Here is a 229,038-nt window from a genome sequence, read left to right on the forward strand (position 1 = left end):
TGCGCGCGCGCGCGCCGTGGCCGGCCTGGCGTCACCGCTGGAATACCACATGTATCGTGCGCGCATGGACCTCGATCTGCTCGCACAAACATCCGGCGTATGGCGCTGGCGAATCCGTCGCCATTTCCGGCCGGACGTGTTTGCGCGTTTGTCGCCACACGTGCTGCAGCGCTACGCTGCGGTGCTCGGCTGCAGCGTCGATGCGCTTCGCCGTGTGGAGGACCTATGAGTACCCCCGCGTTCGAGCACCGGCAAGCAAGTCACTGCGAAAGCGGCGTCGTGTCGGCGTTGGTGCGTCATAGTGGTGTCCAGATGTCCGAGCCGATGGCTTTCGGGCTGTCGTCCGCGCTGTCGTTTGCCTACCTGCCCTTCGTCAAGCTCAACGGCCTGCCGCTGATCGCCTACCGCATGCCACCCAAGTCGATTCTGCGCGGCCTGCGCAAACCGCTGGGCTGGAAGATCCGCTTTGAGACATTCCGTTCGCCGAAAGCCGGGCGCGAACGCCTCGATCGGTTGCTCGATGCCGGGCATGTCGTCGGCTTGCAGACCTCGGTATTCTGGCTGCCGTACTTTCCGCAGGATCTGCGTTTCCATTTCAATGCGCACAACCTGCTCGTGTTCGGCCGCGAACAGGATGGTTACCGGATCAGCGATCCGGTCTTCGAGGAGCCGGTGGTCTGCGAGGCCGACGCGCTGGAGCGCGCGCGCTTTGCGCGTGGCGTGCTGGCACCAAAGGGCCTGCTTTATTACGCGGAGACCCCGGCGCAGCTGCCAGACTGGAACGCGGCACTGCCCGCTGCGATGCGTCGCACCTGTCGCATCATGCTCAAGACCCCGCTGCCGTTGATCGGCGTACGCGGTATCCATCGACTCGCGCGTGCCGTGCGCCGACTGTCGATGGAGGATGCACGTGCGAGCAAGCTCTTCGTTGGCCATATCGTGCGCATGCAGGAAGAGATCGGTACCGGCGGCGCGGGTTTCCGGTTCATCGAGGCCGCATTCCTGCAGGAGGCGGCCGAGCTGTTAGGCCGCCCGGTCTTTGCCGAACATGCGCAACAACTGATCGAGATCGGCGACGCGTGGCGTGAGTTCGCGCTGACCGCCGCGCGGATGTGCCGCGACCGCGAACCGCTCAACCCCGCCCGACTGGCCGATGCGCTGGACGCGATGGGCCATCGGGAGAAGGCGTTCTTTCAGGCGCTGGAGCGCAGCCTGTGATACTCGCCGCCGAGGCGCTCAGCTTTCGCTATCCGAAGGCCGCCAGCGTGGCGCTCGATTCGGTGTCGCTGCGCATATCCGCTGGCGAGGTGCTCGGGCTGCTCGGGCCGAACGGCGCGGGCAAATCGACCCTGATCGCTCTGCTGGCGGGCGTGATCATGCCGACCACGGGGTGCGTGCGACGTGACGCGGCATTGGACTCTGCCGGTCGCGTCGCCTGGGTGCCGCAGGATTTCGCTTTCTACCCGATGCTCAGCGCGCGCGAAAACCTCGCGGTGTTTGCTGGCGTGCTCGGGGTGCGTGGCGCCGAATGCGCCGCACGCGTCGAACGTGCGATCGCCTACGGCCAGCTTGCAGCCTTTGTCGACCGGCCTGCACGGACGCTCTCGGGCGGCATGAAGCGACGTTTGAACCTCGCGCTCGGGCTGCTCGGCGATCCGGCTGTCTTGCTGCTTGACGAGCCGACCGCCGGCGTCGACCCGCAATCGCGTGCCTTCCTGCTCGATACGGTGCGCGCATTGCGCAACGAGGGGCGGGGCGTGATTTACACCAGCCACTACATGGAAGAAATCGAAGCGGTCGCGGATCGCGTCGCGATTCTCGACCACGGGCGCGTCTTGGCCGAAGGCACACTGGATTCCGTATGCGCGAAGGCGGGCACGCACGCTCGCATTGCGCTTGGCGGCCCACTGCCGGCGCCGCTGGCGCAGGAATGGCAAGTGCGCTATGCCCTCAACGTGATCGGCCCGCAAACCTGGTCGCTGACGCTCGGCGCCCCCGAGGAACTCGGCGGCGTGCTTGACGCGCTGCGTCGCCACAACGTGCCGCTGCGCAGCGTGCAGTGTGGCCGCGCCACGCTGGAGGATGTGTTCCTCCAACTGACCCAGCGCGCGCTGAGGGACGACGCATGAGCCGTTTGTTAGTCCGCCTGCTCGCCCTGTGGCGCAAGGAGGCGCTTGCGCTGCTGCGCGATCCCCATGCGCTGGCGGCGCTCTTCGTGATGCCGGCAGTGTTCATCCTGATCATGTCCTTCGCCTTGCGCGACGCATTTGATCCGGCAGCGCTCAAGCCGCGCAGCCTGCTGGTGCAGCAGGACGAGAGCCCCGCTGCGCGCGCCTTGGTGGCCGCCATGCGGCGTTCGGTGTCCGGGTTTGATGAGGCCCGCGAGGTGTCGCTGGCGGATGCGCGGCGCGCCGTGGGGCGGGGCGACGCGGCGTTCGCGGTTGTGCTGCAAGCTGGTGTCGGTACCGCGATCCTGGGCCCCGAGCCCGGTGCGGCAGCGGCGAAGGTTCAGATTCTGGTAGATCCGGCGGTGGCTGTGGTGGCGCAGCAGGCGATGCGTCAGCAGGTGGCCGCCGTGCTCGGCCAGGTGCAGGCGAGCGAGATGTCGCGCCGTGTGCAGGCGCTGATGGGGGTGCCGTTGCCGGTGCCGATGGATTCCGTGGCACTGCCCTTGATGCAGCGCGCCGACGGCCGCAGCCTGAAGCCGAGCGCGGTGCAGCAGAGCGTGCCGGCATGGCTGATCTTTGGCCTGTTCTTCGTCGTGATTCCGCTCGCACCGGTCTTCATCGCCGAGCGGCAGTTCGGCACCCTGCTGCGCCTTCGTGCGATGGGGGCGTCACCGGCCTTGCTGATCGCCGGCAAATTGCCACCTTTCGTGCTGCTCAATCTGCTGCAGGCGTGTCTGATGTTCGCGGTTGGGGCCAGCCTGGTGCCTGCGCTTGGCGGCGAGGCCCTGCAGTTGCCGGGAGCGGGTGGGCTGGCGGCGCTGGCGCTGGTGTCGGTCTCAGTGTCGGCGGCTGCGATCGGTTGGGCCTTCCTCGTCGCGTCGATCGCCCGTACCTCTGAGCAGGCCACGGTCATCGGCGGCGTGGGTAACATCCTGATGGCCGCGATCGGCGGCGTGATGGTGCCACGCTTCATCATGCCCGCCGCGATGCAGCCCCTCACGCAAGTCTCGCCGATGGCCTGGGCGCTGGATGCTTTTCATGCGGTGTTGTTGCGCGATGCGCCGCTCGCCGATCTCGCACTGCCGATGCTTGCCTTGCTGGGCTTCGGTGCAGCCTGTTTGATTCTCGCTGCGTGGGCGCTGCAACGTTCGCGCGCGACGGCCTGAACACAACCATGAGTACGAATGAACTGACCGTGGCGCTCAAGCGCCTGATCGTCGACACCTGCGAGAAGGACTTGCCGCCGGAAGCCTTGAGCGATGACGAACCGCTCTTCGGCCCGCAGGCGCGCCTGGCGCTCGATTCGCTCGATGCGCTGCAGCTTTCGATGGCGCTGCAGAAGCGCTATGGGGTTCGGCTGACCGATAGCAAGGAGACGCGGCGCATTCTCGCGAGTGTGGCATCGCTTGCAGACTACCTGCAGGACAAGGCTCCGCGCCTGACATGAGGATCACCGCCCGGGCGCTCGTTTCGGCAGCAGGCGTGAGTCTCGCCGACGCGGTGCACTGCGCATGGGCGGGCGAACGCGCGCTGGCGTCGCGCGAAGGGCGCCCGTTTGCAGCGATACCGCTCGCAGGTGAGTGGGCCCATCGCCTTCACCGCGCCCTGGATCTGCTTGCCCAGGCGTTGCCGGCGCCGGCGGATGCTTTGCTCAATATCGGTTCCTCGTCCTGGCAGATTGGGGGCGCCGAGCGCGCCGAGCGCGTTGGTGTGCTGGCCGAGTCGCCGCCGACTTTCGCGGCGGGCATTGCCCATCGCCTGGGCATCAGTGCCGCGCCGCGTTGCTTTTCTGTGGCTTGCGTGTCGGGCCTTGCCGCGCTCGACGCCGCGCAGGTGGAGTTGGCTACAGGTCGCGCCCGGCAGGTGCGCGTGATCGGACTGGAACTGGACAATGCGTTCACGCGGCAGGGCTTCGCTGCCATGCAGCTACTCTCGTCGACGCCCTGCAAGCCATTCGATCGACAGCGTGATGGCTTGATGCTCGGCGAGGCGATTGGCGTACTGGATTGCGATGCAGGCGAAGGCGCCGGCTGGCATCTGAGCGGGAGCGGCTCGGCGCTGGACCGAAGCGGGCCAACGTCGGCCGATGCATCCGGTGAACCGGTGGCAGCTGCGATTCGCTTGGCGCTGCGCCGCGCCGGCCGAGCCCCGGCTGATATTGGTGTCGTCAAGCTGCATGGCGCGGGCAGCCCGATGACCGAGCCCGCCGAGGCAGCCGGGCTGCGGGCCGTGTTTGGCGAGGTGCCGCCCTGTGTGTCGTTGAAAGGCCTGATAGGCCACACCCTCGGCGCTAGTGGCCCGGCAGAGATCGCGTTGCTGACGGCTTGCCTTGACCAAGGCTGGGTGCCGGCAACGATGGGCTTTGACGCCGCGGACCCTGCTCTGGGCATCGCGCCATCTACCACAGCGCGGCGCTGGGACGGTCGTCCGGCGCTCGTGCTGGCGATGGGTTTTGGTGGTCAGGTATGGGCTGGCGTGCTGGAGCACCGGGTATGAGTCGCGTCGTCCAACAAAGCTGCAATACCTTCGACGAGGCGGGTGCTCGCGCCTGTCTGCGGGCCCGGCTTGGGGCCGTGCCGCGCCGCTTGGGGGGCTGGACTGAACTCGCGCTGGCCGGCGCGTTGTCGATTGAAGTGCCCGCGGGTCCGGTCGGCTTGATCCTGGGGAGTGCGTTGGGGCCGGTGAACGAGACGCTCGGCGTGCTGAACGATGTACTTGCTGGCGCACCCACGATGCCGTTCGGTTTCATGCAATCGCAGCCCGCGATCAGCTTGTCGGTGATGGCGGCGCAGTGGCCACAGATCATCCGAACAACCTGCATGCTGGCCGACGACGATTTCTGGGACTTTGCCGCACGGTTGGCGGACCACTGGGCGTTGGACGGCGTCGAGTCGGTGCTGGCGGGTTGGGTAGATAGCGATGCGGGGCGATCGGATTGGACTTTGTTCGCATTCGACGCCACCTGAATCGCTGTGCACTCGCGACACAGTGCGAAAGATTGCCGCGCCACATCGACGGGCAGGGACTTATAAGCTTGCCGGGCTGCGGTATGCCATTTGCACTTTGCCTCGGCGTGCGCGCAAGAATCTGGAACAAGGGGAGCACGGCTTCCCGCATGGAAAGGAAAACGATGAAACGACAACTGTTGCTGGCCGCGATGGCCGTGAGCCTTGCCGCGCCGGTCTGCGCACGCGATACCGAACTGCACCTGCCGATCCAGGACGCGATGAACCGCGCGGATGCGCAGGCCAAGCTGAACGACGGCGTGAAGTTCTATTTCGGCAAGCAGAAGTACGGCAAGGTCGACAAGAGTCTCGGTGACGATGTCGCCAACACCAAGACCAACGCCTTCAACAAGAGCGACGAGGAAGCCTGTTACTGGACCTTCCTGTCCGCGATGATCAAGCTGCAAGAGAAGGCGAAGAAACTCGGCGCCGACGCGGTCGTGGACATCGAGAGCTACTACAAGAAAGAGCCCTTCGTCAGCGACACCGAGTTCGAATGCCATGCGGGCGGCCTGATGGCCGGTGTTGCGCTGCGTGGCCGCTACGTGAAGCTGAAGTAAGCGCTGTTCGGGCGGCGTGCAATGCGCCGCCCGCGCTGTAACGCCTCAGGCTGGCCGCCCGAATACGTCCATCCACAAGGTACGGATTGCCTCACGCTCGGCTTCGGCCGCGCCCTCCGGTAGTCGTGCTTTCTCTCCGTTGAGCCGCAGCCGGTGTTGCATGCGGCGCAGGGTGCGATAGGCGTCAGCCGCTGCTTTGGCATGGGCGGCGTCGACCAGACCGAGTTCCCCTGAGATCCGCGCGAGCGCGATGTTGCCGAGGTTGGCAACCAGTTTCGGATGCGCGTGGGCGTGGCCCAGCACGAGATACTGGATGATGAACTCGAAGTCGATGAGGCCGCCGGTGTCGTCCTTGACCTTGAAGCTCGCGTCGCGACTTGCGTGTTGGTCGAGCATCTTGCGCCGCATCGCGATCACTTCTTCCGCCAGTTTTGTGAGGTCGCGCGGGCGGCGCAGCAGTTCTTCGCGGGTGCGTTCGAACTTGGCACCGACTTCGGCATCGCCGGCGACAAAACGGGCCCGTGTCAGCGCCTGGTGTTCCCATAGCCACGCCGATTCGTCCTGGTACTTGCGGAACGCATCGATGCCGCTGACCAGCAGGCCCGATTCGCCGTTGGGGCGCAGGCGTGTGTCGGTATCGAACAGGGTGCCCGCTGAGGTGCGTGCAGATAGCCAGGTCAGCAGGCGCTGTGCGAGGCGGGCATAGTTCTCGGAGGCGGACGGATCTTCGTCGTCGTAGAGGAACACGATGTCCAGATCAGATGCATAGCCGAGCTCCTTGCCGCCGAGCTTGCCGTAGCCGATCACCGCAAAGCGCGGCGTCTCGCGATGGCGTTGCTTGAGCTTGCGCCAGCACTGGCGCAGCGTTTCCTCCAGCACCACATCGGCCAGCGCCGAGAGGTGATCGCCGATCGCTTCCACCTCCCATTTGCCGGCAATGTCCTGGTGCAGGATGCGGAACACCTGCGCATGGTGCTGCTCGCGCATCAGATCCATCTGCCGTTCGATATCCGGTTCGGCTGCGTCAAGCTGTTCGCGCAGGTGGTGGGCGAAGGCGGGCCAGTCCGGTGCTTCTTCCAGCTGGCGTGCGTCGAGCAGTTCGTCGAGCAAGATCGGGTGCGTGGTCAGGTAGTCCGCCGCCCAGCTCGATGCGGACATCAGCTCGATCAGGCGACGCAGGGCTTGCGGGTACTGCTGCAGTAGCGCGAGGTAGGCGCCGCGGCGGTTGATGGCATCGAGCAGCGTGAGGATGCGCGCCAGCGTGTCGTCCGGATTCGGTTGTGCAGCACAGCCTTCGATGATGCGCGGGATCAGCGCGTCGACGCGGCCGCGGATGCTTTCCGGCAGTTGGCGGTAGCGGTGGCCTTCGCGCATCTGCGCGAGGCGGTCGGCCGCTGCGGTCGGATTGCGGAACTGCATCGCCTCGAAGCGGTTCGCGACATGTTCCGGCGTGATTGTCGCATCCCACAGTTCATCGAGCGCGTGGTCGGCTTCGTTCGGGTCGCCGCAGGCGGCCTGGAAGCTGGCGCTGACGACTGTACGGTGATGCTCCAGCTCCGCCGCCATGGCGGCTTCGTCCGCAAAGCCCATGGCGATCGCGATGCGCGCGCGGTCTTCCGGCGTCGCCGGCAGGTCGTGCGTCTGTGCGTCATCGAGGTATTGCAGCCGGTGTTCGAGCCGGCGCAGGAAGACATAGGCATCGCCCATCGCGGTAACGGCGCCATAGTCGAGCACGCCGCGGTCGGCGAGCGCTTCGAGCACCTGCATCGTCGGCTTGATCTGCAGCCCTGCGTCGCGGCCGCCGCGGATGATCTGGAACACCTGCGCAGTGAATTCGATTTCGCGGATGCCGCCCGGCCCGAGCTTGATGTTGGTCGCCATTTCGCGCCGCGCGACTTGTGCCCGGATCTGCGCATGCAGCGCGCGCATCGCGTTGATTGCGCCGAAGTCAAGGTACTTGCGGAACACGAAGGGGCGCACGATGTCGGCCAGCTCATCCAGCCGCTCACCGCACAGCGGGCGTGCCTTGATCCACGCAAAACGTTCCCACTCACGGCCTTGTGCGATGAAGTAGTGCTCAAGCGCGTCGAAGCTCGATACCAGCGGGCCCGAGTCACCGTTCGGGCGCAGGCGCATGTCCACACGGAACACGAAGCCGTCTTCGGTGACTTCGCCGATCGCAGCGATGATCTGGCGCCCGAGGCGGGTGAAGAAGTCGAAGTGCGACAACGGCCGCGGGCCGGTGGTGTCGCCGTCTTCCGGGTAGGCGAAGATCAGGTCGATGTCGGACGATACGTTCAGCTCGCGTCCGCCCAGCTTGCCCATGCCGATGATCACCATGCGCATTGGCGTGCCGTCGGCGCAGGCCGGCGCGCCGTGGCGCTCGGCGAGCCCGGTGTGGAGCTGGTCGTGCGCATGCGCGATGCAGACCTCGGCGAGCCGCGTCATCGTCTCGGTGACTTCTGCGAGCGGGGCGAGGCCCAGCAGGTCGCGCGCCGCGGTGTGGCAGATCACCCAGGTGCGCAGGCGGCGCAGGCCACGTTTGAGCTGCGCCTCGTCGGGCGCCTCGCGGGCGAGGAAGTCGCGCATCGCCTCGGCGCCCATCGGTGCGTCGATTGATGCCTCCAGCAAGGGCGCCAGCCAGGGGCGCGCGCCAAGCTCGCGTTGCAGGTAGCGGCTCGCGGCGAGTGCAGGCGCAAGCCGTTCAGTCAGTGTGCCGACGGTTTCCATGGGGCCTCGGGTCGGGTTTCCAATAGAATTCGGGTTCGCATCGGTGCAATAGCCTGTTCGAAGCGGAGCCGGTGTGGCGGCGCGGAACAGGCCAGAGTGGGGTGCGTCTGTACCTCGATTGTATTCGCCGCCCCTGATGCTGCCTTCGTATTTCCGCTTTCAGCTTTCCCGCTATGCCCCGGCTGGCGCGCAGACCCCATGGGTGCGCGTGGCCGTGCGGCTGGCCGTGGCGGCCTTCTTCATCGCCGGCCTTGCGCTGCTGGCTCTGCGCTATGCCGTACTGCCGCGCGTAGGTGAGTGGCGCCCGCAGGTCGAGCAGCGCCTGTCACTGGCGATTGGACTGCCGGTCAAACTCGCACGCCTCGACGCCGATTGGGATGGCCTGCGCCCGCGTCTGCGCCTGCACGACCTGCGGCTGCACGACGCCAACGGCGCCGAAGCGCTTCGGCTCGCGTCGGTTGATGCTTCCTTGTCGTGGCGTTCGCTCTTCGTTGGCGCGGTGCGCCTGAATCAGCTGACCGTCGATCGGCCGGTGCTGAGCCTGCAGCGCGATACCGACGGCGCCGTGCATTTGCAGGGCTTGCCTGCTACTCGCGGGGCCGATCACAACGCGCTGAGCGAATGGGTCTTCGCTCAGCCGAGCATCGTGATTCGCGGGGCCCGGCTGACCTGGGTGGATCTGAAACGCGGCGCGCCCCCGCTGGCGATGACGCAGCTGAACCTGCGCCTTGAAAACGATGGCCGCGAGCACCGATTCGGCCTGACGGCCCAGCCGCCGACAGCGTTGGCCTCGCCGATCGACCTGCGCGGTCGGCTGGAAGGTGAGCGTGGCAGCACGGCGGACCATTGGTCCGGCCAGCTCTATGCAAGCGTCGATCGTGCCGATTTCGCTGCCTGGCACCCGTGGTTCGACTGGCCGATGCGAGTGGCAAGCGGCGTTGGCGGCACGCGGCTCTGGCTGACGCTGGAGGCCGGGGCGCCGGTCGCAGCCGTCAGCGAGCTTGCGTTGCGTGATGTAAAACTGCTGTTCGGCGACCGGCTCGGCGCGCTCTCGCTGCGCCGCCTGACCGGCCATGTCGAAGCGGCGCGGCGGGGTGGCACCTGGCTAATTGGCGGGCGCGAATTGGCGCTTCATACCGGTGCGGGGCAGGCGCTTGCCCCGGCCAGCTTCCATCTGGAGCGCAGCGCGGCCGAAGGCGGCAAGCCGGCGCATGGCGAGTTTTCTGCAACCCAGCTGGATGTGGGCGCCCTGGCGGCCATGGCCGCGCACCTGCCGTTGCCTTCTGCGTGGCGCGACCGCTTGCAAGTGCTCGCGCCGCACGGCGTGTTCGAGCAGATCAAGCTTGCCTGGACCGGTGAAGACGGCGTGCCGGCGCAGTATCGGGTTGCCACTCGCTTCAAGGGGCTCGGGCTTGCGCCACACGGCCTCTGGCCTGGCGGCGACGGTTGGTCGGGCTCGCTGGAGGCGAATGAGCGCGGCGGGCGCTACGACCTCAGCGTCGCCAAGGGCGAGATCGCGCTGCCAGCGGTGTTCGAGCAAGGCGAGATCCCGATCGACGAAGCCGCTTTTGTTGGCGACTGGACGCTGCGCAAAGGCGAAGCCAGCGTGCGCCTGACCGATGGCCGCTTCAGCAACGCCGATGCGGCGGGCAGCGCAAGTGGTGTGTGGCGCACGCGCGGCACCGGGCCCGGCGAGATCGACATCACCGCCCAGCTGAGCCGCGCCGACGGCCGCGCCGTGTGGCGCTACATGCCTCTGGTGGTGGCCGCCGACGTGCGGCACTGGCTGCGCGATGCGATCACCGGTGGTGTGGCGGAGGACGCGCGACTAGTGTTGCGCGGCGATCTGGCGCATTTCCCGTTCACCGACGATCCGAAGGGCGCCTTCACCGTCGACGCGCGTGTGCGCGGTTCAAGGCTTGCCTACGCACCGGCCTGGCCCGCAATCGACGACATCGACGGCTCGCTGCACTTCAATCGCGCACGGATGGAAATCGACGCTGATCGCGGCAAGGTGTTCGGCGCAAACGTATCGAAGGTGAAGGCGGTGGTCGCCGACCTGAACCAGGGGCATCTGGTGGTGGATGGCCATGCCGCCGGCCCGACGCGGGAGTTTCTGCAGTTTCTCAACGCCAGCCCCATCGCCGCGAGCGTCGGCTATTTCACGCGCGGCGTCGAGGCGGTGGGCGATGGTGCGCTGAGTTTGCACCTCGCCGTGCCCCTGGCCGATGCAGTGAAGACCACGACCGAGGGCGAATTCCGGTTTGCCGACAACCGGCTGCGTCTGCTGCCGGGCTTGCCGGAACTCTCGTCCGCCACCGGGCGCTTCAGCTTCACCGAGTCGCGTTTTGCGATTCCCGAGGCGAGCGGGTTGTTCCTCGGTACGCCAGTCAAGGTGCGCGGTGATACCCGGCGCGATGGGGCCATCGAGATCGAGGCGCGCGGCAGCGTCGCGGTGCGGCATCTGGCGAGCCAGTTCCCTTCACCGGTATGGGATCACCTCGCGGGGGAAACGCCGGTCACGGCGCGCGTCGTAACGCGCGAACACGATGTCAGCCTTGCGCTCGACACCAGCTTGCTGGGCGTGGCATCCAGCCTGCCCGAACCGTTCAACAAACCCGCCAGCCAGGTGCAGCCGATTCATCTGGACTGGCGCTGGTCGGGTAGCGGGCAGCAGGGTCGGCAGCAGGTGGAGGGCGGATTGGCCGGGCGTGCGCGGGTCAGGTTCGAACTCTTCGATCGCCTCGAGGGTTTGCAGATCGAGCAAGGTGTGCTGGCACTTGGCGGCGCCGAGGCCAGCCTTCCGGCGCACGGGCTGGCGCTGCGTGCGCGACTCGATCGCCTTGACCTCGACGCGTGGCGCAGCGCGATCGGGCGTTCTGGCTATGACGAGGGTGCGCCGCCTTTCGACAGCATCGACGTGCGTGCCGGCGATTTGGTGCTCAAGGGACTGCGCTTCCACGATCAGGGCTTCACTGCCCAGCGTACCGGTACGCTGTGGCAGGGGCAGTTGAAGGGCCCGGCAGCCGAAGGCGACGTTTCTATCGACATGGCGGGTGCAGGGCGTGTGCAGGCGCGGCTTTCGCGCCTTGCGCTGTTGCCCGCGCAGCGCCGCACATTGCCGCTGGTTGAGCAGGTGAACGGTGGCGAGCGGCAGATGCCGCGGCTGGACATCAAGGTGGCGTCGTTTGCACATGCCGCCCGCGAACTGGGCGCGCTGACCCTCCGCGGCACGCCGGATGGGAACGATTGGTTGCTCGATGAACTGCTGTTGAGCAACGACGACGGCAAGGTGGCGATGACCGGTGCCTACATCGATGGCCATACGCGGGTGCGCTTCGAACTGGATGCACACGATGCCGGTGCATTGCTGGGCCGGCTGGGCCATGCGGGCTTGCTGCGCCGGGGTGAGGTGAGCGCCAAAGGCTTCCTCGACTGGCAAGGGGCGCCGGAGGCACCGCAGCTCGCCTCGCTGTCCGGTGGCTTCGATATCAAGGCCTCATCGGGTCAGTTCAGCAAGATCGATCCTGGCATGGGGCGTCTGCTCGGCGTGTTCAGCCTGCAGGCGCTGCCGCGCCGCGCCACGCTGGACTTCCGCGACGTGTTTTCCGAAGGATTCGCCTTCGACAGCGTTTCCGGTAGCATGAAAATCAGCCATGGCGTGATGCGGACCGAAGACCTCTCGATCCGCGGGCCCGCGGCGCAGGTGTCGATGCGCGGTAGTGTGGACCTGAGCGCGGAGACTCAGCGGCTGCAGGTTCAGGTACAGCCAACGCTGTCGGAAACCGTTGCGCTCGGGGCCGCGCTGGGGCCGGCGATCGGCACGCTCAACCCGGCGGTCGGCCTGGTGGCGTATCTTGCTCAGAAGGTCTTGCGCGACCCGATCGAGAAGATCTTTACCTACGAGTACGCCGTGGACGGCAGCTGGGACGAACCGCGGGTGCGCAAGCTCTCGGGCGGCGCCGCACATTGGGACAACAACGGAGGTGAGCAGTGAGCAAGGCATACCGTGTGGCCGCGGTGCAAATGGTGTCGGGCCCCGACGTTGCGGCAAACCTGCAGGAGGCTGAGCGGCTGATTGCCGACGCTGCTGCGGGTGGGGCGCAGCTGGTGGTGTTGCCCGAGTACTTTGCGCTGATCTCGCCGGACGAAACGGCCAAGCTCGCGCTGCGCGAGCCCGATGGCGATGGCCCGTTGCAACGCTTTCTGGCCGAGACCGCCGTACGGCATCGGGTGTGGCTCGTCGGCGGCACGATCCCGCTCACCGCTGAAGCGGACGACAAGGTGCGTAACGCGATCCTGGTGTACGACGACACCGGACACCGCGTCGCGCGTTACGACAAGCTGCATCTGTTCGGCTTCCGCAAGGGTGCGGAAGTCTATGATGAGTCGCGCACGATTGAGGCTGGCGCCGAGGTCGTCACCTTCGATGCCCCGTTTGGCCGCGTCGGGCTCTCGGTCTGCTACGACCTGCGATTCCCTGAACTATTCCGTGCAATGGGCGATCTGGCACTGATCGTGCTGCCCGCTGCATTCACCGAAACCACCGGCCGCGCGCACTGGGAAGTGCTGCTGCGCGCACGGGCCGTTGAAAACCTGTGCTACGTGCTGGCGAGCGCGCAAGGGGGTGAGCACCCTGGTGGCCGTCGCACCTGGGGCGACAGCATGCTGATCGACCCTTGGGGCACGGTGCTCGCGCACCTGCCGCGCGGCGCCGGCGTGGTGCTGGGCGACATCGACACCGAACATCAGCGTACGCTGCGCGAGAGCCTGCCGGCCCTGCAGCACCGCCGACTTTGACTGGAACAACATGACGACTACGACAACCGAGCGCGCAATGGATACCGCCGAGCGCCTGCTGCTGGCACCGGGGCGCTTGAACCTGGCTTCGATCGAGCGATGCTTTGGCACGCTGATGGCACATCGCCTCGACTATGCCGACCTGTACTTCCAATACCAGCGCGCCGAGGGCTGGAGCCTGGAGGAGGGCATCGTCAAGTCCGGCTCCTTCAACATCGAGCAAGGTGTTGGCGTGCGTGCGGTGAGCGGCGAGAAGACGGCCTTCGCCTATTCGGACGACATCAGCGCCGCAGCACTGGAAGCGGCGGCGAAGACCACGCGCGCGATCGCTGCGGCGGGTGCAACCGCGGTGGTGCCGGTGCGCGCCGCAAAACAGCGGCCTGCGCTGTACCCGGCGCACGATCCGATCGGTTCCCTGCCGGATGCCGAGAAGGTGCGCCTCCTTGAACGCATCGAGCAGATCGCACGCGGCCTCGACCCGCGCGTGACTCAGGTGATGGCCTCGCTCGCGGCAACCTGGGAAGTGGTCATGGTGGCCCGCGCTGATGGCCACATGGCGGCCGATGTGCGGCCGCTGTCCCGGCTGTCGGTAGTGGTGATCATGGAAGAGGGCGGGCGCCGTGAGCAGGGTTCGGCCGGCGGCGGCGGCCGTCACGATTACGCCGCCTTCACCGACGAAGTGCTGCGCGATTTCGCGCAGAAAGCGGTGCACCAAGCCAGTACCAACCTTGCCGCACGGCCCGCGCCGGCCGGCATGATGACCGTGGTGCTGGGCAACGGCTGGCCAGGCATCCTGCTGCACGAGGCGATCGGCCATGGCCTCGAGGGCGACTTCAACCGCAAGGGCAGCTCGGCCTTTGCTGGCCGCATTGGTGAGCGCGTCGCTGCGAAGGGCGTCACCGTGGTGGATGACGGCACCCTGCCGGGCCGTCGCGGATCGCTGACGGTCGACGACGAGGGCAACCCCACGCAACGCACCGTACTGATCGAGGATGGCATCCTCACCGGCTACATGCAGGACATGACCAACGCGCGGCTGATGGGCGTGGCACCCACCGGCAATGGTCGCCGCGAATCGTTTTCGCACCTGCCGTTGCCGCGTATGACCAACACCATCATGCTGGCTGGCCAGCATGATCCGCAGGAGATCATTGCGTCGGTCGAGCGCGGCCTCTACGCGGTCAATTTCGGTGGCGGGCAGGTCGACATCACCTCAGGCAAGTTCGTCTTCTCTGCTGCCGAGGCGTGGATGATCGAGAACGGCAAACTGGCCTATCCGGTGAAAGGGGCGACGCTGATCGGCAACGGCCCTGACGCGCTGACACGGGTTTCGATGATCGGGAATGACCTTGCGTTGGATCCGGGCGTCGGCACCTGCGGCAAGGAAGGGCAGAGCGTCCCGGTCGGCGTCGGCCAGCCGACGATCCGGCTCGATGGCCTGACGGTTGGCGGTACCGCGTAAGGAGGCTTTGATGCGTAGACGTGAGCTTGTGCTGCTGGGCTTTGCCTCGCTTGTCTCAGGACCGCTCGTTGCCGCCCCGAAGAAGGCCGCGCCGCAGGTGTCACCACGCGTGTTGATCAACCAGGCGGGGCAACTCGCGATGCATGCCGAGCGGATCGGCAAGTACTGGATGCAGATGGGCGTGGGTATCGACCTTCAGCGCGCCGGTCTGCATCTGCAGGATTCGACCCGCGCGTTCGATCAACTGTTCGCCGCCCTCGGGCGCAGCGTGCATGGTGAGCAGATGCTGCTGATCGAACAGCGCTGGCGGGTGTACCGCATGGCCTGGGGCGCGAAACCCGCGCCGGAAGGCGTGCGCCGCGTCGCGTCGCTGGCGCAGGACCTGGGTGAGCAGGGCATGAAGCTCGTCAATCAACTTGCCAAGGCGCAGGCGGGTGACGAAGCGCGTCGCGTTGCGGATGCGAGCGAGGCACGCATGCTGACCCAGCGCATGGCCCGCATCGCGCTGATGCGCCAGTGGAGTCAGGCAGCGCCCGACGCGTCGCTGCAACTGGATCAGATGCGCAAGACGTTTTCCGCCCGCCTTGATTCGCTCAACGCGGACACTGGCTTGCCGGACGCGGCGAAGGGCGATCTTCAACTCGCACGCCAGCAGTGGGCGTTCCTGGATCAGGCGCTTGCCACCAAGGAGGACCTGAAGGCGACCACGCAAGCAGCCAATCTCGCCGAACGCGAGCGCGAACTCCTCGACAGCTTCTGCGGTCACCTCGCCTGAGCCCGTTCCTGGCTGCCGTGCCACGCGCGCTGCGGTGGTGCGGCGCTCGTTATTCGAATTTCCTCTTTTGAAATACAGTTTTCGTGGTTTGTCGATCTAAAGCGTTCGCGGAAAATGCGGGCATTGCATCGCTGGACGATTCCAACAATGAAACGCACGCTTTTCGCTGCCGCGCTCGCGCTGGCCGCATTCGGGGCCCAGGCGCAGACTTCGCTGCTGAACGTGTCCTACGACGTGGCCCGCGATTTCTACAAGGACTACAACCCGCTCTTCGCCGCAGCGTGGAAAACCAAGACCGGCGAAGTGCTGGTGCTCAAGCAGTCCCACGCGGGTTCGACGAAGCAGGTGCGCGCCGTGGCCGATGGGTTGGAAGCCGACGTCGTGACGATGAACCAGGCCACCGACATCCAGTTCCTCGCCGACAAGGGGCTGGTAGCGGCCGACTGGGCCAAGAAGTTCCCGAACAACGCCTCGCCTTACACCTCGACGATGGTGTTCATCGTGCGCAAGGGCAATCCGAAGCAGTTGCGCAACTGGCCCGACCTGGCCAAGAGCGGCATCAGCGTGATCCTGCCGCACCCGAAGAACACCGGGAATGGTCGCTACAGCTACCTCGCGGCCTGGGGTTGGGCGCAACGCCAGCCGGGTGCCACCGAGGCGAGTGCGAAAGGTTTCGTGGCGGCGCTGCTGCGCAATGCGCCGCTGTTTGCATCGGGCGGTCGCGATGCGACGACGACCTTCATGCAGCGCAAGCTCGGCGACGTGCTGATCACGTTCGAATCCGAAGCCGAGCTGATTGCCCGCGAATTCGGCCGTGGCGAGTTCGAGGTGGTGTACCCGAGTGAATCGATCCTCGCGGAGTTCCCGGTTGCGCTGGTCGAGAAGACCGTGGATAAGCGCAACACGCGCAAGCAGGCGCAGGCTTACCTCGAATACCTCTGGTCGCCCGCAGGCCAGGAGAATGCCGCACAGAACTACCTGCGCCCGCGCGACCCGGCGGTGCTGAAGAAGTACGCGGCGCAGTTTCCGGCGATCAAAACCTTCACGGTGGATGAGGTATTCGGTGGCTGGAGCAAGGCGGCGGCGACGCACTTCAAGGACGGTGGCAGCTTCGACCAGCTGTACGTCAACAAATAACCTGACGCGGGGCCGCTGCCAGCGGCCCCAAGGCGCTTCATGACCAGCAGACTCGCTCACAATGTTTTGCCGGGCTTTCGGCTCTCGCTCGGCTACGCCATCACCTATCTATCGCTGCTGGTGCTGATACCGCTGGGTGCCCTGATCGCCAAGAGCAGCGCGCTGAGCCCGGCCGACTTCTGGGCCGTGGCGACCAACGAACGCGCCCTTGCGGCCTATCGTGTGACCTTCGGCGCATCGCTCGTTGCGGCACTGATCAACGCCGTGTTCGGGCTGATCGTGGCTTGGGTTCTGGTGCGCTATCCCTTTCCCGGCAAGCGCTTTGTCGACGCGCTGGTGGACCTTCCTTTCGCGCTGCCGACAGCGGTGGCCGGTATCACGCTGACCACGCTGTACGCGGGCAACGGGTGGATTGGCCGCCTGATCGAACCGTTCGGTATCAAGGTGGCCTTTACACCGCTGGGCATCATGGTGGCGCTGACCTTTGTGACGCTGCCCTTCGTCGTACGTACGCTGCAACCGGTGATCGAGGACATCGAGCCCGAGATCGAGGAGGCAGCCGCGACGCTTGGTGCAAGTCGCGCGCAGACGCTGTGGCGCGTGGTGCTGCCCCAGCTTTTTCCTGCCTGGCTTACCGGGTTTGCGTTGGCGTTTTCGCGTGCCGTTGGCGAGTACGGCTCGGTGATCTTCATCGCCGGCAACATGCCGATGGTCTCCGAGATCACGCCGCTGTTGATCATCTCCAAGCTCGAACAGTACGACCTAGTCGGCGCGACGGTGCTGGCGGTGGTGATGTTGGTGATCTCGTTTGTGCTGTTGCTGTCGATCAACCTGCTGCAGTGGTGGGCCGCAAACCGGCACACCGGGCGTACGCCCGTGGAAGCGGCGGCGCCGGGTGCGCGTATAGAAGGGGCCGCAGCATGAGCAACAGAATCGCGAACACCGAATCCCGCGGCGTGCGCTGGCTGCTCTGCGGCGTCGCCTTTGTCTTCCTGTTCCTGTTTCTTGTGTTGCCACTCGCTGCGGTGTTCAGCGAAGCGCTGGCGAAAGGGTGGCTGGCCTATCTCGAAGCGCTGCAAGATCCGGATACGCGCAAGGCGGCCGGGCTGACGATTGCGATCGCGCTGATGGTGCTGCCGCTGAACATTGCCTTCGGCGTTGCGGCCGCGTGGGCGATTGCGAAGTTCGACTTCCGCGGCAAGAGCCTGCTTACCACGCTGATCGATCTGCCGTTTGCGGTGAGCCCGGTGGTCGCGGGCTTGCTGTTCATCCTGATCTTCGGTGCGCAAGGTTGGTTTGGGCCGTGGCTTGCTGCGCACGACATCAAGATCATCTTCGCCGTACCCGGCATGGTGATCGCCACGCTCTTCATCAGCGTGCCCTATATCGCGCGCGAGCTGATCCCGCTGATGCAGGCACAGGGGCGCGACGAGGAGGAGGCCGCGGTGTCGCTCGGCGCTTCCGGCTGGCAGATGTTCTGGCGCGTGACGCTGCCCAACATCAAATGGGGCTTGCTGTACGGCGTGATCCTCGCCAACGCGCGGGCGATGGGCGAGTTTGGCGCGGTGAGTGTGGTGTCTGGCCATATCCGTGGCGAGACGAACACGCTGCCGTTGCACGTCGAGATTCTCTACAACGAATACAACGCAATCGGTGCGTTTGCGGCGGCGAGCATCCTTGCCCTGTTGGCGCTCGTCACCCTTGCGGCCAAGACCTTCGTCGAGTGGCGCATGCGACGCGAAACAGAAGTGCTGTCGGCGGCATTGCCTCCGGAGCGCGGCGCCGCCGCCAGCGACCTGCGCATCAACGGGAACCCCTCATGAGTATCGGCATTCGCAACATCGGCAAGCGCTTCGGCAGCTTTGTAGCGCTCGACAACATCTCGCTAGAGATCCCCACCGGGGAACTGGTGGCGCTGCTGGGGCCGTCGGGCTGCGGCAAGACCACGTTGCTGCGCATCATCGCCGGTATGGAGGTCGCCGATTCGGGCCAGATCACCTTTTCGGGTGAGGAGGCCACGCACCTGCATACGCGCGAGCGGCAGGTCGGCTTCGTGTTCCAGCACTACGCGCTGTTCCGTCATATGACGGTGTTCGAGAACGTCGCCTTCGGCCTGCGTGTGAAGCCGCGCAGTGAGCGCCCCTCGGAAGCGAAGATCCGCGAGAAAGTGATCGATCTGCTCAAGCTGGTGCAGCTTGACTGGCTTGCCGAGCGCTACCCCAGTCAATTGTCTGGCGGTCAGCGTCAGCGCATCGCACTGGCACGTGCGCTGGCGGTAGAGCCGCGCGTGCTGCTGCTCGACGAGCCCTTTGGCGCACTTGACACGCAGGTACGCAAGGAGTTGCGCCGCTGGCTGCGCCGTTTGCACGACGAAATGCACATCTCCAGCGTGTTCGTCACGCACGATCAGGAAGAGGCGCTGGAAGTCGCCGATCGCGTGGTCGTGATGAACCAGGGGCGGATCGAACAGGTAGGCTCGCCGGACGAGGTTTACTCGAATCCCGCGACGCCCTTCGTCTACCAGTTCCTTGGCAACGTGAACGTCTTCCATAGCCGCCTGCATGGCCCCTGGGCCGAGGTGGCGCGCGATTCGAATTCGCAGGCAACCGCCTTCGTGCGCCCGCACGATATCGAGATCCTGCGCGAAGCCGTGGCGGGGGCGCTTGCGGCCGAAGTGGCGCATGTGCAGGCGATCGGCCCGGCGGTGCGTGTCGAGCTCACTCATCAATCCGAAGTGATCGAGGTTGAACTGTCGCGTGAGCGCCATCTGCAACTCGGCTTGTCGAGCGGCGATGCGGTATGGCTGTTGCCAAAGAGCGTCACGGTATTTGACGCAGCGGGCAGTGAGCCGCGTCGTTGGGTGCCCGACTGGGTGATCTGATCTCCCGCCGTGTGAACGAAACCAGGCGGCAGAGTCGGAGGCGGCCGTTTGCGTTAAATTTCGATTAATGCATTCGGCATTATCCGATAAGCACGTCACGGCGCGTCGCGAAAACACGACGCTGTCGCCTTTAAGCCTGTCGTAGCAGGTCTACATTCTCCATTGCGGCAGCCCTGAAGCCACCAGCTGAACGAGCCTGAGCCGCGGCCCCTTGTTGATGGAGACGAGTCATGACTTGCAGACCTGGTCTGCTGCGGACCTTGATCGCGGCAGCATCCCTTATCGTGGCGGCGCCAATGCCTGCCCACGCCTCGGCGTTGTTCAGTCAGATGGTGGTGTTCGGCGATTCGCTGTCGGACAACGGAAACTTCGCCGCAGCCACGGGCGGCATCCTGCCGCCGGCGACGGTCTACCCGAGCGGGCGCTTCAGCAACGGGCAGGTCGCCGTGGAGTACCTCGCCTCCCGGCTGGGGCTCGCGTCTTCGCAAGTTCATGACTATGCAACCGGCGGCGCGCTGACTGGTTACGATAACCTTGCCAAGCATGATCCGGCGCTGACGAGCGATCCGATCCTGAAGGGCATCATCGATGCGGCGGATCTGCCCGGCATGCGTACCCAGGTCGATCGCTACGCTTCCACGACGCCGATTGACCCGACCGCGCTGTACGTGGTGTGGGGGGGCGCAAACGACTTGTCCGCCGCGGCAAGCAGCCCGCTGGCAACCCCGGCCACGCTGGGCGCCGCGATCGCGGAAGCTGTTACCAACCTTGGCACCATCACGCAGCAATTGATCCTTGGCGGTGCGCAGCATGTGCTTGTCGCCGGGATGCCGAATCTCGGGCTGACGCCGTCTGCGCGCGCTGCCGGCCCGACCGTTGCGGCGCAGTCCGCGGCGCTGAGCGGCATGTTCAACACCGCGTTGAACGGCGTGCTGGATTCGGTTGATATCGCGGCGCCGGGCCGTGTCATCCGCTTCGATACCTACGGCTTTCTTGGCAAGCTCGTTGCGAACGCGGCGGACGAGGGACTGGGCGACGTCGCGGATGCTTGCCTATACACCGCTTGTGCCGCCAATCCGGCGGACTGGAGCAGTTACCTGTTCTGGGATGCGCAGCACCCGACCACGCGCGGGCATGAGTTGATTGCCGATGGTCTCTACGACGCCGTGGTGCCCGAACCGCCGGCACTGGCGCTGAGTTTGCTTGGCGTCGCGATGCTTGGGCTCACTCGGCGATCGCGCGCGGCTCGCGTCTGATCGGGCGGATGCGCCACCAACGGTGGCTTAGTGTTGGGGCGCAGCCGTTTCCACCAGGCTGCGCCACGCCTGCCTCACCGCGCTCGCATGCAGGATCGAGGTGTGCGTCTCATCAAAGCCCAGCACGCGTTGCGCCTCGGTCTGTGCCTCGCTGCGCAGTTGGCTTGCGAGGCTGATCGTGCCGTCGCCAGAATCGCCGTGATAGCCGAAGAACAGGCCGAAGCGGGTTGTCGGAGGCATCGGGGTGCTGAAGAGCGCACGCTGAAAATCGCTATCGACCTGCATATCGATCCATGACGGGATCGCAACCGGCGCGTACTTCACACCGAGTTCGGCCGCTTCGTGACCACGCCACGGGGTCGAGAGTGTGACGAGCAGAGGCACCTGTCGCCCGTCGCCCCGCGCCGCAAGCCGTTTCAGATAGCTCATCGAGACAAGCCCGCCCATGCTGTGAGCGGTCACGACAAGCTGCTCGAAGCCGTATTCGCGGCGCAGGCTGGTCACGATGCCATCCAGCATTTGTACAACGGTGCCGAGGCGCAGCCCGGAGGGGTAGTAGTACACCCAGGGTTGAAAGCGCTTGCGATCGAGTTCGGCGATGAGTGATTCAAACTCGCGCGGATTGCCGCCCGCGCCATGTACGAACAGCACTGGTGTCTTCTTCGGATCGAAGGCTTGCAGGAAGTAAACGCCGCCCCCTATTTCGCTGAGAAAGTCGGTCGGCGCCCACAAGCCCTTCTTGCCCCCGTCCGGTGAGAACGCCGGATCGTCGAGATCCACCTGATCACCGAGTGCGATCTGCAACTCCTGACGCTTCACCTCCGCCAGGCCAGCGAGCGCGGCGCGCTCGGCGGGCGATAAGGGTGCTGCGCTGTCCAGCGAAAAATCGAGGCGCCCCACGCTCCGACCACCCTGCGCCGTAACGGCGTGATCGAGGGCGCCGAACGGCTCGCCGGCATCGAGGCGCCGGTTGCGGTTGCGGTCGGCGAACGCCACCAGTCGATAGGTCTTGCCCGCCTGAACGCGCAACAGGTAACGCCCATTCGCCCCCGCTTCGGCGTAGTTGAGTACCGACTCATCGCCCTCAGCACCGGCCAGCGCGGCGACGATCACCGGCGCGGCGTCGCCTGCAACGCCGCTGACCTCGCCGTAAAGGCCGGATAGTGCTTCGAGGTCCCGCACGTTGCGCTGCAATTCGTTGAACATCCGTGGCATGCAAGCGGTGCAGCTCAGGCACAGGAGAATCAAAGCGAGTCGGCGGATGCTTGCTGGGTGCATGGCGATTGTCGAAGGTCTGCGTCCGGGCTGCGAACCCGGAATGGTTAGTCGAACAGATCGGCCTGCTGACCGGCTGTGCGTGGGGGACGAAACCCTGCGCAGTTTAGTGTGTCGCGGGTCTGGTTCAAACCGAGGCGCTCAACCGCGAGTGCGAAACGCTTGCGATACAGCTCGGCGAAAACGCCGCTGCCTTTCATGCGCTGGCCGAAACGGCTGTCGTAGATCTGCCCGCCGTGCATCTGGCGCAATACGCTGAGCACATGCTCGGCACGCCCCGGCACGTGCTGTTGCAGCCATTCCGGAAAGAGCGTCTTTAATTCGTGTGGCAGACGCAGCAGCACGTAGCCCGCATTGGTGGCGCCCGCTGCCTGGCTGGCCTGCAACACGGCTTCCATCTCATGATCGTTCAGCGCAGGAATCAGCGGTGCAAACAGCACACCGACCGGCACGCCCGCCTCATGCAGCGTACGCATCGCATCAAGGCGCCGGGCCGGCGTAGCCGCGCGGGGCTCCATCACGCGGGCAAGTTCGCGGTCGAGTGTGGTGATCGAGAACATCACATGCACAAGCTTGTCGCGCGCCATGTCGGCGAGCAGATCTGCGTCGCGTTCGATCAGCGCACCCTTTGTCACGATGCTGACCGGGTGTCTGGTTTCGCAAAGGACTTCGAGCAGGCGACGGGTGAGGCCGAGTTTGCGTTCGATCGGCTGCCAGGCGTCGGTGTTGATGCCGAGCGCGATGGGCCTGCACTGGTAGCGCGGGCGGGCCAGTTCACGCCGCAGCACCTCGGGTGCGTCGGGTTTCCAGAGAATCTTCGTTTCGAAGTCGAGTCCGGCGGAGTAGCCGAGGTAGCTGTGCGTCGGGCGGGCGAAGCAGTAGCTGCAGCCGTGTTCGCATCCGCGGTAGGGGTTGATCGACAACTCGAACGGGATGTCGGGCGAGCGTGCCTCGACGATCACGCTCTTGGCCGTGTCGACGATCAATTCCGTCTTCGGCAGGGCGGCTTCTTCCTCCGCCGTCCAGCCGTCGTCGAAAGCCGCGCGCTGCCATTGTTCGAAGCGGCCGTCGGGGCGCGAAGCCGCGCCGCGCCCGCGTATCGGGACGCTCGGCGGCTTGGAGGGTGTGTCGTCCGTCATGCTGCGCTGCGGCGTTCTGGAAAATGTTGAGCTATAATCGTGCGCTCAATTCGGGATGTGGTTAAAAAAATTGCGCGCGGTGTTGCGCCCCATCTCCCGGCCGTCTGACCTGGAACCGGAAATTATGAACGCCTCAACCCGCCTGCATATCGACGACGTCCGCATCCGAGAAATCAAGGAACTGGTGCCCCCATCCCATGTTCTGCGCGAGTTTCCGGCCACGCCCCAGGCGGCGCAGACGGCGTATGACGCGCGCAGCGGCATCCATCGCATTCTCCATGGTCAGGACGATCGCCTGCTCGTCGTGATCGGCCCGTGCTCGATTCACGATACCGAGGCTGCCAAGGATTACGCCCGCCGCCTCAAGGCCGAGGCTGACCGTTTGAAAGACGATCTGCTGGTCGTGATGCGGGTGTACTTCGAGAAGCCGCGCACCACCGTCGGCTGGAAGGGCCTGATCAACGACCCGATGCTCGACGGCAGCTTCCGCATCAACGATGGCATCCGTATTGCCCGCGAGTTGCTGTGGGAGATCAACGAGATGGGCCTGCCCTGCGCGACCGAGTTCCTCGACATGATCACGCCGCAATACATCGCCGACCTGATCTCTTGGGGCGCGATCGGTGCGCGTACGACCGAGTCGCAGGTGCACCGCGAGCTGGCTTCGGGCCTGTCGTGCCCAGTCGGTTTCAAGAATGGCACCGACGGTAACGTCAAGATCGCGGTGGATGCGATCAAGGCTGCTGCCGCGCCGCACCACTTCCTGTCGGTCACGAAGGCCGGTCATTCGGCCATCGTGTCGACCGGTGGCAATGAGGACTGCCACGTCATCCTGCGCGGCGGCAAGACCACCAACTACGACGCAGCCAGTGTGGACGCGGCGTGCAAGGAGCTGGCCGCATCAAGCGTGGCCGCCAAGGTGATGGTGGACTTCTCGCACGCCAACAGCAGCAAGAAGTACGAGCGCCAGATCGTTGTGGCGCAGGACGTTGCCGGCCAGATGGCTGCCGGTGAAGACCGCATCGTCGGTGTGATGGTCGAGTCGCACATCAAGGATGGTCGTCAGGATCTGGTGCCGGGCAAGCCGCTGGAATACGGCAAGAGCATCACGGACGCCTGCATTGGCTGGGAAGACAGCCTGGGCGTGCTGGAGACGCTGGCCGCCGCAGTGCGTCAGCGCCGCGTTGCGCGCGCTACCGACTGAGCGTGCTCACGGCAACAAAAAGGGCGCACTTCGGTGCGCCCTTTTTGTTTTGGGTCGGTCAGATCAGGTCAGCTCGGCCGGGATCACGGCGCGCAACACAGTTTCTGGCGCCCCGTAGCGCTCGCGCACACGGAACCACCACAGCGCGCCTTTCTTGAACGAAAGTTCGCCACCCGGTTGGCCAAGAAGCTCAGCGGCGACCTGGCCTAGCGTTGGCTGGTGCCCCACGATCAACACTGCGCCACGTGCATCGGGCCAGCCCGCGGCGCGCAGCAGATCTTCGGGCCCGGCCTCGGTGCCGACATCGGCGTCGATCTCATGCTCGCGACCCAGCGGGGCCACTGTCTGCCGGGTGCGCGTTGCGGGGCTGACAATGATCTTGAGCTTGTCGGGGGCATGGGTCTTGAGCCATGCCGCCATGCGTTCGGCCTGGCGCTGACCGCGCGCGGTCAGCTTGCGCTCTGCGTCCGGGTAGCCATCTTCCGCTTCGGCATGGCGCCAAAGCAGCAGGTCCAGCGTGTCGGGCTCGCTCATTTTGCGTTGCCTTTCTTCCAGGGGGCCGGGCTGCCGAGCAGGGCGTCGGCATCGACAAGCGCGTGGGCGCGCAGCTGCGCGATGCGTGGTGCGTGCCAACCCGCGGTGAATGCCCGCGCTGCGGCGAGCCCATGGTCGCTGCCGGCAAGTTCGCCAAGCAGGCGATTGCCCATCGCCGCGTCGTTGATTGCGCCCAGGCTCTCTTGCAGTTCCGCCAGCGCGCGCGCGTATTCCGGCACTTTTTGCGGCCACAGCGAGGCAAAGAAATCGAGGCCATAGCGCAAGCGTTTGAGCACGATGCGCAGTCGGTGGAGCTGTGCCACATCGCCGGCAACCGCTTCAGCGAGGCTGGTGCGCGCGTCACGCCGCACCCGCTTCATGGCGCGACGTGCAACGCTGCCGACCAACTCGTCGGCGTCCGGTTTCAGTGCATGCAAGACCGCAGCGAATTCAAGTTGCGCACGGCCGCGTTCGGCGGAGGCTTCAATCTGCCGCAGGCTTGCGCGTTCGGTATCCCGATGGGCCTCGAGCGCGGCGACGAGGCGTTGCATGTCGCCGCCGACGGGGCCTTGTGTCGTGATCGGCGCGAGCAGGGTGTCCAGCACCACGTCGGCGTCGCGCGCCGCGCCAAGGCCGTTGGCGAGCGCGGCGAAGCGGGGCCGCCACTCCTGCGTCAGAGTTTTCGGCAGCGCGCGGCGGAACAACCCGAGCAAGGTGCGCAAGCGGCGTAGCGCCACTCGGGCCTGATGCACGTACTCGGGGTCGTCGAGGCGCAGTGCTAGGGCCTCATTCGTCTGCCACATCGCGAGCAACTCGTAGGCAAGTTGCCGGAACGCCTCGCGTGCCTCGGTCTTGGCGGTAAGCGCTACCGGCCGGGCGCGTCGTGGGGCGGGCCTGAGGTTCTGGTACAGCTCATAACCGCGCTGCGCCTTGCTCGCGTCTTCGGGGCGCAAAGGCAAGTCGGCCGCGAGCCGGCAGGCGAGTGCATAGAGGTCTTTGCCGTCACCGCTGACCAGTTCGAGTTCGAGTTCGCAGATCGGGCTGCTGCGGCCGCCAGCCTCAATCGTGCCCTCGTCGATCATCGCGAGGATCACGATACCGGGCGCGGGGGTCAGTCGCCGTGTCTGGCGGTGAAAGGTCGTTGTGAACACCGGCGCGAGTCGGCTATGGACGCTTTCGAGTTCGGTCCGCACATCCTGGATGTCGACAACGCTGAAGTCAAAGCGCTCGTCGCGGTAGGGGTGTTCCCACTCGGGTCGGCTGGCGAGGCCGCCCAGTGACGCGGCGGCGCATTTCACCGTCTGCAGCCAGCGTTCGCCATCCTTGCGCAAGCGAACCGCAATCTTGCGCGATCGCAGTTCAAGCCCGGGCGTGTCGAAGTAGGTGTTGAGCAGCACGCCGTCGGCGCCTTCAACCGGGGCGTCGGCAATCAGCGGGTGCGCGCGCAATGCGGGCAGCGCCTGCGCTGGTAGCGCGAGTTTGAGTTCGACTTCCTTGCTCATGGTCTCTGGTCGTTCCGCTTGCGGGGGCGTGCTTCAGTCGGCTTGCCAGTGACCGGACTTGCCGCCGAGTTTTTCGACGAGCCGGATCGCCTCGATCTGCATGCCGCGATCGACCGCTTTGCACATGTCGTAGATCGTCAGCAGGGCAACCGAGGCGGCGGTCAGGGCTTCCATCTCGACGCCGGTGCGGCCAACGGTCTCCGCGGTGACTTCGACTTCGACCGCCGATGCGGCAACATCGGGCTTCAGGTCGACCGCAACACGCGTCAGCGGGATCGGATGGCACAGCGGGATCAATTCGGCCGTGCGCTTCGATGCCTGAATACCCGCGATGCGTGCGATGCCGAGCACGTCGCCTTTCTTCGCATCGCCGCGCAGGATCAGCGCGAGTGTTTCCGGTTGCATCGTGATCCGGCCGCGCACCCGCGCTACGCGGGTGGTTTCGCCCTTCGCGCCGATATCGACCATATGCGCTTCACCGCGCGCGTTGAAGTGGGTGAGCGGAGAGTCGGGGCTGTCGGGCATGGTGGGCGGGCGAGTGACGATGTCGGGCGACCGGAAGAGGAAGATTTGTTACCTTCTGTACCCCGGCACAAGGGCTGCGAAGGCCGCCCGGTATCATACCCTCATGAAAAAGCGACTGCTGGCGGGCCTGCTCGCCTTCCTGTTCTCCGTGCGCGTGCTGGCCGACGGCTTGCCCGATCTGGGTGATTCCGCGCAGGCCGACATCTCGCCGCAGATGGAACGCCAGATTGGCGCGGCGATCGTGCGCGAGATCCGCTTCGGTGACGCGCGCTATGTGGACGATCCCGAGCTGGAGGACTACCTCGAGCGCATCGGTTCGCGGCTAGTCGCCGTGAGCGCCACGCCGAGCCAGCAGTACCGCTACTTCGTGCTGCACGACAAGTCGATCAACGCCGCGGCAACCCTTGGCGGCGTGCTGTACTTCCATACCGGGCTGTTCGTCGCGGCGCAGTCCGAATCCGAGCTGGCCTCGGTGATGGCGCACGAAATCTCGCACGTGCAGCAGCGCCACATGGCGCGGATGGTCGCGCAGCAGCAGAACATGGGTTACATGATGCTCGCCTCGCTGGTACTGGCGATCCTTGCCTCCCGCTCGAGCGGCGATGCCGCAGGTGCAGCGCTTTCGGCGGGGCAGGCGGCGATGGCGAGCGCGCAGCTGGCGTATTCGCGCGACTACGAACGCGAAGCGGATCGCATCGGCCTACAGGTGCTCGACGCCGCGGGCTTCGACACGCGCGGCATGGTGAGTTTTTTCGAGCGTCTCGATCGCGCGACGCGGCTCTTCGATAGCGGCTCGTTTGCTTACCTGCGCTCCCACCCGCTGACCAGCGAGCGGATCGGTGATGTGGCCAACCGGGTGCAGCAACTGCCATATCGGCAAGTGGTCGATTCGATCGACTTCTCCTTGGTCAAGGCGAAGATCGAGAGCCTTGAGCAGGTGCCGGAAGACATCCTGACGCGCTTTGCCGGCGAGCCACCACAACGCGTAAATGCCGCTGCCGTGCATTGGTATGCACGCGGTCGCGCCCACCTTCGGCTCAACCAGGTTGCCGATGCGCAGAAGGATGTCGCTGCCTTGCGCAAGCTCGACCTGAGCAGCGCCATGGTCGATCTGCTTGATGCCGATGTGCACCGTGCCGCTGGCGCCAACATGGACGCGGTGCGCATCCTGCGAGCGGCGCGACAGCGCTTCCCGCAGAGCAGCGCGCTGGTCTACGGCGAGATCGATGCCCTGATGGCGGCCGGCAAACCCCGCGAGGCAGCGGCGCTGGCGAATGACCAGATCCGCTTCGACAACGCCGACGAGCGGCTCTACAGCCGCCTCGCCAAGGCGAGTGCGGCGCAAGGCAAGCGCCTGTCGCAACATCGTGCCCAGGCGGAGGTCTACGTCCTGCGTGGGTCGCTCTACTCCGCGATCGAACAACTCACGCTCGGCCTTCGCGCGCGCGACGGCGATTACTACGAGAAGGCCGCCGCCGAAGCGCGCTTGGCGGAGCTGCAGGACCGGCGTCGTGAGCTGGAGAAGCAACAGCAACGATGACGTGCGCGGGGCGGCGCGTGCTGCGCGCTAAAATGAAACTTCAGCCTTTACCTGTCTCGGGAGTCTTGGATGGACGTTAATCGCGATCTGGATGTGCGCGGGCTCAATTGCCCCTTGCCGATCCTGCGGGCGAAGAAGGCGCTTGCCGAAATGCACACCGGGGAGACGCTGCGCGTGGTCGCCACGGACCCTGGCTCGGTGCGTGATTTCCAGGCCTTCTGCCGACAGACCGGCCACGAGCTTGCATCGCACGCCGAAACGGCAGCGAAAGAGTTCGAGTTCGTGATCCGCTGCAAGTGAGCTGAACTTCGTGCCGAACCCGTTTGGGAACGGCCGGTCATAGCCAGACAGGCGGCCGCGATGCGGCCGTCGTTCATTCGTGGCACTTGGTGCCGAACCATCTGGGAGTATGCATGCACGTCCGTAGCGGCTTTTCGCGGGCCCTTGTACTCGGGCTTTGGCTGGTATTCACACCTGTAGTCGGTTGGGCCGATGCGGCACCGGCTGCCGTCAGCGTTCCGCAAGGGATTCAGCGCGTGACCAGCGTGGAGGGCATCACCGAATACCGTTTGCCGAACGGCCTGCGGGTCTTGCTCGCGCCGGACGAGACCAAGCCCAGCACCACGGTGAATATCACCTATCTGGTGGGCTCCCGGCATGAACACTACGGTGAGACCGGCATGGCGCACCTGCTTGAGCACCTGATGTTCAAGGGGTCGAAGAATTTCCCCGGCAACACCATCGACTCGGAGTTCAAGCGCCGTGGCATGCAGATGAACGGCACGACGTGGTTCGATCGCACGAACTACTACGAGACGTTCACGGCCTCGGACGACAACCTAGACTGGGCTTTGCGCATGGAGGCGGACCGCATGGTCAATTCCTTCATTGCGAAGGCCGATCTCGATTCAGAGATGACCGTCGTGCGCAACGAAATGGAGTCTGGCGAGAACAATCCGGGCCAGATCCTGTGGGAAAAGATGGCGGCCGCAGCCTACCAGTGGCACAACTACGGCAAATCGACGATTGGCGCACGTGCTGACGTCGAAGGCGTGCGTATCGAGAATCTGCAGGCGTTCTACCGCCGTTACTATCAGCCGGACAACGCGGTGCTGACCGTGACCGGCAAGTTCGATGCCGCTGCCACGTTGCAGAAGATTGCCAACTACTTCATGCCGATTGCGCGGCCTGCGCGGGAGCTGACGCCGACCTGGACACGCGAACCGGTGCAGGACGGCGAGCGCGAAGTCGCGCTGGCGCGGGTGGGTGACATACAGCTCGTCGGCACCCTCTACCATGTGCCGGCGGGCTCACATCCGGATACCGCGGCGCTCTCATTACTCTCATACATACTCGGTGATGCGCCGAGCGGCCGCTTGCACAAGGCCCTGGTGGAGCGAGGCAAGGCGGCGAGCGTCAGCGCCTGGAACTTCGAGTTGGCCGAGCCGGGCTACATGACCTTCTTCGTGCAACTCACGAAGCAGCAGTCGCGCGGCGAAGCCCGCAAGATCCTCGTCGACGTGGTCGAGAACCTCGCGCGCAAGCCGATCACCCAGGCCGAACTCGATCGCGCCCGCGTTGCCCTGCTCAATGGCTTTGAGAAGACGCTCAATGATCCGGCGCATTTCGGCGTGGGCCTGTCCGAAGCCATTGCGCTTGGTGACTGGCGACTGTTCTTCCTCGGGCGCGACCGTATTGAACAGGCAACGCTGGCCGATGTGCAGCGGGTTGCCAACGCCTACTTCAAGGCGTCAAACCGGACTTTTGGCCAGTTCATCCCGACCGACAAGCCGGTGCGGGTCGACGTGCCCGAGGCACCGGCGCTCGCCGGCGTGTTGGAGGGTTACCAAGGCAAGGAGGCCCAAGCAGCAGGTGAGGCCTTCGATCCGTCGCCGGAAAACATCGAAGCGCGGGTTCATCGCAGCGCGTTGCCGAATGGCGCAAAGATCGCCCTGCTGCCCAAGCGCACCCGCGGCAACACGGTGCATGGCCAGATCGTGCTGCGTATGGGCAATGAACGTTCCTTGGTGGGGCAGGAAACCGTTGCCGACTTCACTGCGGCGATGCTGACGCGGGGTGCTGGCGGTCAGAGCCGTCAGCAGATTGCGGACGCGCTCGACGCGATGAAGGCGCAGTTGTCCATTTCTGCGCAGGACGGCAACGCCGTGTTGATCAGTTTCGAGACGCGCCGCGACAAGCTGGCTGCCTTCCTCGAGCTGCTCGAGCGGGTGCTGCGCAAGCCGGAGTTCCCGGCTGCCGAGCTTGAGCAACTCCGCACCGAGTCCCTCGCAGGGCTTGAGAGTGGTCGCCGGGAACCGCAGTCGGTCGCGATGCGTGCGATCGGCCGCTACGACAACCCATGGCCCAAGGGCGATGTGCGCTACGTTGGCACGGTGGACGAAGAAATCGCTGACATCAAGGCGGTAACACCCAAGGCACTGTCGGCCTTCCATCGGCGTTTCTACGGCGCCAGCAACGCGCAGGCAGCGCTGGTGGGGGACTTTGACGAGGCTGCAACCAAGGCACAGCTCACCCGCCTGTTGGGCTCGTGGAAGTCCGGCGAACCCTACGCGCGCGTGCCGCAGCCGTTCCGCCAGAAGAAGCCGACCGAGATCTCGCTCGAAACGCCGGACAAGGCGAACGCCTTCTTCATCGGCGGATTGACGATGCCGCTGCGCGACGACTCTGCCGACTACCCGGCCGTGGTGCTTGCCAACCAGATCCTGGGCGGTGGGGCGGGTCTCAAGAGCCGGCTGGCAGATCGTTTGCGGCAGAAGGAAGGCCTGAGCTACGGTGCGGGATCGGCGCTGCGCGCCAACGCCCGCGAGGAGAACACCGGGCTGGTGCTTTACGCGATTTACGCGCCGCAGGGCCTGCAGCGTTTGCGCACGGCCTTGGACGAGGAGCTTCAGCGCTTCGTACGCGACGGTGTCAGCGAAGAAGAGCTGAACGAGGCGCGCACAGGGTTGCTGCAGCAGATCTCGCTCGGCCGTACTCAAGACGGTGGCTTGGCCGGCTTGCTCGCCGGGCAGCTCGATCTGGGGCGTTCGATGAGCTTCGAGCGGCAGCGCGAAGACCGCCTCAACGCGGTTACGCTCGAGCAGGTGAATGCTGCGATTCGCAAGTATTTCGACCCGGCCAAGCTGGTTCAGGTATTCGCTGGCGACTTCAAGTCGACCGCGAAGTAGTGAAGGGCGCCGCGCCGGTGATCCCGCGCGCGGCGACTATAGTGACGGCAGCAGAAGTGTTGTTCGTGTGACGACGTGAATGACAAGGAGAGCCAAATGCGCATCACCCACGCAAGCGTTTCATCCCTGATCGCAGCCACGGCTGCAGCCTGTTTGATGATGTCTGGTGCTGCGCTCGCGGCGGCCGAGAAGGACGAAAAGAAGGCGGACCCCTGTGCCGCACTGCCTGACGTTGTGAAGCTGGACGGCGGCAAGCATTCGCTCACCCGCAAGGGGGACCGCTGGCTGTTGAAGGCGCCTACGCCGTATGCGGATCAACTCGTGTATCAGGATGAAGGGCCAGACCGCCGCATCTACCGCTTCAAGCGTTGGACGAGCAACCAGTATTCCTGCTGGGATACCGGACAGAGGGGCAAGTAACACCTTCGCCGCTTGGTGCGGCGCCGTCGCATTGCATTCGCGGGGGCGCCGCCACGGCGTTCCGTACGTGCAAAAAAAGAGCGCCGCTGCGTCCCCCCACGCGATGCGGCGCTAGCCCCCGGGTCATAGACCCGGGAAGTGGCTTCTTGGACCTTCTACACAGTTGGCTTCTGTGACCGGGTGGCTCCCAGGGGTTCAGTGGTCCTTCTTATCAAAGAACTGCTCATCCTCGGTCGAGCCCTTCAGTGCCGCGGTTGAGGCATCGCGTTCGATCGTTGTCGTAACAGCGTCGAAGTAGCCGGTGCCGACCTCGCGCTGATGCTTGACCGCGGTGAAGCCGCGCTCGGCTGCGGCGAACTCGTTTTCCTGCAGTTCGACGAAGGCCTTCATTTGCTCGCGGGCATAGCCGTAGGCGAGGTTGAACATCGAGTAGTTCAGGCTGTGGAAGCCGGCCAGCGTGATGAACTGGAACTTGTAGCCCATTGCACCGAGTTCCTTCTGGAACTTCGCAATCGTCGCGTCGTCGAGGTTCTTCTTCCAGTTGAACGACGGCGAGCAGTTGTAGGCCAGCATCTTGCCCGGGAACTTCGCGTGGATCGCCTCGGCGAAGGCCTTGGCGTAGGCCAGATCCGGCTTGCCGGTTTCACACCAGATCAGGTCAGCGTACGGCGCGTAGGCGAGGCCGCGCGAGATCGCCTGCTCCAGGCCCGGCTTGGTACGGTAGAAACCTTCGATGGTGCGCTCGCCGGTGCAGAAGGGCTTGTCGGTGTCATCGACATCGCTGGTGATCAGGTCGGCGGCTTCGGCATCAGTACGCGCGACCAGCACCGTCGGCACACCCATCACGTCGGCGGCGAGGCGGGCTGCGACGAGCTTTGCGACCGCTTCACGCGTCGGCACCAGCACCTTGCCACCCATGTGGCCGCACTTCTTCACCGACGCGAGCTGGTCTTCGAAGTGCACACCGGCCGCGCCGGCTTCGATCATCGACTTCATCAGCTCGAAGGCGTTCAGCACGCCGCCGAAACCGGCTTCCGCATCCGCAACGATCGGTGCGAAGAAATCGACATAGCCTTCGTCGCCGACGTTCTTGCCTTCCGACCACTGGATCTGGTCAGCACGGGTGAAGGTGTTGTTGATGCGCTTGACCACCATCGGCACCGAGTTGGCCGGGTAGAGCGACTGGTCGGGATACATCTCGCCAGCGAGGTTGGCGTCGCCGGCGACTTGCCAGCCAGACAGGTAGATCGCCTTCAGGCCGGCCTTCACTTGCTGCATCGCCTGGTTGCCGGTGAGGGCGCCCAGCGCGTTCACGAAGGGTTCGTTGTTGATCAGGGTCCACAGCTTTTCAGCGCCGCGGCGGGCGAGAGTGTGCTCCACCTGAACCGAACCGCGCAGGCGCACGACATCCTCCGCGGTGTAGCCACGCTTGATGCCTTTCCAGCGCGGATTCTCGGCCCATTCCTTCTTCAGAAGCTCAACTTGCATGTCGCGGTTCATGGTGTTCCCCCTACAGAACTTGCGTCGTCCAATTTCAGCTCACGCCTCGAACGAGGGTTTGCTGTTCCCGTTGATGAGCAGTATAGGCAGCTTGATGGTCAGTAGCAATATGTCTTATATAAGATATAAGAAAAAATGTTGACCAATAAAAACAAAGAGTTGTGCTTTGCGTTTCGTGATGTGGGATGGGCTGGCGTGAAATGAAACGGACGTTTGAATTATTCGACGCCCAGCTTTGCACAGCAGACGCGGCGCTCGGGCACAAAAAAGGGCGCGAATCGCGCCCTTGTCTCGAAGTCGGTGTCCTCCGCTCAGTCGAGCGCGGACTCGCTGACTAGGATGCCGTCTTCATCGGCGTAGACCCACTCACCCGGTTGGATGCGGACCCCGCCGAAGCTGATGGTCACATCGATCTCGCCCACGTTCCGTTTCACGCTTTTCTGCGGGTGCGTGGCCAGTGCCATCACGCCGAGGTCGAGCGTCGCGATGGCGAGCGAGTCACGGATGCAGCCATGTACGACCACGCCAGCCCAGGTGTTGCGGACGGCCATTTCGGCGAGCTGATCGCCGAGTAAGGCGCATCGGAGTGAGCCCGCACCTTCGATCACCAACACCCGACCGTAGCCCGGCTGCTCGAGCATCTTGCGCACGAAGCTGTTGTCTTCGAAAACCTTCAGGGTCGTGGCGGGTCCGGCGAAGCGTTTGCGCCCGCCATAGTGCCGAAGGATCGGAGCGAGTATGCGAAGGCGTCCCGCCGTGATCGCTTCTTCGTTTGCGTCGCACAAATCCGTGGTCTGGAAACTCATCTGAACCTCCCCGGGTGGCTGCATGAAATCCTGTTCAGCATAACGCCCGGCGCCCGGAAAAGAAAAAGGCCGCCTTCCGGCGGCCTTTGGATGCCTTGCACGCATCGCATCAGACGTGCGCTGATTCCTTTTCCTCTTCAAAGGCGAGGGCGACCTTGCCGTCGCTGCCAACGTCGATCGTCACATGGCCGCCATCGACCAGGCGGCCGAACAGCAGCTCGTCGGCCAGCGCGGCGCGGATCGTGTCCTGGATCAGGCGTGCCATCGGGCGCGCACCCATCAGCGGATCGAATCCCTTGCTCGCCAGCCACTCACGCAGCGCGTCGGTGAAGCTTGCCTCGACCTTCTTCTCGGCCAGCTGACCTTCCAGTTGCATGAGGAACTTGTCGACGACCTGAAGGATGATTTCGCGATCGAGCGGTTTGAAGGAGATGATCGCGTCGAGCCGGTTGCGGAACTCCGGCGTGAACAGGCGCTTGATCTCGACCATCTCGTCGCCCAGTTCGCGCGTTTGCGTGAAGCCCATCGTGGCTCTCTGGATCGTCTCCTGCCCCGCGTTGGTGGTCATGATGATGATCACGTTGCGGAAGTCAGCCTGGCGGCCGTTGTTGTCCGTCAGCGTCCCGTGGTCAAGCACCTGAAGCAGGATGTTGTAGATGTCCGGGTGCGCCTTTTCGATCTCGTCGAGCAGCAGCACGCAATGCGGCTTCTTGTTGATCGCCTCGGTCAGCAGACCACCCTGATCAAAGCCAACGTATCCCGGCGGCGCCCCAATCAGGCGGCTCACCGCATGCCGTTCCATGTACTCCGACATGTCGAAGCGCACCAGCTCGATTCCCAGCGTATAGGCCAGCTGGCGAGCGACTTCCGTCTTGCCGACGCCGGTTGGCCCGCTGAACAGGAAACCCCCGATCGGTTTTTGCGGATTGCCGAGCCCAGACCGCGACATCTTGATCGCCTTGGCCAGCGCATCGATTGCAGCGCTCTGGCCGAACACCACGTTCTTCAGATCGCGATCCAGGTTCCGCAGCGCGGTCTTGTCGTCGGACGACACGCTGCGCGGCGGGATGCGGGCGATCTTGGCGACGATCTCCTCAATCTCCCCCTTGCCGATGGTCTTCTTCTGGCGTGACTTCGGCAGGATCCGCTGTGCGGCACCGGCTTCGTCGATGACGTCGATCGCCTTGTCCGGCAGGTGGCGGTCATTGATGTACCGCGCCGACAACTCGGCCGCACAGGTCAGCGCGGCGTGCGAATACTTCACGCCGTGGTGCTGCTCGAAGCGCGACTTGAGGCCCTTGAGGATCTCGATCGTTTCCGGCACCGACGGCTCATGCACATCCACTTTCTGGAAGCGGCGTGACAGTGCGTGGTCTTTCTCGAAGATCTGGCGGAACTCGTTGTAGGTGGTTGCGCCGATGCACTTGAGCTGGCCGCTGGAAAGCGCCGGCTTGAGCAGATTGGAGGCGTCCAGCGTGCCGCCCGACGCCGCACCTGCACCGATCAGCGTATGGATCTCGTCGATGAACAGGATCGCGTTGTCGGTCTCGACCAGCGCCTTCAGCACCGCCTTCAGCCGCTGCTCGAAGTCCCCGCGGTACTTGGTGCCGGCCAGCAAGGAGCCCATGTCCAGCGCGAACACCTGGGCATTTTCAAGGATCTCGGGCACGCGCCCTTCGATGATGCGGCGCGCAAGGCCTTCAGCGATCGCGGTCTTGCCGACGCCAGCTTCGCCGACCAGCAGCGGGTTGTTCTTGCGGCGACGGCACAGCGTCTGGATCACGCGCTCGATTTCCTTGTCGCGACCGATCAGCGGGTCAATCTTGCCCACCAGTGCGGCCTGGTTCAGGTTCTGCGTGAAGTTTTCCAGCGCCCCGTTGGTGCTGGCGGTTTCCTGCTCGCCTTCACCCTGTTCGGACTCGGATTTGTCCGACTGCGGTTTTTGCGAGGGCTGCGGCGTCTTCGTGATGCCGTGGGAAATGAAATTCACCACATCCAGCCGGGTAATGCCCTGGCGGTTGAGGAAGTAGACCGCGTGCGATTCCTTTTCGCCGAAGATCGCGACCAGCACGTTGGCGCCGGTTACTTCCTTCTTGCCCGAGGACTGCACATGCAGGATCGCGCGCTGGATCACGCGCTGGAATCCGAGCGTCGGCTGTGTGTCGATGTCTTCTTCGCCACCCACGGTGGGGGTGTGTTCTACGATGAACTGCGTGAGCTCACGGCGCAGTTCGTCGGTATTCGCGGCACAGGCGCGCAGCACCTCCGCCGCTGAAGGGTTGTCCAGCAGCGCCAGCAGCAGATGCTCGACGGTGATGAACTCGTGACGCTTCTGGCGTGCTTCCACAAACGCCATGTGCAGGCTGACTTCTAGTTCCTGGGCGATCATCTCAGTTCTCCTCCATCACGCAGGCCAGCGGATGCTGGTGCTGCCGCGCGAACGCACTCACCTGTTCAACCTTGGTCGCGGCGATGTCCTTGGGAAAGACTCCGCAGACGCCACGACCCTCCCTGTGCACTTGGAGCATGACTCGTGTTGCTTGTTCGCGATCTAGCGAAAAAAACTTCTGCAGGACAATCACCACGAAATCCATCGGGGTGAAATCATCATTGAGAAGGAGCACCTTGAAGAGCCGGGGCGGCCGGGTTTTCGTGTGCTCAACGTCAAGAACGAATTCGGACTGCTTTTTTGTTGCCATGCGGCTCATTCTAAACACTCCGACTGATACTTCAACAACACGGAATGTCGGGGCTTTCGGCTGTTTTTCCACACTATCGGTGTAGTGCTGGTCAGGCTGCCGGCAGCGCGATAAATTAATGATCTGTTACCAGTCAGCACTTGATTTTCCGGGCTAACTATTTGTCATGGTTGGGCCGGCATGCACAAAGTGCTTGACGGCGACTTCCTGCAAGGCGTAAAAGCCGCGGGAACACGCGCTTTCGAGGCTTGGGCGCGCCGCGAATCCCGGCTGTCAATGGATTGCGGCGACGACCCGCCGTAGAGCGGCTTCGCAGGCCGCGTGTCGGACCGCCCGGAAACGGGAGCATCGACAGCAACACACCGAAGGACTAGAGGAAGCAATATGGCAACTGGCACCGTCAAGTGGTTCAACGACGCCAAGGGTTTCGGATTCATCACGCCGGACGACGGCAGCGAAGACCTGTTCGCGCATTTTTCCGCCATCAACATGAACGGCTTCAAGTCGCTCAAGGAAGGCGAGAAAGTTTCGTTTGATTCCGTGCAAGGCCCAAAAGGCAAGCAGGCATCGAACATCCAGCGCGCCTGACCCGCGTCCGCCGCATCTCGGCGTGACAGCGAAGCCCGCCCGCCCCGGCGGGCTTCGTTCTTTTCGGAAGCACCATGTCTCGCGTCATCCTCCTCAACAAGCCGTTCGGCGTCATGAGCCAATTCACAGGCGAGCCGCACCAGCGCACGCTGGCAGAGTGCGGATTGCCGGCCGGCGTCTATGCGGCCGGCCGCCTCGATGCCGACAGTGAGGGTCTGTTGCTGTTGACGGACGATGGTGCCCTACAGCACCAGTTGGCCGACCCGCGATACAAGCAAGCCAAGACCTATCTCGTGCAGGTCGAACGAGAACCCGACGACGCTGCGTTGGCTGGTTTGCGCGGCCGCCTGGATCTCGGCGATTTCGTGACCATGCCGTGTGAGGCCCGCCGAATCGACGAACCAGACTGGCTCTGGCCACGCGATCCGCCGGTGCGTTTTCGGAAATCCGTGCCTACGGCGTGGATCGAGATCCGTTTGCGTGAAGGCAAGAACCGCCAGGTGAGGCGGATGACCGCGAAGGTTGGCTTCCCGACGCTGCGCCTGGTTCGCGTGGCGATCGGGCCCTGGCAGCTGGGCGCCTTGCAGCCCGGCGAATGGCGCGAGGCGATCGCGGAGCCGCCCGCACCGGCGCGGCGAATTGTCGCGCGACGGCGCTGATGGGTGCTGACTGCTAAGATCGCGCCCGATCGTGTCCACCCCTGATCGAACGAAAGGCCCAATGTGCTGAAGAACCTGTTGATCGCCGCCTGCTATGCGGTGCTACCCGTTGCAGCGTTGGCGGATGTGTTGCCGCACGCTGAACTGAACATCGGCATGCACCGTATCGACGCCGAGGTGGCCGCGACAGACGAATCGCGGATGGTGGGACTGATGCACCGCAAGAGCATGCCGGAAGCGCGCGGCATGCTTTTCATCTTCGATGGTGTTGGAAGCCACTGCATGTGGATGAAGGACACCTGGCTACCGCTATCGGTAGCCTTCATCGATGAAGGTGGGCGCATCACCAACGTTGAAGACATGGCGCCAGAGACCGAGGACAGCCACTGTGCCGCAAGCCCGGCCCGTTACGCGCTTGAGATGAACCGCGGTTGGTTCAAGACCCGCGGTATCAAGCCCGGCGCACGCATCAGCGGTTTGCCGCGCCCGCGCTGAGCGCCGATCAATCAGTTCTGCACGCGGAAACGGTATTCGCCCGGCGTGGCGCCCGGTTGCACCCAGTTGCCTGCCACCGAGGGCAGTCGTTGCAGGAATGCGGGATCGCCGCGAACCGTGCCTTCGAAATGTCCATGGCCGCCCTCGATCTGCCCCTGGGCATTGATCTGGGTCTCGCCGCGCAGCGTCAGCCAGGCGATTGCGAGGCGCTCGTTCTCACCGCGCAGATCGATCTGGTAATCGCCCAGGGGGCGGCCGCGCAATACGTCAACCGCCGCGCCTGACCAACGCAGGCCGGCGCGGCCCTCGCAGCGCATCTTCCAGCTGCAGCGCCACTGCGTTGTTTCAAACTGCATGTCACCACGCCAGCCGAGGCGCCCGAAGGCATGTGGGATACGCTCCATGGCAAAGCGCGCCGGCGCGGCCAGCGATACACCGTCCGCGCGCCAGCCGCGCACGCCTGCACCGACTTCGCCCGCCTGTTTGTCGTCGGCGGTGAGCTGCCATGCCGCTTCGCCACGCAGCAGGGAACCAGGCAGCCAGCGCCACTGTAGCGTCACCCACGGCTGCGCACGCAGGCTGACCGGATCGACCGCCGTGAGCGTGCCACGGCCGTTCCAGAGCGTTCCTTCGATCAGCGCCAGGCGAATCTCGCCAGACGTCGCGCGACTGACTGCCTGGTCGATCAGCCAGGACGGCGCCCGGATCACCAGCGAGAGCGCGAACAGCGCGAGAAACAGCGCGAAGCGACGGATCACTGTGCGCCCGACGGTTGCAGATCGGCCTCGATGGCGACGCCATTCGGCCCGCGATTGGTGATCAGGCGTGCCACGCCCAAACCGTGGTCGCGCTGTGCTTCAGCCAACCATTCGACGATCAGGTCGAAGCTGCCGCCGCCTTTTGCATGCACGCCACCACCATCGACACGCACGTCCATCGTGAGGCCACGCGCACGCGCGCTGGCCTGCAGCGGCTCAGCAAGGCTTGCCGGCGGCACAGCGGGGCGCGCCTGCATGCGCTGCAGGCGCTGCACCTCTGCGGCGTCATCCCGCATGGCGGCGAGTCGCGCCTTGGCTTGCGGCAATGCCCGTGCCAGGCGCTTGCGCTCGGCCTGCGTCCAATCGGCGAGCGACCAGATTGCCGCGATGCCCAGTACCGCAACCATCGCGGCCACCAGGGCGCGCTCACGCGGTACCAAACCGGACCACCAGGCGCGAGCCTCTTGCAACTTGGCTTGCAGCGCGTTCATTGGGACACCTCCTTGCGGATCGCGAGCTGTTTGTCGCCTTGCTGGACGACGATCAGGCCGCGCGCCGTCAGGCGTTGTTGAACTGTCGCGATGTTGGCGCTCAAGCGTGGCGAAAGCGTCAGGTCGAGCCGCCCATTTTCATATTTGAGTCCGTCCAACCCGTCGCGGGCATCGCCCGCGAGCGCCTCGCCAACCAGCGAGAGCAGGGCGAGCGCATCGTCATCGCCAAGCTGCCCGTGCGCGCGTTTGAGTTGATTGAGCTGGCTGCGCATCTGCGCTGCCGGGTCGACGATCGGCTGATTCGGAAACGCTGTTTTGAAAACGGCCTGCATGCGTTCGCGAGCATCCTTCAGCTGACCGCGCTGCACCAGCACCTGACCGGTTGAAAGCAGCAGCTCCAGTGCGATCGCGGCACCTGCCGCCCACAGCACCGGCTTGGCGCGCCGCAGCCATGCGGACCGTTCCTTGTCCGGCATGAACTCGCCGTGCAGCAGGTTGGTGCCTGTCGAGAATGCGGACCACTGATAGGGCGCTGCTTCCTCTACGGGGATGCCCAAGACATGTTGCCAAGCCTCGCAATCCAGCGCGACGCTATCCGGCGCGCGGTGCACCACGCAACGTCCTGGCAGGCGATTGGTTTCGCGCGCATGCGCTGCGGCGGCGATCAAGAGGCTGGGCGGGGCAGTGCCATCGAGATCGAGCGCGAACGGCGTGGGTCCGATGCCGCTGGCCACGGCCTGGGCCGGGCCGCAGTGAAGCACCCACTCGCCTTCGGCTGCGGCGCCCACGGTTTGAATTTCGGCAAGCGCCCGTATCGGGGCGCGCCCCAGCGCGTCGAGCTGGGCAACGATCTGGCGCAGGCGATCGCGCGCGCACACCAGCACGCGTGCGGCGTCGCCGTCGCGGTCAGTGATCGTGTAGTGCTGGCTATCCGGCTCCTGAACCAGTTGGTCTTCCAGAGCGAAGCGCACCAGCTTGTCCTGCTCGCGCTTCGGTGCGCGCGGGAGGCGCGCGGAGAGCCAGACCGCCTGGGTGCCGGCCAGCACAAACTCGGTTTGCTCCGCGGCGGGCCAGTGCCGTGGCTCCGAGCGGCCTGCCGAAGTGGCCCGGCCGTCGGGGCCCACGAGCTCCCAGTCGCAGATCGGATCCTGCGGCCAGGTTTCGGTGATGTAGAGGCGAAGCTGCGTCATAGAATCTTCTGCCAGATGATTTCGGGCCAGTTCTTCCTGACCGAGTTGGCAATAACGCCACGGGCCAGAAGAACCTGCATGCGGGTGGTGGCGGTGCCGAAATGGGCGCGACCGGAAACGAGAAAGTAGTAGCTTTTGAGGCTGAAGCGCGATTCGTCGAGCGTCAGCCCGGTGCGTCGTTCGAAGTCCGATTTTTGCGTGAACCAAGCGGTGTTGCGACCACTCACCAAGTTGCGTGCGCGGTCCAGCGAGTAGTTTTCGAGCGTTGCAGCGAGGACTTCGGCTGGCGCCGTGTTCACGTTGATCAGGCTGCGCGCCGGGCTGGCCGGCACGGCAGTGACGAATGGGCGCAGACGCTCGACCGTTGCAGCATCGAAGCCCGGCACGTTGGCCAGTTCATCGACGCTCACGAAGGGGGCGTTGAGTGGTTTGACCGTCGTGGCGCTGTCGGTGGGCTGCGGGTAGAAGCTCGGATCTTCCTGCGCAGCGTCGATCCAACCGCCAAGAATCGTGGCCATGCTCGCCGCTTGCGCCCCACTCACGCCCACGGCTTCGAGCAGGCGACCAAATTGCTTCACGGCATCCTTGTCGACCACGCCGTTCGGGGCCAGGTTGTTGAGGTTGAAGCGGCCGGAAAGGTCTTCGATCTCGCCGCTGACTTCGCCCTCATCGACCGGGGTAGGCGGAACCTTGACGGCCCACGTTTCGCCAAGATGATCGATGTCGCCGGTGCGGCGCGAATCGTCGGCCAACACGTTGCGTGCCCAGTCTATTGCGCCGCGCGCCAGCCAGCGCGCCTGCGCGAGGTCATGGCGGCCCGACAGGCTTTCGACCGCAAAACCGAACGCGGCGACCACCGAGGCTGCGAGCGCGGCGACCAGCGCGACGGTCAGCATCGCCATGATCACCGCCACGCCGCGCTGGCGCTCAATGCACGGCGAAGAGTCGCGTGACCTTGCCGACATCGTCGAGCTCCAGTTCCATTTTGATTGCAGCGGGCAGCAGGCCATTCAGGTTTGCGCCGGGTGGCCAGGTGTCGGTCTCTTTTCCGTCAGACGTAACGAAGCGCCAGTTCAACGCCTTCACCCGATCGAGCATGGCGTCGTTGCGCGCGGTTGATGTGTCCGCGCCGGTACTGGCGTTGGCGTTGCCGACGTCCGCACTTTTGTCCTTTTTCTGTGTCGTGGTGGCTTCACGCTGACGTGTCAGGAACAGCGTGCCGTCATCGACGTGCCAGGTGTGAGTTTCCACGCCGCCATTGCTGCCATCGTGGCGGACCAGCATCAGCTGTGTCTGCGTGCCGCCGCGCATCAGCGTCAGGGCGTCCTGCACCTGGACCGTGCCGCCGGTAGGGCGGGGGGCGAGTTGGGTGAGGTCGTTGTCGATCAACTGCATCACGCGGGCGATCTGCCGCCACCGCGCGTACTCCGCTTCCATGCGATCACGCGTGGCGATCATGCTGCTGACAGCGCGATAGGACAGCACGCCGAGCACTGCAAAGATCGCGATCGCGACCATCACCTCGATCAGGGTTAGCCCAAGTGCTTTACGGCGCATCGGCATCATGGGAGTGGCTTGACCATGAAGCCCGCGAGCCGAGACAAGGCATGATCGCCTTCGCCCGCCAAGGTCACACGTACATCGATGCGGCGAAACAGGGCGTTGGGGGTGGCGGTCACTTCCTCGTACCAGCGGTATTCGCGGCCGGCTTGGGTGACGCTGCCCTCGTAACGACCGACCTCAAGAAAGTGCTCCATCGCGCGGTGCTCGGCGAGCCGGTCTTGGGCGATCCAGTCTGCGATCAGGCGCTCACGCAACTCACCAGCGCTGCCGGTGGCGAGGCTCACCGCGCGGAAGCCGGCGGCGAGCACGATTGCGAGGATCGCCAATGCGACCAGCACTTCAAGCAAGGTGAAACCGGCGGCGCGCTTCACGGCGCGACCTCCGTCGCGGCGATGCGTTCGAGTACGACTTCACCACCCGGTCTTGAGCGGTAAAGGCGTTCGCCTTCCGGCGTACGCAGGCGGACTTCAAAATCCGGCATCTCGGCGCCGAACACCAGTGGTGGCTCCACGCTGGTGGGCCGGCCACGTAACTTCACGCCGAGCCACACGAAGCCTTCCGGCAAGGGGCGCTCGGCGAGTGAATCGCCTTCCGCGATCGGGCGCCAATGTCCTTCGGTGTCGAGCGTGCTGAAGCGATAGCGGCCCGGCAGGAACTCGGCCGCTATCGGCGTGCCATGTACTGCAGCGCGTTCGCCCGCAGCCTCCAGAACCAGGCGCAGCCGATCGACCTCGCGGTCGTCATCGCGTCGAGACATGCCTTCAAGACTGAAGGTGACCGCCGAAGCGGTAATCGCGAGCACGACGAGCACCACCATCACCTCGATCAGGGTGAAGCCGTGCGCCGGACGCGCAGCGGGGCGTGGTGCCGGTCGAGCCATCGAGGTCAGAGCGCCCAGTTACCGATGTCGGCGTCGTTGCCTTCGCCGCCGGCCTGGCCGTCAGCGCCGAAGCTGAAGACATCAAATTCGCCGTGCACGCCGGGCGAAAGATACTGGTAGGGGCTGTTCCACGGATCCTTCGGCAGCTTTTCTAGGTAGCCGCCAGCCTTCCAGTTGTCTGGCACAGGCGCAACCGTGGGCTTCTGAACGAGGGCCTGCAGGCCTTGCTCGGTTGTCGGGTACTTGCGGTTGTCCAGCTTGTAGAGCTTCAGCGCCTGGCTGATCGCGGCGATGTCCTGGCGGGCGGCGACGGCGCGCGCTTCGTCCGGGCGGCCCATCACCTTGGGCACGATCAGGGCGGCGAGTACGCCGAGGATGACGATGACGACCATCACTTCGATCAGCGTGAAGCCGCTGTTACGGCGGAGGTTGCGTGTATTCGACATGGTTCAGTCCTGAGGGTTTGATCCGTGTGGTTGCCGCGGCTTGCGGCGTGTTCTCTGGCTATTTGAGCAGCGTGTTGATTTCGATGATCGGCTGCATCACTGCAAGCACGATGATCAGCACCATGCCGCCCATCATCAGCAGAAGCAGCGGTTCGAGCAGGCTTGTCAGCACCGCGGTGCGGGTTTCGAGTTCGCCTTGCTGGAGGCGGGCGGCGCGGTCGAGCATCGCGTCGAGCTGGCCGGTGGCTTCGCCACTGGCGATCATGTGCGTCAGCAGGGGCGGAAAGCGGCGGGTCGCGCCGAGCGCGCGGGACAGGCTCATGCCTTCGCGCACGCGGTCCGATGCCTGGCCGATTGCATCGCGCAGCGGCAGCCGCACGACCACCTGCCGCCCGGCGTCGAGCGCTGCGAGCAGCGGTACGCCACTGCCGACCAGGATGGCCAGCGTGCTTGCAAAGCGTGTGGTGTCGAGCGCGCGCAGATGGCGGCCGATCAGCGGTAGCCCCAGCAGCCAGGTATCCCATTTGCGGCGCACCGCATCCTCACGCAACGACTGGCGCAGGCCGAAGATGCCGCCAGCGATGGCCAGGGCGAGCAGCCAGCCCCAGTTGCGCAGGAAGTCCGATACGACGATCAGCGCGCGGGTGAGCCAGGGCAAAGTCTGCTTGCTGCTCTGGAACACGCCGACGACCTGCGGCACCACATACGTCAGCAGGCCGATCACAACCATCAGCGCCACCGCGGCGACGATGGCAGGGTAGATCAGGGCCTGCAGCGTTTTGCGTCGCAGCTCGTCGCGCCGCTCGAGGTAGTCGGCAAGCTGGTTCATCACCGTGGCGAGTTCGCCGGACTTTTCGCCGGCAGCCACCGAGGCGCGATAGATCGTCGGGAACGAGGTTGCGTGGCGATCCAGCGCGGCGCGCAAGGAGTAACCCGCCAGGATCTCGCTGCGCACGCCCGCCAACACCTGTCGCGTTGCTTCGCGCTCGGCCTGATCGCCGAGGGCTGAGAGCGCCTGTTCGACGGTGAGGCCGGAGGTCAGGAGTGCTGCCCACTGGCGCGTGAGCAGCACGAGTTCAGACTCTCGCAGCTTGCGTGTCGAGCCGAGGCCCGACTTCTTGCTGCCGCTGGCCGCCACTTCGAGCGGGAACAGTCCGCGTTCACGCAACTGCGTACGTGCCGAGCGCGCGCTATCGGCTTCAACGATGCCACTGAGGTTGCGACCGTCGGCGTCGACCGCACGGTACTGGAATGCCGCCATCGTGCCGCCCTCAGTCGCGCGTCACGCGCAGCAGCTCTTCCGCCGAGGTGATGCCCTCTGCCAGCAGTCGCATGCCGTCTTCGCGCAGCGTTCGCAGGCCGCTATGGCGGGCCACGTCGCGCAGGTCGTTCTCGGACGCGCGGTCATGCACCAAGCGCTGCACCGAGTCGTCGACCGTCAGCATCTCGTAGACGCCGGTACGCCCGCTGTAGCCGGTGTGGCCACAGGCGCTGCAACCCACCGCATGCCACAGCGTGGGCGGGCAGCCTTCGCCAACCGCTTGCCGATCGGCGTCGTCCGCCGGCCGCGCTTCGCGGCACTGCGGGCAAAGGCGGCGCACCAGGCGTTGCGCGAGCACGCCGCGCAGCGTGGAGGCCAGCAGGAAGGGCTCGACGCCCATGTCGATCAGCCGTGTCACAGCCGACGGCGCGTCGTTCGTGTGCAAGGTGGCGAGCACCATGTGGCCGGTCAGCGAGGCTTGCACCGCGATCTGCGCGGTTTCCAGATCGCGGATTTCACCGATCATGATGACGTCCGGATCCTGACGCAGGATCGAGCGCAGCGCCCGTGCAAACGTCAGATCAATCCGGGCGTTGACCTGGATCTGGCCGACCCCGGCGAGGTCGTATTCGACCGGGTCTTCCACCGTCACGATGTTGAGCGTGCGGCCATCGAGCGTGCGCAAGGCGGCATACAGCGTGGTGGTCTTGCCGGAGCCGGTCGGGCCAGTGACGAGCAGGATGCCGTGCGGCTGCGAAAGGATGCCGTCGAACGTTTTGCGGGTCGTGTCGGCCATGCCGAGGGCGTTGAGGCCGAACTGTGTGGCGTCCTTGTCCAGCAGGCGCAGTACGATACGCTCGCCATGCGAGGTGGGCAGGGTCGACACGCGCACATCGATCTGGCGGCCTGCGAGGCGCACACCGATGCGCCCGTCCTGAGGCAGGCGCTTCTCGGCGATGTCGAGGTTGGCCATGATCTTGATACGCGACGACATCGCGGCGTGCAGCGCACGATGCGGCCGTGCGATTTCGACCAGAACGCCATCGCGGCGCAACCGGACCACCGAATACGTTTCGTAGGGCTCGATGTGGATGTCAGACGCCCGTTCGCGCACCGCTTGCGTGAGTAGCGCGTTGATCATGCGGATGATCGGCGCGTCGTCCTCCGCCTCGAGCAGGTCCTCGACCGGGGGGAGCTCCTGCATCAGCTGCGAGACGTCGATGTCCTGACCCACGTCCGCGGCCACCTCGGCAGCGTTGCTTTCGCCCTGGCTGTAGATCTCGGAGAGCCGGGACTCGAATGCGCCGCGCCCAATCGGCGTGATCTTCAGCGGGCGCGCGGTCAGCCTGCGGACCTCTGCCAGTGCGACGGGATTCGCATCCTCGCGTGCAATGACTTCGGCGCTGTCGTCCGAGACTTCGCCGAGCAACACGCCGTTCGCCCGCGCGAAGGCGTAGGGCAGCCGGGGGAGTGGCGCGTTCATTTTGTTGCGCTGGCCGGGGCCGAACTGGGATCAGACTCCGCAGCCGTTGCCGGCGCAGCGGCTGGCATCAGCGAGCGAGCAGGCAGTTGAGGCGGCGCGCCGTCATCCGGCATCAGATAGTTGCGCGTGGTGCCCGGCTGTCGCTGGAGGCCGAGAATTTCGTCGTAGCGCTCATGCGTGAAGCTGCGGGCGTCCATCTCGCTGCGAACGATCTTCGGGCGCAGGAAAACCACAAGATTGGTCTTCTTGCGCGAGCGCGTGTCGTAACGGAACAGGCTGCCGATGATCGGGATGTTGCCGAGATACGGCACCTTGTCCGCGCCATCTTGCGATTCGTCCTGGATCAGGCCGCCGAGCGCGATGATTGAACCGTCATCGACAATGACATTGGTGTCGATTGACCGCTTCTTGGTGGTCGGGCCGGCAGCGGTGGTCGCCTTGACGGTCGAGTTCTCCTCGGAGATCAGCATCCGGATCGATCCGCCCTCAGAGATCTGCGGCTTGATCTTCAAGGTCAGGCCGACGTCTTTTCGTTCAATCGTCTGGAACGGATTGTTCGGTGTCGTGCCGCCGCCGGTATTGCTGTACTGGCCGGTCAGGAAGGGCAGGTTTTCGGCAACGACGATCTTGGCCTCTTCGTTGTCGAGGGTCAGCAGGGTTGGTGTCGAGAGGATGTTGGCCTTGCTTTGCGACTCAAGGAAGCGCGCCAGCACCTGCAGGTTCAGGATGTCGCCGATGCCTGGAATGTTGACCTTGCCCGAGCCCACCAGTACGTTCAGACCGGCGCCAAGCAGGCTTTCCGTGCCTGTGGATGCCCCCAGCAAGGACGGCGTTGCGCCGGTGAAGTTCGTGCCGCCGCCGACGAAGCTACCGTTGTTGCCTGGCTTCTCTCCGGCGAACCATTGAACGCCAAATTCGGCCGCATTCTCCGAACTCATCTCGGCGATCAGCGCTTCGACGTAGACCTGCGCCCGGCGGCGATCGAGCTGATCGATCACTTTGCGCAAGTTGTTGTAGACCGGCTCAGGTGCAGTAATGATCAGCGCGTTGTTCGTCGTGTCGGCCTGGATCATGCCGCCACCGCTTGGTGTGCCAGCGGTGCTGGTGCTCGAACTGGAAAACGAGCTGCTGTTGCTTTGACCGCCCTGAGCGTTTCCGGACGGTGTGCTCGATGTCGTCAGCGAGCTGGAGGTGTCGCCCGTCATGATCGCGCGCAGTGTTTGCGCGACCTTGGCGGCTTCTGCGTTCTTCAGATAGACGACCCGGATGTTCCCGGCCGCGCCGGGCTGGTCGAGTGTCGTCACCAGTTGCCGGACCGTCGCGAGCTTGGACGGGTTGTCGCTCCGCACCAGCAGGCTGTTGGTGCGGTTGTCCGCCTGGACGCTGATCTTCTGGCTCTGGTCGCCACCACCGGCGCCCTGATCGGCGAGAAGCCGGTTGATCGACTGCGCCAGATCAAGTGCTGACGCGTTCTGCACCGGAATTACACGGATGTCGCCCTGCGGCACGTCGATTGACGCTAGGACTTGCCCGATACGCGCAATGTTTTCAGCGTAGTCGGTGACGATCAGCGTGTTGTTGCCCGGATAGGCCGTAACGGTGTTGTTGGGCGATACCAGAGGGCGAATCACCGGCACCAGTTGAGCCGCTGATTCGTGACGGACCTGGAAGATCTGCGTCACGATGCGATCGCCCGCAGCCGTGGTCTTGCGGCCGCTCGGCACCGCATGCAGTTTGGCATCGACCTCGGGGAGGATCTTTACCACCCCGTTTGACTCGACCGCGGTGTAGCCCTGCATCCGCAAGGCCGAAAGCAGGATCTGATAGGTCAGCTCCTTCGGCACCGGGGTCTGTGTCGTGATGTTCAGCGTGCCGCGGACGCGCGGATCCACCAGAAAGTTCTTGCCTGTGATCTTGCTGATCGCGCGGATCACCGCGTCAATCTCCGCGTTTACGAAGTTCAGCGCGACGGTCTCGCCTTCTGCCGCCGTGGCTGGTGCGACGTGAGCTGCAAGGGTGGCTGCAATCATCAGTCCGGCGATGCTTCGCCGGGCAAAGTTCGAGTGGATCATGGGTTCGGTTGATTCTCGGGGCTGCTGACGGGCTGTACTTGTGGTGCTTCACCCGCCATGCCGGGGGCGCCGCGTTGGGGCTGCATGCCTGGCGGCTGTCCGCCGGCTTGGTTGACCTGATACTGAAGCTGGGGCGGCAGCCCGGGGGCCGCCGCGGGCGGAGGGGTGGCGCCACCGGCTTGCCGCGGCGCTTCGCTCAACATGATCCGCTCGCGAGCGCCGCTCCGCTCGATTTCGACGCTGTCAGGCAAAACACTGACCAGTTTGACGCCAGGCGCAATTTCGTCGCCCAGCACGAAGCCTTGCGCGGGCTTGCCGTCTTCAGCGATCACAGCCCAGCCTGGGCTCTTGCGCGAATGGGCGGCCACGCCGACCAAGGTGTAGCGGCTTGCAGTAGCGACCTGCTGTTGGACGATCACCTCGCCAAACAAATGGCGGGTGCCGATTTCCCGTGCGGCAGTTGATGGGTCTGTTGCGAGTTGATTGGGCGCGGAGGCGGCCGGCGGCGCCGACAATCGCCAATACCAGCTCGCGGCAAACCAAGCCCATAGCGCAATCGCTGCCAACCAAAGCAGGCCGGTTCCTGCGGCAGGGGCAATTGACTGGAGACGGCGAATCGGGAGGGCGGGCACTTAGGTGAATCCCTTTGTCTGCTCTGGCACAAAAACCGACGAATCGTACGCGAGCGCGTTGCGAGTTTGAAGCATCATCGTTGTCGGGTTTCGCGTCATTACCGCTTGCTACAAAAAAATTGACCGGATCGACCCAAGGGTCGTCCGGTCCAACGGCTGCGCGTAATGAAAAGCTTGCGTACCGTTTCCGATACGCCGCGACAGGTCTTGAGCTCGGTGCAGTCCGGATCCGAAGGGGAGGAGGGTGAGGCTGGCAACACCTGCGGCATAAGCGCCGCGACTGCCTGTGTGCCGGCTTCGAGTGCCCGGGGGAGCGTGTTCGAAGCGCCTCGCGAATCCTTCGTGACCGTGCATCAAGTTGCGCGTTCGGGATGAATACTCGTCCGCAGTGGCGCTCAAGTCTTGATCAGGATTGCTGTTGATGATTATTGCGCTGCAGCAACGGTCGCGGGCTGCTGTGGGCAGAAGCTTGGCGGGGAATTGTCAGGGCTTTGGGGGCTCGTGCTCATCCCCAAAGTCCAGTCGTTCAGAAATTGCTTTTGATGTTTTTTGCGCCCCGGGTGTTTTGGGGCTAGGCGATCGGCTACTTGAGCGCGAGCCAGTAGTCCATTTCCGGATCGGCCGAAAACGGCGAGTGCGTGGTGTCGAAGGTGAAGTAGGCGGGTTGGTCCGCGACCGCAAAGTGGCTGTCGGGAAGCCAGGCGCCGAATATGTACTGCAGCGTGTATTCCCACGTTTGCCCTGCACCACGGTGGTGGAAGCGCGCTTCGCGGCAGGGGGGGCGCATCAGTGCGACGACGCCTTCAGGAAGACCGGCGAACTCCGTTACCTCCACGCACGCCATGACGTAGCCCTGGATGCTTCGTTCGTCGGCCGCAACAATGTCGCTGCACAGGCCGGCGAGCGTGTTGGCTCGCACCGGGATGCGCGCGATCAATGGTTCAAACGTCTTCCAGGCTTCCGATCCCAGTTCGATGAGGTCGAAAGCCTCCGGTGCTACAGAGAACTCAGTCTTGATGCCGACCAATCGTCGCGCGGGGCTGTCAATGAACTCGGGGGTCGTTGTAAGCCCCGAATGCATGTGCGCAAGATACTCGGTAGTGATGTGCGGGATGCCACGCGGCAGCTGCGGCGGCTTGCCGGCGGTCCGGAACTCTCGCGGGCTGGCGCCGAACTGCGCTCGAAATGCCCGCGTGAATGCTTCATGCGTCTCGAAACCTGCACCGAGCGCGATGTCGATAATGTTCTGCTGAGTCTCGAGCAACTCGTAGGCCGCGCGTGTAAGGCGCCGTCTGCGGATGTAGTCCTTGACGGTCTCACCAACGGTCGCCCGGAACACGCGCAGGAAGTGCCAGAACGACATCTCGGTCTGGGCGGCAAGCTCCTGGATGTCCAGCGGATCGTCGAGATGATCGTCGATGTAATCGATGGTGGCCTGGATGCGAACAATACTGGCTGGTAGACGTTCCATGGCGAGACTTTACCGTAGAGCGGGGCGGCGTCGAAATCAGGAGGCGCAAGGATGCCTTGAAGGCCGTTTGACTGTAGTCAAACTACGTTATGAGTCCATAAGAATTCTTGACATATGTAACCCGAACGAGCACATTTGCGCCTCGATCGCCCCCCGGCTGCGCGCACACATAAGTAACAAAACTACAACATGGGGCGGTCTCGTAACCACACTTTCCTTGGAGGTGACATATGACAAGGCAAAGCGCTGGGGCGATCTGGAAGCGTGCGCGCTCACTGGTAGCTCTTTCATGCTTGGCTATTCTGGCCGCTTGCGGTGGTGGTGATGACGCACCTCCTCCGCCTGCGCCCGAGACTGAACTCTCGTTCCTGGATTCTTCGGACTTCCAGAAGGTGCTCCATGCTGTCCCCGCAGATTCTGCGGCAAACGTAAAGACGGCTGCAGCCACCACTACCACCCTCACCGTTCACTACAAACGCAAAGCTGGCGACTACACCGGCTGGCAGCTTCATACTTGGGGCGCTGGCGCTGATCCGGGCTGGAACAAGGGTTATGACCCGACCGGCACCGATTCCTTCGGGGCGATCTACAAGCCCACTCTGAGTGCAGACAGTGGCGCAGTGGGGTATCTGTTCCACAAGGGCGACACCAAGGACCACGGCGGCGCTGATCAGAGCTACACGCTTGCTCCGGGCGCCAACGAAATCTGGCGCATCGAGGGTGATACCGTCACGTACACGAAGAACCCTGATACGGCCGGTCCGGTTGATATCAAGACGGTTCGCGTGCACTACAAGCGATTCGACTCTAAGTTCGACGTATGGGGCCTGCACCTGTGGGACTCCAACGGAATGGACGTGACCCGCATGCCGGCCGGTTACGCCGCGCCTGCTTGGGGTACCCCGGTTACGCTCGACAAGATGCCTGGCTACCAGGCGGTGTCGTCAGCCGAAGTGGTTTTCGAAATTCCGGTCATCAACCCGACTACGGATGCAACCAAGAAGTCGCTTGAGTTCATCATCCATGGCACGTCGGCAAACCCGAATGGCGGAAACGACAACAAGGATGGCCGTTCGGACAACATCGTTGTCAACTACGCGAATCTGACCGTTACGTCGCAAGTCGCTGATATCTGGCTGGTGCAGGAAGATGCGACGGTTTACACGGCAGTGCCCGATACGCGCTCGGCCTCAACCAAGGATGCGAAAGCGTATTGGCTGACCAAGTCGCTGATTCAGTGGCCGCGTGTTGATAGCACGGGCGTCTTCAAGCTCTACTACTCGAAGAATGCTCAAATCGTCGCGAAGAAAGATTCTGCTGTTGCAGGCGCTGACGGCTCTGTGACGCTGGATGTTGGCGGCACTGTGCCGGCCGACGTTGCGACCCGCTTCAAGTATGTCTCGGCAGGTGTCGTGCTGTCCGTGAAGGCTGCGGATGTCGACAAGCTCGCCGCTCTGCACACCAACCAAGTTGTACTGGTTCAGGAGAACGACACGGGCAAAGTGCAGAACGCCACCACCGCACAGATTGCTGGTGCGATGGACGATCTGTATGCCGGTGCGAAGGATGTCAAGGATCTGGGTGTCACGCTTGTTGGTGGCAACACGGTCTTCAAGGTTTGGGCTCCGACTGCACAGCAGGTCAAGCTCGGCCTGTACGATTCCGCTACGAGCAGTGGCAAGTCGCTTGACCTGATGACCTTCGATGCAGCGACTGGCGTGTGGTCGATCACCAAGACTGGTGACCTGACCGGCAAGTATTACGTGTATGTCGCTGACGTGTTCGTGCGCGGTGTCGGTATCGTGCGTAACCGCGTTACAGACCCGTATTCGATCAGCCTCAACGCAGATTCGAAGCGTAGCTACATCGCAGATCTGGCCTCTGCCGATCTGAAGCCTGCAGATTGGGATGCTTCGACCGGCCCGGTTCTTGCCGCGCAGGAAGACATGTCGATCTATGAACTGTCGGTGCGTGACTTCTCGGCGAACGACAGTTCGGTTTCTGCTGCAAATCGCGGCAAGTACCTGGCCTTCACCGAAGAAACGTCGAATGGCATGAAGCACCTCAAGGCGCTTCAGGCTGCTGGCCTGACGGACGTGCATCTGCTGCCGGTGTTTGACTTGGCGACGGTGCCTGAAGTCGGTTGCGTCACGCCGGATACGGCTGGCTCGACCGCCGATTCCACCAAGGCGCGCGATGCCATCAATGCTGTGAAGGACAAGGATTGCTTCAACTGGGGCTACGATCCTTTCCATTACACGGCGGCTGAGGGTAGCTATTCGTCGGACGCGAATGACGGTGCGAAGCGTATCGTCGAGTTCCGTAAGATGGTTGCAGCGATGCACAAGGCAGGTCTGCGTGTCGGTATGGATGTGGTGTACAACCACACCAGTGCTGCTGGTCAGAACGCTAACTCGGTTCTAGACCGTATCGTCCCTGGGTACTATCAGCGCCTGAATGCGACCGGCGGCGTCGAGAACTCGACCTGCTGTTCGAATACGGCTACTGAGAACCTGATGATGGGCAAGCTGATGATCGACTCGGTCACCACTTGGGCTACCCAGTACAAGATCGATTCGTTCCGCTTCGACCTCATGGGTCACCAGCCGCGGGCTACGATGGAACAGCTGAAGACCACGGTGAACACTGCCGCGGGTCGTGATGTGTTCCTGATCGGCGAAGGTTGGAACTTTGGTGAAGTCGCCAGTGGTGCCCGCTTCGAGCAAGCATCCCAGCTCTCGCTCAATGGTTCTGGTATCGCCACCTTCAGCGACCGTGCCCGTGACCGTATCCGTGGTGGTGGCTGCTGTGATGATGGTGACTCCTTCCGCGCTCAGGGCTTCGTGACCGGTCTGTACTACGATCCGAACGATGTCGCGGGCACGCCCACGAAGGAAAGCCTGATGGATCATGCGGACATCATCCGCGTGGGCCTGGCTGGCTCCCTGCGTTCGTTCGCGTTCGAGGCCCGCGATGGCGTGGTCAAGACCGGCGAAACGTTCAAGTACGGTAATGATCCGGCTGGCTATGTCACGGATCCGCAGGAAGTTGTTAACTACTACGAGAACCACGATAACCGCACGTTCTGGGACGCAACGGTAGCTAAGCTGCCGAAGGCAACCAGCCTCGACGATCGGGTTCGCGTGCAGACGCTGGCTGCTGCCATCAACAGCTTCAGCCAGGGTATTGCGTACTTCCATGCTGGTTCGGACATCCTCCGTTCCAAGTCGATGGATAACAACAGCTACAACTCTGGCGATTGGTTCAACCGCCTCGACTGGACCTACACCAACAACAACTTTGGTGTTGGTCTGCCGGTCAGTGGTGACCAGAACCTGGCGAAGACGTTCCTGGCCGCAGCAGTGGTTGGCAACTACACACCGGGCGCCACGCAGATCACCGCGGCGCGCGACATGTTCCGCGACCTGCTGGCGATCCGTAAGAGCTCGCAGTTGTTCCGTCTGCGCAGTGCCGATGATGTGAAGAAGTGTTTGAAGTTCTACAACACGGGTACCACGCAAGAGCCGACGGTCATCGCCGGTCACCTTAACGGTACGGTGTGCTCGGCGAATGCTGGCTTCAAGCAGGTGATGTACTTCATCAACGTCGATAAGGTTGCTCATGACCTGACGATCGATGGGCAGAAGGGCATGTCCTACACGCTGCACCCGGTTCAGGCTTCTGGGTCGGATGCGCGCGCAAAGACCGCCACGTATGACAACGCGACGGGCAAGTTCTCGATCCCGGCACGCACTGCAGTTGTGTTCGTGACGAGCACGGATGCGCCTGCTGCGCCGACCGGCCCGGTGACGGTGACTTTCAAGGTCAGCGCTACGACGGTGTTCGGTGAGAGCGTCTATATCGTTGGTGATCAGCCGGAAATCGGCAACTGGAGCACCAATGGTGCAGATTCCTTCCGCAAGTGTTCTGCTGATGCCTATCCGGTCTGGAGTTGCGCGATTACGTTCCCGACGGCTGGCACTGCGATCAACTACAAGTTCCAGAAGATCAATGGATCGACTGTTGCTTGGGAGAGCGGCAGCAACTACACCTATGTGATCCCGTCAGCTGCAGCGACTGTCGATAACGGTGCCTTCCGGCCGTAATCGCACTCGATACGAGCAAGCTGAAAGCAAACCGCCCAGTCTCGACTGGGCGGTTTTTTTTGCTCTGGCGGGTGTTTAGCTTGAGTCTTCGCGGCCCCATTGAGCAGCGGGTCGGCGCAAATGTATTCCTAGCGGCTGACGCCGCGATTGCGTGGCTGACGCAGGGCGTCTGGCAATGTCTGAACGACTACATGCTTACTGTCGGTGCGCCAAGGCTTGGCAAGCGATCGAATTCGCGCTCCCGCCGCCTGTTGCGGCACGAGCACGGCACGACTAGCTGGGTTTCTTTTGTTGGCGGTGAAAGTGATCTGAGACCGTCGCCAGGAATTCCGGCGTCATTTCGTTCCAGTTGCGCCACGTCGGCACGCCATCCAGGCGCATGAATGGTACGGTGATGCCAAGCGAACGCGAGCGCTCCATGAGCTGCCGGTATTGTGGCGGGGCACAGCCTTCGGTGGTGCAGAAAAGGTGCAGCCGGAAGGGCTGTTTATCGAGTTGGCCTGCGATCACCGCGTCGCTGAAAGTCTCATTCATCGGCACCACAAGGCTGAACGCCTTGGGGTGAGCGAGTGCGATGGCGAGTGGGCCATACTCACTGATCGACATGCCTCCGATCGCCCTTTGTGCAGAGTCGTTGGTGATCGGCTGCTGTTTGGCCAGCCAGGGCAGGGCAGTTTGAATTACCGCATCGGCGTACTTTGGCATCGCATGGCCTGCGTGACCGCCTGGCAGGTAGATCGCGAAGGGGCGCAGCAGCCCCTGCGCGAGCAGGTTGTCCATATACTGCTTGATGCGGCCGTTGGTTGCCCACTGATTGGCGCGCATCTGGTGCCCGTGCATCAACACGAGGAGCGGCAGCTTGTCCTTTTCTCGGGTGCCGGGCGGAAGGTAGAGCTGGCCAGGCAGGACGCCGCCGAGTTTGGTGCATGGGATGTTCAGATCCAGCAGCTCTCCGCGCGGCACTTTCGGCTTGTCGAGCCAGTCGCCTTCACCGAGGAAAAGGTACGAGTGACACTCGCCCATGCCCATTCCGTCTTCGGCCACCAGAGGATTGAGCGGATCAGGGATTCGGCGGGTATCAACGTCGAATTTGTAATGCCACTGCCCGCGTCGCAGCTGAAGCTTGAGGTGCCAGACGCCATCTTCACCGCGGGTCATCGGGACTTTGCCGTCCTGCCAATGAGTCATGTCCCCAAACAGGAACACTTCTTTGGCCGATGGCGCATAAAGCGAGAATTCGCACGGCAGAAGCGAGCCTGCGAGGTCCGATTGGGTGAGGATGAGCGAGTGAAGTCCGAACGGCATGCATACCTCCTGGGCCCGCAATTCTAGCAGCGGGTGTTTGCATCACTGTGGCCGCAGCCATCGCAGGTGTTGCTGCGTTGATTCGGCGCAACATGTTTGGCGCCGCACCTAGGCTGGCTTAATTGTTCCATCGAACGTGCAGCGAGTGCGAGTAGGGCTTGGGCGTTGTGGCTGATGGCCTGAAAACCAGCCGGCCTTATTAGTGGCCGACGCGTGCTTGATGCGCACGCGCGAGCTCGTCCCGCAGCAGCTGATACTGCGCAAAGCGGAGCGGCGAAATCGTTTTTTCCGACAGGGCGGATTGCAACGCGCAGCCGGGCTCGGCCTCATGCCGACAATCCCTGAAACGGCATTGTCCAAGGAAAGGCCGGAATTCGCGGAACGACCAAGCGAGCGAGGTCTGCGTAAGCTGTGCAAGACCGAACATTTGCAGCCCCGGGCTATCAATCAAAGTGCCGCCGCCGGGGAGACGATAAAGCCGCGAGAAGGTCGTTGTATGACGGCCAGAATCGAGTGCGGTCGAGATCGTGGCAGTCGTGGCGTCGGCCTCTGGAATCAAGGCGTTGGTCAGCGTCGACTTGCCCATGCCGGATTGCCCGACCAGCAGGCTGGTCTCGCCAGCAAGGCGCGAGCGGAGAATCTCGACGGTGTCCTTGGCGCAGGTTTCGATGACCTCGTAGCCCAAGGCCGCAAAGGGAGTCAACAGAGCCCGCGCGGCATCAAGCCCGCCGGTCAGATCCGCCTTGTTGAGGATGATCAGCGTCTTAACCTCCTGATCCTCCGCCGCGCAAAGGCAGCGGGTGATCAGTTCGGGGCTGAAACTCGGTTCGGTTGCCACTACGATCGCCACCTGGGTGACGTTGGCGGCGATCAGCTTCAGCTTGAACGCGTCTTCCCGATACAGCAGGCTGCTGCGGTCAAGCAGGCGCTCGATGACGCCTTGGTCTGGTGCGGTTGCGCTGACCTGGACACGATCACCGCAGGCGTAGCTGCTCTTCTTTGCTCGGGTAAAGCACAGGAGGCGGGCACCGTCCGCCAGCTCGACTTCGTATTGCCGCCCGAAGGCGGCCACGATAGTGCCGTCTACGCCGGACTTCATGCGCTTCGCAGGTGCGCTACGCGAATCGGCGCAGGCGGGTGAGAGTCATAAAACGCCGAGTAGAGCGGATCGGGCGTGAGCGTGCCGGCGTTGTCACGATAAAGCTTGACCAAGGCGGAGACGAGGTCCTCCGCCTGTGCGTGATGTGCGGCGTAGGCGTCCGCCTGAAACTCGTGTCGCCGCGACCACAAGCTGGTCAATGGCGTGAGCGGGAATGTGAAAACCGGTAGAGCGAAGAGCACCAAGGCCAGGGCGGCCGCCTCGCCGTGCGACTGCATGCCCAGTCCGGCGAAGAACCAGTCTTCGCCCATCAACCAGCCGAGTAGGGCGAGGATTGCGAGGCTCATCGCGGCCATCACCGCCACACGCTGCCACAGATGCCTTAGCTTGAAGTGGCCGAGTTCATGTGCAAGAACGGCCTCCACTTCCTGAGGTGTGAGGCGTTCGACCAGCGTATCGAAGAAAACGATGCGCTTGGCGGCACCCAGGCCCGTGAAGTAGGCGTTTCCGTGGGCGGAGCGCTTTGATCCGTCCATCACGAAGAGGCCCGAGCTCTTGAACCCGCAGCGCGCGAGAAGCGCTTCAATGCGTTCCTTGAGCGGCCCATCTTCCAGTGGCACGAATTTGTTGAAAAGTGGCGCAATCACGACCGGGTAGAGCACCATGATCAACAGGTTGAAACTGAGCCAGAACGCCCACACCCAAAGCCACCAACGGTTCCCCGTTGCCTGCATCATCCACAAGACCAGCGCGATGACCGGCAGCCCAATTGCGGCGCCGACGAGCACGCCCTTGGCGAGATCACCGATGAAGGTCGCCGGGCTGGTCTTGTTGAAGCCGAAGCGAGCCTCGGTGACGAAAGTCCGCCACACGGAGAACGGCAGGCCGACCACGAACGAGACGATCGCAATGAGGGAAAGGAAGGCGACGCCGTGCCAAATGCCGCCTGCATCGAAGACGCGCGCGGCGCTGTCGAATAGCCACTGCAAACCGCCGCCCACGGTGAGTGCCAGCAGAAGACCTGTTTCGACGATGAGTTCGATTGCGCCGACTGCAAGGCGAGCCCGCGTATAGTCGGCCGCCTTCTGGTGTGCATCCAGCGGGATGCGGTCCGTAAACGGGGATGGCACCGAAGCGCGATGTGCGGATACCGCCCGGGCCTGACGCCAGGACAGCCACAAACGCAGACCGAGCGTCAGCGCGACGACAAACAGAAAAACCAGCGAAAAAACAGAGGCGGTCATGGGCAGTCGGTGGCCGCGTTGCGAGAGCTGGCAACGCGTATGAGAGAATGGGGCTTTGAATCAGGAGCTTGCGATTATGGCACAGGATCCAAACCGCCTCGTCTGGGTGGACATGGAGATGACCGGGCTGGAGCCCGACCGCGATCGCGTACTGGAGATTGCGGTCGTGGTAACCGACGCGGCGCTTACCGTGGTCGCCGAAGGTCCGGTCCTGGTCGTGCATCAGCCCGATTCAGTGCTCGATGCCATGGACGACTGGAACAAGAACACCCATGGAAAGAGTGGCTTGATTGACCGCGTTCGCGCCTCGACCACCGATGAGGCGGAGGTTGAGCGGCTGATGATTGCGTTTCTCGACCAGCATGTGCCGCGTAGAACCAGCCCGATGTGCGGCAACTCCATCTGTCAGGATCGGCGCTTCATGGCGCGCCACATGCCCGCGCTGGAGGCGTGGTTCCATTACCGCAATCTCGATGTCAGCACGCTCAAGGAGCTTGCTCGCCGCTGGAATCCGCCGGTATTTGCCGGCCTGAAGAAGCAGGGCGCGCACACCGCGCTAGCAGACATCCTCGAATCGATCGAAGAGTTGCGCTACTACCGCGATACTTTCATGCGCGTGGTTTGACGCGCCGCGTGACTCAAAGGCGCCGGTAGAGTGTGAATTGCTCGCCGGTCCGGCGCCTGCCTCGGGAGAGGTCCCAAACCGGCACCCACGCGGCGCCCGGCTGTAGCGCCATAGAACGTCCGCTGCGATAAACGACCAGGAGTTCGCAGCGAGTCACGCCACGGTCGGCGGCCTCGAAGCGCAGGTTGGCGAAGTAGAGCAGCGCGGCGCGCTGCGATTCGCCCATGCCGCTCTCGGCGACACAGGCATGGGGCGTATCGGATATCCGCGCTGCAAGGTCGCGCGCAACAAGTTCGTAGCTCTTGTCGTGATTGACGAAGGGCAGGAATAGCGCGATCGCCAATGCCCACAGGAAGCTGGTGCCGACCGCCCAGGACAGCGGGCCGCGCAGCATCGAGCGCGGGGGACGAACGACCAAGGCCAGCCAGCCTAGAGAAAGGACGATGCCCGCTGCGACTGCAGTTGCCGACAGTGTCGGCACGTAATCAGGCACCAGCCGCGCCACGTTTCGCGCCAGCGGTGCTGGCCAGCCGAAGTGCATCGCGTACCAGGAGAGCCAGACAAAGACGCCAAAGGCCAGGAAGGTCATTCGGCCGAACCAGTCGAACGCACTGGCTGCGCCACGGCGCAGGCTCAGTGCGCCGTCCGACGCGAGCAACACAAGCGGCGGGATCAACGGCAGCGCGTGGGCGGGGCGCAGCGGGCCAGTTGTTGCGACGAGCAGGATCGCAAGAAGCAAGGACGCCAGTGGCAGCAGGATCCTCGTTTCTTTTATCCGCTTGCGTTCATGCCAGACGGTCCAGACTGCAATTGGCCACAACGGCCACATGAACCAGCCGAGAAGCTCGAGCAGCTGACGAATGTTCGTCAGGTGGGCAAAGTGGGGTGTAATCGACTCGAGCTCGTTCGACCACCAAAGGCGCAGATGTTCGGGTCGGAAGGTGACCAGAAGCAGCGGCCACAGCAGCGCGATCACAGTGGCAATGCCGGCGCCCAGCGCAAGTGCTCGTTTTCGCTCGGGGGTGCGGCATTCGCTGCACAGGCCGGGGAGTAGCGCCCATAGCGGCATCAGAATCAGCAGAGCAGGCAGGCCGGCCGCCAGCGTCGCCAGGCCGATTGCGCTGCCCGCAATGATCGCGCCGTGTCGCGGTACGACAAGGAATTCCGCGAAACCAAGGAAAGCCGCTGCGGTGCATGCGAGTAGCGCGAGCTGTGGCTGAAACTCGTGGGCGTGCGTCAGCAGGCCAAGCGTGCCCAGGCCCAGCAGCACTGCAGCCCGATCCGACGGTGCGCCGTAGAGGCGTCGCGCTGCGCGGGCCAGGCAATAAAGCGTGATTGCGACACAGACGCCAGACGCCAGGCGTGCCGCGTTGTGGATTGGCAGCGCCCAGTCGAGCAGTTGGCTCAATAGCGCGCCGAGCCAGTAGTAGAGCGGCCCGGTGTCGAAGGTCGGACGGTCCGCCACCGCCAGCGTAAGCCAGTCTCCGGTGCGGAGCATCTGATGGATCACGCCGAAATGCGCGGCGTCGTCGCCGCGCCAGGGTGCGTGGTCGATGAGGCCTGGCAGTGCGTATAGCGCGAACAGCGCCCACAGGGCCCATGAGGGGATAGTCAGCGTCGAGGGTGCGCGCGGTTCGTTGGCCATGCGGTTTCTTCTGATTATTCTGAACGAGCGGATCGCCGCAATTCTAGCGGCTTGGGCGCCAGGCCGCAGGTCGCGACTGTGTCAGGCGGTGATACAAACAAAAAAGGCAGCCGAAGCTGCCTTTTTTCGGAATGCCGAAGTCGGCTTAGCGGCCGTACTTCTGGCGGAAACGCTCGACGCGGCCCGCGGTATCGACGATCTTCTGCTTGCCGGTCCAGAACGGGTGGCACTCGGAGCAGACTTCAACGTGATAGGCGTCTTTCGCCATCGTCGAACGGGTCGTGAAGTTGTTGCCGCAGGAGCAGGTCACCTTCACGTCGTGGTAATTCGGGTGGGTATCGGCTTTCATTTCGAATCCTTGTGCGCGCAGTCGGCGAATGTGACCGACCAAGTCGGAAAGTCGGCAATCATCCCACGCGCAGACTGCGCAAGTCAAGGCCCGCAGCGCTGGCATAATGCGCGCTGTTCCCGATTGCGATGCAACGAATGACGCCTGTTCCTGTCGATCCCGGCGAGGAGTTCTTTGTCGCCTGCCTCTGTGCGCAATGGTGCGGCACCTGTCGTGACTACCGTGCGGGTTTCGAAGCGTTGGCTGCGCAGTTTCCGAAGATGGGTTTTGCTTGGGTGGACATCGAAGATCATGCCGACCTGATTGGCGACATTGACGTCGAGAACTTCCCGACGATCCTCATTCAGCGTCAGGAGTCGGTGCTGTTCTTCGGTACGGTGTTGCCGGACCACGCCTTACTCAAGCGTTTGCTTGAGACCTATGTTGCCCAGACGCCGGATGAGTCGGAGCGTTATGCGCTGGCGACGCCGGAGCGCCGTGAGTGGCAGCGGGATGCCAATTTGCGGGCGTTGCTGCGCGCGAACTGAAAGAAAAAGCGGCGCTGAGGCGCCGCTTTTGTTTGACTGGGCGAATGGTCAGCCCTTCATCACGCTCGCCAGGGCGTCCGCGACGTAGTCAAGGTTCTTGCTGTTGAGCGCGGCGACACAGATGCGGCCGGTCGAGACGGCGTAGATGCCGAATTCATTCTTCAGCACTTCGACTTGCGCCGCCGAAAGGCCCGTGTAGGAGAACATGCCGCGCTGGCGGGTCACGAACGACAGATCGCGCGTCACGCCGCGAGCGGCGAGGCGCTCGGCGAGGCCCTTGCGCATCTCACGAATGCGCAGGCGCATGCCGGCAAGTTCGTCTTCCCACTGCTGGCGCAGTTCCGGGCTGGAAAGCACTGCTGCGACAACGGCGCCGCCATGCGTCGGCGGGTTGGAGTAGTTGGTGCGGACGACGCGCTTCACTTGCGACAGCACGCGGGCCGACTCTTCCTTCGATGCGGTGATGATCGACAGCGCACCGACGCGCTCGCCGTACAGCGAGAAGGATTTCGAGAACGAGCTCGACACGAAGAACTGCAGGCCACTGGCCGAGAATGCGCGCACGGCAATCGCATCGGCATCGATGCCATCGGCAAAGCCCTGGTAGGCCATGTCGAGGAAGGGCACTAGACCCTTCGCGCGACATACGGCGACGACTTCTTCCCACTGGGCGTCCGTGATGTCCGCGCCGGTCGGGTTGTGGCAGCAAGCGTGCAGCACGATGATCGAGCCGGCCGGCAGGCTTTCGAGCTTGGCTTTCATGCCAGCGAAGTTCGCACCGCCGGTCGCTGCGTCGTAGTACGGGTAGGTGTCGACCGGGAAGCCGGCGGACTCGAACAGGGCGCGGTGGTTTTCCCAGCTCGGGTCGGAGATGTAGACCGTGGCACCCGGGTTCAGGCGCTTGAGGAAGTCGGCGCCGACCTTCAGTGCGCCGGTGCCACCAAGCGCTTCGACGGTGATGACCTGGCCGTTGGCGATGAGTGCCGAATCCTTGCCCAGCAGCAGTGCTTGCACCGCGTTGTTGTAAGCGGCGAGGCCTTCGATCGGCTGATAGCCGCGCGCCGGGGCGGCTTCCAGGCGTGCCTTTTCGGCGGCCTTGACTGCGCCGAGCAGCGGGATCTTGCCGTTGTCGTCGTAGTAGACGCCCACGCCGAGGTTCACCTTGGTGGTGCGGGTGTCAGCGTTGAAGGCTTCGTTGAGGCCGAGAATCGGGTCACGCGGGGCCATCTCCACCGCGGCGAAAATCGAGGCAGTCATCGGAACTCCAGTTGCAGGTTTGGGCGACAGACGGGGGGAAAGTCGCAGGAAATCAAGCTTTTAAGTTTAGCACGCGGCCATGCGACTGTCGCCCGGATGGCCGTCCCGCCCGGGGCGTCGGTGGCCGACGTGCTGTCGCTTGTCAGAGGATCAGCGACTTGATCGCGTCGTCCTTGCGGGCGAGGTAATGCGTCGAATGGATACGGCGGATCGTGCGCGATTTGCCGCGGATCAGCAGCGTTTCGGTGGTCGCGAAGGTGCCGTCACTGGTGACCCCTTCGAGCAGGTCGCCCTTGGTGATGCCGGTGACCGCGATGATCACGTTGTCGGTGCGGGCCATCTCGTCGAGCGTCAGCACCGTGTCGACCGCGATGCCCATCTTTGCGCAACGTGCGCGCTCTTCGGCGCCGAGCGCCACGTTTTCCGGCGTCGAGCCCTTGGCGATATCCCGCGGTATCAGGCGGCCCTGCATGTCGCCATCGAGCGCGCGGGCGACTGCGGCGGAGACAACGCCTTCCGGTGCGCCGCCGATGCAGTACAACATGTCCACTTCGTTGTCGGGCATGCAGGCCATCACCGACGCGGCGACATCGCCATCGGGGATCGCGAAGACCTTGCAGCCAAGCGCATGCATTTCCTTGATCGCGGCCTCATGGCGCGGCTTCGCCAGCGTGATCACGGTCAGCCGGTTGAGCGGCTTGCCGAGTGCGGCGGCGACCGAGCGCAGGTTGTCTTCAAGTGGCTTGTGCAGATCGATCGCGCCCTTGGCCGGGTTGCCGACGATCAGCTTCTCCATGTACATGTCCGGCGCCCGCATGAAGCTGCCCTTGTCGCCCGCGGCCAGCACCGCCACCGCGTTGTTCTGGCCCATTGCGGTCATGCGGGTGCCATCGATCGGGTCGACCGCGATATCCACGCCGTCGCCGCCACGACCGACGTGTTCGCCGATGTAGAGCATGGGGGCTTCGTCGATCTCGCCCTCGCCGATAACGATCTCGCCGTCGATCTGGATCTGGTTCAGCACGAAGCGCATCGCCTCGACGGCAGCGCCGTCGGCCTTGTTCTTGTCGCCGCGGCCAAGCCATTTGTAGCCGGCGAGGGCGGCGGCTTCGGTTACGCGGGTGAATTCGATCGCAAGTTCGCGTCTCATGCTGTGGGATTCCTGTTGTGGGCCGCGACGCTCGTGGCGTGCCGGCGGGTCAATTCAGGGGCGGGATTGTAAACGGATGGGCGCCGTCCTGCCGGCTCGCCGAAACAAGCCGCGGCCGAACTTGCGATGCGGCATACAATCCAAGGTTCGGCCAGTTTTCCGGAGCGCCCTTGTGATCGTCGAATTTCCTGGAAGTCCGTTCCGCCTGCATCAGCCGTTTCCGCCCGCTGGGGACCAGCCCACCGCGATCGCAAAGCTGACCGAAGGGGTCGAAGACGGGCTGATGTACCAGACCTTGCTCGGCGTTACCGGCTCGGGCAAGACTTACACGATGGCCAATGTCATCGCGCGCACTGGCAAACCCGCGCTGGTGCTGGCGCCGAACAAGACGCTCGCCGCGCAGCTTTACGCCGAGTTCCGCGAATTCTTCCCCGAGAACGCGGTCGAGTACTTCGTTTCCTACTACGACTACTATCAGCCGGAGGCCTATGTGCCGAGCCGCGATCTCTTCATCGAGAAGGATTCGGCGATCAACGAGCACATCGAACAGATGCGGCTGTCGGCGACCAAGAGCCTGCTGGAGCGGCGGGATGTGGTGATCGTCGCGACCGTGTCCTGCATCTACGGTATCGGCGACCCGGTGGACTACCACTCGATGATCCTGCACCTGCGCGAGGGCGAGAAGATGCCGCAACGCGATGTCGTGCAGCGCTTGGTTGGCATGCAGTACTCGCGTTCGGACCTGGATTTCAAACGCGGCACCTTCCGTGTGCGCGGTGATGTGATCGACATCTTCCCGGCCGAAAACGCCGAAATGGCGGTGCGGCTGGAGCTGTTCGACGATGAGATCGAGCACATCACGCTGTTCGACCCCTTGACCGGGCATCTGAAGCAGAAGCTTGGCCGCTTTACGGTATTCCCATCCAGTCACTACGTGACGCCGCGTGCGACGGTGCTCAAGGCGATCGAGGGCATCAAGGAGGAGTTGCGTGAGCGCATCGCCTTCTATGTGCGTGAGAACAAGCTGGTCGAGGCGCAGCGCATCGAGCAGCGCACCCGCTTCGATTTGGAGATGCTGACTGAGGTCGGCTTCTGCAAGGGCATCGAGAACTACTCGCGGCATCTCTCCGGTCGTGCGCCCGGCGAGCCGCCGCCGACGCTGATCGACTACTTGCCGCGCGATGCGCTGATGTTCATCGACGAATCGCATGTGGCGATTCCGCAGGTGGGCGGCATGTTCAAGGGTGACCGGGCGCGCAAGGAGAACTTGGTCGGCTATGGCTTCCGGCTGCCCTCGGCGGTCGACAACCGACCGCTGAAGTTCGAGGAATTCGAACGCCTGATGCCGCAGACGATCTTTGTCTCCGCGACGCCAGCGGCCTATGAAGAGCAACATCAAGGGCAGGTGGTAGAGCAGGTGGTGCGGCCGACCGGTCTGGTCGACCCGGTGATCGACGTCCGGCCGGCGATTACGCAGGTCGACGACTTGCTGACTGAGATCCGCAAGCGCACCGCGGTGGAGGAGCGTGTGCTCGTCACCGTGCTGACCAAGCGGCTGGCCGAGGAACTGACCGATTACCTTGGCGAGAACGGCATCCGGGTGCGCTACCTGCACTCCGATATCGATACGGTCGAGCGGGTCGAGATCATCCGCGATCTGCGCCTGGGCGAGTTCGATGTGCTCATCGGCATCAATCTGCTGCGCGAGGGGCTGGATATCCCTGAGGTCTCGCTGGTCGCGATCCTCGACGCAGACAAGGAAGGCTTCCTGCGTTCCGAGCGCAGCCTGATTCAGACAATTGGCCGCGCGGCGCGCCATCTGCACGGCACGGCGATCCTCTACGCCGACCGTATCACCGATTCGATGCGGGCCGCGATGGGCGAAACGGAGCGCCGTCGCGCCAAGCAGATCGCGCACAACGAGGCTAATGGCATCGTGCCGAAGTCCGTGCACAAGCGAATCAAGGACATCATCGATGGCGTCTATCACGAAGCGGAGGCCGGCAAGGCCCTCAGGGTCGCCGAGGCGGATGCCGACTACGCGCTAATGGACGAAAAGGCGCTGGCCAAGGCGATCAAGAAACTGGAGAAGGACATGCTTGAGCACGCGCGAAACCTGGAGTTCGAGAAGGCGGCCGCTGCGCGAGATGAACTGTTCCGGCTGCGCCAGCGCGCCTTTGGTGCCGATCAGCACGGCTCACCCTGATTCATTTTCGGCTTCGATCCGCCTGTGCGGCGGGCGGCCGGCAATACGAAGACAACAACGAGAAAAACTCAGAGCATGAAGCGCGTACTGTTCATCTGTACTGGAAACATCTGCCGCTCCCCCACCGCAGAGGGGGTAGCGAGGGCCATGATCGCGGCATCGGGCGCCGACGTCGAAGTGGACTCGGCCGGGATTCAGGGCATGCATGCTGGCGAGGCGCCTGATCCGCGTTCGCAACGCGCGGCCAAACGGCGTGGCTACGAGCTTGGCAAATTGCGTGCGCGCAAGCTGGCCGCGGCGGATTTCGAGGTATTCGACTTGCTGGTTGCGATGGATCGCGGCCATCTCGCCCACATGAAACGACTCTGTCCGCCGGAGCATGCGGGCAAGCTGCACTTGTTCCGGGATTTCATCGCCGACGGCGTGGGTCTTGACGTGCCCGACCCCTACTACGGCGGTGACGCGGGTTTCGAGCATGTGCTCGATCTGTGCGAAGACGGTGTGGTGGCCATGTTGGCGGCCATCAAGGCGGGCAAGGTGTAGGTGCGTCGGCTCCCGGCGCTGCGGTGCCGACCTCAAATGAGAACGCCCCGCTGACCAGAGGACAGCGGGGCGTTTTGGTTTGTGCGGCCCGAGCTAGTTTACTCGTTGCGCGTTTCGACTTGCTGCAGCGGCTCGTCGGCGACGACCGGGCGCGCCGGCCGTTGGCGACGGCGACGCGCGGGCGCTTCGTCCGAGCTTACCGGGGCGGCGGCAGGTGCTGCCGGTGCGTCGCTGCGCGTTTCGATCATGACGAGCTCATCGCTCTTCAGCACCGCGTTCAGGTCGAACGGCAGTTGAGCCTGGGTGCGTGCAGCGGCCGCGCGAACCGGCAGTGGTTCCTCTTGAGCAAGCTCGGCCTGCGCAACCGGAGCGATTGGCGCCGCTTCGACCACGGCAGGGGCCGGCTCGTTCGCGATTGCCTCAACGACTGCGGTGACGGCGACGGTTTCGCTTGCTGCGGTGGCTGGCGCGGCGACAGGCTCGACCACCGGCGCACTGCTGGCAAGCGCTTCGGTCGTCGCGGCCTCTTTCGCTGCAGCAGCGGCGGCAGCGGCTTCCGGCGTCGGGTAGAACATGATTTCTACCGGTGCCTGGCGTTGGCGACGTTCGCGGTGAGCTTGGCGCTCTGCGTCACGTTCGGCTCGGCGGGCTTTGGCTTCCGCACGGCGCGCAGCGTCGGCTGCGGCTTGTGCTTCCGCAGCAGCTGCGGCGGCCTCCGGTGTCGGATAGAACATGATCTCGACCGGGCGGTTCGCGCTATCGCCTTGCTCCTGCGCTGCAGCTTCGTTGTTACGGCGTTCGCCGCCGCGGCGGCCGCGGCGGTTACGACGGCGGCTAGTGCCTTCGCCTTCATCCGCTTGCGGTGCGATCTCGGGGGCGGCGCCGGCACCTTCGATGGCGCCGGTGTCGATCACGGTCGCGATATCGGCTTCAGTTGCGGCCGGTTTCGGCTGACGCGGCTGACGCGGTTCACGTGGTTCGCGCGGCTGGCGTTCGCGGCGTTCCTGCGTCTGGCCCTCAGGCTTCTCCGCGCGTTCGCCACGGTTTTCATCGCGACGACCGCGTTCTCCACCTTCGCGTTGCGGCTTGGTTGCCTGTTCGGCAACGGCTTCGGGCTTGGCGCCCTGGCGGTCACGGCCTTTTTCGCCACGCGCTTCGTTGCGGTTGCGTTGCTCGTCGCGGCCTTTCTGGCCGTCGCGATTGCGCTCGCCGCGTTCGCCGCGTTCTTCCCGGTTGCCACGGCCACCGCGCTCGCCACGGCTACGCTCATTGCGACGTCCGTTGCGGCCCGCGTCCTTGGTCTCGGCAGGCTTCGCGGCCGGCGCCGCGGTGGTGGCGTCACCACCACGGAACCAGTTCAGGATGCGTTGGAACAGGCTGGGGCCCGGCTGCACAGTCGCGCTAGGGGCGACCGGTGCGGCCTCGGTCTTCGGCTCAACGATCGGGGCCGGCTGGTCCGGCGTGAACGAGCGGATCGCGGCTTCCTGGCGCGGGGGCTTGCCTTCGGTGTTGGCGGACGGCGGCGCATAGGTCGCGTCGGCCGGCATCTGCGCCATCTTGTAGCTGGGTAGGTTCAGCTCTTCTGAGTTCAGCTGGTCGTGACGCAGACGGACTATCTCGTGCGCCGGCGTTTCCAGATGGCGGTTCGGGATCAGTAGCAGATTGACCTTGTGGCGCAGCTCGATCTTGGCGATGTCGTCGCGCTTTTCGTTCAACAGGAAGGTTGCGACATCAACCGGTACCTGGCAGTGCAGTGCGCCGGTGTTCTCCTTCATCGCCTCCTCTTCGAGGATGCGCAGGATGTGCAGCGCCGCCGATTCCGTCGAGCGGATATGGCCGGTGCCGGTACAGCGGGGGCAGGTGATGTAGCTGGTTTCGGCCAGCGCCGGGCGCAGGCGCTGGCGCGAGAGCTCCAACAGGCCGAAGCGGCTGATCTTGCCGGTCTGCACACGGGCGCGGTCATGGCGAAGGGCGTCGCGCAGGCGGTTTTCCACCTCGCGCTGGCTCTTCGGATTTTCCATGTCGATGAAGTCGATGACGATCAGGCCGCCCAAGTCACGCAGGCGCAGCTGGCGGGCCACTTCGTCCGCGGCTTCGAGGTTGGTCTTCAGCGCGGTTTCTTCGATGTCCGCGCCGCGGGTTGCGCGGCCCGAGTTCACGTCGACCGCGACCAGCGCTTCGGTATGGTCGATCACCACGGCACCGCCCGACGGCAGGTTCACCTGGCGCGAGTATGCCGATTCGATCTGGTGTTCGATCTGAAAGCGCGAGAACAGCGGCACATCGTCGCGGTAGCGCTTCACGCGATGCACATTGGTTGGCATCACATGCGCCATGAACTGGCGCGCCTGTTCGTACACGTCGTCGGTGTCGATCAGGATTTCACCGATGTCGGACGAGAAGTAGTCGCGGATCGCACGGATCACGAGGCTGCCTTCCTGATAGATCAGGTAGGCGCCACTCTGGCCCTTGGCTGCACCTTCGATTGCTTTCCACAGCTGGGCGAGGTAGTTCAGGTCCCACTGCAGTTCTTCGGCTGCACGGCCGATCGCTGCGGTGCGAGCGATCATGCTCATGCCGGTGGGCACGTCCAGTTGATCCAGCGCGTCGCGCAATTCCGCGCGGTCGTCGCCCTCAACGCGGCGCGAAACGCCACCGCCGCGGGGGTTGTTCGGCATCAGCACCAGGTAGCGGCCGGCGAGCGAGATGAAGGTGGTCAGGGCTGCGCCCTTGTTGCCACGTTCGTCCTTCTCAACCTGGACGATCAGTTCCTGGCCTTCCTTGATCGCGTCCTGAATGCGGGCGCGGGAAGCTTCTACACCTTCCTTGAAATAGGCGCGGGAAATTTCCTTGAACGGCAGAAAGCCATGGCGTTCGGCGCCATAGTCAACAAAGGCTGCTTCGAGGCTAGGCTCGACGCGTGTCACGACGCCTTTGTAGATGTTGCTCTTGCGTTGTTCCTTGGCGGCCGATTCGATATCGAGATCGATCAATTTCTGACCATCTACGATCGCGACGCGCAGTTCTTCGGCCTGCGTCGCATTAAAAAGCATGCGCTTCATTGGTGTTGTTCTCCCGCGCGCAAGCGGGCAGAACGAACCGCACCGTCCGATTCGGACGGCGTACTCAGATTGTCGGGAACGCTGTCATGCGATGGTTCGTTTTCAAAAAGAGTCGCGGGATTCGTACTGATCGGTCCTGCAGTCTCGGCGAGGTTCGGCCGACCGCTCAGGGCCTTGCATTCTGCGAGTTGCGCGCCAACTATGTGGTCAAGTGTTTTTTGGGTACCATCGCGAGCTTTTGTGCTCCAGCGACGGTTGGCTTGGCGTTCCTCTGGGAGCTGAGCTCATCGCCGACTGGTCCGTACCTGCATCCTGCGAGGTGCGGCCCGAGCCGGACGTACCGGACGAACCCAAGCAGTATATTCAACATGGTCTTGCAAGGCAAAACCCCGTCCGCCCCCCCAGCCGTCCAGCGAGTGCTGATCGACGAAAACGATGCAGGTCAGCGCATCGACAATTTTCTGATCCGCGTCTGCAAGGGCGTCCCCAAGAGCCTGATCTACCGAATCCTGCGCAGCGGCGAGGTGCGGGTGAATAAAGGGCGCATCGATCAGACCTACCGGCTCGCGGCGGGCGATGAGGTGCGGATTCCGCCATTGCGCCTGGCTGAAAAGGCCGACAAGGCGCCGGTGCCGGGCCGTGAGTTCCCGATCCTGTTTGAAGACGACGCGCTTCTGGCGATCAACAAGCCGGCAGGTACTGCGGTGCATGGTGGCAGCGGGGTGAGCTTTGGCGTGATCGAGCAGTTGCGACAGCAGCGGCCGCAGCAGCGGTTTCTCGAGTTGGCGCACCGGCTCGATCGTGAGACCTCCGGCATCCTGCTGATCGGCAAGAAGCGGTCGGCGCTCAGCAAGCTGCATGATGTGCTGCGCGAAGGCGGCTTGGACAAGCGCTATCTGGCGCTGGTGGTTGGCAAGTGGCCGAACCCGGTTCAGCACATCAAGCTTGCTCTCACCAAGTACCTGACCGAAGAAGGAGAGCGGCGCGTTACGGTGGATAAGGATGGCAAGGCCTCGCACAGCATCGTACGGCTCGTGGCGCGCTGGGAGCGTTTCAGTCTGGTCGAGGTGCAGATCAAGACCGGCCGGACGCACCAGATCCGGGTGCACCTGACTCATCTTGGCTTCCCCTTGGCGGGTGACGATAAATACGGCGACTTCGCGCTGAACAAGGCGCTGCAGAAGGAAGGTCTGAAGCGCATGTTCCTGCATGCGGCGAGCCTGGTTGTGCCGCATCCGGTTACCGGCGAGCCCTTGGCGCTGTCAGCGCCGCTGCCCGATGAGTTAGCCGCTTTCGTGGCGCGCCTTGATGAGAAGGAGGCGCGTAGCTATGGCTGAACGCCGGTTTGACCTGGTCGTATTCGACTGGGATGGCACTTTGATGGATTCGACTGCCACGATCGTCGCAGCGATTCAGGCTGCGTGCGCGGATCTGGGCTTGCCGGTGCCCGATCGTGCTCAGGCGAGCCACGTCATCGGTCTGGGCTTGAATGACGCGTTGCATTCGGCGGTGCCAACGCTCGACCCGGCCGACTATCCGAGAATGGTTGACCGCTATCGCCATCACTATTTCGCGCGCGACGGAGAGCTGGTGCTGTTCGACGGCGTGCCGGCGCTGATCGATCGCTTGGCGGCGGAGGGCTACGGTCTTGCTGTGGCCACCGGCAAGAGCCGCGCCGGGCTTGATCGCGCTTTTGCTGCGAGCGGCCTGGGTGCGCGCTTCCACGGCTCGCGCACGGCGGACGAAACATTCTCGAAACCGCACCCAGCGATGCTGCTCGAATTGATCGACGAATTCGCCGTCTCGCCAGAGCGCACCTTGATGATCGGCGATACGACGCATGACTTGCTGATGGCGCAAAACGCCGGCACGCCAGCGGTTGGCGTGACCTACGGCGCGCACCCGCTCGATGTGCTCGACGCCCTTGCGCCGCTTGGTTTGGTGCATTCCGTTGCGGAGCTCGATGCATGGCTGGCAGCGAACGCCTGATCTGCACGAGCGGAGAGGTTCAGGAGGGGGGCGATGGCGTGCGCTTCCCGCTACGCACGGCTTTTGGTGACGAGACCGGTTTTGTCGTGCGCTACCGGGGTGAGGTGCGGGCGTACATCAACCGGTGTGCGCATGTGCCGGTTGAGTTGGACTGGCAACCGGGCAAGTTCTTCGATGACTCGGGCTTATACTTGATTTGTGCAACGCACGGTGCGTTGTACGACCCGGTCGGTGGGCATTGTCTGGCCGGCCCGTGTCGCGGCGGCCGTCTGCCGAGGCTCGATGTGATCGAGCGCGATGGGCATATCTACCTCCTTGAGAAAACTGCATGAGTGAACAAGTCTGGGAACGCAAGCTGATCGAAGATCTCGCCACCGAGGCGCTCAAGGAGCAGCGCCGCCGGCGCCGTTGGGGCATTTTCTTCAAGCTGCTGGGCGTGGCGTATTTCGGCGTGTTTCTCTGGATCATGTGGTCGGGCCGCAGCCCGGAAGGCGTTGATGGTCACCCGCATACAGCGGTCATCGAGCTGGATGGTGTTATCGCGGCGAACAACCCCGCGAGCGCGGCGCGCGTAAATACCGCGCTGCGTGAGGCGTTCAAGAACGACGCTGTCAAGGGCGTGGTGATCAAGATCAACAGCCCGGGCGGTAGCCCGGTGCAAGCCGGCGCGATCTACGACGAAATCAAGCGCCTCAAGGCGACAAAGCCTGCACTGCCGGTGTATGCGGTGGTTGAGGAGTTGTGTGCTTCCGGCGGTTACTACGTTGCGGCGGCTGCGGACAAGATCTATGTCGACAAAGCGAGCCTGATCGGTTCGATCGGCGTGATCATGGACGGCTTTGGCTTTACCGAGGCGATGCAGAAGTTCGGCGTCGAGCGGCGCGTCTATACGGCGGGGGACAACAAGGCGTTTCTGGATCCGTTCTCGCCGTCAGTGCCGCGCCATGTTGAGCACGCCAACGCGATGTTGCAAGAGATTCACTCGCAGTTCATCGATGCGGTGCGCAAAGGCCGTGGTAAGCGCCTGAAGGAAACGCCGGAGACATTCTCGGGGCTGGTCTGGACTGGCCAGAAGAGCATCGAACTCGGCCTCGCCGATGCGACCGGGACGGTCAGTTCGGTGGCGCGGGATGTGATCAAGGCCGAGAAGCTGCGCGACTACACCGAGCGTGAGCCGACTTTCGAGCGCCTTGCGCGCCGGCTTGGCGGCGTTGCGGCGCAAGCCTTTTCCGAGGGGATGGTCGAGACCCGCTATCGCTGATCGCTTCTCCGGCGGCCGGCCCGGCCGCTAGGCGAGGAACAGGAATACCGTGGGGCGCCGATCCAGATCGGGCGCGTCACTTTTTTTCCAGCTTGCGATACTGCGCGTGGCGATCCATTCGCCAGCTGTCGTCAGTTCGCGCGCGACGCAAAGCTGTGTTTCGGCCGAAAGGCCGGCAAGCAGGGCCGCAAACATCGCCTGGTTACGGTATGGCGTCTCGATGAAGAGTTGCGTGCGCTTGAAGCGACGCGACTCCTTTTCGAGTTCGCGCAGCGCGGCCGCACGTTCGGCTTCCTTCACTGGCAAATAGCCGTGAAACGCAAAGCTCTGGCCGTTGAGCCCGGAGGCCATCAGGCTGAGCAGCAGAGACGATGGGCCGACTAGGGGTGCTACGCGAATGCCAAGCCGATGGGCTTGCCGGACCAACAACGCACCGGGGTCTGCGACGGCTGGGCAGCCCGCTTCGGACATCAGGCCGATGTCCTGCCCTGCGAGGGCTGGGGCGAGCAGGGCGCTCAGGTCGGCATCGGTTGGGGTCTTCGGCAGTTCTCGAACATCCAGCGCTTGCAGCGGTTGCGGATGGCCGATGCGTTTCAGTTCGGCGCGCGCGCTTTTGGCGTTCTCTACCACGAAGTGCCGCAGCAGATGAGTGGTTCTGAGCGTCGCAGGCGGGTGAAGCGCGTCTGAGTCCGCGGGGCCGAGCGCGACAGGCAGCAGGAATAGGGTGCCGGGCATCAGATCGTCTGGATCCCGGCTTCGCGCAACAGGCGGCACAGCGCAATCATCGGTAGGCCGACCAGCGCATTCGGATCGTCCCCGCGGATGTGGTCGAGCAGCGTGATCCCCAAGGCTTCGGATTTTGCGCTGCCGGCGCAATCCAGCGGCATCTCCCGTGAGACGTAACGCTCAATCTCTGCGTCGCTGAGGTGCCGGAAACCGACCTCGGTGGGCACGCATCGTGTCGAAGCGTGCCCGGTGTTTGTGTCGAGCAGGCTTACGGCGGTATGGAAGATGATGGATCTGCCGCTCATCTGCTTCAGTTGGGCAATCGCCCGTTCTACGGTGCCTGGCTTGCCAAAGCGCTCATCGCCAACGCTGGCCACTTGATCAGAGCCGACGATCAGGGCGTCCGGGTGCCGCGCGGCGACAGCGCGCGCCTTGGCTTCGGCGAGGCGAATCGCAGTTTCGGCTGGCGCTTCGCCAGCGAGAGGCGTTTCGTCGGTGTCCGGCTTGTCGGTTACGAACGGAAGTTCAAGTCTTGCGAGCAGTTCGCGGCGATAGCGGGAGGTGGAGGCCAGGACAATTGTGCGCATCGGAGCGGGCGTGTCGCCGGCGGCGGCGATTCGCCTTTGACAGAAAGGGTCTTGGATAATATCATTGCTCGTTTATGTCGCAACAGCAGGCTGGTTTTGCCTCGTGGTTGATTGCCGATCCGCTCGAATTCGCGCGGCGCGGCGAGCGTCTCGCGGGTGCAGTCGAGATTTCCGCACTCTCGCGTTTGCGCGCAGAGTTGGTGGATACGCAGGGCTCGGTTCAGGTTGAGGTGGTCGGAAGCGAGGTCGGTGACGACCGGTTTCTGCTGGTCTCAATCGAAGCGAAGCCTCGGGTTGAATGTCAGCGGTGCCTTGCGCCGCTTGCGCTTGATCTGGAGTTGGATGTTCGATTCCTGCTTGTTCCGCTCGGGCAGCCGATGCCGGATGACGAGCTGGAGGATGACTCCTTCGATCCGATTCACGCCGAGCGCAATCTCGATGTGCTGGCCTTGGTCGAGGATGAGCTGCTGCTGGCGTTGCCGATCTCGCCGCGACATGAGGTGTGTGAAACCCCGCAACCCCGCGAACGGGACGACAGCGCGTCGCCCTTCGCCGCGCTGGCGAACCTGCGCGGGGCGGGAAAGAAAGTTTGAGCCCGATCCGGTTTTCGGCGGGTCTGATTACTGAAATTGAGCGAAGGAGCATCAAATGGCTGTTCAACAGAACAAAAAGTCGCCGTCGAAGCGCGGCATGCATCGTGCCCACGATTTTCTGACCGGTCCCGCGACTGCCGTCGAACCGACCACCGGTGAAGTGCACCTGCGCCACCATGTGTCGCCGTCTGGCGTGTACCGTGGCCGCAAGGTCATGAAGGCCAAGGGCGAATAATTCCCTCTTCGACGAAAACGGCGCCAGAGTGCCTGGCGCCGTTTTCGTTCGTCCCTACCCACCAGTCACTATCGATGCAGGTAACGCTCGCGATCGACTGTATGGGCGGTGATTTTGGCCCTTCGGTCACACTGCCCGCAGCCCGCCAGTTCCTGCGCGACGATCCATACGCCAGCGTACTGCTGGTCGGTCTGCCCGAAGCCATCGAAGCGGAAGCTTCCAGGCTGGCTGGCGAATTCCCTGGTCGTGCCCGTTTCGTGCCGGCGACGCAAGTCGTTGAAATGCACGAAGCGCCCGCAAGCGCTTTGCGCGCAAAGAAAGACTCGTCGATGCGCGTTGCGATCGACCAGGTCAAGTCTGGCGATGCGCAAGCTGCGGTGTCGGCGGGCAATACCGGGGCGTTGATGGCGATCGCGCGTTTCGTTCTGAAAACCATCAATGGCATCGACCGGCCGGCAATCGCGACGATTCTGCCTGCGCTGGATGGTCACACCTACGTGCTCGACCTCGGTGCCAACGTCGATTGCACCGCCGAACACCTGCTCCAGTTCGGCATCATGGGGGCCATGCTCGTTTCCGCGCTTGAGCACAAAGAGCGCCCCACGGTCGGGTTGCTCAACATCGGCGAGGAAGAGATCAAAGGCAACGAGGTCGTCAAGCAAGCGGCAGAGTTGCTGCGCGGCAGCGGCCTCAACTTCTACGGCAACGTTGAGGGCAACGACATCTACAAGGCGACCACCGATGTGGTTGTCTGTGATGGTTTCGTAGGCAACGTGGCGCTGAAGGCTTCGGAGGGTGTGGCGCAAATGATGGCGACCACGCTCAAGCAAGAACTCAAGCGCAACCTGTACACAAAGCTGGTCGCGCTACTGGCAATCCCGGCTCTGCGTCACTTCAAGCAGCGCGTTGATCATCGGCGATACAACGGTGCCGCACTCCTTGGCCTGCGCGGGGTCGTGTTCAAGAGTCATGGTTCCGCCGATGCGTTTGCGTTTGAACAAGCGCTCCGCCGTGCGGCGGATGCCGCACGCAATCAGGTTGTCGATCGCATCACCGCGCGCGTCAGCGCGCACCTTGCAGCAGAAGGAGTGACGCAGTGATCTATTCCAGGGTCGTGGGTACAGGCAGCGTGCTGCCGGGAGATCCCGTCACCAATGATGATCTGGTGGCACGTGGCATCGACACGTCCGATAGCTGGATCATCGAACGTACAGGTATTCGGTCCCGTCACCTCGCGCCCGCCGGCGTTACTTCGAGTGTGCTGGGTGCAGAGGCTGCACGTCGTGCGCTCGAGGCGGCGGGGCGCACGGCCGCCGACGTCGATTTGATCATCGTCGCCACCTCCACGCCGGACAAAGTGTTCCCGAGCACAGCCTGCCTGATTCAGGCGGAGCTCGGAGTGTCAGGGTTTCCGGCCTTTGACGTGCAGGCGGTCTGCAGCGGCTTCGTCTACGCCCTGACGATTGCGGACAAGTTCATCCGCTCCGGCTCGAATCGTCGCGCGCTCGTTATTGGTGCTGAAGTGTTTTCCCGCATCATCGACTGGGAGGACCGCCGTACCTGCGTTCTGTTTGGCGATGGTGCAGGCGCTGTGTTGCTTGAGGCGTCGGAAACGCCTGGCCTGCTCGCGACTGCGCTGCATGCAGACGGCAGTCTGCACGAGATCCTCGAGGTGCCGGGCAATATCCGCGATGGTCATGTCGAGGGCTCGCCGTTTATTCACATGGACGGCGCTGCGGTCTTCAAGGTGGCCGTTCGCGTGCTGGGCGATATCGCCCATGAAGTGCTCGAGCAGGCCGGCATGACGGCCGAGCAACTCGATTGGCTGATCCCGCATCAGGCGAATATCCGGATTCTTCAGGCGACCGCCAAGCGCCTGCATTTGCCGTTTGAAAAGGTGATCGTCACCGTCGACCGGCACGGCAACACGTCGGCGGCATCTGTGCCGCTCGCGCTCGACGCAGCGGTGCGGGATGGTCGTGTGCGGCCGGGGCAGAGCGTGATGTTGCAGGGTGTGGGCGGTGGCTTTACCTGGGGTGCAGCGCTGCTGCGCCTGTAATACCGAGTGAGGGTGCGATGAGTTTTGCTTTTGTCTTTCCCGGCCAGGGGTCGCAGTCGGTCGGCATGATGGCGGCGTATGGCGAGTCCGAAGTGATTCGCGCGACGTTTGCTGAAGCGTCCGCCGCGCTTGGTGAGGACCTCTGGGCGATGGCTGCCGAAGGCCCAGCCGAGCGGCTGTCGCTGACGGTCAATACGCAGCCGCTGATGTTGACCGCCGGCGTCGCAGTCTGGCGCGCATGGCGTGCCGCGGGTGGCGCGACGCCGACTGTCGTCGCGGGTCACAGTCTTGGCGAATATTCCGCCCTGGTCGCGGCAGGCGCACTCGAGCTTGCGGATGCGGTGCGTCTGGTGCGTTTGCGCGCACAGGCCATGCAGGATGCTGTGCCGGCCGGTACGGGCGGTATGGCGGCGATTCTCGGGCTGTCCCCGGAATTGGTGGCTGAAGCCTGCGCCGAGGCTGCGCAAGGCGAAGAGGTTGCCGCGGCTAACCTCAACGACCCGGGGCAAATCGTGATCGCCGGCCACGCTGGCGCGGTTGCGCGAGCCTGCGAGGCTGCCAAGGCGCGAGGCGCGAAGCGTGCGTTGCCGCTTCCGGTCAGCGCCCCTTTTCATAGTGCCCTGATGCGTCCTGCTGCTGAGCGTCTTGCGCTGGCGTTGCAGACGGTCGACGTTCGCACGCCTGCAATCCGCGTCGTCAACAATGTCGACGTCGCAATCGAGTCGGATCCGGTTCGCATCAAGGATGCGCTGGTGCGCCAGGCTTACTCTCCGGTTCGCTGGATCGAGACGGTGCAGGCCCTGGCCGCCCAAGGTGTCACACAAGTCGTTGAATGCGGCCCCGGCAAGGTGCTGATGGGGCTGGTGAAGCGCTGTGGCGCGGGTCCGGAGGCACTTGCAATCTCGGATGCGGACACACTGGCAAAGATTCTCGAAGTGACCAAAGGGGCTGCAGCATGATGGCACTTGAAGGGCAAATTGCGCTGGTAACCGGCGCGAGTCGCGGCATCGGGCGTGCGACTGCGCTTGAGCTTGGGCGCCAAGGTGCGGTCGTCATTGGTACTGCGACGTCGGATTCTGGGGCCGAAGCGATCTCGGCGGCCCTAGCCGAGGCCGGTATCAAGGGTACCGGCTTGCGCCTGAATGTTACCGATGCCGCGGATTGCGAAGCTGCGCTGGCTCGGATCGAGAAGGAGTTCGGTGCGGTGTCGGTGTTGGTGAATAACGCCGGCATCACGCGCGACAACATCGCGATGCGGATGAAGGACGACGAGTGGGATGCGGTGATCGACACCAATCTCAAGGCCGTTTTCCGTATGTCCAAACTTGTCATGCGCGCGATGATGAAGGCGCGCTATGGCCGCATCGTCAACATCACCTCGGTGGTTGGGTCTTCCGGCAACGCCGGGCAGGCGAATTACGCGGCTGCAAAGGCGGGCGTTGCCGGCATGACGCGTGCCTTGGCGCGTGAGCTGGGGAGCCGGAACATCACGGTGAACTGTGTTGCGCCGGGTTTCATTGATACCGACATGACGCGCGCGCTTGGAGATGAGCAGCGCGACGCACTGCTTGGTCAGATTGCCCTTGGGCGACTCGGGCGTCCTGAAGAGATTGCCGCCGCGGTGGCGTTCTTGGCCTCTCCCGCAGCTAGCTATGTTTCCGGCGTTACGCTGCATGCGAACGGCGGAATGTACATGTCATAAGCACCTGGTGGGTGCCTAGGCAGGATGGGCAGATGCCCGCATTTTATGGTTTCTTTTTGGTAAAATAGTGGGGTTATTCACCCCCGAATTTAGAGAAGGAGTGGTCAATGGAGAACATCGAACAACGCGTCAAGAAGATCGTTGCCGAACAACTCGGCGTCAACGAGGCTGACATCAAGAACGAGTCTTCCTTTGTGGACGATCTGGGCGCTGACTCGCTGGACACCGTTGAACTGGTCATGGCCCTCGAAGAAGAGTTCGAGTGCGAGATTCCGGACGAAGAAGCCGAGAAGATCACCAGCGTTCAGCAGGCAATCGACTACGTCGTTGCCAACAAGAAGTAATCGTAGTTTTTAACCTCGTAACTCGATCCGGAGCGCACTTTGGGCGGTCGTAGAGTCGTCATCACCGGTCTCGGTATCATCAGTCCGGTCGGTAATTCCATCTCCGAAGCCTGGGACAACATCCTTAATGGGCGTTCCGGCATCACCCGCATCACTCGTTTCGATGCGTCGACCTTACCGGTGCAGATTGCCGGCGAGGTCAAGAACTTTGACGTGACGGCGTACGTTTCCGGTAAGGAAGCGCGCCGTTACGACAAGTTCATCCACTACGGCCTGGCCGCGGCAATCGACGCGCTCAAGGACGCAGGGCTCGGGGAGCATCCAGACAACGCAGAGCGTATCGGCGTGTGCATCGGTTCGGGCATCGGCGGTCTGCCGATGATCGAAGACACGCACAACGCAACGCTGGAGGGCGGCGCGCGCAAGATCTCGCCGTTCTTTGTGCCGGGTTCGATCATCAACATGATCTCCGGGCTGCTGTCGATTCAGTACGGCTTCAAGGGGCCGAACTTCGCCACGGTGAGTGCCTGCGCGACAGGTAATCACGCAATCGGTGAGGCTCAGCGCCTGATCGAGTACGGCGATGCGGACATCATGGTTGCCGGTGGAGCCGAAGGGACCGTTTCCTTCCTTGGTATGGGTGGCTTCTGTGCGGCGCGTGCCTTGTCGTGCCGCAACGATGACCCAACCGCAGCGAGCCGCCCGTGGGATGCTGGTCGCGATGGTTTCGTGCTCGGCGAGGGCGCCGGCGTACTGGTCCTCGAAGAGTACGAGCATGCCAAGGCTCGCGGCGCAAAGATCTACGCCGAGCTGGCCGGTTACGGCATGAGCGCGGATGCGAACCACATTACCGCGCCTTGCGAGGACGGTGAAGGCGCCTCGCGCAGCATGCGCAATGCCTTGCGTAACGCCAAGACGGAGCTCGACGAAATCGACTACGTCAATGCACATGGCACCTCCACGCCGCTCGGCGACTTGGCCGAGACGACGGCGGTGAAGCGTTGCTTCGGTGAGCATGCCTACAAGCTCTCGGTTAGCTCGACTAAGTCGATGACGGGTCATCTGCTGGGTGCTGCCGGTGGTATCGAGGCGGTATTTACCACGCTCGCAATTCGCGACCAGGTGGCGCCACCGACCATCAACCTCGAGACGCCAAGCGAAGGCTGTGACCTCGACTACGTGCCGAAGCAGGCGCGGCCGATGACCATTCGCGCAGCGATGTCAAACTCGTTCGGTTTTGGTGGCACGAACTCCACGCTGATCTTCCGTCGCGTTTAGTCGGCGTTCACGCGGAGATGAGGCTCGCAGGCGAGATACGGCTGCGGGCCTCTTTGCTTTTTGGGGTGGCGCTCATGGCATTCCACGTCACGGCGCTGCTTTTGCTTTTCTACCCGGGCGTGGATGGTACGCTGCGCTGGTTTGGTATCCCGATCATCGCGGGCTCGGCGTTCCTTGCGTGGAGGCAGGGATCCGCTACCGGCGGCGCGTCTTTGCGCCTTCATGATGACGGGTCGGCGGAAGCCTTGGCCTCAGACGGCCAGTTCTTGCCGATCGTGTTTTGCCGAACCACTCGGGATGGCGGCTGGTTTCTCGCTTTGTGTTGGCAGGAACTGGCAACAGGCAAGCGTCACCGGCTGTGGCTTGTCGCATCCGCCATGCCGGCCAGCGAGTGGCGATTGCTACGTGCCTGGTTGCGCTGGCGGGCCTTCAGTCGCGAGCGGATATCCAGCGAACCAAACCGGACGGCCAGCGCGGATTCCTGAGGACGGTCGGTTTGCCCTTCGGCAGCGTTTCCGGATAGTCGCGGCTGTAGTGCAGACCGCGGCTCTCCTTGCGTGAGAGCGCACCGCGAACGATCAGATCGGCGCTTACAACCAGGTTGCGAAGTTCGATCAGGTCATTGCTGACACGGAAATTTGCGTAGTACTCGTCGATCTCGCGACGCAGCAGGGCGATTCGGTGTTGGGCGCGCTGCAGTCGTTTGGTTGTCCTGACGATTCCGACGTAATCCCACATGAAGCGGCGCAATTCATCCCAGTTATGGGCAATCACGACTGCTTCGTCGGCATCGGTAACCTTGCTTTCGTCCCATTCCGGCAGCCCCTCGGCGATCGCCCTTGGGTGGGTCAGAATGTCGGCCGCGGCGGCCTCACCAAAAACGACGCATTCAAGCAGAGAGTTGCTTGCGAGGCGGTTGGCGCCGTGCAGGCCGGTGCAGGCAGTTTCGCCAATTGCGTAAAGGCCGGGCAGATCGGTTCGTGCGCGCAAATCGGTCAGCACGCCGCCGCAGGTGTAGTGCGCGGCGGGTACGACGGGAATGGGTTCCTTTGTGATGTCGATGCCGAGCTCAAGGCAGCGCGCATAGATCGTCGGGAAGTGCGTGGTGATGAACTCGGTCGGGCGATGGCTGATGTCCAGATAGACACAGTCCAGTCCGTGCCGCTTCATTTCATAGTCGATCGCTCTCGCGACAATGTCGCGCGGCGCCAGCTCGCCTCGTGGGTCGTGCTGCAGCATGAAGCGTGTGCCGTCAGGCAATTTCAGCAGACCGCCCTCGCCGCGAACCGCTTCTGAAATCAGGAAGGATTTGGCCTGCGGGTGGTAGAGGCAGGTCGGATGGAACTGGATGAATTCCATGTTCGCAACGCGACAACCCGCGCGCCAAGCCATGGCAATACCGTCACCGGTCGCCGTATCCGGATTGGTCGTGTAGAGGTAGACCTTGCCTGCACCACCTGTGGCCACCACCGTATGGCGTGCCGCGAAGGTGACGACGTGATCCTCAGCGATGTCGAGAATATAAGCACCAAGGCAGCCTTGGTCTGCTCGGCCCAGACGATGCCCGACGATCAAATCGACGGCGATGTGGTGTTCGAAGACGCGAATGTTCGGATGTGCGCGAACCTTCTGTGTCAGCGTCTCTTGCACGGCGGCGCCGGTAGCATCCGCCACATGAACGATGCGCCGGTGGCTGTGGCCGCCTTCGCGCGTCAAGTGCATGTGAAGCGGGCCTTCTTCCGCTGGTGTGAAGGGGACGCCTTGCTCCGCCAGCCATTGGATGGCCTCCCGCCCGTGTTCGACAACGAAGCGGGTGGCTCCATCGTCGCAAATGCCCGCGCCGGCAATGTGCGTGTCGCGCGCATGGGACTCGGTTGAATCCATCGGGTCGACGACCGCGGCAATGCCGCCTTGCGCCCAAGAACTGGCGCCGTCTTCAAGCTGGCACTTTGTAACCAGCGCTACGGAATGATGGTCGGCGAGACGGAGTGCGAGCGATTGGCCAGCAAGGCCGCTGCCAAGGATCAGGATATCGAACTGGAGCACGGCGGTCAGGGCGCGCGGAAGGCGCCGCCAGATAGGGACGGCCGAATATATCACGCGCTCCCTTGAGGTGCCGGCGTCGGGTGGTAGCAATACCCATGATGCCGGCTGAACTATTCTGCGCCCGTCGGGTCAATGGACGCATAAGCTGTCGCCTTCAGGGCCTAGGGTATACTGGATCGGCGCCGCCCAGAGCGCGAACCAATCCAGAAAATACCCCGTCCCATGAGTGATCGTCAGATAGACCAGCAGTTGGTCGAGCGTGCGCAACGCGGCGACAAGCATGCCTTCGGGCTGCTTGTGTCCAAGTATCAGCGCAAGCTTGCCCGTTTGCTGTCTCGAATGATCCGCGATCCGGCGGAAGTCGAGGACGTTGCGCAGGAGGCCTTCATCAAGGCATATCGCGCACTGCCCTCGTTCCGTGGCGACAGTGCGTTTTATACGTGGCTGTACCGTATCGGCATCAACACGGCGAAGAACTACCTCGTATCGCAGGGGCGGCGTGCGCCGACCTCGACTGATATTGATGCCGACGAGGCAGAGAACTACGACGACGGTGATTTGCTGCGCGACTACGACACGCCGGAGCGCCTGCTTGCGACCAAGCAGATTGGTGAAACGGTGAACGTCGCGATGGAAGCGTTGCCGGAGGAGTTGCGCACGGCGATCGTGCTGCGTGAGATTGAAGGCTTGAGTTACGACGAGATTGCGACGGTGATGGGATGTCCGATCGGTACCGTGCGATCGCGCATTTTCAGGGCGCGTGAGGCGATTGCCGAGCGCCTGCGCCCCTTGCTCGATACAAGTCCGGAAAAACGATGGTGAGTGAGACATGAAACAGCAGATTTCCGCCCTGCTGGATGGCGAGTTGGAGCCAACGGGCGTGCAGGCGATTTTGTCGCGGACGAAAACGGATCCGGCGTTGCGTGAATGCTGGGGTGAGTACGCCTTGATCGGCGACGCGCTGCGCGGCGAAACCGAATTATCCAGCGACTTCACCGCGAAGTTCATGGAGCGGCTCGAAGCCGAACCTACCGTTCTTGCTCCTGCCGCCGGTGCGGCTGTCGCCAAACGTCGATCTGCGCTCGACACCCTCTTGCCGATCGCAGCGACAGTTGCGGGCGTTGCCGTGGTGGCCTGGCTCGGCTTGCGTGTCGAGCCGGCCGCAGAGCCAGCTCGCGTGGCACGCGCTGCGGGGCAGGTGCACGCAGTGTCTGCCGGTGATGCAGATCGTGCCTACCTGCTTGCGCATCACGGCTATGCGGGTGCTCAAGCCGTACCTGGCGTCGGCTACTACATGCGTACTGCTGCCGAGCAGGTTGGGGACGGGGTTCAATGATCGGCAGGGCTTGGGTTGGCGCCCTACTGCTATTGTTGGGTGGCTTGGCGCACGCCAGTTCGCCGCAAGACGCCATTGCCTGGCTTGCCAAAGTGAGCGCGGCGTCGCAGACGCTCAACTACGCGGGCACGTTCGTTTATCAATCCGGCCGGACAACCGAGACCTCCCGCATTGCGCACATTACCGATGCGACAGGTGAGTACGAACGTCTAGAGACGCTGGACGGCGCTCCGCGCGAAATCGTGCGGAGTAACGGTGAGGTGCGGTTCTATCTCCCGCAGGAGAAGATGATCATCGCGGACCATGCGATGCCGCGTCGCTTTCCGGCGTGGGCGCATGTTTCGCCGGATCAGCTGATGGCCAACTATAGCCTTCGCCTAGGAACACTCGATCGCGTGGCAGGTTTGCCAGCGCAGCAGATCGTGCTCGAGCCGCGCGATGGATTTCGATACGGCCATACATTCTGGGTGGAGCCGGGCAGTGGGCTGATGCTGAAGTCGCGCATGCTTGATGCCGCGGGCGCCCTGGTCGAACAGTTTGCGTTTTCCGACGTGACGATCGGCGGCCTGATCGAGCGTGACAAGGTGCGCTCGCGTTATGCCGCAACGGCCGGTGGTTGGCGGGAAGTTAACGCGCGCGGCGTGGCGGTAACCCCCGAGGAGGCGGGCGTAACATGCCGTGGCTTATTGCCCGGGTTTCGCCCGATCAGCACGGTGCGCCGCCAGGTTAAGGATGGCGGTGCCGATGCGATCCACCTTGTGTATTCGGATGGCTTGGCAACGATCTCGGTGTTTGTCGAGCCGCTAGCCTCCGGACGAAAGGCCCCGGTTGGCGGCGAGAGTGCGGCCGGGCCGACTCGAATTTTCAAACGCTTGATTGGTTCGCAGTACCTCGTGACTGCATTGGGTGAAGTGCCGCCGGAATCCGTGCGGCGGCTGGCCGAATCGGTTGAGATTCGGCAGAAATGAATACCCGTAAAGCAATCGTGTTGCGCGTTGAAGGCGCCACGGCCGTGGTAAAGGTTGGCGGCGACGGGGGGTGCGGGCGGTGTTCGGAGACCGGCGGTTGCGGCAGTGACGTGCTCGGGAAGTTTTTTGGCGGGCGCTGCAGCAGCTACAGCGTAGTGGCCGATCGCCCACTCACGCCCGGGGCCGAGGTTGAGGTTGCCGTCGAACCGCGAGCCCCCTTGCTGGCGGCTACACTGGCTTACGGTTTGCCATTGCTGGGCCTGCTTGTGGGTGGCGCGATCGGCGAACAGTATGTAGGCGATATCGGCGCGGTTCTTGGTGCTGCGTTGGGCTTGGCTGCTTGCTCCGTTGGCGCTGCATTCCTTGCGCGTCGACGGCTGGCAGGCGGGCTTGCGGTGCGCGTGGTCGAATCGTCGATATCGCATTGATGGGGGCTGCGATGTTGCTGCCAGAGAAGTACATGAACGTTCTGCGTCATATCGCCTTGCTGTTGGTCCTCATTGGGGCGGCGGCCGTGCAGGCGCGCGACCTACCTGAGTTGGCGGACTTGGTCGATCGCTCCGCCGCTGCGGTGGTCAATGTCAGTTCCGAGCAGATTCGCCCGCGTGCAAAGTCTGATGCACGTGACCCGATGCAGGAATGGTTCCGCCGTTTTATGCCGAAGCACCCCCAGATTCCGCGCGACGGCGAGGAGGGCGATTCGATGGGGTCCGGCTTCATCGTTTCGGCAGACGGCTACATCCTGACCAATGCACATGTGGTCGAGGATGCCGACGAGATCCTGGTGCGGCTGACCGACAAGCGTGAATTTCGCGCCCGTTTGATTGGTGCGGATCGTCGCAGCGATGTGGCGGTGATCAAGATCGAAGCGACCGGTTTGCCCAAGGTTGCAATTGGGGATCCGGGCAAACTACGCGTAGGCGATTGGGTGGTAGCAATCGGCTCGCCGTTTGGCTTCGACCACACCGTTACCGCCGGTATCGTCAGTGCCAAGGGGCGTTCGCTGCCGGATGAATCCCTGGTGCCCTTCATTCAGACCGACGTCGCAATCAACCCGGGTAACTCTGGCGGCCCGCTGTTCAACCTGAGGGGTGAGGTCGTCGGTATCAACTCGCAGATCTACAGCGAGACCGGCGGGTTCATGGGCCTTTCGTTTGCGATCCCGATTGACGTGGCGATGGATGTGCACAACCAGCTGCGGACGTCCGGAAAGGTAACAAGAGGACGCATCGGCGTTGTGATTCAGGAGGTCACCAAGGATGTGGCCGACAGCTTTGCTTTGAAGACGCCGCAGGGTGCGCTGGTGAGCGAAGTGGAAAAGGGTGGGCCGGCGGACAAAGCGGGTGTCGCGATCGGCGACGTGATTCTGAGGTTCGACGGTAAGGCGGTAAACGGTTCGTCGGATCTGCCGCGCATTGTCAGCGGTACTCGACCTGGCGCCCGGTCTTCGATGCAGGTCTGGCGCAAAGGGGCGGTTCGCGATGTGGCGTTGGTTGTCGACGAGTTCGCTGAGGAGTCGCCGACACCGAAGAAGCCGCCGTCCAAGCGTGTCGAGCCTGCTGGGGCGAATCGGCTGGGCCTTGTCGTCGGGCCGTTGACGTCCGAACAGAAGCGTCACTTCAAGAGTGACGGCGGCGTTGCGATCAAGGATGCCAAGGGGCTCGCCGCCCGCGCGCAATTGCAGGGCGGTGATCTGATTGTTTCGGCGACGCGCAAGGGCCTGCCGGTCGAATTCCGAAACGTTGAGCAGTTCAATCGATTCGTGGCAACGGTGGAGCGGGGTGAGAGCGTGTCCTTGCTGGTCAAGCGCGGTGACACCCAGAGTTTCGTAAGCCTGCGCGTGCCCGAGCAGCCGTAAACCGACGCGGCTGAGTGGATCGGCTATACTCGCGCGTTCTCCAACCCGATGGATTCCTGAGAAGGGTGCGGCAACGCACCCTTTTTTCGTGGCATGCAGCACATCAGAAACTTCTCGATCATCGCCCACATCGACCATGGCAAGTCGACCCTTGCCGACCGGCTCATCCAGCGCTGCGGGGGCCTCTCCGATCGCGAGATGGAGGCGCAGGTACTCGATTCGATGGATATCGAGCGTGAGCGCGGCATCACGATCAAGGCACAGACTGCGGCGCTGAGTTACCGCGCGCAGGACGGCCAAGTCTATAACCTGAACCTGATCGACACCCCGGGGCATGTGGACTTCTCGTACGAAGTCAGCCGCTCGCTGGCGGCCTGCGAGGGGGCGCTGCTGGTCGTTGACGCGTCCCAGGGCGTCGAGGCGCAGACCGTTGCGAACTGCTACACCGCGATTGAGCAGGGTGTTGAAGTCGTGCCGGTTCTGAACAAGATGGATCTGCCTTCGGCTGACCCGGACACCGCGCGCCAAGAGGTCGAAGATGTGATCGGCATCGACGCGACTGAGGCGATTCCGTGTTCGGCCAAGACCGGCATGGGCATTGACGAGATTCTTGAGGCGATCATTGCCAAGGTGCCCGCGCCGCGCGGGCAGGTTGATGCGCCGCTCAAGGCACTCATCATCGACTCGTGGTTCGATAACTACGTTGGTGTCGTGATGTTGGTGCGGGTTGTCGATGGGGTGCTGCGTCCGAAGGACAAGATCCTCTTCATGAGCACCGGCGCGCAGCATCTGTGCGAGCAGGTGGGCGTGTTTACGCCGAAGTCAATCTCGCGGGATCAGCTGTCGGCCGGAGAGGTCGGCTTCGTTATCGCGGGCATCAAGGAACTGACTTCCGCAAAGGTGGGCGACACCATCACGGTCGCGAACAAACCGGCGAGCGAAGCGCTGGCCGGCTTCAAGGAGATCAAGCCGCAGGTGTTCGCCGGGCTTTATCCGGTTGAAGCCAGCGAGTATGACCAACTGCGCGAATCGCTGGAAAAGCTGAAGCTCAACGACGCATCGCTTCAGTACGAACCGGAAGTGTCGCAGGCGCTGGGTTTTGGCTTCCGCTGCGGATTCCTTGGCTTGTTGCACATGGAGATCGTGCAGGAACGCCTCGAGCGCGAATTCGACATGGACCTGATTACCACGGCGCCGACCGTGGTTTACGAGGTCGTGCTTAACAGTGGTGAAGTGATCAAGGTCGAGAACCCGTCAAAGCTACCGGAGATTTCGAAGATCGAAGAAATCCGCGAGCCGATCATCACCGCAACGATCTTCGTGCCGCAGGATTATCTTGGGCCCGTAATCACACTGTGTAACCAGAAGCGCGGTAACCAGGTCGATATGCACTACCACGGCCGTCAGGTGAAGTTGATTTACGACATGCCGATGGCTGAAGTGGTGATGGACTTTTTCGACAAGCTGAAGTCCGTCTCGCGCGGCTATGCGTCGCTCGATTATGACTTCAAGGAGTACCGAACCGCTGACGTGGTGAAGCTCGATATCCTGGTCTCAAGCGAAAAGGTCGATGCGTTGTCGGTCATCGTGCACCGCGCTAATTCGCAGTACCGTGGTCGTGAACTGGCCGCCAAGCTGCGCGAGCTGATTCCGCGCCAGATGTTCGATGTCGCGGTGCAGGCGGCAATCGGATCGCACATCATCGCTCGCGAAACGATCAAGGCGCTTCGCAAGAACGTGCTGGCCAAGTGCTACGGCGGCGATATCACGCGAAAGAAAAAGCTCCTCGAGAAGCAAAAAGAGGGCAAGCGCCGCATGAAACAGGTCGGTAACGTTGAGATTCCGCAGGAGGCGTTCCTCGCCGTGCTGCGCGTCGAAGACAACAAATAACCCCCGAAGAGTCAGGAGAGGTCGTGGATTTTGCGTTGATTCTGTTCGTGCTGTCCGTCTTGACCGGCGCCTTGTGGTGCGCGGACCGATTTGTGTTCCGCAAAAAGCGGCCGCAGGGCACACCGGAGCCGGTCTGGGTTGAGTGGGGCGCCGGCTTCTTTCCGATCCTCCTTGCGATCTTTCTGCTGCGTTCGTTTCTCGTTGAGCCCTTCCGTATTCCGTCTGGCTCGATGATCCCGACGCTGCTGGTTGGGGACTTCATCCTTGTCAACAAATTCGCCTATGGCATTCGCCTGCCGGTGATCGACAAGAAGATCATCGACTCGGGTTCGCCAAAACGTGGCGACGTGGTCGTTTTCCGGTACCCGCAGAATCCTTCGCAGGACTACATCAAACGGGTAATCGGCCTCCCCGGTGACAAGATCGAATACATCAACAAGCGCTTGCGCGTTAACGGCGAAGAAATCGCCGTCAAGCAAATCGAGGACTACCTGCATACCGACCGTCTGCAGTATTCGCATCGCTATGTGGAAAAGATCGGCAGCGTCGAACACCAGATGCTCAACGACGCGGACGCGCCTCCGTTCGTGAGTCAAACCCTGCCTTATCCGGGGCGTGAGAACTGTGTCTATACTGTTGAAGGCGTGCGGTGTACCGTGCCGGCTGGACACTATTTCATGATGGGCGACAACCGCGACCAGAGTTCCGACTCTCGGGTGTGGGGTTTTGTGCCGGACGCAAATCTGCGTGGCAAGGCTTTCTTTATTTGGTTCCATTTCGGCGACTTGGCTCGAATTGGATCCTTTCACTAATAGTCCGGAGTGATCGATGCGGAAACATCAAGAAGGGCTCTCCTTGATTGGTACGATGATCGCGGCTGCGTTGGTTATTGGTTCGATCGTTTTGGCGATGAGGACTGTGCCGGTCTACAACGAGTACTTTGAGATACGAAAGTCTCTGACTGTTCTGGCAACGAGCGCGGAGGCGACGAGTCCAGAGGCCATTCGGGGGCTTTTTGATCGCAGGACCAGCGTTAATGATATTCGCTCCGTGTCGGGGGCGGATTTGGTGATCGCAAAGAACGGTGCTCGTTGGGAAATCAGTGTTGATTGGCAGAGGTCAATTCCGTTAGTCGCGAATGTATCGTTATTGTTTCAGTTTTCCGCTTCAAGCAGCGCCGAGGCGGCAGCAAGCCAGTAGCCAATGAGCCACGAGCGTCTGCTGTTGGTGCTTGGTTACAGCTTTTCGAACTCTGCTCTGCTTGCCCAAGCGCTGACGCACCGAAGCTTTGGTGCACCCCACAACGAGCGGCTTGAGTTCATCGGTGACTCGGTTCTCAATTGCGTCGTTGCGCGCGCGCTGTTCGATCGGTTCCCGGAACTTGATGAAGGCACCTTGTCCCGGTTGCGGGCTGGGTTGGTCAAGCAGGATGCGCTTCACGCGCATGCCCTGAGCTTGTCGCTCGGAGACCTTTTGCGCTTGGGTGAAGGTGAGTTGCGCAGTGGTGGGCATCGGCGTCCATCGATCCTCGCAGACGCGCTTGAAGCCGTGTTTGGCGCAATCTTTCTTGATGCCGGATTTGACGCGGCGAGCGGTGTTATTGATCGCTTGTATGCTGAATCGATCGCTGCGATCGACCCGCGTACTGCCGGCAAGGACCCGAAGACTGCGCTGCAGGAGTGGCTGCAGGCACGCCGTCACCCGTTGCCGAACTACGAAATGGCGCAAGTGCGCGGAGAAGCGCATGCGCAGGAATTTGAAGTGTCATGCCGGATCCCGGCCCTGATGCTAGAAACAAAGGGCCGTGGCGCGAGTCGTCGCGCGGCGGAACAGCAGGCTGCGCGCGCAGCGCTGGATCGGATCGAGAAACTATGACAGAGCTTCAGGCGCCGGACGCAAACGGATTCCGTACGGGTTTTCTCGCGATTGTTGGTCGGCCGAACGTTGGCAAGTCGACGCTGCTGAACCATTTGATCGGCCAGAAGATCAGCATTACCTCACGCAAGGCGCAGACGACGCGGCATCGGGTAAATGGTGTGCTGACCAACGATACACACCAGTTTGTGTTTGTCGATACGCCGGGCTTTCAGAAACAGCATTCGAACGCACTCAATCGCGCGATGAACCGCAGCGTTACGCAAGCACTTGGCGATGTGGACGTAGTGCTGTTCGTTATCGAAGCCGGGAAGCTGACTGCGGCTGATCGCGCAGTAATGGAACTGCTTCCGTCGCAGATCCCCGTGGTACTGGTCATCAACAAGGTGGACCGGATTGCGGATAAACGTCAGTTGCTCCCATTCATCGCAACCGTCGCGGCAGAGCGAGAATTTGCCGCGGTCGTCCCTTTGTCCGCTGAAACTGGTGCGAACGCAGACGAGCTGTTGAAGGCATGTGGGCCACTGCTCCCAGAGCAGCCGGCGATTTTCGACGCAGACGACATCACCGATCGAAGCGAACGCTTTCTCGCTGCTGAGTTCATTCGGGAGAAGCTCTTCCGCCTGCTTGGCGAAGAGCTGCCTTATGGCTTGGCGGTCGAAATCGAAAAGTTCGAGATCGACGGGCCGGTGCGTCGCATCTTTGCAGCCATCATCGTCGATCGGCCGAGCCACAAGGCCATGGTCATTGGACGCGGTGGTGAAAAGCTCAAACGCGTGTCGTCCGAGGCGCGTGTCGATTTGGAGAAACTGTTCGGCGGCCCCGTCTACCTTGAGGTGTGGGTGAAGGTCAAAGGCGGTTGGGCGGATGATGAGCGTGCGCTCAAGAGTCTCGGTATCGAATAACACTTCGCGCCGATGGACTGACTGCGCCTGATGAGTAGCAAACGCGTCGAGCAGCAGTCGGCCTTCGTTCTGCACACCCATCCGTGGCGAGAAACCAGCTACGTTGTTGACATGTTCTGCCGTGAACATGGCCGTGTGGCCATGGTCGCCAAGGGCGCGCGGCGTCCGCGTGCTGCGCTGCGTGGCGTCCTGCTCGCCTTTCAGCCGCTGGAGATCGGCTGGAGCGGCGCCGGGGAACTCAAAACGCTGGTCGCGGCGGAATGGCAAGGCGGCCAGCCGATGCTCGCCGGCAGCGCGCTCATGTGTGGCTACTACGCCAACGAGTTATTGGTGCGCCTGCTGCCGCGCGAAGATGCGCATCCGCGTCTCTTCGATGCCTACGCGAGCCTGCTGCGGCGCCTCTCGGCGAACGCGCCGCAGGACGTCGCGCTGCGGACTTTTGAGCTGGTGCTCCTGCAGGAGCTCGGCTATGCCCCCACCTTCGATACGGACGAGCACGGCGACGCCGTCCGGCCCGAGTGCGACTACCTCTTTATAATCGAGCGTGGGCCGGTACTGGCGACCGACCCGGAGCACGATGAGGCGACCCTCTCGGGGCGCGTACTGTTGGATCTCGCCCGCGAAGACTTGTCGAACCCCGAGACCCTTGCACAGGCAAAGAACCTGATGCGGCGGCTTATCGCCCACCTTGTCGGCGCACGTGCGCTGGAATCGCGGCGAATTTTCATGGAGTTGCAGGAACTGTGATCGAACTCGGCGTCAACATTGACCATATCGCCACCCTGCGCCAAGCGCGCCGGACCTATGAACCGGACCCGGTATGGGGGGCGGTGGAAGCTCACCTGGGCGGCGCTGACGGAATTACGGTGCATTTGCGCGAAGACCGTCGTCACATTCAGGACGAGGACGTACGCCGCTTGCGCGAACTGACTCACATTAAGCTGAATCTTGAGATGGCCGCGACCGACGAAATGGTCGCAATCGCCTGCCGGCTCAAGCCCGAGATGGCTATGTTGGTTCCCGAGGGGCGCCAAGAGGTAACCACCGAGGGTGGCCTCGACATCGTCGCCAACGAGGCGCGTATTCGCGAGTGCATTGCTCGACTCGCCGATGCCGGGATCCAGTCCAGCGTTTTCATCGACGCTGAGTTGGCGCAGGTGGAAGCCGCCGCGCGAGTTGGCGCGCGGGTGTGCGAGATCCACACAGGCCCGTACGCGGAGGCCTTCCACAAGAAGGGCCGCGATGCGCGCAGTCCGGCCGTATTGGCTGAGATCGAGAAGATTCGTGCCGCGGGCGCTGCCATCATCGGTCATGGAATGCGCTTCAATGCCGGCCATGCGCTGAACTATTTCAATGTTCAGCCGGTCGCCGCACTGCCCGGGATTCGTGAATTACACATCGGCCACGCAATCGTGAGCCGTGCGGTATTCGTTGGCTTGCGCGAGGCGGTCGGTGAGATGAAGCGTCTGATGCGCGAATCTGCCGCGTCGCCCCATCTCTACGGCTGAGTTTTCCGCCTCATGATCGCCGGCATTGGGACCGACATCGTGTCGATCGCGCGGGTTCGAGCCTCGCTCGATCGACACGGCGAGGCGTTTGCCGAGCGCATCCTCGCGCCGCAAGAGTTGCTGGAGTTTCGTTCGGTACGAGACGGCGCTCGCTTTCTCGCCAAGCGTTTTGCCGCGAAGGAGGCTTTTGCCAAAGCCTTCGGCACCGGCTTGCGAGCACCTGCCACCCTGCATGCGATCGCAGTCGGCCATGACGAACTCGGCAAGCCGGTTTATGTCTTTGATGCTGTGCTAGAGGCAGCGATGCACGCGCGAGCATGGGCGGCGCATCTTTCTATCAGTGACGAGAAGGACAACGTCGTCGCATTTGCGCTGATCGAGCGCCATGCTTGACCGTGGCTGTGGGGCCAATCCCTCCCGGACGAAGTCCAAGTTTTAGGAAGCGCGCAATGAGTCCGCTGCAAATACCTCTCGGCCCGGTGATGTGCGATGTCGCCGCGTATTCGCTGACCGGAGCTGAGCGCGAACGCCTCAAGCATCCGCTGGTCGGTGGCGTGATCCTCTTCGCGCGCAACTTCGAGTCGCCCGAGCAACTCACGGCGTTGACCCAGGAAATCCACGCGCTGCGCTCTCCGGCCTTGATCATCGCGGTCGATCACGAGGGCGGTCGTGTCCAGCGCTTTCGGAGCGGCTTTACCCGCTTGCCCCCGATGCGTGCACTGGGGGCGGCCTGGACGCTTGATCACGTGCGTGGCCTAGAGCTCGCGCGCCATACCGGCTACGTGCTGGCCGCGGAGTTGCGCGCCCACGGCGTCGACCTGAGTTTTACCCCCGTGCTCGACCTTGACTACGGCCGCAGCGCGGTGGTCGGCGATCGCGCATTCTCAGGCGATCCGGCTGTTGCCGCGTCGCTCGCGCAGGCCCTTGTCGCTGGCCTGCGCGAGGCCGGCATGGGGGCGGTCGGCAAGCACTTCCCCGGCCACGGATGGGCCGAAGCGGACTCGCATGTCGCGATGCCTCGCGACGAACGCAGCTTCGAAGCCATATGGGAGCAGGACATCGCGCCCTACCGTCATCGCCTGGGTCGCCAATTGGCCGGCGTGATGCCAGCCCACGTGGTGTATGAACAGGTCGACCCGGAGCCGGCTGGGTTCTCGCGCTACTGGCTGCAGACCATCTTGCGCGAGCGGCTCGGATTCGATGGCGTGATTTTTTCGGACGATCTGACGATGGAAGGGGCGACCCTGGCCGGCGATATTGTTGCTCGCGCATCGGCCGCACACGCGGCGGGCTGCGACATGGTCCTCGTCTGCAATCGGCCGGATCTGGCGGACGCATTGCTCGCCAAGTGGCAACCTCAGGCGTCCGCGCGCAGTGCGGCACGCATCGACGCCTTGCGGCCCGCGATGGCGATCGATCCGTTCGCACTGGCGGTCGAGGCTCGCTATGTCGATGCGCAGCGCGCGGTCAGTGACCTCGTCGCAAGTCTGACGTGAGTTTCGACGCACGCGAATTTCTGCGGACGCTGCCTGACGCGCCCGGCGTCTACCGCATGATTGGTGTGGACGAGGAGGTGCTCTACGTCGGCAAGGCGAAGAACCTCAAGCGGCGTGTATCGAGTTACTTCCAGAAGAACCACACCAGTCCGCGTATCGCGCTGATGGTGACGCGGATCGAGCGCGTCGATACAACGGTCGTGCGCTCCGAGACCGAGGCGCTGATCCTCGAAAACAATCTCATCAAATCGCTCAAGCCGCGCTACAACATCCTGTTCCGCGACGACAAGAGCTATCCCTACATCATGCTCAGCGGCGATGCCTTCCCCCGCATCGCCTACTACCGTGGTGCCTTTGCAAAGGGCTCCCGTTACTTTGGGCCGTTCCCCAGTTCCTGGGCAGCGCGCGAGAGTGTCGCGCTGATCCAGCGCATGTTCCGTCTGCGCACCTGCGAAGAGAGCGTGTTCGCCAATCGCTCCCGTCCGTGCCTGCTCCACCAGATCAAGCGCTGCACCGCGCCGTGCGTCGATCTGGTTTCACCGGAGGACTATGCGCTTGATGTACGCATGGCGACGCTGTTCCTCGAAGGGCGTCACGGCGAAATCGTCGATCAGCTTGGTGTGCAGATGCAGCAGGCGGCCGAGCGTTTCGCCTACGAAGAGGCGGCGTTCTTTCGCGACCAGATCCGCGCCTTGCAGACGGTGTTGCATAAACAGTTTGTCGACTCGGGGCGCGACGAGGACGTCGATATCGTGGTGGCTGTTGAGGTAGCCGGCGTGGTCTGTGTGAACCTCGCGATGGTACGGGGCGGCCGCCATCTCGGAGACCGACCGCAATTTCCGCTCGCAGGGGAGGGGCTCGGCGCAGCCGATGCCCTGCTGGCTTTCATTGAGCAGCACTATCAGGAACATCCGGCGCCGACGCGTCTTGTGCTCGTCGGCGCACCGCTTGACGAGGCTCGCCATCTGATCGACGAGACGCTGGATCTGCGGATGGGCGTTGTCGCACCACGCTTTGAGGCCGAGAAGGCGTGGGCCGACATGGCGGATCAGAATGCGCGTCTGGCGATCGAGGTGCGGCTGCGGGAGTCCGGCCGTGTGACGGACCAGTTGGAAGCGTTGCGTACTGCGCTCGATCTGCAGGACCCTCCACAGCGCATCGAGTGCTTCGACATCAGCCACACCATGGGTGAAGCAACTGTCGCATCGTGTGTCGTGTGGGAAGGCGGCGGCATGAAGAAGTCCGAGTACCGTCGCTTCAACATCAGCGGTATTGAACCAGGTGATGACTACGGTGCGATGCGACAGGCACTCACGCGACGCTATGGCAAGGTTGCCGCGGGTGAGGGCGTTCGTCCGGATCTGATCCTGATCGACGGTGGCAAGGGCCAGGTTGGCGTGGCGCACGAGGTGCTCGTCGAGCTCGGGCTTGAATCCATTGCCATGCTCGGCGTGGCCAAGGGCGAGGCACGCAAAGCTGGCCTTGAGCAGCTCGTCTTTGCCGATGGGCGAGAGCCGCTGGTACTTGGCGGTGAACATGCAGGCCTGCATTTGATCCAGACCGTCCGTGATGAGGCGCACCGTTTTGCGATCACGGGCATGCGTGCTCGCCGTGCCAAGACCCGGATCGGATCGCGACTGGACGATATCCCCGGAATCGGGCCGACTCGCCGCAAGAAGCTGATCGAAACCTTCGGCGGTCTTGCTGGCGTCAAGAACGCAACGGTCGAAGATTTGTGCCGCGTGGCGGGCGTGAATCGAAAACTCGCTGAAGCGATCTACAATGCGCTACGCGACTGATATCGAGCCGCTACACGATCCTTATCCATGCAGCCAAATATCCCAAACACTCTTACTTGGGCACGAATTGTCCTGATTCCGTTGTTTGTCGGCGTCTTCTACCTGCCCGCGAGCTGGCTGGGGCTGGCTGACAAGAATCTCTGGGCCTGTGTCATGTTCGTACTGGCGGCCGTGACCGATTGGTTCGACGGCTACCTGGCGCGCAAGTTGGGCCAGACCTCCGCATTTGGCGCTTTTCTGGATCCGGTGGCTGACAAACTGATGGTGGGCGCCGCCTTGGTGATGCTGGTCGAGCTTGGGCGCGTTGATGCGCTGATCGCCTTTGTCATCATCGGTCGCGAGATTACGATCTCGGCGCTGCGTGAGTGGATGGCGCAGGTGGGGGCGTCGCGCAGTGTCGCTGTGTCCTTCATCGGCAAGCTCAAGACCACCGCCCAGATGATTGCGATCCCGGTCTTGTTGTACGACGGCACGCTGCTCGGTGTTCATGTGCGCCAAACTGGCACGGTACTGATCTGGGTTGCGGCGGTTTTGACCCTGTGGTCAATGGGTTACTACCTCAAGCGCGCCGCTGTCGCGTTATCGGAAGTTGAAAAGAGTTGACGCTGAGAGATTTCAGGCTATAATGCATCTCTCTGCGACGCGGGAGTAGCTCAGTTGGTAGAGCGCAACCTTGCCAAGGTTGAGGTCGCGAGTTCGAGACTCGTCTCCCGCTCCAGCCCAATTCAGGGGGAAAGCCTGGTGCTTTCCCCTTTTAGTTGAGCTGCGGGTCGTCAGGTTGATCCGCACACGGCGCGGTAGCAAAGCGGTTATGCACCGGATTGCAAATCCGTGTAGGTCGGTTCGACTCCGGCCCGCGCCTCCAGAAAATTTGCGGGAGTAGCTCAGTTGGTAGAGCGCAACCTTGCCAAGGTTGAGGTCGCGAGTTCGAGACTCGTCTCCCGCTCCAGTAGTAAGAAAAGGGAAGGCTTGATGCCTTCCCTTTTTGTTTTTGGGCGTTCTGTTCGCTACGGTTAGGTCGTACCCGGCGCAGGGCTCCGGTAGAATCCCGCAGGTCAAGCGCAGAGCGGTTCTGGAGGGTGTGATGGTTCGCCGTCGAATTCAGTTTCTTGTTGCAATGATCGTCGCCGCGTTCGCTTCATCGTCTGCGCACGCATTCAACATGCAGTTTGCAAGCGATACACCGATCGCGAATTTCAGCAGTGAGGATCGTGCGAAGCACGAAGCCATGCTGACCGAGTTGCTTGAAAGCACGCCCGACGGCAAATCGGTGAGCTGGGCGACCGAATCGACCCGTTCAGGCGGGCAGGGGGTGGCGCTTCGAACGCTCAAGCGCCAAGGCAAAACCTGTCGCGATATACAGATCAAGACCTACTACCGCGCGCTGAAGGCGACAAACGGCCTGCGCGCATGTCGTGGAGAGGACGGAAAGTGGTCGCTGGAAAACTGATCGTTGCTGCGCTGCTTTGCGCGGCCGCCGTGGCCGCGCAAGCGGCGGATGTGAAGCTGCCGCAGACGCGGGAGGACTTCCGCAAGCTTGATGCGGCGGCAGCGCCTGCCGATTCGACGCGTCGTGGTGTGGTTCAGCGTGTAACCCCGGTCAAGACGACGAGCAAGGCGGCATCGCCCATGGATAACCAGGCGAACCGCACCAGCGCCGACATCATGTCGGATCGACCCTTGGTTGTGGCCCCGCAGGTCGGCAAGGGGAGCAAGGATGCAACGACCGCTGATACCACCAAGACCGAGTACCAGGTGGTGGTGCGTTGGGAGGATGGAACGGTTGGTGTCGTCCGCGAGGAGCGGGATCCCGGCCTCAAGAAGGGCGACGCAGTGGGTGTGATCGACGGCAAGCTGGTTCGCCTGGCGCGCTGACCGACACTAGGTCGAAATAGAAAACGCCGCGAATGCGGCGTTTTTCTTGTGCTTAGCGCGCTGCGCCGTGCTCGGGCAGCACGATGTTTACCTTGAGCGCTTCGTAGTTGTCCTGCTTCTCAAGCTGGACGGAAATATCGTTCGGATTCACCGTCACGTATTTCGAGATCACCGCGATCAAGTCTTTTTGCAGGTCTGGCAGGAAGTCCGGGCTCGAGGCGCTTTCATCCGAGCGCTGACGGGCGATGACGACCGTCAGGCGCTCGCGCGCGATGTCAGCGGGCCGGGGTTTCTTCTGGACGAAGAGATCGGACAGCCACGACATCTCAGGCACCTCCGAAGAAACGCTTGAGCAGGCCCGGCTTCTCGTAGGCCACGAAGCGCAGTTCGCGTTGCTCGCCGAGGAAGCGTGCGACGACGTCTTGGTAGGCCTCGGCGACATCGGTGTTTTTCAAGTGGATCGAAGGGATGCCCTGGTTCGATGCCTGCAGCACGACCTCCGACTCAGGGATCACGCCCAGCAGCGGCACGCGCAGAAGTTCCTGCACGTCCTTGTAGGAGAGCATTTCACCTTCTTCCACGCGCTTGGGCGAGTAGCGGGTGACGATCAGATGTTCCTTGACCGGCTCGCGCCCCTCTTTTGCGCGACGGCTCTTGCTCTGCAGGATGCCGAGGATGCGATCGGAGTCGCGGATCGATGAAACTTCTGGGTTGGTGACGACCAAGGCTTCGTCGGCAAACGTCAGCGACATCACTGCGCCATGCTCGATACCGGCCGGCGAATCGCAAACCGCATAGTCGAAGCCGAGGTGCTCAAGATCCTTCAGCACCTTTTCGACGCCTTCCTCAGTCAGCGCATCCTTGTCGCGAGTCTGCGAAGCCGGAAGAACGTAGAGGTTCTCGCAGTGCTTGTCCTTGATGAGCGCCTGATTCAGGTTTGCTTCGCCGTTGACCACATTGATCAGGTCGTACACCACGCGGCGTTCGCAGCCCATGATCAGGTCGAGGTTGCGCAGGCCGACGTCGAAGTCGATCACGGCCGTCTTGAAGCCGCGCAGCGCCAGGCCGGAGGACACCGAGGCCGAGGTGGTGGTCTTGCCAACCCCACCTTTGCCAGAAGTCACCACGATGATTTTCACGATCTCCCCTTCAATTCAACGTCATTCATTTTTCTGGATGGTAATGCGGCGGGCTGCTCAGCTCAGCTGCAACGGGTCGAGACGCAACTGCGCCTTGTCGCCCTCGCCGGTCAATGTGATCAGTGCGGCACGGCCAGCAACCTCTTCGGGCAGGCCGCGCTCGAATGTGCGGAACACCCCGGCGATCGAGACGAGCTCGGCGCCGAGAGAAGTCGTGAAGATGCGCGCTTGATGGTCCCCTTGCGCGCCAGCTATCGCACGCCCCCGCAGCGGGCCGTAACAGTGGATGTTGCCGTCGGCAATGACCTCCGCACCGTTGCTCACGCCGCCAATCACCACAAGATCAGCGCCGCGCGCATAGATCTGCTGGCCAGAGCGCAACGGACGGTCAATCACCATTGTGCGTCCGGCCGACACCGTGGGCGATTCGGCCTTTGGCGGTGCGGCAGGGGCAGGTGCTTCGGGCGGGGCTGCATCGAGCGTGCTAACGCGGCTGGCGGCCGACGAGGGTTTGCCGGCATCGGGCGGCAGCACTGCCAACCCAGCCTTGCGGGCGCCATCTGCATGCTGCTCCGGCGCGCCGCGAACCGCCACCGGCTGAAGGCCGTAACGCCGCAGCAGGCTTGCCACGCCGGCCCAGTCCATGCGTTCGGGCAAGGATGTGCCGGAAACATCGATGACGGTCGGCTCGCCGGCGAAGAATTCGCCCATGCCGCCCAGCATCGCGTGCATGGCATCGGCGAGCTTCATCACGTTGGGATCCCGCACCACGGCCGTCATGGCCTGGAGCGTTCCGCCCTTGAATTCAATCGTTTTGCCGTTGCTGCGATTGGCCTGCATGCCTGTCATGTACCGGTAATTTTGCGCAAAGTTTACCATCGCCCCCGGCCTGCGCCGGCGGAAATGCTGCTGTCTGTTGAATCTGTCAATGCAGGTTCGGCGGCGGGGTGTCGAAGAGCGCCCTCGCCTCGTCTGCGCTAAAGCGGTATTCGTGGTTCGACAGGTCGTCGGAGACCACCACTTCGCCGTGATCCGCGAGCAGGCTCTCGATCTCTTCCCGCCCGAGGGCGCGCAGCGTCGCACTGATTTTTTCCCGGTCGGGCGGATAGTCATGCCGAACGGGTTTGGGTTCGAACACCCGCAGCGTTTCTTCGTGGAAGAGGCGCTGAAGCAATACCGACGCATCGAGCGACAGCAACTCGCCTGGCGTGACGGTTTGGGCGAGGCCGTGAACGCGGCGCCAGCCATCGGCATCCTTCTCGTCCGCCGCGGGAAGCTTCTGCAGGAACAAGCCTGCCGCGTTATCGCCGTCGGCAGCGAGGAATAGGGCGGCGGGCGCCTGCTCCGACTGCTGCAGATAGTGTTCGAATACCGCCGCGATGGTTTCGCCTTCGAGCGGCACATAGCTTTGGTAGGGCTGTTGCATGCCTTCCACATCAAGCGAAAGCAAAAGCCGGCCGTCGCCCAGCAGTTCGCTGATCGAATTGCCGACGATAGGCCCTTCGGACTTTGCGAAACCGCGCAGGTTGAGTGTTTCGGAGCAATCGATCACCAACAGTGATACCGCGCCGTGGCCGGATAGCTGGAAGGTGATCCGGCCAGGGGTCTTGAGATTGCCGGCAATGATCGCCGTGACCGCGGCCATTTCGCCGAGCAATGAACGAACTGCAGGCGGGTAGTCACGGTTGCGCTGGATTTGGCGCCACACCGGCCCTAATTGAACGAGGGCTCCGCGAACGTCGAGATCCTCGAATAGAAAGCGCTGGATAAGGTCCATCTTCAATCCTTCAGGGCTTGTGCGAACGCGGTTTCATCAAGGCCCACCAGCAGGGTTCGCCCGCCACTGATAACTGGGCGCTTGATCAGGCTTGGCTTTGCAACCATCAAGTCAATTGCCTTTGCTTCGTCGACGTCTTTCTTGTCGGAGGGGTCGAGGCCGCGCCAGGTCAGGCCCTGCGTGTTCAGTAGCTTCTGCCAACCGACCTGATTGGCCCACGCCTGCAGCGTCGCTGCATCGATGCCGGATTTCTTGTAGTCGTGAAAGGCGTAATCGACGTGGTTGGCGGCCAGCCAGTCGAACGCCTTCTTCATGCTGTTGCAGTTCTTGATGCCGTAGATCGTGATCACGTGAGTGCGCAGGGTCGGGAAGAAAATCACGCAATTATCGCTGATCGGGCGTAAACAGTTGCCGTTTCGGCCGTAGTGCATCCATAATGATTCGAGCAGGATTTCCAGGTTCTTGAATTGCGCGTGACCCAGCCGTCCCCAAAACGGTGAATGTTCGTCGGCTTTGCCTCCCTGAATTCCGTGCCAACGGGGCCGCCAGCCCCACAAAATAGTTATTTTTCGATTCGAGGACGCATCGACATGGCAACTGGTATCGTCAAGTGGTTCAATGACTCCAAAGGTTTCGGCTTCATCACCCCCGATGGTGGTGGCGACGACCTCTTTGCCCACTTCTCCGCAATTCAGTCGAAGGGTTTCCGCACCCTGGCTGAAAACCAACGCGTGACTTTCGACATCGTCGAAGGCCCGAAGGGCAAGCAGGCAGCGAACATCCGCCCGACCGAGTAAGTTGTTGCGGACTCGCAATGAGAAACGCCCGGCTTGCCGGGCGTTTTGCTTTTCTCGGCCGCAAACTGCTCGGCGCCCGCTGCGAACGTCGTCGTTCTGAATCTCGTACGGACTATTCCGCGCAGCCGGTTTCGAGTTGATAGCGGGCGTGGGTGTCCTGGGCCAGTTTGCCGACGAGCCAGGGCATCGTTTGCTTCAGCGTGTCGGCCAAGGTCCATGGCGGATTCAGCACGACGAGGCCGCTGCCATGCATGCCCAGCCCGCTCAGCGCGGGCTTATGTACCGACAGCGTGACATGCAGCCAGGACTTGGCGCGTAGTTCCTTGAGCTGCCGTGGCAATTCGTGGCATTCGGGCCGTTGCAGCAGGGGATACCAGACCGCATAGGTGCCGGTGGCGAAGCGTTGCAGGGCGTCCTGCAGCGTGCTGACGACGGTGCGGTAGTCGCTCTTGACCTCGTAGGGCGGATCGATCAGGACTAGGGCACGGCGCGGCGGCGGCGGCAGGAAGGCCTTCAGCCCCTTGAAGCCGTCCGCGCGATCGACGATCAACTGCTTGGCGAGGGGCTCGAAATTCTCGGCCAGCAGGTCCGCGTCGGCGGGATGCAGTTCGAAGAGCCGCATGCGGTCCTGCTCGCGCATCAGTTCGGCGGCGAACCATGGGGAGCCTGGGTAGTGCTTGAGCGCACCCGGGCCATTGAAGCGGCGCACCAGATCAATGTAGGCGCCGAGGGCTGGCGGCAGATCGGGTGCGTCGATGATGCGCGCGATGCCACTCTCGAACTCGGCGTTCTGCGCCGCATAGCCACGATCCAGCTCGTAAGCGCCCGCGCCGGCGTGGGTGTCGATATACCACCAGGCTTTCTCTTTCTGGTTCAGGTAGCGCAGCAATTCGACTTCGACGAAATGCTTGAGCACGTCGGCGTGGTTGCCGGCGTGGAAGGCATGGCGATAACTCAGCATGGGGTGGCTCCGGGCGTGTCGGCCCGTTCATTTTAGGTGACGCAGGCCGGGCGGCGGGAACCGCCCGGCGGGGCTTGGCGTGCGCAGTGCCGATCAGCGCTTCAGCGCCTTGGCAAAGGCGCTTGCGAAGGCGTTGGCGGGCGCGGTTTTGTCGTCGCGCCGTGGTGCGCGCGCCGGCGTGGTGTTACGGCGATCACCACTGTCGGGCTTGCGGCCGGCATGGACTTCGTCTGCAAGCCGCATGGTCAGCGCGATGCGCTTGCGCGCAACATCGACCTCCAGCACCTTCACCTTGACGATGTCCCCAGCCTTCACGACTTCCGCGGGGTCCTTGACGAACTTGTTCGAGAGCGCGGAGACGTGCACCAGACCGTCCTGATGCACGCCGATGTCCACGAAGGCGCCGAAGTTGGTGACGTTGGTCACGACGCCTTCGAGCATCATGCCGGGAACGAGATCCTTCAGATCTTCGACGCCGTCGCGGAAGCTGGCGGTCTTGAACTCCGGGCGTGGGTCGCGGCCCGGCTTGTCGAGTTCCTTCAGGATGTCCTGCACGGTGGGCAGGCCGAAACGCTCGTCGGTGTAGCGCGCCGGCTGAAGCGAGCGGATGAAGCTCGCGTCGCCCATGATCTCGCGCACGTTGCGTTGCACGTCGGCGAGGATGCGCTCGACCACCGGATAGGCTTCCGGGTGTACCGCCGAGGCATCGAGCGGGTTGTCGCCGTTCATCACGCGCAGGAAGCCGGCGCACTGCTCGAAGGTTTTTTCACCTAGTCGCGGCACGGCCTTGAGCGACGCGCGGTTGCGGAAAGCGCCATGCGCGTCTCGGTGGGCGACGATGTTCTGCGCCAAGGTCGTGTTGAGGCCGGAGATGCGCGTCAGCAGTGCGGCGGATGCGGTGTTCACATCAACACCGACGGCGTTCACACAATCCTCCACCACCGCGTCGAGCGACTTGGCGAGGCGCGATTGGTTGACGTCGTGCTGGTACTGGCCGACGCCGATCGATTTTGGATCGATCTTGACCAGTTCGGCGAGCGGATCCTGCAGGCGGCGTGCGATCGACACGGCGCCGCGCAAGCTCACGTCGAGTTGCGGGAATTCCTTGGCCGCCAGCTCCGAGGCCGAGTACACCGATGCGCCGGCCTCAGACACGACGATCTTCGTCATGTGCAGTTCCGGCAGTTGCTTGACCAGATCGCCTGCGAGCTTGTCGGTCTCGCGGCTGGCAGTGCCGTTGCCGATCGCGATGAGTTGCACGTTGTGCTTCTTCGCCAGCAAGGCCAGCGTATGCAGCGCGCCATCCCAATCGCGGCGCGGCTCGTGCGGGTAGATCGTGGCGGTGTCGAGCAGCTTGCCGGTGGCGTCGACTACCGCGACCTTCACGCCGGTGCGCAGGCCCGGGTCGAGGCCCATCGTGGCGCGCGGGCCGCCCGGTGCTGCGAGCAGCAGGTCCTTCAGGTTCTTTGCGAAGACGCGGATCGCTTCTTCCTCGGCCTTTTCGCGCAGCACGCCCATCAAGTCGAGCTCGATATGCAGCGAGAGCTTTACGCTCCAGGCCCAGCGCGCGGTTTCCACCAGCCAGCGGTCGGCCGCGCGGCCTTCGTTGCGGATGCCGGCCGCGCTCATGATGCGCCGCTCGCAGGGGTTGGGCTCGGCGAGGCGGGTGCCGTCCTGCGGGTCGGTGTCGAGCACCAGCTTCACGCGCAGGATGTCTTCGTTGCGGCCGCGGAAGAGGGCCAGCGCACGGTGCGAGGGGATGTCCTTGAGCGGCTCGCGGTAGTCGAAGTAGTCGCGGAACTTCGCGCCGTCGTTCTCCTTGCCTTCGACGACGTTGGAGACGACGACGCCATGCGCTTCGACGTACTCTCGCAGATTGCCGACCAGGCTCGCGTCTTCCGAGAAGCGCTCCATCAGGATCTGGCGTGCGCCGTCCAGCACCGCCTTGGTGTCGGCGAAGCCGGCCTCGGCGTTGAAGAAGCGCGCAGCCTCGGTTTCCGGCACCAGCGTCGGGTCTGCGAGCAGGGCGTCGGCCAGGGGTTCGATGCCTGCTTCGCGCGCAATCTGCGCCTTGGTGCGGCGCTTCTGCTTGTAAGGCAGGTAGAGGTCTTCCAGCCGCTGCTTGGTTTCCGCGTGTTCAATCTCGTCGCGCAGCGCAGGCGTCAGCTTGCCTTGTTCGTCGATGCTGGCGATGACCGCGGCGCGGCGGTCTTCCAGTTCGCGCAAGTAGCCCAGGCGCTCTTCCAGCGTGCGCAGCTGTGTGTCATCGAGCCCGCCAGTGACTTCCTTACGGTAGCGGGCGATAAAGGGCACGGTGGCGCCGGCGTCGAGCAGTTCTACGGCCGCGACGACTTGGCGCGGATGGGCGCCGAGTTCGGTGGCGAGGCGGGATTCAATAGGCGGAAGCATGGGGATGTGCTGCAGAAAAACGGAAGGCGCGGACTATGGCCGAAAGCGGGGTCGGCTTCAAGCGTGTCGGGATGTGTCGCGCGGCGAGGGGCAAAACGGGGCTGCGGTAGAATGCTGGACTCGACTCAACCCAGAACGGGCCCGGCGCCCGGCAAGGTCACGCGTGAGCTCCAACCGTACCCCCCGTTTCCGGATTGCCTCAAGCCTGCTGGGCTTGGTGATCCTGTGCGCAGCCGGTCTGCCGAACGCAGCCAGCGCGACCACCAGCAAATCGCACGCCAAGAAGCCGACGACCAGTGCATCGGCGAAATCCTCAAGCAAGAAATCGACGGCGTCCAAATCGACTGCCGGAAAAACAACCGCGAGCAAGTCGAAATCGAGCAAAGCCACTGGTTCGAAAGCCAAAGTCTGCTACGAGACGGTCAAGCGCAAAGGCAAGTCGGTCAAGGTCAAAAAGCCGTGCGGTGAGCCGGCCGAGACGCTGGTGACCAAGAGCCCGATCAATGCGCGTTCGCTGGAGAGTTCCGGCACGCCACTCGAGGGTTCGCCTCTGAAGGCGCGCTCCGCACCGATTCGCGCTTATGCGGTGGATGGTTCGACCTTCTTCCACAACGGTCGCAAGATCGTGGTTGAGGGTTTGGGGCCTGAGGCCAGCGCTGGTTTGACGCATGAACACTCCGCCCAGCGTTTGCAGCGGCTGCTCGACGGTGGCACGGTCAGCATCGACCCGGTTGCGGCGGACGAAAATGGCGCGCTTCGCGCGCGTGTTCGCGTCGACGGACGCGATGTGGCCGACTTGATGCGGGCGCAGCCCTGAGCGTGCCACGCGCCTAGACGCGGAACCGGTTGGCCGCTTCGCGCAGGGCGCCGGCGAAGCGGTTGAGTTCCTCCGCCACGCGCGATGTCTCTTGCGCGGCTTGGCTGTTGTCCTCGCTCATCTGGGCAACGCTTTCGACCTTGCGGGCAATATCCTGCGCGGCGGCGCTCTGTTCGGTCAGTGCGGCCGAGATTTCGTTGATCGCAGCGCTGACGTGCGTGGCGGAACCCTGGATCGCATTCATCCTGTCCGCCGCCTGATCCGACAGACGCTTGCCGTCGAAGACCCGGGTTACGACCGAATCCATGCCGGCCACCGCATCGTGTGCCGAGCTTTGCATCGTCAGGACCATCTGGCTGATCTCTTCGGTCGCCTTGCGGGTACGTTCCGCCAGTTTGCGCACTTCGTCCGCCACGACCGCAAAGCCACGCCCCTGTTCTCCTGCCCGCGCCGCTTCGATCGCAGCGTTGAGCGCGAGCAGGTTGGTTTGGTCGGCAACTTCCTTGATCACCTGCATGATTCCGGAGATCTTGTCGGACTGACGCCCCAGGTCGTTGATCGTTTCGCCGGCGGTTTGCACCGTGCCGGCGATCTGATCCATCTCGCTGTTGGTCTGGGCGATGATGGTGGCGCCTGAGTCGGCGGCGCTGCCCGCCTCGTGCGCGCGGTGCTGCGCATCGTGTGTCGAGTCTGTGATGTGGTTGATCGAAACCGTCATTTCCTCGATCGCCGATGCCATGGCGGACGCGGATTCGCTCTGGCGCGACGAGGCTTCGGAGACCTGCTGTGCAGCGCCTGACGCGCGACCGGAAGCGTCAGCAATCCGCTCGGCGTTTACCAGCACCTCGCGCAACGAGCCTTGCATCTGCTCGACCAGTTGGTTGAATGCGGCGGCGGTCTGGCCGGTCTCATCGGTGGCGCGGACCTGTGCGCGCAGTGTGAAGTCACCGCTGCCCGCCACCGCGACGATGGTGCTGCGGATTGCGTCGAGCGAGCCGACCACCGCCCGCACGATCACGAAGGCCAGTGCCGTCAGAACGGCGATCGAGCCCAGGGCGATCAGCGCGCCGAAGGCGGAGAAGCGTGAAATCGTCGCGGCGGCGCCGTTGCGCGTTTCACCCATCCGGTTGAGGCTCAGGGTCTGCAGTTTGCCCAGATGCTCGCGCACCACGGCCGCAGCGGCCCGTTGGGTATCGATCAGCTTGTAGTAGGTCTCGAACAACTCGCGTTGCTTGACCGGCTGGTCGTTGGTGCTAAGGCTTGCGATGACTTCGTTGAGCGCGGCGTCCTGCTCGCGCCAGGCGTCAAACGGCTGTTTCAGCGCGGCCCAGGCCTTTTCTTCTTCTGGCCCGCGCGGGGCAGCGGCATAGGCCTTCCAGCCCGCGTCGATTTCCTTCCAGGCGCGGTCCTTGCTGGCCATGAGGTTCTTGAAGAACTCCTGCGCATACATGTCCTGCTCTTTGAGCGCGACCTCAAGGGTGGCCTCGATGACCTGGGCCTGGCCCGCGCGAACCTGCTGCAGGCCCACCAGGCCCGGCATCTGTTGCTGCGTGACGTCGGACAGCGTGCTGCCGATGGCGCGCAAGCCAACCCATCCGCCCACCGCAGCAACCACCACCGCAAGCACCGCGACCATCACCAGAATGCCAAGCCGGGTGCGGATGCTTAGGTTGCGCATGGCGCTGCTCCTATCGTGTGGGCGGGTTGGCTTCCTGGTTGCTCAAACCTTGAATCGCGAAGCGGCGTCGCGTAGCGCCGAGGCAAAGTTGTCCAGCTCTTGCGAGATGCGGGCCGTTTCCTGGGCGGCGTAGCTGTTGTCCTCGCTCATGCGGGCAACGTGTTCGACCTGGCGCGCGATGTCCTGCGCGGCGGCGCTCTGCTCGTTCAGGGCGGCAGAGATCTCGTTGATCGCCTCCGTTACCTGGCTGGCCGACCCTTGGATCTCGTTCATGCGGGCGGCCGCTTGATCGGACAACTCCTTGCCCTCGAAAACACGGCTGACGACCGAATCCATGCCGGTGACCGCGTTGCGGGCAGAGCCCTGCATCGTGACGACCATCTGGCTGATTTCTTCGGTTGCCTTGCGGGTACGCTCCGCGAGCTTGCGCACTTCGTCCGCCACCACCGCGAACCCGCGGCCTTGTTCGCCCGCCCGAGCGGCTTCGATCGCGGCGTTGAGTGCGAGCAGGTTGGTCTGGTCGGCGACTTCCTTGATCACCTGCATGATCCCGGAGATCTTGTCGGACTGGCGACCCAGGTCGTTGATCGTCTCGCCCGCGGTTTGCACCGTGCCCGCAATGTGATCCATCTCGCTGTTGGTCTGGGCGATGATGGTGGCGCCCGAATCGGCTGCGCTGCCGGCGTCGTGCGCACGGTGCTGCGCGTCGCGGGTGCTGTCGGTGATGTGGTTGATCGAGACGGTCATCTCTTCAATCGCCGAGGCCATCGCCGAAGCGGATTCGCTCTGGCTGGTGGAGGCGTCGGACACCTGCTGTGCCGCGTCGGATGCTTTGTGGGCAGCTTCCGAGATGTTCTGCGCGTTGCTCAGCACCTCGCGCAGCGATTCCTGCATCTGCTCGAGCAACTGGTTGAAGGCCTTGGCCGTCTGCCCGGTTTCGTCGTTGCTGGTGACGTCCGCGCGGATCGTGAAGTCGTTATTGGCAGCCACCGAAGTGATCGCGCGCCGCATCTTGTCGAGCGCGCCGGTGATGCTCTTGAAGAAGATCCAGCCGAGCGCCAGCAGCGTGGCAACGGCGATTGCAAACACCGTCAGCATCGCCCCGACGGCGGCTTTACGCGAGAGGGTGCCCGAGTCGCTGGCCTCTTTCGCATACTTGACGTTGAGCTCGACGAGCTTGTTCAGGTTGCGTTCGACGGCGTACTGGGCGTCCTTCCAGTCGGTGACATAGAAGTAGTACTTCTCGAACAGCTCGGCCTGGTGTTCGAACTCGGCGTTGTTGCCCAGATCGGTGATCACGGTGTTGAGCTTGACGTCGAAATCGCGCCAGCGTTTCAGGCCCGGTTCCAGTGTCTTCCAGGCTTTCTCTTCGTCTTCCGTACGTTTCTGGCTGGCATAGGCTTTCAGTGCCTTGTCGAGTGCCGCCGTGGCCTTTTCCTTGCGTTCAAGAATGTTCTTGAACTGGGAATTGGCGTACTTCTCCTTCTCCCAGGTAGCCGCTTCCAGCGTGTAGGCATACAGCGCGTACTGGTTGCTGCGCACATCGGAGAGCGCGATGACCGCGGGCAATTGCGTTTCGCCCAGTTGCGACATTGCGCTGCCGACCCGGCTAATGCCCACCCAGCCGGAAATGCCGACCAGCAGTAGCGTGCCGATCGAAATGAGAACCAGCAGACCAAGTTTGGCCTTGACGGTCAGGTTGCCCATGTGGGAGCTCCTCCAGCTTTCTGCTCTTGTTTATCCGGTGTGCCTGGTACGGCAGGCACTAACGGATAACGGCACCCACGGCGTGGTCTTTAGCGGTTCAGCGTTGAGGCCAATTCGGAACGGTAGCGGCGGACCAAGGCGTCATCGCTGATTGCGGCGAAAAGTTGCAGCATCATCAGCCGGCCGGCATCGTCCTCGAAGGTGCGGTCGCGCCGCACGATTTCCAGCAGTTGTGCGAGGGCGGGCTCATAGTCGCGGCGGGCGGACAGCAGGCGTGCAAGCGCCAGCCGCGCGCCCAGATCGGCCGGGTCTGCAGCGATGCGCGCCTCCAGTGCATCGCGCTCGGTTGTGTCGGGGGCACCGTCGAGCAGTGCGAGGCGGGCGCGCAATGCGGCCACGCGGTCCGGGTCGCGGGCCGGTTCGGTGACGTTGTCGAGCAGCAGGCGTGCGGTCGGCAGATCCGGCTCGTCCAGCAGGACATCCGCCAGGTCGAGGTAGCTCTCCTCGTCTCTCGGATCGACATCCAGCGCTTGCTCGAGCAGCGCACGGGCTTCGTCGAGGCGACCCTGCTCGCGTGCCGTGCGTGCTGCTTCGCGAAGCGGGGCGGCGGCCGACGGGAGCAGGCTTTGCACGAACGCGCGCAGCGTTGCTTCGGGCAGGGCGCCGGTGAACTCATCCACCACTTCGCCATTGACGACAGCCTTCACGTTCGGGATGCCTCGCACGCCAAAACGTTGCGCAAGCGCCACGTTCTCGTCCGAATTGATTTTGGCGAGCAGGAACTTGCCGCCGAACTCGGCCGCGAGCTTCTCGAGCATGGGCCCAAGCGCGCGGCAAGGGCCACACCAAGGCGCCCAGAAGTCCACCAACACGGGCACCTGCATCGATGCCGCGATCACGCGGTCTTCGAAATTCTCAAGCGTGACGTCGAAGACAAATTCGCTGCTGGCCATGCTGGACTCCCGTCTCAATAACACTCTGTTCAAGTTTGGGCCGCGGCGAGCCGTTTCAAGAGCCTTCGAAAGCCTCCCGGAAAGTCGCCAAGTGCCGGTATAATCTACGTTTTTTCAAGGGCGGCGCCCATTCAGCGCACCGCTCGCAACCGAATCCCCTGGCTAGCCCCTTCGGAACCACCATGCCCGAGATCCTCAAGCTGCGTGGCGCGCCCGCGCTTTCCGCTTCCCGTCTGGAGCGCCTCACGGCCCAGCTCAAATCCGCCCTGCCGAAGTTGAAGGGGCTTGCCGCTGAACACTGGTACTTCGTCGAGATCGACGCGCCGCTCGCTGGCGACGAGGCCGAGCGCTTGGCCGACCTGATCGGCGCCTATCCGCAGGGTGACGCGCCCGCGGGCGAACTGCTGCTGGTCACGCCGCGCCTGGGCACGATCTCGCCCTGGTCGTCGAAGGCCACCGACATCGCGCACAACTGCGGCTTCGCGAAGATCAAGCGGATCGAGCGCGGCACCGCCTACACGCTTGAAGTGCGTGGTGGCCTTGATGCCGAAGCCCGCGCTGCCGCGCTGCCGGTGCTGCACGATCGCATGACCGAATCGGTGCTCGACAATGTCGACGCTGCGCACGGCCTTTTCGCCCACTATGCGCCGCAGCCGCTCACCACGGTCGACATCATCGGCGGTGGCCGTGTCGCGCTGGAAGTGGCCAACGGCGAACTGGGCCTGGCCTTGTCGGATGACGAAATCGACTACTTGGTCGACAACTTCACGAAGATGGGCCGCAACCCGACCGACGTGGAGCTGATGATGTTCGCGCAGGCGAACTCTGAGCACTGCCGCCACAAGATCTTCAACGCCAGCTGGGTGATCGACGGCCGCGCCGAAGAGAAAACCCTGTTCGGCATGATTCGCGATACCCACAAGGCGCAGCCCGAGCACACCGTGGTCGCGTACTCGGATAACGCCGCGATCTTCGAGGGCGCCGAGGTCCAGCGCTTCTATCCGGAGAAGGATGGTCGCTGGAGCTACAAGCCGGAGCTGACCCACATCCTCGCCAAGGTCGAGACGCACAACCACCCGACCGCGATCTCGCCCTTCCCGGGCGCGTCGACCGGCGCGGGCGGCGAAATCCGCGACGAAGGCGCGACCGGCCGTGGCTCCAAGCCCAAGGCGGGCCTCGCGGGCTTCACCGTGTCGAACCTGCGTATCCCGGGCTATGAGCAGCCCTGGGAAGTGAACTACGGCAAGCCGGAACGCATTGCCTCCGCGCTGCAAATCATGATCGACGGCCCGCTCGGCGCGGCCGCGTTCAACAACGAGTTCGGCCGCCCGAACCTGACCGGCTACTTCCGTGCCTTCGAGCAGGAAGTGATGGGCGAGGTGCGCGGCTACCACAAGCCGATCATGATCGCGGGCGGCGTCGGCAGCATCCAGGCCGAGCAATCCTTCAAGAGCGACTTCGCACCCGGCACGCTGCTGATCCAGCTCGGCGGCCCCGGCATGCTGATCGGCCTGGGCGGCGGCGCTGCCTCGTCGATGGCGACCGGCACCAATACCGCGGATCTGGACTTCGCCTCGGTGCAGCGCGGCAACCCGGAAATCGAGCGTCGCGCTCAGGAGGTGATCGATGCCTGCTGGCAGCAGGGCGAGAACAACCCGATCCTGGCGATCCACGACGTTGGCGCGGGTGGCCTCTCCAACGCGATGCCGGAACTGGCCGATCACGCCAAGCTGGGCGCGCACTTCGAGCTGCGCAACATCCAGATCGAAGAGCCGGGCATGAGCCCGCGCGAGATCTGGTCGAACGAAGCGCAGGAGCGCTATGTCCTCGCGATCTCGCCGGACCGCCTGGCCGACTTCGAAGCGATCTGTGTGCGCGAGCGCTGCCCGTTTGCGGTGCTCGGCACCACCACGGCCGATGGCCGCCTGACGGTGAGCGACAGTCACTTCGGCAATAAGCCGGTCGACATGGACATGCAAGTGCTGCTCGGTAAGCCGCCGCGCATGACGCGCGACGTGGCCAAGCGCGACATCTTCCTGCCGCCGCTCGATACCACCGCGGTGGACCTGGCGGACGCCGTGGGCCGCGTGCTGCGCAACCCGACCGTCGCGTCGAAGAACTTCCTCATCACCATCGGAGACCGTTCGGTGGGCGGCCAGACCGCGCGTGATCAGATGGTCGGCCCGTGGCAGGTGCCGGTGGCTGACGTCGCGGTGACTACTGCCAGCTTCCACGGCTACCTGGGTGAAGCGATGGCGATGGGCGAGCGTACGCCGCTCGCCTGCGTGTCGCCGGCAGCGTCTGGTCGCATGGCGGTCGGCGAGTCGGTGACCAATCTGCTCGCCGCTGATGTGTCGGACATGAAGCAGATCAAGCTCTCCGCCAACTGGATGGCCGCCTGCGGCCACCGTGGCGAGGACGCCCACCTGTTCGCCACCGTGAAGGCGGTGTCCGAGTTCTGCCAGGGCGCACAGCTGGCGATCCCGGTTGGCAAGGATTCGCTGTCGATGAAGACGGTGTGGCAGGACGAAGGCGCCGAGAAGAAAGTCGTTGCACCACTGTCGCTGATCGTGACTGCCTTCGCGCCGGTCGGCGATGTGCGCCGCACCCTGACGCCGGAACTCAAGACCCTGCCGGGTGTGGAGACAGAGCTGGTGCTGGTCGATCTGGGCCGCGGCAAGCATCGCCTGGGTGGTTCGGTGTTTGCGCAGTGCTTCAACTCGGTCGGCGAACACGCGCCGGATATCGATGCGGAAACGCTGAAGGCCTTCGTGGCCGCGATGGCCGAGCTCAAGCGCGATGATCGCGTGCTCGCCTATCACGACCGCGGCGATGGTGGCCTGCTCGCCACCGTGGCCGAGATGGCCTTCGCGGGCCACACCGGCGTGTCGCTGGAGCTCGATTCGATCGCCTACGACGGCCACCTGTCGGATGTGGATGGCGGCGAGAAGAAAGCCGGCATGCTCGCCGGCCGCTTCAACGATCGCGTGCTGGCGGCGCTCTTCGCCGAAGAACTTGGCGCAGTGATCCAGATCCGCCGCGACCAACGCGATGCGGTGCTGGCCACGCTGACCGCGCACCAACTCGGTGGCGCCGCCCACTTCATCGGTCAGCCGAACGATCGCGATGAACTGCGCATCTGGCGCAACGCGAAGATGATCTTCGCCGCACCGCGTGCAGAACTGCAGCGCGCCTGGAGCGAAGTCAGCTACCAGATCGCGAAGATCCGCGACGACGCCACCTGCGCACAGGAAGAATTCGACGGCCTGCTCGACGCCAGCAACCCGGGCCTGTCGGTATCGCTGTCCTTCGACGCGGCCGACGACATCGCTGCGCCGATGATCGCTACCGGCGCGCGGCCGAAAATCGCGATCCTGCGCGAGCAGGGCGTGAACTCGCAGGCCGAAATGGCCTCCGCGTTCGAACGCGCCGGCTTCGAGCCGTTTGATGTGCACATGTCCGACCTGTTCTCCGGCCGCTACACGCTGGACCAGTTCAAGGGCCTCGCGGCCTGCGGCGGCTTCTCGTACGGCGACGTGCTGGGCGCGGGGCAGGGCTGGGCGAAGTCGATCCTGTTCTCGGATGCCTTGCGCGCACAGTTCGAGGCTTTCTTCGGCCGCAGCGACACCTTTGCGCTGGGCGTCTGCAATGGTTGCCAGATGATGGCGCACCTCGCTCCGATCATCCCCGGTGCAGAGTGCTGGCCTACCTTCCAGCGCAACCGCAGCGAGCAGTTCGAAGCGCGCTTCGTGATGGCGGAGATCCCGGAAAACCCGTCGATCCTGTTCGCCGGCATGGCGGGCAGCCGCATGCCGATCGTGGTGTCGCACGGCGAAGGCCGCGCGGTGTTCGACGGCATCGATGCGCAGGACAACGCGAAGATCGCGCTGCGTTACATCGACAACGCGGGTCAGGTGGCTACGCGCTACCCGGCGAACCCGAACGGTTCGCCCGCGGGCATCGCGGGCCTGACGACGCCGGACGGCCGCTTCACGATCATGATGCCGCACCCGGAGCGCTGCCGCCGCACGCTGCAGATGTCCTGGGCGCCGGACTTCCTCGGCGAGGATTCGCCGTGGATGCGCATGTTCCGCAACGCGCGCGTCTGGCTGGGCTGATGACTGCCTTGCTGGTTCGTGGCGGCACCTTGCTGTTGGGGCTGTGTGCCGGGGCTGCGTTTGCCGCGCCGGAGAAGTTCACCGACCCCGAGGATGGCCGCTTCGACACCAGCGAGTATCTGCTCGACTACAAGGGCCTGCTGCCGGTCCCGGTGATCATCACCGAGCCGGCCGTGGGCTACGGCGGCGGCATGGTGGCCGCGTTCTTCGATCAGTCGATGTCCGAGGCGGCGCAGAAGAACCTGGAGGAATCCGGGCGCGCAGCACCGCCGAACATCTCGGCGATCGGCGGCTTCAAGACCGAGAACGGCACCTGGGGTGGCTTCGCCGGCCACATGCACACCTGGCAGGGCGACCGCATCCGCTATCTCGGTGGCGTCGCGAAGCTCGACATCCGGCTCGACTACTATGGCCTGACTGGCCAGGCCCGGCGTTACGGCGTCGAGGGCCTGGGCACGGTGCAGCAGGTGCTGATGCGCGTTGCGGATACGCCGTGGCTGGTTGGCGCGCGCTATGCCTATCTCGACTCCACGATGAGCTTCGAGCGGGAGCGCCCGCCTGAACTGCTGCCGGAATCGACCAAGGCGCGCATCGGCAGCGCCGGCTTGCTGGTCGACTACGACACCCGCGACAACTTTCTCTCGCCCAACAAGGGTACCTACGTCGAGGGTGAAGCCAACTTCATCCGCCCGGCGCTCGGCGCATCGATGAGTTTCGATCTGTACGGGCTGCGTGCATACCATTGGTTGCAGCTCGCCCCGCAGTGGGTGCTCGGCCTGCGCGGCGACTACCAGCATGCGACGGATGGCGTGCCGTTCTGGGGCCAGCCTTTCGTCAAGCTGCGCGGTATTCCGGCAGCACGCTATCAGGACCGCAGTACCGCGGTCGGCGAACTGGAACTGCGTTGGGCGCTCGACGAGCGTTGGTGGCTGGTCGGATTCAGCGGTGCCGGCAAGGCCTATGGCCCGCGTACCGAATTCAGTGCGGCAGAGATCGCTTACGCCTGGGGCGGCGGTTTTCGCTATCTGATCGCCCGCAAACTCGGCTTACTGGCTGGCCTCGATGTCGCCCGTGGTCCGGAAGACAGTGCTTTCTATATCCAGGTGGGCAGTGCCTGGCGTTGATCGCGAGGCGCGGCCCTTTGGTGCATTCCTCCCAAAAACAACAGTCATACAGAGCCAGCCATGAAGTGTTCGTCAATCATCCAAGCCTCCATCCTTAGCCTCGGCGTCTCGGCGCTGGTGGCATGCAGCAAGGAAGAACCCCCGGTCGCGCAGTCGGCACCGCAAGTCGCTGCGTCCGCGCCAGTGGCGGCCGAGCAATCGCAGCCGGTAGCGAGCGGCACAATCGGTGCCGTGAAGCCCGGGTCCGTGCGTTTCCACTACCAGCGCGTCGGTGGCGACTACGAGGGCTGGGGCGTGTATGCGTGGAAGGGCGTCAAGGACGAACCGCCGAAGTGGCCGGGCAATCTGGCTTTTGAAGGCAAGGACGCGTTCGGTGTCTACCTCGATATCGCTGTGTCGAGCGAGGCTGCGATGATGGACTTCCTGATCACCGATGGCACCGGCAAGAAGGATTGCGCGACCGATCAGTCCGTCACCTTCCCGCCGACGATCGCGCAGCGTGGTACCGAGGTGTGGATCAAGTCGGGCGATTGCAAGGTGTACACCGAGCAACCGCTCTGACGCCCCGGCGCGTCTGCCCGGACGGCCGGCCTGATGCCGGCCGTTTTCATTTCTGCGCGCTTGCGTGGGCGCCAAGGTAGCGTTCGATATCCACCGCGTCGACGTACTGCGGTTGCATGAAGCGCTGCGCGTAGTCGCGATACACGCCCGCGCGCAGGAACAGCGCGAAGAGCTCTGCGTCGATGTGCTGCTCGTCGCGCATGCGCGCCATGATGGCGATCGCCTCCGACAAGGTCTTCCCCTTCTTGTAGGGGCGATCGATGGCGGTGAGCGCCTCGAAGATGTCTGCAATCGCCATCATCCGCGCCAGCGGGCTCATCTCGCTGCCTGTGAGGCGCTTCGGGTAGCCGGTGCCGTCCATCTTCTCGTGGTGCCCGCCGGCAATCTCCGGCACCTGTTGCAGATGCTTCGGGAAGGGCAGTTGCGACAACATGACGATCGTCTGCACGATGTGATCGTTGATCTTGTGCCGGTCCTCCGCCGTCAGCGTGCCGCGGCCAATCGAAAGGTTGTACAACTCGCCTCGGTTGTAGCGCAGGGCCGGCGTATCGAGCCGGAAGCCCCACGGGTTGTCGGTGCCGATATGCTCTGCCGCGCCGCGCGCGATGGCGTGTTCCGGCTTGTCCGCAAGCAGCGCCTCCTGCGCCGGCAGCGGCGCGGCGGGGATCATTGCCTTGCGCTCGCGCTCTTCATGCGAGATGCCGATGCGGTCGTCCAGCGTGCGCAGCCAGGTCCGTGCGGCGATGCGTTGCAGTCGTGCCTGATGTTCCGGCGCCATGAATTCGCCACCTTCATTGCAGCTTGCAACGAAGGCGAAATCGGCGTCGAGCGCGGCGAGTTCACGGTCGAGCTCGGCTTCCGCCGCTTCGCGCGGCTCACCGTCAAGGATGCGGCGCAGCGTCGCGATTTCCGCGTCGCGCTTGAGTACCTCGAAGCGGGTACGGATTTCGTGAATGCGGTCGTAGATCGTCTCCAGCTTGGTGGCCTTGTCGACGACGTACTCGGGTGTTGTGACCTTGCCGCAGTCGTGTAGCCACGCGGCCACATGCACCGCCTCCCACGCCTCTTCGCTGAGCGCGAAGTCCTTGAATGGGCCGCTGTCTGCGGCGCAGGCAGCGCGTGCCAGCATCTTTGTAAGCTCAGGCACGCGGGCGCAATGGCCGCCGGTGTAGGGGCTCTTCGCGTCGATCGCGGATGCAATCAGTTTGATGAAGGCTTCGAACAGCGCCTTCTGCGCTTGCACCAGTTCGCGCGTTTCGAGCGAGATTGCCGCCGTGCCAGACAGCGCGCCGATGAAGCTGCGTTTGGCGTCGTCCGCTCCCGCCGCGCCGAAGAGCAGCATCGCGCCGACCCGCTGCTGCTTGCGGTTGTAGAGTGGTACCGCGAGCGAAGCCACCGCGGGGGCGGCGAACCCGTCGACATCCAGTTGGGCCGCCTGCAGTTCGGCCGCGCTTACCGATCCCGCCATTACTCCGGTCGTCGAGGAATCCAGCGCGCCCTGCAGCAGTGCGGGCAGGGCATCAAGCGCGAATGATCTGGGCTCACTCGGGATCTCGGTTTCGCCCTTGCGGTTGATCGCTGCCGCCGTAAGGCGTGTGCCGCTCGCGTCCGCAAGGTAGAGCACGCCGCCGGTGGCCTGCGCCGCGTCGATGACCTCGTTGAGCAGACGCGGCAGCAGGCGTTCGAAGTTGTCTTCCGCCGCAATCGCCGACGAGATGTCCAGGAAGCGGCGGATCGTCCGCTTCATCCCTTGCATCGTCGCGGCGAGATCATCCACCTCCTGCACCAATGAGCTCACCACGATCGGCCGAGTGAAATCGAAGTGCCGGATTGCGTCAGCCTCGCCGACCAGTCGGCGCAGCGGATTGGCCACTGCACGCGCAACAACCAGCGTGAGCGGGATCGCGAGCAGCATCACGATGGCGGTGGCAAACAGCAGCTCGTTGCGCAGTTCCCGCGCGTGAGCGAGCAATTCGTCATCGGGCACGGCGAGCGCGAGGAAGAGCGGGCGCGCGTCGCTGCCAGGCAGGCGCACCGCGGCGGTGTGCCAGTCACGGCCGTCGATGTGAAGCGCTTTCGGATGCGGCGCGGTGTCGGTTGCTACGGTTTTGCCCAGATGCGCGAGCGCCGGGCTTCCGAAGGATTCGAGCTGCACCAGCTGCGGCCGTTCGCCGTTGCGGTCGCTGCGCACGACCCGTTCGATCTGGTCCGCGGCGATTACCCGGCGCTGTGCATCGAAGATCACCAGTTGCGTGCCGGGCGTGAACTTCTGTTGCTTCAGCAGATCCGCGACCGTCTCGAGCCGGATGTCGATCCCGACGATGGCGTGCGGGTCGATGCTGCGCCGCGCCAGCGTTACACCGACACGTGCGGTGGTGAAGAAGACGTAGGGGTCGGTACGGATCACACCCGTAGCGGCGCTCGCCTGTTTGTACCAACCGCGTTCGCGCGGGTCGTAGCTTGCATAGCTGTCGCGGGCATCGCGGCCAAGTGGGCGCAACTCGTTGTCAAAGAACAGGAATTCGCCAACCGTGCCGCGCGCATCGCGCTCGACGCTCTGCACCGCGTAGGTGGCGCCAGCGGGCGCGTTCAGGAGCTTGATCGTTTCCGGATCATCGAGCTTGCGGACCAGAAAGAAGTCGCCGTCATCGTAGCCGGCATAGACCGAGGTGGCGGAGGGCGTCGATTCCAGCGCGCGGGCATAGAAACCGAGGCTGTCGAGCCTGTCCGGCAGGTTGCGGGCACGGACCACCCGCTGCTCGGCCTGCAGGCTGAGCGCGGTTTGCGCTGGCGCGACGATGCCCTCGAGCTGGTTCGTCGTCTCGCGCACGATCCGGGTGAAGACATCCTGCACGGCTTCTTCGATGATCTCGGCGCTGCGCGCATACGAGAGCCATGCGAGCAGGCCCCCGATGGCAAGCAACATCACGAAGAACAAGGTCGTGATGTGGACGTAAAGCGGGAAACGTCTGCCAGACGGTCGATCCATGACTGCCCTCTACGTGCGGCGCGGAGCAGTCAGTTTAGGCGGTTTGGCCGCCGGCGGATCAGCGCGCGGTCAAGCGCTCCCGCCAGCGCAGGCCGGCTACCGTGTCGGCCGCGGGGCGATATTCGCAGCCGATCCAGCCCTCGAAGCCGGCGGCGTCGATCTGCGCGAACAGCATTCGATAGTCGAGCGTACCGGTATCGGGTTCGTTGCGACCCGGGCTGCCGGCGATCTGGATATGCGCAACCTGTGGTTGGGCGACCGCGAATGTGGCACCGACATCGTTCCCAACGCGATGCACATGGTAGGCGTCGAATTGCAGCCGCAAGTTCGGCTCGCCGACTTCGGCAATGATCTCCAGCGCCTGCGAGACGTGGGTGAGGAAGTAGTGCGGCATGTCGCCCGGGTTGATCGGCTCGATCAACAGCTCGATGCCGCTGGGCGCGAGCCGTCGGCATGCCTGGCGCAGGTTCTGGATGTAAACATGGCGTTGCAGGCTGTGCGGCAGATCCGGATCGGTGAGACCGGCCATCGCGTGAAGCCGCTTCACGCCCAGTGCGCGCGCATGCAGCAGGGCGAGTTCCACGCTGGCCGCGAAGTCCTGTTCGCGACCCGGTTGCGCGGCGAGTCCGCGTTCGCCGTTGGCCCATTCGCCGGGCGGCAGATTGAACAGCACGGTCTGCACGCCGGCATCACGCTGCCATCGCGCTACCGCTTCCGGGGTGTAGCCATAGGGGAAGAGGAACTCGACGGCATCAAAGCCCGCCCTGGCAGCGGCCTGGAATCGATCAGGGAAGTCGAGTTCGGTGAACAGCCAGGACAGGTTCGCTGCAAAGCGCGGCATGGCGGCAAGTGGGTTCAAGGACTGCCACTCACCATACCTGAATGTCGGTGCCTCGCGATACGAAGCCAAGACTGCCGGTCCCTGCGCAGCCCGGTCGGGTATCCGCATCTACGTGCGGTTGTTGGGAAATGGCAACACTTTGAGCCGCCAGATCGCACTGCATGCTCATGTGTCACCTTCAGTCAGATCAGAGACTTGCCTGCGTGCCCGCCGCAGAGCTTCGAATTTGATGATGAATCAATAAATCAGTGCAATGAGGGGTAACGTCACCTAGTTGCTAGATTCCCGACCGCACGGCAGCAATGACGTGTGTGGTGGGGGCTCGGGGCCATGCAATGCAAGATCTGGAGTAGATGAAATGCACAAGCGTATTGGTAGTTTGGTTTTCGCTCTCTTGTTGGTGTTGCCGGGCCTTGCCGCGGCAGCTGGCGAAGTGGCGTTGAAGAAGGCGAACAGCTACGTTTCCTACTACCGTGGGTACTGGCACAACGGCCGTTTTGAGGTCGAGGTCGCCAATCTTGGTTACCAGAAGCAGGTGGCCGCCTACATCAAACAAGCAAACGGTACCTGGGCCGACTTCCCGCTCAGCTACGTGCGCGGCAGCGGCGCCAACAAGGAGATCTGGGCCGCCGACTTCTCGTCGTATTCGTTGCCCGATTCCGTCGGCAACACGATCGAGTTCGCGGTCAAGTACTCCGTTAACGGAACCACTTTCTGGGACAACAACGGCGGCGCGAACTACAAGCTCGGTAAGGGTGCTGGTGCCTTGCTTGGCAATGGCGTGAATGTCTACGGCGCGAACTACAGCGCGGAGATCTACGCTGGCGCAGGCGTCACCACATGGTCGGGCTACGTGACGGTGCGCAACCTTGCGTATGCGAAAGACGTGAAGCTTGTGTATTCCACCGACAACTGGGCGACGTCGAGTACCGCGGTAGCGACATTCAGCAAGGACTTCTGGTCGTCGAGCTATTACAGCATCGGCAACCCGAACACGATGGGCTTCGAGGAGTGGCGCTATCAGCTGAACGTTGGCAACGCCTCACAGGTGGAGTACGCAATCTCGTACACCGTGAACGGCGTGACCTATTGGGACAACAACAACGGCCGCAACTACTTCAGCCGCATCTTGCGCTGAACACGCGCTTCGCGCAGTAATGAAAACGCCCGCATTGCCGCGGGCGTTCTTCTTTGCGCGCTGGCGCTTACATCTGCTGGTAGATCGGGCCTTCACCGCCCTGCGGCACGACCCACACGATGTTCTGCGTCGGATCCTTGATGTCGCATGTCTTGCAGTGCACGCAGTTCTGCGCGTTGATCTGCAGGCGCGGGCCGGCCTCTTCGCGGACGATTTCGTAAACGCCAGCCGGGCAGTAGCGCTGCTCCGGCGCGTCGTACTCCGCGAGGTTCACCTTCACCGGCACGCTGGCGTCCTTCAGCTGCAGGTGGCAGGGCTGATCTTCCTCGTGGTTGGTGTTCGACAGGAACACCGATGAGAGGCGGTCGAAGGTCAGCACGCCGTCGGGTTTCGGGTAGGTGATCGGGGCGCACTCCGATGCCTTCTTCAGCTTCGTGTGATCGGCGGTGTTGTGCAGCGTCCACGGTGCCTTGCCGCGCAGCAGTTGCTGGTCGATGCCGTAGAGCAGGGTGCCGAGCCACAGGCCCTTGGCCATGTACGGTTTGAAGTTGCGCGCCCGATACAGTTCGTCGAACAGCCAGGATTGCTTGTAGGCCGCCGGATAGGCGACCAGCTCGTCCTGCGCGCGGCCAGCAGCGACCGCCTCGAAGGCGGCGTCACCGGCCATCATGCCGCTCTTGATTGCGGCGTGGGAGCCCTTGATCCGCGCCGCATTGAGGAAGCCCGCGTCGTCGCCGATCAGCGCGCCCCCCGGGAAGGTGAGCTTGGGCAGGCTTTGCACGCCGCCGGCCGTGATTGCACGCGCGCCGTAGGCGATGCGCTTGGCGCCGTCGAAGTAGCCCTTGATCGACGGATGCGTCTTGTAGCGCTGAAATTCTTCAAACGGCGACAGATGCGGGTTGCTGTACCCGAGGCCCACCACAAAGCCGATCGCCACCAGATTCTCGCCGTAGTGGTACATGAACCCGCCGCCGTAGGTGTCGGGGTTCATCGGCCAGCCAGCGGAGTGCAGCACCAGACCTTTCTGGAACTTCTCCGGCTTCACCTCCCACAGCTCCTTGATGCCGATGCCGTAGGTCTGCGGATCAACGCCGTCGCGCAGGTTGAATTTCGCTTCGAGCTGCTTGCCCAGGTGGCCGCGGCAGCCTTCGGCAAATAGCGTGTACTTCGCATGCAGTTCCATGCCTGGCTGGAAGTTGCCGCCCGGTTCGCCGTCGCGGCCTACGCCCATGTCGCCGGTGATGACGCCCTTCACGCGGCCCTGCTCGTCGTAGAGCACCTGCGCGCCGGCAAAACCCGGATAGACCTCGACACCCAGCGCTTCGGCCTGCTCGCCCAGCCAGCGTGCCAGCATGCCGAGGCTGATGATGTAGTTGCCGTCGTTCTTCAGCGTGGCCGGCGTGGCCCAGTGCGGTACTTCGGTGGCTCCGGATTCGGAGAGGAACAGCACGCGGTCGTGCGTGACGGCGGTTTCGAGCGGGGCGCCGAGTTCCTTCCAGTTGGGGAACAGTTCGTTGATCGCGCGCGGATCCATCACCGCGCCAGACAGGATGTGGGCGCCGATCTCGGCGCCTTTCTCGATCAGGCAGACGCTGACGTCCTGACCTTTCTCCTGTGCCAGTTGCTTGATGCGGATCGCCGCCGACAGGCCCGCAGGCCCGCCACCCACCACCAGCACGTCGAATTCCATCGACTCGCGTTCCATTCCTACACTCCTGGAAAATTCAGCCCGTCTGCGCGACCGGTGTCCGCAAAACGTCATTCACCATACGGTACGGTATGGTAGATTACCCCCGTGATGCGCCTCGAATCAAGGCGCGAAAACCCGGAGACAGAACATGCAGGACAACGCTGGCACCTTGCTTCACGAATGCGACATCCCGGTTCGCTGGGGCGATCAGGACGCGCTCGGACACGTCAACAACACCGTGTTCTTCCGCTTCATGGAACAGGCGCGCGTGGAGTGGCTCGACAAGCAGGGTTTCGTCTGCGACCCCGCCGAGCCTCAGGCGCCGGTGATCGTTCACGCCGCCTGCACCTTCCTGCAACCGATCAATTATCCCGCAACCGTGCGGGTAAAGCTCTACGTCGGTGATCCGGGGCGCTCCAGCGTCCAGACGCGCTACGAGCTGGTCGATGCCGCGAATGGCAAAACCTACGCAACCGGCGAGGCCAAAGCCGTGTGGATCAACCTGAATACCGGCAAATCCGCGCCTTTGCCGCAGAAGCTGCTGGACCTGATTGCCTGAGGTTTTCAAGGCCGGGCGCAGGGGCTGACCTGCGCCAAGGCTGACTTTTGCCCGAATCACGGGTATGCTGCGCCCACCCTGCGAACGCCAATCGTCGTAGCGGTCTCTGCTTACCACCCGATCGTCCGGCCACTCAAGGCCTTCTCCTCGATCTCATTCACGTCTGCCTGGATTGGTGTCGCTCGGTTTACAGCGACGGGCCGTCGCTGGAGCTGTTTGATGAATTCCGAAGTTACGTTTGCCAGCCTGGCGCTGGCCGAACCCCTTTTGCGTGCAATCGGCGAAGCCGGTTACACCCACCCGACGCCGATCCAGGCACAAGCCATTCCCCTCGTGATGCAAGGCGGTGACCTGATGGCCGCCGCACAAACCGGTACCGGCAAGACCGCCGGCTTCACGCTGCCGATCCTGCATCACCTCGTGACCAAGCCCAAGCGCGCAACGCCCGGCAAGCCGCGTTGCCTGATCCTGACACCGACGCGCGAGCTCGCCGCACAGGTCGAAGAATCGGTGCAGACCTACGGCAAGCATGTGGACGTGACCTCGATGGTGATGTTCGGCGGCGTGGGCATGAACCCGCAGATCGCCGGCTTGCGCAAGCCGCTTGATATCCTGGTTGCCACGCCGGGCCGTTTGCTCGACCACATCGGCCAGAAAACGCTGTCGCTCGCCGAGGTCGAAATTCTCGTGCTCGACGAAGCCGACCGCATGCTCGACATGGGCTTCATTCGCGACATCAAGAAGGTGCTCGCGCTGCTGCCCAAGCAACGCCAGAACCTGCTGTTCTCCGCAACGTTCTCGGACGAGATCAAGGCGCTGGCCGACGGCCTGATGAACAAGCCGGGCTATGTCGAAGTCGCGCGTCGCAATACGGCGAGCGAGCTGGTTGCGCAGTCGGTTCACCTGATCGGCCAGAAACAGAAACGCCACCTGCTGGCGCACCTGATCAAGAAGCACCAGTGGTTCCAGGTGCTGGTGTTCACGCGCACCAAGCACGGCGCCAATCGCCTGGCCGAGCAGCTCGACAAGGACGGCATCCCGGCCCTTGCGATCCATGGCAACAAGAGCCAGAACGCCCGCACACGCGCGCTCTCCGAATTCAAATCGGGCGACCTGCAGGTGCTGGTGGCGACAGACATCGCCGCACGCGGCCTGGATATCGACCAACTGCCGCAGGTGGTGAACTTCGAACTGCCGAACGTACCGGAAGACTACGTCCACCGTATCGGCCGTACTGGCCGCGCGGGTTCGACCGGCGCCGCGATCTCGCTGGTCGACGACGAAGAGATGAAGCACCTCGTCGCGATCGAGCGCCTGATGCGGCGCAAGATAGATCGTGTCACCGATCCGGATTTCGTACCGGTGGCGCTACCAGCCGGCGGCGAATCTCACGCTGGGCATGCACGCCCGGCACACCCGGCGCCGGCGCATACACGCGGCGGCCGCAATGCTGGCGGTGGTCGTGGCGGCAATGCGGGTGCGCGCAGCGGCAATGCGTCGCCACAGCAGCATCCGGCGCGCGGGCCGCAACCCGGCCCGCGTCATGGCAAACCGGCTGCCGCGACGGCCCAGGCCCCCAAGCGCTCAGGCCAAGGTCAGCCCGGTAACCGCAACGCAGCGCCCGGCGCGCGTGCTGCCGAAGGCACGACGACCCGTTCCGATCGCCCGGCCCGGCCGCAAGGCGAGGGGCGCCGGGGCGGTGCATCGCAGCAACAACGCCATGCCAACGCGGCGCCGCGCCATTCAGAAGCCGCACCGCGCGCCAGCGCGACCCCTGCCAAGCCGGAAGCGGCTCCGGTCGGCGGCGCCCAGCGCGCGCTGCGTGCCGTTGCGGCACTTCTCGGCGGCAAGCGCAAGGACTAAACGGTTCCTGGGCGGGCTTGACCCGCCCGTCGCCGTGCTGTGGCCGCCACAGCATGGCGCTTGGCGTGTGCGGACGTGGCGAAGACGGGCGTTGGATCGTACCTTTGGGGTTCGACCCAAAGCCCGGAGTTGCCATGGTTTTCCGATTGTCGCTGCTGATCGTCTCCGCCTTTGTCGGCTGGGGCCTGATCTCGCCCGCCGGCCTTGCCGCCACCACCACCGGATGGCTCGCCGCGACGATTCACAACTTCGGTTGGTACTACCTGCTGGTGGTGTTTGGCATCGTCGTCTTCGCGCTGGTGCTGGCCTTCGGTCGCTTTGGCCGGATTCGGCTTGGCGGCGAGGATGCGCGGCCCGAGTTCGGCCGCGGCTCCTGGTTCGCCATGCTGTTTTCCGCCGGCATGGGGATCGGGCTTGTCTTCTGGGGCGTGGCCGAACCGCTTTCGCACTACCTCGCTCCCCCCAGCTATATCGACGCGGCAACGCCCGAAGCTGCCCGTTTCGCGCTGCGCGCATCGTTCTTCCATTGGGGCCTCCATCCCTGGGCGTTGTATGCCGTGGTGGGACTCTCGCTGGCCTATTTCAAGTTCAACCGTGGGGCGCCTGGGCTGCTGAGTGCGGCATTCCGGCCACTGTTGGGCGCGCATGCCGAGGGCTGGGCCGGCCGCACCATCGACATCCTTGCAATCGTCGTCACGGTATTCGGTGTGGCCACATCACTTGGCTTCGGCGCAATGCAGATTTCGGGCGGGCTTAGCCACGTGTTCGGCCTGCAAAAGAGCACCGCGCTGACGCTCTCGGTGATCGGCATCGCGACGGTGCTGTTCCTGTTGTCTTCAGCCACCGGCCTTGCGCGGGGCATCAAGTGGCTCTCCAACACCAACATGGTGCTGGCGGCGCTGCTGGCGATCGCCGTGCTCGTGATGGGGCCGACGCTTTTCGTGATGGACGCCTTCACGACAACCGTAGGCGCTTACCTCGGTGGCTTGATCCAGCAGTCAATGCGCTTGACGCCCTTCACGCAGGGGTCCTGGACGGCAGACTGGACCGTCTTCTACTGGGCCTGGTGGATTACCTGGGCGCCGTTTGTCGGCATGTTCATCGCACGCATTTCGCACGGCCGAACGATCAAGGAATTCATGGTTGGCGTGATGCTGGTGCCCTCGCTGGTCAGCTTCCTGTGGTTCTCGATCTTTGGCGGCAGCGCGCTGCAGCTCGAAATGTTCGGCGGCGTTCCGATTGCGGCGGTCGCAAAGGCCAGCGTCGACAACGCGCTGTTCCTGCTGCTTGAATCCCTGCCCCTGGGGCAGATTCTGTCTATGCTCGCGATCGGGGTGGTGGGCGTCTTCTTCGTCACCTCCGCGGATTCGGCAACCTTCGTGCTCGGCATGCTGTCGTCGAAGGGCTCGCTCAACCCTTCGGCGGCCACAAAGCTCGTGTGGGGGCTGTTGATCTCGCTGATTGCCGCGGTGCTGCTGATCGGTGGCGGGCTCAAGGGGCTGCAGACGATGTCGATCGTCTCGGCATTGCCCTTCACGCTGGTGCTGCTGGGCCTCTGCGCGTCGACGTGGCGGGCGCTGTCCGAAGATGCCGACGCGCAGGACTTGCGCGATCAGCGCGTGCAGCGTCGCCTGCGCGAAATCGCAGACGCGGACTTGATGGACGCGCCAACCGAGATGCGTGGCGTGGACGACAGCGCCCGATTCGCTGCCGAGCTACGTTAGTCCGCGAGGGCGCGCTGTGCTGCTTCACGCACCGCGTCGACCAAGTCCGTGCGCAGACAGTCGATGCGGGTGACTTCCGGCCAGGTGGCGGCGAACTTGCGTTGCCAGGTGATCTGGCGCTTTGCCAGCTGACGCGTGGCATAGATGCCGCGATCGCGCAGCTCGGCCAGGTCGTAGTCGCCATCGAGATGCTCCCATGCTTGTCGATAGCCGACACAACGCATCGAGGGCATTTCGGCATTCAGAGGGTAGCGCTGGCGAAGACTCGCCAACTCGTCGACCAGACCCATCGCGAGCATTTGCTCGAACCGCTGTGCGATCCGCGTATGCAACACGCTGCGATCCGAAGGTTCCAACGCGAGAATCGCGAGCGACGGGGTGTCGGTGTCGTCTTCCCGCTGCGCGTAGTTCTCAGCCAGCGAGCGACCCGTCAGGCGCACGATCTCCAGCGCGCGCTGAATGCGCTGCGCGTCATTCGGTTTGAGCTGTGCGGCCGCGGCCGGATCGATCAGCGCAAGATCTGCATGCAAGGCGGGCCAGCCACGAATGCGCGCTTCTGCGTCGATCTCCGCGCGCATGTCGGCATCGGCTTGAGGCAAGTCCGACAGGCCGTCGTGCAGTGCCTTCAGGTAAAGCATCGTGCCGCCCGCGAGCAGCGGCACACGGCCACGCGCGCGGATCTCCGCGATCAGGCGGATCGCGTCGGCGCGAAACTGGGCGGCGGAATAGGCATCGGTCGGATCGATCACGTCGATCAGATGGTGCGGGCAGGTCGCCAGCTCCGCCGGTGTCGGCTTGGCGGTGCCGATATCCATCTCACGAAACACCAGCGCGGAATCGATACTGATGATCTCGCACGGCATCTGCTGTGCAAGATCCAGCGCGCACGCGGTTTTTCCGCTGGCGGTGGGGCCGATCAGCGCGATAGCATCGGGACGGATAGACGGAGAAGACACGGATGAACTCGTTGCGCGAAGCGGCTGACAGGGTGCGCCATTCTAGGGGGCGCGGCGGGCTTCTGCGCGCGCTGAGTGGCGTGCTGTGCATTTCCTTGGCGTGTGCGGCCCAGGCGGCCCCCTTGCTGCTGTGGGAAGTCAGCGGCGGAGCGGCGCCAATGTGGTTGTTCGGCTCGGTGCACGTGTGCCGGGCGGACTGCTTCCCGCTGCCCGCGGCGGTCGAATCCAAGTTCCGCCGCGCCGAGGTGCTGGCGGTGGAGGTGGATGCGACGCGGGCGGACATCGCCGGCGCGCTGGGCGATGTGTCGGGCGGCGGCGCGGGCTTGCGCGAACAGCTTGGCAATGCGGACTGGCGCCGGCTCGTCAAACAGCTCTCGGCGATGGGCATGCCCGAAGATTCGGTCGACGCGCTGTCGCCAGCGATGGCGAACGTGTTTGTCGCGGTGGCGGCGGCGAGTCGCGCCGGCTTGTCACCACTTCACGGCATCGACCTGCATTTCATCAACCGCGCGCAGCACGATGGCAAGGCGCTGGTCGAGCTGGAAACCGTTGAACGGCAAATGCAGGCGCTCGCGGCCGGGTCCGAGCGCGAACAGATCGAGTCGCTGCGCGCGAGCCTCAAGGCTGCGGACGACGGCTCATTGCGTGCATCGCTCGACGAGCTGGTCGGTGCCTGGCGGCGCGGCGATGCGAACGGCCTTGCCGAGGCGCTGCGCAAGGCTCAGGCTGCCGATCCGTCAAGCCGGGCAATGTTCGAGGAACTCTTCGATCGCCGGAATCGCGAGATGACCGATGCCATCGCGAAGCTCGCACGCGAGGGGCGGCCTGCCTTTGTGGTGATCGGGAGTGGTCATCTGGCCGGGCGCGAAGCGATCCCGGCACTATTGGCGCGTCGCGGCTTCCGCGTGCGCCAGCTCAGCAGCAGCGATTGAGCTTTGTAGCCCGCGCTCAGCCCGGCGGGCGCTGCGAGAGATACAGCGCGGTGCAGTAAAGCAGCGCCGTCTGGAAGCTGACGACACCAGCAACGCCCCACAGTTTGCGCGCCTCGCGCAGGATGTCGGTGGCGAGGTTGCCGGCGAGCACCGTCAGACCATCGGGTGATTCCACGTCGAGGTGTTCGTTGTGCGGGTTCGACGTAACACTGATGCCGGCTGCGCGCGCTGCTTCGGCGCCCCGACTGACCTGCATGGCAAGAATGACATTGTCCATCGCGCGAGTCTCCGTTTTCGTTGCATGCGACGCGGGGGAGGCGCCGATGCTGCCAGTGCGTCTGTTGCGCTTTGATGAATGAGTGCCGATTATGCTTTCGGCATTGCGCTGCAGCAAGCCCATTTAGTCACGATCATTCCGCGTTATAGCGCGCCAGCAAAGGCTTGGCAGCATTTCCGACGGACGGATATATTCGATTGGCGAACGAACATCGTGCAGTGCGGCGAACGTGCTTGAGGCTGCTGGGAGCGCTGTCGTCGCCCCGCAAGAATGCGCGGCTGCCTGGCGTGGGCGCTGAGCGGCCGTGGTGCGGGTCAGCCCGACGATCCGGTAACACCTGCAGGCCGCTCACCAAAATGCGCTTGGCCACTACATGCAGCAGGGCGCAGTCAAAGCTCACCGCGTCCGCGACGGTCCAGACCGTTCGAGCGTGCCGCAGCATGCGTTCGGCTTCGCTCGTCGAGAAGGTGAATTGGCGGCCGCGCCGTGTCAGCACCAACTGACCGCGTTCGAAGCAGAATTCGATCTGGAAGCCGTCTTGGCGCAGCCGATCGGCGGTTGCGGCGACTTCGTTCGCGAAGGGCGATTTGGACATGAAGGTTCCCCTGTTCGGACCGTCGCTGCATTGTGTGCATTGACGTCGGGAATATTGTCCGCCTCGCGTGGCTACGGGCCCTTGTCTTGCCGGGCCCCCGGTTTGTCCCTCGGTGCCAACAGGCGTCGGCTCAGCGGCCGCGCAGGAACAGCTTGTCGAGGTCGCTCATCGAGAGCTGCACCCAGGTCGGCCGGCCATGGTTGCACTGGTCGGCGCGCTCCGTGGCTTCCATCTCGCGCAGCAGTGCGTTCATCTCGGGCAGCGTCAGGCTGCGATTGGCACGTACCGCACCATGGCACGCGAGCGTGGCCAGAAGTTCGTTGCGGCGCGCGGAAACGACGTCGGACGCGGGGTAGTCCACCAGTTCGCTGAGCAGTGCGCGCGTCAGGGCGACGATGTCTGCCCGGGCGAGCAGGGTTGGCACGCTGCGCACGGCGAGTTCCGCTGGGCCGGCGGCAGCGATTTCGAAGCCGATGCGGTCGAGCGTATCGCGCTGCGCTTCGGCACACGCCATTTCCTTCGCGCTGGCACCAAAGACGGCCGGGATCAGCAGGTGTTGCGTGCTCGGGGCGCCGTCGAGCACGTTCTTGAGCTTTTCGTACAGGATCCGCTCGTGGGCTGCATGCATGTCCACCAGGATCAGGCCGCGTGCGTTCTGCGCCAGCACATAGACCCCATGCAATTGCGCGAGCGCGTAGCCGAGCGGCGCGCCTTCCGTGTCGGCCGCAGCAAGCGGCAGGGTCTGCGGCATGGGGGTGTTGAGCGCTGCCGGCCGGAAGAACTCCGCCATTGAGCCGGCCGATGGGCTGCGAACAGGTGAGTCGCTGCCAAAGTGGTACGGTGTTCTTGGCTCCTCAACAGCGAGCCGGATTTGCTCCGGCTGCGGCATTGGCGGCGCATGGGTCTCGATACGCGGCGCCGTGGCGGCGACAGTACCGATCGTCGCGGCAAGGCCGCGGCTGACGGCGTGATACACGAACTGATGGATCGCCCGTGCTTCGCGGAATCGCACTTCTGTCTTCGCCGGGTGTACGTTGACATCGACGCCGGACGGGTCGAGTTCGAGGAACAGGGCAAATGCCGGGTGCTTGCTGCCGTGCAGAATGTCGGCGTAGGCCTCGCGCAGCGCGTGCTGGATCAGCTTGTCGCGCACAAAGCGGCCGTTGACGAAGAAGTACTGCGCGTCGCGGCTGGCGCGTGCGTAGGCGGGCAGGGCGGCAAAGCCTGAAAGCCGCAGGCCGGCGGCCTCCACGTCGATCACGCGAGCGTGCTCGAGAAACTCTTCGCCGAGAATGTCGCCGCAACGCCGACGCATGTCGCCCGTAGCCAGCCGCAGGCTGACACGGCCGTTGTGCTGCAGCTGGAACGCCACCTCGGGGCGAGCAAGCGCGATGCGGCGAAAGGCGTCGTCACAGTGGCCGAACTCGGTGCCTTCGCTTTTGAGGAATTTGCGGCGCGCGGGAACGTTCCAGTACAGGTCGCTCACCTCGACAACCGTGCCGCTGTTCAGCGCCGCGGGCGAGGGTGACGTTTCACCCGCATGGATCCGCCAAGCGTGCGGCGAGCCCTGCGCCCGGCTGGTGAGGGTGACGCGCGCGACCGACGCGATCGACGCGAGCGCCTCACCGCGGAAGCCCATCGTGGCGACGCATTCGAGATCGTCGAGCGAGGCGATCTTGCTGGTGGCGTGGCGTTCCAGCGCGATGCCCAGTTCGTCCTTGTCGATGCCGCAGCCGTCGTCGGCGATGCGGATCTGCTTGACGCCGCCTTGTTGCAGTTGCACTTCGATTGCGCGCGAACCGGCGTCCAGGCTGTTTTCCAGCACCTCCTTGAGCACCGAAGCCGGTCGTTCTACGACCTCGCCAGCGGCGATCTGGTTGATCAGGAGTTCGGGCAGGCGGCGAATCGTGGGCATTGTCGGATTTGCGTTCCAGAAGCGAAAAGCCCCGCCGGAGCGGGGCATGGGCCAATGCTAGCAGGCTTCAGCCTTCGGCGATCCGCTTGGCGATGTGGGCAAGCGCCTCCTCGACCTGGTCCACCAGGATCAGGCACAGATCACCGGGTTGCAGGCGGGCGAGGGCTTTGTCGATCGCGATGAATTCGCCGGTGATTTCCTCGACGTGGGTGGTGCGTGGGGCGCCGACCAGGCCTTCGCGCAGCAGTCCGATCACTTCGCCATCGGCACGACCGCGCTGACAGGCGTCCTGATACAGCAGCACATCGTCGAAGGCCTTGCCGAGGATCTCCGTCTGCTGGCGGATGTCCTCGTCGCGGCGGTCGCCGGCGCCGCTGATAACCACGCTGCGGCGCTTGCCCGGCATGGCTTCCACGGCGTTCACCAGTGCGCTCATCGCGTCCGGGTTGTGGCCGTAATCGGCGATCAGCGTCGCGCCGCGGTAATCGAACACGTTGAAGCGGCCCGGTGCGTTGTCCGAGTCGTTCATGAAGGTGGCGAGCCCCTTGCGGATCACGTCCCACTCGAGCCCGGCGGCCCAGCCAGCGGCCACCGAGGCCATGACGTTCTCGACCTGGAAGCCGATCGTGCCATTGCGGGTGATCGGGATCTCCGCCAGTGGCACGCGATGCTTGACCATGCCTTCGGCTGCGACGATCGCATCGCCATCGACGTACACCACGCGGTTGCCCTGTGCGCGGTGCGTTGCCATCACAGGCAGATGGCGGTCGGCGGCGAAGAACGTGACCTTGCCGCTGCAGTTGTCCGCCATGGCGGCGACGATCGGGTCTGCGGCGTTGAGCACAGCAGTGCCGTCCGGCGCCACGTTTTGCACGATCACGCGCTTGAGCACGGCGAGTTCGTCCACCGTGGTGATGAAGTTCAGGCCAAGGTGGTCACCAAGGCCGATATTCGTCACCACCGCGACCTTGCAGCGATCAAATGCGAGGCCTTCGCGCAGCACGCCACCACGGGCGGTTTCGAATACTGCGGCATCCACTGTTGGGTTCAGCAGCACGTTGCGCGCGCTCTTCGGGCCCGAGCAGTCGCCGCTGTCGATGCGGCGGCCCTGGATGTAGACGCCGTCGGTGTTGGTCATGCCGACCGTCTGGCCGTTGGCCATGAACAGATGCGCGATCAGGCGCACGGTGGTCGTCTTGCCGTTGGTGCCGGTGACTGCGACAACCGGAATGCGGCCATCCTCGCCATTCGGGAACATGCTGGAGATGATCGCTTCGCCCACTGCACGGCCCTTGCCGAACGACGGGTTCAGGTGCATCCGCAGGCCCGGCGCGGCATTCACTTCGACCATGCCGCCGCCTTGCTCTTCGAGCGGCTTGAGCACGCTGTCGCACACCACATCCACGCCGCAGATATCCAGCCCGACCATCTGGGCCGCGGCCACTGCGCGCGCGGCGACTTCCGGATGCACATCGTCGGTCACATCGGTGGCGGTGCCGCCGGTTGAGAGGTTGGCGTTGTTACGCAGCACCACGCGTTTGCCCTTGGGCGGCACGGATTCCGCCGTGAGGCCTTGCATTTCGAGACGCGCAATCGCGATCTCGTCAAAGCGGATCTTCGTCAGCGAGGTGGCGTGGCCGTCGCCGCGGCGCGGGTCGGCGTTCACCTGGTCGACCAGCTGGCGCACCGTATGCACGCCGTCGCCAATGACGAAGGGCGGATCGCGCCGTGCGGCAGCCACCAGCTTGTCGCCCACCACCAGCAGGCGGTAGTCGTAGCCGGGCAGGTAGCGCTCGACCATGATGTCGTCGCGGAATTCGCAAGCCACCTTGTAGGCCATCTCCAGCTGTTCACGGCTGGTGATGTTGACGGTGACACCCTTGCCCTGGTTGCCGTCCTGCGGTTTGACGACGACCGGCAGGCCGATTTCCTGTGCAGCAACCCAGGCGTCCTCGATATCCGCGACCGGGCGGCCCACCGGCACCGGCACGCCGGCGGCAAGCAGCAGGCGCTTGGTCAGCTCCTTGTCCTGCGCAATCGATTCGGCGATCGCGCTCGTCGTATCCATCTCGGCAGCTTGGATGCGACGTTGCTTGGAACCCCAGCCGAACTGGACCAGGCTGCCTTCGGTCAGCCGGCGGAACGGGATGCCGCGCTCGACGGCGGCTTGCACGATGGAGCCGGTGGACGGGCCGAGTCGCACGTCCTCGTCGACTTCGCGCAGACGTGCCAGCGCGCTGGCGAGATCAAACGGTGTGTCATCCACCGCGGCCTGGATCAGCGTTTCGGCAAGCTCCAGTGCGAGGCGGCCGACCGCTTCTTCCGAATACTCGACGACCACTTGATACACGCCGGTTTCCAGCGTGGCGTGACAGCGGCTGAAGGTGACCGGGCAGCCCGCCTGCGCTTGCAGGCTCAGTGCGGCGGCTTCCAGCACATGTGCCATCGCGACCGAGGTGCTGTGGCCACGCGGCTGCAGTTGGCCAAGATCCGGGAAGCGCGCGCGCAGGCGCGCCTCAAAGCCGGGAATGGTGTCGATCTCGGTCTCGGGCCCTTTGCAGGCAACGATGGCCTCGATCGAAGTGTGGCGGCTCCACAGGTTCGGGCCACGCAGGGCCCGGATGCGGGAAACTTCCATCAAGCGATCTTCCTGTATCTGTCGCAGTCGTCTGGGCGACCGTCGTTCAATGTGCGCGTGCCCGAGCGGCGGTTTGCTCGGCTTCGAAGGTTTCGATGCCGGCGCCGATCAGGTCGGGCGACATTTCAAGGGCCCAGGCTGCGCCGACCGCAGCGAGGATGTTCTCGGCTTGCAGCGTGCCGGTGTCCGGCGCGGGCAGCATCGCCAGTTCGTCCAGGCGCTCTTCTTCGGCGCCGGTGGCGAGGAAGACCCGGCCATCGCGCGCGAACACCGCGCGGCCGCCGGCGGCGCGATGCGCGACGATAGCGGGCAGCGTTTCCGACAGACCGTAGAAGATCACCGCGCCATCGCACAGCGGGGCGAGCTCTGCCACTTTTGCGTCGGCCGCGTTTAGCACTGCGAAGCCGTCCGGCAGGATCACGTCGATCTGAGTGCGCAGCACGTTGACCAGCTTGTCCGCGTCGTCGATGTAGAACTCGCCGAGCGATTCGAAGCCGGATACATCGGTGACGACGCCGATCGTGCAGCGATCGTAGGGCAGGCCTTCACGCAGGATCGATTCACCGCTGTGCTCAAACACCGCGGCGTCCACATTGCGGTTCATCAGCAGGCGCTGCCCGGATTCGAAATTGACGCCGTTGCGGCGGTCGACCTGGCGGCGATCGAGGAACAGACCATCATTGCACGCGAGGCCGACGTGACGGCCAGAGAGCCGCACCAGCCAAGCGATCAGGCGGGCGATCTGCGTCGTGCCCTGGCGACCGGTCACACCGATCAGCGGCACACGGCCCGAATCGGATGGGCTGAACAAGTGGTCGACAATCGCAACGCCCACCGGGCGCGGCTGGCCCTGGGCCGGTTTCAGGTGCATCAGCAGGCCTGGGCCGGCATTGACTTCGACCACGGCGGCATCCTGCCCGCTGAGCGGGCGCGAGATGTCTTCCGCGACGAGATCGACGCCGGCGATGTCGAGGCCAACGACGCGGGCGGCGAGCGCGACGACTTCTGCGAGTTCCGGGTGCAGCTCGTCGGTGCAGTCGAAGGCGACGTTGCCGTTACGCTGGATCAGCACGCGCTTGCCCTCGGCGGGCACCGAGTCGGGCGTGAAACCCTGGCGCGTCAGATCGAGCTGGATCGCGGCATCGTTCGCGACAATGATCTTGTTGAGCGGGAATTCCTCGGTGAGGCCGCGACGCGGATCGGTATTCAGCTGTGAATCGATCAGTTCGAGGATCGTGGATTTACCGTCGCCGGTGACCCATGCCTCTTCACCGCGCGCAACGGCGACGACCTTGTTGCCGACGACCAGCAAGCGGTGCTCGTTGCCGCGGATGAAGCGCTCGACGATCACCTCGCTGCCGTGTTCGAGCGCGAGCGCGTAGGCGGCTTCAATGTCTTCACGACGCGACAGGTCGAGCGAGACGCCGCGGCCGTGGTTGCCATCGACCGGTTTGACGACGACCGGCAGGCCCACATCTTCGGCCGCTTCCCAGGCGTCTTCGGCGCTATCGACGATGCGGCCCTGCGGCACCGGCACGCCGCAGGATGCCAGCAGGCTCTTGGTCAGATCCTTGTCGCTGGAAATGCTCTCCGCGATCGCGGAGGTGCGGTCGGTCTCGGCGGTCCAGATTCGGCGCTGGCGCGCGCCGTAGCCCAGCTGGACGAGGTTGCCTTCGTTCAGCCGGATCGACGGGATGCGCCGATCGGTTGCAGCATCGACGATGCATGCCGTGCTGGGGCCGAGGCACAGCGAATCGACCATGTCCGTCAGGCGTTCGACAGTGGCGGCAAGGTCGTACGGGCGATCTTCGACGGCTGACAGCACCAATTCGCGACCCGCTTCCAGTGCGGCGCGGCCGACTTGCTCATTGCGGGTGCGGAAGGCCATCTTGTAGATACCACTGCCTTCGGCCGTCTGGCGCGTCTTGCCGAACCCGGTGCGCATGCCGGCGAGGTTCTGCAACTCCAGCACGACGTGCTCGAGCACATGCCCGATCCAGGTGCCTTCGTTGAGCCGCTGGATGAACCCGCCCGGTTCGCCCACGCCGCAGCGATGCACGGCAAGGCCGGGTAGCCAGGCGATCAGGCGATCGACAAAACCAGGCAGGGTGTTTGACGGGTGCTGTTCGAACGCACCGATATCCAGCCAGGCTTCGATGACTGGTCGGTAGGTCCAGATGTTCGGGCCGCGCAGATGCGTGACGCGAAGAAACGTGATGTCTTTCTTCTTCATGTTCCAGTCGTGAGTCCCGGTCGGCCTTGCCACCAGGACCATTTCCGAGGTCGCTTCGCCTCGTGTTCCGGGCTTGTGCCCGAATACCTCCGCGCGTGAGGGCGCGGGGGCCGGTGCGGTATACTTCCTTGCCATCTGGCTGGGTGGGAAGTTCCGACCCGCCAGAATATCGCAATTGTGCGTTTCTCTCCCGCTCGCACGCTCAGAAGACCGGGAAAAGACCGCGGTCAACCGGATTGCCGTGCCATACGTTTTGCCCGGTTTCCCGGGCGATCCAGCCCATTCACAACTCAGGCGCCTGCCGAACAGCCCCACATGACGATTGAACCACTCGCCGCGGATACCGCACGCAACGCAGTTCCCGAGGTCTGGCGCGAGGCGCTGTCAGGGCAGCTTGAACGGGGAGAGAACGTTCTCGCGGCGGTTGAGGTTGACCTCGACGCGCGCCTGCGCTTCGCATCCGGCCTTGTCGCGATGACTGATCGCCGCCTGCTCGCGCGCGCGCCCGGCGATTCCGAGTGGCGGGGCTGGCCTTTGCGCGAGGGGCTCGCGCTGCTGCACCACGACCATGCCGGTGTCGGCACGCTGGAGCTGCGTGACGCCACGTCGCTGCTCGCAAGCTGGCGCTATACGTTGGGGCAGAACGTCGCGGCGCTGCGAGTGATTGACCAGTTCGACGCGCAATTGCAGTTGCTGCTCACCGGCAAGCCCGTCGAGCACGATGGCGAAGACATTTGCCCGACCTGCAACACGCCGCTGCCGCCGGACGAGGACGAGTGCCCGATCTGTACCCGCGAGCTGCACACGCCGCCCTCCACCTGGACGCTGTTCCGCCTGTGGCGATTCGCACGCCCCTACCAGGGCCAATTGCTGGCGGGCTTCCTGCTGATGCTGGGCGCGACGGCCGCGACGCTTGTATCGCCCTACCTGTACATGCCCCTGATGGACGAGGTACTGATCCCGTTCCAGAACGGCCAGCACATCGAGCCGGGCAAAGTGGCGCTCTACCTTGGCGGGCTGTTCGCTGCGGCGATGGTGTCGTGGTCGCTGGGCTGGGCCAAGACGTACATCCTCGCACTGGCCTCGGAGCGCATCAGCGCCGACCTGCGCACGACAACCTTTGAACACCTGTTGCAACTCTCGCTCGAATACTTCGGCGGAAAGCGCACCGGCGACCTGATCTCGCGGATTGGCTCGGAATCGGACCGCATCAGCGTGTTCCTGTCGCTGCACGCGCTGGACTTCATCACCGACGTACTGATGATCACCATGACTGCGGTGATCCTGTTCAGCATCAATCCGGCCCTCGCCCTCGTCACGCTGCTGCCCTTGCCATTCATCGGCTGGATGATTCACCTGGTGCGCGACCGTCTGCGTACCGGCTTCGAGAAGATCGACCGGGTGTGGGGGGAGGTCACCAACATCCTCACCGACACGATTCCCGGCATCCGTGTCGTCAAGGCGTTTGCGCAGGAGCAGCGCGAAGCGAAGCGCTTCCGCGAAGCCAACCGCCACAATCTGCTGATCAACGATCGACTCAACAAGACCTGGTCGCTGTTCTCGCCGACGGTGTCGCTGCTGACCGAGATCGGCCTGCTTGTGGTGTGGGCGTTCGGCATCTGGCAGGTCTCGAAGAGCGAGATCACGGTGGGTACGCTGACGGCCTTCCTCGCCTACATCGGCCGCTTCTATGGCCGGCTGGATTCGATGAGCCGCATCGTGTCGGTGACGCAGAAGGCCGCTGCCGGCGCCAAACGCATCTTCGACGTGCTGGATCATGTGTCCAACGTGCCGGAACCGACCAATCCGGTGCGTCTGGAGACCGTGCGCGGCGAGATCGAGATGCGCGACATCGGCTTCCGCTACGGCAATCGCTCGGTGATCCGCGGCCTTTCGCTGACGATCAAGCCGGGCGAGATGATCGGCCTGGTCGGTCACAGCGGTTCGGGCAAGAGCACGTTGGTGAACCTGATCTGCCGCTTCTACGACGTCAGCGAGGGCGCTATCCGCGTCGATGGCGTAGATACCCGTTCGCTGCCGGTGGCCGACTACCGCCGCAACATCGGCCTCGTACTGCAGGAGCCCTTCCTGTTCTTTGGCACGATCGCGGAAAACATCGCCTACGGCAAGCCGGACGCGACGCGCGCCGAGATCATCGCAGCGGCGCGCGCGGCCCATGCGCACGAATTCATCCTGCGCCTGCCGCAGGGCTACGACTCGCTCGTGGGCGAACGCGGCCAGGGGCTCTCTGGCGGCGAGCGTCAGCGCATCTCGATTGCACGCGCGCTGCTGATCAACCCGCGCATGCTGATCCTCGACGAAGCGACCGCCTCGGTTGATACCGAGACCGAGCGCGAGATCCAGCGGGCGCTGGACAACCTGGTTCAAGGGCGCACCACGATTGCGATTGCGCACCGCCTGTCCACGCTGCGCAAGGCCGACAGGCTGGTGGTGATGGACCGCGGCCAGATCGTCGAGGTGGGCCATCACGACGAGCTGATGGAAAAGCAAGGCGCCTACTGGCGGCTCTACCAGGCCCAGGCCCGCAACGCCGAAACGCACCTTGAGGAATGAGCGCCATGATCGACTGGCAACTTGAACGCAATGCCTTCGGGCGACTGGTGCTGACTGATGCAGCCGGCGAGCGGCATGAGAATGTGGTGCCGGTGCGCGCGTTTCCCATCGCAGCGCCGGAGGACGGGCTCTCGCTGGTCAGCCAGGATGGCCATGAACTCGCCTGGGTCGATCGGCTGGGCGATCTGCCGCCGACGGTGCGCGAGATGGTGGAGACCGAACTGGGCAGCCGTGAATTCGTGCCCGAAATCCGCCGGCTCATCAGCGTGTCGACCTTCGCGACGCCGTCCACCTGGACGGTCGAGACCGACCGCGGGGAGACGCAGTTCATCCTGCGCGGCGAGGAAGACATCCGCCGTCTGGCGGGCTCGACGATGCTGATCGCCGACAGCCACGGCATCCAGTTCCTGATCCGCGATCCACAGGCGCTGGACCGGCATTCGCGCAGGCTGCTCGACCGCTTCCTCTGAGCGTCCGCTTGCGGCGCGTGCGCCAGCGCGCTGCCGGAAATGAGACTTCGCCGGGGGCGGTGCTTGAATTCGGGCGGCGCGCGCCCAGATAGCCCTCATCGCTCATCGAGCATTTGCGGGACCTGATCGTGGCGTTTCTGTTGCTGGCGGCGCTCGCCCTGGGCCTCGCGGTATGGATCGGAATGTGGCCCTCGCTGGTTGAGCGTCGCCGCAGCGCGGTGCGCGCGCGGCCGTTTCCCGATGCCTGGCGTGAGATCCTGCGCTGGCGCGTGCCGTACTTCCGCCGCTTGCCGGCAGACCTCCAACTGCAGTTGAAGCAGCACATCCAGGTGTTTCTCGACGAGAAGTCCTTCGTCGGCTGCGCTGGGCTGGAGATCAACGACGTCATCCGCGTCACGATTGCGGCGCAGGCCTGCCTGTTGCTGCTGAATCGGCCGACGGATTACTACCCGGGTCTGCATGAAATTCTGGTGTATCCGGCGGCATTCGAGGTGCCGACGCGGCAGGTCGATGCGAGCGGCTTGGTCACCGAAAAGCGCGAAGGGCGTGTTGGCGAATCCTGGGCGCGCGGCCAGGTCGTGCTGTCCTGGCATGACACGGTGGAGGGGGCGGCGGAGCACGAGGACGGGCACAACGTCGTGCTGCACGAATTTGCCCACCAACTCGATCAGGAGACCGGTTCCGCGAACGGTGCACCGGTCCTGCCCTCACGGCGGCGCTACCGCGAATGGTCGTCGGTCTTCAATGCCGCGTACGCACAGCTTCAGGCGCGGCTTGGCGTGGGTGAGCCCAGCGTGCTACGCGCCTACGCTGCGACGAGCCCCGGAGAGTTCTTTGCCGTCGCAACCGAGGTGTTCTTCGAACTGCCCGCCGCGTTGCAGGAGGAATACCCAGCGCTCTACGAACAACTCGCGTGTTACTACCGGCTCGACCCGCTCAGCTGGTGAGCGTCATTTCACACGGCGCTGCGTGAATTCGTCCTGGATGTTGTCGCGGTAGTAGCTTGCCGGCGAGCCGCTGGACAAGAATCGGCGGGCGATCTCGTCGCCGACGCCGGTGTGCTGGATCACCGATCCATTGTCGAATTCGATTTCCAGCACCCGCGCGCTGCGATCGTAGCCAGCGGACTTGATGCCGCCACGACGGATCGGTGTGCGTTCGATGGACATGCGCTACCTCCGGAAGGCGGGGCGCTGCGGCGCCCCGCGCGTTACAGACTCAGAAGCCGAAACGTTCGCCGGCACCCAACAAGGTGGCGACACCGAGCACGGCGAAGATCGCGGCGGCGACGCCATGCACGACGCGAACCGGGATGCGGTTCGCGATGCGGTCGCCGAGGATCACTGCAGGCACGTTGGCGAGCATCATGCCCAGCGTGGTGCCGGCCACGACCATCACGACAGACTTGTATTGCGCGGCCAGCGCGACGGTGGCGATCTGCGTCTTGTCGCCCATCTCGGCGAGGAAGAACGCGATCAGCGTTGTGGTGAAGACGCCGTAGCGCGCGAGCTTGGCGTCGTCTTCATCGAATTCATCCGGCACCAGGATCCAGGCGGCCATCGCGATGAAGGACACGCCGAGCACCCAACGCATCACTCCGGGGCTGACGAGTGAGGTGATCCAGGCGCCCAGCGCGCCGGCGCCAGCGTGGTTGGCGAGCGTGGCGACGAGTATGCCGAGCACGATCGGTACGGGGCGACGGAATTTTGCGGCGAGGATGAAGGCGAGCAGCTGCGTCTTGTCGCCGATTTCGGCCAGGGCGACGACGCCCGTCGAGATGAGGAAGGCTTCCAATTTGAACTCCCTGGCCGGCGGATCCAATGACCACGCGCGCCCCGGCCAGTCCGGCAGCGTCGTGGTCAATGGTCTTGCCAAGTACGGGAACCGCCTGCGCCATGGCCGGGTGGGCCAAGTGTGTTGACGCAGGCCCCTCCGCTGGCGCGAAGGGCGGCTACTCCCCAATGACGGCGTGAATTTTAGCGTGTTCGGCCGCGATGGTCGAACGCGGCGTACTCAGATCGTTGCCGCGGGCCGGGGCGGTGAGGCCCTTGCGCCTCGCCCGAAGGGGTTCAACGCAGGCCGAGCCGGCCTTCTTCGTAAGTGGCGAGCAGGCCCCAGGTGCGGCCGCGGCGGCGAACCACATCCAGCATTGCCAGGGCTCGCAGGCTCAGGGCGGCGTCACAGGCGCGCAGCGGAGCACGCAGGGCTGAGGAGGTCAGGGTGCGGGGCATGCGGATCATGGCGGGTCTCCGGTGAGGGCTTTGAACAACGTATAGCTGGAAGCTTATACAGTATCGGAACTGTATGCAATGCCAGTGGTGGTTGTTCAGCGTTGATCGGCAGTTTCGCTTCGTGGTCGAAGCGCCCGCGTGGTCAGCAGCGCGACGAGCGCGGCAAACACGGCAACGACGAAGAGCCCGACGCCAAGGCCCCAGTGCTGCGCAATCGCCCCGATTACCGGCGGGCCGATCATGAAGCCGAGGTAGCCACAGCTGGAAACGCCAGCGATACCGCGGGCCGGTGTGATGCCGGGAATCCGGGCTGCCGCGGTGAAGAGCACGGGTACGACGTTGGCGAATCCGATGCCGACCAGCGCGAAACCGAGCAAAGCGGCCCAGGGTTGGGCGATCAGCAAGGCGGCGCTCATCGCGGCTGCGGCAAGCCAGGCAGAGGCGCGCAGCAGCGGTTCCGGCCCCACATGCGCGCGCACCCAGTCGCCGCCGAAGCGCGCGGTGGCCATTGCCGCGGAGAAGGCGCCGTAGGCCAGGGCCGCCTGAGCCTGCGGGCTGCCCAGCTCCTTGGCCATGTAGAGCGTGCTCCAGTCGTACATCGCGCCTTCGCCCACCAGACCGAGGGCAGCCAGCAAGCCGAGCAGCAGAATCGGCCCCGGGGGCAGGCTGAAGCCGCCACTTGGCTCGTCCGGGGAATGAGTGGCTTCATCCGGCAGCATCCAGCGGCTTGCGATCAGGATCACCGCGCCGCCGCCGATGCCGGCGAGCAGAAGGTGCGTTGTCGGCGCGACACCCGCGGCCGCGACCAGGCTGCCGATGCCGGCGCCGACCATGCCACCAAGGCTGAAGAAACCATGGAAGGAGGACATGATCGGCCGCGCATAGGCGTGCTCGACTGCCACCGCTTCCGCATTCATCGCGACGTCGAAGGCGCCGGTCGCAAGCCCGAATGCGAACATCAGCGCGAGCATTGCGAGATAGCCAGGCATCCCGAGCAGCAATACCAGCGGCGCGGCGACGGCCACGCCGCCCACCGTCACGACCGGCCGCGCGCCATGCTGTGCGACCCAATGGCCGACCCGAGTCAGCGCAATCAGGGCGCCGATGCCGGAGGCCAGCATCAGGCCGGCGAGTGCCGATTCGGACAGCAGGTAATGCGCCTTGACCGTGGGCACATGCACGCCCCAGGTGGCAAACAGCAATCCGCTGACGAAGAAGTGCGCCTTGGTCGCAATGCGGGCGGCAACCGGGGTGATACGGGCCATGCGGTGAATCCAGATCAATCAATCGGTGACGGGGTGGGCGCCTGCGCCTCAGTAGGTGGCAGCGATCGCTTCGGCGAAGCGCGCTGCGTTCATGAGCCCGCAGGTTGCGCCACTCTCGCTGATTTTCGTGCCGGCAAACAGCGCCGCGTTACGAAGCGCAAGCGGGGCACGGGTACCGCGCAGCGTCTGGTCGACGAAGGCGGAGAACAGCGCGTCGCCGGCACCGATGGTGTTCACCACGCCGCGTGGTGCGATTGCTGGAACATGCAGCGCGTCGGCACCGCGTTCCGACAACAGTGCGCCGCCAGCGCCGAGGCCGACGACCAGCACACGCGGATCGAAGCGTGCGCGCAGCGCGGCGATGGCCTCCTGCGGTGCGCAGGGCAACTGCTCGTGTGACAGGAACAGAATGTCCGCCGCGGCCATGAAGTCGCGGTTGTACGCGTCGTCAAAGTTGCTGAGCGCATGCACATCCGTGGCGATCGGGATGCCGCGTTCGCGCGCCGCGGCGAGCAAGGGGCGTGCGAAGTTGATGTTGCACACCACCGCCAGAGCGGCGTCGGCGAGCAGGCTGTCGACCTTGTCCTGCGGATAGTGATTCTCTTGCAGGTCTTTCAGGTCACAGTGGATCTGGCGATTGCCGTCCGGTGCGACGAGGATCACCGACTGCGAAGTGGCCGAAGCGATCCGCGCGACGTGGCCGCCATCCAGCCCGAAGCGGGGCAGGGCGGCGAGCAGGTTGTCGCCCGGTTCATCCTGCCCGATCAACGTGGCGAGCCTGACTTCATGGTCGAGGCCCGCCAGTGCGACACCGACGTTCAGCCCGACGCCGGCATGCGCCTGCGTGATGCCGTGAAAGGGGTAGGTGACCGGGTAGTAGGGGAGCGGAAAGCCCTCGATACGCAGGTTGGTTTCCAACGTATAGAGCCCTGCGACTGCAACGCGTGCCATGGCTTAATCCTCGCCGAGCAGGATCACATGCGAGCGGGGCGGCAGGATCGTCGTGATCCAGCCCGGCTCGTTGGCGATCGGCTCGCCGCCAGGCGCGCACCAGTGCTTCTTGTGCAGCGGCAGCACCCACAGCGGCAGGCGCACGGCATGCGGGCGATCGCCCCGGTTGAGGGCGAACACCGACACCGACTCTTTCGTGTAACGCGCGAACGCATAGGTGTCACCTTCGGCCAGCAGGGTCTGATAGGCGCCGTGGCGCAGTTCGGGCCGTGCCTTGCGCAGTGCGATCAGCGCCTTGTAGTGCTCGAACAGTTCGCGATTCCAGTGGTTGCGATCCCAGTCGAAACAGCGGCGGCAATCCGGGTCCTGACCACCTTCTAGGCCGATCTCGTCGCCGTAGTAGATGCAAGGCACACCAGGGTAGGCAAAGAGCAGGCTCACGGCGAGCTTCATCGCTTCGGTGTCGGTGCCTACCAGCGTGAAGAAGCGCGCGGTGTCGTGGCTGTCGAGCAGGTTCAGCTGCGTGAGCTGGTTGTCGTAGGGGATGCGGCCGCGTGCCGAATCGAGCCAGGCACCGAACTCCACCGTATCGAGCCGCGCCGCGTGATACGCGATGTCGGTGCCGGCCAGCCATTCGCGCACAGGGTGCGCGAAGCCGTAGTAGTTCATCGCGCCGTCTTCCTGGTCGCCCTGCAGCCAGCGCGTGGCCTCGTTGAAGTGCTCGCCCATCACATAGGCTTGCGGGTTCTCTTCGCGCAGGGTTTTGCGGAATTCGCGCACATAGTGGGCGTTGTTGTTCGAGCCAGGGCCTTCACCCAGCATGTGGATCACGTCGAAACGCCAGCCATCGATGCTGTAGGGCGCCCGCATCCAGTGCCGCAGCACCGCATTGGGCCCAGCGTAGATCGCGTCACGCAGGCCTTGCGAGCTGAAATCCAACACCGGCAGCGACTTGTGACCGTTCCAGCCGTAGTAGTAGCCGGCTTCGTCGAAGTAGTACCAGTCGCGCCACGGTGACTTCGCGCTCTGCGTTGCGCCGACGCTGTCGTGCCGGCCGTGCAGGTTGAACCAGGGGTGGTTGGTGCCGGTGTGGTTCACCACTGCGTCGAGGATCAGCCGCATGCCGCGGCACTTCATCTCGGCGGACAGCGCGGCGAGGGACTCATTGCCGCCCAGGTGCGGGTCGACGTTGAAGTAGTCCTCGGTGTCGTACTTGTGGTTACTCCCCGAGACGAAGATTGGGTTGAGATAGAGCGCGGTCACGCCGAGCTCGTTCTGCAGGTAGTCGAGGCTGCGGCGCACGCCGATCAGGTCGCCGCCATAGAACTCGGTGGCCGGCAGCTCGGGATTCACCGGCTCGCCCCAGCGCTTGGCGACCACCTTCATGCGGCCGCTGCCGTACGTGTATTCGCCGGTCTGCACCGCAAGCGAGGGGTCGCCCTGGCAGAAGCGGTCGGGGAAGATCTGGTAGAAAACCTGATCACGCACCCATGTCGGCGGCGTATCGACGCGGTTGATGCGGAACATCTGGTCGCGATGCGGCACGCGATGGTGCTGGCCATCGCCGGCCAGCCAGTACTGCTTGCCTTCTTCGATGACCTTGAAGCAGTAGACGGTCGGGTCGTTGCCCGAATCCCATGGCAGGGTGGCCTCGAAACGGTGCAACTCGGCTTCGCGGCCGGTATGGGTCATGTCGATGAAGCGCGCTTCGTTGTCCGGCTCGCAGCGCAACATCACCGTGAGCCCCTCGCTGCGCTCGGTCAGCAGTGTGAGCTTGACGCCTTCCTTGCCGCGGACGAGCCACGGTTCTACCTGGGGGTGTAGCAGGAACATGCTTGCTCCTTGAGTCGTGATGGCTGCACTCTAGCCAGGGTGTCATCCACCTGCGTCGGCGGAGGCGGTGGATCTTGCGGGGTGGAGACGGCGAGGCGCCTTACGCCGCAGTGCCAACCTGGCGCCGGTCCAGCGTGTGCCCGGCCAGCTCGGTGCGGTTGCGCCCCGCATGTTTGGCGGCATAGAGGGCGCGGTCGGCCCGCTCGATCAGGCTGGCGATCGATTCGCCCGGCTGGTGCAGGGCAAGCCCCGCCGAGAGGGTGACGGCACGGCCGACGGCCTCAACCACCTGGCCCGCGCAAGCTTCGCGCAGGCGCTCGATGCTGTGTTGCGCCTGCTCGTAGTCACCATGCAGCACGACGACGAATTCTTCTCCACCCCAGCGCGCAATCACGTCGCCCTTGCGCAGCGTGTCGCGGGCAAGCAGGGCGAAGCTGCGGATCACCTCGTCACCCGCAGCGTGGCCGAACTGGTCGTTGATCTGTTTGAAATGGTCGAAATCAAGCACCGCAACGCAGAACGCGACCTGGTTGGGGGTGGAGAGGCGCGTCAGCTGATCGAGATAGGCCAGTGCGGCGCGCCGGTTGTAGAGGCCGGACAGTTCATCGCGATCAGACAGGCGCTTGTAGCGGTTGTAATCGAACAGTCGCCCCGCCACGTACGCGGTGAAGGGCAAGACGAGCATCAATGCCATCCACTGTACGAGCTCCAGTTCCAGCGCAGCGCCACGCATGCCCAGCCAGTGGCTGGCTGCGATTGCAAGCGGCAAGCCAGCGGCAGGGATCAGGCAGAGCCGGAGCAGGACCGGCGTGGTAAGCGCGAAGGCGCCGAACTGCAGCGGAAGGATGTAGGCCAGCATCACGATGCCGCGCAAGGGGCCGGCAAACGTCAGTACCAGCGTGCAGTTGAGCATGGCGGCCGCGATCTGCGCTTCGGTCAGGGACGGGTCGCGCCAGCGCAGGTTCGCGCCGCTCGCGATCAACGCCACGAACAAGGCCGGCGTGCACAGGAACATCACCAGCACGATGTACAGGGCGCCCAGCGGGAAGAGCCCGATGCCGCAGGCCACCGCCAGTACCGTTGCACTGGCGCCGTAAAACAGGAACGCAAGCAGGCTGCGGCGCAAACGCAGGCGCTGCGCGCGGGCAATCTGCTCGGTGGTGTAGGTCGCTTGGCTCAACGGCGTGCTCGCGATTCCGGATCGGGCAAGGCTATTCGATGACCTACGGATCGAACAACCGGAAGCTTGAGAGCTTGTGCTACTGCGTGGCGCCCCGCAGGCGTTTGAGCGCAGCGGCTGAGGCCGCCTCGAAGAGCGGCGTTTCGTCGAGCCGGCGTGCATCACCCGTTTGCAGCTCGCGTTCCAGTGCCCGCATCGTGACGCCCATGACGCCGCGACGGTCGGGGTCGCAGATCACAATCGCATGCCGACCGGGCCCGATCCAGCCGACGCAGCCGCGCACCCGCCGGTTGTCCGGCAGCGAGAACTCGATCCAGTCCCCCGCCTTGAGCGTCGCCAGCTCGGCGTTCGGCAGGCTCTCACGTCCCGGCGCGCCGTTCAGTCGCAGCACCTTCAAGCCCGGCGCTTCGCCAACAGTGCCGAACTCGAGCGTCGGTTGTGGCGCCGCATAGGGCACATCGGCCGGCGCCGCCTGGCCGTTGATCGCTGCGGTGTGGAATTGCATGCACGGCGCCAGCAGCTCGCGCGCCTGCTGTTCGCTCACGCCCACCATTGCGAGGCCGTCTGCCGCACGGCGAAGCAGTTCCGGCAACAGTTTGAGCAAGTGTTGCCGCTCTTCCGGCGTGGTTTTCGGTTGCACGCTCCAGATCAGGCGGTCAGCCACCATCAGCTGGTTGCGCCATTCGGGGCTCTTGTCGCCATGCGCCGCGAGTGTCGTTTGAAGCACACGCAGCCAGTGCTGCTCGAGGAAGCCGCGCACGACGTTGGGTACGCCCTCGCTGGCGAGTGCGCGGATCGCCTTGGATGCGAAACGCAGCGCGGCTTCTTCGCGCTCCACGCGCGCGGCCAGTGCGTTTGATGCAGTAGCGAGCTGGATCGCAAGTGCGCGCCGTTCGCCAGCCACCTGTTCGACACGCGAGAGCGCCCGCTCGAACACCGCAGCGTCGCGGCCAAAGTCACGCAGCACGCCGGTCGTCACGGTTTTGACGAACACGCAAACCGGGTGATCGGCGTTGGCCGAAGGCGACATGCCGTGCACGCATTCGCCGATCGCGTTGATGAGCCGACGTGCCGCATGGTCCGGGGTTTCCAGCATGTCCGGATCGAGCAGGGCGAGCTTCATCATCGGCAGCGACAGCGTCGACAAGGCGCTGCGGATTGGCGTGGCGAGCTTGCGATCCTGTTCGATGACCTTGAAAACATGCTCCAGCGCATCGACCGCGGCGCGTTCGCGCGGGCCGAGCAGGGGGCCAAGATCGCTGCCGCTCAGGGCCGCGACATCGCCACCCGAGGCTGCGTTGGCTTGCTGGGTGTCGAGCCAGCCGAGCACTTGTTCGCGCACTGCAGCGGCGAGCGTTGCATCGATCGCCGCGCCGTTGCCGGCACCGAGGCGGGTGACGGCGGCACGATGCAGCTCACCGAAGCTGCCGGCACCCCAGGCATGTGCGTCGCTCGCGGGGCCGCGTGCCGGGGCTGCCGGGCTTTGCGAACCGCTGCGGCTGAGCGACTTGGGCTCGACGCCGCGGCTTTCGAGTTCTCGATTGAGTTGGGCGTAGAGCGCGTTGAGGCCGCTCGCCAGGCGTGGCTCGATCCGTTCTAGCAATTTCAGGCGCGACGCCGGATCCAGCCCGGCCGCATCGGATAGCGCACGCAGCCCGCAGCAGGCGGTTTCGGGGCCGACGGGTAGCTGCTCCAGCGCAGCGTCGTCGCTTTGGTCCAGCAGCGTCATGTAGCGCTGGTGCAGGCGGCCCAGTTCGCGGTCGCAGCGTTCGCGCAGCCGGCGCGCCAGATCGTTGATGCGGATCGTGAATTCGAGGTCTTCCTCGTGCACCAGGCTGATGCGCGAGGCGGTCAGGCCGCGTGCGTTTTCAAAACCGCGGCGGTCGCGCAGGCCGGCGAGTTCGTCGTGGCTTTCGATCGTGCCGCGGCGCAGGCCCTCGAGCGCTTCCGGGTGGCTGAAGCCGCTGTCGCGCGCAACTTCGTCGAGCGTTTGCAGCAGTGCGTTGCGGCCGTGCGCAACCAGTTGCTCGGCAATCGTGGAAGAGGCGGGCGAAGGGGCGTCGTTCATGTCGCGGTCGTCAGGTCGATAACGGCCCCGGCAGTCTGCCAAGGCGAAGTCACTATACCTCTGCGAGGCAGCGCTGCGTGCGGCGCATCCTCGCAAGTCCCTGTCGCCGCGTCTTGGGTTTTTGGCGCCAGAGGCGCGGCAGAATGCGGCGCAGGGCGGTGATCCTGCCCTTTTTGTGGCCCGCCGGGCCATTCATAAATGTTGTCAAAAGCAACACCCGTAACGGGGGAGACATGATGAACGGGCTTTCATACGTCGCAACTACGGCCGGGGGGCCGTGGGCGACATACCTCGAACAGGTTGAGCGCGTGGTGCCGTATCTGGGCCATCTGGCACGCTGGGCAGAGACCCTGCGGCGCCCGAAGCGCGCGCTGATCGTCGATATCCCGATCGAGATGGACGACGGCAGCATCCGCCACTTCGAGGGCTTTCGCGTGCAGCACAACCTCTCGCGCGGCCCCGGCAAGGGCGGCGTGCGCTTCCATCCGGATGTCACGCTGGAAGAGGTGATGGCGCTGTCGGCGTGGATGACGGTGAAGAACGCTGCGGTGAATCTGCCTTATGGCGGCGCCAAGGGCGGTATCCGGGTCGATCCGAAGACCTTGTCGAAGAAGGAACTCGAGAAGCTCACGCGCCGCTACACCAGCGAGATCGGGCTGATCATCGGGCCGGACAAGGACATCCCGGCGCCGGATGTGAACACCAACGCGCAGATCATGGCGTGGATGATGGACACCTACTCGATGAACGTCGGCGCTACGGCGACGGGTGTGGTGACCGGCAAACCGATCGAACTGGGTGGTTCGCTGGGCCGTTTGAAGTCCACCGGCCGCGGGGTCTTCGTGATCGGGCGCGAAGTGGCTCGTCGCATCGATCTGCAGATCAACGGCGCGCGCATCGCGGTGCAGGGCTTTGGCAACGTTGGCAGCGCGGCGGCTGAACTCTTCGCCGGCAATGGCGCGAAGATCGTTGCGGTGCAGGATCACACCGGCACGATCTACAACCCGAACGGCCTCGACATCGCCGAGTTGATGGCGACCTTGCGCCGCGATGGCGGCATTGCGAAATGTCCGGGTGCAGAGGTGATCCCGAACGAACAGTTCTGGGACGTCGAGACCGAGTTCCTGATCCCGGCTGCTCTCGAAGGCCAGATCACGCCGGAGCGCGCCAAGCGGATCAAGACGCGTGTCGTGCTCGAAGGCGCGAATGGCCCGACGGTGCCTGAGGCCGACGATATCCTCACCAACAAGGGCGTGCTGGTGATACCCGATGTGATCGCCAACGCGGGCGGCGTCACGGTGTCGTACTTCGAATGGGTGCAGGACATCGCGAGCTTCTTCTGGAGCGAGGACGAGATCAACATGCGGCTCGAACGCATAATGTCCGAAGCCTTCCGCAAGATCTGGGATACCGCACAGGAGCATCGCATCTCGATCCGCACAGCGGCGTTCGTCGTGGCCTGCACGCGGATCCTGCAGGCACGCGAAGAGCGCGGTCTTTATCCGTGATCCGACGCTGAGCGTAAGGAAGCAAAGGGGCCGTGCGGCCCCTTTTTTCGTGCTTTGGCTCGCGCGTTCAACGCCCGGTCGAGGACGCCTGAGCCTTGTCATACAAGAGCCGCCCGACGAGATCCTCTAGCACCAGCGCCGACTGCGTACGTGAAATCGTGTCGCCGCCGGAGAGCTGCGTCGAGGCGCTGCCCGGCGACAGCGCGAGGTGCTGCTCGCCCAGCAGGCCGGCGTTGCGGATGCTCACCCGCGTATCGGCCGGGAAACGGTAGCGAGCGTCCATGTCGATCTCGACGACCGCGATGCCCGCTGCACCGTCATATCGAATCCCGCGTACACGCCCAACGACGACCCCGGCGGCCTTTACTGGCGCTTGCGGGCGCAGGCCACCGATCTGCTCGAAGCGGGCCTGCAGACGATAGGGCGCCGACGCTCGATCGAAGACACCGCTTGAGCGCAGCGACATGTAGACGAGCGCCATCGCGCCACAAAGCAATACGACGCCGACGAAGAATTCGATGTGGTGCAGCGCCATCAGCCGGCCTCGCGACACGCTTCGCTACGCCCCACGCTCAGTGGCCCGCCGCCGCTGCATCCACGACGCGCGTGGGGCGCGGGGCCAGCCAGATCGCAAATGCCGCGATGAAGAAGGCTATGCCAACCATCAACAGCAGTTCATTGGTGGCGACCATTACGGCCTGCCCCTGGGTGATCTGATCGAGCGTGGCGCGCACTGCATCGGCGGGCATGCCTTGCTGCGTCAGCGCTTGTGCGCTGGCGCCCTGCGGGTCGATGAGCCCGGCCAGTTCGGCGTGCTTTGCAGAAGCGCCGTCTTCCCACAGGGTAGTGACGAGCGAGGTGGCAAAAGCGCCCGAGACGGTTCGCAGGAAGTTGAGCAGGCCTGCGGCCGAGGCTGTTTCCGATTCCTCGACGCTGGCCAGCGCAAGCGCGTTCAGCGGCACGAAGAAGAAGGGCATGCCGAGCCCCATCAGCAACAGCGGCAGCGCGATCTGCCAGTAGTCCATGTCGGTGTTCGCCACCACCCGCAGCAGCGTCACGATGCCTAGCCAGATCACGCCGCCGAACACCAGCGGGCGCGGATCGACCTTCGCGGACAGCGCCGCGGCGACGGGTGCCACCAGCACCGCGAGCACGCCGCTCCATGCGGTGGTCATGCCGGCCCAGGTGGCGGTGTAGCCCATGTAGCTCTGCAACCACATCGGGGTCAGCACGTTGGCACCGAAGAAGGCGCCGAAGGCGAGGCTGATCGTCAGCACGCTGGCGGTGAAGCCACGATGGCGGAACACACGCAGATCAACGATCGGGTGCTGTTCGGTCAGCTCCCAGATCATGAACGCAGCAAAGCCGATCGTGGCGATGATCGCGAGCGCCCAAATCTTGCTGGAGGCAAACCAGTCGAGCTGCTTGCCTTCGTCGAGCATGATCTGCAACGCGGCGACCCAGATCACCAGCAGGCCCAGCCCGACCTTGTCGACCGGCACGCGTTCGAGCGGATGCTCGTAGCGCTTGAGCATCCGCCACGCCATCGTCGCGCAGGCAAGGGCCACGGGCACGTTGATGTAGAAGATCCAGGGCCAGGAGAAGCTGTCGCAGATCCAGCCGCCGAGGATCGGGCCGAGGATGGGCGCGATCAGCGTCGTCATCGCCCACAAGCCCATTGCTGCCCCCTGCTTGTCCTTCGGGAAAATGCGCAGCATCAGTGTCTGCGAGAGCGGCATCATCGGGCCGCCCGCGAGGCCTTGCAGCACCCGTGCCGCGACGAGGAAGCCGAGCGAGTTGGCGAAACCGCACAGCGCCGAGAACACGCCGAACATCATCATCGCGCTGACGAACACCCTTACCGCACCGAAGCGCGCGGCGAGCCAACCGGTCAGCGGTACGGTGATGGCCTCGGCCACCGCGTAGGAGGTGATCACCCAGGTACCCTGGCTGGTCGACGCGCCCAGCCCGCCGGCGATGCTGTTGACCGACACGTTGGCGATCGTCATGTCGAGCACGGCGATGAAGTTGGCGGCGGCCAGCACAAGGGCGGCCGCCCAAAGCGCGCCGCCGTGCAGCGGCGCGTCGCCCGAATGAAGCGTGGTGTTCGAAGACATGGCGGCGCTCAGTGACGGGTGTCGATCGTCGCGATCATCGAGAGTCCGACCTGCAGCGGGCGCTCGGCCAGCTCCTCTGCCTTGAGGCGCACACGTACCGGCAGGCGTTGCACCACCTTGATCCAGTTGCCGGTTGCGTTCTGCGCCGGGATCGTCGCAAACGCGGCACCGGTGCCGCCCGAGATGCCCTCGACCACGCCGTGATACACAACGTCGCTGCCGTAGCGGTCCGAGTGCAGTTCAACCGCTTGGCCAACCTGCACGCGATCGAGCTGCACTTCCTTGAAGTTGGCGTCCACATGCATCTGCTGCACCGGCACCACGTTGAGCAGCGGTGCGCCGGCCTGGATACGCTGGCCAACCTGCACCTGGCGGCGGGCGATCACGCCATCCACCGGCGCACGCACGACGGTGCGTTCGAGGTCGACGCGGGCCTGGTCACGCCGTGCGCGGGCTAGTGCGACTTCCGGGTTGCTGTCGAGGTCTGCGTTTTCGATCAGCACGGCATTGGCCTCGCGCGAGCCTTGCGCGGCGGCGCGGTTGGCGCGGGCCTGTGCGGCTGCGGCGCGTGCAACGTCGAGGTTGGCCTTGGCTGTGGCGAAGGCGTTCTGCGCGCGGGTCAGCTCTTCACCGGAGACGGAACCCGAACCTGCGAGCGCTTCACGGCGCTTGAGATCGATCTCTGCACGTTCGAAATCCGATTCGGCAGCGACAAGCTGGGCGGCGGCGCGGCGCTCGTCGGCATCGCGCGCCTGAATCTGCGCCGAGAGGCCGTTGTCGTTGGCGACATAGCCCTTCACGCGGCGCACGGCACGGCCGAGTTCGGCCTCGGCCTGTGCCAGCGCGAGGCGCGCATCGGTGTCGTCGATCACGACGAGCACGTCGCCTTGCTTCACGCTTTGCGTGTCGACCACCTTCACGGCGGCGACGGTGCCGCCGACCGACGGCGTGACCTGCGCCACTTCGGCCGCGGTGTAGGCGTTGTCGGTGCTGATGAAGCGTGAGGCGTGGAAATGCCAGTAGAGGCCGTAGCCGATCGCGCTGAGTGCGATGACACCGCCAAGGGCGGCGAACAGGCGCTTGCGGCGCAAGCTGTTGTCAGGGGTGGCGAGCGTCGTGGTGAGTGTGTCGGACATGATCAATTCCTCGGGGAGATTTCTTAGTTGTTCTGGTAGCCACCGCCCAGCGCGCGCACCAGCGCGACATCGAGCGTGAAAGCGCGTGACTGCATGTCGGTGAGCGAGCGCAGGCTGGCGAGCAGGGCGTCTTCAGCGGTCAGCACATCGAGGTAGTTCGAGAGCCCGCCGTCGTAGCGGTTGTTGGCGATGCGCCAGGCCTCGCGCGCCGCGCCCACGGCTTCATCCGCCTTGGCGAGCTGGGCACCGAGCGCGCGCTGGCTGGTTGCCGCGTCGGCCACGTCATGCAAGGCCTGGGTGACCGCCGCGTCGTAGTTGGCGACGGCCTCGGCGTAGTCGGCGTTTGCGCCCCGCAGCTGGCCCCGCAAACGGCCGCCGGAGAAGATCGGCAGCGAGATCGCCGGCCCGATGCTGCCGACGAAGGAGCCGGGCTTGGTCAGCAAGTCGAGCCCGAGCGACTGCACGCCGACGAAGGCGGCAAGGTTGATGTCTGGGTAGAACTCCGCGGTGCGCTGGTCGATGCGCTTGGCGGCCGCTTCGGCGCGCAGGCGCGCGGCAACGACATCCGGCCGACGGCCGAGCAGGTTGGCATTCAGTTCAGCCGGCAAGCCAAAACTGCGGTCCAGATTGACGCTGGGCCGGGCGATGGCGATGCCGCGGTCCGGGCCGGCGCCGAGCAGGGCGGCGATGCGGTTCTTCTGCAGCGTGATCTGTTCGTCGGTGGCAAGCAGATCGCCTTCCGCGGCGGCGCGGCGGGCATCGACCTGGCGCACGCTGCCGAGCGTTTCGAGGCCGTTGTCGTATCGTTGGCGGAACAGCATGGCGGTCTTCGTGCGCACCTGAACCGCGGCTTCAGCGGTGTCGCGGGCGGCATACAGGCGCGCGAGTTCGGCGTAGGCCGCAGTGATCGATGCCGAGAGTGCAAGGCGCGCTTGTGCGGCGTCGGCGCGGCTGGCCTCGACTTCAGATGTGGCGGCGGCGAGTGCCGCGCGGTTCTTGCCCCAGAAGTCGAGTTCCCAGCTGAAATCCAGCGTCGCACGGCCGTAGTCGTGCCAACCCTCGGGCGTCATCGAGCGGGGCGTCAGGTAGTTGTAGCTCTGGTGCTGTTCGGTAGCGGATGCGTTGGCGCTGACTTGCGGCAGGCGCGCGGCGCCGGCGATCTGGGCGCCACTCTCGGCGCGGGCGAGGCGGGCGCGGGCTGCGTTGAGGCTGGGCGCGCCTTGCAGCGCTTCAGCGATCAACTGGTCAAGCTGTGCATCGCCGTAGTGGGTCCACCAGGCATCCTGCGGCCACTGGGCGAGCGGTGCTGCGAAGCTTTGTGCGCTGGCGTAGGCCGAGGCCGGCTTCGGTGAAGCGGGCGAATCGAGAGCGGGAAGCTGGGCGCAGGCGCCCAGCATCAGCACGCCCGAGATGCCCAGAGCGGTCGAGAGTTGGTGCAGCCGGGGCAGCGGCCTGGTTGTGTTTATCGCGGGCGCCAGCGCCGCGTCAATCGAAGGGGGCGTCACGGTGTTTTGCCTATAACTGAACTGTACGGTTCAATTAAAACTTGACGCCAGACGCCTGTCAATCAAAACTGTACGGGTGAGTTTAAAAAAGGGTTAAACGATGCGGACGAAGACTGAAGAGCGCCGACAGCGAATCGTCGATATCGCCGCCGATGCCTTTCGCGAGCAAGGTTTCGAGCACACCTCGATGGCGGAAATCGCGAGCCGCGTCGGCGGCTCGAAGGCGACGCTCTACAACTACTTCCCGTCGAAGGAGGCGCTCTTTGTGGAGGTGACGCTGCAGGCCGCACATCATCACATGGAGCAGGCCTTCACCTTGCTGAGACCCGATGACGACCTGCGTGGCGTGTTGCAGCGCTTCAGTGAGCGTGCGCTGGCGGTGTTTGGCTCGCAGTCCTTCATTTCGATGCGGCGCACGGTGATCGCCGAGTCGAGCCGGCAGGGCGTCGGGCCGTTGTTTTACGAGAATGGCCCGGGCAAGGGAACGATACAGATAGAGAACTACCTGCGCGCGGCGATGGAGCGCGGCCAGCTTCGCCAGTGCGACTGCCGCATCGCTGCGCAGCACTTGCGCGGCCTGATCGAGGCGGAGACGATGGAGCCGTTGCTGTTCCGGCTGGTGGAAGGTTTTACGCCGGCGGAGATTTCAGCGATTGTGAGTCGCGCCTTGGACGTGTTTTTCGCGGCCTACGGCCCGCGCGAGGCCCGCTGACGGCCGCGCCTTCAATCGACCACGTTGGCCTCGCCGCCGTGGGCAACCGCTACGCCATGTTTGCCCGCGTGTTTGACGCGGTACATCGCTGCGTCCGCTGCGCGTAGCAGGGCTTCCGCCGAACTGCCGTGCTGCGGGCTGAGGCTCACGCCAATGCTGGCGCCGATATGCGCGAACTGTGCCGGGCGTACTTCGATCGACATCCGCACCGCTTCTTCTGCTTTATGGGCCACGACCAGCGCGGCATCACGATCTGGCACATCGAGCAGCAGGATCACGAATTCATCGCCGCCGATACGTGCCACGGTGTCTGAATCGCGGATCAGCCGGCGCAGGCGCATCGCCACCGTCCGCAGAACGATGTCACCCGCCTCATGCCCTTGCGTGTCGTTGACCTGCTTGAAGTCGTCCAGATCGATGTAGATCAGCGCGATATGGCCGGTGTGGCGCTGGGCCAGCGATAGTGCGCGCTCGAGCCGGTCGTAGAAGAGCGAGCGATTGGCGAGGCCTGTCAGCGGGTCGGCGTGTGCCATCAGTTGCAGCCGGCTTTCGAGTTCGCGCTGGGCGGTGACGTCGATGGCCATCGCGACCACCCGGTGCTGGCGACCATCGCTCGAGGGCATCACCGCGAAGCGCCAGTCGCAGCGGATCCGCCGCCCGCTCGCGGTATTCGCCCAGGTCTCGCCGGAATGGCTGCCGGTGGCGTCGCGGCGGGTGTCGTCCAGCAGTGTGCGCATCGCGGCTCGGTCAGTGTCGGGTGCGAGCAGGTCCAGCAGATTGCGCGCGCGGGCGTCCTCAAGCTTCCAGCCAAAGGTGCGCTCCGCAGCCTGGTTCCAGTCCTGCACCTTGTCGTCGTCGCTCAGCACGATCAGCGCCAAGGGGGCGGTGTCGATGATCACGCGCTGCCGCTCGCGGCTGGCGTTCAGGCGCCAGTTCAGGCGCAGCACGTAGGCGCTGCTTGCCGCGATCAGCACCATCGCGGCGAGCGCAACCATCAGCCAGCGCCGGGTGCGGTCGTTTTCGCCGATTGCGCCGTCTTCGTAGAGGAAGCCGTCGAGCGAGGCGCCGGCCGGCATCAGGCCGAGTTCGGCGTAGGTGTCGGCGATATGCTGCCAGCGCCCGACGTGCATGTAGCCCGGTTCCACCAGCGTCGGCTGCAGCAGGCGCTCCATCACCTTGGCCTCGTAGCGCAGGTGCTCGACGCTGTGCCGGTCGCCATACTGCGTGAGGATCAGGTTGATGATCTCGTCCGGGTGCTGCATCGCGTAAGCCCAGCCTTTCAGCGTGGCTTCGCGGAACGCGCGCACGCGTTCCGGGTGTTTGCGGATCTGCGCCTCGGTGGTGAAGAGGTTGTCGCCGTAGAAATCGATGCCAGCGGAACGGGGTTCGAAAAGCTCGTAGGCGACACCGGCTTCGCCCAGCTCGAAGGGTTCGTCGGTCGCGTACACCGACATCGCATCGAGCTTGCCCGCCACCAGATCCTGGACGTTGAAGTTGTGCGTGACCAACTGCATCGAATCGGAGGCGATGCCCTCGCGCTGCAGGTAGGCAAAGAGTTCGGCCGAGTTCGGCTCGATCATGACGCGCTTGCCGGCGAGGTCGTGCAGGCTGCGGATGCCGCTTTCGCGACGCGCGGCGAGCGCCAGCGGCGAATGCTGGAAGATCACCGCCAGCACGACCACCGGCTTGCCTGCATTACGCAGCAGCAGCAACTCGCTGGTGCCAACGCCGAAGTCGGCGCGCCCGGCGAGTACTTGCTGGATCGGATCTTCGCCTTCGTTCGCCTCGCGGATTTCCACATCGAGGCCGGCGTCCCAGTAGTAGCCCTTGTAGAGCGCGGCGTAGTAGCCAGCGAACTGGAACTGGTGGCGCCATTTGAGCTGCAGCGTCACGCGGTCCTGCTCCGGCGCGGCGGATGCGGCGGGGGCGCAGAGGGTGCCAAAGCTGACGATACCCACCACCAGCAAAGTCAATGCGCCGCGCATCAGCGCGGTCAGTCGATTCCGGTGCGAGGGTGTCAGTGCTGTCATTCCGATACGGGTTTGCCGATCTGTGATGCCCATGTCATGGCTGAGGCCTCAGCGGCAAACACCGCCATCGGCGCAATGCCCGGGCAGTGCGCGAGTGCGGCAAGGAATGCATCCTGGTCCGCACCCTCCAAAGTCTCCACCAAGTGTAACAAGGCGCCGAGCGGTCCGGCGCGTTCTCGCACTGCGGCGCTCAGTGTGGCAGAAACCGGCAGACCTTTGAGGATGTCGTCCATCGGCGTCATCAACAGGGCAGGCAACAGCGAGACGATGCCCGCAAGGAAGGCCTCGTCACGCAGCCGGTAGAGGCTGCTGTCCGGCGTGCCGGCGAGGATCTCCATCGTGCGGCCACGCGTGGCGGCGAGGATCATCAGCGGATCGTTCTGGCTGTGGCTGCCGGGGCGTGCGAACAGCAGAAGCTGGATCCAGCGTTGCAACGGCCTGCGGCCGAGCGCTGTGATGGCGTGGCGCAGCGAATGAACCGGACTGCGCAGCCCCGAGCCGGCGGAGTTGACCAGGCGAAGCAGGTTCACCGTCAGGCTCGGGTCCGGCTTCACGACGCTTTCCAGTTCCTCGGTGTCCGCATCCTGCATGACCAGCCCCAGCAGGCGCAGCAGCGTCATCTCGTTGTGGTCGAGTTTCCTTTGCGCCAGGATCGTTGGCCGGGCGAAGAAATACCCCTGGAACAACTCAAAACCCAGATCGCGGCAAAGATCCGCCTGTGCCTGGGTGTCCACCTTCTCTGCCAGCAGCGGCACACCAAGCGGCAACAGGCGCGCTGTCAGTGCACGCAAGGCGGCTTCGTCGAGCGGCTGGATATCGACCTTGATGAAGTCGACCATCGCCAACAGCTCGCGGAAGCGGTCCTCGGCGCCGATGTAGTCGTCGAGCGCGAGCATGAAGCCCTTGTCGCGAAGCACGCGGCATCGCGCGAGGACTTCCGGCGTCGGATCGACGGTTTCGAGGATCTCCAGCACGATGCGGTCGCACGGCAGCACCTCGATCGCGTCGGAGAGCAGCAGGTTCGCATCGCAGTTGATGAAACCGAGGCCGCTGCCGAGTGCGGCATCGATGCCAAGATCGGAAAATGCGCGGGTCAGAACGACGGCAGTGGCTTCCGTGTCGTTCGTGACCTCGGCCCGGTTTTCCTTGCCGCCGCGGAACAGCAACTCGAACGCGACCAACTGCTTGTCGCGGTCCAGGATCGGCTGGCGGCCGAGAAAGGCTGTGCTGGAATCCGTCATACCGATGATTACGGCAGCGGCGGGGCAATGTTGAGTGATCGTTTTCGCAAACTTTTGCGTCGTGTTTACACACTCGGCGCTAGGCTTCACATCAGACCAATCCACTGCCGTGCCCGTGATCCCAACCGCCACTCATCCCGTCGAAGTCTCGCGCCCGCGCGCCAGCGGCTATGCGGCGGCGCTCGCGATCGTTGCGTTGGTCAGCGTGGGCGGCGTGCTGGTGTTGCCCGACCTGGCACTGACCAACCTCGCCATGCCCTACCTGCTGGGCGTTGTGGGGATCGCCGTGCGCTATGGCCGAGGCCCGGCGGTGCTGTGCGCGGTGAGCAGCGTTGCAGCCTTCGATCTGCTCTTTGTACCGCCGCGCTTCTCGCTCGCGGTGCATGATCTTGAATACCTCGTCACCTTCGCCGTCATGCTGCTGGTTGGGCTTGTGGCGGCCGAGCTGACCGCCCGCTTGCGCGCCGAGGCGGCCCGCGCTGCCGCCCGCGAGCAGGAAACCGCCGCGCTGTACGCCGCGGCCGAGCGCTTTGCCGGCTGCTACGCGGCTGAGCAGGCGGCCGAGATCGTGCAGGACGTCTTGCGGTTGCAAGGTGGCGTGCGCGCGCAGCTTTGGCAGTGCAATGCAGGTGAGGCTGCGGTGCCCCGGGGTGGCGATCTGCCGGCGGCTTGCGTGCCGTCGCGCGCCCTGAGCCTGGCGCTGGAGGCCGATGCACCCTTCGACTGGGCTGACCCCCCGGCACTTGAGCATGATCTGCGGGTTCAGCCGCTGCGTGTGGCGGGCCGGCCGCGTGGTGTGCTGGTGGCGGAGTTGTCGCCCCAGGCGCGCGAGACGCGAGCACGCGAACTGGTTGCCGCACTCGGCGCCTTGGCTGCGACCGCGCTTGAGCGCCTGCACTATGTCGAGGTCGCACAGCGTACCGATATCGAGATGGCGCGCGAGCGCCTGCGCAACACCATCCTGTCCGCGCTCTCTCACGACATCCGCACACCGTTGACAGTGCTGGTCGGCCTCAGCGATGCGCTCGCCGCGTCGCCGCTGGCGAATACGCCCGCCACCGCACAAACCCTTGCGAGCCTGCGCGAACAGGCGCTCGCTCTGGGCGCGTTTGCCAACGATCTGATCGACATGGCGCGTCTGCAGAGCGGCGTGGCGCTGCGCCGCGAGTGGGAGTCGATGCAGGAGATCGTCGGCGCCGCGGTGGCGACGCTGGAGCCGCAACTGCCGAGTCATCGTTTGCGCATCGATGTGCCCGCCGAGCTGCCGCTCGTCGAATGCGATGCAGTGCTCGCCGCGCGCCTGGTTGCCAACCTGCTCGACAATGCCCTGCGCTACACGCCAGCCGGCAGCGAGATCCGCATCAGCGCCAGCGCGCCCGCCGGCGAAATGCGTTTGCAGGTTGCGGACGATGGCCTCGGCCTGCCGCCGGGCGATGCCGAAGCGCTTTTCCAGCCCTTTGCGCGTGGCCAGGCTGAGGGCGGGCCCAGTGGCTCGGGCCTCGGGCTCTCTATTTGCCGCGCGGTGGCCGAGTTGCATGGGGGGCACATCGGCGTGACCGCGAACACACCGCACGGCTGCATCTTCGAATGGGTGCTGCCGCGCCGCGACATGCCGGCGATCGACGAGGAGCCCGCTGCATGAGTGCGCTGCCGGATCTGGTGATGGTGGTTGAGGACGAGCCGCGTATTCGAGCGCTGGTGGCGGATGCGCTGCGCGCGGCCGACTACGCGGTGCACGAGGCAGGCACCTTGCGCCAGGCGCTGACCGACGCGGCCAACCGCAACCCCGCACTGGTCGTGCTGGATCTTGGTCTGCCCGATGGCGATGGCGCGGAATTCGTGCGCCGGATGCGCGATTGGTCGGCGGCGCCGGTGCTCGTGCTCTCGGCCCGTCACGATGAGGCAGTGAAAGTGGCGGCGCTCGATGCAGGTGCCGACGACTACCTGACCAAACCCTTCTCGATGCCGGAGCTACTTGCCCGCGTGCGTGCGCTGTTGCGGCGCCAGCTCAAGGCCCGTGTGCCACAGGCGAGCGTCGCGTTCGGCGATGTCGAGCTCGACCTTTCGCGTCAGCAGGTCACCCGGGCGGGCGAGCTGGTGCACCTCACGCCGACCGAGTACCGCCTGCTTGTCGCGATGGTGGCAGGGCAGGGCCGCGTATTGACCCATCGCCACCTGCTGCGCGAGGTATGGGGGCAGGCCTACGCCGAGTCCGCCCACTACCTGCGCATCTACGTCGGCCATTTGCGCGCCAAGCTCGAAGACGACCCGGCGCGCCCGAAACACTTCATTACCGAAACAGGGGTCGGCTACCGCTTCGTCGTCTGACGCTGCGCTGCGACCGGAGAATCTTGATGTCACACAGCAATGAAAAGAGCTCGCAGTCAGCGCTGACGCTGGCTGCCTTGGGGGTCGTGTTCGGCGATATCGGCACCAGCCCGCTCTACGCCTTGAAGGAAGCCTTCACGCAACAGCATCACCCGCTCGCCGCTACACCGGACAACGTGTATGGAATCCTGTCGCTGATCGTATGGACACTGCTGATCGTCGTAACCCTGAAGTATGTGGTGTTCGTGCTGCGTGCCGACAACCACGGAGAGGGCGGCGTGGTGGCGCTGATGGCGCGTGTGCTCGGGCATGCCGGTGAGTCTCGTCCGCGCAAGCGCATGACGGTGATCGTGCTGGGTCTGGCGGGGGCTGCGCTGTTTTACGGAGACGGTGTCATCACGCCGGCAATCTCGGTGTTGTCGGCGGTCGAGGGGCTTGAGATCGCCACGCCGGCGGCGACACGCTTTGTGGTGCCGATCACGCTTGCGATTCTGGTCGGGCTGTTCCTGGTGCAAAAGCATGGCACCGCGAAGGTCGGCGGCGTGTTCGGGCCGGTGGTTGCGATCTGGTTCGGCGTGCTTGCGCTGGTTGGGCTCTACAACATCATGCATCACCCGGAGGTGCTGTTCGCGTTGTCGCCGCACCATGCCGTCCGCTTCTTCATTGAACATGGGTCAATTGCCTTCCTGGCACTCGGCGCGGTATTCCTGACCGTGACCGGTGCCGAGGCGCTGTACGCCGACATGGGCCACTTCGGCGCGAGGCCGATCCGTCTGGCGTGGACCTTCGTGGTACTGCCCGGCCTGCTGCTCAACTACTTCGGCCAAGGTGCGCTGCTCATCAGCAGCCCCGATGCGGTGCGCAATCCGTTCTTCCTCGCGGTGCCGGGTTGGGGCGTGTACCCGATGGTGGCGCTCGCAACGGCTGCGTCGGTGATTGCGTCGCAGGCCTTGATCAGCGGTGTCTATTCGGTAACGCGGGAGCTGATCCAGCTCGGCTTCTGCCCGCGCATCTCGATTCAGCACACGTCTGGCGCGCAAATGGGTCAGATCTACGTGCCGTTCATGAATTGGACCTTGCTGCTGCTAGTGGTGCTGGTGGTGCTGGGTTTCCGCTCTTCGAGCAATCTGGCCGCGGCGTACGGCATCGCGGTGTCGATGACGATGGTGATCACGTCGGTGCTCGCCTTCTCGCTGGTGCGGCGCGACTGGAAGTGGCCGACCTGGGTTGCGGTGCTGGTATGGGGCCCGCTGCTGACGATCGAAACCGCCTTCCTGCTTGCCAACGGCACCAAGATTCTCGATGGCGGCTGGTTCCCGCTGCTGTTCGGCGGCTTCCTGTTCATGCTGCTGTCGACCTGGCGCCGCGGGCGTGAGCTCCTCGCGGAGCGCAGCGAAGGCGAGGGCATTCCGCTCGCCCCCTTCATCGAAGGTCTGGTCGCCGATCCGGGCCTTGCCCGCGTGCCGAGCGAAGCGGTGTTCCTGTCGCCGCGTGGCAATGCCGTGCCGCGTGCGCTCTTGCACAACCTCAAGCACAACATGGTGATGCACGAGACCACCGTGTTCGCGAGCGTGATCTTCCTGCCGCAGCCGCGTGTGCAACCTGCGCAGCGCGTACTGGTGGAGCGCATCGCGGGTGGTTGCTGGCGGGTGCGGCTCTTCTTCGGCTTCATGGAAGACCCGGACGTACCTGCGGCGCTGGAATGGTGTGCCGAGCAGGATCTCGCGCTCGACCCGATGCGTGTCTCCTACTTCCTGAGCCGGGAAACCCTGTTGCCCACGCCGGGCGAGGGCATGGCGCTGTGGCGCGAGCGGGTGTTCGAGTTCATGTTCCGCAATGCCACCAGCGCGGCCGCGTTCTTCAAGCTGCCCCCGAACCGGGTGGTGGAGCTGGGCAGCCAGATCGCGATCTGAGCTGCGCGCTCAGTCTGCCATCGCCATCCGGTCGCGGCCGGCCTGCTTGGCTTCGTAAAGCGCGAGGTCGGCGCGCCGCAGAACATGAGTGAGGGCTTCACCCGGCCGTAGCCGTGCAACGCCCATGCTGAAACTTACGACGAGTCCGCTCGGCAGGCCGTCAGCGGGCATGTGCGCGACGGCGCTTCGCATGCGTTCGAACACCGCCTGCTCGGCGCCCGGTTGCGCCACGGGCATCACCAGCAGCCATTCCTCGCCGCCCGCGCGGCCGAGCATGTCGTCGGGCCGGATCGCGGACGCCGCTGCCTTGTAGAAGTTGCGCAGCACGGCGTCGCCCACGTCGTGGCCATAGCTGTCGTTGATCCGCTTGAAGTGGTCGAGATCGAGCAGCGCGATGACGGCCCCGTGTGTCGATGCCGCGGCTCGCGCCTGCACTGACTCGGCGAACTGCATCACGGCGCGGCGATTGGGCGCGCCGGTCAGTTCGTCGAGCAGCGCGAGCGAACGGAAGGCCTGTTTCTGCGCCACTTGCCGACGCAGCAGGATCACCCCGCTGAGCAGTGCCACCACCGCAGCAGCCAACCCACCGGCGAGCGCGAGCTGCCGTGCCTGTTGCGCCTGGATCGTCGCATCCTTGAGCTGCTCGGCGAGTTTCAGGCGCGTGTTCTCGGCCTCGCGCCGCTGGGTTTCATAGCGGACCGAGAGCTCGGTCAGCGCCTGGATCTGCTGGGTGTCGAACAGCCGCTGCTGTGCACGCAGCTGGCGTTGTACCGCGGCGTAGGCCTGTTCGTAACGCCCGAAGGCCGCATTCACGCGTGCGTCTGCGCGCCAGTAGGTGCTCTCGTTCTGCACGGTTTCGGTGGCCATCAGCACCGGTTTCGCCCGGGCAAGCGCGGCCCAGGCTTCCGGGTCGCGCAGCATCGCCAGCGCATCGGCCAGGCGCACGTCGATGCCCGCCACCGCCAGCGTGTTCTGCCCTGCGGCGAGCACCGGGCCGGCGCGCCGCAGGGTGTCGACCGCTTCGCGCGCGTTGCCCTGGTCGATCAGCACGTCGGCCAGCGTCAGTTCGGCGAACGCGACGCCGAGCTTGTCGCCAATGCTGCGGCTCAGTTCGATCGAGCGCCGCAGCGCGCGGTCGGCCTCGCCCCGGTTCTCGTTGCTCTGCGCGACCGCGCCGAGTTCGTAGTAGATCGTTGCTGCGAGGTAGGCCTGATGGGCCGGATTGATGAGTTCGAGTGCCCGGGTGCGTTCGGCGTTGCCGCGTTTGGGGTCGCGCAGGCGGTCGTAGAGCGAGGCCGACATGTAGCGCAGCTCCGCTTCACGGGTGCGATTGCCGGTTCTTTCGAAGTGCGACAGCGCGGCTTCGAATTCGAGCGCGCCGTCCTGATGGCGCTGCATCGAGCGGGCGAGGAACCAGCCGTACTGGCTGCGCACGATCGCCTCGGTGTCCCTGTTGCCGGAGCGCTTGACGGCATCGAGCGCGGCTTCGAACGCGCGATGGGCGTCCGCCAGGCGGTTGTCCGCCGCCTTGATCTCGCCTTCGACGGCAGCGAGCAGCGCTTCGGCGTCTAGGTCGCGCAGTTCTGTCGCCAGGTGCTGCGCCTCCACCATCGGCGGCTGCGCGGAGACCGAGTCGCCCACGAGGTTGTAGGCCATCGCCACCTGCGTCAGCGATTCGAGCAGCACTTTCTGGTCACCCCGGCTGCGCGCGGCAGCGGCCCGTTGCGTGGCTTCGCGCGCCGTCGTGTAGGGGTCGTGGTCGAGCGCACCGCGCAGGGCCAGGGCGTCGACCGCAAAAGCGGCGTCACACGCGATCAGTCCGACGACGATCGCGGCGAGACGCAGGCAACGCAGGAATCGTGGCTGAACAGGCATCCGGTCTGGTTCGGGATGGGAATATCTCCCGCGTCAGTATGCCTGCCCCCGCGCGCGGCGTGAATCCTCGCTTCCCCCTTGTTGCATGTGCTGCCGGACGCAGCTCGCCACGCGCCTTGCGGCCGGTAGTGCCCCGCCAGGCGGTCAGAACGGCAGCGTCAGTCCGGGCCGGAGTGCGCGTATGGCGCGCGCGGTATCGGCTTGAATCCGCGCGAGCGCGGCTTCGTCGTCGGCCTCAAAGCGCAGCACCAGTACCGGCGTGGTGTTGGATGCGCGCATCAGGCCGAAGCCATCGGCGTACTCGACGCGCAGGCCATCGATCGTGATCCGCTCGATTTCGCCTTCAAAGTGTGCCGAGGCCTTGAGCTGCGTGACCAGTTCAAGCGCTTCGCCTTCGCCCATCTTTACGTTGATTTCCGGTGTGCTGATCGCGTTCGGGAGCGCCTTGAGCACCGCATTGGCGTCGGGGTGCTGCGAGAGGATCTCGAGCAGGCGCGCACCGGTGTAGAGGCCATCGTCGAAGCCGTACCAACGCTCCTTGAAGAACACGTGGCCGCTCAGCTCACCAGCCAGCGGTGCGCCGCTCTCGACGAGCTTGGCTTTCATCAGCGCGTGGCCGGTGCACCACATCACCGGTTCGCCGCCGTGCTGGCGGATCCACGGGGCAAGGTGACGGGTGCATTTCGCGTCGTAGATCACCTGGCCGCCCGGCACGCGCGTCAGCACATCGGCGGCGAACAGCATCAGCTGGCGGTCCGGGTAGATGATCTCGCCATCCTTCGTCACCACGCCAAGGCGGTCGCCGTCACCGTCGAACGCAAGGCCTAGTTCGGCCTCGCCCGCCTTCAGTGCCGCGATCACATCGTCGAGGTTTTCCGGCTTGCTTGGGTCCGGGTGGTGGTTCGGGAAGTTGCCGTCGACCTCCGAGAACAGTTCGGTGAGCTCGCAACCCAGCCGGCGGAACAGCGCCGGTGCGGTGTTGCCGGCGGCGCCGTTGCCCGAGTCGAGCACGATCTTCATCGGCCGCGCGAGCTTCGCATCCGACAGGATGCGCGCGATGTAGGCGGGGCGCACATCGGTCTGGGTGATCGCGCCAGAGCCTTCGGTGAAATCGCCCTCGACGATGCGGCGTCGCAGATCGCGAATCATCTCGCCGTGCAGGGTTTCGCCGCCAAGCACCATCTTCAGCCCGTTGTATTCGGGCGGGTTGTGGCTGCCGGTGATCGACACGCAACTGTGTGCGTCGAGATGGTAGGCGGCGAAGTAGGTGAGCGGCGTTGCGACACAGCCGATGTCGATCACATCGACCCCGGCGCGGGTGATGCCCTCGCTTAACGCCTCGGCGAAGGCCGGACCGGACAAGCGGCCATCACGGCCCACCACGATCGTCGATTGGCCGCGTGCGCGCGCTTCGGAGCCGATCGCGCGGCCGATCTGCGCCACCACGTCGGCGGTCAGGGTTTTGCCGACGATGCCGCGGATGTCGTAGGCCTTGAAGATTGATTGTGCAGGAACGGACATCACGGATTCCTCAGCAGTTCATACGGGGTGAGCCGGCGCCGCAGGGGCGCTTAGTTGCCGTGTTCGAAGAAGTGCAGCATGCGGCGCGGCAACCATTCCAGGTTGCCCGGGAAGCGCCCCTCGACGAAGCCCACATGACCGCCCTGGTCGTGCAGCTCCAGCTTGACCGTCGGCGAAAGCGCGTCGGGCTGCGGATAAACCGAACGCGGGATGAACGGGTCGTTGCGCGCATGCAGCACCAGTGCAGGCAGGCGTATCTGCGGCAGCAGGGGTTTCGACGAGCACCGCGTCCAGTAATCCTCGGTGCCGTCAAAACCGTGCAGCGGCGCGGTGATCACGTTGTCGAACTCATAGAGGTTGCGCGCGCTGCGCAGCTTTGCGACGTCAAACGCCTCAGGGAAGCGATCGAGCTTCTCAATGCAGCGTGCCTTCAGTGTCGACAGGAAATTCTGCGTGTAGACGCGGTTGAAGCCGCGCGCGAGGTGGTGCCCGCACGCCGTCAGATCCAGCGGTGCGCAGACCGACACGATGCGCTCCACCACCGATGCTGCTGCGCCGCCCTCGCGTGCAGCCCACACGAGCAGGGCGTTCCCGCCGAGCGACACGCCTGACGCATAGCGCGGCACATCGTCAAAGCGTTGTGAGAAGCGCCGGAGGATCCAGTCGATCTCGTCAGCGTCGCCGGAATGGTAGGCGCGCGGCAAGCGATTGGGTTCGCCCGAGCAGCCACGGAAATGCGCGACGGCGCCATTCCAGCCCTGCCGGTGCAATGCGGCGAGCAGGGCACGCGAGTAGTGGCTGCGGCTGGAGCCTTCGAGGCCGTGGAACAGCACGACCAGCGGTTTGCCCGGGCGACGGGCGAGCAGGTCCACGTCGATGAAGTCGCCGTCCGGCGCCTCCCAGCGTTCGCGTGTGAGCGAGGGCAGCGGCGGCTTGATCGCGAGGGGCCAGATCGTCTGTGCATGGCTGCCTACGAGCCAGGCGGGAGCCCGGTAGGGCGGTGGAAGCGGAGCGGAGCGGGGCGTCATGGCGCGGCTTGCAGTGGCGGAATTCGCATCGTCGAGTATCGGATGATGCCACCGCACCGGCGCCGGATGACGGTTTGAACGCGGCAGCGCAGGCTGCCGCCCACGAAGTCTCATGGAGAGCATGATGAATCTGCAGGTTTTTCGGCACCACGCACCGCTTGGCGCGGTCCTCTTGATCATTTTCGTGTTGGCGCTGGCGGGGCCGATCCACACCCCGGCACACTACCACGCGTTTGCCGACCAGCGCGCATGGGGTGCGCTGCCGCGCGCGGCCGATGTGCTGTCGAACCTGCCCTTTCTCTGGGTAGGTGCGCTTGGCCTGCTTGGCATTGGTGCCGGCCGCTGGCTGACGCCGCCGGTTCGCCTGGCAATGCGCGCGTTCTTCGTTGCGATTGCGCTGACGGCGGCGGGCTCCTGGTGGTATCACCTGCAGCCGGACGATGCGCGCATCGTGTGGGATCGACTGCCGATCGCACTGGCCTGTGGTGCGCTGTTTGCGGCGGTGCTGGAGGAGTGCTCCAGCGTGCGCCCGCCCTTGGGCTGGTTGCCGACGCTGCTGCTGTTGGCCGCGGGCAGCGTGGCGTTGACGAACGATGCGCTCTGGCTGGCGCCCGGCGACCTTCGCGCCTATCTCGCGCTGCAGCTTGGCTTGATGATCGTCGCGCCGCTGTTGCAGTGGCGTGCCGGGCTGGCGTGGTCGCAGCGGCGGCTGTGGCTGGCGGCGGTTGGCTGCTATCTCGTCGCCAAACTGCTGGAGGTCGCTGACGGCGCGGTGCTCGATCTGACGCAGTGCGTGAGCGGCCACACGCTCAAGCATCTGTTCGCCGCGGCGGGTGCGTGGTTTGTGTGGCGCGCGTTCCGGCTACGCAAGCTGGCGGGCCCGGCGCTTGAGGCGGGCGCGGGCCGCCCGGCGGCTCAGTGGACGATGCGCGGCGTATCGTCCTGATAGCCGCTGGTGTTTTCTGGCGACGGCGAGGCGTGATGCATCGCGATGCGCCAGCCGAATGGGCCGCGCACATACACGTTGGTGGCGATGATCGGCGGCGGAATGCCGTCCTCGCCTTCCACGACGACATGCTGCAACACGCTGCGCACCGCGAGCATCGGGCTGGAATGGAAGACGCCGTGGTGCACCCGCAGGCGCAGACGCAGGCCACTTTCAAAGAGTTGCTTCCAGGCCTCGCGGATTGCGTGCAGGCCGACGAGGCGCGCGCCGCCCGGGTGGATGCAGACGACTTCATCGCCTTCGGACCACAGCGCCATCAGCGCTTCGAGGTCGCAACGGTTGAACGCGTCGTAGAACGCCGCCTCGGCGTCTTCGACGCTCGCGTGGAAAACGGGTTTCATCGGGGGCCTCCTTGGGTCAGCAGGTCGCGCGCTTGCGCTTCGACCATCTCGGGCGTGATCTTGTTGAGGCAGTCGAGGTGCCCCAGCGGGCACTCGCGTTTGAAGCAGGGGCTGCAGGGCAGCTTGAGCCAGATCACCGCCGCGCGGTCTGACAGCGGCGGCGTGTAGTTCGCACTCGTCGAGCCGAACAGCGCCACCAGTGGCGTGCCCAGCGCGGCGGCCACGTGCATCAGGCCGGAATCGTTGGTGACGACGAAGCGTGCGTGGGCGATCAGGTCGATCGCGTCAGCAAGCGAAGTGTTGCCGCACAGGTTCAGCGCCGCGCCGCCCGACAGGCGCACGATTTCGTCGGCGACCGGTGCGTCCTTCTTCGAACCGAGAATCCACACCGGATTCCCCTCGGCCTTGAGGCGGCGGGCCAGTTCGGCGAAGTGGCGTTCCGGCCAGCGCTTCGCCGGGCCGTACTCGGCGCCGGGGCAGAAGACAACCGGTTTCGGTTCTGCGGCCAGACCGTGTTTGGTCAAAGTGGCGGCTACAGCCGTTGCGTCGCGCCGCAAAAGCGGATTCGGCAACGGGCGTTCGAGTGCGGTGCCAGGCACTTCGGCCAGTTGCGCATAGCGTTCCACCTGCAGCGGTAGCGCTTGCTTGTCGAGCCGGTGGGCGCGGTTGATCACACCGTAGCGCGCTTCGCCGATGAAACCGACGCGAACCGGAATGCCGGCGAAAAGCGGGATCAGTGCGGATTTCCACGAGTTCGGCAGCACGTAGGCTTCGTCGTACTGGCCGGCGAGCGAACGTGCGAGCTTCCATCGACCGACCGGATCAAACGCACCATGCCCGAAGGGATTCGGGATCACCTTGCGGATTTCCGGCATCGCCTGCAGCGCCGGGGCCACCCAGGCTGGCGCCAGCGCGTCGATGACGACGTCGGGGCGCCGGGTGGCCAGGCGCATGAACAGCGGCTGGGCCGCGACGCAGTCGCCGATCCAGTTCGGGGTGACGATCAGAATCCGGGTCATGGGGCTCGCAATGAAAACGGGGGCCGAAGCCCCCGATCCGCTGTGCGTGTCGGGGGCGGCTGCCACCCGGGTCGGCTCAGTGGTGTCCGGTCGGGCGTTCGCCGGTGAAGTGGTACTTCGCACCGCAGTACGGGCACGCCGCGTCACCGGTCTTCAGCACATCGAGGAACACGCGCGGGTGCCGTGCCCACAGCGGGGCGTCCGGCATCGGGCAGTGCAGCGGCAGATCTTTCGCGGTGACCGCGATGGGCTGGTTCTTGTCCTGATTCTCGGGCATGGCGCAAACCTCTCAGACGTAAGCGAGCCAGTCTTTGTGCTCGGGCAGGCGGCCGTTCACCAGATCGAAGAAGCGTGCCTGGATCTTGGCCGTGATCGGGCCACGCGAGCCGGTGCCGATGGTGCGGTTGTCCAGCTCGCGAATCGGCGTGACTTCGGCTGCGGTGCCGGTGAAGAAGGCTTCGTCGGCGATGTAGATGTCGTCGCGCGTGACGCGCTTGGTGACGATCGTGTAGCCGAGTTCCTTGGCCAGCGTGTGGATCGTGGAACGGGTAATGCCGGTCAGCGCGGAGGCGATCTCCGGTTCGACGATCACGCCATCCTTGATGATGAACACGTTCTCGCCCGCGCCTTCAGCGACGAAGCCTTCGGTATCCAGCAGCAGGGCTTCGTCGTAACCGTCGCCGGTGGCTTCGAGGTTGGCGAGGATCGAGTTGGCGTAGGTCGAGGCCAGCTTGGCGCGCGGCATCGTCACGTTCACATGGTGGCGGGCGAACGAAGCGGTCTTCACGCGGATACCGCGCTCCAGGCCGTCGTCACCGAGGTAGGCGCCCCACGGCCAGGCCGCGATGGCGACATGCACGGTCGCGCCGCGCGTCGAGATGCCCATCTTCTCTGAGCCGTAGAAGGCGATCGGGCGCATGTAGCAGCTCTCGAGCTTGTTCGCGCGCACGACTTCCTTGTGTGCTTCGTTGATCGTCTCTTTGTCGAACGGCATTTTCATCATGTAGATGTGTGCCGAGTTGAAGAGGCGGTCGGTGTGTTCCTTCAAACGGAAGATCGCGGTGCCGGAATCGGTCTTGTAGGCGCGCACGCCTTCAAACACCGACAGGCCGTAGTGAAGCGAGTGCGTCAGCACGTGCGTGGTGGCTTCGCGCCACGGCACGAGCTTGCCGTCGAACCAGATGAACCCGTCACGATCGGCCATCGACATGAGCATTCCCCCTTGGAATTGTGTTGTTGCATCGCCAGCAGCCGGCGAAAGGCGAGATTTTAGCCGATTCCGCCCTGACTCCGGCAGCCGGCCCGGTGCGCGCTAAAATGAGCGTTTTCCCGCCGGAGCCGAAGATGGGCTGGAATCTGCATGTCACCGTGGCTGCCGTGGTCGAAAACGCAGGCCGCTTCCTGCTTGTGGAAGAGGAAACGATCGATGGCGTGCGGCTGAATCAGCCCGCGGGTCATCTGGACGAAGGCGAGTCGCTGCTTGCCGCATGCTCGCGCGAGGCACTTGAAGAAACTGCGCATCGCGTCGTGCCTAGGGCGCTGGTGGGGGTCTATCAGTGGCCTCGCTCGGACGGCGAGATCACTTACGTCCGTTTCGCGTTTGCTGCAGACCTCGCTGGTTTCGAGGAAGGGCGTGTGCTCGACAAGGGCATCCTGCGCGCGGTGTGGATGACGCGTGACGAACTGGCAGCCTGCCCTGAACGGCATCGTAGCCCGCTGGTGCTGCGGTGTATCGATGATTACCTGGCCGGCCGGCGCTACCCGCTGGATCTGATCCGGCATTACGACTGAAGAAGACAAGCCATGAGCGGTAACGGAATGAAGGTGGTGGTCGGCATGTCCGGCGGTGTGGATTCGTCGGTGGCGGCGCTCTTGCTCAAGCAGCAGGGCTATCAGGTCACCGGCCTGTTCATGAAGAACTGGGAAGACGACGATGACGACGAGTACTGCTCGACACGGCAGGATCTGGTCGATGTCGCCTCGGTGTGCGACGTCATCGGTATCGACCTCGAAGTCGTGAACTTCTCCAAGGAATACAAGGACCGCGTGTTCGCCGACTTCCTGCGCGAATACGAGGCCGGCCGCACGCCGAATCCGGACATCCTGTGCAACAGCGAGATCAAGTTCAAGGCCTTCCTCGATCACGCGATACAACTTGGCGCCGACAAGATCGCGACTGGCCACTATGCCCAGGTGCGCGAATGGCACAACGATGGCGTGACGCGCCATCAACTGATGAAGGCAGAAGACGGCACCAAGGATCAGAGCTACTTCCTCTACCGACTGAACCAGGCGCAGCTGTCGAAGACGCTGTTCCCGCTGGGGCACCTGTACAAGCGGGAGGTGCGCCAGATTGCCGAGCAGGCCGGGCTGCATGTCTTCGACAAGAAGGATTCGACCGGCATCTGCTTCATCGGCGAGCGTCCGTTCCGCGAATTCCTGATGCGCTACCTGCCGACCAAGCCGGGCGAGATCCGCACGCTGGATGGCGACAAGGTGATCGGCGAACACCAAGGGTTGATGTACCACACGATCGGCCAGCGCAAGGGCCTGCATATCGGCGGCATCAAGGGCAACGATGTGGCGGGAGAGCATGACGCCTGGTACGCCGCGGTGAAGGACGTTAAGAAGAACGTGCTCTACGTCGTGCAGGGGCATGATCACCCGGCGCTACTGAAGGAACGTCTGCAGGCGATTGATCTGAACTGGATCTCGGGCGATGCGCCCCGCACGCACTGGGTCTATACCGCCAAGCCGCGCTATCGCACGCCGGACGCGCCCTGCGAGATCGAGGCGATCGACGCCGAACGCTGTGAAATCGCGTTTGCAGCGCCGCAGTGGGCGCTCACGCCGGGCCAGTCGGTGGTGGTCTACGAATCGCGAGTCTGCCTGGGTGGCGGCATCATCGCCTGAACTTCCCGACCCGCGCGTGGGGCAGCGCCTGGCATGGGCGCTGACCCTATCGCTGATTGCGCATGGTATGGCGGTGCTGGCCTATCGGCCCGGCGGCGCGCCGGGCACCGTGCGCTTCCAGGCGCATCTGCGACCAGCGCCCGCCCGTGAAGAGGTAGTGGTGACGACACCGTCTGCGGCGGTTTCGGCTGAACGATCGATCTTGTCCTCGCACGCATCCGAACGCAGGTTGGTGCGGCGCCCGGAGGCGGCAGCGGACACGCCGACGGCGACGGTTGAGGCCACGCCAATCGCCGAGCCGCGCAGCGGCCGTGACATGGCGGACGACGCCAAGGCCGATCTGGGCCGGGTGCTGCGCGAGATGTCGCGGCAGGAACACACGCTCGATCCCGCGCGTTTCCAGAGGGGTGAGCGCCGCGAGGCACCGCGCGATGCCGTCGCTGCGGCACTGGAAAAGCGCTTCGGTCGCCCGATGCCGTTTCACGAGGAGTCCAACTGGGTGGACGCGAATGGCGCCATGAGCTGGCGTATCGCCACCGAGGCTGGCGCCGTCTGCTTCAAGGAGTTACCGACTCAGGTGCTGCTCAGCGCCCCGGGTCAGGGGATCCGCAGTTCGATTCTGGTGCCGATGCTGTGCGACTGAGTGGGTGTTGCTGACGCAGCGCCTCAGTTCTCGCCCAGTTCGGCCTTGATGTGCTGCTCGACGTCTTGCGGGTCGCTCAGGCGGTCCCACGGCTCCATCAGCACCAGCCACATCAGTTTCTCGAACTCGCCGGCGAAGCGGCTGATGATGTGCTCCGGATCCGGGCAGTGCTTGTGATCCGTGATCAGGCCGAACTGCACGTTCCCGTTGTACGACAGGATGCTCACGCCCATGCCGATGTTGCCGCTCTGCGGCACCCACACCATCAGCTGTGAGATGTTCACGCCGGCCAGGAACAGCGGGTTCTGCGGGCCAGGCACATTGGTCATCACGGCGCTCGCCTTGTTCGCGAGCAGGTCGAGTGCTTCCTGCTGCACAATCTTCGGCGCCATGCCGGCCACGCCAAGCAGGGCAAAGGCAACCGCAGCCTGGTAGGAATGCTTCAGCGCGGCCATCCGTTGGCGGGTCTCGTAGAGGCGCTCGAGCGGGTTCTCAAGACCAACCGGCAACTCCAGCGCGACCAGGCCGAAATGATTGCCGAGCTTGGCGGCCTGGCCGGCTGGCCGCAGGTTGACCGGCACCATGGCGCGTATCTCGATGCCATCCACCGGGTCCCCTTTTTCCTGCAGGTAGCTGCGCAGCGCGCCGGCCACCGATGCCAGCAGCAGGTCGTTGATCGAACAGCCGAGGACTTTGCCGACCGCCTTGATCGTGGGTAGCGGCAGCGGGTCTGACCATGCAACCGCTTTCGCGATGCCAGCCTTGCCCTTGAAGCGGGTGTGCGAGTCGTCCGGCATCATCGCGAGCTTGGCCAGCTCGCTGGCAAATGCGGCACCCATGCGTGCGTGGCTGACCGCCTTGCCCGGGTTCATCAGTAGATCGAGGTAGCCAAACCAGAGCTTGCTGCCGACCGCGAGTGAATTGAGCCACGCCTCGGTGGCCGGGCTGAAGACCTTCCACCAGAACTGGTCTTCATCCTCGGGCTCGATGTGCGCCTTCGGCTTCGGCGGATGTGGCAAGCCGATCGGTGCATCCGGGTGTTCGTCGGTCAGCGACAGGATCACGCCGATCAGCGCGATGCCGTCGGCGATGCAGTGGTGGATGCGCACCGCCATCGCATTGACGCCGCTGGGCGTCGAGATGACCTGCATTTCCCACAGCGGGCGATTCGGGTTGAGTGGCTCGCTCGCCAGATCGGCGACGTGCGCCTTGAGCGCTTCAAGGTCACCGATGCCCGGCAAGGCAACCGGGCGCACGTGGTTGCGGATGTCGAACTCCGCGTCGTCTTCCCAGTAGGTGGAGGTGAGGGACGACGTGACGCGCTGGCGGAAGCGGGGGTAGCGATCGACCATGCGGATCTGCAGGGTCTTGCGCAGGCGCTCCAGATCGAGAGGCTTGTCGAAAACCATCACGCCCAGGATCTGCATCAGGTTGCTCGGCCGGTCCATCCGCAGCCACGCCGTGTCGATACTCGACATCTTCTCGCGCGCCATCGATTCCTCCTTGGTGTATTTGGGCGCAATAATACGGCTGCGGCGCGCTGGCGTCGCCCGGTATTGATCACGCATCCGACAATTCAAGGAGACCGCAATGAGCGACCTGAAGGCGCTATTCGAAGCAGCCGTGGCCGATTCCAAGACGCTCACGGAGCGCCCGGACAACGCGACGCTGCTCAAGCTCTATTCGCTCTTCAAGCAGGCGAGCGAAGGGGACTGCGAGGGGAAGCGCCCTGGTTTTACCGATCCGGTGGGGCGTGCGAAGTTCGATGCGTGGGCGGCGCTCAAGGGCACCGCCAGCGACGAGGCGATGAATCAGTACATCGCGCTGGTGAAGGCGCTGAAGGGCTGACAGTGGAACGGCGGCGGGGGCCGCCGTTTTCACGTTCAGGCGGAGCCGAACTCTTCGTCGAAGAACTTGTGGATCTCGGCCTCGAATGCGCCGCGGAACATCGCGAGCAAGAAGCCGAGCTTCATGCGGATCTCGACCGCATCGCCGTCGAGTTCGAGCTGGCCGGATACGCCGGAGCGCTCGAATACCAGGGTATCGCCCTGCCATTCGAAATCGAGTTGATGTTTTTCCCTCAGGTCGGCCGCGACGCGTTCGGCCGCCGCCCGGGCTTGTTCGGGCGTGAGGGTATGGGTGCGCCGGATATGGATGTCGCTCATGGTGGGGCGGGAGTGTGCGCTAAACGGGGGCGCGCTGCCAAGCGGGCTCCCGAACAAAAAAGCAGACGCAAAAAGGAGGAGGGGATATGGAGCCGATCTGGCTGAAGAGCTATCCGGCGGGGGTGCCGGCACAGGTTGATCTCGATGCCTACGCATCGGTCGTCGAGGTCTTCGAACAGAGCGCCGTGCGCTTCGCCGACAAGATCGCCTACATCAACATGGGCGTGCGGATGAGCTACCGCGAACTCGATCTGCTAACGCGATCGTTCGCGGGCTACCAGCAAGGCGAACTGGGCCTGATGCCGGGGGACCGCGTTGCGGTGATGATGCCCAACTGCCTGCAGTATCCGGTGGCGGTATTCGGCACGCTGCGCGCGGGGGGCGTGGTCGTCAATTGCAACCCGCTCTACACCGTGCGGGAGCTGCACCACCAGTTGAAGGATTCCGGCGCACGCACGATCGTCGTGCTGGAGAATTTCGCGCACACGGTGCAGGAGGCGATTGCCGGTACCGCGGTCGAGAAGGTGATCGTGACAGGCTTGGGCGATCTCTTCCCGGGGCTCAAGGGTGGCATCGTCAACCTGGCGCTCAAGTATGTGAAGAAGATGGTGCCGCACTGGTTCATCCCCGGTGCGGTGCGGATCAAGCCGGCGCTGCGCCGCGGCATGGAGACGGGCTTCCAGCCGGTCTCCCGCACGCGCGACGACATCGCCTTCCTGCAATACACCGGCGGCACCACCGGGGTGTCGAAGGGGGCCATCCTCACGCACGGCAACATCGTGGCGAACCTGCAGCAGGCCTACACCTGGCTGGCGCCCTGGGTGAAGGAGGGCGAAGAACTGATCGTCACCGCGCTGCCGCTCTATCACATCTTCTCGCTGACGGCGAACTGCCTCACCTTCATGCGGATCGGCGCGGCCAACCTGCTGATCACCAATCCGAGGGACATTCCGGGCTTCGTGCAAGAACTTTCGCGCTATCGGTTCACCGCGATCACCGGGGTGAACACGCTCTTCAACGCGCTGCTGAATAACGACGACTTCCGCGATCTGGACTTCTCTTCGCTCAAGCTCACGCTGGGCGGTGGCATGGCGGTGCAACGGGCGGTTGCTGAGCGCTGGCAGAAGCTGACGGGCAAGCCCTTGCTGGAGGCGTACGGGCTCACCGAGACGTCGCCCGCCGTCACGATCAACCCGCTTGATCTGCCGGCATACAACGGCACGATCGGCCTGCCGGTACCCTCGACCGAAGTCTCGATACGCGACGACGCGGGCCAGGAAGTGCCGCTCGGTCAGCCGGGCGAACTCTGCGTGCGCGGCCCGCAGGTGATGGCCGGCTACTGGCAGCGGCCGGAAGAAACCAGGAAGGTGATGACCTCCGATGGCTTCTTCTGTACCGGCGACGTGGCGGTCGCCGACGAGAAGGGCTTCTTCCGCATCGTCGACCGCAAGAAGGACATGATTCTGGTGTCCGGCTTCAACGTGTATCCGAACGAGATCGAGGATGTGGTTGCGGCCCACCCCGATGTGCTGGAGGTGGCCGCCGTTGGCGTGCCCGACGAGAAGTCCGGCGAGGCGGTGAAGATCTTCGTCGTGGCGCGGCATGGTGGTTTGACCGATCGCGCGCTGATCGCCTTCTGCCGCGAGCGGCTCACCGGCTACAAGGTGCCAAGCCAGGTCGAGTTCCGTGAGGAACTGCCGAAGACCAACGTCGGCAAGATCCTGCGTCGCAGCCTGCGCGACGAAGCGCGCGGCGCCGCGCGCTGAGGGCACGGCAAGGCCGCGCCGCCCCAGCGGGCTGCGTGGCCCGCCGCCGCCGGATCCGCGCTGGATCAATCCGCCACCGGGCGTGCGGTGTTAGCCTGACTCGCTCTGCATTGCTACCGCCTTCCGGCGTTCAGCCTGACATGTCCTCTTCCCGTGACGGTTTCAGTTCCACCTTCGGCGTACTCGCCGCAACCCTTGGCTCGGCCGTCGGCCTCGGCAATATCTGGAAGTTCCCGTACCTGACCGGTGCCAACGGCGGCGCGGGTTTCCTGCTGGTCTACCTGCTCGCGACGCTGCTTGTCGGCTTGCCGGTGATGATTGCGGAGATTTCGATCGGCCGCGCAGCGCGCGGCGACGCGGTGAGCGCGTTTCAGCGTTTGCGGCCGACCCAGCACTGGGGCCTGATCGGTGTGCTCGGCGTGATCGCGGCGCTGTTGATCATGGCCTTCTATAGCGAAGTGGCCGGTTGGGTCTTCGCCTACGTGGCAAAGGCTGCAGCGGGCGGCTTGTTGAGCACCGATCCGGCCACATTGTCGGCTGCCTTCGGCGGGCTCGTCAGTGACCCGGCGAGCGCCTTGCTGTGGCAGTGGGCGGTGCTGGTACTGGTCGGCGTGATCATTTCGCTCGGGGTATCACGTGGCATCGAGGCGGTGACGAAGCGGCTGATGCCGATCCTGTTCCTGCTGCTGGTGGTGATCGGCATTCGCGGGCTGATGCTGCCCGGCGCGAGCGAAGGGCTCGCGTTCCTATTCAAACCCGATTTCTCGAAGATCACGCCGGCAGTGGTGCTGGTGGCCGTGGGCCTCGCGTTCTTCAAGCTTTCGGTCGGCATGGGCACGATGGTTACGTATGGCAGCTACTTCCGCGCCGAGCAGAATGTGCCGCTTACCGCAGCCCGCGTGATGCTGGCCGACCTGACGGTATCGATGCTGGCCGGCATCGCGATCTTCCCGGCGGTATTCGCATTCGGTTTCAAGCCCGAGGCAGGGCCATCGCTGGTGTTCATTACAATCCCGGCGGTATTCGCAAGCATGCCGGGTGGCGCCTTCTTCATGCTTGCCTTCTTCGTGCTGACCGCGTTCGCTGCGCTTGGCGCGATGCTGTCACTGGTCGAGGTGCCGGTTGCGGTGCTGGCCGAGCGGTTCCGGCTGCGCCGCTGGCAAGCCACGCTGATCAGCATCGGCGCGATCGGTGCGCTCGGCTCGCTCGCCGCGCTGTCGGGCAGCCTGACGGCCGATTGGAAGCTGTTCGGTTTGAATGCCTTCGATCTGTTCGACTATGTGTCGTCGAACATCCTGCTGCCGCTTGGCGGCATTCTGATCGCGCTGTTTGTCGGTACGTCCTGGGGCCGCGCGGAATGGCTGGCCGAATTGAGCAACCGTGGCGTGCTGGCGAACGGCGGTGTCGCGCGCGGGCTGTTCGTGCTGGTGCGTTTCGTATCGCCGCTGCTGATCGTACTGGTGATGCTGAAGGGGCTTGGCGTGTTCTGACCGAGCCGGGTAACGCGGGCGCGGCCGGCTTTTTCAGGCGTCCGCGTGCGCCAGCACCTCGCGCGTGCCGCTGGTCAGTGTGGCGAGGCCGTCCGGCGAAACATCCAGCAGCCGCAGGCAGGCGTCGCCGAGCTTGTCCCACTCGCGTGTGGCGCTGAGGCCGGTTGCGGTCTGGAACAGGAACTCCGCCAGTTGCACCATTGCAATCAAACGCTGTGCCGAGGCGGGCAGGCCGCCCTGATGGGCGGTCAGCGCGAAGGCATCGTGGTGATGCCGGATCGCGAGGCAGGTTTCTTCCGGCATCCACCAGCTTTGCGCAAGCAGGCAGCCGACCATCGCGTGGTTGGTCGGGTGGCGGGTGTCCTCGACGTCGGTGAAGCGTTGATCTGATGTTTCGTTGGCGATCTTCAGCGTTACACCGTAGTCGCTGAATTTGCGCATCAACACCGGGATGCCGCAGTCGCGGAACAGGCCGAAGGTGTAGGCCTCTTCGGCGCGGATGCCGTTGCGTGGGCCGAGTTCCTGCGCAAGCCAGCCGGATACCATGGCGATGCGTGCCGACGCGTCCCAGAAGCGTTCCAGCGCGGGCACCGATACGAAGACCTTGCGCAGTATCAGGCCCGCCACGGCGCGGCTCGATACATCGAGGCCCAGCATCATCAGCGCCTGCGACACGGTGCGGGCACGGAACCGGAAACCGAAGTAGGGCGAGTTGGCCGTCTTCATCAACCCCGCTGCGAGGCTGACGTCGCTCGAGATCAGGCTCGCGAGGCGATGGAAGTCTGGCGTCTCCTTCAACATCTCGGCGCCGATGCTGTCGAGGATCATCGGGCGCGGCGGGATGCCGATGTCGCGAATTGCGTCGCCGAGTACGCCATCGATGGCTGCGGTCTGGTCCGGGGTCATTCCGCTGTCCTTTGTTGCAGCCAGGCGATGAGCGCCTCGCCGTCCATGGGCCGCGCATGCAGGAAGCCCTGGATCGCATCGACCCCGACATCCACCAACGCCGCCCGTTGCTCTTCCGTTTCCACGCCTTCGGCCACCACCGTCATGCCCAGTTCGCGCGCCATATTGGTGATTGCCCGCACGATCGCAAGCGCCCGCAGGTCGTGGGGCAGCACCTTGATGAAGGCGCGGTCGATCTTGAGCTTGCTGGCCGGAATGTCCTTGAGATTGGCCAGGCACGAGTAGCCGGTGCCGAAATCGTCGATCGCCAGCGAGATGCCGGCCATCTTTGCCGCCATCAGGTTGCTCTGCACGACGTCCGAGACGTCCATGAACAGCGACTCGGTCAGCTCCAGCTCAATCAGCTCCGGCGGTGCGTCGCTGCAAAGCAGCGCGGCGTGGAGTGCCTGCGAGAACTTCGGCGCGGTGAGCTGAGCACGGGATACGTTGATCGCGACCTTGGTGCTCAGCCCGAGTGCGGCAAGGCGGTGCGCGTACATCGCGCCGTGCAGCATGCTCCATTCGCCCAGCCGGACGACCAGTCCGGTTTTCTCTGCCACCGGGATGAAACGCACCGGAGACACCGATTCGCCTTCGGCGGTGCAGCGCATCAGCGCTTCAACCGCGTGGATCGAACCGTCGAGCGCGATGATCGGCTGGTAGTGCAACGCCAGGCCGCCGCTTTCCAGCGCCATGTGCAGCTTGTTTTCGACGGCCAGTTCTTCGCGTGCGAGCAGCACGCCGAGCCGCCCAGCGACCCGCTCGTCGCCAGAAACGACGGTACGGTCGCCACCGAGGCGCTTGGCTTCCACCATCGCGCGGTCGGCACGCTCAAGCACGCTGACCGCGTCTTCGCCGCTTTCGAGTACCGCGATGCCGATGCTGCCGGTGGGGTAGAGGCGGATGTTGCCGACTTCCAGCGGCGTCTTCACGCAGCTCAACAGATCCGCGGCGATGCGTTGCGCCGCAGCGGCGTCGGTGCTTCGCGCGAGGAAGACAAATTCGTCCCCGCCCATGCGACAGGGTTCCGCTCGCCCGGCCAGGCGCTCGGCAAGCCGCCCGGCCATGCGTGCCAGCACCGCGTCGCCGCCGAGGTGGCCGAATGATTCATTGACCAGCTTGAAGCGATCCAGATCGAGCCAGATCACCGCCAGTGCGTTGGCCGAGCTCGGCTGGCTATCGACGATCGCCGTCACCGTGGCGATGCAACCCGCGCGGTCGAGAAAGCCGGTCAGCACATCGATGTGTTCCGGAGGCATGCGTCTGCGCGCTCTGTGGCCGTGATCGCCGATACGCGATCCTGAGAATATTTTCGGCCCTGGTGGGCCGGACTTGAGGGCGGGATCTGTCCGCGCAATCTACGCTGAGTCTGAGCGAGGGACCCATGCCGTATGTGGCGGATCGCGCTGCGCAACTCCGTGGAAATGGGCGGATATCCCATTTGACGGGCCGCAGCATAACACCGCGCAGGCAGGTGTCGATGAACGCGCGGCAGGCCACTTGAGTGATCGCGGAAAGACAATCATGCGAAGTATGCGAAATGCATAATCGGTCGGCCGGCGCCGGGTCGGGCACACACAGGAGGACACTCAATGCAAAGCAGGATGGCATGGCTGCGCGGTGGAGTCGTGCAGAAGCTGTTGTTTGCCGGCGGTGCCATCGCCGCGCTCGCAGCATGTGGCTCGAAGGATTCGGCCCCAGTTACGATGGAGCCGGCGCCGACCTATGCGGCCGAGATCCGCTACACCGCTTACGGCGTGCCACACGTCCGGGCCGCGGACTTCAAGGGTGCCGGCTACGGCTATGGTTTCGCCTTTGCAACCGACCATGTATGCCTGTTCGCGCAGGAGCTGGTCACGCTTCATGGCGAGCGGGCGCGCTACTTTGGTGAGCGCGATGCCAGTGGCAAGGCGATCACCTACCTCGGGCAATTGGGCGGGCTGGTCAGCAACCTGGAGTCGGACTTCTTCTACAAGTCCTACATGACGCCGGACATTGCGTCGCGGTTGAAGGCGGCCAGCAGCGCGGATGTGCGCGACCTGGTGGCAGGCTTCGTCGCAGGCTACAACCGATATCTGCGCGATACCGGCCCCGACGCGTTGCCGCCTGAGTGCCGCAACGCGGCCTGGGTGCAGCCGATCACAGAGTCGGACGCTTACTTGCGCATCCATCAGATTGCGCTGACCGGCAGCTCACTGGCGTTCATCAGCCAGATTGCCGGCGCGCAGCCACCGGCCTCGCCCCATGTGGCGCTGGCGCGCGCCACGACCACTCCGCAGCAGTCTGAAATGCTCGAAGCGCTGCGTGTATTCCAGGATGGCGGCATCGGGTCCAACGGCTACGGTTTGGGGCGCGAGGTCACCGCGTCGGGCCGTGGCATGGTGTTGGGCAACCCGCACTTTCCTTGGTGGGGTGTGCTGCGTCTGCACCAGTTGCACCTGACCGTGCCCGGGCAGTACGACGTGTACGGTGCAACCTTGCTCGGCGCGCCGCTGCCCCTGATCGGGTTCAACAAGGATGTGGCCTGGACGCACACCTTCTCGACCGATCAGCGCTTCACGCTGTTCCGGCTCAAGCTGGATCCCGCGGACCCGAAACGCTACATGGTCGGCGAAGAATCGCGACCGATGACGGCCACGCCGTTGCAGGTGCAGGCGCTGCAGCCCGACGGCACGATCCAGACCCGCGAACGCACCCTGTACTCGACCGAATATGGGCCGCTCACGGCGGACAGCGTGTTTGCCTGGACGGCCTCAACTGCGTATGCGCTGAAGGACGCAAACCGGACGAACGATCACCTGCTCGATCAGGTGCTGCGCAACGGAAAGGCGACCAGCGCGGCATCGTTGCGTGAGGCGCTGGCGTTCTACAGCGAGATGCCCTGGGTCAACACCATCGCGGCCGACAGGGACGGCAATGCGCTGTACGCCAACTATTCGGTGGCGGCCAACGTGACCGATACGCAGCTCGCCAGTTGCGTATCGGCCGGGTTGCCGCAAGCGGTGTTGGCGCAGCAAGGGGTGGTCGTGCTGAATGGCCAGGACCCCGCCTGCAACTGGAACGGTCATCTGCCGAGCGCCCAGCGCCCCTATGTGTTGCGCACCGATTACGCGATGAACGCCAACGATAGCCATTGGTGGCCGAACCAGAATGTGCGCCTGTCAGGCTTTCCGAAGATCATCGCAACCGGGCCCGCCGCCGAGGGCGTAGAGCAAGGGGAACGCACGCGCGCCGGAATCGCGCAGATCGTCGATCGCGTTTCGGGTGTTGATGGCCTGCCGGGCACGTTGTTCACGCTGGCTTCGCTGCAGGAGGTGTACAAGGCCGGGCGCTTCTACAAACCCGAACGTTGGCTGGGTGAGTTCGTGACCGCTTGCCTCGCCAGCGCGCGCAGCGATCTTGCGGCGGCCTGCACCGTGCTGCGCGACTGGAACCGCAAGGAACAGCTCGACGCCAAGGGCGCGCTGTTGTTCCGAGAGTTCTATGCGCGCATGGGCGAAATGAAGGATGCGTCGCTGTGGCGCGTGCCCTACGACCCGGCCGACCCGCTGAACACGCCGAGCGGATTCAACACCGCGAGCACCACGGCCTACGACAAGCTTGCCGACACCGTGGCCTACTTCGGCACACTCGGCTTTGCCCTCGACGAAACGCCGGGTGCGCGTCAGATCGTCACGCGCAATGGCAAGCCGCTGGTCATTCCCGGTGGGCGCTACACCTTCAACAACTGGCGCGGCCAACCCGCCGGCGGCAAGTACGGCGACCCGGCCTACGGCAACAGCTACATGCAGTTCGTGACCTTCGACGACAATGGCCCGGTGGCCGAGGGCATGCTGACCTATTCGCAATCCACCCATGCGTCGTCCGATCACTATGCGGATCTGACCGAGCTTTACGCGCAGCGCTTGTGGGCCAAGCTGCCCTACACCGAAGCGCAGATCAGCGCCGACCCGTCCTTGCGCACTGTCAGGATTTCCGAATAGCGGCGTGCCGACGTTGAATCACTCCCCCCGCGGCACGGCACCCGCGGGGGCCCTGGCCTTGATGCCGGCGCGGATGGCCAGCCCGCCTCCCTCATGACAGACGCACGGTAAAGTTCGCCGCGAAATCGCCGATAGACCTCGGGCTGGGTTCATCTTTGCCTTTGCCAGACATGATCCATTCACCGGGGGGCGTAATGAAGAACTGGTCTGTGCGACAGAAGATCCTCGTCAGTGTCGTGCTGACGCTGCTCGTTTCAATGCTGATCACGAGCCTGCTTTCGGCCCGTCTCTTCAAGGCGGCACTGACAGAACGCCTGGAAGAATATGAGCTTGTGCGAACGGTCGAGGCGATCCGCAACGATCTTGATCGCTCGGTTTCGGTACCGCTCGAGCAGACCCGCGTGCTCGCGGCAAACACCTTCATGCTTGACTGGATGGCCGCAGGCGAGCCAGCCGAAGGCGTCGCCGCCTGGCAGCGTTTTGCTGCCAAGGTGAAGGATGCGACCGGCGCGGTCACGGTGTCCTGGGTGTCGGAAGCAACGCGCAACTACTATGACTCCGCCAAGGGCCTCTCACGCCAGATCGACCCCGACGGTGCCGACAGCTGGTTCAAGGCCTTCATGTCCAGCGGCAAGGCGGCCGAATTCAACCTGGGCGTGGAAGCGAGCAGCCCCAACGTTTTGATGTTCACCAACGTGCTGGCCGCCGATAGCGCGGGCCATCGCGCCAGCGTGAGCCTTGGTCTGGACGTAACCGCGATGGCTGATCGGGTGCGCAAGCTTGCCGTCGGCAAGAGCGGCCAGGTGTTTGTGGTCGACGCGCATGGCCAGATCCAGATCCACCGCAATCCCGAACTCGTGAAGGTCAATGACAAGGTCAAGCTGAACAGCTTGCCCGGGCTTGCGACCGACGCCGAAAAGCTGCTCGTGAAGAACAACTTCAATCTCGTCCATGTCAGCGGCCCGAACGGACCCTCGATCATGGTGTCGAGCTACCTCCCGATCGCCGACTGGTTCGTGGTCGTCGAAATTCCGGAGGCCGAAATCTACGCGCCGATCAATCGTGGCCTGACGCTGCTTGCGATTGCCGACGTCGTTGTGCTGGCCCTCGCGTTGATGCTTGTGCTCTGGATCGCCAATTCGCTGACCCGCCCGCTGGCGCGCCTGCGTGACGCGATGCGGGGTCTGGCCTCGGGCAGCGGCGATCTCACGCAACGGCTGCATGTCGATAGTGGCGACGAGATCGGCGCCATCGCGGGCAGCTTCAACCTCTTCATGGAACAGCTCCGCAGCATGTTCCAGCGTGTGCGTGAGCAGACGGATCTGCTCGGCGCCAGTGTCGAGCAACTTGGCGCAATGACGCAGCAGCTGTCCTCCGGATCACGCCACTCCGCCGACCTGACGACGCAGACGGCGGCAACCATCGAGGAGATCACCGTCAGCATCGCGCACACCGCGAGCCACGCGCAGGACGTCGCCCACTCGGCCGAACAGGCGGGGCAGATGTCGAGCACCAACGCAGCGGCGGTCAGCTCGGTGGCCAGTGAAATCGACACGATCTCGAAGTCCATGGATGTGCTGAGCGAGGCGATGAAGGATCTCGAAGCGCGTTCGGCGCAGATCGGATCGGTCGCCAACGTGATCAAGGAAATCGCCGATCAGACCAACCTGCTGGCCCTCAACGCAGCGATCGAGGCCGCGCGTGCCGGCGAGCAAGGGCGCGGCTTCGCAGTCGTCGCTGACGAAGTTCGCAAGCTCGCCGAGCGAACCGGAAAGGCCACGGTCGAGATCGACCAGATGGTCGGTGGCATGCGGACGAATGCGGCGAACGCCATGCTGCGCGTGGGCGAAACCCACGCCGCGGTGCAGACCGGTGTCGGCCAAGTCGCCACCGTGCTGGCGCAAATCGATTCGATTCGCGAGGCCATGAAGGGCGTCGTTGACTCGATTGCCGAGATCCGCGACGCCACGACCGAGCAATCGCGCGCGACCGAGGCGATGGCGCAGACCGCCGAGCGCATGTCGGCCACCGCATTGGAGGGCGATGCCGAGATCCAGCGGACGTCGGCCGTCATCACCCAGCTCGAGGTCATGGCCGGCGAGCTGAGGCAGATCGTCGGCAACTTCCGCGTTTAGCGATTGCGTCGGTCGTCAGTCGCGAAACGGTCGGTGCTCGGCCAGCTCATCGACATACTGCGAGATGCCCTCGCGCTCGCGCGCGAGGTATCGGCCGACCGCGGCGTCCAGCCGCGGATCGGCCAGCCAGTGCACTGACGTGGTCTGCACCGGGTCCATGCCGCGGGCAAGCTTGTGCTCACCTTGCGCGCCGCCCTCGAAGCGTTTGAGCCCGCGGGCGATGGCGTATTCGATGCCCTGGTGGTAGCAGGCTTCGAAGTGCAGGCAGGGTATGTATTCGAGCGCGCCCCAATAGCGGCCGTAGAGCGCTTCGTCGTCGCGCAGCATGAGGCTGGCGGCGATCGGGTTGCCGGCCCGCTCGGCGATCACCAGCACGCAGGCTTCCGGCAGGCGTGCGCCGAGTTGCTGGAAGAAGTCGAGCGTGAGGTAGGGCGTCGATCGGTGCAGCGCGTAGGTGGTTTCGTAGCAGCGCACGAAGAAGGCCCAGTCGGCCTCGCCGATGTCGTGCCCTTCAAGCCAGCGCAGGCTGACACCGGCATCGCTGACCTTGCGCCGCTCCTGCCGGATCTTCTTGCGCTTGTCGTGTGACATGCGGGCGAGGAAATCGTCAAAGTTCCGCTCGCCCGCGCTGTGCCAGTGGAACTGCACCGCATAGCGGCGGTGCATGCCGAGCGCGTCACCGGCGGCGACGGTGGCCTCGTCGGCGAACAGCACATGCAGGGAGCTGAGCCCGGCGTCGCGGCATGCGTCGATCGCCGCCGCGAGCAGCGTTGCCCGGTGCGCATTGTCGCGCGCGAGGATGCGCAGGCCAGGTACCGGCGAGAACGGAATCGCGCCGAGCGCCTTCGGGTAGTAGCGGATGCCGGCGCGCTCCGAGGCTTCGGCCCAGGCCCAGTCGAACACGAATTCGCCGTAGGAGTGCGTCTTCACATACAGCGGCATCGCGGCGAGCAGCACGCCCGCGTCGTCGCGCAGTGCGGCGTGCATCGGCTGCCAACCGGTGCCCTCGCCAACGCAGCCGGTGGCCTCGAATGCATCGAGAAAGGCGTGGCGCAGGAAGGGCTGCGAGCCGGCGAGTGCGTCCCACTCGGTGGCAGGCAGATCAGCGATGCGGCGATGCAGGAGCAGGCGCGTCAAGGGTCGGGTCCGCGGTGATGCTGGAAGGCTGCATCATCGCCGATCCGGCCGGCCCTCAACAGCGGTGGTGTGTCAGAACACCACGCCTGCGCGCAGGATCACATTGGCGTAGGGCGAGAACTCGCCGGTCCGGACGATTGCGCGGGCGCGTGCGCTGAGCGCCTTGAAGTCTTCATGCGACATGCGCGCCACCGGTGTGCTGCCAAGCAACTGCAACGTTGCCGCATTGACGGCGGGGTTGCGCGCGACGATCTCGTCGGCCAGCACGGCCGATTCGACCTGCATTTCGCTCAGCACGGCCTTGAGCACGTCGATGAAAGGCGGCAGGTTCGCGCTCACCGCCAGGTCGATGCGGCGCGGGCCGTCGGGAATCGGCAGTCCGGCGTCGCCAATCACCAGCATGTCGCCGTGGCCAAGTCGTGCAATCACTTCCGACAATTCGGCGTGCAGCAGCGTGGTGCGTTTCATGAGCGGGCCCTTTCAGTCGGTGTCAGTTCGGATCGCCACGGGATCGAGGGCTGCGCGCCGATTCGCGTGACGCAGATGGCACTCGCGGCCTGGCCGAGCGCCGTGGCGTCGTCGAGGCTCATGCCTTCGGTGAGGCCGACAGCGAGGCCGCCGACGAAGGTGTCGCCGGCTGCGGTGGTGTCGACCGCTTTGACCTTCTGAGCCGGCAGGTGCCGCACGCCTTGCGCATCGCAGATCAGAACGCCTTGCGCGCCGAGCGTGATGAGCACCGTGCCAACGCCGCGTGCGCGCAGCACCGCGGCCGCTTCGGCGGCGCTGGCGGTGTCCTTCACGTCGACGCCGCTGAGCAGAGTGGCTTCACTTTCGTTGGGCACGAGCAGGTCGACCATGGGCCACAGCGTGTCGGGCAAGGTGGCGGCGGGGGCGGGGTTCAGCAGCACGGGCACGCCGGCCGCGTGGGCGTGCTTGATTGCGGCAAGCACCGCGGGTAGCGGCACTTCGAGTTGTACGACCAGCATCGCCGCCTGTTCGATCTGCGCAGCCACGCTGTCGATGTCCCCTGCCGTGACCTGGCCATTGGCGCCGGCCGAAATCAGGATACGGTTCTGGCCGATGTCTTCGACCAGGATCATTGCTACGCCGCTGGTCACGCCGCCCGTCACGGTGACCTGGCTGACATGTACGCCATCACGGGCGAGCCCGCTCTTCAGAACCTGGCCGAAGTTGTCGTCGCCGATTCGCCCCACCATCGCGACATGCCCGCCCAAACGCGCGCAGGCCAGCGCCTGGTTGGCGCCCTTGCCGCCCGGCAGCGTCGCGAAGTCGTGGCCAAACAGGGTTTCGCCACCCTGCGGCACGCGCGGGGTGCGCATCACCAGATCCATGTTGAGGCTGCCGATGACGAGAATCGGGCGGTTCGGGCTGTGCTGCGGATAGCTGGGCATGGCTTGGCTTTCAGGTACTGGGCCGATATCGCGTGGTGCTCTTGCGCACGCGCAACTCCGGCTGAAGGATCAGGCGCCGCGGTGCGCCGGTCTCGCCCGCGATGCGTTCGAGCAGCAGCTTCGCCGTACCGGTGCCGATGGCTTGCTTGGGCTGCGCGACGGTGGTCAGCGGCGGGAAGGTGTAAGCGGCGAGTTCGATGTCGTCAAAGCCGACGACCGAGATGTCTTCCGGGACACGCAGGCCGGCTTCGTGGATTGCACACAGCGCGCCGATGGCCATCACGTCATTGCACACGAACACCGCGCTTGGCCGGGTCTTGCGTGCGATCAGGCCTTGCATCGCAAGATAGCCGCTGCGACTGGTGAAGTCGCCGCGCACCAGGTCGCCCTCGCGGCGTGCGACACCGGCTGCAGCGAGGGCGCGCTTCCAGCCGGCGCGCCGTTGCGAGCTGGGCGTGAGGCCGGCGGGGCCGCTGATGCAGACGACCTGCGGGTGACCGAGTTCGAGCAGGTGGCGGGTGGCGATCTCTCCGCCGGCGGTGTGGTCGACTTCGACCAGATCGCAGTCCAGCCCCGGCACTTCGCGGTCCACGAGCACAACCGGCAGGGCCAGCGCCTGCAATTGTGCAGCGAGGCTGGGCGCGACACCGGAGGAAACCAGCACGAGGCCGTCGATGCGCTTTTCAGCCAGCACCCGCACGTAGCTCGCCTGCTTCTCGGGCTGGTCGTCGGAGTTACACAGGATCAGGTTGTAGCCGGCCTGGAAGCAGCAGTCTTCGACGCCACGGATGATCTCGGCGAAGTAGGGGTTCGAGTTGTTGGGGATCAGCATGCCGAGCGTGCGGGTGGCGTTGTGCTTGAGGCTGCGTGCCACGGCGCTGGGCACGTAGGCCAGCTCGCGCACCGCCGCTTCGACGCGCTCGCGCGCATCCTCGCTGACGAAGCGTGTGGCGTTGAGCACGTGCGATACCGTGGTGACCGACACACCGGCACGCTGCGCGACATCCTTGATCGTTGCCATTCCCCTAGACCCTGTTTGTCAGGCGCTGCGGCGGTTGCGTCGTTCGCGCACCATGTCGAGCACCACGGCCGCGATGATGACGCAGCCGGTGATGATCCGCTTTGTGGGCTCGCTGGCGCCGACCTGTGCGAGGCCGGCTTCGAGCACCGAGATGATCAGCACGCCGAAGAAGGTGGCGATGACCGAACCGCGCCCGCCCATCAGGCTGGTGCCGCCGATCACGACCGAGGCGATCACCACCAGCTCGGCGCCGATGCCGGCGTTGGGGTCGGCGGCTTCAAGGCGCGAGGCCTGGAACATGCCGGCCAGGCCGGCGAGCGTGCCGACAATCGCGAACACCGCGATCTTCACCGGGCGGGGATCCACCCCTGCAAGGCGCATCGCTTCTTCGTTGGTGCCGATACCGATCATGTAGCGGCCAAACACCGTGCGGGTGAGCACGATCTGCGCGGCGATCACGATCAGCACCGCAATGATGAAGGCCGGCGACACGCCACCGAACAGCGGTGCGCTGAGCCAGTCGATCGCGCTACCGATGTACTGCGTGCGCGAATTCGTCGCGATGTAGGCCGAGCCGCGCGCCACTTCCAGCATGCCGAGCGTGACGATGAAGGAAGGTAGGCGCCAGCCGACCGAGATGAGGCCGTTGGCCATGCCGGCGACCAGCCCCGTAAACATGGCGACCAGCACCGCCGGGAACAGGCCCCAGTGCCATTGCAGCATCACCAGGCCGGCGGTGGCGCTGGCGAGCGCCATCACCGAGCCGACCGACAGGTCGATGCCGGCGATGATCAACACGAAAGTCATGCCGACAGCGGTGACGGCAATCGCAGGGATGTCGTTGGCGATCGTGATGAAGGTGCTGACCGAGAAGAAGTACTCGGATAGCGAGCCAAACAGCGCGACCATCAGCACCAGTGCGACGACCAGGCCGAGGTAGTTGCCGAGGCTGCCGCGCAGCGACAGGGCGGGCGTGGATGCAGGGTTGGACATGGTTTTCTCAGGCATCTCAGTAGACATGTTCGGCGGCCGTAGGGGTTTCGGTCGTTGCGCTGGCATGGCCGGCGCTGTAACCGCTGAAGGCGGCTTCGAGCAGTGCGTGCTGCGACCACTCGCCGCGTTCGAATACGCGCACGAGGCGGCCGGCACTCATCACGGCGATGCGGTCGCACACCGACATCAGTTCGCGCAGATCGCTCGACACCATCACCAGCGCCTTGCCAGCGGCGGCGAGCCGATCCATCTGCGCGTAGATGTCGGCGCGTGCGCCGATGTCGACGCCGCGCGTCGGTTCGTCGAGCAGCAGCACGTCGCTGTCGCGATGCAGCCAGCGCGCAAACACCACTTTCTGCTGATTGCCGCCGGAGAGTTCACCGACGGCTTGTTCAATCGAATTGCAGCGCACGCCCAGGGTTTCGCGAAGTTGCTCGACGGTGCTGCGTTCGCGGGCGCGGTCGAGCCAGCCGCGATGCGCAACATCTGCGATGCGCGCGAGCGTGGCGTTCACGCGGATCGGCAGTGGCAGCATCAGGCCCTGTGCCTTGCGGTCTTCGGTGACGAGGCCGATGCCGTGGCGCACCGCTTCCATGGGCGATCGCACCGGGCGCGGTTTTGCTTCGCCGTTGAGGCGGATCTCGCCTGCGTCGGCGCGGTCTGCGCCATAGATCAGGCGCAGTAGTTCGGTACGCCCGGCGCCGACCAGGCCGGCGATGCCGAGCACTTCGCCGTGAGCGACGTCGAAGCTCACATCCTTGACGAACTTGCCGCGCGAGAGGCCGCGCACTTCGAGCGCAATGCTGCCGGCAGGGCGGCGCGCGCGATCAAGTTCTTCACGCACATCGCGGCCGACCATGCGGCGCACGATGTCGTCCTGCGTCATGCCGGCCATCGGCTGGGTGTCGATATGCTTGCCGTCGCGCAGCACCATCACGCGGTCTGCGATCTGCTGTACTTCGTCGAGCCGGTGCGAGATGTAGATGATGCCGACGCCGCGCGCCTTGAGCAGTGCGATCTGGCGAAAGAGATGTTCGATCTCGCGGCTGGTGAGCGTTGCGGTGGGTTCGTCGAGTATCAGGATGCGGCAATCGCCGACGAGGCTGCGGGCGATCTCCACCATCTGCTGATGGCCGACCCCCAGTTCGCCAACCGGCGTGCGCGGGTCGATCTCGGACAGCCCGATCGCCGCCATCTGTGCGGCGGCCTGCTGGTTGAGCGCATCGCGGCGGATGAAACCGGCACGGCGCGGCAGATGGTCGAGCAGTAGGTTCTCGGCAACCGTGAGCGTGGGCACCAGCCCGAGTTCTTGCAGCACCATGCGTACGCCCTGGCTTTCGGCGTCGCGTCGCGATTGCGGGCGGTAGGCCTGGCCCGCGAGTTCCAGCTGCCCTTCGCTGGGCGGAATCAGGCCGGCAATGATCTTGCTGAGCGTGCTCTTGCCGGCGCCGTTCTCGCCGGTCAGCGCCAGCACTTCGCCGGCATGGAGGGTGAAGCTCACATCGCTGAGCACCGGCGTTGCGTAACGCTTGCCGAGTCCGGTGCCGTGCAACAGGGGTGGGGTAGGGGGCATCATCGTGCGTCCTGCATGCGGCGCGCACGAGGCGCGCCGCATGGCCTGGATTTACTTGGTGATCAGCTTGACCGGCGTTTGCACGGTGCCGGGCAGATCCTTCTGCGGCGTCTTGGCGGCAATCGCCTTGAGCGCGGTTTCGATGCCGAATACCGCTTGCTGCGCGGCGAACTGGTCGGCAGTGGCGAGCACGCGGCCGTCGGCCAGCATCGGCTTGATCGCGGAGATATTGTCGTAACCGACCACCTTCACCTTGCCGGCTTTGCCCGCGGTTTTCACGGCCGCCACGGCGCCGAGCGCCATGTTGTCGTTGCCGCAGAGCAGGGCGGTCAGATCCGGGTGTTCACGCAGCATCGCGCTGGCGACCATGTTGCCCTTGTCCATTTCCCACTGGCCCGACTGCACGCCGACCACGTTGGCGCCAACGGCCTTCATTGCGTCCTGGAAGCCGGCGGTGCGCTGCTGCGCGTTGGTGGTGGTGGATACGCCCTCGAGGATGCCGACCTTGTCGCCGGCCTTCAGCTGCTTGGCGAGGTAATCACCGACCAGCTTGGCGCCAGCGCGGTTATCGGGGCCGACGAACGGTACGACGATGCCTTTTTCCTTCAGCGCCGCGTCGTCGAGCTTGTTGTCGATATTCACGACGATGATGCCCTTGTCGATCGCTTCCTTGACCACTGGCACCAGCGCCTTCGAGTCAGCCGGGGCGAGCACCAGCGCATCGACCTTCTCGACCATCATCTGCTGGATGATCTTGATCTGAGCCGCGGTGTCGGTCTCGTCCTTGATGCCGTTGGCGATCAGCGTGTATTGCGCGGCGTGCTGTTTCTGGTGCGCCTTGGCGCCGTCCTGCATGGTCTGGAAGAACTCGTTGGCGAGCGACTTCATGACCAGCGCGACTTTCGGCTTGGCATCCGCGGCGCTCGCACTGCCGAACGGCAGCGCAACGGCGACGGCGATCAGGGCGAGCGACTTCAGGGTGCTGCGACGTGTGTTCATCTGGGTCTCCTTCGGTGTTTTGCCTGTGCGGATGCGAGCTGCCGCCGCCAGCGCAGATGTAATAGCAAACGTTTGCGCAAACGTTTGCGTGAAGTGTAGTGAATCCGTTCCGTGAGGCAAGGACTTTCGATGCTGCAGTGCGGAAGCGGCTTTGTTGCGCGGCTTGTCGTTCGGGAACTTGTCGCCCCGCGCAGGGATCAGAAGAACACGCTGATTGCCCTGGACATACCGTGCCCGCCTGGTTTCGCCTCTCGCCGCTGCGCGTTTTGCGCTCCCGACTTTTGCGCCCCTTCGCGAACCGCTTGCTGGATCGAAGGCTGTGGCGCCCGGCGCCGCACACCGTCGGCCTGGGCGTGGCGATAGGGTTGTTCTTCGGAATTCTGTCGCCGGTGGCGCAGATTTTCTTTGCGGCGCTCGCCGCTGCGTTGCTGCGGGCCAACCTGATGGCTGCTGCGGTGGCGACCCTGGTGACGAATCCGCTTACGGCGCCGCCGATCTATCTCGCGGCCTATCGCCTGGGGGCTGAGGTCTTGCCCTGGCTGGTGCCCTCGTTCGACGCGGCACTGCTGCCGCGGCTCGAGGCGTTCAGCTTCGATGCCTTGCAGACGATGTGGCAGGGGATGTCGCTGGGGTGGGCCGGCTTGTCGTTTGTCACCGGCTTGGCGCTGATCGCTTGCGGCTCCGCCGCGATCGGCTACCTGGCGGGCTGGGGCGTGATGCGGGGCATTGCGCCCCGCCGTGCGGCGATGCCAGGCGAGGTGGCCTGATCAAACGATCAGTTCTTCGACCGGCAGTACGGTGGTGCGCTTGACCTCTTCGAGCGCGAAGCTGGACTTGACGTCCAGCACGCCGGGATGGCGCAGCAGCTTGTCCATCACGAAGCGCGAGAAGTGCTGCAGGTCGGTGACGAGCACGCGCAGCAGGTAGTCCATTTCGCCGGTCATCGCGTAGCACTCGGTCACTTCGGGCCAGCTCTGCACCGCAGCCTTGAAGCTGTCGGTGCCTTCGCCAGCACGTTTGTCGAGCGATACGTTAACGAAGGCGAGCAGCGTCAAACCCAGCTTGGTGGGGTTGAGGATCGCGGTGTAGTGATCGATCACCCCGTCTTCCTCCAGGCGCTGCAGGCGGCGCAGGCAGGGCGAGGGCGAGAGCGCAACGTTCTTCGCGAGTTCAACGTTGGGGATGCGACCGTTCTGCTGCAGAACTTCGAGGATCCGGCGGTCGGTGCGATCGAGTTTGACGGCGTCTGTCATGTTGTTGCTTGAATATCAAAAAGGCTATTCAAAAGTTGCTCAAATTCTAATTGTTTGAGCAATAAACGCAACGAAAATTCGGGCGCGTTTGACTATTCTTCTTTCTGCGAGGCGCTGCCGACAGAGCGGCCCCCAACAGAGGAGACACAATCATGCCGCTGAACCTTGTCCGGCCGCGGCCGGAACCGCGCGCCCTATGGGACAACCCCATGGGCACCGATGGATTCGAATTCGTCGAATACACCGCACCCGACCCGAAGCTGCTGGGTGCCTTATTTCAACAGCTCGGTTTCAAGGCTGTTGCGCGCCACCGCTCCAAAGACGTGACACTTTACCGCCAAGGCGAGATCAACTTCATCGTCAACGCGGAAAAAGACAGTTTCGCGCAATCCTTCGCCCGTGTACATGGCCCTAGCGCCTGTGCGATGGCATTTCGTGTCCGTGACGCCAAGGCCGCCTACGAACGTGCGCTGTCACTCGGCGCCGAACCCCATGCCCAGCAGTACGGACTCATGGAGCTGCAGATTCCGGCGATCAAGGGCATCGGCGGTTGCCCGGTGTATCTGGTGGATCGCTACGGCGGCCCCTCGATCTACGACGTCGATTTCGTGCCGCTCTGCGACGACGTGGAGCACAAGGGCTACGGCCTGACCTACATCGACCATCTGACGCACAACGTGCACCGCGGCCGCATGAAGGTGTGGTCCAGCTACTACGAGAAGCTGTTCAACTTTCGCGAGATCCGCTACTTCGACATCGAAGGCAAGCTCACCGGCCTGAAGAGCCAGGCGATGACCAGCCCCTGCGGGCAGATCCGCATCCCGATCAACGAATCCTCGGACGACAAGAGCCAGATCGAGGAATTCCTGCATGCCTACAACGGCGAAGGCATCCAGCACATCGCGCTGGGCACCGACGACATCATCGCCACTGTCGAGGGTATGCGGGCCAACGGCATCAAGTTCCTCGACACGCCGGACACCTACTACGACGCGGTGGATACGCGGGTGAAAGGCCATGCGGAGGATGTCGCGCGGCTGCGCGCCAACCGCATCCTGATCGACGGGGCGCCGAGCGAAGGGCAGGGCTACCTGCTGCAGATCTTCACCGAGACGGTGATCGGGCCGATCTTCTTCGAGATCATCCAGCGCAAGGGTAACGAGGGCTTTGGCGAGGGCAACTTCAAGGCGCTGTTCGACTCGATCGAGCTCGACCAGATCCGCCGTGGCGTGCTGAGCGACCCGGCTGCCGCCTGAGTTACCGACCCCGCGGAACGCGCGGCGCAGCGGTCACTCTCAGTACATATGAGGGTGCGACGAGCGCCACGCGGGCCGCGGCCCGCCTCATCCGTCAGGAGGGTTCGCAATGCTGAAACCCGAAAACCCGCTGCGCGGCGATTACTCGCAGATGCGCGCGGACTACACCGTTGATCAGGACTGGGCGGCCTACACGCCCGAGGAACATGCACTCTACCGCCGCCTCGTCGAGCGGCAGAGCCGCAAGCTGCCGGGCTACGCCTGCGACGAGTTCATCGAGCATGTGAATGAACTGCTCACCGATGGCATCCCGCGTTTTGAGGTGGCCAACGCCATTCTCGGTCGCGCCACCGGCTGGCAGATCGTCGGCGTGCCGGGCCTGATCCCGGACGATGTGTTCTTCACCCATCTGGCCAACCGCCGCTTCCCGGTAACGGTGTGGCTGCGCAAGCCCGAAGAATTCGACTACATCGTCGAGCCCGACGTATTCCACGATTTCTTCGGCCATGTGCCGCTGCTGATGAACCCGGTGTTCGCCGATTACCTGCAGGAATACGGGCGCGGTGGCATGAAGGCAGCGGCGCTGGGCGGCCTGGGCTATCTCGCGCGGCTGTACTGGTACACGGTGGAGTTCGGCCTCATCGACACCCCGCAGGGCCTGCGCACCTACGGGGCGGGCATTCTGTCTTCCGGCGGCGAGATCCTGCACTGCATCGATTCGCCCGCGCCGCACCGGGTGCGCTTCGACCTGATGCGGGTGATGCAGACTGAGTACCGCATCGACCGCTTCCAGGACACCTATTTCGTGATCGACAGCTACCAGCAGCTCTTTCGCGAGACGGCGCAGGACTTTGCGCCGCTCTACGCGCGACTGCAGGGCTTGCCGACGATTGATCCATCCGTCACCGTGGCGGGCGATGCGCTGGTGCCATCCGTACGCCACGACGACCTCAACCGGAGATCCGCAGCATGAAACGCTGGATCAGCTACCCGAAAGCCGAGGGTGAATTCTCCCGTCAGGCGCACTGCGACCTGCCGGAAGGCACCTTCGAGCGCGAGATGGGCAAGGAGGGCTTCTTCGGCCCGGCCTGCCACTTCCACCACAAGCACGCACCAACCGGCTGGACCGAATTCGACGGCCCGCTGCGGCCACACGCCTTCGACCTGAATCGACTCGAAGTACGTGCCGCCAGCCCGTTCCAGGCCTATCCACTGCTTTCCAACGCCGATGCGCGCATCCGCTGGTGGCTGCTCGATGCGCCGATGCCAGCACTCGCCCGCAATGCCGACGGTGACGAACTGCTCTTCATCCATGAAGGTGAAGGGGCACTGTTCTGCGACTGGGGGCATCTGGACTACCGCGACGGCGATTACATCGTGCTGCCGCGCGGCGCCATGTGGCGGCTCGAACCCCGCCAGCCGACGCGGGTGATGCTGGTGGAGGCGAGTGGCAGCAGCTACCAGCTGCCGGAAAAGGGCCTCGTCGGCCCGCATGCGATCTTTGACGCGACTGCGCTCGATACGCCCAGGCTCGACGAGGCCTTTGCCGCGCAACGCGATGGCGAGGCCGGCAGCCGCCCCTGGGCGGTGCAGGTCAAGCACCAGGGCAAGCTCACGACGATCCACTATCCGTTCAACCCGCTCGACGCGGTGGGCTGGCATGGCGATCTGGCGGCTTGCCGGGTGAACTGGCGCGACATCCGGCCGCTGATGAGCCACCGCTATCACCTGCCGCCCTCGGCGCACACCACCTTCGTGGCGCGCAACTTCGTCGTCTGCACCTTCGTGCCGCGGCCGATCGAATCCGACCCCGGTGCGCTGAAGGTGCCGTTCTATCACTCGAACGACGACTACGACGAGTTCATCCTCTACCACCGCGGCAGCTTCTTTTCGCGCGACAACATCCGCCCCGGCATGACGACGCTGCACCCTTGCGGCTTCACCCACGGGCCGCATCCGAAAGCCTTTGCCGCCGGACTGAAGGCCGAACGCAAGGAGACGGACGAGGTCGCGGTGATGATCGACACCCGCTTCCCGCTCGAAGTGAACGAGCCGGCGCGGGCGGTTGAACTGCATGAATACGCCGATTCCTGGAAACCCAAGGCCTGAGGGCCGCGAACACACCGAGGCAACATGAAACTCGCCACCCTCAAGACCGGCGGCCGCGACGGTACGCTGGTCGTCGTTTCCCGCGACCTGACGCGCTGCCAGCCGGTGCCGGAGATCGCCCGCACGCTGCAGGCAGCACTGGACGACTGGGATCGCTGCGCACCCCAGCTCGCCGAGCTGTCGCTGGCGCTCAACAACGGCCATGCACGCCACGCCCAGCCCTTCGACGCCGCCGCCTGCCATTCACCCTTGCCGCGTGCCTACCAGTGGGCGGACGGTTCGGCTTACGTGAACCACGTGGAGCTCGTGCGCAAGGCGCGCGGCGCAGAGATGCCGCCCGAGTTCTGGAGCGACCCGCTGATGTACCAGGGCGGCTCCGATAGTTTCATCGGCCCGCGCGACCCGATTGCGGTGCGCGACACCGCCTGGGGCGTTGATCTTGAAGGCGAGGTCGCGGTGATCACCGGCGACGTGGCGATGGGCGCCACGCCCGAGCAGTGCGCCGGCGCGATCCGGCTGCTGATGCTGGTGAACGACGTGACGCTGCGTAACCTGATTCCGGCCGAACTCGCGAAGGGCTTCGGCTTCTTCCAGAGCAAGCCGGCGACAGCCTTCTCGCCGGTGGCGGTGACCCCGGACGAACTGGGCGAAGCCTGGGATGGCGCGCGGGTGCATCGCCCGCTGGAGGTCACCGTTCGCGGCGAGCACTTCGGCCGGCCGGAGTGCGGCATCGACATGGTGTTCGGCTTCCCGCAGCTGATCGCGCATGTCGCCCGGACCCGCGAGCTGGAAGCCGGTTCGATCATCGGCAGCGGCACCATCTCGAACGTCGATCGCTCGCGCGGTTCGGCCTGCATCGTCGAACGCCGGATGCTCGAGACCCTGGCGGAGGGCAAGCCGGTCACGCCTTATCTCGGCTACGGCGAGCGCGTCACGATCGAAATGTTCGGTGCCGACGGGCTGTCGATCTTCGGCGCCATTGATCAGATCGTATCCCCTTACGACAGTTGAACCGGAAGGCCGCACCGGCAGATCAAACTCCGTGCGGTCTGCCCGTGAAGTCCTCTCCCTTGCGTGCTATGACACCCCTGAGGGCCGCGTCGGATGGCGCGTGCCGTGCATGCCTTGTAGCGGTGTCCAGTAATGAATCGGGGGAGTCATGAAACTGACGATTGCGGGCAGGTTGTGGTTGATGGTCGGCGTGGCCGTGCTGGCCTTGCTGGTGGTGGGCCTGAACGGGGTGCGGGTGGCGTCGCAGCTGAGTGCAGCGCTCGACGATGTGAACGACAACATCCTGCCAAGCTATTCGGTGTTGCAGGAGGCCACCAACGCGACCCTGCGGCTGCGTTTGCGGACCTTGCAGCACATCATCGCGCCTGATCAGCAGAAGCGCGACGAAATGGGCAAGCTCGTTGACCAGTCACTTGCCGAGGTCGACAAACAGCTCAAGGCCTACGAAAAGCTGATCTCCGACGCGACCGACAAGCAGTTGCTGGCGGCCGATGCAGAAGCTTTCGCCGGGTATGCGACCGCGGTGAAAGAGGTCGTTGCCGTGTCGAACAAGGGCGATGCTGCGGCTGCGACGAATCTTGCGCTCACGTCGGCCCGCGACGCGGGCAACAAGCTCGTGGCGGCGCTCGCCAAGCATGTCGACTACAACACCAAGCTCGCGGCTGACGGGCGTACCGCTGCTGCCTCGATGCAGAAGACCGGGCTCGCGATTGCGTGGGGGCTTGCGATCGGTTGCAGCATCATCGTGGCGCTGCTGGGTGCGGCGCTGGTTCGCCGGATCGGCCGCGCCTTGTCCGGCGTCGAGCACACCGTGACGCAGATCGACCGCGATCTCGACTTTACGCTGCGTGTTCCGGGCGCTGGCCAAGACGAGGTGGGGCGCACCGCGGTGGCGGTGAATCGTCTGCTAGAGAAGCTGCAGTCGAGCCTCGCTTCGATCAGCCAATCGGCGTCGGCGGTTGCGAGTTCGGCGAGCGAGATGGCAATCACCTCCGACCAGGTGGCTACCGCCGCTGCGGCGGAGAGCGAATCTGCTGCGAGCATGGCTGCCGCGGTAGAAGAACTCACCGTCAGCATCAACCACGTTGGCGAACGCGCAGGGGATGCGAGCGCGCATTCGGCTGAATCGGGCCGGCTTGCGGCCGATGGGGTGCAGATCATCGCGCAGACGGTGGGTGACATCGACGAGATTGCCCGCAAGGTCGATGAGGCCGCCACGCGCATCAACACGCTGGAGAGCCAGAGCCACGACATCACGAAGATCGTGCTCGTGATCAAGGAAGTGGCCGACCAGACCAACTTGCTGGCACTCAACGCGGCGATCGAGGCCGCCCGCGCGGGCGAGCAGGGGCGCGGATTCGCGGTGGTGGCCGACGAGGTGAGAAAGCTCGCTGAGCGCACGGCGCAATCGACGCAGGAGATCACACGCACGGTTGATGCGATGCGCGAGGGTGCGCGCGAGGCCGCCGGTTCGATGGCGGGGGCGGTCGATACGGTTGCGGCGAGTGTCGAGCGGGCGCGTGTTGCCAGCGCTGCGATCGAACAAATCGGTACGTCGAGCGGCCAGGCGGTGGCAATGGTGCAGGAAATCTCGAGCGCGATTCGCGAGCAGAGCACGGCCAGCACCAGCATCGCGCAGTCGGTCGAGCGGGTTGCCCAGATGGCTGACGAGAGCGCCGCGGCGGCCGCGGGCAGTGCCGATACCGCACGCAACCTGGATACGATCGCACGTTCGATGCAGGAGACGGTGGCGCGCTACCGCGTCTGAACCATGGAGGCCGACGCATGAAGCTCTACACCTACTTTCGTTCGTCGGCCGCCTATCGCGTCCGTATTGCCCTGAACCTGAAAGGCATCGTGGCGGAGCAGCTGCCGGTGCATCTCGTGCGCAACGGCGGCGAGCAGAAGCTGCCGGCCTATCGGGCGTTAAATCCGCAGGGCCTGGTGCCGGCGCTCGAAGACGAGGGGGCACTGCTTACGCAGTCGCTCGCGATCATGGAATACCTTGAGGAAACGCACCCGAGGCCCGCGCTCTTGCCGGCCGATGCGGTGGGCCGTGCGCGGGTGCGCGCGATCGCCCAGAGCATTGCGTGCGAGATACATCCGCTCAACAACCTGCGCGTGCTCGGTTACCTCGGCGGCGAGCTCGGTTTGAGCGACGAGCAGAAGCACGCTTGGTATCAGCATTGGGTTTGCCTTGGCTTCGAAGCGCTGGAACGGCAGCTTGCCCGCGACGCTGCGACCGGCCGTTTCTGCCACGGCGACACGCCCACATTCGCCGACTGCTGCCTCGTGCCGCAAGTCTTCAACGCACGCCGCTTTGACATCGATCTTTCGCCCTATCCGACGCTGCAACGGATCGACGCCCACTGCGCCACGCTGGAAGCCTTTGCCGCGGCGGCGCCCGCCCGGCAAGCCGATGCGGCCTGACGCGGCGCAGCGCAGCGCAGCGCTCAAGCAATCCTGCTCGCCAGCCGTAACTGAGGCATCGCCCGCGTTTTTGCGGGAATGTACGGAGACGATGCATGAGCGCTGCGGTGCGCCGCGTGCTGCCTTGGGGGGTCGGGACGCTGGGCGCACTGCTGCTGGCGTTCGTGTGGTTTTCCTTCGCCCAACAGCAAGCCCTGCTGACGCAGCGATCACTCGAAGCCGAGGCGGAGTCGCTCGCGCGTGCCGGCGAAACGGTGATGAACGACCGGATTCGCTCGCTCGCCCGCATGGGGCTGCGTTGGGAGGCCGGCGACGGTACGCCGGAGGCGCTCTGGCGCCGCGATGCCCGCGCCTATGTCGATGACCTGCCTGGTACAGCCGCCGTAGAGTGGGCCGACGAAAGCGGCGCGATTCGCTGGATCGAGCCGCTCGCTGGCAACGAAAAGGTCCTCGGCCAGAACCTCAACCGTAGCGGTGTCCGCCGCGAGCGGCTGGCGCGCGCCCATGAAACCGGCAAGGCCGTGGCGACGCCGGTATTCGAGCTTGCGCAGGGCGGGCGAGGGTTCCTGGTGTTCGTGCCGGTGCAGCGCCGGGGCAAACACGATGGCACCCTCGTGATGGTCTTCCGCGTCGAGGCGTTTGCCCCCTTCCTGTTTCCGGACCACGCCCGCGAGCAACTTGGCCTGGTGCTTCAGGAAGGCGCGCAGCCGGTTGCCAGCGTGGGGCTCCAGTTACCGGCCGAGCGCATTGCCGCGCGCGCGTATGCGCCCATCCGCTTTGCCGGCGGTGAATGGCGGCTCGAGGTTCAGGCGCCGCGTGGCTACGGCGCCGCAATCCTTGGTGGAACGAGCGAAATCGTCATCGCGGCCGGCGCGCTGATCGTGCTGCTGCTGGCCTTGTTGACCCGGCTGATGCTGCGCATGGGCGACAAGAACCGGGCGCTCGCAAGCGCCAATCATTCGATGGAGCAAAGCCTGGCTGAACAGTCGCGGGTGTCGGCCGAGCTGGCGTTCCGGCAGTTTGCGCTCGACCAGTCCGCGATCGTGGCGATTACCGATGCGGCGGGTGTGATCGAATCGGTGAACGAGCGCTTCTGCCAGATCAGCGGCTACACGCGCGAAGAGTTGATTGGTGCCAACCACCGCCTGATCAATTCCGGCTACCACCCGCCCGAATTCTTCGCTGCGCTCTGGGCCACGGTTTCATCCGGCCGGGTCTGGCACGGCACGATCCGCAACCGCGCCAAGGACGGCTCGTTCTACTGGGTGGATGCCACCATCACGCCGCAGCTGGACCCGAGCGGCAAGCCGCGCCGCTACATTGCCGTGCGCTTCGACATCACGCGTCAGAAGCAGGCCGAAGAGGCGCTCCGCGCAACCACCACCCTGCAGAGCGCGATTCTCGACAGTGCCGGCTCGGCGATCATGGCGACCGATGCCGATGGACTGGTCACCCGCTTCAACCCGACCGCCGAGAAGATGCTCGGCTACCGGGCGGATGAAGTCGTCGGGCAGCAAACACCGGCGCTGTGGCACTTGACGGAGGAAGTCGTCGCGCGCGCCGCTCAGCTGACCGAGCAACTGGGCGAGCCCGTCGAGGCGGGGTTCGAGACCTTCGTTGCGCTGTCGCGACGCGGTCTGCCCAACGAGTTCGAGTGGACCTTCGTCCGGCGCGACGGGGGGCATGTGCCGGTGCTGCTGGCGGTGACTGCGCTGCGCGAACGGGGCGGGCAGATCACCGGTTGGCTTGGTGTGGCACTTGATCTTACGCAGCGCCGGCAAACCGAAGCCGCGCTGCGCGAGGCCAATGCCCTCATGGCGGCGGCGGGCCGAATCGCGCGAATCGGCAGCTGGGAGGTCGATCTGCGATCTGGCGCAGTGAGGCTCTCGGATGTCTGCTACGAAATCTTCGGTCTGCCGCAAGGCGCCACCGTGACGATGCCTGAGTTGCTCAACATGTACGTCGAATCGGCGCGACCACAGATCGCAGCGGCGATCGAGCACGCGATTGCCGACGGCCAACCGTGGGAGCTTGAAGTGATCCTCAACGCGGCCGACGGCCGCAGCCGCTGGGTCCGGGCGCGTGGCGAACCGGTCTCCGATGCCGATGGCTCGGTGCGGCTGCGCGGCGTGCTGCAGGATATCGACGAGGAGCGGCGCGCACAGAATGCGCTGCGTGATCGTGAGGCGATGCTCAAGGCGATCATTGAAAACGTCCCCGGCGGCGTATCGCTGATTGATTCCAACCTTGAACTTGTCGCCTGCAACGAACTGTTCAAGCGACTGCTCGGTTTCCCGGCCGAGATGTTCGCGCAGGCCATGCCTTCGCTCGAAACGATCTTCCGTTTCAACGCGGAGCGTGGCGAGTACGGTCCGGGCGATGTGGATACGCAGGTCAGCGAGCGGCTTGAATTGACGCGCATGATGAGAGCGCACCGGTTCGAGCGCGTGCGCCCGGATGGCACGGTGCTCGAAATCTCGGGCACGCCCTTGCCGTCCGGCGGTTTCGTCACCTTCTATCTCGATATCACCGAGCGCCGGCGGCAGGAGCAGGAGCTCCTGCGTCACCGCGATCACTTGCAGGATCTCGTTGCTGAGCAAACGGCCGATCTGCTGGCGGCCAAGCGCAGCGCAGAAGCAGCCAACGCCGCAAAGTCGGAGTTCCTCGCCAACATGTCGCACGAGCTGCGCACGCCGATGCATGCGATTCTGTCCTTCGCGCGGCTGGGGCGCGATCGCGCGCATAGCGCAACGCCCGAGAAGCTGGCGGCCTACTTCGAGCGCGTGTGCGTATCGGCGGATCGGTTGATGATGTTGATCAACGACCTGCTCGACCTTTCCAAGCTCGAGGCGGGGCGCATGGTGCTCGACTGGGCCGTGGTGGACCTCGCCGGTGTCGCACGCGAGGTGGCGCATGATCTGGAACCGCTGGCGCACGCGCGGCAGCTGACAGTCGAGATCGACGTGCTGACGGAGGACACACGCGCCGCGTCCGATGCCTTGCGCGTATCCCAGGTCTTGCGCAACCTGCTTTCCAACGCGATCAAGTTCACACCGATTGGTCAGCGCGTGCATGTGACGCTGCGCGACGCGCTGCTCGCGCGGGGGGGCGAGGATGTCCCGGCCGTCGAGATCCTGGTCGAAGACGAAGGGGTTGGCATCCCTGAAGCAGAACTCGACGCGGTATTCGACAAGTTCGTGCAGAGCAGCAAGACCCGCACCGGTGCCGGCGGCACCGGGCTTGGCCTGTCGATCTGCCGCGAGATCATGCATGCCCATCGCGGCAGCATCCGCGCCTACAACCGGGCGGGCGGCGGCACTGCGTTCGAAGTGCGCTTTGCCCGCACCGCAGTCATGCGCGCCGACGGGGCTGCAGTTGAAGGGGAGGTCATGGGCGGCTGGCTGTAACCTGGGCGATCGAGCACGTAGCCGTACGGAACAGTAGGGGGAGTTGAGGCTGAATCGACTAAACTCGCGGGCTTCCCGCTTTGCTGGCGGACTATCCTGAATTCCATGCTGCGTGTCGGACTCCTACTCCTGCCGGGTTACCCGCTTGCCGAGCCTGCGCTGGTTCGCAGCCTGCTGGCCGACAGCGACGCTGCCGGCGGTGCGCCGCTCGCCACGCTCACGCTGTGCGCGACCGATGCGGTCATGCCGCGCGAGGGCGGCGACCTTGTTCGCGGCGACTTGAACCTGTCCGATGCGCCTGCCTGCGATCTGCTGATCGTGTTTGGCGGCGAACCGGTGTCGCGCGGTGGCGACGGCGCTCGCGCACCGCTGGTGCAGGCCCTGACCGGGGCCGGCGAAGTGATGGTCGTCGGCAACGCCCACTACGGGTTGGCTCGCCACGGCCTGCTGGCCGGGCTGACGCTCGCCTTGCCCTGGCATGGTGCGCAGCGCTACCTCACGATGAACCCCGATCACCGCTATACCGACCGCCTGTTCGCGCGAACCGGCAAGTGGTGGAGTGTCGCGGGCGGACTCGCGCTGGCTGACGCGATCCTTGCCTGGATCGCCGAACGCAGCGGAAACGAAGTGGCCAACGCACTCGCCGCGCGCTGGATGTTGCCGCGCGGTCGCGCGAGCGAAGAGCGCCAGCCGGTGCCGCTTGGCGCGGGAGCCGGCCCGGCGGTGGACCCGAAGGTCGCCCGCACGGTTGCGCTGATGGAAGCCAATCTCGAAGAGCCGCTCACGACGGACCAGATCGCAGAACGCATCGGCGTGTCGCGCCGCCAGCTCGAACGCCTGTTCAAGCGACACCTCGAAGCCGTGCCCTCGCAGTACTACCTGGAGCTGCGCCTGCAGCGGGCACGGCAGTTGCTGCGATCCACCCGCCAGTCGATTGTGCAGATCGGTCTGGCCTGCGGTTTTGCGTCGGGCCCGCACTTTTCCAGTGCCTACCGAAACCGTTTCGGGATGACCCCGCGCGAGGATCGCCTCAAGGGTGATACGGATCCTGCCCAGACAGGGGCCGCCGAGCGAGGCGAGGACTAGCGCACTACAGCCGGGTTTGGCGCGAGACCGCGCCACCCACACAAGGAAAACGCTGTCGCGTTCTTGTAAGGCGGTACTCGCGACGCTTCCTACAATCCCTCACGATCGAAGAGTAAGGACAGATGATGAACGCTGCATTCACCCGCGCCGATTTCGACCGCGTCATGGTGCCCAACTACGCCCCGCAGGCTTTCCTGCCGGTGCGTGGCGAAGGCTCCCGCGTGTGGGATCAGGACGGGCGTGACTACATCGATTTCGGCGGCGGCATTGCGGTCACCAGCTTGGGACATTGCCATCCGCGCTTGGTTGCAGCGCTGACCGAACAGGCCGGCAAGCTGTGGCATCTGTCCAACGTCTACACGAACGAACCCGCGCTGCGCCTGGGCGATCGCCTGGTGCGCCGTACCTTTGCGGATCGCGTCTTCTTCGCCAACTCGGGCGCCGAGGCCAACGAAGCGGCGCTGAAGCTCGCGCGCAAGGTGGCTATTGATCGTTTCGGACCGGACAAGATCGACATCATCGCCTTCAACGGCTCGTTCCACGGCCGTACCTTCTTCACCGTGTCGTGTGGCGGGCAGGCGAAGTATTCGTCCGGCTTCGGGCCGAACCCGGCTGGCATCATCCATGTCGACTTCAATGATCTCGACGCGGTGCGCAAGGTCATCTCGAAGAACACTTGCGCGGTGATCGTCGAACCGATCATCGGCGAGGGCGGCATCATCCCGGCCACACCGGAGTTCCTGCAGGGCTTGCGCGACCTGACGCGCGAGAACGACGCACTGCTGATCTTCGACGAAGTGCAGTCCGGCGTTGGCCGCACCGGCAAGCTCTACGCCTACGAACTCTACGGTATCGAGCCGGACATCCTGACCACCGCCAAGGGTATCGGCGGCGGCTTCCCGATCGGCGCGATGCTGACCAAGGACGAGTGGGCCAAGCACTTCCAGGTCGGCACGCATGGCACCACCTACGGCGGTAACCCGCTCGCCTGCGCGGTGGCCGACGCGGTGCTCGAACTGGTCGATACGCCGGAAGTGCTGAGCGGTGTGAGCGCCAAGGCAGACCGCATTGCCAAGCGGCTGCAAGAGATCGGCGAACGCAGCGGCGCCTTTGCCGAGCTGCGCTACCGTGGCCTGTGGTTCGGCTGGGAGCTGAAGCCGGAATACGCCGGTCGCGCCAAGGATGTGCTGGCCGCCGCGACGCGCGAGGGTGTGATGGTCCTCATGGCAGGGCCGGACATCGTGCGCATGGCGCCATCGCTGGTGATTTCCGATGCCGAAATCGACGAGGGCCTCGCGCGCCTCGAGCGCGCGGTAACTGCAGCTTTCGCTGCCTGAGGCCTGAATGGACCGACTTGTTCTGCGGCCTGCCGCGTACTCCGACCTGCCTGCGGTCGAACGGATCGCTGGCGCAAGCCCGGTGGGCGTCACTTCGCTGCCGCGCAGCCGTGACAAGCTGTTCGACAAGATCGCCTCGTCGCAGGCGTCGCTCGCGGCCGATGTGTCGGGCTGCGGCGAGGAGAGCTACTTCTTCGTGCTTGAACGCGAGCACGATCGCGAAGTGGTCGGCACGGCGGCAATCGTTGCGTCGGCGGGTTTCTCGGAGCCGTTCTACAACTACCGCAACGAAACGGTGACGCATGCCAGTCGCGAACTGGGCGTGCATCACCGGGTGCATGTGCTGACGCTGTGCCACGACCTCACCGGCGCCACCTTGCTGACGTCGTTCGTGCTGGACCCGGCGTACAAGCACGGCGACTATCCGGATCTGTTGTCGCGTGCGCGCATGCTGTTCATTGCGGCGCACCGCCAGCGTTTCGCCGACCATGTCGTGTCTGAAATGCTTGGCCTGTGTGACGATGACGGTCATGCGCCGTTCTGGGATTCGGTCGGGCGTCACTTCTTCGGTATCGACTACCCGCTCGCCGAGTTCTACTGTGGCGTGAAGGGTCGCTCGTTCATCGCGGAGCTGTTGCCGCAGCACCCGATCTATGTGCCGCTGCTGCCGCGCGAGGCGCAGGAAGCGATCGGGCAGATTCATCCCTTCTCGCGTTTGCCGTGCGAAATCCTGCTGCGCGAGGGCTTCGAAACCGAACGCTATGTGGACATCTTCGACGCCGGCGCCGTGGTGCAGGCGCGTACCGAAGAGATCCGTACCGTCGCCACGCATGCGCGCGCCACGGTCGTCGGTCATCCGCCGGGTGCCGATGGCACCCGTTACCTGGTCGCCAATCTCGACCTTCCGGGCTTCCGCGCGATCCTCACCGACGCCGCCTTCGACTCCGAGCGGGGCGAGGTGTGGCTGGCCGAGGCCGATCTGAAGTCGCTCAACGTGACCGCCGGCGGCAGCGTCGTGCTCGCGCCGCTCTGACAAGACAACTCATCATGCGACTTCGTCCCATCGCCCACGGTGATCACGCTGCGCTGATCGATCTCGCGCGTGGCGCCGGCATCGGCGTAACCACCCTGCAGCCGAACGAGGAGCGCCTCGGTCGCCGGATCGAGATCTCGGTCGACTCGTTCAGCGGCCGGCTCGAAAAGGCCCAGGCCAACTACCTCTTCGTGCTGGAGGACGTGCTTTCGGGCCATCTCGTCGGCACCAGCGGCATCGCGGCCGCGGTCGGCTTGGATGAGCCCTGGTACAACTATCGCGTTGGCACTGCGGTGTATTGCTCGCGCGAAATCGGCGTGTATCGGCAACTGCAGACGCTGTTCCTGACCAACGATCTGACCGGTACGACCGAGCTCTGCTCGCTCTTCCTGCATCCGGAACATCGCCATGGCGGCAATGGTGGCCTGCTCTCGAAGGCCCGCCTGTTGTACCTCGCGGAATTCCCCGAGCGGTTCTCGGCCAAGGTGATTGCCGAGCTGCGTGGCGTGTCGGACGAGCAGGGGCGCTCACCCTTCTGGGATAGCCTGGGTCGCCATTTCTTCCGCATGGACTTCTCGCGCGCCGACTACCTCTCGGGCGTTGGCAACAAGAGCTTCATCGCGGAGCTGATGCCGCAGCATCCGGTCTACACCGCCTTCCTGTCCGAAGCCGCACGCCAGGCGATCGGCGAGGTGCACAGTTCGACGCGCCCGGCGCGCGCCATGCTCGAAGCCGAGGGTTTCAACTACCAGGGCTACGTCGATATTTTCGATGCTGGCCCGGCCGTTGAATGTGCGCTCGAAGCCATTCGTGCCGTGCGTGACAGCGTGGTGTGCGAATCGGTGGCGGGCGAACAGGTCGAGGGTTCGCTCTGCCTGGTATCCAACCGTCGGCTGCAGGAATTCCGCGTCGTGCTGGCGCGCGGCGGCGTTGACGATTCGGGCCGCTTCGCGCTCGATGCCGCGCAACTCGATGCGCTTGAAATCTCTGCGGGCGATAGCGTCCGGATCGCGCCGCTGCAACCGATTCGCTGAGGTTCCAACATGCAGGATCATCTGATCGGCCCCGGCTGGGTACGTGGGGCAGGCGCGCCGTTGCAGAGCCGCAACCCGGTTTCGGGTGAGCTTGTTTGGGATGGATGCGCGGCCGACGCGGATCAGGTTGATGCCGCCGTGCTCGCCGCGCGGTCCGCGTTTGCCGCGTGGCGCGATCTGGGTTTCGACGCGCGCCTGGCCATCGTGCGCCGCTTCGGCGAATGCCTTGCGGCCAACGCCGCCGAACTGGCTGCGGTGATCGGCCGCGAGACCGGCAAACCGCGCTGGGAAGCGGCGACCGAAGTGCAGACGATGATCGGCAAGATCGACATCTCGGTACGCGCGTATCAGGAGCGAACCGGTTCTCGCGAGAGCGAGTCGGCCGGCACCCGGGCCGTCCTGCGCCATCGTCCGCATGGCGTGGTTGCAGTCTTCGGCCCCTACAACTTTCCGGGTCATCTGCCGAACGGCCACATCGTGCCGGCGTTGCTGGCCGGCAATACGGTGGTCTTCAAGCCTTCCGAACTGGCGCCGGCGGTGGCGCAGCGCACGGCCACGCTGTGGCGGGAGGCTGGCCTGCCCGACGGGGTGATCAATTTGCTGCAGGGCGGCCGCGACACCGGTGTTGCGCTCGCTGCGCATCCTCAGCTCGACGGGCTGTTCTTCACCGGTAGCCATGCAACCGGTGCGGCCCTGCATCGCCAGTTCGCGGGCCAGCCAGAAAAGATTCTCGCGCTCGAAATGGGCGGCAATAACCCGCTGGTCGTGCAGGATGTGGCCGACCTCGACGCTGCGATCTTCACCATCGTTCAGTCCGCGTTCATTTCGGCAGGGCAGCGCTGCACCTGTGCGCGCCGTTTGCTGGTGCCGCAGGGCGAGTGGGGCGATGCGCTGCTGGCGCGCCTGGTGCGCGTGGCGGCTGCCTTGCGGGCCGGCGCCTGGGACGCAGAGCCCGCGCCCTTCATGGGGGCCGTGATTACGCCTGCCGCGGCCGAACGCCTGCTTGCCGCGCAGGCTTCGCTTGTCGCGCAGGGTGCGGTGCCGCTGCTGGCGATGCGCAGCCTTGCCGCAGGCAGCGGCTTGCTGTCGCCCGGCATTCTGGACGTGACGCCGATTGCCGCGCTGGCTGATGAAGAGCATTTCGGCCCGTTGCTGATGGTGCAGCGCTATCGCGATTTCGACGAAGCCATGCGGCTTGCCAACGCCACGCGCTTCGGACTGGCAGCTGGTCTGATCTCCGACAACGCCGGCCTGTTCGAGCGCTTCTGGCGCGACGCGCGGGCAGGCATCGTCAACTGGAACAAACCGCTCACCGGGGCATCCAGCGCGGCGCCGTTCGGGGGCGTTGGCCATTCGGGCAATCACCGGCCGAGCGCGTACTACGCCGCCGATTATTGCGCCTATCCGGTGGCCGGCATGGAAACCGCGGCGCCGGAGCGACCCGCGCAGTTGCCGCCCGGCCTCGACCTGATGGCCTGACCAGTGAATCCCGCGCCGTGATCCGGTCCGGCGTGGGGCGCTTCAATCCGATCCATGTTCGGCTGCGCGCCGCGCGGCACAGTTGCAATCAGGGGTGGTGATTTCCATGAAGGCGTTCGAAGCCAATTTCGATGGCCTGGTCGGGCCGACCCACAACTACGGCGGGCTTTCGTTCGGCAACGTTGCATCGCAGAACAACACCGGCGATGTGTCCAACCCGCGCGAGGCGGCGCTGCAGGGCCTAGCCAAAATGAAGGCGCTGGCCGATCGCGGATTCCGCCAGGGCGTGCTGCCACCGCACGAGCGCCCGGATCTGGCAACGTTGCGCCGGCTCGGTTTCGCAGGTAGCGATGCCGACGTGCTGCAAGCGGTTGCGCGCATCGCCCCAGCCTTGCTGCCGCAAGTGAGCTCGGCCTCCTGCATGTGGACAGCGAATGCTGCGACGGTGAGCCCCTCGGCCGACACTGCGGACCGCCGCACTCATTTCACGCCGGCCAACCTCAACAACAAGTTCCATCGCGCGATCGAACACCCGACCACCGGTCGCGTGCTGCGCGCAGTGTTTGCGGATGCGCGGCACTTTGCGCACCACCCGGCCTTGCCCGACTGCGCGCAGTTTGGCGACGAGGGGGCTGCCAATCACACCCGGCTGTGCGGCGAGTACGGCGAGCCCGGCGTCGAACTGTTCATCTATGGCCGCGCTGCCTTCGGCAACGAGCCCGCGCCCGTTCGTTACCCGGCACGGCAGACGCGCGAGGCGTGCGAGGCGATCGCTCGACTGCATGGCCTGGATGCCGCACGCACCGTGATTGCGTTGCAGAACCCCGCCGTGATTGACGCCGGCGTGTTCCATAACGACGTGATCGCGGTCGGCAACCGCAATGTGCTGTTCTTCCACGAACATGCGTTCCACGACAAGGCGCGCTTGCTGGCCGACGTTCAGCGTGGCCTTGGCGACGTGGCGCTGCAGGCGATCGAGGTTCCGGACGCTGCAGTGGGTGTGGCCGATGCGGTGTCGACCTACCTGTTCAACAGCCAGCTGTTGTCGCGCCCCGATGGCCGCATGCTGCTGGTGGTGCCGGACGAATGCCGCCGCAACGAGCGGGTGTGGGCATACCTCGAAGGTCTGCTCGCCGCGAATGGGCCGATTGCCGAAGTCGCGGTGTTCGATCTCAAGCAATCGATGAAGAATGGCGGCGGCCCCGCCTGCCTGCGCCTGCGCGTGGTGCTCAACGAATCGGAACACGCCGCCGTGACGCCCGGCGTGTGGATGAACGACGTCCTTTACTCGCGCTTGTCCGACTGGGTCGTGCGCCATTACCGCGATCGCCTGGCCGTGGCAGACCTCGCGGACCCGCAACTGCTGGCCGAGTGCCGAACCGCGCTGGACGAGCTGACGCGCATTCTCGGGATCGGCTCGGTCTACCCGTTCCAGCTTGCCTGACATGGACCTGCTTGCCGAGCTGCTCGCCAGCGACGACGCACAATTGCCCGCGCGCTTGCCGGGAGGGGCAACCGTAGAGCGCCTGGCGTCTGCTGTCTGGCAGGTGACGCCGGCGAACGCAGGGCCCGGCAGGCCGTTAATTGTGTCGGCCGGCATCCATGGGGACGAAACAGCGCCGGTCGAAGTGCTGTGCGGCATCGTGTCTGCACTGTGCGTCGGGGCGTTGGCGCCGCGGATACCGCTGCTGCTGGTGTTCGGCAACCTGCAGGCCTTGCGCGCCGCACGCCGCTATATCGATGATGATCTCAATCGGCTGTTTGGCGGTGCCACCGTATCGGCGTCGTGTGAGGCGCCGCGCGCCGCAGCGCTGATTGCGGCCATCGACAGGTTCTGTGCGCGGAACCCTGCGGCCTTGCACCTCGATCTGCATAGCGCGATCCGGGATTCGCGCTATGCCTGCTTTGCGATCGCCCCGCGCGAGAGCGAAGGTCCGCTCGGGCATGAACCGCGCACGCTGCTTGCAGCCTGTGGCATTGAAGCGGTATTGCTGACTGGGGTAAAGGCGCCGACCTTCAGCGCGCGCAGCGCCAGGGTGCATGGCTGTGAGGCCTACACCTTCGAGCTTGGCCGCGTGCGGCGCCTGGGCGGTGGCGTATCCGGCGAGTTCGCGGCCGTCGATCGTGCGTTGCGCGCACTGATCGCGGCCGACCCGTTGCCGCGTAGCGAAACCGCACCGCATGTGTTTCGTGTCAGCCGCGAGCTGATCAAACAGAGCGATGCCTTTCAGATGATGCTGCCGCCTGATGCGGCCAACTTCACCGGCTTTGCCGCGGGCGCATTGATAGCCGAAGACGGCTCTCAGCAATGGCACGCCGAACCCGGCGAGCTGATCGTGTTCCCCAACCCCGCCGTGAAACCCGGCCTGCGTGCCGGCCTCCTGATCATCGCTGACGCGACTTCAGACACCTGAATCTTTGCCGTAATAGGTAGGAGGTGCCGTTGCGTTTGCGCGCGGCACGGACCGACCGGAGCCCCCCGCAATGGAATTACTGTTCGCCGACGATGAGCCGCCGCTGCCTGGCAGCGATGTGCCTTCGCCATCGATACCGCCCTGGAAGATGCTGGTCGTTGATGACGACCCTGAGGTCATTGCGGTCACCCGGCTTGCGCTGACCGGTTTCGAGTTCCTTGGCCGGCGCGTGCAGATCCTGTCGGCACACAGCGGTGAGGCGGGGCGCGAGATTTTCGAGCGCGAACCGGATATCGCCGTCGCCCTGATCGACGTGGTGATGGAGACCGAAGACGCCGGCCTGCGGCTGGTGGAGTTCATTCGATCCGGTTGCGACAACCACACGACGCGCGTTTACCTGCGCACCGGCCAGCCGGGCCATGCGCCGGTGGATCGCGTGATCCGCGATTACGACATCGACGATTACAAGGAAAAGACCGAACTCACGGCACAGAAGCTGCGCACGCTGCTGTACTCCGGTCTGCGCGCCTATCGCGACATCACCGCACTCCAGCGCCAGCGCGATGGCATGCGGCGCGTGATTCTTGCGACGTCGGACATCCTGCGTACAGGCAGCCTGCGCGAATTTGCGTCTGCCGTGCTCGGCCAGCTGACCGAACTACTCGGCCTGCGGGATACCGCCATCTACTGCCTCGTCCTGCCGGCGCAGGCGGCAGGTGGCCGCTCGGCCCGCACGCTTGCGGCGAGTGGGTCTCTGGTGCAGTTCGCCGATCAGGGGGCGCTCGATTCGCTGCCCCCGGCGATTGCTGCGCGCTTCCAGGAAGCCTTGACCCGGAAGGAAAGCCTCCACGGCGACAAGGATTACGTGCTGTACCACCGCAGCTTCAGCGGGCAGGAGAACCTGCTCTACGTCGAGCTGACTCACCCGATCGCGTCGCATGAGCGCGAGTTGCTTGAGCTCTACGCGATCAACGTGTCGCTGACCTTCGAGAACCTGTCGGTGATGGAGGAGATGCAGGCCACGCAAGGCGAGGTGGTCGGCATGCTTGGCGACGCGGTTGAGCAGCTCGGTACCTCGTCCGCAGCGCATGTGCAGCGCGTTGCCCGTGTCAGCCAGGCGCTCGCGCGCGCAGCCGGCGTCGATGAGGCCACGGCACGATTGATCCTGCTTGCCGCGCCGCTGCACGATGTTGGCAAGGTGGCGGTGGCTGACAGCATTCTGTTGAAGGCCGGTGCGCTGGATCCGGACGAATGGGCGGCGATGAAGGCGCATACAGAACTCGGCGCCGAGTTGCTTGCCCGCTCGCGCCGCGAAGTCATGCAGATCGCGGCCACGATCGCACGCGGGCACCACGAGCACTGGGACGGCAGCGGCTACCCGTCTGGCCTTGCAGGCGATGCAATTCCGCTGGCTGCGCGTGTCGTGTCGCTGGCCGATGCCTTTGACTCGCTCGCAAGCGATCGCCCGTATCGCGCCCGCTGGTCCGACGAGCAGATCCGCACCTACTTGCAGGAACAGGCCGGCAAACGTTTCGACCCGCAGCTTGTGGCGCTGCTGCTGGGCGATTTTGCGCGTTATGTGGCTCTGCGCGCCGAGGTGCGGGAGGCCTGAGCGCCACTTGCCGCGCTGCTGGACGCGCACTGACGCGCGGTTCAGGATAGCGACGGGCGGCGCAGGGGCGCCTGCATCTGCAGCGTCGGCACAGCTGGCGTGGAGATCGGCACATGTGGCTCAGCGAGATCCGGATCGAGAACTTCCGCGTGATCGGGCGGGTGCGCATAGCCCTTAACGCAAGCACAGTCCTGATCGGCGAGAACGACGTCGGCAAGACGGCAATCCTTGATGCCCTTGCCGCGGTACTCGGGCCCTGGCCGGATGGCGCCCCGGTCTTCCGCGACAGCGACATTCACCAAACCCCTTCCCGCGAGGCGGCCCACCTGGCCGCGATCGCCATCGATCTGCAGTTTGCCGAGCGCGAACCCGGCGAGTGGGAGCCAGCCGCCTGCGCGCCACTGCGGGACGCGGCCGGCTGGGTGTCGCGCACCTGCCGCGGCTTTTCGCTGGGTTTGCGGGTTCACGCAGTGACACTGCGGCAACACTGGGTCGTGCGCTCGCCGCAAGGTGCCGAGCGGGCGGCGGATGCCGGATTGGTCAGTGCCGTGCGTCGCCTGTGTCCGCTGATCCAGGCCCGCAGCAGTCGCATGCTGGGGGTTGGGGCGGCGCTGGCGGCGCGCGCCAACGGATCGAACGAGCTGGACCGGCTTGCGCTGGCGGTCAGTCATTACTGGGCAGCGCTGGAGGCGGGCGCCTCGGCGGCGTCGGAACATGACCTCAACGCCGGCTATCAGGCAGCACGTCAGTTGCTGCTGCGCAGCGTGCCAGGCCTTGGCGTGGAGGAGGGGCCTTCGCGCGAACATCTGGCCGCGGTGATCGGGGATTTGCCCCCGGGCGAGGCGCCGATGCGTAGCGTGCCAGTGGCCGGTACCGCATCACGCAAGATTGCCATGCTGCTGATCGCGGCGGCGCTGGTGCGCGAGGGCGCCGGCACCTTCGCGCCGGATTCCCGCCCCTTGCTGGTGATCGAAGACCCGGAAGCCCATCTGCACCCGATGACGCTCGCTGCGCTATGGAGCCTGCTTGAACCGATCCGCCTGCAGAAAGTCGTGACGACCCAGTCGGGCGAGTTGCTTGCGGCGGCCCCGCTGGGCGCACAGCGGCGCCTTGTGCGACACGGAGGCGAGGTCGGTGCCTTCCAGGTCGACACCAGCCGCTTCAAGCCGGAAGAGCTGCGCAAGTTCGGCTACCACTTGCGGGTGCGCAACGGGGTGGCCAGTTTCGCGCGCTGCTGGTTGCTCGTCGAAGGCGAAACCGAGTTCTGGGTGTTATCGGAACTGGCGCGCTTCCTGGGCTACGACTTCGCGCAAGAGGGCATCGCCTGTGTCGAATTCGCGCAATGCGGCCTCGACCCGTTGATCAAGATGGCGCAGGCGCTTCGTATTCAGTGGCATGTGCTCGCTGATGGAGACCGCTCCGGGTTGGCCTACGGCGAAGCGGCGCGCCGCCACCTCGGCAGCGATCCGCTCGCCGAGCGGCTGACCTTGCTGCATGAGAAGGACATCGAGCACTGCTTCTGGAGCCACGGCTTTGACTCGGTTTACCGCCACGCGGCGGGCGCACCGCCGACTGCGTTCGGCACACCGCACAAGGTGATTGATCGCGCGATCGGCCGGCACTCCAAGCCGGGCCTCGCTTTCGCGATTCTCGCGGAAGTTGCGATCCGCGGCCCCGCCAGCATTCCGCCGCCACTTGCGGGTGTCATCGCCACCTGCGTGCGACTTGCTCGCGAATCGCCACGTCGCGCGCTGGTGGACGAGCGCCATGCAGAGCCGGCACGTCATCCGAACAAAGCCGGCAAGCGGCATCTTCATCACCGGGGCCCCGAAGCCTGAGGATCTTTTGCGCCAACAGGGGTGTGGACACCTTGCGCTCGCCTAGACTTTGGCGTTGGTCTATCCGGTGTCTCAGCAATGTCGTGCCTGTTCCGCCTGCTGTGCTTGGTGTGCTGGTTGTGCCCCATGATTGCCGATGCGGCAGGTTTGGCATTTCGCCTTGAACGTTTGCCGCCGGACCTGGCTGCGTCAGAAGCAACGATACGTGCCGGCAAGCTCGACGATCGCTTTGCCTTGGCCGATACCACCCTGTTGCGGGATCTCGATCGACCAACCTGGTTCCGCGTTGTGCCAATGCAGGATTGGCCGACCGACGCGTCGCCAGCGCTCGTTGTTCGACAGACGCGCTTCCAGGTGCTGACGGTCTTTCCTGGCGACGGTTCCGCCGCCACTAAGCTGGGGGCATTGCGAGCTGATTACCCCGCGCACCTGACGCGCGGTCTGATGATCTTTCCTCTCGTGGCTCCGCGCGTGGGTGTGCCGATCTACTTGCTGGCGGAGCCAGGCGGCGAGCCGACCCAGATGCGCCCGGTCCTTTCGATCGAGACGCGTGACGCAGCCGAGGCCGCATCGCTGACCCATGTGCGGCTGGCGATCGGCACCTTTGGTGCCTTGCTGACGCTTGCGCTGTGTGGTGTGTGTGTGTGGCTGATGCTGCGCGAATCCCTCTTCCTGCTGTTCTCGTCGGTGGTCGCATGTCAGGGCTTCTACGTTGCAATGGTCTTTGGCGAAGGTCTGTCGCTGCCTGGCATGGATGCATTGCTGCCGATTGGTGGCCGGCTCGTCAATCTGTTCGCAGGGCTCGGCGCGCTCTGCGCATCGATGTTCGCGCGCCGGATGGTGGATATCGGGCGCATCGCGCCAAGGCTTGATCGCAGCTTCGCCGCGCTGCAGTGGGCTTACGTCCTGTTGTTGATCGCCGTGCCACTGGTGCCACCTTCGGGCATGGTCGTGCTGGTGGCGCTGGGTAACCTGACGGTCATGGCAGGCACCGCGATGGTGTTGGCGGCGGGCTTCCTCGGCTGGCGTAGCGGCAGTCGTGCGGCGGCCTTCTTCCTGCTCGCGTGGATGATGATGCAGGGCTTCACCTTTGCCCGCACAGCAAGCTTCCTGCTGGGCACCGAGACGGGGCCGCTGCTGTACTACGGGTTCCCGCTCTCAATGGTGGTGGCTGGCGTGATGCTCGCGTTGGGGCTGGCCGACCGCGTTCGCGAGATGCGGCACGCCTTGCGTGAAGCGCAGCGACGAGCCCAGATCGACGCCCTGACCGGCGCATTGAACCGGCGTTCGATTCTCGAACGGCTTGACGCCGCCCGCATTGCGTTTCGCGAGACAGGCGAGCCCGTGTCGGTGCTGTTCATCGACCTGGACCATTTCAAGCGGATCAACGATACCCACGGGCACCTGGCCGGTGACGCATGCCTGCGCGAAGCGTGCAAACGCGTTGGCAGCGTGCTGCGTCGTACGGATGCCCTGGGGCGATACGGTGGCGAGGAGTTCCTCGTCGTGCTGCAAGGCGCTGCTGCACCCGTTGCGGGCACGATCGCCGAGCAGATCCGAGCTGCGGTGGCCGCTGAACCGGTCTGCGCGTGGCAGCAAACGATTGCGATGAGCTGCAGCGTCGGCGTTGCCAGCAGCAGCAGCGACGCATTGTCCGCCGAGGACCTGATTGCGCGGGCAGATGCGGCGCTCTATGCCGCAAAGCGCGACGGCCGCAATCGTGTCGCCTTGGCGCCGCTTTCCCCACTTGTTGCGCCACCAATGCTGGCTGCTGAAGGAGAGTCCCTTGCCTGACCCTATCGAACTATCTGCCGTTCGCCCCGGCGATGTGCTGCTTCACATGGGGCGCGGCGAAATCTCCAAACTGATCGCATGGGCGAGCGATTCAGGCTACAGCCACTCCGCATTGGTGTTTGACGTGCAGACGGTGGCTGAAGCGGTGTCGGTGGGGGTGCGCAAGACCGGGCTCGCCGACCGTGCAGTGGACAGCACGGATTTCTCCGTGATCGATGTGCTGCGCTTCGGTGGCCGCAATGCAAATTTGGACCCGGCGGCGCTGAGCGCCCTGCAGGCAAAGGTTGACGGTTTCATTGGCGCGCCGTACCCACTCGACGAGTTGTTCGAACTGGGCGTTGTGTGCGCGCTGCGCAGCAAGCTTGATTGGCCCGAGCCGGCGAAGTGGCTTCTGCGTGTCGCGCTGGACCATGTCATCCAAACGGATCCGGGGCGCATGGTGTGCAGCGAGTTCGTCTACCGCAGCTTTGCGGAAGCGGCCACGGTGCCTGCCGGGCGCCTGCGGCCGCAGATCGAGGTGGTCGACCAACCGCCTGTTCCGTTCCCGCATATCGACTGGCTCGCTTTGTTGAAGGAGTACGAAGAGGCGCGTCATCACTCGCCGAACCGGGCATTGCCACCGGCGCCCACGGCCGGCGAAGGGCGGGGGCTGCAGACGCGCACAATGGCGCCCGCCGCTGGGAAGCCGGATGCCGACGTTGCGGTGCAGGCCGAACGGATCCGCCACCTTCGGGCGCCGAGTGCAACGCGCGCGCTGACCAGCCGCGCGGCGATCGAGGATCCATGGCCCAATCCTGCGACGGTGACGCCGGGGGATTTGGCCAACAGCCCGAGTTTCGGCTGCGTGGGGCGATTGCTCCAGTCGGCTTGAGTCGTGCCTCTGGCGGGCGGACAATTCGGCATGCAGGCGCTCAGCGCTGAGGCTGGGGCGCGAGCCGGGGGGCAGTGCGATGGTCAGCGTACGGTTTTGCGGTGCAGTCGGTGAGGTGACTGGTTCGGGGTACTGGCTTGAGACCGAGCAGGCGCGGGTGCTGGTCGATTTCGGCATGTTCCAGGGCGGACGTGACATCGAAGGCCGCAACCGCGTGATCGAGCCGGTGGAACCCAAGCGACTGGTCGCGGGCGTGCTGACGCATGCCCATGTCGACCACTCCGGCCGCCTGCCATTGCTCGCTGCGCATGGTTCGCGGGCGCCGCTCTACGGCACGCCGGCCACGCTCGAACTGGCTGAGGTGCTGCTGCTTGACTCGGCCAAGATCGCCGAGGAAGACACCAGTCGCGCCAACCGCAAGCTGCGGCGTGCCGGGCGGCGTGAGCAAAGCCCGCTCTACACGGTGGACGACGTCGAGAGCCTGGTCCGCCGATTCGTTGCGCTGCCGTACGGCGAACAGCGGGAAATCGCGCCGGGCGTGGCGATCCGCTTCTTCGACGCCGGTCACATCCTTGGCTCATCCAGCGTTGAGATGCAGATCGCGCGGGAAGGCAAGCCGCCGCTGACGGTGGTGTTCTCCGGCGATCTTGGCACGCGCGATGCGCCGATTTTGCGTGACCCCGAAACGCCGCCGCGAGCCGATGTCGTGTTCCTCGAATCCACCTACGGCGACCGCAGCCGGCCGCCGCGTGCCGATACGCTGGCGAGCTTCCACGCGCTATTGCGCCGGGCCGTGGCCGAGCACCGGCGCATGATCGTGCCGGCCTTCGCGGTAGGGCGCACCCAGGTACTGCTGTACGAGCTGGCGCACGCGTTCCGTGATGGCATCGTGCCGGCGTTCCCGGTGTTCCTCGACAGCCCGATGGCTGCGCGTGCCGGCGCGATCTACGCCCGCCACGGCGAACTGCATGATCTGGAGGCCAAACGGCTCGGACGTCGAGGCCAGCTGCCGGACACGCTGCGGGTCGTTGATTCGTCGGCCGAATCGCGCTTGCTGAATGTCAGCGGCGAGTTCTGCATGATCATGAGCGCGGCGGGCATGTGCGAAGGGGGCCGCGTGCTGCACCACCTGCGCCATAACCTGTGGCGCGAGGATGTCCTCGTGATCCTGCCCGGCTACATGGCGCCCGGCACCCTCGGCCGACAACTCGCTGAAGGCGCGCGCGAGGTCGAGATCTTCGGCGAGACGATCGCGGTGCGTGCTGAAGTGGTACAGCTCGAAGGCTTCTCTGCCCACGCTGACCGCGAAGGCCTGCTCGACTGGCTGGCCCCGTTGGCCGCCGGGCATCCGCGCGTGGTGCTGACGCACGGAGAGGACCCGGCGCGCGCAGGCTTGGCTGCGGCCGTCCATGCGCGCTATGGCATCACTGCGGAGACGCCGGTGGCCGGCGCGGTGTTGACGCTGGACTAGGCTTCACCCAGACGCGCGATCTCTTCCGATTCCACCGCGCCCGGCGCCGGCCCCTCGCCGAGCGCGCAGCGCAGCATTGCGCGCGCCACAGCCACGGTGCTGATGGGGCGATAGCGCCGTAGCGGCCCCAGCATCAAAGGCGCGACGGCGCGACCGAATACCAGCGCCACTCGTTCACCCGGGCGGGATTCGGCGCGATCGCCATCAAGCAGGGACGGCCGCATGCACCACAACGCAGGCAGGCGAAGGTTCGCGAGATCGCGCTCCGTCTCGCCCTTGGTTCGGTTGTAGAACACTTTGGACGCCGCATCGGCGCCAAGCGCCGATATCAGCAGGAAGCGCTGCGCCCCCACTTTTTTTGCGAGCTGGCCGAGTGCGAGCGGATAGTCGTGATCGACGGCGCGAAAGGCCGCCTGCGAGCCGGCTACGCGGATCGTTGTACCGAGACAACAGAAAACGTCGTCGGCCTGCAGGTCTGGCGTATCCGCCGGCAGGGCAGAAAAATCGACGATCTGCTCGTGCAACTTCGCATGCTGCAAGCCGGTGGGGCGCCGCACCAGCGCGACCACGCGGCCATATTCGGGCGATGCGAGCAGCATTGCGAGCAGCTCGCGGCCAACCAGGCCCGTCGCTCCGGCGATCAGTGCAGTACGTGTTTGTGGTGTTGGCATCGGCAAGTGCTTGATACAAAACAATCCTGCAGTTGGGTGCAGGCGATATATAATTGATAACGATTCGCGTTGGCGTTCTTCTCCGAAACGCCGCCACGGCTGATCCACCCGATTCTGCAGGTAGCGTACATGACACATTGCACCAACGACACGGCCACGCTGGACCGTCAGGCCGCCTCGGCGGCAGACGGCGCCACACCAGGGGTCTTCGCCCTTGTTGGCAACCCGAACGTCGGCAAGTCGGTGGTGTTCCACCGGTTGACCGGCACTTATGTGAACGTGTCGAACTACCCGGGGACGACGGTCGATGTGTCACGCGCTTCGGCCCGCTTCGAACGTGGCGCCGAAGTGCTGGATACGCCCGGGGTCCTGGCCCTGCCGGCCCGCTCGGACGACGAGCACGCGACGATGCGCGCGTTGCTGCACGAAAACCTGCGCGCGCTGGTGCAGGTGGGTGACGCGAAGAACCTGCGCCGCACGCTGGCGCTGTCGCTCGTTTTTGCCGACCTGGGCTTGCCCTGGGTGCTGGCGCTCAACATGGCGGACGAGGCGCGGGCGCGCGGCGTTGGCGTCGATCTGCAAGGCCTCTCGAAAGCGATCGGCGCGCCGGTGATTGAAACGGTTGCCACCAGCGGCGAAGGCCTGCAGCGCCTGCCGGAAGCGCTCAAACATGCGTATGCCAGCCAAGGGCCGGCGCATCGCTTCCGCTACCCGGATGCGGTCGAAACGGTCGTGATGCAGGCGGCGGACTGGATCACCGCCCGGCTACCGAAGACCCCGCTGGCGCCACGTGGGCTCGCGGTGCTGTTCCTTGGCCGTGATGCCGAAGTCGAACGCTGGCTCGCCGCACATCTGGGGGCCGAGGCGCAACAGTTGATCGCTTTGCGCGAGGCCGCCGAATCGGCCAGTCCCGAACCCCTGTCCACCGCTTTGGCGCAGGCTCGCGCGGCGGAGGCTGATCGCCTTGCTGGCGCTTATCTGCGGAAGGAAGTGCCGAAAGCCAAGCTGCTCTCGACGCGGCTCGGGCGGCTTGCGGTGCATCGCATCTGGGGCTTGCCGATTCTGTTGCTGGTGCTGTTCGCGGTGTATGAATTCGTGGGCGTGTTCGGCGCGAGCTTCCTGGTCGGTCTGACCGAGAAGAATCTGTTCGGTGAAATCCTGAACCCGGCGATGGAAGGTTTCGTTCGGGCGCATGTGCCGTGGCAATGGGTTGCCGACCTGATGGTCGGGCAGTACGGGCTGTGGACCATGGGCATGACTTACGCGCTCGCCTTGATCCTGCCGATCGTCACAACCTTCTTCCTGGCCTTCGGGGTGCTGGAAGATTCGGGTTACTTCTCGCGCCTGTCGGTGCTGGCGAACCGCGCGTTCTCGCTAATCGGCCTGAATGGCCGTGCAGTGCTGCCGATGGTGCTGGGGCTTGGCTGCGTGACGATGGCGACGCTTACGACGCGCATCCTGCACACCAAACGCGAACGCGTGATCTCCACTTTCTTGCTCGCACTGGCGATTCCGTGCTCGGCACAACTGGGCGTGGTGATGGGCATGCTGTCCGGCATTTCCTTCTCGGCCACGCTGATCTGGCTCAGCTCGGTCGTGCTGATTCTGCTGACCTCCGGCTGGCTCGCGGCGAAGCTGATCCCGGGCCGCCGCATTCCGCTGGTCACCGAGATGCCGCCGATGCGCTTGCCGGTGATCGGCAACGTCATGAAGAAGACCGCGGGCCGCCTGAAGTGGTATCTGGTTGAAGTGATCCCGCTCTTCCTGTTCGGCACGCTGCTGATGTTCGTGCTGGATCGCGTGGGCGCGCTGCCGTGGATCATCGAGAAGGGCGAGCCGCTGGTGACCGGCTGGCTCGGTTTGCCGAAGGAGGCGAGCGCGGCGTTCGTGATGGGCTTCCTGCGGCGCGACTTCGGCGCCACCGGCCTGTTCGCGCTTGGCCACCAGTTGTCGCCGCTGCAGACGGTGGTCGGCATGATCACGATCACCCTCTTCGTACCGTGCATTGCCAGCGTGATGATCGTCATCAAGGAGCAGGGCGGCAAGATCGCCGCTGCGATGCTGGGCCTGATTATGCCGACAGCCTTCCTGGTCGGCGGCATCTTCAACATGATCCTGAAGCACTTCTGGTAAGCCGCGATGAGCCCCAACGAAATGCGTCTAGCCGACGCCACCCCCGGCGCCACCGTCCGATTCCGTGGCTTCGATGCCACGCTGGATACCCTGCTGCAGGACCAGTTCCTCGCCTATGGCATTGCCGTCGGACAGACGCTCAGCGTGTTGCAGCAACGTCCGCTGACGATCATTCAGTGCGACCACACCGAGCTGGCCGTTGAGTCGGTCGTCGCCCGCGCGATGGTGGTTGCGCCGGCCTGAGCCGGCGCAGGGGTCAAGGCGTCAGACGCCGAGCAGGCGGAGGTCCGGTGCGCCGGCCCGCATGGGCGGGCACCAGAAGTAGGCGCCGGTGAGCGGTCGGGTAAAGCGGAACAGGCCGTCGACGATGCCGTCCTCGGCGCCGCACATGCGCCTGAGCTGCGCCTCAAAAGCCGCAAACGAGGCGCCGAAGGCGACGAACTGCAAACCGCCACGATCGCCCTCAATCCACGCCATCGAGCGACGAAGCACGAAGGCCTCCGGTGAGAAGCTCTCCTGCGCGGTGCGCTTTACATGTGCGCAATCCGGTGCGTCGTCGAGTTCTTCATTCGATTCGCGTTCCCGCCCGATCACGTTGTCCTGCATCGATTTCGGCATTGCTTCGAAGCGCTTGAAATCATGCAGCCACTGCTGGACCGCGACGAAGGATGAGCCGGCGAGTGTCGGCTCATCTTCCGCGACGATAGCAGCGGCGACAGCAGCGTCGCCTTGCGGGTTTTCGGTGCCATCCTCATAACCGGTCAGATCACGCCCGCCACCGTGGACGAAGGCCTCCAGCGAATGCTCAAGCACGAAGGTGTCTGCCAGCAGGGCTGCGATGTGACGCTCGCGCTGCAGCAGTGCGGCCCGGTCTTCGCCGCGCAGCCAGAGCCAGAGCGCGGCGGGTGTGGCGGGGAGTTCGACACCCGCCGCAGAGAAGTTCGGGAATGTTGTCAGCCCTTCGACATGGCGGCCCAGGGCGTTCGCCAGAGTTGCGCCGATACCCAGCACACAACGCTCCCCGTCGACTTCGGCCGCCAGGCGACGCAGCGCGGTACGCGCGTCGGTGCCCTGCAGTAAGGAAAAACTCAGGTAACGGGCCGCTGGGGGCAGTGGGGCGAGGATTCCGCTCTGGGGGCCGCTCATGGGGCAATCTCCTGCATGGTTCACGAGGCGTGTGGAAGCGCAATGATCGCGCGTTGGCCCGGTATGTGCCAACCCGCGCACGGTTTGCATTTGATTCACATCGGGAAACATCCACGCATGGCCGGGTCACGGCGGCGGTGCCGTGCGCTGGTTAGGCTAAGCCTTGCCGGCGCGACAAGCGCGCAGGGCGAACTGACCATACGGGGAGAGCGTGATGATGGACAGCAAGAATACCGACGAGCCTGCAACGGTGTCAGAACGGCGCCGATTGCTCGGCGCGATCGGCTCGCTGGGGGCGGCGGTGGTGTGGGGGTGTGGCGGGTCGGAGACGGGCACAACGGCGACGTCGAGTGCGGTCAGCACAGGCGCCACCGATACGACCAGCGCGACAACTACGACGGGCTCCGCCGGCGCCGGCGGTAGCACCGGTAGCGCGGGCGCTTGCGCGATCATTCCGCAGGAAACGCAGGGCCCGTATCCCTTGCTGGCGATCCTGAGCAACGCGGCGATGGTTCGGCAAGACATCACCGAAGGCAAGACTGGTGTGCCCCTGACGCTTCGGCTGAAACTGGTGAACGTCAATGGCAGCTGCGCACCGATCGCCAACGCAGCGGTGTACGTCTGGCATTGCGACAAGGACGGCGTGTATTCCGGCTACAGCACGAGCACGAACGGCAATACGCTGGGGCAGACGTTCCTGCGTGGCATCCAGGTGTCGGACACCAATGGCGAAGTCACGTTCACGACGATCTACCCGGGTTGGTATGCCGGGCGAATCACGCATGTGCATTTCCAGATCTATCTGGCCGACAACTTGGAGGTGACCGCAACGGCCACCTCGCAGATTGCCTTCCCCCTGGCGGATACGACGGCGGTGTACAACTCCACGCTGTATGCCTCGCGTGGCCAGAACACTTCGGTGACGAGCTTTGCTGTCGACAACGTCTTCAGCGATGGCACGACGTACCAGATGGCCGCGCTGACCGGCGATGCTGCGAACGGGTACACCGCCACATTGACCGTAGGTATCGCCGCATGACCTGAGTGGTGCATGCCGCGACCGGCCGGAATATCAGGTCCGAAAACGGCGAGCAGTGGGCGGCGAGGGGCGGATAATCCGCCCCATGAACCGCAGCACTTACATCGACGGCCAAGTCGGCAACGACAACACCGGCAGCCACAACGCCCACTATGCGGCCCTCGTCGCGCGGGACAGTCGTTTCGACGGCCGTTTCTACGTTGGCGTGACGTCCACCGGCGTCTACTGCCGGCCCGTGTGCCGCGTAAGAACGCCGAAGGCCGCCAATTGCCTGTTCTTTGCGAACCCGGCGGCGGCCGAAGCGGCCGGCTTCCGCCCCTGCTTGCGCTGCCGCCCGGAACTGGCGCCGGGGCAAGCCGGTATTGATTCGGCGTCGCGCCTGGCGTGGGCTGCGGCGCAGCGGATTGAGGCCGGGCAGTTGGACGATCAGGGGATCGAAGGGCTGGCGGCCCGGCTCGGGATCACGGACCGGCACTTGCGTCGCATCTTTGCCGACACGTTCGGCGTTACGACGGTCGCGTACGCGCAGACTCAACGCTTGCTGATGGCCAAGCGTCTGCTGGCGGACACCGCACTCCCGATCACTGAAGTTGCATTGGCCGCCGGATTTGGCAGCTTGCGCCGCTTCAATACCTTGTTCCAAAGCCACTACGGCCTGACGCCATCGGATCTGCGACGGGCAAGCGGGGCGCCGGTGTCCGTTGAAGGTCTGCGCTTTGAACTGGCGTTCCGTCCCCCGTTTGATTGGCCCAGGCTGTTGGGCTTTCTCGCCGGCCGCTGTGTTGCTGGGGTCGAGGAGGTCGAGGACAGCATCTACCGTCGCAGTGTCCGCATCGAACAAGGCGGCATCGTTCACCTCGGATGGTTATCGCTGACTCTGGCTGACGGCCGCAATGCCGTCGCGGCCACGGTTTCCCCCAGCCTGGTGCGTGTGTTGCCGGCAGTGCTGGCAGGCGTGCGCCGCCTGTGTGACCTGGCTTGCGAGCCGGATGCAGTTGCCCGCGTGCTTGGGCCGCTGGCCGCCGATGCGCCCGGCTTGCGGGTGCCCGGGGCTTTCGATGGTTTCGAGATGTCGGTGCGGGCCGTGCTGGGCCAGCAAGTCACGGTGAAGGCGGCGCACACCATCGCGGGCCGCTTTGTCGCAGCGTTCGGCGATGAGGTGGCTACGCCATTTGCCGGCATCCGGCGCGTATTCCCGGCGCCGCAGCGGATTGCGCAAGCGAGCGTGGAGGAAATTGCGTCCCTCGGCATCGTGCGTCAGCGGACGCACGCGATTCTCGCGCTGGCGAATGAAATCGCCAGCGGCCGGCTTGATCTTGGGCCGGCAGCCGATGTAGCGGCGACGCTGGCCAAGCTTGAAGCCTTGCCGGGTATCGGTCGCTGGACGGCGCAATACATCGCGCTGCGCGCGCTCGGTTGGCCTGATGCATGGCCGAGCGGCGACGTTGCGTTGATCAAGTCGCTCGGTGTCGCCAGGGCGCGCGAAGCGGATGCCGCAGCCGAGGCCTGGCGCCCCTGGCGCGGCTACGCAACCTTGCATCTTTGGCGGCGCTTGTCGGAGCCCGCGCCTACGGAAAGGGAAAACCCATGAGCATGATCTGGATGTCGCACGCTACGCCCATCGGAGCCATCATCCTGGCGGGCGGGCCTGCTGGCCTGGCCGGCGCCTGGCTCGTCGGGCAAGCCCATTTCGATGGCGTCCAGCCAGACTGGCGTGAAGACGCGACGGCGAGTCTGCTGTGTGATGCTGCGGCGCAATTGGACGAATGGTTTGCCGGTCGGCGCCGGGATTTCGATCTGCCGCTGGCGCCTCGCGGTACGGATTTCCAGCAAGCCGTGTGGCATGAGATTGCCCGTGTTCCGTTTGGCGAAACCCGCAACTACGGCAGCGTGGCGCAGGCGCTTGGCAAACCCTCGGCGGCACGCGCCGTGGGGGCGGCCACTGGCCGCAATCCGCTGACCATCATCGTGCCGTGCCATCGCCTTGTAGGGTGTGGTGGGGCGCTGACCGGTTATGCCGGTGGTCTGCCGCGCAAACAGGCGTTGCTTGCTTTCGAAGCTGAAGGCACGCCGTGCGCAATGGCGGCCTGACGTCCGCGTCGAATTGATTCAATACACTCAAAAAGCGGGCGCTCACGAGGCGACCCGGGAAAGAGCACTGCAGTGAAACCCCAACACTTGTTCGAACTCGTTCTGCTGGCCGCGCTCTGGGGCGGCTCGTTTCTGTTCATGCGTTATGCGGCCCCGGCCTTTGGCGCTGTGGCCCTGATCTGGCTGCGGGTAGCGATTGCGTCGCTCTGCCTTGCGCCTTTGTTGTTGCTGCGAGGCCAAGGGGCCGTCTTGCGAGAGCATGCTCGCGCGATCGCGGTGATGGGCGTTTTCAACTCTGCGTTGCCGTTCGTGCTGATCGCGTGGGCGACCTTGTCGATCACCGCGGGGCTGGCTTCCATTCTGAATGCCACCGTGCCGATCTTTGCCGCACTGATCGGGGCGCTTTGGCTGGGTGACAGGCTGGGCGCCTCACGCATGCTGGGGCTGGCGGTGGGGTTCGCGGGCGTCTTGATGCTGGCGGCGGACAAGGCGGACTTCAAACCCGGCGGTTCGGGTTGGGCGATTGTTGCGATGCTGGTCGCCACGGTTTCGTACGGTTTCG

202 protein-coding genes, 3 tRNA genes and 1 riboswitch (2 of these 206 running past the window's edge) are annotated in these 229,038 nt (G+C 64.6%); of the genes, 117 read left to right on the plus strand and 88 right to left on the minus strand.

The genetic code is table 11. The annotated features are described in order from the left end of the window. From HH302_RS02325 to HH302_RS02360, 8 genes are all read left to right on the plus strand, one after another. Positions 1-229, plus strand: partial view of a hypothetical protein gene (locus HH302_RS02325; protein ID WP_172197638.1) — the 3' portion only. It extends 173 nt beyond the left edge of the window; only the last 229 of its 402 coding nucleotides appear in the window; its start codon lies beyond the left edge, outside the window; it ends in the stop codon at positions 227-229. Next, positions 226-1,218 carry a BtrH N-terminal domain-containing protein gene (locus tag HH302_RS02330; RefSeq protein ID WP_172197641.1) on the plus strand — a complete coding sequence of 331 codons (993 nt, stop codon included), beginning with the start codon at positions 226-228 and terminating at the stop codon, positions 1,216-1,218. Before HH302_RS02325 ends, HH302_RS02330 begins: the two co-directional genes overlap by 4 nt. Further along, positions 1,215-2,129 (plus strand): ABC transporter ATP-binding protein, encoded by a 915-nt coding sequence (locus HH302_RS02335; RefSeq protein ID WP_371814547.1) that lies wholly within the window; start codon positions 1,215-1,217, stop codon positions 2,127-2,129. Before HH302_RS02330 ends, HH302_RS02335 begins: the two co-directional genes overlap by 4 nt. After that, positions 2,126-3,334: an ABC transporter permease gene (locus HH302_RS02340; protein ID WP_172197644.1), complete on the plus strand. Its 1,209-nt coding sequence runs from the start codon at positions 2,126-2,128 to the stop codon at positions 3,332-3,334. Before HH302_RS02335 ends, HH302_RS02340 begins: the two co-directional genes overlap by 4 nt. A gap of 8 nt (positions 3,335-3,342) precedes the next feature. Beyond that, positions 3,343-3,615 carry a phosphopantetheine-binding protein gene (locus HH302_RS02345; RefSeq protein ID WP_172197647.1) on the plus strand — a complete coding sequence of 91 codons (273 nt, stop codon included), beginning with the start codon at positions 3,343-3,345 and terminating at the stop codon, positions 3,613-3,615. Beyond that, a complete protein-coding gene (locus HH302_RS02350; RefSeq protein WP_172197650.1) occupies positions 3,612-4,664 on the plus strand; it encodes a beta-ketoacyl synthase N-terminal-like domain-containing protein in 1,053 nt (350 codons plus the stop codon). The genes HH302_RS02345 and HH302_RS02350 overlap by 4 nt, the downstream gene beginning before the upstream one ends. Beyond that, positions 4,661-5,134: a hypothetical protein gene (locus tag HH302_RS02355; RefSeq protein WP_172197653.1), complete on the plus strand. Its 474-nt coding sequence runs from the start codon at positions 4,661-4,663 to the stop codon at positions 5,132-5,134. The genes HH302_RS02350 and HH302_RS02355 overlap by 4 nt, the downstream gene beginning before the upstream one ends. 164 nt (positions 5,135-5,298) lie before the next feature. Further along, entirely contained in the window at positions 5,299-5,733 is a 435-nt protein-coding gene (locus tag HH302_RS02360) for an excinuclease ATPase subunit (RefSeq protein ID WP_172197656.1), read from the plus strand. A 45-nt stretch (positions 5,734-5,778) separates the two neighbouring features. On the opposite strand, the gene glnE is transcribed toward HH302_RS02360, so the two are convergent. After that, positions 5,779-8,463: a bifunctional [glutamate--ammonia ligase]-adenylyl-L-tyrosine phosphorylase/[glutamate--ammonia-ligase] adenylyltransferase gene (gene glnE, locus HH302_RS02365; protein ID WP_172197659.1), complete on the minus strand. Its 2,685-nt coding sequence runs from the start codon at positions 8,461-8,463 to the stop codon at positions 5,779-5,781. Between the two features lie 136 nt (positions 8,464-8,599). Between glnE and HH302_RS02370 the strand changes: the two genes are divergently transcribed. The 9 genes from HH302_RS02370 to HH302_RS02410 all read left to right on the plus strand — a co-directional run bounded on the left by HH302_RS02370 (position 8,600) and on the right by HH302_RS02410 (position 20,774). Beyond that, positions 8,600-12,460: a YhdP family protein gene (locus tag HH302_RS02370; RefSeq protein WP_172197662.1), complete on the plus strand. Its 3,861-nt coding sequence runs from the start codon at positions 8,600-8,602 to the stop codon at positions 12,458-12,460. A gap of 29 nt (positions 12,461-12,489) precedes the next feature. Next, positions 12,490-13,263 (plus strand): carbon-nitrogen hydrolase family protein, encoded by a 774-nt coding sequence (locus HH302_RS02375; protein ID WP_172200633.1) that lies wholly within the window; start codon positions 12,490-12,492, stop codon positions 13,261-13,263. Positions 13,264-13,273: 10 nt separating this feature from the next. Next, a complete protein-coding gene (gene tldD, locus HH302_RS02380) occupies positions 13,274-14,725 on the plus strand; it encodes a metalloprotease TldD (protein ID WP_172197665.1) in 1,452 nt (483 codons plus the stop codon). 10 nt (positions 14,726-14,735) lie between these two features. After that, on the plus strand, positions 14,736-15,500 hold the full coding sequence (locus tag HH302_RS02385) for a type IV pili methyl-accepting chemotaxis transducer N-terminal domain-containing protein (RefSeq protein WP_172197668.1): 765 nt from the start codon (positions 14,736-14,738) through the stop codon (positions 15,498-15,500). A 147-nt stretch (positions 15,501-15,647) separates the two neighbouring features. Further along, positions 15,648-16,637, plus strand: coding sequence for a sulfate ABC transporter substrate-binding protein (locus HH302_RS02390; protein ID WP_172197671.1), 990 nt, complete (start codon positions 15,648-15,650; stop codon positions 16,635-16,637). A gap of 39 nt (positions 16,638-16,676) precedes the next feature. Next, positions 16,677-17,561 (plus strand): sulfate ABC transporter permease subunit CysT, encoded by an 885-nt coding sequence (cysT, locus tag HH302_RS02395; RefSeq protein WP_172197674.1) that lies wholly within the window; start codon positions 16,677-16,679, stop codon positions 17,559-17,561. Then, complete coding sequence (gene cysW / locus HH302_RS02400; protein WP_172197677.1) at positions 17,558-18,460, plus strand: sulfate ABC transporter permease subunit CysW; 903 nt, start codon at positions 17,558-17,560, stop codon at positions 18,458-18,460. Before cysT ends, cysW begins: the two co-directional genes overlap by 4 nt. Beyond that, positions 18,457-19,518 carry a sulfate/molybdate ABC transporter ATP-binding protein gene (locus HH302_RS02405; RefSeq protein ID WP_172197680.1) on the plus strand — a complete coding sequence of 354 codons (1,062 nt, stop codon included), beginning with the start codon at positions 18,457-18,459 and terminating at the stop codon, positions 19,516-19,518. The genes cysW and HH302_RS02405 overlap by 4 nt, the downstream gene beginning before the upstream one ends. Before the next feature lie 230 nt (positions 19,519-19,748). Next, entirely contained in the window at positions 19,749-20,774 is a 1,026-nt protein-coding gene (locus HH302_RS02410) for an SGNH/GDSL hydrolase family protein (protein WP_172197683.1), read from the plus strand. 27 nt (positions 20,775-20,801) lie between these two features. On the opposite strand, the gene HH302_RS02415 is transcribed toward HH302_RS02410, so the two are convergent. Next, positions 20,802-21,980 (minus strand): triacylglycerol lipase, encoded by a 1,179-nt coding sequence (locus tag HH302_RS02415; RefSeq protein ID WP_172197686.1) that lies wholly within the window; start codon positions 21,978-21,980, stop codon positions 20,802-20,804. A 116-nt stretch (positions 21,981-22,096) separates the two neighbouring features. Further along, positions 22,097-23,188 carry a PA0069 family radical SAM protein gene (locus HH302_RS02420; protein WP_172197689.1) on the minus strand — a complete coding sequence of 364 codons (1,092 nt, stop codon included), beginning with the start codon at positions 23,186-23,188 and terminating at the stop codon, positions 22,097-22,099. 124 nt (positions 23,189-23,312) lie between these two features. Here HH302_RS02420 and aroG point away from each other — a divergent pair, with 124 nt between their 5' ends. After that, positions 23,313-24,392 carry a 3-deoxy-7-phosphoheptulonate synthase AroG gene (aroG, locus tag HH302_RS02425; RefSeq protein WP_172197692.1) on the plus strand — a complete coding sequence of 360 codons (1,080 nt, stop codon included), beginning with the start codon at positions 23,313-23,315 and terminating at the stop codon, positions 24,390-24,392. 63 nt (positions 24,393-24,455) lie between these two features. Here the strand turns inward: aroG and HH302_RS02430 are convergent, their stop codons facing one another. The 3 genes from HH302_RS02430 to moaC are packed head-to-tail and all read right to left on the minus strand — an operon-like array spanning position 24,456 to position 26,953. Then, positions 24,456-24,908: a histidine phosphatase family protein gene (locus HH302_RS02430; RefSeq protein ID WP_172200636.1), complete on the minus strand. Its 453-nt coding sequence runs from the start codon at positions 24,906-24,908 to the stop codon at positions 24,456-24,458. A 14-nt stretch (positions 24,909-24,922) separates the two neighbouring features. Then, positions 24,923-26,428 carry a CYTH and CHAD domain-containing protein gene (locus tag HH302_RS02435; RefSeq protein ID WP_172197695.1) on the minus strand — a complete coding sequence of 502 codons (1,506 nt, stop codon included), beginning with the start codon at positions 26,426-26,428 and terminating at the stop codon, positions 24,923-24,925. 33 nt (positions 26,429-26,461) lie between these two features. Beyond that, the gene (gene moaC, locus HH302_RS02440; RefSeq protein ID WP_172197698.1) at positions 26,462-26,953 is read right to left on the minus strand and encodes a cyclic pyranopterin monophosphate synthase MoaC; all 492 of its coding nucleotides are present in this window, start codon (positions 26,951-26,953) and stop codon (positions 26,462-26,464) included. A 103-nt stretch (positions 26,954-27,056) separates the two neighbouring features. Between moaC and HH302_RS02445 the strand changes: the two genes are divergently transcribed. From HH302_RS02445 to HH302_RS02460, 4 genes are all read left to right on the plus strand, one after another. Beyond that, positions 27,057-28,493: a M48 family metalloprotease gene (locus HH302_RS02445; protein ID WP_172197701.1), complete on the plus strand. Its 1,437-nt coding sequence runs from the start codon at positions 27,057-27,059 to the stop codon at positions 28,491-28,493. 69 nt (positions 28,494-28,562) lie between these two features. Further along, entirely contained in the window at positions 28,563-28,793 is a 231-nt protein-coding gene (locus HH302_RS02450; RefSeq protein ID WP_172197704.1) for a sulfurtransferase TusA family protein, read from the plus strand. Positions 28,794-28,906: 113 nt separating this feature from the next. Further along, a complete protein-coding gene (locus HH302_RS02455) occupies positions 28,907-31,681 on the plus strand; it encodes a pitrilysin family protein (protein ID WP_172197707.1) in 2,775 nt (924 codons plus the stop codon). Positions 31,682-31,777: 96 nt separating this feature from the next. After that, entirely contained in the window at positions 31,778-32,101 is a 324-nt protein-coding gene (locus HH302_RS02460; RefSeq protein ID WP_172197710.1) for a hypothetical protein, read from the plus strand. 195 nt (positions 32,102-32,296) lie between these two features. Here HH302_RS02460 and aceA read toward each other — a convergent pair whose 3' ends face one another. The 4 genes from aceA to clpS form a co-directional block, all read right to left on the minus strand. Then, entirely contained in the window at positions 32,297-33,601 is a 1,305-nt protein-coding gene (gene aceA, locus HH302_RS02465) for an isocitrate lyase (RefSeq protein WP_172197713.1), read from the minus strand. A 311-nt stretch (positions 33,602-33,912) separates the two neighbouring features. Further along, complete coding sequence (gene rraA, locus HH302_RS02470) at positions 33,913-34,407, minus strand: ribonuclease E activity regulator RraA (RefSeq protein WP_172197716.1); 495 nt, start codon at positions 34,405-34,407, stop codon at positions 33,913-33,915. Positions 34,408-34,516: 109 nt separating this feature from the next. Next, positions 34,517-36,796, minus strand: coding sequence for an ATP-dependent Clp protease ATP-binding subunit ClpA (gene clpA, locus HH302_RS02475; protein ID WP_172197719.1), 2,280 nt, complete (start codon positions 36,794-36,796; stop codon positions 34,517-34,519). Between the two features lies 1 nt (position 36,797). After that, on the minus strand, positions 36,798-37,106 hold the full coding sequence (clpS, locus tag HH302_RS02480) for an ATP-dependent Clp protease adapter ClpS (RefSeq protein WP_172200639.1): 309 nt from the start codon (positions 37,104-37,106) through the stop codon (positions 36,798-36,800). A gap of 384 nt (positions 37,107-37,490) precedes the next feature. On the opposite strand from clpS, the gene HH302_RS02485 reads away from it, so the two are divergent. The 3 genes from HH302_RS02485 (at position 37,491) to HH302_RS02495 (ending at position 38,848) form a co-directional block, all read left to right on the plus strand. Then, on the plus strand, positions 37,491-37,694 hold the full coding sequence (locus HH302_RS02485) for a cold-shock protein (RefSeq protein ID WP_172197722.1): 204 nt from the start codon (positions 37,491-37,493) through the stop codon (positions 37,692-37,694). Between the two features lie 74 nt (positions 37,695-37,768). Then, positions 37,769-38,353, plus strand: a complete 585-nt coding sequence (locus HH302_RS02490) for a pseudouridine synthase (protein ID WP_172197725.1) — start codon at positions 37,769-37,771, stop codon at positions 38,351-38,353. Between the two features lie 63 nt (positions 38,354-38,416). Continuing rightward, on the plus strand, positions 38,417-38,848 hold the full coding sequence (locus HH302_RS02495) for a DUF192 domain-containing protein (protein ID WP_371814548.1): 432 nt from the start codon (positions 38,417-38,419) through the stop codon (positions 38,846-38,848). A gap of 11 nt (positions 38,849-38,859) precedes the next feature. On the opposite strand, the gene gspN is transcribed toward HH302_RS02495, so the two are convergent. The 13 genes from gspN to HH302_RS02560 all read right to left on the minus strand — a co-directional run bounded on the left by gspN (position 38,860) and on the right by HH302_RS02560 (position 51,095). Continuing rightward, positions 38,860-39,606 (minus strand): type II secretion system protein N, encoded by a 747-nt coding sequence (gene gspN / locus HH302_RS02500; protein WP_172197728.1) that lies wholly within the window; start codon positions 39,604-39,606, stop codon positions 38,860-38,862. Next, positions 39,603-40,097 (minus strand): type II secretion system protein GspM, encoded by a 495-nt coding sequence (gene gspM / locus HH302_RS02505; protein ID WP_172197731.1) that lies wholly within the window; start codon positions 40,095-40,097, stop codon positions 39,603-39,605. Before gspM ends, gspN begins: the two co-directional genes overlap by 4 nt. Further along, positions 40,094-41,287, minus strand: a complete 1,194-nt coding sequence (gene gspL, locus HH302_RS02510) for a type II secretion system protein GspL (RefSeq protein ID WP_172197750.1) — start codon at positions 41,285-41,287, stop codon at positions 40,094-40,096. Before gspL ends, gspM begins: the two co-directional genes overlap by 4 nt. Continuing rightward, positions 41,284-42,252 carry a type II secretion system minor pseudopilin GspK gene (gene gspK / locus HH302_RS02515; protein ID WP_172197753.1) on the minus strand — a complete coding sequence of 323 codons (969 nt, stop codon included), beginning with the start codon at positions 42,250-42,252 and terminating at the stop codon, positions 41,284-41,286. Before gspK ends, gspL begins: the two co-directional genes overlap by 4 nt. Continuing rightward, positions 42,215-42,853, minus strand: coding sequence for a type II secretion system minor pseudopilin GspJ (gspJ, locus tag HH302_RS02520; protein WP_371814549.1), 639 nt, complete (start codon positions 42,851-42,853; stop codon positions 42,215-42,217). Before gspJ ends, gspK begins: the two co-directional genes overlap by 38 nt. After that, complete coding sequence (gene gspI, locus HH302_RS02525) at positions 42,850-43,221, minus strand: type II secretion system minor pseudopilin GspI (RefSeq protein ID WP_172197759.1); 372 nt, start codon at positions 43,219-43,221, stop codon at positions 42,850-42,852. The genes gspJ and gspI overlap by 4 nt, the downstream gene beginning before the upstream one ends. Beyond that, on the minus strand, positions 43,218-43,730 hold the full coding sequence (locus tag HH302_RS02530) for a prepilin-type N-terminal cleavage/methylation domain-containing protein (protein ID WP_172197762.1): 513 nt from the start codon (positions 43,728-43,730) through the stop codon (positions 43,218-43,220). The genes gspI and HH302_RS02530 overlap by 4 nt, the downstream gene beginning before the upstream one ends. Positions 43,731-43,735: 5 nt before the next feature. Beyond that, on the minus strand, positions 43,736-44,176 hold the full coding sequence (gene gspG, locus HH302_RS02535) for a type II secretion system major pseudopilin GspG (protein WP_172197765.1): 441 nt from the start codon (positions 44,174-44,176) through the stop codon (positions 43,736-43,738). Positions 44,177-44,234: 58 nt separating this feature from the next. Then, on the minus strand, positions 44,235-45,437 hold the full coding sequence (gspF, locus tag HH302_RS02540; RefSeq protein WP_172197768.1) for a type II secretion system inner membrane protein GspF: 1,203 nt from the start codon (positions 45,435-45,437) through the stop codon (positions 44,235-44,237). A gap of 10 nt (positions 45,438-45,447) precedes the next feature. Next, a complete protein-coding gene (gene gspE / locus HH302_RS02545; RefSeq protein ID WP_172197771.1) occupies positions 45,448-46,920 on the minus strand; it encodes a type II secretion system ATPase GspE in 1,473 nt (490 codons plus the stop codon). After that, a complete protein-coding gene (gene gspD / locus HH302_RS02550; RefSeq protein ID WP_172197775.1) occupies positions 46,917-48,950 on the minus strand; it encodes a type II secretion system secretin GspD in 2,034 nt (677 codons plus the stop codon). Before gspD ends, gspE begins: the two co-directional genes overlap by 4 nt. A 38-nt stretch (positions 48,951-48,988) precedes the next feature. Continuing rightward, complete coding sequence (locus tag HH302_RS02555; RefSeq protein WP_172197779.1) at positions 48,989-49,624, minus strand: type II secretion system protein N; 636 nt, start codon at positions 49,622-49,624, stop codon at positions 48,989-48,991. 583 nt (positions 49,625-50,207) lie between these two features. After that, complete coding sequence (locus HH302_RS02560) at positions 50,208-51,095, minus strand: AraC family transcriptional regulator (protein WP_172197782.1); 888 nt, start codon at positions 51,093-51,095, stop codon at positions 50,208-50,210. A 392-nt stretch (positions 51,096-51,487) separates the two neighbouring features. On the opposite strand from HH302_RS02560, the gene HH302_RS02565 reads away from it, so the two are divergent. Continuing rightward, positions 51,488-55,201: an alpha-1,6-glucosidase domain-containing protein gene (locus HH302_RS02565; protein WP_172197785.1), complete on the plus strand. Its 3,714-nt coding sequence runs from the start codon at positions 51,488-51,490 to the stop codon at positions 55,199-55,201. A gap of 273 nt (positions 55,202-55,474) precedes the next feature. Here the strand turns inward: HH302_RS02565 and HH302_RS02570 are convergent, their stop codons facing one another. The 3 genes from HH302_RS02570 to HH302_RS02580 form a co-directional block, all read right to left on the minus strand. Continuing rightward, the gene (locus HH302_RS02570; RefSeq protein WP_172197788.1) at positions 55,475-56,506 is read right to left on the minus strand and encodes an alpha/beta hydrolase-fold protein; all 1,032 of its coding nucleotides are present in this window, start codon (positions 56,504-56,506) and stop codon (positions 55,475-55,477) included. A 199-nt stretch (positions 56,507-56,705) separates the two neighbouring features. Next, the gene (gene rsgA / locus HH302_RS02575) at positions 56,706-57,605 is read right to left on the minus strand and encodes a ribosome small subunit-dependent GTPase A (protein WP_172197791.1); all 900 of its coding nucleotides are present in this window, start codon (positions 57,603-57,605) and stop codon (positions 56,706-56,708) included. Then, positions 57,602-58,849 (minus strand): M48 family metallopeptidase, encoded by a 1,248-nt coding sequence (locus tag HH302_RS02580; RefSeq protein ID WP_172197794.1) that lies wholly within the window; start codon positions 58,847-58,849, stop codon positions 57,602-57,604. The genes rsgA and HH302_RS02580 overlap by 4 nt, the downstream gene beginning before the upstream one ends. A 76-nt stretch (positions 58,850-58,925) precedes the next feature. Here HH302_RS02580 and orn point away from each other — a divergent pair, with 76 nt between their 5' ends. Next, positions 58,926-59,474, plus strand: coding sequence for an oligoribonuclease (orn, locus tag HH302_RS02585; protein ID WP_172197797.1), 549 nt, complete (start codon positions 58,926-58,928; stop codon positions 59,472-59,474). A gap of 13 nt (positions 59,475-59,487) precedes the next feature. On the opposite strand, the gene HH302_RS02590 is transcribed toward orn, so the two are convergent. Both HH302_RS02590 and rpmE read right to left on the minus strand, forming a co-directional pair. After that, a complete protein-coding gene (locus HH302_RS02590) occupies positions 59,488-61,119 on the minus strand; it encodes a glycosyltransferase family 39 protein (protein ID WP_172197800.1) in 1,632 nt (543 codons plus the stop codon). A gap of 145 nt (positions 61,120-61,264) precedes the next feature. Continuing rightward, a complete protein-coding gene (rpmE, locus tag HH302_RS02595; protein ID WP_172197803.1) occupies positions 61,265-61,468 on the minus strand; it encodes a 50S ribosomal protein L31 in 204 nt (67 codons plus the stop codon). A 137-nt stretch (positions 61,469-61,605) separates the two neighbouring features. Here rpmE and HH302_RS02600 point away from each other — a divergent pair, with 137 nt between their 5' ends. Further along, entirely contained in the window at positions 61,606-61,995 is a 390-nt protein-coding gene (locus HH302_RS02600; RefSeq protein WP_216661744.1) for a thioredoxin family protein, read from the plus strand. 48 nt (positions 61,996-62,043) lie between these two features. Here HH302_RS02600 and HH302_RS02605 read toward each other — a convergent pair whose 3' ends face one another. Beyond that, positions 62,044-63,252, minus strand: a complete 1,209-nt coding sequence (locus HH302_RS02605; RefSeq protein WP_172197809.1) for an amino acid aminotransferase — start codon at positions 63,250-63,252, stop codon at positions 62,044-62,046. 142 nt (positions 63,253-63,394) lie between these two features. Beyond that, positions 63,395-64,402, minus strand: a complete 1,008-nt coding sequence (gene glpX, locus HH302_RS02610) for a class II fructose-bisphosphatase (RefSeq protein WP_172197812.1) — start codon at positions 64,400-64,402, stop codon at positions 63,395-63,397. Positions 64,403-64,577: 175 nt separating this feature from the next. On the opposite strand from glpX, the gene uvrB reads away from it, so the two are divergent. Continuing rightward, positions 64,578-66,608, plus strand: coding sequence for an excinuclease ABC subunit UvrB (gene uvrB / locus HH302_RS02615; RefSeq protein ID WP_371814608.1), 2,031 nt, complete (start codon positions 64,578-64,580; stop codon positions 66,606-66,608). A gap of 75 nt (positions 66,609-66,683) precedes the next feature. Next, a complete protein-coding gene (locus HH302_RS02620; RefSeq protein ID WP_172197818.1) occupies positions 66,684-67,151 on the plus strand; it encodes a low molecular weight protein-tyrosine-phosphatase in 468 nt (155 codons plus the stop codon). A 98-nt stretch (positions 67,152-67,249) separates the two neighbouring features. Here the strand turns inward: HH302_RS02620 and HH302_RS02625 are convergent, their stop codons facing one another. Then, on the minus strand, positions 67,250-70,213 hold the full coding sequence (locus tag HH302_RS02625) for an Rne/Rng family ribonuclease (RefSeq protein WP_172197821.1): 2,964 nt from the start codon (positions 70,211-70,213) through the stop codon (positions 67,250-67,252). A 368-nt stretch (positions 70,214-70,581) separates the two neighbouring features. On the opposite strand from HH302_RS02625, the gene HH302_RS02630 reads away from it, so the two are divergent. The 4 genes from HH302_RS02630 to HH302_RS02645 are packed head-to-tail and all read left to right on the plus strand — an operon-like array spanning position 70,582 to position 73,463. Next, a complete protein-coding gene (locus HH302_RS02630; protein ID WP_172200645.1) occupies positions 70,582-71,550 on the plus strand; it encodes an RluA family pseudouridine synthase in 969 nt (322 codons plus the stop codon). Beyond that, positions 71,543-72,202, plus strand: coding sequence for an HAD family hydrolase (locus HH302_RS02635; protein WP_172197824.1), 660 nt, complete (start codon positions 71,543-71,545; stop codon positions 72,200-72,202). The genes HH302_RS02630 and HH302_RS02635 overlap by 8 nt, the downstream gene beginning before the upstream one ends. Next, positions 72,181-72,534, plus strand: coding sequence for a Rieske 2Fe-2S domain-containing protein (locus HH302_RS02640; protein WP_172197827.1), 354 nt, complete (start codon positions 72,181-72,183; stop codon positions 72,532-72,534). The genes HH302_RS02635 and HH302_RS02640 overlap by 22 nt, the downstream gene beginning before the upstream one ends. Continuing rightward, entirely contained in the window at positions 72,531-73,463 is a 933-nt protein-coding gene (locus HH302_RS02645; RefSeq protein WP_172197830.1) for a S49 family peptidase, read from the plus strand. Before HH302_RS02640 ends, HH302_RS02645 begins: the two co-directional genes overlap by 4 nt. Before the next feature lie 27 nt (positions 73,464-73,490). Here the strand turns inward: HH302_RS02645 and HH302_RS02650 are convergent, their stop codons facing one another. Continuing rightward, positions 73,491-74,198 carry an SAM-dependent methyltransferase gene (locus HH302_RS02650; protein WP_172197833.1) on the minus strand — a complete coding sequence of 236 codons (708 nt, stop codon included), beginning with the start codon at positions 74,196-74,198 and terminating at the stop codon, positions 73,491-73,493. Then, positions 74,198-74,776, minus strand: a complete 579-nt coding sequence (locus HH302_RS02655; RefSeq protein WP_172197836.1) for a nucleoside triphosphate pyrophosphatase — start codon at positions 74,774-74,776, stop codon at positions 74,198-74,200. The genes HH302_RS02650 and HH302_RS02655 overlap by 1 nt, the downstream gene beginning before the upstream one ends. A 74-nt stretch (positions 74,777-74,850) precedes the next feature. On the opposite strand from HH302_RS02655, the gene HH302_RS02660 reads away from it, so the two are divergent. The 9 genes from HH302_RS02660 to HH302_RS02700 all read left to right on the plus strand — a co-directional run bounded on the left by HH302_RS02660 (position 74,851) and on the right by HH302_RS02700 (position 81,472). Continuing rightward, complete coding sequence (locus tag HH302_RS02660; RefSeq protein WP_172197839.1) at positions 74,851-75,369, plus strand: DUF177 domain-containing protein; 519 nt, start codon at positions 74,851-74,853, stop codon at positions 75,367-75,369. Positions 75,370-75,424: 55 nt separating this feature from the next. Further along, positions 75,425-75,604 (plus strand): 50S ribosomal protein L32, encoded by a 180-nt coding sequence (gene rpmF / locus HH302_RS02665; RefSeq protein ID WP_172197842.1) that lies wholly within the window; start codon positions 75,425-75,427, stop codon positions 75,602-75,604. Between the two features lie 74 nt (positions 75,605-75,678). Continuing rightward, complete coding sequence (gene plsX, locus HH302_RS02670; protein WP_172197845.1) at positions 75,679-76,704, plus strand: phosphate acyltransferase PlsX; 1,026 nt, start codon at positions 75,679-75,681, stop codon at positions 76,702-76,704. Next, positions 76,701-77,663 (plus strand): beta-ketoacyl-ACP synthase III, encoded by a 963-nt coding sequence (locus HH302_RS02675; protein ID WP_172197848.1) that lies wholly within the window; start codon positions 76,701-76,703, stop codon positions 77,661-77,663. Before plsX ends, HH302_RS02675 begins: the two co-directional genes overlap by 4 nt. Before the next feature lie 17 nt (positions 77,664-77,680). Then, entirely contained in the window at positions 77,681-78,622 is a 942-nt protein-coding gene (fabD, locus tag HH302_RS02680) for an ACP S-malonyltransferase (protein WP_172197851.1), read from the plus strand. Beyond that, on the plus strand, positions 78,622-79,365 hold the full coding sequence (fabG, locus tag HH302_RS02685) for a 3-oxoacyl-ACP reductase FabG (protein ID WP_206256506.1): 744 nt from the start codon (positions 78,622-78,624) through the stop codon (positions 79,363-79,365). The genes fabD and fabG overlap by 1 nt, the downstream gene beginning before the upstream one ends. Before the next feature lie 107 nt (positions 79,366-79,472). Next, positions 79,473-79,709, plus strand: coding sequence for an acyl carrier protein (gene acpP, locus HH302_RS02690; protein ID WP_172197857.1), 237 nt, complete (start codon positions 79,473-79,475; stop codon positions 79,707-79,709). Between the two features lie 39 nt (positions 79,710-79,748). Beyond that, on the plus strand, positions 79,749-80,987 hold the full coding sequence (gene fabF / locus HH302_RS02695; protein ID WP_172197860.1) for a beta-ketoacyl-ACP synthase II: 1,239 nt from the start codon (positions 79,749-79,751) through the stop codon (positions 80,985-80,987). Positions 80,988-81,004: 17 nt separating this feature from the next. After that, complete coding sequence (locus tag HH302_RS02700) at positions 81,005-81,472, plus strand: protein YgfX (RefSeq protein ID WP_371814551.1); 468 nt, start codon at positions 81,005-81,007, stop codon at positions 81,470-81,472. Here the strand turns inward: HH302_RS02700 and nadB are convergent. After that, positions 81,417-83,042, minus strand: a complete 1,626-nt coding sequence (gene nadB, locus HH302_RS02705; protein ID WP_216661796.1) for an L-aspartate oxidase — start codon at positions 83,040-83,042, stop codon at positions 81,417-81,419. The two genes, HH302_RS02700 and nadB, sit on opposite strands and share 56 nt — an antisense overlap. Positions 83,043-83,255: 213 nt before the next feature. Here nadB and rpoE point away from each other — a divergent pair, with 213 nt between their 5' ends. The 21 genes from rpoE (at position 83,256) to HH302_RS02810 (ending at position 98,543) form a co-directional block, all read left to right on the plus strand. After that, positions 83,256-83,855, plus strand: a complete 600-nt coding sequence (rpoE, locus tag HH302_RS02710) for an RNA polymerase sigma factor RpoE (protein WP_172197871.1) — start codon at positions 83,256-83,258, stop codon at positions 83,853-83,855. A gap of 7 nt (positions 83,856-83,862) precedes the next feature. Next, entirely contained in the window at positions 83,863-84,369 is a 507-nt protein-coding gene (locus HH302_RS02715) for a sigma-E factor negative regulatory protein (RefSeq protein ID WP_172197874.1), read from the plus strand. Next, positions 84,366-85,337 (plus strand): MucB/RseB C-terminal domain-containing protein, encoded by a 972-nt coding sequence (locus tag HH302_RS02720; protein ID WP_172197878.1) that lies wholly within the window; start codon positions 84,366-84,368, stop codon positions 85,335-85,337. Before HH302_RS02715 ends, HH302_RS02720 begins: the two co-directional genes overlap by 4 nt. Beyond that, positions 85,334-85,765, plus strand: coding sequence for a SoxR reducing system RseC family protein (locus tag HH302_RS02725; RefSeq protein WP_172197882.1), 432 nt, complete (start codon positions 85,334-85,336; stop codon positions 85,763-85,765). Before HH302_RS02720 ends, HH302_RS02725 begins: the two co-directional genes overlap by 4 nt. 32 nt (positions 85,766-85,797) lie before the next feature. Then, the gene (locus tag HH302_RS02730; RefSeq protein WP_172197886.1) at positions 85,798-87,195 is read left to right on the plus strand and encodes a DegQ family serine endoprotease; all 1,398 of its coding nucleotides are present in this window, start codon (positions 85,798-85,800) and stop codon (positions 87,193-87,195) included. A 93-nt stretch (positions 87,196-87,288) separates the two neighbouring features. Beyond that, positions 87,289-89,085 (plus strand): translation elongation factor 4, encoded by a 1,797-nt coding sequence (gene lepA / locus HH302_RS02735; protein ID WP_172197890.1) that lies wholly within the window; start codon positions 87,289-87,291, stop codon positions 89,083-89,085. 23 nt (positions 89,086-89,108) lie between these two features. Beyond that, complete coding sequence (lepB, locus tag HH302_RS02740; RefSeq protein ID WP_172197893.1) at positions 89,109-89,897, plus strand: signal peptidase I; 789 nt, start codon at positions 89,109-89,111, stop codon at positions 89,895-89,897. A 16-nt stretch (positions 89,898-89,913) separates the two neighbouring features. Then, positions 89,914-90,285, plus strand: coding sequence for a DUF4845 domain-containing protein (locus HH302_RS02745; protein WP_172197896.1), 372 nt, complete (start codon positions 89,914-89,916; stop codon positions 90,283-90,285). A gap of 3 nt (positions 90,286-90,288) precedes the next feature. Continuing rightward, entirely contained in the window at positions 90,289-90,960 is a 672-nt protein-coding gene (gene rnc, locus HH302_RS02750) for a ribonuclease III (RefSeq protein WP_172197899.1), read from the plus strand. After that, complete coding sequence (era, locus tag HH302_RS02755) at positions 90,957-91,865, plus strand: GTPase Era (RefSeq protein ID WP_172197902.1); 909 nt, start codon at positions 90,957-90,959, stop codon at positions 91,863-91,865. Before rnc ends, era begins: the two co-directional genes overlap by 4 nt. 30 nt (positions 91,866-91,895) lie before the next feature. Next, positions 91,896-92,612: a DNA repair protein RecO gene (recO, locus tag HH302_RS02760; protein WP_172197905.1), complete on the plus strand. Its 717-nt coding sequence runs from the start codon at positions 91,896-91,898 to the stop codon at positions 92,610-92,612. Continuing rightward, complete coding sequence (locus HH302_RS02765; RefSeq protein ID WP_172197908.1) at positions 92,609-93,373, plus strand: pyridoxine 5'-phosphate synthase; 765 nt, start codon at positions 92,609-92,611, stop codon at positions 93,371-93,373. Before recO ends, HH302_RS02765 begins: the two co-directional genes overlap by 4 nt. A gap of 12 nt (positions 93,374-93,385) precedes the next feature. After that, complete coding sequence (acpS, locus tag HH302_RS02770) at positions 93,386-93,766, plus strand: holo-ACP synthase (protein ID WP_172197911.1); 381 nt, start codon at positions 93,386-93,388, stop codon at positions 93,764-93,766. A gap of 56 nt (positions 93,767-93,822) precedes the next feature. Continuing rightward, the gene (gene nagZ / locus HH302_RS02775; protein WP_253945979.1) at positions 93,823-94,869 is read left to right on the plus strand and encodes a beta-N-acetylhexosaminidase; all 1,047 of its coding nucleotides are present in this window, start codon (positions 93,823-93,825) and stop codon (positions 94,867-94,869) included. Between the two features lie 56 nt (positions 94,870-94,925). Beyond that, positions 94,926-96,668: an excinuclease ABC subunit UvrC gene (gene uvrC / locus HH302_RS02780; protein WP_216661799.1), complete on the plus strand. Its 1,743-nt coding sequence runs from the start codon at positions 94,926-94,928 to the stop codon at positions 96,666-96,668. Between the two features lie 27 nt (positions 96,669-96,695). After that, positions 96,696-97,271, plus strand: a complete 576-nt coding sequence (pgsA, locus tag HH302_RS02785) for a CDP-diacylglycerol--glycerol-3-phosphate 3-phosphatidyltransferase (RefSeq protein WP_172197917.1) — start codon at positions 96,696-96,698, stop codon at positions 97,269-97,271. A gap of 39 nt (positions 97,272-97,310) precedes the next feature. After that, positions 97,311-97,386: transfer RNA gene (locus HH302_RS02790), tRNA-Gly, on the plus strand. A gap of 73 nt (positions 97,387-97,459) precedes the next feature. Further along, a tRNA-Cys gene (locus HH302_RS02795) sits at positions 97,460-97,533 on the plus strand. Positions 97,534-97,541: 8 nt separating this feature from the next. Further along, positions 97,542-97,617: transfer RNA gene (locus tag HH302_RS02800), tRNA-Gly, on the plus strand. A 135-nt stretch (positions 97,618-97,752) separates the two neighbouring features. Next, a complete protein-coding gene (locus HH302_RS02805; RefSeq protein ID WP_172197920.1) occupies positions 97,753-98,118 on the plus strand; it encodes a hypothetical protein in 366 nt (121 codons plus the stop codon). Beyond that, complete coding sequence (locus HH302_RS02810; protein ID WP_172197923.1) at positions 98,100-98,543, plus strand: hypothetical protein; 444 nt, start codon at positions 98,100-98,102, stop codon at positions 98,541-98,543. Before HH302_RS02805 ends, HH302_RS02810 begins: the two co-directional genes overlap by 19 nt. Positions 98,544-98,595: 52 nt before the next feature. Here the strand turns inward: HH302_RS02810 and minE are convergent, their stop codons facing one another. The 5 genes from minE to HH302_RS22680 form a co-directional block, all read right to left on the minus strand. Beyond that, complete coding sequence (minE, locus tag HH302_RS02815) at positions 98,596-98,868, minus strand: cell division topological specificity factor MinE (protein ID WP_172197926.1); 273 nt, start codon at positions 98,866-98,868, stop codon at positions 98,596-98,598. A gap of 1 nt (position 98,869) precedes the next feature. Next, on the minus strand, positions 98,870-99,685 hold the full coding sequence (gene minD, locus HH302_RS02820) for a septum site-determining protein MinD (protein WP_172200651.1): 816 nt from the start codon (positions 99,683-99,685) through the stop codon (positions 98,870-98,872). Positions 99,686-99,739: 54 nt separating this feature from the next. Beyond that, positions 99,740-100,531, minus strand: a complete 792-nt coding sequence (minC, locus tag HH302_RS02825) for a septum site-determining protein MinC (RefSeq protein WP_371814552.1) — start codon at positions 100,529-100,531, stop codon at positions 99,740-99,742. A gap of 76 nt (positions 100,532-100,607) precedes the next feature. Then, positions 100,608-101,459 carry an Hsp33 family molecular chaperone HslO gene (locus HH302_RS02830; protein WP_172197929.1) on the minus strand — a complete coding sequence of 284 codons (852 nt, stop codon included), beginning with the start codon at positions 101,457-101,459 and terminating at the stop codon, positions 100,608-100,610. 2 nt (positions 101,460-101,461) lie between these two features. Continuing rightward, complete coding sequence (locus HH302_RS22680) at positions 101,462-102,016, minus strand: ArsC family reductase (protein ID WP_371814553.1); 555 nt, start codon at positions 102,014-102,016, stop codon at positions 101,462-101,464. 33 nt (positions 102,017-102,049) lie between these two features. On the opposite strand from HH302_RS22680, the gene HH302_RS02840 reads away from it, so the two are divergent. Further along, positions 102,050-102,256, plus strand: a complete 207-nt coding sequence (locus tag HH302_RS02840) for a cold-shock protein (protein WP_172197932.1) — start codon at positions 102,050-102,052, stop codon at positions 102,254-102,256. A 112-nt stretch (positions 102,257-102,368) separates the two neighbouring features. Here HH302_RS02840 and HH302_RS02845 read toward each other — a convergent pair whose 3' ends face one another. Both HH302_RS02845 and HH302_RS02850 read right to left on the minus strand, forming a co-directional pair. Continuing rightward, entirely contained in the window at positions 102,369-103,217 is an 849-nt protein-coding gene (locus tag HH302_RS02845) for a 23S rRNA (adenine(2030)-N(6))-methyltransferase RlmJ (RefSeq protein ID WP_172197935.1), read from the minus strand. Between the two features lie 93 nt (positions 103,218-103,310). Beyond that, a complete protein-coding gene (locus tag HH302_RS02850; RefSeq protein WP_172197938.1) occupies positions 103,311-105,626 on the minus strand; it encodes a Tex family protein in 2,316 nt (771 codons plus the stop codon). 163 nt (positions 105,627-105,789) lie between these two features. On the opposite strand from HH302_RS02850, the gene HH302_RS02855 reads away from it, so the two are divergent. Next, entirely contained in the window at positions 105,790-106,443 is a 654-nt protein-coding gene (locus HH302_RS02855; RefSeq protein WP_172197941.1) for a hypothetical protein, read from the plus strand. A 13-nt stretch (positions 106,444-106,456) separates the two neighbouring features. Here HH302_RS02855 and HH302_RS02860 read toward each other — a convergent pair whose 3' ends face one another. The 3 genes from HH302_RS02860 to HH302_RS02870 form a co-directional block, all read right to left on the minus strand. Beyond that, positions 106,457-108,121: a methyl-accepting chemotaxis protein gene (locus HH302_RS02860; protein ID WP_172197944.1), complete on the minus strand. Its 1,665-nt coding sequence runs from the start codon at positions 108,119-108,121 to the stop codon at positions 106,457-106,459. A gap of 42 nt (positions 108,122-108,163) precedes the next feature. Continuing rightward, positions 108,164-109,828: a methyl-accepting chemotaxis protein gene (locus tag HH302_RS02865; RefSeq protein WP_172197947.1), complete on the minus strand. Its 1,665-nt coding sequence runs from the start codon at positions 109,826-109,828 to the stop codon at positions 108,164-108,166. A gap of 89 nt (positions 109,829-109,917) precedes the next feature. Beyond that, positions 109,918-110,781 carry a tetratricopeptide repeat protein gene (locus tag HH302_RS02870; protein WP_172197951.1) on the minus strand — a complete coding sequence of 288 codons (864 nt, stop codon included), beginning with the start codon at positions 110,779-110,781 and terminating at the stop codon, positions 109,918-109,920. A 182-nt stretch (positions 110,782-110,963) separates the two neighbouring features. On the opposite strand from HH302_RS02870, the gene purL reads away from it, so the two are divergent. Genes purL through HH302_RS02885 form a run of 3 tightly spaced genes read left to right on the plus strand, consistent with a single transcriptional unit; the run spans position 110,964 to position 116,584 of the window. After that, positions 110,964-114,899 (plus strand): phosphoribosylformylglycinamidine synthase, encoded by a 3,936-nt coding sequence (gene purL, locus HH302_RS02875; RefSeq protein ID WP_172197954.1) that lies wholly within the window; start codon positions 110,964-110,966, stop codon positions 114,897-114,899. Then, complete coding sequence (locus HH302_RS02880) at positions 114,857-116,023, plus strand: outer membrane protein assembly factor (RefSeq protein ID WP_216661745.1); 1,167 nt, start codon at positions 114,857-114,859, stop codon at positions 116,021-116,023. Before purL ends, HH302_RS02880 begins: the two co-directional genes overlap by 43 nt. 60 nt (positions 116,024-116,083) lie before the next feature. Beyond that, positions 116,084-116,584 carry a pullulanase-associated domain-containing protein gene (locus HH302_RS02885; protein WP_172197957.1) on the plus strand — a complete coding sequence of 167 codons (501 nt, stop codon included), beginning with the start codon at positions 116,084-116,086 and terminating at the stop codon, positions 116,582-116,584. Between the two features lie 46 nt (positions 116,585-116,630). On the opposite strand, the gene HH302_RS22405 is transcribed toward HH302_RS02885, so the two are convergent. Beyond that, positions 116,631-119,573, minus strand: a complete 2,943-nt coding sequence (locus HH302_RS22405) for an HD domain-containing phosphohydrolase (protein WP_172197960.1) — start codon at positions 119,571-119,573, stop codon at positions 116,631-116,633. A gap of 58 nt (positions 119,574-119,631) precedes the next feature. After that, a complete protein-coding gene (otnI, locus tag HH302_RS02895) occupies positions 119,632-120,432 on the minus strand; it encodes a 2-oxo-tetronate isomerase (RefSeq protein WP_253945980.1) in 801 nt (266 codons plus the stop codon). A 340-nt stretch (positions 120,433-120,772) separates the two neighbouring features. On the opposite strand from otnI, the gene HH302_RS02900 reads away from it, so the two are divergent. Beyond that, the gene (locus HH302_RS02900; RefSeq protein WP_172197963.1) at positions 120,773-121,552 is read left to right on the plus strand and encodes an endonuclease; all 780 of its coding nucleotides are present in this window, start codon (positions 120,773-120,775) and stop codon (positions 121,550-121,552) included. A 67-nt stretch (positions 121,553-121,619) separates the two neighbouring features. On the opposite strand, the gene HH302_RS02905 is transcribed toward HH302_RS02900, so the two are convergent. Next, positions 121,620-123,257 carry an electron transfer flavoprotein-ubiquinone oxidoreductase gene (locus tag HH302_RS02905; RefSeq protein WP_172197966.1) on the minus strand — a complete coding sequence of 546 codons (1,638 nt, stop codon included), beginning with the start codon at positions 123,255-123,257 and terminating at the stop codon, positions 121,620-121,622. 133 nt (positions 123,258-123,390) lie between these two features. On the opposite strand from HH302_RS02905, the gene HH302_RS02910 reads away from it, so the two are divergent. The 3 genes from HH302_RS02910 to HH302_RS02920 all read left to right on the plus strand — a co-directional run bounded on the left by HH302_RS02910 (position 123,391) and on the right by HH302_RS02920 (position 127,388). Beyond that, complete coding sequence (locus tag HH302_RS02910; protein ID WP_172197969.1) at positions 123,391-123,801, plus strand: thioesterase family protein; 411 nt, start codon at positions 123,391-123,393, stop codon at positions 123,799-123,801. A 219-nt stretch (positions 123,802-124,020) separates the two neighbouring features. After that, the gene (locus tag HH302_RS02915; RefSeq protein WP_172197972.1) at positions 124,021-125,664 is read left to right on the plus strand and encodes a DEAD/DEAH box helicase; all 1,644 of its coding nucleotides are present in this window, start codon (positions 124,021-124,023) and stop codon (positions 125,662-125,664) included. Positions 125,665-125,798: 134 nt separating this feature from the next. Continuing rightward, a complete protein-coding gene (locus tag HH302_RS02920) occupies positions 125,799-127,388 on the plus strand; it encodes a BCCT family transporter (protein WP_172197975.1) in 1,590 nt (529 codons plus the stop codon). Here HH302_RS02920 and miaA read toward each other — a convergent pair. Next, a complete protein-coding gene (miaA, locus tag HH302_RS02925; protein WP_371814554.1) occupies positions 127,385-128,344 on the minus strand; it encodes a tRNA (adenosine(37)-N6)-dimethylallyltransferase MiaA in 960 nt (319 codons plus the stop codon). The two genes, HH302_RS02920 and miaA, sit on opposite strands and share 4 nt — an antisense overlap. Positions 128,345-128,346: 2 nt before the next feature. Here miaA and HH302_RS02930 point away from each other — a divergent pair, with 2 nt between their 5' ends. Next, entirely contained in the window at positions 128,347-129,276 is a 930-nt protein-coding gene (locus HH302_RS02930) for a TraB/GumN family protein (protein ID WP_172197978.1), read from the plus strand. A gap of 16 nt (positions 129,277-129,292) precedes the next feature. Here HH302_RS02930 and HH302_RS02935 read toward each other — a convergent pair whose 3' ends face one another. The 5 genes from HH302_RS02935 to cphA (HH302_RS02955) form a co-directional block, all read right to left on the minus strand. Further along, positions 129,293-129,553, minus strand: a complete 261-nt coding sequence (locus HH302_RS02935) for a hypothetical protein (RefSeq protein WP_172197981.1) — start codon at positions 129,551-129,553, stop codon at positions 129,293-129,295. 133 nt (positions 129,554-129,686) lie between these two features. Further along, the gene (locus HH302_RS02940; protein WP_172197984.1) at positions 129,687-130,148 is read right to left on the minus strand and encodes a hypothetical protein; all 462 of its coding nucleotides are present in this window, start codon (positions 130,146-130,148) and stop codon (positions 129,687-129,689) included. Between the two features lie 130 nt (positions 130,149-130,278). Continuing rightward, a complete protein-coding gene (gene mutL, locus HH302_RS02945) occupies positions 130,279-132,063 on the minus strand; it encodes a DNA mismatch repair endonuclease MutL (protein ID WP_172197987.1) in 1,785 nt (594 codons plus the stop codon). A 67-nt stretch (positions 132,064-132,130) separates the two neighbouring features. Then, a complete protein-coding gene (gene cphA / locus HH302_RS02950) occupies positions 132,131-134,701 on the minus strand; it encodes a cyanophycin synthetase (protein WP_172197990.1) in 2,571 nt (856 codons plus the stop codon). Positions 134,702-134,747: 46 nt separating this feature from the next. Beyond that, on the minus strand, positions 134,748-136,934 hold the full coding sequence (cphA, locus tag HH302_RS02955; RefSeq protein WP_172197993.1) for a cyanophycin synthetase: 2,187 nt from the start codon (positions 136,932-136,934) through the stop codon (positions 134,748-134,750). Positions 136,935-137,249: 315 nt separating this feature from the next. Between cphA (HH302_RS02955) and HH302_RS02960 the strand changes: the two genes are divergently transcribed. The 3 genes from HH302_RS02960 (at position 137,250) to HH302_RS02970 (ending at position 140,925) form a co-directional block, all read left to right on the plus strand. Further along, positions 137,250-139,508, plus strand: coding sequence for an ABC transporter ATP-binding protein (locus tag HH302_RS02960; protein WP_172197996.1), 2,259 nt, complete (start codon positions 137,250-137,252; stop codon positions 139,506-139,508). Between the two features lie 5 nt (positions 139,509-139,513). Continuing rightward, the gene (locus HH302_RS02965; RefSeq protein WP_253945981.1) at positions 139,514-139,978 is read left to right on the plus strand and encodes a DUF1854 domain-containing protein; all 465 of its coding nucleotides are present in this window, start codon (positions 139,514-139,516) and stop codon (positions 139,976-139,978) included. Between the two features lie 128 nt (positions 139,979-140,106). Next, on the plus strand, positions 140,107-140,925 hold the full coding sequence (locus tag HH302_RS02970) for a M90 family metallopeptidase (RefSeq protein ID WP_216661746.1): 819 nt from the start codon (positions 140,107-140,109) through the stop codon (positions 140,923-140,925). 3 nt (positions 140,926-140,928) lie between these two features. On the opposite strand, the gene HH302_RS02975 is transcribed toward HH302_RS02970, so the two are convergent. The 8 genes from HH302_RS02975 to HH302_RS03010 form a co-directional block, all read right to left on the minus strand. Continuing rightward, entirely contained in the window at positions 140,929-141,147 is a 219-nt protein-coding gene (locus HH302_RS02975; protein WP_172198002.1) for a KTSC domain-containing protein, read from the minus strand. A 49-nt stretch (positions 141,148-141,196) separates the two neighbouring features. Further along, positions 141,197-141,772, minus strand: coding sequence for a TMEM165/GDT1 family protein (locus HH302_RS02980; protein WP_172198005.1), 576 nt, complete (start codon positions 141,770-141,772; stop codon positions 141,197-141,199). A gap of 4 nt (positions 141,773-141,776) precedes the next feature. Then, positions 141,777-141,950, minus strand: a riboswitch (yybP-ykoY riboswitch). Positions 141,951-142,047: 97 nt separating this feature from the next. After that, positions 142,048-142,218 carry a hypothetical protein gene (locus HH302_RS02985; protein WP_172198008.1) on the minus strand — a complete coding sequence of 57 codons (171 nt, stop codon included), beginning with the start codon at positions 142,216-142,218 and terminating at the stop codon, positions 142,048-142,050. An 86-nt stretch (positions 142,219-142,304) separates the two neighbouring features. Next, positions 142,305-143,474, minus strand: a complete 1,170-nt coding sequence (locus HH302_RS02990) for an MFS transporter (protein ID WP_172198011.1) — start codon at positions 143,472-143,474, stop codon at positions 142,305-142,307. Between the two features lie 48 nt (positions 143,475-143,522). Beyond that, positions 143,523-144,425: a carbohydrate kinase family protein gene (locus tag HH302_RS02995; RefSeq protein WP_172198014.1), complete on the minus strand. Its 903-nt coding sequence runs from the start codon at positions 144,423-144,425 to the stop codon at positions 143,523-143,525. 3 nt (positions 144,426-144,428) lie between these two features. Beyond that, on the minus strand, positions 144,429-146,258 hold the full coding sequence (malZ, locus tag HH302_RS03000; protein WP_172198017.1) for a maltodextrin glucosidase: 1,830 nt from the start codon (positions 146,256-146,258) through the stop codon (positions 144,429-144,431). A 100-nt stretch (positions 146,259-146,358) separates the two neighbouring features. Beyond that, positions 146,359-147,438 (minus strand): GGDEF domain-containing protein, encoded by a 1,080-nt coding sequence (locus HH302_RS03005; protein ID WP_172198020.1) that lies wholly within the window; start codon positions 147,436-147,438, stop codon positions 146,359-146,361. A gap of 79 nt (positions 147,439-147,517) precedes the next feature. Continuing rightward, complete coding sequence (locus HH302_RS03010; protein ID WP_172198023.1) at positions 147,518-149,506, minus strand: DUF1631 family protein; 1,989 nt, start codon at positions 149,504-149,506, stop codon at positions 147,518-147,520. 233 nt (positions 149,507-149,739) lie between these two features. Here HH302_RS03010 and HH302_RS03015 point away from each other — a divergent pair, with 233 nt between their 5' ends. After that, positions 149,740-151,014, plus strand: coding sequence for a Glu/Leu/Phe/Val dehydrogenase (locus HH302_RS03015; protein ID WP_172198026.1), 1,275 nt, complete (start codon positions 149,740-149,742; stop codon positions 151,012-151,014). Between the two features lie 67 nt (positions 151,015-151,081). On the opposite strand, the gene mlaD is transcribed toward HH302_RS03015, so the two are convergent. The 4 genes from mlaD to HH302_RS03035 are packed head-to-tail and all read right to left on the minus strand — an operon-like array spanning position 151,082 to position 155,772. Further along, positions 151,082-151,549 (minus strand): outer membrane lipid asymmetry maintenance protein MlaD, encoded by a 468-nt coding sequence (gene mlaD / locus HH302_RS03020; protein WP_172198028.1) that lies wholly within the window; start codon positions 151,547-151,549, stop codon positions 151,082-151,084. Between the two features lie 37 nt (positions 151,550-151,586). Further along, the gene (locus HH302_RS03025; RefSeq protein WP_172198030.1) at positions 151,587-153,131 is read right to left on the minus strand and encodes a DHA2 family efflux MFS transporter permease subunit; all 1,545 of its coding nucleotides are present in this window, start codon (positions 153,129-153,131) and stop codon (positions 151,587-151,589) included. An 8-nt stretch (positions 153,132-153,139) separates the two neighbouring features. Then, positions 153,140-154,267, minus strand: coding sequence for an HlyD family efflux transporter periplasmic adaptor subunit (locus HH302_RS03030; protein ID WP_172198032.1), 1,128 nt, complete (start codon positions 154,265-154,267; stop codon positions 153,140-153,142). 23 nt (positions 154,268-154,290) lie between these two features. Further along, entirely contained in the window at positions 154,291-155,772 is a 1,482-nt protein-coding gene (locus tag HH302_RS03035; protein ID WP_371814555.1) for an efflux transporter outer membrane subunit, read from the minus strand. A gap of 100 nt (positions 155,773-155,872) precedes the next feature. Between HH302_RS03035 and HH302_RS03040 the strand changes: the two genes are divergently transcribed. After that, the gene (locus HH302_RS03040) at positions 155,873-156,484 is read left to right on the plus strand and encodes a TetR/AcrR family transcriptional regulator (protein ID WP_172198034.1); all 612 of its coding nucleotides are present in this window, start codon (positions 155,873-155,875) and stop codon (positions 156,482-156,484) included. 11 nt (positions 156,485-156,495) lie between these two features. Here HH302_RS03040 and HH302_RS03045 read toward each other — a convergent pair whose 3' ends face one another. Both HH302_RS03045 and HH302_RS03050 read right to left on the minus strand, forming a co-directional pair. Continuing rightward, entirely contained in the window at positions 156,496-158,514 is a 2,019-nt protein-coding gene (locus HH302_RS03045; protein WP_172198036.1) for an ABC transporter substrate-binding protein, read from the minus strand. Further along, positions 158,511-159,755, minus strand: a complete 1,245-nt coding sequence (locus tag HH302_RS03050) for an EAL and HDOD domain-containing protein (RefSeq protein ID WP_172198038.1) — start codon at positions 159,753-159,755, stop codon at positions 158,511-158,513. The genes HH302_RS03045 and HH302_RS03050 overlap by 4 nt, the downstream gene beginning before the upstream one ends. 109 nt (positions 159,756-159,864) lie before the next feature. Between HH302_RS03050 and HH302_RS22685 the strand changes: the two genes are divergently transcribed. Genes HH302_RS22685 through HH302_RS03065 form a run of 3 tightly spaced genes read left to right on the plus strand, consistent with a single transcriptional unit; the run spans position 159,865 to position 163,996 of the window. Then, entirely contained in the window at positions 159,865-161,397 is a 1,533-nt protein-coding gene (locus tag HH302_RS22685) for a DUF4118 domain-containing protein (protein WP_172198041.1), read from the plus strand. Then, entirely contained in the window at positions 161,394-162,083 is a 690-nt protein-coding gene (locus HH302_RS03060) for a response regulator (protein WP_172198044.1), read from the plus strand. Before HH302_RS22685 ends, HH302_RS03060 begins: the two co-directional genes overlap by 4 nt. A 26-nt stretch (positions 162,084-162,109) precedes the next feature. Further along, positions 162,110-163,996, plus strand: a complete 1,887-nt coding sequence (locus HH302_RS03065; protein ID WP_172198047.1) for a potassium transporter Kup — start codon at positions 162,110-162,112, stop codon at positions 163,994-163,996. Positions 163,997-164,005: 9 nt separating this feature from the next. Here the strand turns inward: HH302_RS03065 and HH302_RS03070 are convergent, their stop codons facing one another. The 3 genes from HH302_RS03070 to HH302_RS03080 form a co-directional block, all read right to left on the minus strand. Next, positions 164,006-165,871 (minus strand): tetratricopeptide repeat-containing diguanylate cyclase, encoded by a 1,866-nt coding sequence (locus HH302_RS03070; protein WP_172198050.1) that lies wholly within the window; start codon positions 165,869-165,871, stop codon positions 164,006-164,008. Positions 165,872-166,015: 144 nt separating this feature from the next. Further along, positions 166,016-167,392 (minus strand): phosphomannomutase/phosphoglucomutase, encoded by a 1,377-nt coding sequence (locus tag HH302_RS03075; RefSeq protein WP_172198053.1) that lies wholly within the window; start codon positions 167,390-167,392, stop codon positions 166,016-166,018. A 50-nt stretch (positions 167,393-167,442) separates the two neighbouring features. Then, positions 167,443-168,420, minus strand: coding sequence for a hydrolase (locus tag HH302_RS03080; protein WP_172198056.1), 978 nt, complete (start codon positions 168,418-168,420; stop codon positions 167,443-167,445). A gap of 124 nt (positions 168,421-168,544) precedes the next feature. On the opposite strand from HH302_RS03080, the gene HH302_RS03085 reads away from it, so the two are divergent. Beyond that, a complete protein-coding gene (locus tag HH302_RS03085; RefSeq protein WP_172198059.1) occupies positions 168,545-169,366 on the plus strand; it encodes a hypothetical protein in 822 nt (273 codons plus the stop codon). Here the strand turns inward: HH302_RS03085 and HH302_RS03090 are convergent. From HH302_RS03090 to HH302_RS03105, 4 genes are all read right to left on the minus strand, one after another. Continuing rightward, positions 169,336-169,767: a nuclear transport factor 2 family protein gene (locus tag HH302_RS03090; protein ID WP_172198062.1), complete on the minus strand. Its 432-nt coding sequence runs from the start codon at positions 169,765-169,767 to the stop codon at positions 169,336-169,338. The genes HH302_RS03085 and HH302_RS03090 overlap by 31 nt on opposite strands. Then, the gene (gene waaF / locus HH302_RS03095) at positions 169,764-170,786 is read right to left on the minus strand and encodes a lipopolysaccharide heptosyltransferase II (RefSeq protein WP_172198065.1); all 1,023 of its coding nucleotides are present in this window, start codon (positions 170,784-170,786) and stop codon (positions 169,764-169,766) included. Before waaF ends, HH302_RS03090 begins: the two co-directional genes overlap by 4 nt. Before the next feature lie 76 nt (positions 170,787-170,862). Next, positions 170,863-171,063 (minus strand): zinc-finger domain-containing protein, encoded by a 201-nt coding sequence (locus HH302_RS03100; RefSeq protein ID WP_172198068.1) that lies wholly within the window; start codon positions 171,061-171,063, stop codon positions 170,863-170,865. A gap of 12 nt (positions 171,064-171,075) precedes the next feature. Beyond that, the gene (locus HH302_RS03105; protein ID WP_172198071.1) at positions 171,076-171,996 is read right to left on the minus strand and encodes a branched-chain amino acid transaminase; all 921 of its coding nucleotides are present in this window, start codon (positions 171,994-171,996) and stop codon (positions 171,076-171,078) included. 107 nt (positions 171,997-172,103) lie between these two features. On the opposite strand from HH302_RS03105, the gene HH302_RS03110 reads away from it, so the two are divergent. From HH302_RS03110 to HH302_RS03120, 3 genes are read left to right on the plus strand one after another with little or no spacing between them, the layout of a single operon-like run. Beyond that, positions 172,104-172,577: an NUDIX hydrolase gene (locus HH302_RS03110; RefSeq protein ID WP_253945982.1), complete on the plus strand. Its 474-nt coding sequence runs from the start codon at positions 172,104-172,106 to the stop codon at positions 172,575-172,577. 27 nt (positions 172,578-172,604) lie between these two features. Then, complete coding sequence (gene mnmA / locus HH302_RS03115) at positions 172,605-173,699, plus strand: tRNA 2-thiouridine(34) synthase MnmA (RefSeq protein WP_172200678.1); 1,095 nt, start codon at positions 172,605-172,607, stop codon at positions 173,697-173,699. Positions 173,700-173,715: 16 nt separating this feature from the next. Next, positions 173,716-174,342 (plus strand): hypothetical protein, encoded by a 627-nt coding sequence (locus HH302_RS03120; RefSeq protein ID WP_172198074.1) that lies wholly within the window; start codon positions 173,716-173,718, stop codon positions 174,340-174,342. 23 nt (positions 174,343-174,365) lie between these two features. On the opposite strand, the gene HH302_RS03125 is transcribed toward HH302_RS03120, so the two are convergent. Continuing rightward, entirely contained in the window at positions 174,366-175,910 is a 1,545-nt protein-coding gene (locus HH302_RS03125) for a wax ester/triacylglycerol synthase family O-acyltransferase (protein ID WP_206253506.1), read from the minus strand. A gap of 22 nt (positions 175,911-175,932) precedes the next feature. On the opposite strand from HH302_RS03125, the gene HH302_RS03130 reads away from it, so the two are divergent. Beyond that, the gene (locus HH302_RS03130) at positions 175,933-176,190 is read left to right on the plus strand and encodes an acyl-CoA-binding protein (RefSeq protein WP_172198077.1); all 258 of its coding nucleotides are present in this window, start codon (positions 175,933-175,935) and stop codon (positions 176,188-176,190) included. Between the two features lie 35 nt (positions 176,191-176,225). On the opposite strand, the gene HH302_RS03135 is transcribed toward HH302_RS03130, so the two are convergent. Then, positions 176,226-176,507 (minus strand): polyhydroxyalkanoic acid system family protein, encoded by a 282-nt coding sequence (locus HH302_RS03135; RefSeq protein WP_172198080.1) that lies wholly within the window; start codon positions 176,505-176,507, stop codon positions 176,226-176,228. An 86-nt stretch (positions 176,508-176,593) separates the two neighbouring features. Here HH302_RS03135 and HH302_RS03140 point away from each other — a divergent pair, with 86 nt between their 5' ends. Both HH302_RS03140 and HH302_RS03145 read left to right on the plus strand, forming a co-directional pair. After that, positions 176,594-178,273 carry an AMP-binding protein gene (locus HH302_RS03140; protein WP_172198083.1) on the plus strand — a complete coding sequence of 560 codons (1,680 nt, stop codon included), beginning with the start codon at positions 176,594-176,596 and terminating at the stop codon, positions 178,271-178,273. A gap of 140 nt (positions 178,274-178,413) precedes the next feature. After that, positions 178,414-179,763, plus strand: a complete 1,350-nt coding sequence (locus HH302_RS03145; protein WP_172198086.1) for a sodium-dependent transporter — start codon at positions 178,414-178,416, stop codon at positions 179,761-179,763. Positions 179,764-179,796: 33 nt separating this feature from the next. On the opposite strand, the gene HH302_RS03150 is transcribed toward HH302_RS03145, so the two are convergent. Together HH302_RS03150 and HH302_RS03155 are read right to left on the minus strand one after the other, a co-directional pair. Further along, positions 179,797-180,669: an HDOD domain-containing protein gene (locus HH302_RS03150; protein WP_172198090.1), complete on the minus strand. Its 873-nt coding sequence runs from the start codon at positions 180,667-180,669 to the stop codon at positions 179,797-179,799. Then, entirely contained in the window at positions 180,666-181,967 is a 1,302-nt protein-coding gene (locus HH302_RS03155) for a bifunctional diguanylate cyclase/phosphodiesterase (RefSeq protein ID WP_172198093.1), read from the minus strand. The genes HH302_RS03150 and HH302_RS03155 overlap by 4 nt, the downstream gene beginning before the upstream one ends. Positions 181,968-182,300: 333 nt before the next feature. Between HH302_RS03155 and HH302_RS03160 the strand changes: the two genes are divergently transcribed. Together HH302_RS03160 and HH302_RS03165 are read left to right on the plus strand one after the other, a co-directional pair. Then, entirely contained in the window at positions 182,301-184,691 is a 2,391-nt protein-coding gene (locus HH302_RS03160) for a penicillin acylase family protein (protein ID WP_172198096.1), read from the plus strand. Positions 184,692-184,885: 194 nt separating this feature from the next. After that, complete coding sequence (locus HH302_RS03165; protein WP_172198099.1) at positions 184,886-186,826, plus strand: methyl-accepting chemotaxis protein; 1,941 nt, start codon at positions 184,886-184,888, stop codon at positions 186,824-186,826. A gap of 15 nt (positions 186,827-186,841) precedes the next feature. On the opposite strand, the gene HH302_RS03170 is transcribed toward HH302_RS03165, so the two are convergent. From HH302_RS03170 to HH302_RS03200, 7 genes are all read right to left on the minus strand, one after another. Further along, entirely contained in the window at positions 186,842-187,963 is a 1,122-nt protein-coding gene (locus HH302_RS03170; RefSeq protein WP_172198101.1) for a GNAT family N-acetyltransferase, read from the minus strand. Between the two features lie 72 nt (positions 187,964-188,035). Beyond that, positions 188,036-188,431 (minus strand): D-ribose pyranase, encoded by a 396-nt coding sequence (rbsD, locus tag HH302_RS03175; RefSeq protein ID WP_172198103.1) that lies wholly within the window; start codon positions 188,429-188,431, stop codon positions 188,036-188,038. Then, positions 188,428-189,375 carry a ribokinase gene (gene rbsK / locus HH302_RS03180; RefSeq protein WP_172198105.1) on the minus strand — a complete coding sequence of 316 codons (948 nt, stop codon included), beginning with the start codon at positions 189,373-189,375 and terminating at the stop codon, positions 188,428-188,430. The genes rbsD and rbsK overlap by 4 nt, the downstream gene beginning before the upstream one ends. 10 nt (positions 189,376-189,385) lie before the next feature. Then, positions 189,386-190,396, minus strand: a complete 1,011-nt coding sequence (locus HH302_RS03185) for a LacI family DNA-binding transcriptional regulator (RefSeq protein WP_172198107.1) — start codon at positions 190,394-190,396, stop codon at positions 189,386-189,388. An 18-nt stretch (positions 190,397-190,414) separates the two neighbouring features. Continuing rightward, positions 190,415-191,389 carry an ABC transporter permease gene (locus HH302_RS03190; protein WP_172198109.1) on the minus strand — a complete coding sequence of 325 codons (975 nt, stop codon included), beginning with the start codon at positions 191,387-191,389 and terminating at the stop codon, positions 190,415-190,417. 16 nt (positions 191,390-191,405) lie between these two features. After that, positions 191,406-192,965 carry a sugar ABC transporter ATP-binding protein gene (locus HH302_RS03195; RefSeq protein ID WP_172198111.1) on the minus strand — a complete coding sequence of 520 codons (1,560 nt, stop codon included), beginning with the start codon at positions 192,963-192,965 and terminating at the stop codon, positions 191,406-191,408. Positions 192,966-193,013: 48 nt separating this feature from the next. Next, positions 193,014-193,961: a sugar ABC transporter substrate-binding protein gene (locus tag HH302_RS03200; RefSeq protein WP_172198113.1), complete on the minus strand. Its 948-nt coding sequence runs from the start codon at positions 193,959-193,961 to the stop codon at positions 193,014-193,016. Between the two features lie 230 nt (positions 193,962-194,191). Between HH302_RS03200 and HH302_RS03205 the strand changes: the two genes are divergently transcribed. Continuing rightward, positions 194,192-194,728 (plus strand): DUF2062 domain-containing protein, encoded by a 537-nt coding sequence (locus HH302_RS03205; protein WP_172198115.1) that lies wholly within the window; start codon positions 194,192-194,194, stop codon positions 194,726-194,728. On the opposite strand, the gene HH302_RS03210 is transcribed toward HH302_RS03205, so the two are convergent. Then, on the minus strand, positions 194,729-195,214 hold the full coding sequence (locus tag HH302_RS03210; RefSeq protein ID WP_172198117.1) for an Lrp/AsnC family transcriptional regulator: 486 nt from the start codon (positions 195,212-195,214) through the stop codon (positions 194,729-194,731). A gap of 152 nt (positions 195,215-195,366) precedes the next feature. On the opposite strand from HH302_RS03210, the gene hppD reads away from it, so the two are divergent. The 19 genes from hppD (at position 195,367) to HH302_RS03305 (ending at position 221,396) form a co-directional block, all read left to right on the plus strand. Further along, complete coding sequence (hppD, locus tag HH302_RS03215; protein WP_172198120.1) at positions 195,367-196,470, plus strand: 4-hydroxyphenylpyruvate dioxygenase; 1,104 nt, start codon at positions 195,367-195,369, stop codon at positions 196,468-196,470. Between the two features lie 109 nt (positions 196,471-196,579). Beyond that, complete coding sequence (gene phhA, locus HH302_RS03220) at positions 196,580-197,443, plus strand: phenylalanine 4-monooxygenase (RefSeq protein ID WP_172198123.1); 864 nt, start codon at positions 196,580-196,582, stop codon at positions 197,441-197,443. Continuing rightward, positions 197,440-198,579 carry a homogentisate 1,2-dioxygenase gene (locus HH302_RS03225; protein ID WP_172198126.1) on the plus strand — a complete coding sequence of 380 codons (1,140 nt, stop codon included), beginning with the start codon at positions 197,440-197,442 and terminating at the stop codon, positions 198,577-198,579. The genes phhA and HH302_RS03225 overlap by 4 nt, the downstream gene beginning before the upstream one ends. A gap of 24 nt (positions 198,580-198,603) precedes the next feature. Further along, positions 198,604-199,590, plus strand: a complete 987-nt coding sequence (locus HH302_RS03230; RefSeq protein ID WP_172198129.1) for a fumarylacetoacetate hydrolase family protein — start codon at positions 198,604-198,606, stop codon at positions 199,588-199,590. 148 nt (positions 199,591-199,738) lie between these two features. Beyond that, positions 199,739-201,358 carry a methyl-accepting chemotaxis protein gene (locus HH302_RS03235; protein ID WP_172198132.1) on the plus strand — a complete coding sequence of 540 codons (1,620 nt, stop codon included), beginning with the start codon at positions 199,739-199,741 and terminating at the stop codon, positions 201,356-201,358. Between the two features lie 17 nt (positions 201,359-201,375). After that, complete coding sequence (gene maiA, locus HH302_RS03240) at positions 201,376-202,020, plus strand: maleylacetoacetate isomerase (RefSeq protein WP_172198134.1); 645 nt, start codon at positions 201,376-201,378, stop codon at positions 202,018-202,020. A gap of 95 nt (positions 202,021-202,115) precedes the next feature. Next, a complete protein-coding gene (locus HH302_RS03245; RefSeq protein WP_172198136.1) occupies positions 202,116-205,427 on the plus strand; it encodes a PAS domain S-box protein in 3,312 nt (1,103 codons plus the stop codon). A gap of 105 nt (positions 205,428-205,532) precedes the next feature. Further along, complete coding sequence (locus HH302_RS03250) at positions 205,533-206,513, plus strand: GlxA family transcriptional regulator (RefSeq protein ID WP_172198138.1); 981 nt, start codon at positions 205,533-205,535, stop codon at positions 206,511-206,513. A gap of 122 nt (positions 206,514-206,635) precedes the next feature. Beyond that, entirely contained in the window at positions 206,636-207,850 is a 1,215-nt protein-coding gene (locus tag HH302_RS03255) for an aspartate aminotransferase family protein (protein ID WP_305847213.1), read from the plus strand. A 7-nt stretch (positions 207,851-207,857) separates the two neighbouring features. Further along, positions 207,858-208,883, plus strand: a complete 1,026-nt coding sequence (locus HH302_RS03260) for an arginine N-succinyltransferase (protein WP_172198140.1) — start codon at positions 207,858-207,860, stop codon at positions 208,881-208,883. 14 nt (positions 208,884-208,897) lie between these two features. Beyond that, complete coding sequence (gene astA, locus HH302_RS03265) at positions 208,898-209,917, plus strand: arginine N-succinyltransferase (RefSeq protein ID WP_172198142.1); 1,020 nt, start codon at positions 208,898-208,900, stop codon at positions 209,915-209,917. 9 nt (positions 209,918-209,926) lie between these two features. Next, positions 209,927-211,396: a succinylglutamate-semialdehyde dehydrogenase gene (astD, locus tag HH302_RS03270; protein ID WP_172198144.1), complete on the plus strand. Its 1,470-nt coding sequence runs from the start codon at positions 209,927-209,929 to the stop codon at positions 211,394-211,396. A gap of 106 nt (positions 211,397-211,502) precedes the next feature. Continuing rightward, positions 211,503-212,840, plus strand: a complete 1,338-nt coding sequence (gene astB, locus HH302_RS03275; RefSeq protein WP_172198146.1) for an N-succinylarginine dihydrolase — start codon at positions 211,503-211,505, stop codon at positions 212,838-212,840. A 1-nt stretch (position 212,841) separates the two neighbouring features. Then, positions 212,842-213,810, plus strand: coding sequence for a succinylglutamate desuccinylase (locus HH302_RS03280; protein WP_172198148.1), 969 nt, complete (start codon positions 212,842-212,844; stop codon positions 213,808-213,810). Between the two features lie 70 nt (positions 213,811-213,880). After that, positions 213,881-215,422 (plus strand): DUF3369 domain-containing protein, encoded by a 1,542-nt coding sequence (locus tag HH302_RS03285; RefSeq protein WP_172198151.1) that lies wholly within the window; start codon positions 213,881-213,883, stop codon positions 215,420-215,422. A 113-nt stretch (positions 215,423-215,535) separates the two neighbouring features. Beyond that, on the plus strand, positions 215,536-217,260 hold the full coding sequence (locus HH302_RS03290; RefSeq protein ID WP_172198154.1) for an ATP-dependent endonuclease: 1,725 nt from the start codon (positions 215,536-215,538) through the stop codon (positions 217,258-217,260). A gap of 78 nt (positions 217,261-217,338) precedes the next feature. After that, positions 217,339-219,054 carry a diguanylate cyclase gene (locus HH302_RS03295; RefSeq protein WP_172198157.1) on the plus strand — a complete coding sequence of 572 codons (1,716 nt, stop codon included), beginning with the start codon at positions 217,339-217,341 and terminating at the stop codon, positions 219,052-219,054. Beyond that, positions 219,047-219,925 carry a hypothetical protein gene (locus HH302_RS03300; protein ID WP_172198160.1) on the plus strand — a complete coding sequence of 293 codons (879 nt, stop codon included), beginning with the start codon at positions 219,047-219,049 and terminating at the stop codon, positions 219,923-219,925. The genes HH302_RS03295 and HH302_RS03300 overlap by 8 nt, the downstream gene beginning before the upstream one ends. Before the next feature lie 115 nt (positions 219,926-220,040). Beyond that, complete coding sequence (locus HH302_RS03305) at positions 220,041-221,396, plus strand: MBL fold metallo-hydrolase (protein WP_172198163.1); 1,356 nt, start codon at positions 220,041-220,043, stop codon at positions 221,394-221,396. Here HH302_RS03305 and HH302_RS03310 read toward each other — a convergent pair. After that, positions 221,393-222,067 carry an oxidoreductase gene (locus HH302_RS03310; protein ID WP_172198166.1) on the minus strand — a complete coding sequence of 225 codons (675 nt, stop codon included), beginning with the start codon at positions 222,065-222,067 and terminating at the stop codon, positions 221,393-221,395. The genes HH302_RS03305 and HH302_RS03310 overlap by 4 nt on opposite strands. A gap of 129 nt (positions 222,068-222,196) precedes the next feature. Between HH302_RS03310 and feoB the strand changes: the two genes are divergently transcribed. Together feoB and HH302_RS03320 are read left to right on the plus strand one after the other, a co-directional pair. Continuing rightward, positions 222,197-224,200 (plus strand): ferrous iron transport protein B, encoded by a 2,004-nt coding sequence (gene feoB / locus HH302_RS03315; protein ID WP_172198169.1) that lies wholly within the window; start codon positions 222,197-222,199, stop codon positions 224,198-224,200. Between the two features lie 6 nt (positions 224,201-224,206). Continuing rightward, positions 224,207-224,443, plus strand: a complete 237-nt coding sequence (locus HH302_RS03320; protein WP_172198172.1) for a FeoA family protein — start codon at positions 224,207-224,209, stop codon at positions 224,441-224,443. A gap of 21 nt (positions 224,444-224,464) precedes the next feature. On the opposite strand, the gene HH302_RS03325 is transcribed toward HH302_RS03320, so the two are convergent. Next, entirely contained in the window at positions 224,465-225,346 is an 882-nt protein-coding gene (locus tag HH302_RS03325; RefSeq protein WP_172198175.1) for a Dyp-type peroxidase, read from the minus strand. A gap of 214 nt (positions 225,347-225,560) precedes the next feature. Between HH302_RS03325 and HH302_RS03330 the strand changes: the two genes are divergently transcribed. The 4 genes from HH302_RS03330 to HH302_RS03345 all read left to right on the plus strand — a co-directional run. Beyond that, positions 225,561-226,385 (plus strand): intradiol ring-cleavage dioxygenase, encoded by an 825-nt coding sequence (locus HH302_RS03330; RefSeq protein ID WP_216661748.1) that lies wholly within the window; start codon positions 225,561-225,563, stop codon positions 226,383-226,385. 85 nt (positions 226,386-226,470) lie between these two features. Continuing rightward, positions 226,471-227,976 (plus strand): AlkA N-terminal domain-containing protein, encoded by a 1,506-nt coding sequence (locus tag HH302_RS03335; protein WP_172198178.1) that lies wholly within the window; start codon positions 226,471-226,473, stop codon positions 227,974-227,976. Beyond that, complete coding sequence (locus tag HH302_RS03340; RefSeq protein WP_172198181.1) at positions 227,973-228,476, plus strand: methylated-DNA--[protein]-cysteine S-methyltransferase; 504 nt, start codon at positions 227,973-227,975, stop codon at positions 228,474-228,476. The genes HH302_RS03335 and HH302_RS03340 overlap by 4 nt, the downstream gene beginning before the upstream one ends. Before the next feature lie 72 nt (positions 228,477-228,548). Next, a protein-coding gene (locus tag HH302_RS03345) for a DMT family transporter (protein ID WP_172198184.1) crosses the window boundary here: on the plus strand, positions 228,549-229,038 show its 5' portion. Its footprint extends 386 nt past the window's final position; the window shows 490 of its 876 coding nt (coding positions 1-490); it begins with the start codon at positions 228,549-228,551; its stop codon lies off the right edge, out of view.

The organism is Niveibacterium sp. COAC-50 (assembly GCF_013184235.1).
Taxonomy (GTDB): Bacteria; Pseudomonadota; Gammaproteobacteria; order Burkholderiales; family Rhodocyclaceae; genus Niveibacterium; species Niveibacterium microcysteis.

Coding starts and splice junctions, on each gene's coding strand:
- HH302_RS02330 (WP_172197641.1), top strand. CDS start 226: ATGAGTACCCCCGCGTTCGAGCACCGGCAAGCAAGTCACTGCGAAAGC.
- HH302_RS02340 (WP_172197644.1), top strand. CDS start 2,126: ATGAGCCGTTTGTTAGTCCGCCTGCTCGCCCTGTGGCGCAAGGAGGCG.
- HH302_RS02345 (WP_172197647.1), top strand. CDS start 3,343: ATGAGTACGAATGAACTGACCGTGGCGCTCAAGCGCCTGATCGTCGAC.
- HH302_RS02350 (WP_172197650.1), top strand. CDS start 3,612: ATGAGGATCACCGCCCGGGCGCTCGTTTCGGCAGCAGGCGTGAGTCTC.
- HH302_RS02355 (WP_172197653.1), top strand. CDS start 4,661: ATGAGTCGCGTCGTCCAACAAAGCTGCAATACCTTCGACGAGGCGGGT.
- HH302_RS02360 (WP_172197656.1), top strand. CDS start 5,299: ATGAAACGACAACTGTTGCTGGCCGCGATGGCCGTGAGCCTTGCCGCG.
- glnE (WP_172197659.1), bottom strand. CDS start 8,463: ATGGAAACCGTCGGCACACTGACTGAACGGCTTGCGCCTGCACTCGCC.
- HH302_RS02370 (WP_172197662.1), top strand. CDS start 8,600: ATGCTGCCTTCGTATTTCCGCTTTCAGCTTTCCCGCTATGCCCCGGCT.
- HH302_RS02375 (WP_172200633.1), top strand. CDS start 12,490: ATGGTGTCGGGCCCCGACGTTGCGGCAAACCTGCAGGAGGCTGAGCGG.
- tldD (WP_172197665.1), top strand. CDS start 13,274: ATGACGACTACGACAACCGAGCGCGCAATGGATACCGCCGAGCGCCTG.
- HH302_RS02385 (WP_172197668.1), top strand. CDS start 14,736: ATGCGTAGACGTGAGCTTGTGCTGCTGGGCTTTGCCTCGCTTGTCTCA.
- HH302_RS02390 (WP_172197671.1), top strand. CDS start 15,648: ATGAAACGCACGCTTTTCGCTGCCGCGCTCGCGCTGGCCGCATTCGGG.
- cysT (WP_172197674.1), top strand. CDS start 16,677: ATGACCAGCAGACTCGCTCACAATGTTTTGCCGGGCTTTCGGCTCTCG.
- cysW (WP_172197677.1), top strand. CDS start 17,558: ATGAGCAACAGAATCGCGAACACCGAATCCCGCGGCGTGCGCTGGCTG.
- HH302_RS02405 (WP_172197680.1), top strand. CDS start 18,457: ATGAGTATCGGCATTCGCAACATCGGCAAGCGCTTCGGCAGCTTTGTA.
- HH302_RS02410 (WP_172197683.1), top strand. CDS start 19,749: ATGACTTGCAGACCTGGTCTGCTGCGGACCTTGATCGCGGCAGCATCC.
- HH302_RS02415 (WP_172197686.1), bottom strand. CDS start 21,980: ATGTTCAACGAATTGCAGCGCAACGTGCGGGACCTCGAAGCACTATCC.
- HH302_RS02420 (WP_172197689.1), bottom strand. CDS start 23,188: ATGACGGACGACACACCCTCCAAGCCGCCGAGCGTCCCGATACGCGGG.
- aroG (WP_172197692.1), top strand. CDS start 23,313: ATGAACGCCTCAACCCGCCTGCATATCGACGACGTCCGCATCCGAGAA.
- HH302_RS02435 (WP_172197695.1), bottom strand. CDS start 26,428: ATGAGCAAGGAAGTCGAACTCAAACTCGCGCTACCAGCGCAGGCGCTG.
- moaC (WP_172197698.1), bottom strand. CDS start 26,953: ATGCCCGACAGCCCCGACTCTCCGCTCACCCACTTCAACGCGCGCGGT.
- HH302_RS02445 (WP_172197701.1), top strand. CDS start 27,057: ATGAAAAAGCGACTGCTGGCGGGCCTGCTCGCCTTCCTGTTCTCCGTG.
- HH302_RS02450 (WP_172197704.1), top strand. CDS start 28,563: ATGGACGTTAATCGCGATCTGGATGTGCGCGGGCTCAATTGCCCCTTG.
- HH302_RS02455 (WP_172197707.1), top strand. CDS start 28,907: ATGCACGTCCGTAGCGGCTTTTCGCGGGCCCTTGTACTCGGGCTTTGG.
- HH302_RS02460 (WP_172197710.1), top strand. CDS start 31,778: ATGCGCATCACCCACGCAAGCGTTTCATCCCTGATCGCAGCCACGGCT.
- aceA (WP_172197713.1), bottom strand. CDS start 33,601: ATGAACCGCGACATGCAAGTTGAGCTTCTGAAGAAGGAATGGGCCGAG.
- rraA (WP_172197716.1), bottom strand. CDS start 34,407: ATGAGTTTCCAGACCACGGATTTGTGCGACGCAAACGAAGAAGCGATC.
- clpA (WP_172197719.1), bottom strand. CDS start 36,796: ATGATCGCCCAGGAACTAGAAGTCAGCCTGCACATGGCGTTTGTGGAA.
- clpS (WP_172200639.1), bottom strand. CDS start 37,106: ATGGCAACAAAAAAGCAGTCCGAATTCGTTCTTGACGTTGAGCACACG.
- HH302_RS02485 (WP_172197722.1), top strand. CDS start 37,491: ATGGCAACTGGCACCGTCAAGTGGTTCAACGACGCCAAGGGTTTCGGA.
- HH302_RS02490 (WP_172197725.1), top strand. CDS start 37,769: ATGTCTCGCGTCATCCTCCTCAACAAGCCGTTCGGCGTCATGAGCCAA.
- gspM (WP_172197731.1), bottom strand. CDS start 40,097: ATGAACGCGCTGCAAGCCAAGTTGCAAGAGGCTCGCGCCTGGTGGTCC.
- gspL (WP_172197750.1), bottom strand. CDS start 41,287: ATGACGCAGCTTCGCCTCTACATCACCGAAACCTGGCCGCAGGATCCG.
- gspK (WP_172197753.1), bottom strand. CDS start 42,252: ATGTCGGCAAGGTCACGCGACTCTTCGCCGTGCATTGAGCGCCAGCGC.
- gspJ (WP_371814549.1), bottom strand. CDS start 42,853: ATGATGCCGATGCGCCGTAAAGCACTTGGGCTAACCCTGATCGAGGTG.
- HH302_RS02530 (WP_172197762.1), bottom strand. CDS start 43,730: ATGGCTCGACCGGCACCACGCCCCGCTGCGCGTCCGGCGCACGGCTTC.
- gspG (WP_172197765.1), bottom strand. CDS start 44,176: ATGTCGAATACACGCAACCTCCGCCGTAACAGCGGCTTCACGCTGATC.
- gspF (WP_172197768.1), bottom strand. CDS start 45,437: ATGGCGGCATTCCAGTACCGTGCGGTCGACGCCGACGGTCGCAACCTC.
- gspE (WP_172197771.1), bottom strand. CDS start 46,920: ATGAACGCGCCACTCCCCCGGCTGCCCTACGCCTTCGCGCGGGCGAAC.
- gspD (WP_172197775.1), bottom strand. CDS start 48,950: ATGATTGCAGCCACCCTTGCAGCTCACGTCGCACCAGCCACGGCGGCA.
- HH302_RS02560 (WP_172197782.1), bottom strand. CDS start 51,095: ATGGAACGTCTACCAGCCAGTATTGTTCGCATCCAGGCCACCATCGAT.
- HH302_RS02570 (WP_172197788.1), bottom strand. CDS start 56,506: ATGCCGTTCGGACTTCACTCGCTCATCCTCACCCAATCGGACCTCGCA.
- rsgA (WP_172197791.1), bottom strand. CDS start 57,605: ATGAAGTCCGGCGTAGACGGCACTATCGTGGCCGCCTTCGGGCGGCAA.
- HH302_RS02580 (WP_172197794.1), bottom strand. CDS start 58,849: ATGACCGCCTCTGTTTTTTCGCTGGTTTTTCTGTTTGTCGTCGCGCTG.
- orn (WP_172197797.1), top strand. CDS start 58,926: ATGGCACAGGATCCAAACCGCCTCGTCTGGGTGGACATGGAGATGACC.
- HH302_RS02590 (WP_172197800.1), bottom strand. CDS start 61,119: ATGGCCAACGAACCGCGCGCACCCTCGACGCTGACTATCCCCTCATGG.
- rpmE (WP_172197803.1), bottom strand. CDS start 61,468: ATGAAAGCCGATACCCACCCGAATTACCACGACGTGAAGGTGACCTGC.
- HH302_RS02600 (WP_216661744.1), top strand. CDS start 61,606: ATGACGCCTGTTCCTGTCGATCCCGGCGAGGAGTTCTTTGTCGCCTGC.
- HH302_RS02605 (WP_172197809.1), bottom strand. CDS start 63,252: ATGACTGCCTCGATTTTCGCCGCGGTGGAGATGGCCCCGCGTGACCCG.
- glpX (WP_172197812.1), bottom strand. CDS start 64,402: ATGAGACGCGAACTTGCGATCGAATTCACCCGCGTAACCGAAGCCGCC.
- HH302_RS02620 (WP_172197818.1), top strand. CDS start 66,684: ATGAAGCGCGTACTGTTCATCTGTACTGGAAACATCTGCCGCTCCCCC.
- HH302_RS02625 (WP_172197821.1), bottom strand. CDS start 70,213: ATGAAGCGCATGCTTTTTAATGCGACGCAGGCCGAAGAACTGCGCGTC.
- HH302_RS02630 (WP_172200645.1), top strand. CDS start 70,582: ATGGTCTTGCAAGGCAAAACCCCGTCCGCCCCCCCAGCCGTCCAGCGA.
- HH302_RS02635 (WP_172197824.1), top strand. CDS start 71,543: ATGGCTGAACGCCGGTTTGACCTGGTCGTATTCGACTGGGATGGCACT.
- HH302_RS02640 (WP_172197827.1), top strand. CDS start 72,181: ATGGCTGGCAGCGAACGCCTGATCTGCACGAGCGGAGAGGTTCAGGAG.
- HH302_RS02645 (WP_172197830.1), top strand. CDS start 72,531: ATGAGTGAACAAGTCTGGGAACGCAAGCTGATCGAAGATCTCGCCACC.
- HH302_RS02650 (WP_172197833.1), bottom strand. CDS start 74,198: ATGCCCGGCACCCTATTCCTGCTGCCTGTCGCGCTCGGCCCCGCGGAC.
- HH302_RS02655 (WP_172197836.1), bottom strand. CDS start 74,776: ATGCGCACAATTGTCCTGGCCTCCACCTCCCGCTATCGCCGCGAACTG.
- HH302_RS02660 (WP_172197839.1), top strand. CDS start 74,851: ATGTCGCAACAGCAGGCTGGTTTTGCCTCGTGGTTGATTGCCGATCCG.
- rpmF (WP_172197842.1), top strand. CDS start 75,425: ATGGCTGTTCAACAGAACAAAAAGTCGCCGTCGAAGCGCGGCATGCAT.
- plsX (WP_172197845.1), top strand. CDS start 75,679: ATGCAGGTAACGCTCGCGATCGACTGTATGGGCGGTGATTTTGGCCCT.
- fabD (WP_172197851.1), top strand. CDS start 77,681: ATGAGTTTTGCTTTTGTCTTTCCCGGCCAGGGGTCGCAGTCGGTCGGC.
- fabG (WP_206256506.1), top strand. CDS start 78,622: ATGGCACTTGAAGGGCAAATTGCGCTGGTAACCGGCGCGAGTCGCGGC.
- acpP (WP_172197857.1), top strand. CDS start 79,473: ATGGAGAACATCGAACAACGCGTCAAGAAGATCGTTGCCGAACAACTC.
- HH302_RS02700 (WP_371814551.1), top strand. CDS start 81,005: ATGAGGCTCGCAGGCGAGATACGGCTGCGGGCCTCTTTGCTTTTTGGG.
- rpoE (WP_172197871.1), top strand. CDS start 83,256: ATGAGTGATCGTCAGATAGACCAGCAGTTGGTCGAGCGTGCGCAACGC.
- HH302_RS02715 (WP_172197874.1), top strand. CDS start 83,863: ATGAAACAGCAGATTTCCGCCCTGCTGGATGGCGAGTTGGAGCCAACG.
- HH302_RS02720 (WP_172197878.1), top strand. CDS start 84,366: ATGATCGGCAGGGCTTGGGTTGGCGCCCTACTGCTATTGTTGGGTGGC.
- HH302_RS02725 (WP_172197882.1), top strand. CDS start 85,334: ATGAATACCCGTAAAGCAATCGTGTTGCGCGTTGAAGGCGCCACGGCC.
- HH302_RS02730 (WP_172197886.1), top strand. CDS start 85,798: ATGAACGTTCTGCGTCATATCGCCTTGCTGTTGGTCCTCATTGGGGCG.
- lepA (WP_172197890.1), top strand. CDS start 87,289: ATGCAGCACATCAGAAACTTCTCGATCATCGCCCACATCGACCATGGC.
- HH302_RS02745 (WP_172197896.1), top strand. CDS start 89,914: ATGCGGAAACATCAAGAAGGGCTCTCCTTGATTGGTACGATGATCGCG.
- rnc (WP_172197899.1), top strand. CDS start 90,289: ATGAGCCACGAGCGTCTGCTGTTGGTGCTTGGTTACAGCTTTTCGAAC.
- era (WP_172197902.1), top strand. CDS start 90,957: ATGACAGAGCTTCAGGCGCCGGACGCAAACGGATTCCGTACGGGTTTT.
- recO (WP_172197905.1), top strand. CDS start 91,896: ATGAGTAGCAAACGCGTCGAGCAGCAGTCGGCCTTCGTTCTGCACACC.
- acpS (WP_172197911.1), top strand. CDS start 93,386: ATGATCGCCGGCATTGGGACCGACATCGTGTCGATCGCGCGGGTTCGA.
- nagZ (WP_253945979.1), top strand. CDS start 93,823: ATGAGTCCGCTGCAAATACCTCTCGGCCCGGTGATGTGCGATGTCGCC.
- uvrC (WP_216661799.1), top strand. CDS start 94,926: ATGATTGGTGTGGACGAGGAGGTGCTCTACGTCGGCAAGGCGAAGAAC.
- pgsA (WP_172197917.1), top strand. CDS start 96,696: ATGCAGCCAAATATCCCAAACACTCTTACTTGGGCACGAATTGTCCTG.
- HH302_RS02805 (WP_172197920.1), top strand. CDS start 97,753: ATGGTTCGCCGTCGAATTCAGTTTCTTGTTGCAATGATCGTCGCCGCG.
- minE (WP_172197926.1), bottom strand. CDS start 98,868: ATGTCGTGGCTGTCCGATCTCTTCGTCCAGAAGAAACCCCGGCCCGCT.
- minC (WP_371814552.1), bottom strand. CDS start 100,531: ATGACAGGCATGCAGGCCAATCGCAGCAACGGCAAAACGATTGAATTC.
- HH302_RS02830 (WP_172197929.1), bottom strand. CDS start 101,459: ATGGACCTTATCCAGCGCTTTCTATTCGAGGATCTCGACGTTCGCGGA.
- HH302_RS02840 (WP_172197932.1), top strand. CDS start 102,050: ATGGCAACTGGTATCGTCAAGTGGTTCAATGACTCCAAAGGTTTCGGC.
- HH302_RS02845 (WP_172197935.1), bottom strand. CDS start 103,217: ATGCTGAGTTATCGCCATGCCTTCCACGCCGGCAACCACGCCGACGTG.
- HH302_RS02850 (WP_172197938.1), bottom strand. CDS start 105,626: ATGCTTCCGCCTATTGAATCCCGCCTCGCCACCGAACTCGGCGCCCAT.
- HH302_RS02860 (WP_172197944.1), bottom strand. CDS start 108,121: ATGCGCAACCTAAGCATCCGCACCCGGCTTGGCATTCTGGTGATGGTC.
- HH302_RS02865 (WP_172197947.1), bottom strand. CDS start 109,828: ATGGGCAACCTGACCGTCAAGGCCAAACTTGGTCTGCTGGTTCTCATT.
- HH302_RS02870 (WP_172197951.1), bottom strand. CDS start 110,781: ATGGCCAGCAGCGAATTTGTCTTCGACGTCACGCTTGAGAATTTCGAA.
- purL (WP_172197954.1), top strand. CDS start 110,964: ATGCCCGAGATCCTCAAGCTGCGTGGCGCGCCCGCGCTTTCCGCTTCC.
- HH302_RS02885 (WP_172197957.1), top strand. CDS start 116,084: ATGAAGTGTTCGTCAATCATCCAAGCCTCCATCCTTAGCCTCGGCGTC.
- HH302_RS22405 (WP_172197960.1), bottom strand. CDS start 119,573: ATGGATCGACCGTCTGGCAGACGTTTCCCGCTTTACGTCCACATCACG.
- HH302_RS02900 (WP_172197963.1), top strand. CDS start 120,773: ATGCACAAGCGTATTGGTAGTTTGGTTTTCGCTCTCTTGTTGGTGTTG.
- HH302_RS02905 (WP_172197966.1), bottom strand. CDS start 123,257: ATGGAACGCGAGTCGATGGAATTCGACGTGCTGGTGGTGGGTGGCGGG.
- HH302_RS02910 (WP_172197969.1), top strand. CDS start 123,391: ATGCAGGACAACGCTGGCACCTTGCTTCACGAATGCGACATCCCGGTT.
- HH302_RS02915 (WP_172197972.1), top strand. CDS start 124,021: ATGAATTCCGAAGTTACGTTTGCCAGCCTGGCGCTGGCCGAACCCCTT.
- HH302_RS02920 (WP_172197975.1), top strand. CDS start 125,799: ATGGTTTTCCGATTGTCGCTGCTGATCGTCTCCGCCTTTGTCGGCTGG.
- HH302_RS02930 (WP_172197978.1), top strand. CDS start 128,347: ATGAACTCGTTGCGCGAAGCGGCTGACAGGGTGCGCCATTCTAGGGGG.
- HH302_RS02935 (WP_172197981.1), bottom strand. CDS start 129,553: ATGGACAATGTCATTCTTGCCATGCAGGTCAGTCGGGGCGCCGAAGCA.
- HH302_RS02940 (WP_172197984.1), bottom strand. CDS start 130,148: ATGTCCAAATCGCCCTTCGCGAACGAAGTCGCCGCAACCGCCGATCGG.
- mutL (WP_172197987.1), bottom strand. CDS start 132,063: ATGCCCACGATTCGCCGCCTGCCCGAACTCCTGATCAACCAGATCGCC.
- cphA (WP_172197990.1), bottom strand. CDS start 134,701: ATGGAAGTTTCCCGCATCCGGGCCCTGCGTGGCCCGAACCTGTGGAGC.
- cphA (WP_172197993.1), bottom strand. CDS start 136,934: ATGAAGAAGAAAGACATCACGTTTCTTCGCGTCACGCATCTGCGCGGC.
- HH302_RS02960 (WP_172197996.1), top strand. CDS start 137,250: ATGACGATTGAACCACTCGCCGCGGATACCGCACGCAACGCAGTTCCC.
- HH302_RS02965 (WP_253945981.1), top strand. CDS start 139,514: ATGATCGACTGGCAACTTGAACGCAATGCCTTCGGGCGACTGGTGCTG.
- HH302_RS02975 (WP_172198002.1), bottom strand. CDS start 141,147: ATGTCCATCGAACGCACACCGATCCGTCGTGGCGGCATCAAGTCCGCT.
- HH302_RS02985 (WP_172198008.1), bottom strand. CDS start 142,218: ATGATCCGCATGCCCCGCACCCTGACCTCCTCAGCCCTGCGTGCTCCG.
- HH302_RS02990 (WP_172198011.1), bottom strand. CDS start 143,474: ATGGCCCGTATCACCCCGGTTGCCGCCCGCATTGCGACCAAGGCGCAC.
- HH302_RS02995 (WP_172198014.1), bottom strand. CDS start 144,425: ATGGCACGCGTTGCAGTCGCAGGGCTCTATACGTTGGAAACCAACCTG.
- malZ (WP_172198017.1), bottom strand. CDS start 146,258: ATGTTCCTGCTACACCCCCAGGTAGAACCGTGGCTCGTCCGCGGCAAG.
- HH302_RS03010 (WP_172198023.1), bottom strand. CDS start 149,506: ATGAACGACGCCCCTTCGCCCGCCTCTTCCACGATTGCCGAGCAACTG.
- HH302_RS03015 (WP_172198026.1), top strand. CDS start 149,740: ATGATGAACGGGCTTTCATACGTCGCAACTACGGCCGGGGGGCCGTGG.
- mlaD (WP_172198028.1), bottom strand. CDS start 151,549: ATGGCGCTGCACCACATCGAATTCTTCGTCGGCGTCGTATTGCTTTGT.
- HH302_RS03025 (WP_172198030.1), bottom strand. CDS start 153,131: ATGTCTTCGAACACCACGCTTCATTCGGGCGACGCGCCGCTGCACGGC.
- HH302_RS03030 (WP_172198032.1), bottom strand. CDS start 154,267: ATGTCCGACACACTCACCACGACGCTCGCCACCCCTGACAACAGCTTG.
- HH302_RS03040 (WP_172198034.1), top strand. CDS start 155,873: ATGCGGACGAAGACTGAAGAGCGCCGACAGCGAATCGTCGATATCGCC.
- HH302_RS03045 (WP_172198036.1), bottom strand. CDS start 158,514: ATGACAGCACTGACACCCTCGCACCGGAATCGACTGACCGCGCTGATG.
- HH302_RS03050 (WP_172198038.1), bottom strand. CDS start 159,755: ATGACGGATTCCAGCACAGCCTTTCTCGGCCGCCAGCCGATCCTGGAC.
- HH302_RS03060 (WP_172198044.1), top strand. CDS start 161,394: ATGAGTGCGCTGCCGGATCTGGTGATGGTGGTTGAGGACGAGCCGCGT.
- HH302_RS03065 (WP_172198047.1), top strand. CDS start 162,110: ATGTCACACAGCAATGAAAAGAGCTCGCAGTCAGCGCTGACGCTGGCT.
- HH302_RS03070 (WP_172198050.1), bottom strand. CDS start 165,871: ATGCCTGTTCAGCCACGATTCCTGCGTTGCCTGCGTCTCGCCGCGATC.
- HH302_RS03075 (WP_172198053.1), bottom strand. CDS start 167,392: ATGTCCGTTCCTGCACAATCAATCTTCAAGGCCTACGACATCCGCGGC.
- HH302_RS03080 (WP_172198056.1), bottom strand. CDS start 168,420: ATGACGCCCCGCTCCGCTCCGCTTCCACCGCCCTACCGGGCTCCCGCC.
- HH302_RS03085 (WP_172198059.1), top strand. CDS start 168,545: ATGAATCTGCAGGTTTTTCGGCACCACGCACCGCTTGGCGCGGTCCTC.
- HH302_RS03090 (WP_172198062.1), bottom strand. CDS start 169,767: ATGAAACCCGTTTTCCACGCGAGCGTCGAAGACGCCGAGGCGGCGTTC.
- waaF (WP_172198065.1), bottom strand. CDS start 170,786: ATGACCCGGATTCTGATCGTCACCCCGAACTGGATCGGCGACTGCGTC.
- HH302_RS03100 (WP_172198068.1), bottom strand. CDS start 171,063: ATGCCCGAGAATCAGGACAAGAACCAGCCCATCGCGGTCACCGCGAAA.
- HH302_RS03105 (WP_172198071.1), bottom strand. CDS start 171,996: ATGTCGATGGCCGATCGTGACGGGTTCATCTGGTTCGACGGCAAGCTC.
- HH302_RS03110 (WP_253945982.1), top strand. CDS start 172,104: ATGAGCGTTTTCCCGCCGGAGCCGAAGATGGGCTGGAATCTGCATGTC.
- mnmA (WP_172200678.1), top strand. CDS start 172,605: ATGAAGGTGGTGGTCGGCATGTCCGGCGGTGTGGATTCGTCGGTGGCG.
- HH302_RS03125 (WP_206253506.1), bottom strand. CDS start 175,910: ATGCGTGATCAATACCGGGCGACGCCAGCGCGCCGCAGCCGTATTATT.
- HH302_RS03130 (WP_172198077.1), top strand. CDS start 175,933: ATGAGCGACCTGAAGGCGCTATTCGAAGCAGCCGTGGCCGATTCCAAG.
- HH302_RS03135 (WP_172198080.1), bottom strand. CDS start 176,507: ATGAGCGACATCCATATCCGGCGCACCCATACCCTCACGCCCGAACAA.
- HH302_RS03140 (WP_172198083.1), top strand. CDS start 176,594: ATGGAGCCGATCTGGCTGAAGAGCTATCCGGCGGGGGTGCCGGCACAG.
- HH302_RS03145 (WP_172198086.1), top strand. CDS start 178,414: ATGTCCTCTTCCCGTGACGGTTTCAGTTCCACCTTCGGCGTACTCGCC.
- HH302_RS03150 (WP_172198090.1), bottom strand. CDS start 180,669: ATGACCCCGGACCAGACCGCAGCCATCGATGGCGTACTCGGCGACGCA.
- HH302_RS03155 (WP_172198093.1), bottom strand. CDS start 181,967: ATGCCTCCGGAACACATCGATGTGCTGACCGGCTTTCTCGACCGCGCG.
- HH302_RS03160 (WP_172198096.1), top strand. CDS start 182,301: ATGCAAAGCAGGATGGCATGGCTGCGCGGTGGAGTCGTGCAGAAGCTG.
- HH302_RS03165 (WP_172198099.1), top strand. CDS start 184,886: ATGAAGAACTGGTCTGTGCGACAGAAGATCCTCGTCAGTGTCGTGCTG.
- rbsD (WP_172198103.1), bottom strand. CDS start 188,431: ATGAAACGCACCACGCTGCTGCACGCCGAATTGTCGGAAGTGATTGCA.
- rbsK (WP_172198105.1), bottom strand. CDS start 189,375: ATGCCCAGCTATCCGCAGCACAGCCCGAACCGCCCGATTCTCGTCATC.
- HH302_RS03185 (WP_172198107.1), bottom strand. CDS start 190,396: ATGGCAACGATCAAGGATGTCGCGCAGCGTGCCGGTGTGTCGGTCACC.
- HH302_RS03190 (WP_172198109.1), bottom strand. CDS start 191,389: ATGTCCAACCCTGCATCCACGCCCGCCCTGTCGCTGCGCGGCAGCCTC.
- HH302_RS03195 (WP_172198111.1), bottom strand. CDS start 192,965: ATGATGCCCCCTACCCCACCCCTGTTGCACGGCACCGGACTCGGCAAG.
- HH302_RS03200 (WP_172198113.1), bottom strand. CDS start 193,961: ATGAACACACGTCGCAGCACCCTGAAGTCGCTCGCCCTGATCGCCGTC.
- HH302_RS03210 (WP_172198117.1), bottom strand. CDS start 195,214: ATGACAGACGCCGTCAAACTCGATCGCACCGACCGCCGGATCCTCGAA.
- hppD (WP_172198120.1), top strand. CDS start 195,367: ATGCCGCTGAACCTTGTCCGGCCGCGGCCGGAACCGCGCGCCCTATGG.
- phhA (WP_172198123.1), top strand. CDS start 196,580: ATGCTGAAACCCGAAAACCCGCTGCGCGGCGATTACTCGCAGATGCGC.
- HH302_RS03225 (WP_172198126.1), top strand. CDS start 197,440: ATGAAACGCTGGATCAGCTACCCGAAAGCCGAGGGTGAATTCTCCCGT.
- HH302_RS03230 (WP_172198129.1), top strand. CDS start 198,604: ATGAAACTCGCCACCCTCAAGACCGGCGGCCGCGACGGTACGCTGGTC.
- HH302_RS03235 (WP_172198132.1), top strand. CDS start 199,739: ATGAAACTGACGATTGCGGGCAGGTTGTGGTTGATGGTCGGCGTGGCC.
- maiA (WP_172198134.1), top strand. CDS start 201,376: ATGAAGCTCTACACCTACTTTCGTTCGTCGGCCGCCTATCGCGTCCGT.
- HH302_RS03245 (WP_172198136.1), top strand. CDS start 202,116: ATGAGCGCTGCGGTGCGCCGCGTGCTGCCTTGGGGGGTCGGGACGCTG.
- HH302_RS03250 (WP_172198138.1), top strand. CDS start 205,533: ATGCTGCGTGTCGGACTCCTACTCCTGCCGGGTTACCCGCTTGCCGAG.
- HH302_RS03255 (WP_305847213.1), top strand. CDS start 206,636: ATGATGAACGCTGCATTCACCCGCGCCGATTTCGACCGCGTCATGGTG.
- HH302_RS03260 (WP_172198140.1), top strand. CDS start 207,858: ATGGACCGACTTGTTCTGCGGCCTGCCGCGTACTCCGACCTGCCTGCG.
- astA (WP_172198142.1), top strand. CDS start 208,898: ATGCGACTTCGTCCCATCGCCCACGGTGATCACGCTGCGCTGATCGAT.
- astD (WP_172198144.1), top strand. CDS start 209,927: ATGCAGGATCATCTGATCGGCCCCGGCTGGGTACGTGGGGCAGGCGCG.
- astB (WP_172198146.1), top strand. CDS start 211,503: ATGAAGGCGTTCGAAGCCAATTTCGATGGCCTGGTCGGGCCGACCCAC.
- HH302_RS03280 (WP_172198148.1), top strand. CDS start 212,842: ATGGACCTGCTTGCCGAGCTGCTCGCCAGCGACGACGCACAATTGCCC.
- HH302_RS03285 (WP_172198151.1), top strand. CDS start 213,881: ATGGAATTACTGTTCGCCGACGATGAGCCGCCGCTGCCTGGCAGCGAT.
- HH302_RS03290 (WP_172198154.1), top strand. CDS start 215,536: ATGTGGCTCAGCGAGATCCGGATCGAGAACTTCCGCGTGATCGGGCGG.
- HH302_RS03295 (WP_172198157.1), top strand. CDS start 217,339: ATGTCGTGCCTGTTCCGCCTGCTGTGCTTGGTGTGCTGGTTGTGCCCC.
- HH302_RS03310 (WP_172198166.1), bottom strand. CDS start 222,067: ATGCCAACACCACAAACACGTACTGCACTGATCGCCGGAGCGACGGGC.
- feoB (WP_172198169.1), top strand. CDS start 222,197: ATGACACATTGCACCAACGACACGGCCACGCTGGACCGTCAGGCCGCC.
- HH302_RS03320 (WP_172198172.1), top strand. CDS start 224,207: ATGAGCCCCAACGAAATGCGTCTAGCCGACGCCACCCCCGGCGCCACC.
- HH302_RS03325 (WP_172198175.1), bottom strand. CDS start 225,346: ATGAGCGGCCCCCAGAGCGGAATCCTCGCCCCACTGCCCCCAGCGGCC.
- HH302_RS03330 (WP_216661748.1), top strand. CDS start 225,561: ATGATGGACAGCAAGAATACCGACGAGCCTGCAACGGTGTCAGAACGG.
- HH302_RS03335 (WP_172198178.1), top strand. CDS start 226,471: ATGAACCGCAGCACTTACATCGACGGCCAAGTCGGCAACGACAACACC.
- HH302_RS03340 (WP_172198181.1), top strand. CDS start 227,973: ATGAGCATGATCTGGATGTCGCACGCTACGCCCATCGGAGCCATCATC.